219 protein-coding genes, 5 tRNA genes and 3 pseudogenes (2 of these 227 running past the window's edge) are annotated in these 229761 nt (G+C 59.6%); 136 read left to right on the top strand and 91 right to left on the bottom strand.

The features are described from left to right. Positions 1-86, bottom strand: partial view of a hypothetical protein gene (locus U3654_RS18015; protein WP_324752907.1) — the 5' portion only. The gene continues 661 nt to the left of window position 1, outside the view; the window shows 86 of its 747 coding nt (coding positions 1-86); its start codon is at positions 84-86; its stop codon lies off the left edge, out of view. 128 nt (positions 87-214) lie between these two features. Here U3654_RS18015 and U3654_RS18010 point away from each other — a divergent pair, with 128 nt between their 5' ends. Then, positions 215-1441: an argininosuccinate synthase gene (locus U3654_RS18010; RefSeq protein ID WP_324752906.1), complete on the top strand. Its 1227-nt coding sequence runs from the start codon at positions 215-217 to the stop codon at positions 1439-1441. Between the two features lie 88 nt (positions 1442-1529). On the opposite strand, the gene U3654_RS18005 is transcribed toward U3654_RS18010, so the two are convergent. Both U3654_RS18005 and U3654_RS18000 read right to left on the bottom strand, forming a co-directional pair. Beyond that, the gene (locus U3654_RS18005; RefSeq protein WP_324752905.1) at positions 1530-2081 is read right to left on the bottom strand and encodes an ActR/PrrA/RegA family redox response regulator transcription factor; all 552 of its coding nucleotides are present in this window, start codon (positions 2079-2081) and stop codon (positions 1530-1532) included. 80 nt (positions 2082-2161) lie between these two features. Continuing rightward, positions 2162-2785, bottom strand: coding sequence for an SCO family protein (locus tag U3654_RS18000; RefSeq protein ID WP_324752904.1), 624 nt, complete (start codon positions 2783-2785; stop codon positions 2162-2164). 52 nt (positions 2786-2837) lie between these two features. Between U3654_RS18000 and regB the strand changes: the two genes are divergently transcribed. From regB to U3654_RS17940, 12 genes are all read left to right on the top strand, one after another. Further along, on the top strand, positions 2838-4274 hold the full coding sequence (gene regB, locus U3654_RS17995) for a sensor histidine kinase RegB (protein ID WP_324752903.1): 1437 nt from the start codon (positions 2838-2840) through the stop codon (positions 4272-4274). 111 nt (positions 4275-4385) lie between these two features. Continuing rightward, on the top strand, positions 4386-5903 hold the full coding sequence (locus tag U3654_RS17990; protein ID WP_324752902.1) for a PAS-domain containing protein: 1518 nt from the start codon (positions 4386-4388) through the stop codon (positions 5901-5903). A 40-nt stretch (positions 5904-5943) separates the two neighbouring features. After that, positions 5944-6423, top strand: coding sequence for a tRNA (adenosine(37)-N6)-threonylcarbamoyltransferase complex ATPase subunit type 1 TsaE (gene tsaE, locus U3654_RS17985; RefSeq protein WP_324752901.1), 480 nt, complete (start codon positions 5944-5946; stop codon positions 6421-6423). Continuing rightward, positions 6416-7423: an aminoglycoside phosphotransferase family protein gene (locus tag U3654_RS17980; protein ID WP_324752900.1), complete on the top strand. Its 1008-nt coding sequence runs from the start codon at positions 6416-6418 to the stop codon at positions 7421-7423. The genes tsaE and U3654_RS17980 overlap by 8 nt, the downstream gene beginning before the upstream one ends. After that, positions 7399-8088 carry a nucleotidyltransferase family protein gene (locus U3654_RS17975; protein WP_324752899.1) on the top strand — a complete coding sequence of 230 codons (690 nt, stop codon included), beginning with the start codon at positions 7399-7401 and terminating at the stop codon, positions 8086-8088. The genes U3654_RS17980 and U3654_RS17975 overlap by 25 nt, the downstream gene beginning before the upstream one ends. Next, the gene (addB, locus tag U3654_RS17970; RefSeq protein ID WP_324752898.1) at positions 8081-11008 is read left to right on the top strand and encodes a double-strand break repair protein AddB; all 2928 of its coding nucleotides are present in this window, start codon (positions 8081-8083) and stop codon (positions 11006-11008) included. The genes U3654_RS17975 and addB overlap by 8 nt, the downstream gene beginning before the upstream one ends. After that, positions 11008-14343: a double-strand break repair helicase AddA gene (gene addA, locus U3654_RS17965; RefSeq protein ID WP_324752897.1), complete on the top strand. Its 3336-nt coding sequence runs from the start codon at positions 11008-11010 to the stop codon at positions 14341-14343. Before addB ends, addA begins: the two co-directional genes overlap by 1 nt. 27 nt (positions 14344-14370) lie before the next feature. Next, positions 14371-14718, top strand: a complete 348-nt coding sequence (trxA, locus tag U3654_RS17960) for a thioredoxin (RefSeq protein WP_416384604.1) — start codon at positions 14371-14373, stop codon at positions 14716-14718. Positions 14719-14842: 124 nt separating this feature from the next. Next, positions 14843-15400, top strand: coding sequence for an ATP-dependent protease subunit HslV (gene hslV, locus U3654_RS17955; protein ID WP_324752895.1), 558 nt, complete (start codon positions 14843-14845; stop codon positions 15398-15400). Between the two features lie 18 nt (positions 15401-15418). Next, positions 15419-16729, top strand: a complete 1311-nt coding sequence (gene hslU, locus U3654_RS17950; protein WP_324752894.1) for an ATP-dependent protease ATPase subunit HslU — start codon at positions 15419-15421, stop codon at positions 16727-16729. A gap of 30 nt (positions 16730-16759) precedes the next feature. Next, positions 16760-17044 (top strand): hypothetical protein, encoded by a 285-nt coding sequence (locus U3654_RS17945; RefSeq protein ID WP_324752893.1) that lies wholly within the window; start codon positions 16760-16762, stop codon positions 17042-17044. 48 nt (positions 17045-17092) lie between these two features. Beyond that, positions 17093-18316, top strand: coding sequence for an MFS transporter (locus U3654_RS17940; RefSeq protein ID WP_324752892.1), 1224 nt, complete (start codon positions 17093-17095; stop codon positions 18314-18316). On the opposite strand, the gene U3654_RS17935 is transcribed toward U3654_RS17940, so the two are convergent. Genes U3654_RS17935 through U3654_RS17925 form a run of 3 tightly spaced genes read right to left on the bottom strand, consistent with a single transcriptional unit; the run spans position 18299 to position 20573 of the window. Continuing rightward, positions 18299-18892 (bottom strand): Smr/MutS family protein, encoded by a 594-nt coding sequence (locus tag U3654_RS17935; RefSeq protein ID WP_324752891.1) that lies wholly within the window; start codon positions 18890-18892, stop codon positions 18299-18301. The genes U3654_RS17940 and U3654_RS17935 overlap by 18 nt on opposite strands. Next, a complete protein-coding gene (locus U3654_RS17930) occupies positions 18892-19926 on the bottom strand; it encodes a murein transglycosylase A (protein WP_324752890.1) in 1035 nt (344 codons plus the stop codon). Before U3654_RS17930 ends, U3654_RS17935 begins: the two co-directional genes overlap by 1 nt. Continuing rightward, complete coding sequence (locus U3654_RS17925; RefSeq protein ID WP_324752889.1) at positions 19923-20573, bottom strand: Tim44/TimA family putative adaptor protein; 651 nt, start codon at positions 20571-20573, stop codon at positions 19923-19925. The genes U3654_RS17930 and U3654_RS17925 overlap by 4 nt, the downstream gene beginning before the upstream one ends. 112 nt (positions 20574-20685) lie before the next feature. Between U3654_RS17925 and U3654_RS17920 the strand changes: the two genes are divergently transcribed. Both U3654_RS17920 and secB read left to right on the top strand, forming a co-directional pair. Then, complete coding sequence (locus tag U3654_RS17920) at positions 20686-21156, top strand: FxsA family protein (protein ID WP_324752888.1); 471 nt, start codon at positions 20686-20688, stop codon at positions 21154-21156. Between the two features lie 55 nt (positions 21157-21211). After that, on the top strand, positions 21212-21715 hold the full coding sequence (gene secB / locus U3654_RS17915; protein ID WP_324752887.1) for a protein-export chaperone SecB: 504 nt from the start codon (positions 21212-21214) through the stop codon (positions 21713-21715). A 109-nt stretch (positions 21716-21824) separates the two neighbouring features. On the opposite strand, the gene dnaQ is transcribed toward secB, so the two are convergent. Genes dnaQ through U3654_RS17895 form a run of 4 tightly spaced genes read right to left on the bottom strand, consistent with a single transcriptional unit; the run spans position 21825 to position 24529 of the window. After that, complete coding sequence (gene dnaQ / locus U3654_RS17910) at positions 21825-22517, bottom strand: DNA polymerase III subunit epsilon (RefSeq protein WP_324752886.1); 693 nt, start codon at positions 22515-22517, stop codon at positions 21825-21827. Continuing rightward, entirely contained in the window at positions 22510-23103 is a 594-nt protein-coding gene (gene coaE / locus U3654_RS17905; RefSeq protein WP_324752885.1) for a dephospho-CoA kinase, read from the bottom strand. Before coaE ends, dnaQ begins: the two co-directional genes overlap by 8 nt. After that, positions 23100-23933 (bottom strand): shikimate dehydrogenase, encoded by an 834-nt coding sequence (locus tag U3654_RS17900; RefSeq protein WP_324752884.1) that lies wholly within the window; start codon positions 23931-23933, stop codon positions 23100-23102. The genes coaE and U3654_RS17900 overlap by 4 nt, the downstream gene beginning before the upstream one ends. Further along, positions 23930-24529: a Maf family protein gene (locus tag U3654_RS17895; RefSeq protein WP_324752883.1), complete on the bottom strand. Its 600-nt coding sequence runs from the start codon at positions 24527-24529 to the stop codon at positions 23930-23932. Before U3654_RS17895 ends, U3654_RS17900 begins: the two co-directional genes overlap by 4 nt. A 417-nt stretch (positions 24530-24946) precedes the next feature. Here U3654_RS17895 and hemJ point away from each other — a divergent pair, with 417 nt between their 5' ends. The 7 genes from hemJ to U3654_RS17860 all read left to right on the top strand — a co-directional run bounded on the left by hemJ (position 24947) and on the right by U3654_RS17860 (position 32316). Next, complete coding sequence (gene hemJ, locus U3654_RS17890) at positions 24947-25396, top strand: protoporphyrinogen oxidase HemJ (RefSeq protein WP_324752882.1); 450 nt, start codon at positions 24947-24949, stop codon at positions 25394-25396. Between the two features lie 119 nt (positions 25397-25515). Beyond that, positions 25516-26787 (top strand): transcription termination factor Rho, encoded by a 1272-nt coding sequence (gene rho / locus U3654_RS17885; protein WP_324752881.1) that lies wholly within the window; start codon positions 25516-25518, stop codon positions 26785-26787. 37 nt (positions 26788-26824) lie between these two features. Beyond that, on the top strand, positions 26825-28108 hold the full coding sequence (gene mnmE / locus U3654_RS17880) for a tRNA uridine-5-carboxymethylaminomethyl(34) synthesis GTPase MnmE (RefSeq protein ID WP_324752880.1): 1284 nt from the start codon (positions 26825-26827) through the stop codon (positions 28106-28108). A 12-nt stretch (positions 28109-28120) separates the two neighbouring features. Next, the gene (gene mnmG, locus U3654_RS17875) at positions 28121-29989 is read left to right on the top strand and encodes a tRNA uridine-5-carboxymethylaminomethyl(34) synthesis enzyme MnmG (RefSeq protein ID WP_324752879.1); all 1869 of its coding nucleotides are present in this window, start codon (positions 28121-28123) and stop codon (positions 29987-29989) included. Continuing rightward, the gene (gene rsmG, locus U3654_RS17870; RefSeq protein WP_324752878.1) at positions 29986-30594 is read left to right on the top strand and encodes a 16S rRNA (guanine(527)-N(7))-methyltransferase RsmG; all 609 of its coding nucleotides are present in this window, start codon (positions 29986-29988) and stop codon (positions 30592-30594) included. The genes mnmG and rsmG overlap by 4 nt, the downstream gene beginning before the upstream one ends. Then, on the top strand, positions 30587-31396 hold the full coding sequence (locus U3654_RS17865) for an AAA family ATPase (RefSeq protein ID WP_324752877.1): 810 nt from the start codon (positions 30587-30589) through the stop codon (positions 31394-31396). Before rsmG ends, U3654_RS17865 begins: the two co-directional genes overlap by 8 nt. Positions 31397-31413: 17 nt before the next feature. Beyond that, a complete protein-coding gene (locus tag U3654_RS17860) occupies positions 31414-32316 on the top strand; it encodes a ParB/RepB/Spo0J family partition protein (protein WP_324752876.1) in 903 nt (300 codons plus the stop codon). Between the two features lie 3 nt (positions 32317-32319). Here the strand turns inward: U3654_RS17860 and hemW are convergent, their stop codons facing one another. The 3 genes from hemW to rph are packed head-to-tail and all read right to left on the bottom strand — an operon-like array spanning position 32320 to position 34787. Continuing rightward, positions 32320-33477 carry a radical SAM family heme chaperone HemW gene (hemW, locus tag U3654_RS17855; RefSeq protein WP_324752875.1) on the bottom strand — a complete coding sequence of 386 codons (1158 nt, stop codon included), beginning with the start codon at positions 33475-33477 and terminating at the stop codon, positions 32320-32322. Further along, entirely contained in the window at positions 33470-34078 is a 609-nt protein-coding gene (locus tag U3654_RS17850; RefSeq protein WP_324752874.1) for a non-canonical purine NTP pyrophosphatase, read from the bottom strand. Before U3654_RS17850 ends, hemW begins: the two co-directional genes overlap by 8 nt. Continuing rightward, positions 34071-34787, bottom strand: a complete 717-nt coding sequence (rph, locus tag U3654_RS17845) for a ribonuclease PH (RefSeq protein ID WP_324752873.1) — start codon at positions 34785-34787, stop codon at positions 34071-34073. The genes U3654_RS17850 and rph overlap by 8 nt, the downstream gene beginning before the upstream one ends. Before the next feature lie 118 nt (positions 34788-34905). Between rph and hrcA the strand changes: the two genes are divergently transcribed. Beyond that, the gene (hrcA, locus tag U3654_RS17840) at positions 34906-35970 is read left to right on the top strand and encodes a heat-inducible transcriptional repressor HrcA (RefSeq protein WP_324752872.1); all 1065 of its coding nucleotides are present in this window, start codon (positions 34906-34908) and stop codon (positions 35968-35970) included. A 12-nt stretch (positions 35971-35982) separates the two neighbouring features. Beyond that, entirely contained in the window at positions 35983-36543 is a 561-nt protein-coding gene (locus U3654_RS17835; RefSeq protein WP_324752871.1) for a nucleotide exchange factor GrpE, read from the top strand. Positions 36544-36606: 63 nt separating this feature from the next. On the opposite strand, the gene mutS is transcribed toward U3654_RS17835, so the two are convergent. Then, positions 36607-39234, bottom strand: a complete 2628-nt coding sequence (gene mutS / locus U3654_RS17830; RefSeq protein WP_324755324.1) for a DNA mismatch repair protein MutS — start codon at positions 39232-39234, stop codon at positions 36607-36609. Between the two features lie 159 nt (positions 39235-39393). Between mutS and U3654_RS17825 the strand changes: the two genes are divergently transcribed. Next, the gene (locus U3654_RS17825; protein ID WP_324752870.1) at positions 39394-41649 is read left to right on the top strand and encodes an NADP-dependent malic enzyme; all 2256 of its coding nucleotides are present in this window, start codon (positions 39394-39396) and stop codon (positions 41647-41649) included. 27 nt (positions 41650-41676) lie between these two features. Here U3654_RS17825 and U3654_RS17820 read toward each other — a convergent pair whose 3' ends face one another. The 3 genes from U3654_RS17820 to U3654_RS17810 all read right to left on the bottom strand — a co-directional run bounded on the left by U3654_RS17820 (position 41677) and on the right by U3654_RS17810 (position 44545). Beyond that, the gene (locus U3654_RS17820; RefSeq protein WP_324752869.1) at positions 41677-42573 is read right to left on the bottom strand and encodes a DMT family transporter; all 897 of its coding nucleotides are present in this window, start codon (positions 42571-42573) and stop codon (positions 41677-41679) included. Positions 42574-42658: 85 nt separating this feature from the next. Further along, positions 42659-42946 (bottom strand): HU family DNA-binding protein, encoded by a 288-nt coding sequence (locus tag U3654_RS17815; protein WP_324752868.1) that lies wholly within the window; start codon positions 42944-42946, stop codon positions 42659-42661. 120 nt (positions 42947-43066) lie between these two features. Beyond that, a complete protein-coding gene (locus U3654_RS17810; protein WP_324752867.1) occupies positions 43067-44545 on the bottom strand; it encodes an AMP nucleosidase in 1479 nt (492 codons plus the stop codon). A gap of 119 nt (positions 44546-44664) precedes the next feature. Between U3654_RS17810 and U3654_RS17805 the strand changes: the two genes are divergently transcribed. From U3654_RS17805 to U3654_RS17725, 17 genes are all read left to right on the top strand, one after another. Further along, complete coding sequence (locus U3654_RS17805) at positions 44665-45522, top strand: SDR family oxidoreductase (protein ID WP_324752866.1); 858 nt, start codon at positions 44665-44667, stop codon at positions 45520-45522. Positions 45523-45611: 89 nt separating this feature from the next. Beyond that, a complete protein-coding gene (gene pncB / locus U3654_RS17800; RefSeq protein ID WP_324752865.1) occupies positions 45612-46904 on the top strand; it encodes a nicotinate phosphoribosyltransferase in 1293 nt (430 codons plus the stop codon). A 16-nt stretch (positions 46905-46920) separates the two neighbouring features. Then, on the top strand, positions 46921-47571 hold the full coding sequence (locus tag U3654_RS17795) for a histidine phosphatase family protein (RefSeq protein ID WP_324752864.1): 651 nt from the start codon (positions 46921-46923) through the stop codon (positions 47569-47571). Positions 47572-47592: 21 nt separating this feature from the next. Further along, a complete protein-coding gene (locus U3654_RS17790; RefSeq protein ID WP_324752863.1) occupies positions 47593-48207 on the top strand; it encodes a glutathione S-transferase family protein in 615 nt (204 codons plus the stop codon). A 12-nt stretch (positions 48208-48219) separates the two neighbouring features. Then, the gene (locus U3654_RS17785) at positions 48220-49269 is read left to right on the top strand and encodes a saccharopine dehydrogenase (protein ID WP_324752862.1); all 1050 of its coding nucleotides are present in this window, start codon (positions 48220-48222) and stop codon (positions 49267-49269) included. A gap of 2 nt (positions 49270-49271) precedes the next feature. Next, on the top strand, positions 49272-50414 hold the full coding sequence (locus U3654_RS17780; protein WP_324752861.1) for a saccharopine dehydrogenase family protein: 1143 nt from the start codon (positions 49272-49274) through the stop codon (positions 50412-50414). Positions 50415-50502: 88 nt separating this feature from the next. After that, positions 50503-51204, top strand: coding sequence for a monofunctional biosynthetic peptidoglycan transglycosylase (mtgA, locus tag U3654_RS17775; protein WP_324752860.1), 702 nt, complete (start codon positions 50503-50505; stop codon positions 51202-51204). 58 nt (positions 51205-51262) lie between these two features. After that, positions 51263-51928: a glutathione S-transferase family protein gene (locus U3654_RS17770; RefSeq protein WP_324752859.1), complete on the top strand. Its 666-nt coding sequence runs from the start codon at positions 51263-51265 to the stop codon at positions 51926-51928. 38 nt (positions 51929-51966) lie between these two features. Further along, positions 51967-53022, top strand: a complete 1056-nt coding sequence (gene queG / locus U3654_RS17765; protein ID WP_324752858.1) for a tRNA epoxyqueuosine(34) reductase QueG — start codon at positions 51967-51969, stop codon at positions 53020-53022. A gap of 49 nt (positions 53023-53071) precedes the next feature. Continuing rightward, positions 53072-55075, top strand: a complete 2004-nt coding sequence (locus U3654_RS17760; RefSeq protein ID WP_324752857.1) for a hydantoinase/oxoprolinase family protein — start codon at positions 53072-53074, stop codon at positions 55073-55075. A gap of 72 nt (positions 55076-55147) precedes the next feature. After that, entirely contained in the window at positions 55148-56341 is a 1194-nt protein-coding gene (locus U3654_RS17755; protein WP_324752856.1) for a glycine C-acetyltransferase, read from the top strand. 11 nt (positions 56342-56352) lie between these two features. Next, positions 56353-57384, top strand: coding sequence for an L-threonine 3-dehydrogenase (tdh, locus tag U3654_RS17750; RefSeq protein WP_416384603.1), 1032 nt, complete (start codon positions 56353-56355; stop codon positions 57382-57384). Beyond that, on the top strand, positions 57381-58190 hold the full coding sequence (locus tag U3654_RS17745) for an isocitrate lyase/phosphoenolpyruvate mutase family protein (RefSeq protein ID WP_324752854.1): 810 nt from the start codon (positions 57381-57383) through the stop codon (positions 58188-58190). The genes tdh and U3654_RS17745 overlap by 4 nt, the downstream gene beginning before the upstream one ends. Before the next feature lie 10 nt (positions 58191-58200). Then, on the top strand, positions 58201-60651 hold the full coding sequence (locus U3654_RS17740) for an FAD-dependent oxidoreductase (RefSeq protein WP_324752853.1): 2451 nt from the start codon (positions 58201-58203) through the stop codon (positions 60649-60651). Positions 60652-60803: 152 nt separating this feature from the next. Then, positions 60804-61253, top strand: coding sequence for a peptide-methionine (R)-S-oxide reductase MsrB (msrB, locus tag U3654_RS17735; protein ID WP_324752852.1), 450 nt, complete (start codon positions 60804-60806; stop codon positions 61251-61253). Continuing rightward, on the top strand, positions 61250-61747 hold the full coding sequence (msrA, locus tag U3654_RS17730) for a peptide-methionine (S)-S-oxide reductase MsrA (RefSeq protein ID WP_324752851.1): 498 nt from the start codon (positions 61250-61252) through the stop codon (positions 61745-61747). The genes msrB and msrA (U3654_RS17730) overlap by 4 nt, the downstream gene beginning before the upstream one ends. Positions 61748-61813: 66 nt before the next feature. Then, positions 61814-62737: a DMT family transporter gene (locus U3654_RS17725; protein ID WP_324752850.1), complete on the top strand. Its 924-nt coding sequence runs from the start codon at positions 61814-61816 to the stop codon at positions 62735-62737. Positions 62738-62740: 3 nt separating this feature from the next. Here U3654_RS17725 and U3654_RS17720 read toward each other — a convergent pair whose 3' ends face one another. From U3654_RS17720 to U3654_RS17700, 5 genes are all read right to left on the bottom strand, one after another. After that, on the bottom strand, positions 62741-64066 hold the full coding sequence (locus tag U3654_RS17720) for an FAD-binding oxidoreductase (protein WP_324752849.1): 1326 nt from the start codon (positions 64064-64066) through the stop codon (positions 62741-62743). Continuing rightward, the gene (locus U3654_RS17715) at positions 64063-64875 is read right to left on the bottom strand and encodes an ABC transporter permease (protein ID WP_324752848.1); all 813 of its coding nucleotides are present in this window, start codon (positions 64873-64875) and stop codon (positions 64063-64065) included. Before U3654_RS17715 ends, U3654_RS17720 begins: the two co-directional genes overlap by 4 nt. Beyond that, positions 64872-65762, bottom strand: coding sequence for an ABC transporter permease subunit (locus U3654_RS17710; protein ID WP_324752847.1), 891 nt, complete (start codon positions 65760-65762; stop codon positions 64872-64874). Before U3654_RS17710 ends, U3654_RS17715 begins: the two co-directional genes overlap by 4 nt. A 3-nt stretch (positions 65763-65765) precedes the next feature. Beyond that, positions 65766-66887: an ABC transporter ATP-binding protein gene (locus tag U3654_RS17705; RefSeq protein ID WP_324752846.1), complete on the bottom strand. Its 1122-nt coding sequence runs from the start codon at positions 66885-66887 to the stop codon at positions 65766-65768. 65 nt (positions 66888-66952) lie between these two features. Continuing rightward, positions 66953-68038, bottom strand: coding sequence for a polyamine ABC transporter substrate-binding protein (locus U3654_RS17700; RefSeq protein WP_324752845.1), 1086 nt, complete (start codon positions 68036-68038; stop codon positions 66953-66955). Between the two features lie 145 nt (positions 68039-68183). Here U3654_RS17700 and U3654_RS17695 point away from each other — a divergent pair, with 145 nt between their 5' ends. Together U3654_RS17695 and U3654_RS17690 are read left to right on the top strand one after the other, a co-directional pair. Further along, the gene (locus U3654_RS17695) at positions 68184-68888 is read left to right on the top strand and encodes a GntR family transcriptional regulator (protein ID WP_324752844.1); all 705 of its coding nucleotides are present in this window, start codon (positions 68184-68186) and stop codon (positions 68886-68888) included. A 72-nt stretch (positions 68889-68960) separates the two neighbouring features. Continuing rightward, on the top strand, positions 68961-70355 hold the full coding sequence (locus tag U3654_RS17690; protein WP_324752843.1) for an aspartate aminotransferase family protein: 1395 nt from the start codon (positions 68961-68963) through the stop codon (positions 70353-70355). Positions 70356-70401: 46 nt separating this feature from the next. Here U3654_RS17690 and U3654_RS17685 read toward each other — a convergent pair whose 3' ends face one another. Next, positions 70402-70872, bottom strand: coding sequence for a DUF1203 domain-containing protein (locus U3654_RS17685; protein ID WP_324752842.1), 471 nt, complete (start codon positions 70870-70872; stop codon positions 70402-70404). Between the two features lie 171 nt (positions 70873-71043). Between U3654_RS17685 and U3654_RS17680 the strand changes: the two genes are divergently transcribed. After that, positions 71044-71721: a TrkA family potassium uptake protein gene (locus U3654_RS17680; protein WP_324752841.1), complete on the top strand. Its 678-nt coding sequence runs from the start codon at positions 71044-71046 to the stop codon at positions 71719-71721. Then, positions 71721-73067 (top strand): TrkH family potassium uptake protein, encoded by a 1347-nt coding sequence (locus tag U3654_RS17675; RefSeq protein WP_324752840.1) that lies wholly within the window; start codon positions 71721-71723, stop codon positions 73065-73067. The genes U3654_RS17680 and U3654_RS17675 overlap by 1 nt, the downstream gene beginning before the upstream one ends. Here U3654_RS17675 and U3654_RS17670 read toward each other — a convergent pair. Continuing rightward, positions 73064-74248: a M24 family metallopeptidase gene (locus tag U3654_RS17670; protein WP_324752839.1), complete on the bottom strand. Its 1185-nt coding sequence runs from the start codon at positions 74246-74248 to the stop codon at positions 73064-73066. The genes U3654_RS17675 and U3654_RS17670 overlap by 4 nt on opposite strands. Positions 74249-74413: 165 nt before the next feature. Here U3654_RS17670 and U3654_RS17665 point away from each other — a divergent pair, with 165 nt between their 5' ends. From U3654_RS17665 to U3654_RS17635, 7 genes and pseudogenes are all read left to right on the top strand, one after another. Next, positions 74414-74890: an Lrp/AsnC family transcriptional regulator gene (locus U3654_RS17665; RefSeq protein WP_324755323.1), complete on the top strand. Its 477-nt coding sequence runs from the start codon at positions 74414-74416 to the stop codon at positions 74888-74890. Between the two features lie 117 nt (positions 74891-75007). Continuing rightward, complete coding sequence (locus tag U3654_RS17660; protein ID WP_324752838.1) at positions 75008-76378, top strand: aspartate aminotransferase family protein; 1371 nt, start codon at positions 75008-75010, stop codon at positions 76376-76378. Between the two features lie 224 nt (positions 76379-76602). Beyond that, positions 76603-77703, top strand: a complete 1101-nt coding sequence (locus tag U3654_RS17655) for an ABC transporter ATP-binding protein (RefSeq protein ID WP_324752837.1) — start codon at positions 76603-76605, stop codon at positions 77701-77703. Positions 77704-77805: 102 nt separating this feature from the next. Continuing rightward, a complete protein-coding gene (locus U3654_RS17650; protein ID WP_324752836.1) occupies positions 77806-78903 on the top strand; it encodes an extracellular solute-binding protein in 1098 nt (365 codons plus the stop codon). A gap of 95 nt (positions 78904-78998) precedes the next feature. Continuing rightward, positions 78999-79286 carry a DUF1330 domain-containing protein gene (locus U3654_RS17645; protein ID WP_324752835.1) on the top strand — a complete coding sequence of 96 codons (288 nt, stop codon included), beginning with the start codon at positions 78999-79001 and terminating at the stop codon, positions 79284-79286. A 4-nt stretch (positions 79287-79290) separates the two neighbouring features. Next, positions 79291-80961: an ABC transporter permease gene (locus U3654_RS17640; RefSeq protein ID WP_324752834.1), complete on the top strand. Its 1671-nt coding sequence runs from the start codon at positions 79291-79293 to the stop codon at positions 80959-80961. Positions 80962-80973: 12 nt separating this feature from the next. Continuing rightward, positions 80974-81852 (top strand): annotated as a pseudogene (locus tag U3654_RS17635) (ABC transporter permease); the annotation flags it as partial. A 74-nt stretch (positions 81853-81926) separates the two neighbouring features. On the opposite strand, the gene U3654_RS17630 reads toward U3654_RS17635, so the two are convergent. Further along, on the bottom strand, positions 81927-82793 hold the full coding sequence (locus tag U3654_RS17630) for a branched-chain amino acid aminotransferase (RefSeq protein ID WP_324752833.1): 867 nt from the start codon (positions 82791-82793) through the stop codon (positions 81927-81929). A gap of 154 nt (positions 82794-82947) precedes the next feature. Here U3654_RS17630 and U3654_RS17625 point away from each other — a divergent pair, with 154 nt between their 5' ends. From U3654_RS17625 to leuC, 3 genes are all read left to right on the top strand, one after another. After that, positions 82948-83445: a MarR family winged helix-turn-helix transcriptional regulator gene (locus U3654_RS17625; protein ID WP_324752832.1), complete on the top strand. Its 498-nt coding sequence runs from the start codon at positions 82948-82950 to the stop codon at positions 83443-83445. Then, entirely contained in the window at positions 83442-84143 is a 702-nt protein-coding gene (locus U3654_RS17620) for a response regulator (RefSeq protein WP_324752831.1), read from the top strand. Before U3654_RS17625 ends, U3654_RS17620 begins: the two co-directional genes overlap by 4 nt. Before the next feature lie 285 nt (positions 84144-84428). Then, on the top strand, positions 84429-85832 hold the full coding sequence (gene leuC / locus U3654_RS17615) for a 3-isopropylmalate dehydratase large subunit (RefSeq protein WP_324752830.1): 1404 nt from the start codon (positions 84429-84431) through the stop codon (positions 85830-85832). Between the two features lie 11 nt (positions 85833-85843). Here the strand turns inward: leuC and U3654_RS17610 are convergent, their stop codons facing one another. Beyond that, positions 85844-86059 (bottom strand): DUF2945 domain-containing protein, encoded by a 216-nt coding sequence (locus U3654_RS17610; RefSeq protein ID WP_324752829.1) that lies wholly within the window; start codon positions 86057-86059, stop codon positions 85844-85846. Positions 86060-86147: 88 nt separating this feature from the next. Here U3654_RS17610 and leuD point away from each other — a divergent pair, with 88 nt between their 5' ends. The 3 genes from leuD (at position 86148) to U3654_RS17595 (ending at position 88951) form a co-directional block, all read left to right on the top strand. Continuing rightward, positions 86148-86753, top strand: a complete 606-nt coding sequence (gene leuD / locus U3654_RS17605) for a 3-isopropylmalate dehydratase small subunit (protein WP_324752828.1) — start codon at positions 86148-86150, stop codon at positions 86751-86753. Between the two features lie 318 nt (positions 86754-87071). Next, on the top strand, positions 87072-87908 hold the full coding sequence (locus tag U3654_RS17600; RefSeq protein ID WP_324752827.1) for a hypothetical protein: 837 nt from the start codon (positions 87072-87074) through the stop codon (positions 87906-87908). A 26-nt stretch (positions 87909-87934) separates the two neighbouring features. After that, positions 87935-88951, top strand: a complete 1017-nt coding sequence (locus U3654_RS17595) for an endonuclease/exonuclease/phosphatase family protein (RefSeq protein ID WP_324755322.1) — start codon at positions 87935-87937, stop codon at positions 88949-88951. On the opposite strand, the gene hemF is transcribed toward U3654_RS17595, so the two are convergent. The 6 genes from hemF to U3654_RS17565 form a co-directional block, all read right to left on the bottom strand. Further along, entirely contained in the window at positions 88948-89838 is an 891-nt protein-coding gene (gene hemF / locus U3654_RS17590; protein ID WP_324752826.1) for an oxygen-dependent coproporphyrinogen oxidase, read from the bottom strand. The two genes, U3654_RS17595 and hemF, sit on opposite strands and share 4 nt — an antisense overlap. 21 nt (positions 89839-89859) lie before the next feature. Next, positions 89860-90660 carry an SDR family oxidoreductase gene (locus U3654_RS17585; RefSeq protein WP_324752825.1) on the bottom strand — a complete coding sequence of 267 codons (801 nt, stop codon included), beginning with the start codon at positions 90658-90660 and terminating at the stop codon, positions 89860-89862. 34 nt (positions 90661-90694) lie between these two features. Next, the gene (locus U3654_RS17580) at positions 90695-91690 is read right to left on the bottom strand and encodes a class I SAM-dependent methyltransferase (RefSeq protein WP_324752823.1); all 996 of its coding nucleotides are present in this window, start codon (positions 91688-91690) and stop codon (positions 90695-90697) included. Between the two features lie 5 nt (positions 91691-91695). Then, the gene (clpS, locus tag U3654_RS17575; protein ID WP_324755321.1) at positions 91696-92031 is read right to left on the bottom strand and encodes an ATP-dependent Clp protease adapter ClpS; all 336 of its coding nucleotides are present in this window, start codon (positions 92029-92031) and stop codon (positions 91696-91698) included. A 198-nt stretch (positions 92032-92229) separates the two neighbouring features. Next, positions 92230-93288 (bottom strand): cell division protein ZapE, encoded by a 1059-nt coding sequence (gene zapE, locus U3654_RS17570; RefSeq protein WP_324752822.1) that lies wholly within the window; start codon positions 93286-93288, stop codon positions 92230-92232. 40 nt (positions 93289-93328) lie between these two features. Continuing rightward, positions 93329-93772, bottom strand: coding sequence for an Lrp/AsnC family transcriptional regulator (locus U3654_RS17565; RefSeq protein WP_324755320.1), 444 nt, complete (start codon positions 93770-93772; stop codon positions 93329-93331). 81 nt (positions 93773-93853) lie between these two features. On the opposite strand from U3654_RS17565, the gene U3654_RS17560 reads away from it, so the two are divergent. Genes U3654_RS17560 through U3654_RS17550 form a run of 3 tightly spaced genes read left to right on the top strand, consistent with a single transcriptional unit; the run spans position 93854 to position 96136 of the window. Then, positions 93854-94510 (top strand): LysE family translocator, encoded by a 657-nt coding sequence (locus tag U3654_RS17560; RefSeq protein ID WP_324752821.1) that lies wholly within the window; start codon positions 93854-93856, stop codon positions 94508-94510. Next, on the top strand, positions 94485-95117 hold the full coding sequence (locus U3654_RS17555; protein WP_324752820.1) for a hypothetical protein: 633 nt from the start codon (positions 94485-94487) through the stop codon (positions 95115-95117). Before U3654_RS17560 ends, U3654_RS17555 begins: the two co-directional genes overlap by 26 nt. 56 nt (positions 95118-95173) lie before the next feature. After that, entirely contained in the window at positions 95174-96136 is a 963-nt protein-coding gene (locus U3654_RS17550) for an acetyl-CoA carboxylase carboxyltransferase subunit alpha (protein WP_324752819.1), read from the top strand. A 9-nt stretch (positions 96137-96145) separates the two neighbouring features. Here U3654_RS17550 and U3654_RS17545 read toward each other — a convergent pair whose 3' ends face one another. Beyond that, positions 96146-96793: a GntR family transcriptional regulator gene (locus U3654_RS17545; protein WP_324752818.1), complete on the bottom strand. Its 648-nt coding sequence runs from the start codon at positions 96791-96793 to the stop codon at positions 96146-96148. A 31-nt stretch (positions 96794-96824) separates the two neighbouring features. Then, positions 96825-97505, bottom strand: a complete 681-nt coding sequence (locus U3654_RS17540) for a SprT family zinc-dependent metalloprotease (protein ID WP_324752817.1) — start codon at positions 97503-97505, stop codon at positions 96825-96827. A 110-nt stretch (positions 97506-97615) separates the two neighbouring features. Here U3654_RS17540 and U3654_RS17535 point away from each other — a divergent pair, with 110 nt between their 5' ends. Together U3654_RS17535 and U3654_RS17530 are read left to right on the top strand one after the other, a co-directional pair. Next, the gene (locus U3654_RS17535; protein ID WP_324752816.1) at positions 97616-97951 is read left to right on the top strand and encodes a TIGR02300 family protein; all 336 of its coding nucleotides are present in this window, start codon (positions 97616-97618) and stop codon (positions 97949-97951) included. A gap of 192 nt (positions 97952-98143) precedes the next feature. Beyond that, positions 98144-98219 (top strand) — tRNA-Ala (locus tag U3654_RS17530). Positions 98220-98264: 45 nt separating this feature from the next. On the opposite strand, the gene U3654_RS17525 is transcribed toward U3654_RS17530, so the two are convergent. From U3654_RS17525 to U3654_RS17505, 5 genes are read right to left on the bottom strand one after another with little or no spacing between them, the layout of a single operon-like run. Then, positions 98265-99581 carry an aspartate aminotransferase family protein gene (locus U3654_RS17525; protein WP_324752815.1) on the bottom strand — a complete coding sequence of 439 codons (1317 nt, stop codon included), beginning with the start codon at positions 99579-99581 and terminating at the stop codon, positions 98265-98267. A 7-nt stretch (positions 99582-99588) separates the two neighbouring features. After that, complete coding sequence (locus tag U3654_RS17520; protein WP_324752814.1) at positions 99589-100683, bottom strand: phosphotransferase; 1095 nt, start codon at positions 100681-100683, stop codon at positions 99589-99591. After that, a complete protein-coding gene (locus tag U3654_RS17515; RefSeq protein ID WP_324752813.1) occupies positions 100683-101972 on the bottom strand; it encodes an ArgE/DapE family deacylase in 1290 nt (429 codons plus the stop codon). Before U3654_RS17515 ends, U3654_RS17520 begins: the two co-directional genes overlap by 1 nt. Before the next feature lie 21 nt (positions 101973-101993). Next, complete coding sequence (locus tag U3654_RS17510) at positions 101994-103556, bottom strand: acetolactate synthase large subunit (RefSeq protein WP_324752812.1); 1563 nt, start codon at positions 103554-103556, stop codon at positions 101994-101996. Then, positions 103553-104581 carry a histone deacetylase family protein gene (locus U3654_RS17505; RefSeq protein ID WP_324752811.1) on the bottom strand — a complete coding sequence of 343 codons (1029 nt, stop codon included), beginning with the start codon at positions 104579-104581 and terminating at the stop codon, positions 103553-103555. Before U3654_RS17505 ends, U3654_RS17510 begins: the two co-directional genes overlap by 4 nt. 159 nt (positions 104582-104740) lie before the next feature. On the opposite strand from U3654_RS17505, the gene U3654_RS17500 reads away from it, so the two are divergent. The 9 genes from U3654_RS17500 (at position 104741) to U3654_RS17460 (ending at position 113234) form a co-directional block, all read left to right on the top strand. Next, positions 104741-105424 (top strand): GntR family transcriptional regulator, encoded by a 684-nt coding sequence (locus U3654_RS17500; RefSeq protein WP_324752810.1) that lies wholly within the window; start codon positions 104741-104743, stop codon positions 105422-105424. An 80-nt stretch (positions 105425-105504) separates the two neighbouring features. Continuing rightward, positions 105505-107070, top strand: a complete 1566-nt coding sequence (locus U3654_RS17495) for an ABC transporter substrate-binding protein (RefSeq protein WP_324752809.1) — start codon at positions 105505-105507, stop codon at positions 107068-107070. A gap of 72 nt (positions 107071-107142) precedes the next feature. Continuing rightward, positions 107143-108114 carry an ABC transporter permease gene (locus U3654_RS17490; protein WP_324752808.1) on the top strand — a complete coding sequence of 324 codons (972 nt, stop codon included), beginning with the start codon at positions 107143-107145 and terminating at the stop codon, positions 108112-108114. Then, entirely contained in the window at positions 108111-108950 is an 840-nt protein-coding gene (locus tag U3654_RS17485; protein WP_324752807.1) for an ABC transporter permease, read from the top strand. The genes U3654_RS17490 and U3654_RS17485 overlap by 4 nt, the downstream gene beginning before the upstream one ends. Then, positions 108947-110569, top strand: coding sequence for an ABC transporter ATP-binding protein (locus tag U3654_RS17480; RefSeq protein ID WP_324752806.1), 1623 nt, complete (start codon positions 108947-108949; stop codon positions 110567-110569). Before U3654_RS17485 ends, U3654_RS17480 begins: the two co-directional genes overlap by 4 nt. Positions 110570-110638: 69 nt before the next feature. Beyond that, complete coding sequence (locus U3654_RS17475; RefSeq protein ID WP_324755319.1) at positions 110639-111265, top strand: lysophospholipid acyltransferase family protein; 627 nt, start codon at positions 110639-110641, stop codon at positions 111263-111265. A gap of 1 nt (position 111266) precedes the next feature. Further along, positions 111267-112202, top strand: a complete 936-nt coding sequence (locus U3654_RS17470) for a phosphatidate cytidylyltransferase (protein WP_324752805.1) — start codon at positions 111267-111269, stop codon at positions 112200-112202. Then, a complete protein-coding gene (locus U3654_RS17465; protein ID WP_324752804.1) occupies positions 112187-112594 on the top strand; it encodes a hypothetical protein in 408 nt (135 codons plus the stop codon). The genes U3654_RS17470 and U3654_RS17465 overlap by 16 nt, the downstream gene beginning before the upstream one ends. Next, positions 112587-113234, top strand: coding sequence for a CDP-alcohol phosphatidyltransferase family protein (locus tag U3654_RS17460; protein WP_324752803.1), 648 nt, complete (start codon positions 112587-112589; stop codon positions 113232-113234). Before U3654_RS17465 ends, U3654_RS17460 begins: the two co-directional genes overlap by 8 nt. Here the strand turns inward: U3654_RS17460 and U3654_RS17455 are convergent, their stop codons facing one another. After that, the gene (locus tag U3654_RS17455) at positions 113235-114101 is read right to left on the bottom strand and encodes a LysR substrate-binding domain-containing protein (protein WP_324752802.1); all 867 of its coding nucleotides are present in this window, start codon (positions 114099-114101) and stop codon (positions 113235-113237) included. It lies immediately after the preceding gene. Between the two features lie 109 nt (positions 114102-114210). On the opposite strand from U3654_RS17455, the gene U3654_RS17450 reads away from it, so the two are divergent. The 9 genes from U3654_RS17450 to U3654_RS17410 all read left to right on the top strand — a co-directional run bounded on the left by U3654_RS17450 (position 114211) and on the right by U3654_RS17410 (position 125376). Then, positions 114211-115329 carry a phosphonoacetaldehyde reductase gene (locus tag U3654_RS17450; RefSeq protein WP_324752801.1) on the top strand — a complete coding sequence of 373 codons (1119 nt, stop codon included), beginning with the start codon at positions 114211-114213 and terminating at the stop codon, positions 115327-115329. Between the two features lie 48 nt (positions 115330-115377). Beyond that, positions 115378-116280, top strand: a complete 903-nt coding sequence (locus U3654_RS17445; protein WP_324752800.1) for a phosphate/phosphite/phosphonate ABC transporter substrate-binding protein — start codon at positions 115378-115380, stop codon at positions 116278-116280. Positions 116281-116350: 70 nt separating this feature from the next. Then, positions 116351-117103: a phosphonate ABC transporter ATP-binding protein gene (phnC, locus tag U3654_RS17440; RefSeq protein WP_324752799.1), complete on the top strand. Its 753-nt coding sequence runs from the start codon at positions 116351-116353 to the stop codon at positions 117101-117103. Between the two features lie 2 nt (positions 117104-117105). After that, the gene (phnE, locus tag U3654_RS17435) at positions 117106-117915 is read left to right on the top strand and encodes a phosphonate ABC transporter, permease protein PhnE (protein WP_324752798.1); all 810 of its coding nucleotides are present in this window, start codon (positions 117106-117108) and stop codon (positions 117913-117915) included. A 1-nt stretch (position 117916) separates the two neighbouring features. After that, positions 117917-118747: a PhnE/PtxC family ABC transporter permease gene (locus U3654_RS17430; protein ID WP_324752797.1), complete on the top strand. Its 831-nt coding sequence runs from the start codon at positions 117917-117919 to the stop codon at positions 118745-118747. Between the two features lie 327 nt (positions 118748-119074). Continuing rightward, positions 119075-120739 (top strand): amidohydrolase family protein, encoded by a 1665-nt coding sequence (locus tag U3654_RS17425; protein WP_324752796.1) that lies wholly within the window; start codon positions 119075-119077, stop codon positions 120737-120739. A 22-nt stretch (positions 120740-120761) separates the two neighbouring features. Then, positions 120762-121991, top strand: a complete 1230-nt coding sequence (locus U3654_RS17420; RefSeq protein WP_324752795.1) for a matrixin family metalloprotease — start codon at positions 120762-120764, stop codon at positions 121989-121991. Between the two features lie 26 nt (positions 121992-122017). Next, complete coding sequence (locus U3654_RS17415) at positions 122018-124249, top strand: S8 family peptidase (RefSeq protein WP_324752794.1); 2232 nt, start codon at positions 122018-122020, stop codon at positions 124247-124249. Between the two features lie 11 nt (positions 124250-124260). Further along, positions 124261-125376, top strand: a complete 1116-nt coding sequence (locus U3654_RS17410; protein ID WP_324752793.1) for a serine protease — start codon at positions 124261-124263, stop codon at positions 125374-125376. A gap of 44 nt (positions 125377-125420) precedes the next feature. Here the strand turns inward: U3654_RS17410 and U3654_RS17405 are convergent, their stop codons facing one another. Genes U3654_RS17405 through U3654_RS17385 form a run of 5 tightly spaced genes read right to left on the bottom strand, consistent with a single transcriptional unit; the run spans position 125421 to position 133779 of the window. Next, entirely contained in the window at positions 125421-127058 is a 1638-nt protein-coding gene (locus U3654_RS17405) for a hypothetical protein (RefSeq protein ID WP_324752792.1), read from the bottom strand. Next, complete coding sequence (locus U3654_RS17400; protein WP_324752791.1) at positions 127055-127651, bottom strand: SCO family protein; 597 nt, start codon at positions 127649-127651, stop codon at positions 127055-127057. The genes U3654_RS17405 and U3654_RS17400 overlap by 4 nt, the downstream gene beginning before the upstream one ends. Positions 127652-127709: 58 nt before the next feature. After that, positions 127710-130217 (bottom strand): hypothetical protein, encoded by a 2508-nt coding sequence (locus U3654_RS17395; RefSeq protein ID WP_324752789.1) that lies wholly within the window; start codon positions 130215-130217, stop codon positions 127710-127712. A 36-nt stretch (positions 130218-130253) separates the two neighbouring features. Next, complete coding sequence (locus U3654_RS17390) at positions 130254-130928, bottom strand: hypothetical protein (protein WP_324752788.1); 675 nt, start codon at positions 130926-130928, stop codon at positions 130254-130256. Positions 130929-130950: 22 nt separating this feature from the next. Then, complete coding sequence (locus tag U3654_RS17385; protein ID WP_324752787.1) at positions 130951-133779, bottom strand: multicopper oxidase domain-containing protein; 2829 nt, start codon at positions 133777-133779, stop codon at positions 130951-130953. 899 nt (positions 133780-134678) lie between these two features. Between U3654_RS17385 and U3654_RS17380 the strand changes: the two genes are divergently transcribed. The 3 genes from U3654_RS17380 to U3654_RS17365 all read left to right on the top strand — a co-directional run bounded on the left by U3654_RS17380 (position 134679) and on the right by U3654_RS17365 (position 138205). Beyond that, positions 134679-135860 carry a tyrosine-type recombinase/integrase gene (locus tag U3654_RS17380; RefSeq protein ID WP_324752786.1) on the top strand — a complete coding sequence of 394 codons (1182 nt, stop codon included), beginning with the start codon at positions 134679-134681 and terminating at the stop codon, positions 135858-135860. Next, positions 135857-136486 (top strand): hypothetical protein, encoded by a 630-nt coding sequence (locus tag U3654_RS17375; protein WP_324752785.1) that lies wholly within the window; start codon positions 135857-135859, stop codon positions 136484-136486. The genes U3654_RS17380 and U3654_RS17375 overlap by 4 nt, the downstream gene beginning before the upstream one ends. A 351-nt stretch (positions 136487-136837) precedes the next feature. Then, positions 136838-138205: a reverse transcriptase domain-containing protein gene (locus U3654_RS17365; RefSeq protein ID WP_324752783.1), complete on the top strand. Its 1368-nt coding sequence runs from the start codon at positions 136838-136840 to the stop codon at positions 138203-138205. Here U3654_RS17365 and U3654_RS17360 read toward each other — a convergent pair. Further along, on the bottom strand, positions 138202-138552 hold the full coding sequence (locus U3654_RS17360; protein ID WP_324752782.1) for a hypothetical protein: 351 nt from the start codon (positions 138550-138552) through the stop codon (positions 138202-138204). The genes U3654_RS17365 and U3654_RS17360 overlap by 4 nt on opposite strands. A 71-nt stretch (positions 138553-138623) precedes the next feature. Between U3654_RS17360 and U3654_RS17355 the strand changes: the two genes are divergently transcribed. Both U3654_RS17355 and U3654_RS17350 read left to right on the top strand, forming a co-directional pair. Beyond that, the gene (locus U3654_RS17355) at positions 138624-138896 is read left to right on the top strand and encodes a hypothetical protein (protein WP_324752781.1); all 273 of its coding nucleotides are present in this window, start codon (positions 138624-138626) and stop codon (positions 138894-138896) included. 92 nt (positions 138897-138988) lie between these two features. Further along, positions 138989-139486: a hypothetical protein gene (locus U3654_RS17350; protein ID WP_324752780.1), complete on the top strand. Its 498-nt coding sequence runs from the start codon at positions 138989-138991 to the stop codon at positions 139484-139486. Between the two features lie 564 nt (positions 139487-140050). Here the strand turns inward: U3654_RS17350 and U3654_RS17345 are convergent. The 5 genes from U3654_RS17345 to U3654_RS17325 form a co-directional block, all read right to left on the bottom strand. Continuing rightward, complete coding sequence (locus tag U3654_RS17345) at positions 140051-140725, bottom strand: SOS response-associated peptidase (RefSeq protein ID WP_324752779.1); 675 nt, start codon at positions 140723-140725, stop codon at positions 140051-140053. A gap of 743 nt (positions 140726-141468) precedes the next feature. Further along, positions 141469-141816, bottom strand: a complete 348-nt coding sequence (locus U3654_RS17340; RefSeq protein WP_324752778.1) for a hypothetical protein — start codon at positions 141814-141816, stop codon at positions 141469-141471. A 31-nt stretch (positions 141817-141847) separates the two neighbouring features. Continuing rightward, positions 141848-142423, bottom strand: a complete 576-nt coding sequence (locus U3654_RS17335) for a hypothetical protein (protein WP_324752777.1) — start codon at positions 142421-142423, stop codon at positions 141848-141850. 360 nt (positions 142424-142783) lie between these two features. Next, complete coding sequence (locus U3654_RS17330; protein ID WP_324752776.1) at positions 142784-143095, bottom strand: hypothetical protein; 312 nt, start codon at positions 143093-143095, stop codon at positions 142784-142786. Positions 143096-143162: 67 nt separating this feature from the next. Beyond that, a complete protein-coding gene (locus tag U3654_RS17325; RefSeq protein ID WP_324752775.1) occupies positions 143163-143735 on the bottom strand; it encodes a recombinase family protein in 573 nt (190 codons plus the stop codon). Positions 143736-143977: 242 nt separating this feature from the next. Between U3654_RS17325 and U3654_RS17320 the strand changes: the two genes are divergently transcribed. After that, positions 143978-144901 carry a hypothetical protein gene (locus U3654_RS17320; RefSeq protein ID WP_324752774.1) on the top strand — a complete coding sequence of 308 codons (924 nt, stop codon included), beginning with the start codon at positions 143978-143980 and terminating at the stop codon, positions 144899-144901. Here U3654_RS17320 and U3654_RS17315 read toward each other — a convergent pair. From U3654_RS17315 to U3654_RS17305, 3 genes are all read right to left on the bottom strand, one after another. Further along, positions 144891-145976, bottom strand: coding sequence for a DNA methyltransferase (locus U3654_RS17315; RefSeq protein WP_324752773.1), 1086 nt, complete (start codon positions 145974-145976; stop codon positions 144891-144893). The genes U3654_RS17320 and U3654_RS17315 overlap by 11 nt on opposite strands. A 169-nt stretch (positions 145977-146145) precedes the next feature. Then, a tRNA-Thr gene (locus U3654_RS17310) sits at positions 146146-146221 on the bottom strand. A gap of 56 nt (positions 146222-146277) precedes the next feature. Then, positions 146278-147153: a hypothetical protein gene (locus U3654_RS17305; protein WP_324752772.1), complete on the bottom strand. Its 876-nt coding sequence runs from the start codon at positions 147151-147153 to the stop codon at positions 146278-146280. Positions 147154-147309: 156 nt separating this feature from the next. Between U3654_RS17305 and uvrB the strand changes: the two genes are divergently transcribed. Both uvrB and U3654_RS17295 read left to right on the top strand, forming a co-directional pair. After that, a complete protein-coding gene (gene uvrB / locus U3654_RS17300; RefSeq protein ID WP_324752771.1) occupies positions 147310-149508 on the top strand; it encodes an excinuclease ABC subunit UvrB in 2199 nt (732 codons plus the stop codon). 68 nt (positions 149509-149576) lie between these two features. After that, positions 149577-149762, top strand: a complete 186-nt coding sequence (locus tag U3654_RS17295; RefSeq protein ID WP_324752770.1) for a PLD nuclease N-terminal domain-containing protein — start codon at positions 149577-149579, stop codon at positions 149760-149762. 93 nt (positions 149763-149855) lie between these two features. Here U3654_RS17295 and U3654_RS17290 read toward each other — a convergent pair whose 3' ends face one another. After that, entirely contained in the window at positions 149856-150107 is a 252-nt protein-coding gene (locus U3654_RS17290; protein WP_324752769.1) for a zf-TFIIB domain-containing protein, read from the bottom strand. Positions 150108-150294: 187 nt separating this feature from the next. Between U3654_RS17290 and U3654_RS17285 the strand changes: the two genes are divergently transcribed. The 3 genes from U3654_RS17285 to U3654_RS17275 are packed head-to-tail and all read left to right on the top strand — an operon-like array spanning position 150295 to position 152296. Next, positions 150295-151005, top strand: a complete 711-nt coding sequence (locus U3654_RS17285) for a precorrin-6A/cobalt-precorrin-6A reductase (RefSeq protein WP_324752768.1) — start codon at positions 150295-150297, stop codon at positions 151003-151005. Beyond that, complete coding sequence (locus U3654_RS17280) at positions 151002-151631, top strand: DNA-3-methyladenine glycosylase 2 family protein (RefSeq protein ID WP_324752767.1); 630 nt, start codon at positions 151002-151004, stop codon at positions 151629-151631. Before U3654_RS17285 ends, U3654_RS17280 begins: the two co-directional genes overlap by 4 nt. Continuing rightward, on the top strand, positions 151628-152296 hold the full coding sequence (locus U3654_RS17275; RefSeq protein WP_324752766.1) for an alpha/beta hydrolase: 669 nt from the start codon (positions 151628-151630) through the stop codon (positions 152294-152296). Before U3654_RS17280 ends, U3654_RS17275 begins: the two co-directional genes overlap by 4 nt. 44 nt (positions 152297-152340) lie before the next feature. Here U3654_RS17275 and U3654_RS17270 read toward each other — a convergent pair whose 3' ends face one another. The 5 genes from U3654_RS17270 to cysS form a co-directional block, all read right to left on the bottom strand. After that, entirely contained in the window at positions 152341-153564 is a 1224-nt protein-coding gene (locus U3654_RS17270) for an MFS transporter (RefSeq protein WP_324752765.1), read from the bottom strand. Positions 153565-153609: 45 nt separating this feature from the next. Beyond that, complete coding sequence (gene cobA / locus U3654_RS17265; protein ID WP_324752764.1) at positions 153610-154461, bottom strand: uroporphyrinogen-III C-methyltransferase; 852 nt, start codon at positions 154459-154461, stop codon at positions 153610-153612. 214 nt (positions 154462-154675) lie between these two features. Further along, positions 154676-155455, bottom strand: a complete 780-nt coding sequence (locus tag U3654_RS17260; protein WP_324752763.1) for a squalene/phytoene synthase family protein — start codon at positions 155453-155455, stop codon at positions 154676-154678. Beyond that, complete coding sequence (gene cimA, locus U3654_RS17255; RefSeq protein WP_324752762.1) at positions 155448-157058, bottom strand: citramalate synthase; 1611 nt, start codon at positions 157056-157058, stop codon at positions 155448-155450. Before cimA ends, U3654_RS17260 begins: the two co-directional genes overlap by 8 nt. A 139-nt stretch (positions 157059-157197) precedes the next feature. Continuing rightward, complete coding sequence (gene cysS / locus U3654_RS17250; RefSeq protein WP_324752761.1) at positions 157198-158709, bottom strand: cysteine--tRNA ligase; 1512 nt, start codon at positions 158707-158709, stop codon at positions 157198-157200. 334 nt (positions 158710-159043) lie between these two features. On the opposite strand from cysS, the gene U3654_RS17245 reads away from it, so the two are divergent. The 5 genes from U3654_RS17245 to U3654_RS17225 all read left to right on the top strand — a co-directional run bounded on the left by U3654_RS17245 (position 159044) and on the right by U3654_RS17225 (position 164581). After that, positions 159044-160582 carry a trimethylamine methyltransferase family protein gene (locus U3654_RS17245; protein WP_324752760.1) on the top strand — a complete coding sequence of 513 codons (1539 nt, stop codon included), beginning with the start codon at positions 159044-159046 and terminating at the stop codon, positions 160580-160582. A gap of 121 nt (positions 160583-160703) precedes the next feature. Next, complete coding sequence (locus U3654_RS17240; RefSeq protein ID WP_324752759.1) at positions 160704-161555, top strand: DMT family transporter; 852 nt, start codon at positions 160704-160706, stop codon at positions 161553-161555. A 5-nt stretch (positions 161556-161560) separates the two neighbouring features. Continuing rightward, positions 161561-162160 carry a metallophosphoesterase family protein gene (locus tag U3654_RS17235; RefSeq protein ID WP_324752758.1) on the top strand — a complete coding sequence of 200 codons (600 nt, stop codon included), beginning with the start codon at positions 161561-161563 and terminating at the stop codon, positions 162158-162160. A gap of 45 nt (positions 162161-162205) precedes the next feature. Then, entirely contained in the window at positions 162206-162979 is a 774-nt protein-coding gene (locus U3654_RS17230) for a VOC family protein (protein ID WP_324752757.1), read from the top strand. 24 nt (positions 162980-163003) lie between these two features. Beyond that, on the top strand, positions 163004-164581 hold the full coding sequence (locus U3654_RS17225) for a gamma-glutamyltransferase family protein (protein WP_324752756.1): 1578 nt from the start codon (positions 163004-163006) through the stop codon (positions 164579-164581). Between the two features lie 7 nt (positions 164582-164588). Here U3654_RS17225 and U3654_RS17220 read toward each other — a convergent pair whose 3' ends face one another. Next, positions 164589-165329, bottom strand: a complete 741-nt coding sequence (locus tag U3654_RS17220; RefSeq protein ID WP_324752755.1) for a GntR family transcriptional regulator — start codon at positions 165327-165329, stop codon at positions 164589-164591. A gap of 93 nt (positions 165330-165422) precedes the next feature. Here U3654_RS17220 and U3654_RS17215 point away from each other — a divergent pair, with 93 nt between their 5' ends. The 4 genes from U3654_RS17215 to U3654_RS17200 are packed head-to-tail and all read left to right on the top strand — an operon-like array spanning position 165423 to position 170215. Beyond that, complete coding sequence (locus U3654_RS17215) at positions 165423-167114, top strand: thiamine pyrophosphate-binding protein (RefSeq protein WP_324752754.1); 1692 nt, start codon at positions 165423-165425, stop codon at positions 167112-167114. A gap of 58 nt (positions 167115-167172) precedes the next feature. Beyond that, entirely contained in the window at positions 167173-168159 is a 987-nt protein-coding gene (locus U3654_RS17210) for a tripartite tricarboxylate transporter substrate binding protein (protein ID WP_324752753.1), read from the top strand. 55 nt (positions 168160-168214) lie between these two features. Next, on the top strand, positions 168215-168718 hold the full coding sequence (locus U3654_RS17205; protein WP_324752752.1) for a tripartite tricarboxylate transporter TctB family protein: 504 nt from the start codon (positions 168215-168217) through the stop codon (positions 168716-168718). Positions 168719-168721: 3 nt separating this feature from the next. Further along, the gene (locus U3654_RS17200; protein ID WP_324752751.1) at positions 168722-170215 is read left to right on the top strand and encodes a tripartite tricarboxylate transporter permease; all 1494 of its coding nucleotides are present in this window, start codon (positions 168722-168724) and stop codon (positions 170213-170215) included. A 6-nt stretch (positions 170216-170221) separates the two neighbouring features. Here the strand turns inward: U3654_RS17200 and U3654_RS17195 are convergent, their stop codons facing one another. From U3654_RS17195 to U3654_RS17145, 11 genes are all read right to left on the bottom strand, one after another. Beyond that, positions 170222-170575 (bottom strand): cupin domain-containing protein, encoded by a 354-nt coding sequence (locus tag U3654_RS17195; protein WP_324752750.1) that lies wholly within the window; start codon positions 170573-170575, stop codon positions 170222-170224. 9 nt (positions 170576-170584) lie between these two features. Beyond that, positions 170585-171964 (bottom strand): FAD-dependent oxidoreductase, encoded by a 1380-nt coding sequence (locus U3654_RS17190; RefSeq protein ID WP_324752749.1) that lies wholly within the window; start codon positions 171962-171964, stop codon positions 170585-170587. 9 nt (positions 171965-171973) lie between these two features. Then, positions 171974-173479, bottom strand: a complete 1506-nt coding sequence (locus U3654_RS17185; RefSeq protein WP_324752748.1) for an aldehyde dehydrogenase family protein — start codon at positions 173477-173479, stop codon at positions 171974-171976. A gap of 13 nt (positions 173480-173492) precedes the next feature. Further along, positions 173493-174518, bottom strand: coding sequence for an aminoglycoside phosphotransferase family protein (locus U3654_RS17180; protein ID WP_324752747.1), 1026 nt, complete (start codon positions 174516-174518; stop codon positions 173493-173495). Then, positions 174515-174859 carry a cupin domain-containing protein gene (locus tag U3654_RS17175; protein WP_324752746.1) on the bottom strand — a complete coding sequence of 115 codons (345 nt, stop codon included), beginning with the start codon at positions 174857-174859 and terminating at the stop codon, positions 174515-174517. Before U3654_RS17175 ends, U3654_RS17180 begins: the two co-directional genes overlap by 4 nt. A 15-nt stretch (positions 174860-174874) precedes the next feature. Next, entirely contained in the window at positions 174875-175237 is a 363-nt protein-coding gene (locus U3654_RS17170; RefSeq protein WP_324752745.1) for a cupin domain-containing protein, read from the bottom strand. Beyond that, positions 175234-176520 (bottom strand): glycosyltransferase, encoded by a 1287-nt coding sequence (locus tag U3654_RS17165; protein ID WP_324752744.1) that lies wholly within the window; start codon positions 176518-176520, stop codon positions 175234-175236. The genes U3654_RS17170 and U3654_RS17165 overlap by 4 nt, the downstream gene beginning before the upstream one ends. Before the next feature lie 38 nt (positions 176521-176558). Next, the gene (locus tag U3654_RS17160) at positions 176559-177617 is read right to left on the bottom strand and encodes an ABC transporter ATP-binding protein (RefSeq protein ID WP_324752743.1); all 1059 of its coding nucleotides are present in this window, start codon (positions 177615-177617) and stop codon (positions 176559-176561) included. Next, positions 177614-178405 carry an ABC transporter permease gene (locus U3654_RS17155; RefSeq protein ID WP_324752742.1) on the bottom strand — a complete coding sequence of 264 codons (792 nt, stop codon included), beginning with the start codon at positions 178403-178405 and terminating at the stop codon, positions 177614-177616. Before U3654_RS17155 ends, U3654_RS17160 begins: the two co-directional genes overlap by 4 nt. A gap of 3 nt (positions 178406-178408) precedes the next feature. Further along, on the bottom strand, positions 178409-179260 hold the full coding sequence (locus U3654_RS17150; RefSeq protein WP_324752741.1) for an ABC transporter permease: 852 nt from the start codon (positions 179258-179260) through the stop codon (positions 178409-178411). 69 nt (positions 179261-179329) lie between these two features. Next, positions 179330-180379 (bottom strand): spermidine/putrescine ABC transporter substrate-binding protein, encoded by a 1050-nt coding sequence (locus U3654_RS17145; RefSeq protein ID WP_324752740.1) that lies wholly within the window; start codon positions 180377-180379, stop codon positions 179330-179332. A gap of 256 nt (positions 180380-180635) precedes the next feature. Between U3654_RS17145 and U3654_RS17140 the strand changes: the two genes are divergently transcribed. The 3 genes from U3654_RS17140 (at position 180636) to U3654_RS17130 (ending at position 184010) form a co-directional block, all read left to right on the top strand. Further along, positions 180636-181505, top strand: coding sequence for a GntR family transcriptional regulator (locus tag U3654_RS17140; RefSeq protein WP_324752739.1), 870 nt, complete (start codon positions 180636-180638; stop codon positions 181503-181505). Next, entirely contained in the window at positions 181502-182791 is a 1290-nt protein-coding gene (locus tag U3654_RS17135; RefSeq protein WP_324752738.1) for a glycosyltransferase, read from the top strand. Before U3654_RS17140 ends, U3654_RS17135 begins: the two co-directional genes overlap by 4 nt. A 346-nt stretch (positions 182792-183137) precedes the next feature. After that, a complete protein-coding gene (locus U3654_RS17130) occupies positions 183138-184010 on the top strand; it encodes a helix-turn-helix domain-containing protein (protein ID WP_324752737.1) in 873 nt (290 codons plus the stop codon). 44 nt (positions 184011-184054) lie between these two features. Here the strand turns inward: U3654_RS17130 and U3654_RS17125 are convergent. Then, positions 184055-184130, bottom strand: a tRNA-Lys gene (locus tag U3654_RS17125). Positions 184131-184237: 107 nt separating this feature from the next. Between U3654_RS17125 and dapF the strand changes: the two genes are divergently transcribed. The 4 genes from dapF to U3654_RS17105 are packed head-to-tail and all read left to right on the top strand — an operon-like array spanning position 184238 to position 187597. Next, the gene (gene dapF / locus U3654_RS17120; protein WP_324752736.1) at positions 184238-185071 is read left to right on the top strand and encodes a diaminopimelate epimerase; all 834 of its coding nucleotides are present in this window, start codon (positions 184238-184240) and stop codon (positions 185069-185071) included. Next, positions 185068-186318 (top strand): tRNA (N(6)-L-threonylcarbamoyladenosine(37)-C(2))-methylthiotransferase MtaB, encoded by a 1251-nt coding sequence (gene mtaB, locus U3654_RS17115; RefSeq protein ID WP_324752735.1) that lies wholly within the window; start codon positions 185068-185070, stop codon positions 186316-186318. The genes dapF and mtaB overlap by 4 nt, the downstream gene beginning before the upstream one ends. Positions 186319-186321: 3 nt before the next feature. Next, positions 186322-186939: an FMN-binding negative transcriptional regulator gene (locus U3654_RS17110; protein ID WP_324752734.1), complete on the top strand. Its 618-nt coding sequence runs from the start codon at positions 186322-186324 to the stop codon at positions 186937-186939. 55 nt (positions 186940-186994) lie between these two features. After that, the gene (locus tag U3654_RS17105) at positions 186995-187597 is read left to right on the top strand and encodes a glutathione S-transferase (RefSeq protein WP_324752733.1); all 603 of its coding nucleotides are present in this window, start codon (positions 186995-186997) and stop codon (positions 187595-187597) included. 34 nt (positions 187598-187631) lie between these two features. Here the strand turns inward: U3654_RS17105 and U3654_RS17100 are convergent, their stop codons facing one another. Further along, positions 187632-188324, bottom strand: coding sequence for an outer membrane protein (locus U3654_RS17100; protein WP_324752731.1), 693 nt, complete (start codon positions 188322-188324; stop codon positions 187632-187634). 226 nt (positions 188325-188550) lie between these two features. Between U3654_RS17100 and petA the strand changes: the two genes are divergently transcribed. The 3 genes from petA to U3654_RS17085 are packed head-to-tail and all read left to right on the top strand — an operon-like array spanning position 188551 to position 191361. After that, positions 188551-189135, top strand: a complete 585-nt coding sequence (gene petA / locus U3654_RS17095) for a ubiquinol-cytochrome c reductase iron-sulfur subunit (protein ID WP_324752730.1) — start codon at positions 188551-188553, stop codon at positions 189133-189135. Positions 189136-189145: 10 nt separating this feature from the next. Next, positions 189146-190489 carry a cytochrome b gene (petB, locus tag U3654_RS17090; protein ID WP_324752729.1) on the top strand — a complete coding sequence of 448 codons (1344 nt, stop codon included), beginning with the start codon at positions 189146-189148 and terminating at the stop codon, positions 190487-190489. Between the two features lie 20 nt (positions 190490-190509). After that, entirely contained in the window at positions 190510-191361 is an 852-nt protein-coding gene (locus U3654_RS17085) for a cytochrome c1 (RefSeq protein ID WP_416384602.1), read from the top strand. Positions 191362-191573: 212 nt separating this feature from the next. Here U3654_RS17085 and U3654_RS17080 read toward each other — a convergent pair whose 3' ends face one another. Continuing rightward, the gene (locus tag U3654_RS17080) at positions 191574-192599 is read right to left on the bottom strand and encodes a LacI family DNA-binding transcriptional regulator (RefSeq protein ID WP_324752727.1); all 1026 of its coding nucleotides are present in this window, start codon (positions 192597-192599) and stop codon (positions 191574-191576) included. Positions 192600-192730: 131 nt separating this feature from the next. Here U3654_RS17080 and U3654_RS17075 point away from each other — a divergent pair. From U3654_RS17075 to U3654_RS17060, 4 genes are all read left to right on the top strand, one after another. Further along, positions 192731-192807 (top strand) — tRNA-Arg (locus tag U3654_RS17075). A gap of 155 nt (positions 192808-192962) precedes the next feature. Then, positions 192963-193817 carry a hypothetical protein gene (locus tag U3654_RS17070; RefSeq protein WP_324752726.1) on the top strand — a complete coding sequence of 285 codons (855 nt, stop codon included), beginning with the start codon at positions 192963-192965 and terminating at the stop codon, positions 193815-193817. Between the two features lie 41 nt (positions 193818-193858). Further along, positions 193859-194287: a plasmid mobilization protein gene (locus U3654_RS17065; RefSeq protein ID WP_324752725.1), complete on the top strand. Its 429-nt coding sequence runs from the start codon at positions 193859-193861 to the stop codon at positions 194285-194287. Next, positions 194281-195804, top strand: coding sequence for a relaxase/mobilization nuclease domain-containing protein (locus U3654_RS17060; RefSeq protein WP_324752724.1), 1524 nt, complete (start codon positions 194281-194283; stop codon positions 195802-195804). Before U3654_RS17065 ends, U3654_RS17060 begins: the two co-directional genes overlap by 7 nt. Before the next feature lie 115 nt (positions 195805-195919). On the opposite strand, the gene U3654_RS17055 is transcribed toward U3654_RS17060, so the two are convergent. Together U3654_RS17055 and U3654_RS17050 are read right to left on the bottom strand one after the other, a co-directional pair. After that, complete coding sequence (locus U3654_RS17055) at positions 195920-197017, bottom strand: hypothetical protein (protein ID WP_324752723.1); 1098 nt, start codon at positions 197015-197017, stop codon at positions 195920-195922. Between the two features lie 877 nt (positions 197018-197894). Then, a complete protein-coding gene (locus U3654_RS17050) occupies positions 197895-198185 on the bottom strand; it encodes a HigA family addiction module antitoxin (protein WP_324752722.1) in 291 nt (96 codons plus the stop codon). A 119-nt stretch (positions 198186-198304) separates the two neighbouring features. Here U3654_RS17050 and U3654_RS17045 point away from each other — a divergent pair, with 119 nt between their 5' ends. Both U3654_RS17045 and U3654_RS17040 read left to right on the top strand, forming a co-directional pair. After that, positions 198305-199552, top strand: a complete 1248-nt coding sequence (locus U3654_RS17045; protein ID WP_324752721.1) for a type II toxin-antitoxin system RelB/DinJ family antitoxin — start codon at positions 198305-198307, stop codon at positions 199550-199552. Further along, entirely contained in the window at positions 199549-200385 is an 837-nt protein-coding gene (locus tag U3654_RS17040) for a hypothetical protein (protein ID WP_324752720.1), read from the top strand. The genes U3654_RS17045 and U3654_RS17040 overlap by 4 nt, the downstream gene beginning before the upstream one ends. On the opposite strand, the gene U3654_RS17035 is transcribed toward U3654_RS17040, so the two are convergent. From U3654_RS17035 to U3654_RS17025, 3 genes are all read right to left on the bottom strand, one after another. Then, a complete protein-coding gene (locus U3654_RS17035; protein WP_324752719.1) occupies positions 200382-201608 on the bottom strand; it encodes a phospholipase D family protein in 1227 nt (408 codons plus the stop codon). The genes U3654_RS17040 and U3654_RS17035 overlap by 4 nt on opposite strands. A 122-nt stretch (positions 201609-201730) precedes the next feature. Beyond that, positions 201731-202027, bottom strand: a complete 297-nt coding sequence (locus U3654_RS17030) for a hypothetical protein (protein ID WP_324752718.1) — start codon at positions 202025-202027, stop codon at positions 201731-201733. A 4-nt stretch (positions 202028-202031) separates the two neighbouring features. Next, positions 202032-202451 carry a helix-turn-helix domain-containing protein gene (locus tag U3654_RS17025; protein ID WP_416384601.1) on the bottom strand — a complete coding sequence of 140 codons (420 nt, stop codon included), beginning with the start codon at positions 202449-202451 and terminating at the stop codon, positions 202032-202034. Between the two features lie 371 nt (positions 202452-202822). Here U3654_RS17025 and U3654_RS17020 point away from each other — a divergent pair, with 371 nt between their 5' ends. Both U3654_RS17020 and U3654_RS17015 read left to right on the top strand, forming a co-directional pair. Further along, a complete protein-coding gene (locus tag U3654_RS17020) occupies positions 202823-203917 on the top strand; it encodes a tyrosine-type recombinase/integrase (RefSeq protein WP_324752716.1) in 1095 nt (364 codons plus the stop codon). 4 nt (positions 203918-203921) lie between these two features. Then, on the top strand, positions 203922-204401 hold the full coding sequence (locus U3654_RS17015) for a hypothetical protein (protein WP_324752715.1): 480 nt from the start codon (positions 203922-203924) through the stop codon (positions 204399-204401). A gap of 138 nt (positions 204402-204539) precedes the next feature. On the opposite strand, the pseudogene U3654_RS17010 reads toward U3654_RS17015, so the two are convergent. Beyond that, positions 204540-205169, bottom strand: a pseudogene (locus U3654_RS17010) (tyrosine-type recombinase/integrase). Positions 205170-205380: 211 nt separating this feature from the next. On the opposite strand from U3654_RS17010, the gene U3654_RS17005 reads away from it, so the two are divergent. After that, entirely contained in the window at positions 205381-206652 is a 1272-nt protein-coding gene (locus U3654_RS17005) for a tetratricopeptide repeat protein (RefSeq protein ID WP_324752714.1), read from the top strand. Positions 206653-206868: 216 nt separating this feature from the next. Here the strand turns inward: U3654_RS17005 and U3654_RS17000 are convergent, their stop codons facing one another. Next, positions 206869-207981: a dipeptidase gene (locus U3654_RS17000; protein ID WP_324752713.1), complete on the bottom strand. Its 1113-nt coding sequence runs from the start codon at positions 207979-207981 to the stop codon at positions 206869-206871. Here U3654_RS17000 and U3654_RS16995 point away from each other — a divergent pair. The 4 genes from U3654_RS16995 (at position 207980) to U3654_RS16980 (ending at position 211311) form a co-directional block, all read left to right on the top strand. After that, positions 207980-208582: an XRE family transcriptional regulator gene (locus U3654_RS16995; RefSeq protein WP_324752712.1), complete on the top strand. Its 603-nt coding sequence runs from the start codon at positions 207980-207982 to the stop codon at positions 208580-208582. The two genes, U3654_RS17000 and U3654_RS16995, sit on opposite strands and share 2 nt — an antisense overlap. A 112-nt stretch (positions 208583-208694) precedes the next feature. After that, positions 208695-210254 carry an ABC transporter substrate-binding protein gene (locus tag U3654_RS16990; protein WP_324752711.1) on the top strand — a complete coding sequence of 520 codons (1560 nt, stop codon included), beginning with the start codon at positions 208695-208697 and terminating at the stop codon, positions 210252-210254. 273 nt (positions 210255-210527) lie between these two features. Then, entirely contained in the window at positions 210528-210875 is a 348-nt protein-coding gene (locus tag U3654_RS16985) for a DUF1801 domain-containing protein (RefSeq protein WP_324752710.1), read from the top strand. Between the two features lie 10 nt (positions 210876-210885). Beyond that, positions 210886-211311: a GFA family protein gene (locus U3654_RS16980; RefSeq protein WP_324752709.1), complete on the top strand. Its 426-nt coding sequence runs from the start codon at positions 210886-210888 to the stop codon at positions 211309-211311. Between the two features lie 409 nt (positions 211312-211720). Here the strand turns inward: U3654_RS16980 and U3654_RS16975 are convergent, their stop codons facing one another. Together U3654_RS16975 and U3654_RS16970 are read right to left on the bottom strand one after the other, a co-directional pair. Next, on the bottom strand, positions 211721-212242 hold the full coding sequence (locus U3654_RS16975) for a trypsin-like peptidase domain-containing protein (protein WP_324752708.1): 522 nt from the start codon (positions 212240-212242) through the stop codon (positions 211721-211723). A 470-nt stretch (positions 212243-212712) separates the two neighbouring features. After that, positions 212713-213027 carry a hypothetical protein gene (locus U3654_RS16970; protein WP_324752707.1) on the bottom strand — a complete coding sequence of 105 codons (315 nt, stop codon included), beginning with the start codon at positions 213025-213027 and terminating at the stop codon, positions 212713-212715. A 495-nt stretch (positions 213028-213522) separates the two neighbouring features. Here U3654_RS16970 and U3654_RS16965 point away from each other — a divergent pair, with 495 nt between their 5' ends. Beyond that, positions 213523-213906: a hypothetical protein gene (locus tag U3654_RS16965; RefSeq protein WP_324752706.1), complete on the top strand. Its 384-nt coding sequence runs from the start codon at positions 213523-213525 to the stop codon at positions 213904-213906. A gap of 1 nt (position 213907) precedes the next feature. Here U3654_RS16965 and U3654_RS16960 read toward each other — a convergent pair whose 3' ends face one another. Next, a complete protein-coding gene (locus U3654_RS16960) occupies positions 213908-215200 on the bottom strand; it encodes an alginate O-acetyltransferase AlgX-related protein (protein ID WP_324752705.1) in 1293 nt (430 codons plus the stop codon). A gap of 689 nt (positions 215201-215889) precedes the next feature. Between U3654_RS16960 and U3654_RS16955 the strand changes: the two genes are divergently transcribed. The 6 genes and pseudogenes from U3654_RS16955 (at position 215890) to U3654_RS16930 (ending at position 220347) form a co-directional block, all read left to right on the top strand. Beyond that, positions 215890-216303, top strand: coding sequence for an SxtJ family membrane protein (locus tag U3654_RS16955; protein ID WP_324752704.1), 414 nt, complete (start codon positions 215890-215892; stop codon positions 216301-216303). Positions 216304-216345: 42 nt separating this feature from the next. Continuing rightward, the gene (locus U3654_RS16950; protein ID WP_324752703.1) at positions 216346-216495 is read left to right on the top strand and encodes a DUF5989 family protein; all 150 of its coding nucleotides are present in this window, start codon (positions 216346-216348) and stop codon (positions 216493-216495) included. Position 216496: 1 nt separating this feature from the next. Further along, positions 216497-218341, top strand: a complete 1845-nt coding sequence (locus U3654_RS16945; RefSeq protein WP_324752702.1) for a carbamoyltransferase — start codon at positions 216497-216499, stop codon at positions 218339-218341. 349 nt (positions 218342-218690) lie between these two features. Continuing rightward, entirely contained in the window at positions 218691-219167 is a 477-nt protein-coding gene (locus U3654_RS16940) for a methyltransferase domain-containing protein (RefSeq protein WP_324752701.1), read from the top strand. Positions 219168-219447: 280 nt separating this feature from the next. Next, positions 219448-220178: pseudogene (locus U3654_RS16935) on the top strand (integrase core domain-containing protein). After that, positions 220138-220347 (top strand): hypothetical protein, encoded by a 210-nt coding sequence (locus tag U3654_RS16930; protein WP_324755361.1) that lies wholly within the window; start codon positions 220138-220140, stop codon positions 220345-220347. The pseudogene U3654_RS16935 and the gene U3654_RS16930 overlap by 41 nt, the downstream one beginning before the upstream one ends. 61 nt (positions 220348-220408) lie before the next feature. Here the strand turns inward: U3654_RS16930 and U3654_RS16925 are convergent, their stop codons facing one another. After that, a complete protein-coding gene (locus U3654_RS16925; RefSeq protein WP_324752700.1) occupies positions 220409-220666 on the bottom strand; it encodes a hypothetical protein in 258 nt (85 codons plus the stop codon). Positions 220667-221578: 912 nt separating this feature from the next. Here U3654_RS16925 and U3654_RS16920 point away from each other — a divergent pair. Beyond that, positions 221579-221646 (top strand) — tRNA-Arg (locus tag U3654_RS16920). 5 nt (positions 221647-221651) lie between these two features. Here U3654_RS16920 and radC read toward each other — a convergent pair. After that, the gene (gene radC / locus U3654_RS16915) at positions 221652-222416 is read right to left on the bottom strand and encodes a RadC family protein (protein WP_324752699.1); all 765 of its coding nucleotides are present in this window, start codon (positions 222414-222416) and stop codon (positions 221652-221654) included. A gap of 46 nt (positions 222417-222462) precedes the next feature. After that, complete coding sequence (locus U3654_RS16910; RefSeq protein WP_324752697.1) at positions 222463-226032, bottom strand: hydantoinase B/oxoprolinase family protein; 3570 nt, start codon at positions 226030-226032, stop codon at positions 222463-222465. Positions 226033-226156: 124 nt separating this feature from the next. Between U3654_RS16910 and U3654_RS16905 the strand changes: the two genes are divergently transcribed. Together U3654_RS16905 and U3654_RS16900 are read left to right on the top strand one after the other, a co-directional pair. Continuing rightward, positions 226157-226576 (top strand): TIGR01244 family sulfur transferase, encoded by a 420-nt coding sequence (locus U3654_RS16905; protein WP_324752696.1) that lies wholly within the window; start codon positions 226157-226159, stop codon positions 226574-226576. After that, positions 226576-227298 carry a 2-dehydro-3-deoxygalactonokinase gene (locus U3654_RS16900; RefSeq protein ID WP_324752695.1) on the top strand — a complete coding sequence of 241 codons (723 nt, stop codon included), beginning with the start codon at positions 226576-226578 and terminating at the stop codon, positions 227296-227298. The genes U3654_RS16905 and U3654_RS16900 overlap by 1 nt, the downstream gene beginning before the upstream one ends. 108 nt (positions 227299-227406) lie before the next feature. Here U3654_RS16900 and msrA (U3654_RS16895) read toward each other — a convergent pair whose 3' ends face one another. The 3 genes from msrA (U3654_RS16895) to U3654_RS16885 form a co-directional block, all read right to left on the bottom strand. Then, positions 227407-228072, bottom strand: a complete 666-nt coding sequence (gene msrA / locus U3654_RS16895) for a peptide-methionine (S)-S-oxide reductase MsrA (RefSeq protein ID WP_324752694.1) — start codon at positions 228070-228072, stop codon at positions 227407-227409. A 163-nt stretch (positions 228073-228235) separates the two neighbouring features. Further along, positions 228236-228721, bottom strand: coding sequence for a GNAT family N-acetyltransferase (locus tag U3654_RS16890; protein ID WP_324752693.1), 486 nt, complete (start codon positions 228719-228721; stop codon positions 228236-228238). Beyond that, complete coding sequence (locus tag U3654_RS16885) at positions 228718-229311, bottom strand: HD family hydrolase (RefSeq protein ID WP_324752692.1); 594 nt, start codon at positions 229309-229311, stop codon at positions 228718-228720. Before U3654_RS16885 ends, U3654_RS16890 begins: the two co-directional genes overlap by 4 nt. A 124-nt stretch (positions 229312-229435) precedes the next feature. Here U3654_RS16885 and ahcY point away from each other — a divergent pair, with 124 nt between their 5' ends. Continuing rightward, positions 229436-229761, top strand: partial view of an adenosylhomocysteinase gene (gene ahcY / locus U3654_RS16880; RefSeq protein ID WP_324752691.1) — the 5' end (the start) only. 1066 nt of this gene lie beyond the right edge of the window; 326 of the gene's 1392 nt are visible here — the first part of the coding sequence; it begins with the start codon at positions 229436-229438; the stop codon falls past the right edge of the window.

The following is a 229761-nucleotide window of genomic DNA, read 5'->3' as shown; positions in this document are numbered from 1 at the left end:
GTGGGCAACAGCGCGATGCGCAGCGCTTCACGCCAATTGCGCACGACCATGCTCAGCGCATGTACGAAAATCTTCCAGCCCTGCATGCTGACATATCCTTTTTCTCAAGCCGGGCCATTCAGCACGGCGCACCGCCACGCGCAACCCCCAGCGCCTTGCCTGCCAATGCAAAACCCGCTAAGCCCCGCCCGACCCTGACAAAGGAACATGTCTCATGTCCGCGCCCAAAAAAGTCGTGCTGGCCTATTCCGGCGGCCTCGACACCTCGATCATCCTGAAATGGCTGCAAACCGAATATGGTTGCGAGGTCGTAACCTTTACCGCCGATCTGGGCCAGGGCGAAGAGCTGGAGCCGGCGCGGCAAAAAGCGATCGCCCTCGGGATCAGGCCCGAGAACATCCATATCGAGGATGTGCGCGAAGAGTTCGTGCGCGACTTCGTGTTTCCCATGTTCCGCGCCAACGCCGTCTATGAGGGTCTGTATCTGCTTGGCACGTCCATCGCGCGCCCCCTGATTTCCAAGCGTCTGGTTGAAATCGCAGAAGAGGTCGGCGCCGATGCCGTCGCGCATGGTGCGACTGGCAAAGGAAATGATCAGGTGCGGTTCGAACTGGCGGCATATGCCCTGAATCCCGACATCAAGGTTATCGCGCCGTGGCGCGAGTGGGATCTGACCAGCCGCACCAAGCTGCTGGATTTCGCTGAAAAAAATCAGATCCCAATCGCCAAGGACAAGCGCGGTGAGGCGCCGTTCAGCGTCGATGCGAACCTCTTGCATACCTCGTCCGAGGGCAAGGTGCTGGAAGATCCGGCGGAAATGGCCCCCGATTACGTTTATCAGCGCACCGTTAACCCAGAGGACGCGCCGAACGAGGCGGAATTCGTCGAAGTCGGGTTCGAGCGCGGCGATGCTGTCAGCGTAAATGGCGAGGCGATGAGCCCCGCAACCGTCCTGACCAAGCTGAACGAGCTGGGCGGCAAACACGGTGTGGGCCGTCTGGACCTCGTCGAGGGTCGCTTTGTTGGTATGAAATCGCGCGGCATCTACGAGACGCCCGGTGGCACAATTCTGCTGGAGGCGCACCGCGCGATCGAGAGCATCACGATGGATCGCGGCGCGATGCACCTCAAGGACCAGCTGATGCCCCAATACGCCGAGCTGATCTACAACGGTTTTTGGTACTCACCCGAGCGCACGATGCTGCAGGCCGCCATCGACGCCAGCCAAACGCATGTCACCGGCACCGTTCGGCTTAAGCTTTACAAAGGCAGCGCGCGCACGGTTGGCCGCTGGTCCGATCACTCGCTTTATTCTGAGGCGCATGTGACGTTTGAGGATGATGCGGGCGCCTACGATCAGAAGGACGCGGCAGGTTTCATCCAGCTGAACGCGCTGCGGCTCAAGCTGTTGGCGGCACGGGATCGTCGCCTGAAGGGTTAAATCGCAATGGGATTGGGCAGGCGCAACCCTGCCCTTTCACCGTTCTAAAAATACTCAATAGCACGGCAAAATCAGTCGCACGGCAGTCCTAACGCGGTGACCTCTTTGCAAGTATCCGCTGCAATGTCCGGCGGTGCATACTCAGCCGTCGCGCGGTTTCAGACACATTGCGATCGCACAGCTCATAGACGCGTTGGATATGTTCCCAGCGCACGCGATCGGCGCTCATCGGATTTTCAGGTGGCGGCGGCAGATCGTCCCCGGTCGCCATCAGCGCATTGGTGATATCGGTCGCATCGGCTGGCTTGGACAAATAATCGGTCGCGCCGATCTTGACCGCCGCGACGGCTGTGGCAATTGCGCCGTAGCCTGTCAGCACGACAACCCTGCTTTCGGGACGCCGCGCACGGATGACTTCGACCACGTCAAGACCGTTACCATCCTCGAGCCGTAGATCGCAGACGGCATAGGCCGGAGGCCGTGCCTCGGCGGCAGCGCGGCCCTCGGCGACGGACATCGCGGTCACCACGTCAAAGCCGCGTTTTTCCATCGCCTTGGCAAGGCGGCGCACGAAAGCCTCGTCATCGTCGACCAAGAGCAGCGAAGGGTCGTCGCCCAGATCCAGCTCGGTGTCGGCCATCACGATCCCTCCGTTTCGTCATTGTCATGCTCAACAGAGGTAGTCCGCGCCCATGCTCGCGTCAAACTTTGGCATGCCCGTCAGCTGGCGTCCAGAAAACATGCGACCTTGTCGGCCATCTGCTCACCGCCCAGATCACGACGAAAGAACTCGACAAAGCCGTGGCCGGGCAATGTCAGATAAGTGAAGGTCGAGTGATCGACGAGGTAATATTCCTCTTCGCCTTCCGCTGGTTCATGTGCCTTGTAGAAGGTGCGATAAGCCTGACTCGCCGCCTTGACCTGCTCGGGCGAGCCGGTGAGGCCCAGCATCCTCGGGTGCATGGCATCGGTGTATTCTGCGACGACCTCGGGTGTGTCGCGCTGCGGATCGATCGAGATAAAGACCGGCTTCACGATCATGCCACGCTCTTCGAGAATCTCGGTCGCCTCTGCGTTACGCACCAGGTCCAGCGGGCAGACATCTGGGCAGAACGTGTAGCCGAAATAGATCAGCGCGGGCTGGTCCAGCACTTCGGCGCTGGTCACGGTCTGTCCGGTCTCGTCGACCAGCGTGAAATCGCCACCGATGTCGCCACCACCAGCAACTGCCGTACTGCGACACTGCGCAAAATCGCCGCCGCTGCTCTGTGCAGTGATCAGGTAGATACCGCCCAGCACGGCAATCAGCGCCACCCCGGCAGCAATGGCTAAGATACGCGTCATTGGAAAATCCTTCTGGCTGGGCAAGTGAATGTCGTTGTGCCACATCTATCCCATGCCATACCGCACACAACAGGACGAATTATCGCAGATCGGCGCGGGGGCGCAGATACCGGTCGCACCGCAGGGGCGCGGCGCTTGGATTCGTCTGCGCACACTGATCCTGCTGCGCTGGTGGGCAATCGTCGGGCAGATCTCGGCGCTGATCGTGGCCGAGCGCGCTTTGGGCATCGAGGTCGAGACAGGTCTTTGCTATCTGGTCATCGGCGCGTCCATTGTCAGCAACCTGGTCGCCTCGCTGGTGTTTCCCGCGACCAAGCGCCTGAACGAGACCGAGAACCTCGCCGTTGTGCTGTTCGACCTCTTGCAACTGGGATTGCTGCTTTATCTGACTGGCGGTCTGAACAATCCATTTTCGGTGCTGATCGTCGGGCCGGTGATCGTGTCAGCGTCGTCGCTGTCGTCGCGTTCGACCCTGTTTCTGGGGATGACGGCGATCTTGATCGTGACTGCTCTGGCAAGGTTTCACCTCGATTTGCGCAGTGATGCGGGCTTTGTCATGCAGATGCCGGCGATCTTTCTCTTTGGCATGTGGGTCGCAATTGTTATCGGCATCGTGTTTCTGGGGGTCTATTCGCGTTGGATCGTCACCGAAATGCGCGCCATGTCAGGCGCATTGCAAGCCACGCAGATGGCCCTCGCGCGCGAGCAGAAGCTGACCGATCTGGGTGGTGTCATCGCCGCCGCCGCGCATGAACTGGGTACGCCCCTGGCGACGATCAAGCTGACCAGTTCCGAGCTGGCGGGCGATCTACCCGAGGGCAGCGATGCGCAGGGCGATGCGCTGCTGATCAACCAACAGGCCGACCGCTGCCGCGATATCCTGCGGTCAATGGGGCGCGCCGGTAAGGACGATCTTCACCTGCGCACTGCCCCGTTGACCGCCGTCGTCGAAGAGGCGGGCGAGCCACATGCCGAGCGTGGCAAAACGCTGTTATTTGATCATGCTCCGGTGGGTGATGCTGGCCATGCTCCACCGGTGATTCTGCGCCGCCCCGAGGTGATTCATGGGTTACGCAATCTGATCCAGAACGCCGTCGATTTCGCCGATGATCGCGTCTGGATCGAGGCGCGCTGGTCCACCACAGCAATCACTTTGCGCATCATGGATGACGGGCCCGGCTTTCCCGTGCAGCTGCTGGGCCGGATCGGCGATCCGCAGATTCTGCGCCATGCACGCGGGCCAAGCGGCACGATGCGCCGTCCGGGATATGACGGCATGGGCCTTGGCCTGTTCATAGCCAAAACCCTACTCGAAAGGTCAGGTGCCGATCTGAGTTTTGCCAATGGGTCAGACAGCTTTCGAGGCGATTCGGTCAGGCGTGAGCGGTCAGGCGCGGTGGTCGAAGTGGTCTGGCCCCGCGCCGCCCTCGAGATCGAAAGCGGCAGGACGGGCGGTGGGATGGGGCAAAACATGCCCATTAATCCCTGACAAAGTGCAAATACTCTCGGTTTATACCAACTTGACGAACAGGCTTAACGGCCTGTTAACCACCCGTCGCGCAATCTTCACTTTCTGACAGGGATTGAAGGGAACGCGCGCATGGACGCGACATCGCCGATGCTGTGGTTGCAAATGGCCCTTATTGCAGGGGCCGTTTCCTTTGCCATCCTCTGGCTGCTCGGGCGCTTTGCATCCGGTGCGCCGCGCGCCGTGGCGATGGCGCCGCCGCCCGGCGATACGGCCTGTTATCTTTTTCAGGACGATCTGATGTTCGATCACGACGCCGGCGCATTGCCTGACGCGGCGGATGACGCGATATCTTGGCACCAGCTGCGCGACTGGCTGTCGCCCCGCTTTGCCGACCTGCCGGATAGCCTGAACGATCTGAACGAAAACGCTCCGCTGCTGGCACGACCTTGCAGCGACGACGATACCGCGCGGCTGCACCTGTCGCGACGCGCAGGTAGCGCACGCGTGGCGCTAATTGATCCGCCACACGTCTGCCCTGCCGAACGCCATGAGATGCTGGTGGCCAAAGAACGAATGGACGACACTGCCGAGGCATTTGCGGGTGCGCCGCACCCGATCTGGAAGGCATCGAGCGACGGCACGATCCTGTGGCAAAACGCGGCGTGTCTCTCGGCCTTCGACCCCACCATGCATATGGGCGATAACCCCGCGCCCGAAATTGGCGAAAGCCGCACGTCCCGATTTTCGGTAGTGCCCGACGACAAAGCGCGCCCGCGCTGGTACGAGCTGCACACGACCTCCCACCGTTGGGGCGCGCTCTATCACGCGACTGATATCACCAAGGTGGTGAGCGCCGAAAAGATGCAGAAGGATTTCGTCCAGACCCTAACCAAGACATTTGCTTACCTCACCATCGGCCTCGCCGTGTTCGACCGTAACCGCAAGCTGGCGCTGTTCAATCCGGCGCTGGTGGATCTGACGTCCCTAGGGGCCGAATTCCTTAGCGGGCAGCCCGACCTGATGGCCTTTTTCGACTGTCTGCGTGATCGCCGCGTCATGCCCGAACCACGCAGTTACGCCTCGTGGCGCACACAGATCAGCGACGTGATCGACGCTGCTGAGGGCGGCCTCTATCAAGAAACATGGTCGCTGCCAAATGACGTCACCTTTCGCGTCACCGGCCGGCCCCATCCCGACGGCGCAGTTGCCTTCCTGTTCGAGGATATCTCGGCCGAGGTGATGCTGGCCCGGCGCTTTCGCTCGCAAGTGGATTTGCGGCAATCCGCGCTCGACAGCCTGCCAGAAGCGGTGATGGTGATCGGCCCGAACAACGTGCTGGCCTTTTGTAACACCGCCGCGACCGGACTTTTGGGGATCGACCCGGACACCTGCTTTGCCGACATGACCGTATCTGATCTGATGCGTGCCTGCGAGGATGCGTTGCCCGCCCCTGCTGTCTGGTCCACGGTCGAAGACAGCCTGCGCCAGCGGCAGCAGGACGGACCCCTGCGCAAGACGGTCGAGATCGCTCCGGGCCACATCCTAATTTACCGGGTCGAGGTTCTGCCCGGCGGCTCACGGATGCTGATGCTGCACAACCGTGTCGATACAACGCAAAAACCAGCGGCGCAGCTGGCGGCTGGCTGATCCCGGTTGCAGGCGGCGACGGCGCGTGTAGTGTCGCGTCATGCACAGCCTTGCAACACGCACACTCCACTCAGGCAGCCCCGATCAGACTTGCGCCGTTGCCCGGCGTCTGGGCGCACATTTGCGAGCGGGCGACGTGCTGCTGCTGCACGGTGATATCGGCGCTGGCAAGACGCATTTTGCGCGCTGCCTGATCCAGTCGCTGCTGCCCAGCCCCGAGGATGTGCCGTCACCCACCTACACGCTCGTGCAGATTTATCCGGGGCCTGCCTGCGAGATCTGGCACGCGGACCTCTATCGATTGCCGGGCCCAAATGAGGTGTTCGAGCTGGGCCTGACGGACGCATTCGATACCGCAATCTGCCTGATCGAATGGCCGGACCGACTGGGCGATCTGGCACCCTCCACGGCGCTGACAGTCTCGCTCACCCCAGGCGCCGTGTCTGATGCGCGGGTTTTGACGCTGTCTTGGAAGAGCGCCGATTGGGATGCACGGCTGAAGGAGGCACTGGATGGCTGATCGCATAACTCTGGCGCGCACGTTCCTGCAAGGGACCGACTGGGCAGGCGCAGATATCGCCATGTTGGCCGGGGACGCTTCAAACCGGCGCTACCTGCGCATCACACGCGACGGCGAAACGGCTGTGCTGATGGACGCACCCGCTGAGCGGGGCGAGGACGTGCGCCCCTTCGTCGCCATCGCCCACCACCTCACCGACATGGGCCTGAGCGCGCCGCGCATTTTGGCCAAGGACGCGAACCAAGGCTTCCTTTTGCTGGAGGATCTGGGTGATGATCTCTTTGCGCGGATCATCCCACGCCAGCCGCAGATCGAACCGCAGCTTTACCGCGCCGCAACTGACGTGCTGGTCCATCTGCACACTCATCCGCTACCTGTGGACCTGTCCACTTACGATCCGGCCATGATGGCCGACAAGGCCGCACTGGCGTTCGAGTGGTATGCGGGCGACGCCGACAGCGTACGCCGTGCGGCGGCCCATGCGGCAATCCTCGCCGCGCTGGCGAATCATGCAGATGACAGTGTTCTGATCCAGCGCGATTATCACGCCGAGAACCTGCTATGGCTGCCAGAGCGCAGCGGCGTTGCGCGCGTCGGTCTGCTGGATTTTCAGGACGCGATGCGCGGGCATCGAGCCTATGACCTCGTCTCGCTCTTGCAGGATGCGCGTCGCGATGTGCCGGCCGCCTTAGCGACGGAAATGCTTAACCATTACATTGATCGCACAGGTCAGAATGCCGCCGCCTTCAACGCCGCCTATCATGTGCTGGGCGCGCAGCGAAATCTGCGTATCTTGGGTGTTTTCGCCCGACTGTGCCTGCGGGATGGCAAGGTGCATTATGTCGATCTGATCCCGCGCGTCTGGGCGCATCTGATGCATGATCTTGCCCATCCCGCGCTGGCAAATCTGATGCCACTCATCACCGACACACTGCCCACGCCCACCGACGATTTCCTAAAGGACATGAAAAACCGATGCGCACCACCCCCGACGCACTGATGCTCTTTGCTGCCGGATTCGGCACGCGCATGGGGGCGCTGACGCAAGATCGCCCCAAGCCGCTGATTGAGGTCGCCGGACGCGCCCTGCTCGATCACGCGCTGGATATCGCGACCGGCGCAGACGTGCCGCGCATCGTGGTTAATACGCACTACATGGCCGAGCAGATTGCCGCGCATTTGGCCGGTCGCAGCGTCGCTGTTTCGCACGAGACGCCCGATATCCTCGACACTGGCGGCGGGCTGCGTGCGGCGCTGCCGCTGCTGGGGGCTTCGCCGGTCTTCACCATGAATACAGATGCCGTCTGGCGCGGGCCAAACCCGCTGAAACTACTGGCCGAAGCGTGGAGCGAGGATGTGGACGCGCTGCTGCTCTGTTTGCCGCCCGCTCAGGCTATCGGCCATATCGGCAAGGGCGATTTTGTGCTGGACGCGTCAGGGTGTGCTACGCGCGGCCAAGGGCTGGTTTATACCGGCGCGCAAATCATCCGCACCGAAGCGTTGAAGGACATGCCCGAAGGCGCATTTTCGCTGAATGTCGTCTGGGACAAGCTGCTAAAGAAGGGTCGGCTTTTTGGCACGACCTATCCCGGCAAATGGTGCGACGTCGGCCATCCCGGCGGCATCACATTAGCCGAAGACATGCTGGAGAACAGCGATGTTTGAACAGCAGGATCGCCCTCGCGTCTTTGGCCTGCCGCCCGGTGTCGACTTTCCGGCTGCACTGATTGACGGCATGGTCGCGCGGCTCAAGGACCAGCCACCCGAAGCGCTGGGCCGCGTGCATCTGATCGTCAACACGCGGCGCATGGCGCGGCGCATTCAGTCGATACTGTCGCAAGGACCCGCGCGTCTCATGCCACGCATTTCGCTGGTTGGCGAGTTGGGCCAGGACTGGACCATGGCCGATATCGCGCCGCCTGCGCCGCCCCTGCGCCGGCGACTGGAGCTGATCCAGCTGATCTCGTCCCTTTTGGACAGCCAACCGGACCTTGCACCGCGCACAGCGCTCTACGATCTGGCCAGCAGCCTTGCGACTCTGATGGACGAGATGGAGGGCGAGGGCGTATCACCGGATGTCGTCGACCGGCTCGATATCAGTGACCAATCCGGCCATTGGGAACGCATCCGCGCATTTCTGAACATCGTGCGCCACTTTACCGATGGGCGCGGCGCGCCGGGTACTGAGGCGCGTCAACGGCAGGTCGTTGAGCGGATGATCCAGCGCTGGCAGGATGCGCCGCCTGAGCATCCGGTGCTGCTGGCAGGCTCGACTGGATCGCGCGGCACGACGCAAATGCTGATGCAGGCGGTGGCAAAATTGCCGCAAGGCGCGGTGATCCTGCCCGGCTATGATTTTGATACACCGGATCACGTCTGGGCCTCGATGGGCGACGCGATGCTGAGCGAAGATCATCCGCAGTATCGGTTTCAGGCGCTTCGCAAGGCACTCGACCTCGGTGAGGTGCCACGGTGGACAAGGGCGCAACCACCCAGCCAGGCGCGTGCGCGACTGGTCTCGCTGGCGCTGCGTCCCGCGCCTATTACCGATCAATGGCTGGACGAAGGGCCAAAGCTAAAGGGAATTCCCGAGGCGATGGAGGGCGTCACCCTAATCGAGGCACCATCGCACCGCATTGAGGCGCTGGTCATCGCCATGCGCCTGCGCGAGGCGGCCGAAACTGGCCAGACCGCTGCGCTGATTACGCCCGACCGCAGTCTGACCCGCCGCGTTGCTGCTGCGCTGGATCGCTGGGGCATCATTCCCGACGACAGCGCCGGCATCCCGCTGCATCTGTCGCCTCCGGGCCGGTTTTTGCGTCATGTTGCCGAGCTGGCATTGGGGCCCCTGACCGCCGAGGCGCTTCTGACCCTGCTCAAGCATCCTTTGACCCATACTGGCGGCGAACGCGGCACACATCTGCGCCTGACGCGCGAGTTGGAGTTGCATCTGCGCCGGCATGGCCCGCCATTTCCACAGGCCGACGACATCGCCAAATGGGCCGCCAAGCAGACCGAGCCTATGGCGAAAGATTGGGCTGACTGGATCGGTCGCTACCTGACGGCGCAGGACGCGCCCGACGCAATCGCGCTGGACGTGCGCGTCGACAGCCATCTGAGAGCCGCCGAGGCGATCGCGCAAGGCTGTACTGACGAACGCATCAGCGAGCTATGGCAGAAGGATGCGGGCAAGCCTGCGCGCGAAATCTGCGAGCTGCTCCACGATGAGGCCCAGCATGGCGGCGACATGACCGCCACCGACTACGCCGCGCTCTTTGCCGCCATCCTGCGCAGCGGGCAGGTGCGCAGCGCCGCACAGCCCCATTCGGGCGTCCTCATCTGGGGCACGCTCGAGGCGCGCGTTCAGGGGGCCGACATGCTGATCCTTGCGGGTCTGAACGAAGGCAGTTGGCCCGAATCCCAATCGCCTGACCCTTGGCTGAACCGCGCATTGCGCCATCAGGCGGGGCTTCTCTTGCCCGAGCGGCGGATTGGCCTTGCTGCGCATGATTTCCAACAGGCGGTGCTGGCAGGCGAGGTCTGGCTGACCCGCAGCCTGCGCTCGGACGAGAGTGAGACTGTCGTGTCGCGATGGCTGAACCGGATGCAGAATCTGCTGTCGGGCCTGCCCCAGCAAGGCGGTGATGATGCGCTGTGCGCGATGCGCCAGCGTGGGCAAGAGTGGCTGAACCGTGCCGCGCAGTTAGAGGCGGTGACGCCAGTTGCACCCGCGCCCCGTCCCGCACCCAGCCCGCCCTTGGACGCGAGACCAAACCGCCTTTCAGTGACTGAAATTAAGCGGCTGATACGCGATCCCTATGCGATCTACGCCAAGCATGTCTTGGGCCTGCGCCCCCTTGACCCCCTGATGCGCGCGCCCGATGCGTTGCTACGCGGTATCGTCCTGCACGAGGTGCTGGAACGTTTCGTCAGGGACAGCGTGACTGCGCCCGAACTGCTGACGCGCGACGCGCTCATGACCCTCGCCGAAGAGGTTCTGACCCGCGAGGTGCCATGGGCCGAGGCGCGCGCGCTGTGGCTGGCCCGATTAGAGCGTGTCGCCGATTGGTTCATCGAGACTGAACAGGCCCGGCGCGTTCTGGCCACGCCCATCGCCTTCGAGGCGCGCGGGCAGGCACAGATGGCCGATCTCGGCTTTACCCTCGTTGCGCATGCAGACCGCATCGACATCGACGAACACGGATTCCTGCACATTTACGACTACAAGACCGGCAAGCCACCGTCGACCAAAGAACAGACCCATTTCGACAAGCAGCTTCTGCTGGAGGCTGCCATCGCCCAGCGCGCCGGTTTTGGCGACTTCGCCCCATCCGAGGTGGCGCGCGCCGTCTATATCGGCCTTGGCGCCGCGCCCGACGAAGTCCTGGCCCCACTGAAGGACGAACCAGCGGACAAGGTTTGGCAAGGTCTGCACGATTTGATCACCGCTTACCGCGATCTGCGACAGGGGTATGTCGCCCGCCGCGCAACGCATGGCAAAAAAGACGCTGGCGATTACGATCAGCTGGCCCGGTTCGGCGAATGGGACATCACCGACGATGCCACCCCACAGGAGGTGACGTGATGCAGCACGACGATGCAACATTGCGCCAGATCGCGGCGGCGCGACCGGACCGCTCGACATGGCTGAGCGCGAATGCCGGATCGGGCAAGACGCGGGTTCTGACCGATAGGGTCGCACGGCTGCTGCTGGATGGTGTCGATCCGCAGCATATCCTCTGCCTGACCTATACCAAGGCCGCTGCCAGCGAGATGCAGAACCGTCTGTTCGCCCGGCTGGGTGAGTGGGCAATGCTGGACAGCGCCAAACTGGTCAGCGAGCTGCGCCAACTGGGGATTGAGGGCGTGCTGGACGACACTGCGCTGCGCGATGCCCGTCGTCTGTTCGCCCGCGCAATCGAGGCGCCCGGCGGGCTGAAAATCCAGACGATCCACTCGTTCTGTGCGTCCCTCCTGCGGCGCTTCCCGCTTGAGGCCGGCGTCAGTCCGCAGTTCGTCGAAATGGAAGAGCGAACAGCCAAACTGCTGCGCGCCGAAATCGTCGAACAGATTGCGGCAGGCCCGCACGCCGCCAAGCTGACCGCGCTGGCGCGCCACCATACCGGCGAGACGCTGGACGAGCTGACGCAGGAAATCGCCAGCCGCGCACCAATGTTCGAGCGGCCCTGGACCGAAGCGGGTATGGCAAATGCGCTGGGCCTGTGGCCGGATGTGACGCGCGCCAGCCTTGAGGCGGATGTGTTTGTTGGCGGCGAAACGGCGCTTTTAGGTCAATTAGTGACTGCATTGACGGCTGGTGGCCCAATGGATAACAGAGCAGCAGACAAGCTGCGCCGCATCTCTTCGCTGGGTTTCGACGCCCTGGCGATCCTCGAAAGCGCCTTCTTGACCGGACCCGGCAGCAAGGCGCCCTTCACGGTATCCAGCCGGTTTCCAACGAAACCGACACGCGCCGCGCTAGGCCAGACGGTGGACCTGATTGACGCATGGATGCAGCGCGTCGAGGATGCCCGCCCCAAGCGCTTGGCACTGCAAGCAACGCAGCTGAGCGTTGCGCTTCAAGATTTCGCGCAAGTATTCCTGCCCGCCTATGCTAAGGCCAAGCAGTTGCGCGGCTGGCTGGATTTCGACGATCTGATCGTGCGCGCCCGCGCGTTGCTGACCCGCTCGGACGTGGCGGCTTGGGTGCTGTTCCGGCTCGATGGCGGGATCGATCATATTCTGGTCGACGAGGCACAAGATACCAGCCCGGTGCAATGGCAGGTGATTGACCGCCTCGCGCAGGAATTCACCGCAGGGATGGGAGCGCGACCCGATGTGCAGCGCACGATCTTTGTAGTCGGGGACAAGAAGCAGTCGATCTATTCGTTCCAAGGCGCCGATCCGCGCGAGTTTGACCGGATGCAGCGCGACTTTGCCGAGCGTCTGGATGCCGCTGGAACACCGCTGCAAAGTCAGCGGCTGGAACACTCGTTCCGCTCGTCCAGTGCGATACTGGACGTGGTCGATGCCACCTTTCGAGGACTCGAAGATTCGGGCTTTACCCCGGATCAGAGCCACATTTCCTTCCGGCCCGATATGCCGGGCCGCGTCGATCTGTGGCCTGTGAACCCCGAGCTTGAGACGCCCGAGACGCCGCCATGGCACTTGCCCGTCGACGTCAAGGCTCAGGACGATCCCAGCGTCGTCCTGGCCGCGCAGATCGCCGACACGATCGCGCATATGATCGGGTCGGGTCAGCCAATCCCGGACAAAGATGGGATGCGTCCTGTTCACGCGGGCGACTTCCTGATCCTCGTGCAATCGCGCAGCGACATCTTTCACGAGATCATCAGCGCCTGCAAAACCCGCGATCTGCCCATCGCGGGCGCCGACCGGATGAAGGTCGCCGCCGAGTTGGCGGTCAAAGATCTGGCAGCGGTCCTGTCGTTTCTGTCGACTCCCGAGGACGATCTATCATTGGCAATCGCCCTGCGCTCGCCATTGTTGGGCTGGGATGAGGCGCAGCTATACGATCTGGCGCAGGGGCGCGGGCGAAAATACCTTTGGGAGGTGTTGCGCAATCGGGCATCGGAATTTCCCGCCACGATGGAGATTCTGGATGATTTGCGCGGGCAGGCGGACTACCTGCGCCCCTATGATCTGATCGAGCGGATCCTGACGCGCCATGACGGGCGACGCCGCATTCTGGCCCGGCTCGGGGCCGAGGCCGAGGATGGCATCGACGCGCTCTTGTCTCAGGCGCTGGCCTATGAGCAGAAGGCGGTCGATAGCCTCACCGGCTTTCTGGTCTGGCTGGAAACCGACGACCTCGAGATCAAGCGCCAGATGGATGCGGCTGGCGACCGCATCCGCGTGATGACCGTGCATGGCGCCAAGGGGCTGGAAGCGCCGATCGTGATCCTGCCCGAGACGGGCAAGCGCAAGAATGACGTGCGCGCGCAAGTGCTGGACGTGGGCGGAGTGCCCCTGTGGCGGGCCAAGTCCGGCGTGATGCCCGACGCGCAAAGCAATGTGATCGACCGGATCAAAGTAGCTCAGAGCGCCGAGCGTGATCGCCTGCTCTATGTCGCGATGACCCGCGCCGAAAAGTGGCTGATCGTCGCCTCTGCCAAGGATCCGGGCGACAAGGGCGAAAGCTGGTATGAGAAAATCAACGCTGGCCTGACGCGCATGGGCGCGCTGCCGCACAGGGTTAACGGCGGTGATGGACTGCGACTGGAACGGGGCGACTGGACATCCGCCACATTGACCAAGCCGCCGCAAGAGGTGCAGCAAATCGCCCCCCTCGCCCCGTTTTTCCACAGACAGGCCCCCATTCAGGTCGACGCGCCCGCTCCGCTCAGCCCCTCGGACCTAGGCGGCGCCAAGGCGCTGCCCGGCGATCCCGGTCAGGACGAGGATGCGGCCAAGCTGCGCGGCAGCCAAATCCATGCGCTGCTCGAATTCCTGCCCACCCTGCCCGAAGCCGACTGGCACGCCGCCGCCGCGCGCATCCTGCCCCTAGCGCTCGATCTGGATGAGTTGCTGGCTGAGGCGGCGAATACCATATTGGCCGCGCCGCTGGCGCCGCTTTGGGGCGCAGGCGCGCTTCCTGAGGTGGGTATCACCGCCGATCTGCCAGAGCTTGGCCGTCTTTATGGTGTGATCGACCGGCTAATTCTGACTGACGGTGCCGCCCTGATCGTCGATTTCAAATCAAACGCGGTGGTACCCGACACGCTGGACGCCTGCCCCGAGGGCCTGCTGCGTCAAATGGGTGCCTATGCCGCGATGGCCGCGCAGGTCTATCCGGATCGGCGCATTGATACGGCGATCCTGTGGACCCGCACCGCCACCCTTATGGCGCTGCCGCACGATCTTGTGTCAACTGCGCTGGGGCGTGCTGCTGCAACTTGACCTCTGCGGTCACGCTACTTAGGTATTCTGGGAACCCAAACGCAGGAGAATGCAATGGCAACCGTAGCCGTCACAGACGAGACGTTCGACGCCGAAGTGAAGAATTCCGACATCCCCGTCGTGGTGGATTTCTGGGCAGAATGGTGCGGACCCTGCAAGCAGATCGGCCCGGCTCTGGAAGAAATCTCCAGCGAAATGGAGGGCAAGGTCAAGGTGGTCAAGGTCGACATCGACAGCAATCAGAGCATGGCAACCAGTCTGGGTGTGCGCGGGATCCCAGCGCTATTCATCTTTAAGGACGGCGAAGTGGTTTCAAACCTCTCGGGCGCCAAGCCTAAGGCCGCGCTGCAAAAATGGATCGAAGACGCGATCTGAGGCCGCTGGCCGCTGAATGTATCAGAGGGCGCCCCATCCGGCGCCCTTTTTGCTGGCGCCGCGAAAACTTGCGCTTAGGCGGCAGCGCTTCCATATAGGCGCAAAGACACGAGGAGCGACGAGCATGGCAAGCGATCAATTCCCCGGCTGGCACGGCACCACCATCATCGGTGTGCGCAAGGGAGGCGAGGTGGTAATCGCGGGCGACGGTCAGGTCAGTCTGGGCCAGACCGTGATCAAAGGCACTGCGCGCAAGGTGCGCCGCCTTAGCCCCGGCGGCTTTGACGTGGTCGCAGGCTTTGCCGGGTCCACCGCCGATGCCTTTACCCTGCTTGAGCGGCTGGAATCCAAGCTGGAGGCGACCCCCGGACAACTCCAGCGCGCCAGCGTCGAACTGGCCAAGGATTGGCGCACAGATAAATACCTGCAAAAACTGGAGGCTATGCTGATTGTCACCGATGGCAGCGATCTGCTGGTCATCACGGGTGCAGGCGACGTGCTAGAGCCCGAGCACGACGTGACGGCGATCGGATCGGGTGGCAATTACGCCCTCGCCGCCGCGCGCGCCATGATGGACACGGACCGGGATGCCGAGGCAATCGCGCGCGCCGCCATGGCTATTGCCGCCGACATATGTGTCTACACCAATGGCAACCTGACGGTTGAGACGATCAGCAAGTAAGCCGTCGAAAGGATCCCTATGACCGACCTCACCCCCCGCGAAATCGTCAGCGAGTTGGATCGCTTTATCATTGGGCAAAAGGACGCCAAGCGTGCCGTCGCCGTCGCACTGCGTAGCCGGTGGCGGCGCAGGCAGCTAAGCGCAGATCTTCGCGATGAGGTTTATCCCAAGAACATCCTGATGATCGGCCCCACCGGCGTCGGCAAGACCGAGATCAGCCGCCGCCTCGCGAAACTTGCCCGCGCGCCCTTTATCAAGATTGAGGCGACGAAATTCACCGAGGTCGGCTATGTCGGCCGCGACGTCGAGCAGATCATTCGCGATCTGATGGATAGCGCCGTCGCCATGATCCGCGAGCAGATGCGCGAGGATGTCACCGCTGCCGCCCGCACCGCCGCCGAGGAACGCGTCATCACCGCCATCGCCGGCGAGGATGCCCGCGAAGGAACGCGCGACTTGTTCCGCAAGAAGCTGAAATCAGGCGAGCTGGACGATACGATCATCGAACTCGACGTCGCCGACAACTCGAACCCGATGGGAATGATGGACATTCCCGGCCAGCCCGGAGGCGGTCAGATGGGGATGATGAACCTCGGCGATATCTTCGGCAAGGCGTTCGGCGGGCGCACGGTAAAGCGCAAGACGACCGTCGCCGACAGCTACGATATTTTGATCGGCGAAGAGGCCGACAAGCTATTGGACGACGAAACAGTCAACCGCGCCGCGCTGGAAGCGGTCGAGCAGAACGGCATCGTTTTCCTCGACGAGATCGACAAGGTCTGCGCGCGAAACGACGCCCGCGGCGGCGAGGTCAGCCGCGAGGGCGTTCAGCGCGACCTGCTGCCACTGATCGAAGGCACCAGCGTCAGCACCAAATACGGCGCCGTGAAAACCGATCACATCCTTTTCATCGCATCGGGCGCGTTCCACATCGCCAAGCCGTCGGACCTGCTGCCCGAACTTCAGGGTCGCCTGCCCATCCGGGTCGAACTGCGCGCGCTGACCGAAGAGGATTTCGTGCGCATCCTGACGGAAACCGACAACGCCCTGACACGTCAATACACTGCCCTGATGGGCACCGAAGAGGTGACCGTCGACTTTACCGAAGACGGCATCAGGGCCCTCGCGCATATCGCCGCCGAGGTGAATTCATCGGTCGAAAACATTGGCGCGCGGCGCCTTTATACGGTGATGGAGCGGGTGTTTGAGGAGCTCAGCTTCAACGCGCCAGATCGTGCGGGTGAGGCTGTGACCGTAGATCAGGCCTTTGTTGACAAGAACCTGGGCGAACTGGTGAAATCCACCGATCTGTCGCGCTACGTGCTATAAACCGGCGCAAGGTCGGAATTGGGTCTGGTGATGAAAAGGCTGTTTCAGATATCTCGCTATCCCGGAATCGCCGTATTCGCGATCGCCGGTCTCTCACTGGTGATCTTTGGCTTTGCGACTTACAACCTTCTGCATCTGAGCATGGCCAATCTGGCCTTCATTCGCAAACATGGATGGCTGGCGGTAGAGCAGGGGGCCTTGGTGCAGTTGCTTCAGATTCTCGTCTTGGGCGCCGCGGCGCTGGCCTTTTTCGTCTTGTTCAAGATCTGCGAATCCGAATTGGTCATACGGTATCGGAACTGGCAGGATCGCTGATCGGCGTTTCCGCTTTCCTTCGCACGTAAAACAGGAACAGAAGGGGGGATGAATACCTTTCGCTTCCTGCGCGACAACGCCCGCTGGCTGTCCGCCGGCGTCTTGCTGACGTTTCTCAGCAGCTTTGGGCAAACCTTCTTCATCTCGATCTTTGCAGGTGAAATCCGCGAGGTGTTCAACCTCAGCCATGGGGCGTGGGGCGGGATCTATTCGCTGGGCACAACTGCGTCGGCCATCGTCATGGTGTGGGCAGGTGGCCTGACGGATATCTTTCGCGTCCGGGCCTTGGGCGCGATTGTCCTTGCCATGCTGGCGCTGGCTTGCATCGCAATGGCGCTTAATCCTGTCTGGTGGCTCTTACCCATCGTCATCTTTGCGCTGCGGTTCGCTGGTCAGGGGATGAGTAATCATATCGCCGTCGTCGCAATGGCGCGCTGGTTCATCGCCGCACGGGGCAAGGCATTGTCGGTGGCAAAGCTGGGCTTTTCTTTGGGCGAGGCAGTGCTGCCGATCCTGTTCGTCGCGCTGATGCTAGTGATGGATTGGCATCTGCTGTGGCTGATCGCGGCAGCGATCGCGCTGCTGGGCGCGCCGGCGCTGCTCTTGCTGCTGCGGCGGGAACGCACACCACAAAGCCTTGGGCAATCGGATCAAAGCCTCGGGATGGAGGCGCGGCAATGGACCCGCAACCAGACGTTTCGTCACTGGCTGTTCTGGTTCATGTTTCCAGCGCTGCTGGGGCCGGCGGCCTTTAACACAGCCTTCTTTTTCCTTCAGGTGCATATCGCAGAAGTGAAGTCGATGACCCATGTCGAGTTGGTTGCGATGTTCCCCTTCTACACCGCCGTCAGTATCGGCGCGATGGTACTCAGCGGCTGGGCGCTGGACAAGATCGGCACCGCACGCCTGATTCCCTTCATGCAACTGCCATTGGTCGTAGCCTTCGTCCTTTTCGCCGTCGCGCAGGATAGCTGGGGGATGCTGGCGGGCTTCTTATTTCTGGGGCTCAATACCGGCATGAACAGCACGCTGCCCTCCGCGTTCTGGGCGGAATTCTACGGCACGCGCCATATCGGCTCGATCAAGGCGATGGCGGCGGCGGTCATGGTGCTGGGGTCAGCCATCGGGCCGGGCATCTGCGGCGTAGCGATTGATCTGGGCGTCGGAATCGAGGCTCAGTTCCTGTGGATCGCGCTTTTCTTTGTGGCCTCTACTGCGCTGATCTTTGTCGGCATCAACCGGGCAAAATGGCTGCTACCGCGGGCGCCTTAGATAAACGTAATACGCGCCACCACCGCCGTGGCGGTTATGCGCGGTCGTCACCTGCATCACAAAGCCTGAAAGTGGTGGAATGCTGAGCCAATGAGGCACATTGTGGCGCAGAACGCCTTGGCGCACCGGGATCGGGCCATCTGCGTCACTGCGCCGCCCCTTGCCGGTGATGACCAGCACCAGACGCTTGCCCTGACCATGCGCGCGCAGGATGAAGCCGCTGAGCGCGCTATGCGCGCGGTCCACCGTCATGCCGTGCAGGTCGATACGGGCCTCGGGGGCCAGCTTGCCGCGCTTGAGTTTGCCGTGGGCCTTGCGATCCATCGCGATGGGCTGGGCCTGCATACGGTCGGTGAGACCGGGCAGCACGTCATGGGCGGGACCGCCACGCGCCGATTTCTGCCCCAGCGCGAAGGGCTGAATAGGCTCGGGCCTGCTGGGCTCCGGGCGTTCCAGAGTGGGCTTACCGGCGGGCGCAGGCTTGGGGCGTGGTTGCGCTGGGTTCAGTGGCTCAGCGGTGCGGGCAACCTGCCGCCACAGGTCCAGCTCATCAGGTCGCAGGCGTCGTCGGCTCATCAGATCGCGTCCGGTGCCAGCGCATAAGCGCGCTGGATTGGCATCAGCACCAGCATCCGGCCCGGATCGCGCATGCGCCCGGCGACGCGGCCCGCCTCATCGCCGGTGCCCATGAAAAGGTCGGCACGCTGGGCGCCCTTGATCGCCGAACCGGTATCCTGCGCGATCATCAACCGATGCACCGGATCGACGCCGTCCTTTTCGACCCAAACAGGCGCGCCCAGCGGGACGAACTCGGGGTCAATCGCGACCGACCTTCCTGTCGTGATGGAGCGGTTCATCGCACCGCGCGGGCCGCTCTCGGGCTTTAGATCGTCAATCCGTCGGAAAAAGACATAGGACGGATTGTGCAGCAGCAGTTCGGCCCCGTCCTCGGGATTGCGGCGCACCCAATTCTTGATGACCTCGGCAGACACCTGATGGATATTGTAGATTCCGCGGCGCACCAATTCGGCCCCGATTGAGCGGTATTCATGCCCGTTAGAACCGCCATAGCCGACGCGGATCGTGCGCCCATCGGTCAGGCGAATACGGCCAGATCCTTGAATCTGCAGGAAAAACAGCTCGACCGGATCGTCGACCCAGGCAATCTCCAGCCCACGGTTTTTCATGGTATCACCGGTCTGGATATCGCGCCGGTCGAGCCAAGGATCAATTGCCTTCGATTCCGGTGGCTCGCGGTAGAGAGGGTAACGATAGCGCCCGCTACGGCGCAGCGCACCGTTCAACTCAGGCTCGAAATAGCCGGTGAATAGCGCGGGCCGGCCTTCGGTAATTAGAACCGGGCGAAAGAACAGCTCAAAGAAGTCGCGCGCGCCCGGCTTTTGCTGGGCCAGCGCACAAAGAGCGCGCCAATCGACGTCATCCATATCGGGGCATGTATCGTTAAAGACACGCAGCGCGGCGGCGTGATCGTCCTCTCCCCAACCCTGAAGATCGGCGAAGTTGAGGATATCATAGCGGGCCTCGCCAGCGGCTGCGGTACCGATCCACGGCACCGCCAGCGTGATCGCGGCAATTGCCGCCTTGATCATTCGCCTGTCGCGACGAGCCGCCAATTGGGATCGTCAGCGCCCATTATCCGCTCAAACGTCCAGATATCTTTCTGGCGCTTGGCCTTGCCCGGCTCGCCCTCGATCACGTCGCCGTCCTTGTCGCGCACGACTGACACCAGTTCGCCCACGAACTTGACGGTTATCTCGGCGGCGCCGTCCTCAAAGCTGGCGTTGGACAGGGTCATATCGCGGATGCCAATGAACTCGGCCTCGATGGTCAGGCCCTTTTCCTCGCGAATAGCCACGACCTCGCAGAAGGATGCATAGACGTCGGGGGACAGGAAATCTTTGACCTTGTCCATCTCACCGCGCTCGAACGCCATCAGGATCATCTCATAGGCGCCGCGCGCGCCGCTCAGGAAATCACCGACACCAAAAGAAGGCTCAGCGCGCTTCATCTCGGCCAATGCAGCGGCTGATTCGCTGTCTTCGGGAACGTGATCGGTGATATCGCGGTCAGGACCGCCCTCAATCACCTCCAGATTATGGGGGCGTTGAGTCGTGGGGCCCTGCACCTCGCGCGACGGTTCATGACCGTCACGCGTGCCCAGCACGCTTCTCAGCCGCAAAATCAGGAAAACAGCGATGCCTGCCAGCACCAAAAGCTGCAGAATGGGCGAGTTCATGGACACCTCATGACGGCAAAACGTTGAAATATGCTTACTTGCGATCTTATGTAGGGGTCGTGGCTGTCCAAGTCCACCTTGGCGCGCAGCAAACCCGAAGGATAAGACCCCGATGTGGCTACTCATTGCATTCATGATCATCCCGATTGTCGAAATCGGCCTTTTTATTCAGGTCGGCGGGCTGATCGGGCTGTGGCCGACGCTGGCCATCGTGATTCTGACCGCGATCCTCGGCACATGGCTAGTGCGCACCCAAGGCGCGCTGGCGCTAAATGAATTGCGCGGCTCGTTCTCGCAGCAAGGCGATCCGACAGAGGCGTTGGCCCACGGCGCGATGATTCTGATCGCAGGCGTTCTACTGGTGACACCGGGTTTTTTCACTGATGCGCTGGGGTTCGCCCTGCTGACACCGCCGTTTCGGCGGGCCGCGTTCGCCTATCTGCGCAAGCGGGTTAAGGTCCAAAGCTTTGGCACCACTGCCGGCCCGCAGCGCACGCATGATGCTACGACAATCGAGGGCGAATTTGTCGAGGTGCCGCCAGCGGGCGAGCCGCGCGATCCGTCGGGATGGACCAGGGATTGAGGCGCATCCGCCGACCTGATAGACCACCCGGCAAACACATATTCAGGAGATGACGATGGCCGAGCAGGAAAACGGCGCCGATAGCGGCGAGCAGCAACCCCAGATAAAAATGCAGGTTCTCACGCAGTTCGTGCGCGACCTGTCGTTTGAAAACATCCTCGCCCAGCGTGGCGCGGGCGGCGAGGTCCATCCCGATGTAACGGTCAACGTCAATTTGGATGCGAAAAAGCGCAGCGCCGAGCATCAGTATGAAGTGATTGCCAAGCTGCGCATCAACTCGAAAAACAAGGAAACAGAGGATGATCTGTTCCTGCTGGAACTGGAATACGCCGGTGTCTTTCACGTCGAGAACGTACCCGAGGATCAGCTGCATCCCTTCCTGATGATCGAATGCCCGCGCATCATGTTCCCGTTCTTTCGCCGGATCGTGTCAGATGTCACCCGCGACGGGGGCTTTCCGCCGCTGAACATGGAGAACATCGATTTCGTCGCGATCTACCGCAACGAGATTGCCCGCCGTCAGGCGGACCAGGAGCAGCAGCCCAGCGGCACCGCCTAAATCGGTTCGGGGTATTTCTGCTACAGGGATATTTCGAAGTGCAGCGTGAGATATAATCGTTGCACTACACTTCGCGGAAAGCTGAGTCTCAGGCTTTTCGCGAAACGCTCTAAGACATCCTGCGCCATAGCGGCGCATCGCCCAGCGTCTTCACGAACGCCTCATGCGCGGCAGCCTCGTCATCGGTCAGCCGCGCGGGCAGGGGTGCAGGACGCGGGGAGGGGCGCCACGCGCCTTGCGTCTCTGCACCGCCTGTTTGGCTCTGAGTTTGACCCAAGATCAGTCCGGGCTGACGACCGCCGATCAATTCCAGATAGACTTCGGCCAGAATTTCCGAGTCCAGCAGCGCGCCGTGTAGCGTGCGCGCGCCATTGTCGATATTGAACCGACGACACAACGCATCCAGGGACGCAGGCGAGCCGGGAAATTTCTTGCGCGCGATGGCCAGCGTATCAATGGCCTGCTCCCACGGGAGCTGCGCCTTATTCAGCCAACGCAGCTCGGCGTTGAGGAATTTCATGTCGAAGGCGGCATTGTGAATCACCAGCTTGGCGTCGCCGATAAATTCCAGAAAGGCGTCGGCAATTTCGGCAAAGACCGGCTTGCCACGCAGGAAATCGTCGCCCAGACCATGCACCTTGAAGGCATCTTCGGGCATGGCGCGTTTAGGATCGATATATTGATGATATGTGCGGCCCGTCGGCATGTGATTGAGCAGCTCGACACCGCCGATCTCGACAATCCGGTCGCCTTGTTCAGGTTCAAATCCGGTGGTTTCGGTATCTAAAACGATCTCACGCATGGGTGGCGTCTTTCCTGATGGCGTCGACCACAGCCTGCACCTGCGTGCGGGCATGTTCAAGCGTGTCGGTCGTGATGATCCACGTCGCACGGGCGCGCTTTTCCGCGTCCGGCATCTGCTTGGCGATAATGGCATCCAACTGCGCCTCGCTCATCGTCCGGCGCTCCAAAACACGCGCACGCTGAATGTCTGATGGGGCAGTGACGCAAACCGTTGCGTCCATCGCCGCGTCATACCCGTTCTCAAAGAGTAGTGGGATGTCCAGAACCGCGATATCAGTCTCTGTTCTGGCTAAAAACGTCCGTCGGTCCGCAGCGACCAGTGGATGAACGATGGTCTCGATCCGGGCTAAGGCGGTTTCATCCGCAGCGATAATCCGTTTGAGCGCCGCCCGCGAAACGCCACCATCCTCGATCGCGTCTGGGAATTCCGCTGCAATTGGCCTTACAGCAGCACCGCCCGGTGCATAGAGGCGATGCACCGCAGCATCCGCATCCCAAACGGCGCAGCCGAGATCCGCGAACATTTGGGCAGTCGTCGATTTACCCATCCCGATGGAGCCAGTGAGGCCCAGAACAAAGGTCATCTGAGGGCAGCGGCGCGGGTGGCGCTATCGACCTCGGGACGCTCGCCAAACCAGCGCTCGAAACCTGGCACAGCCTGATGCAGCAACATTCCAAGACCGTCGACAGTATGACAACCCATCTCTTCGGCCACTTCCAGCAGCCTTGTCTTGAGTGGGGCATAGACGATATCGGTGACGACCGCGCCCTTTTGCAGCCCGTCCAGGGGCACACGCAGAGGCGGGTTGCCGATCATACCCTGCGACGTGGTGTTCACAACCGTCGCCGCATACTCCAGCATATTGCCCGCCTGCACCCAGTCAAAGACCCGCACCCGCTTGCCGAATTCCTGCGCCAGCGCGTCTGCGCGCACCCGCGTGCGATTCGACAGAAGCAACTCTGGCACACCCGCCTCCAGTAGTGCTGCGATCACCGCCCGCGATGCACCGCCCGCGCCAAGAACCGCAGCGGGGCCGGCGGTGGCAGTCCAGTCGCAGGGTGCGCTTTGCAAATTTTTGATGAATCCGTAACCATCTGTATTATCGGCATGAATCTTGCCATCCTTGCGGAAAATCAGCGTATTCGCGGCACCGATCAGGGTTGCGCGATCCGTAACCAGATCGGCGATTTCCAGCACTCGTTCCTTGTGCGGAATCGTGACATTCACCCCGACAAATCCGGCCTTGGGCAAGGCACGCAAGACCGTTTCGAGATCCTCGGACGCGACATTCATCGGAATATAATGCCCAGCCAGACCGCGCACCTTTAACCAGTGACGATGGATCTGGGGCGAGCGAGAATGGGCGATCGGCGTGCCGATCACGCCGGCGAGGGGGATTTTATGCTCACTCATGTCTCAAGCTCCCCGCGCGCGGCGAGGTAGCTGATCACCTCGATCAAGGGCAGGCCCATGACGTGGAAATGATCGCCAGTGATACGCTGGATCAACCGCACGCCTTCTTCCTCCAGTTTATAGGCGCCGACGGAATTGCGGATGCTATCCCAGTTGCGCGCTATGTAATCATCAAGATAGTCATTGGATACATCACGCATCTGTATTTGCACAACACCGACGTGCCGCCAGATCGGCGCGCCGCCCTGGCAAATCACGGCAGCGGACATCAGGCGATGCGTTTTGCCACGCATGGCTGTCAGTTGATCGCGGGCATGATCAGGCGTTTCAGGCTTTGACAGAATACGCTTGTCCATGGCCAGCACCTGATCGCAACCGATGACCAGTGCATCACGATGCCGCTCGCTGATTTTGCGCGCTTTCAGTTCAGCCAAAGCATCGGCGACATCGCGTGGCGGCGCCCCTTCGGCCAGAAGGGCAGATTTTACCGCCTCTTCGTCGACGCGGGCCGGCTGAACCTCGCAGGCAATACCAGCGTTTTGCAGCAATGTGCGCCGAATAGCGGATTGCGAAGCTAGAATGATGCGGACAGTCATGTGGAAAACCCAAGGGCAAGTGGTGGCATATCCCCCCGAGATATCCCCATTTTGACGTCAGGACCACCGGCACCGGGAAAACCACCATGCGCCAGTCATGTGCCAACGATAAAATCCCTAGGTGGATTGTATGAAATCCAGAGCGGGAGGAATCGGTCACCCTGAGGGGTTATCCATAGGTGCATCGAGTGGAAGTGTATCTGAACTAGTCTCAAAAACCCCATTTTTTGAACCTTTTAGGGTTCGAGCCACGACCTCATTCGATCTATACACAAGACAGTCCACATGATGAATAGCTGTTGTCGAAACTGTGGATGACACGATAATCCACAGGAAGGGCTGGTCCCTACTTAATCATCATCCTTTTCTATATTTCTATTTTATTATTAGTAAGGCTGACACAGACAGGATGTGCCCATGATCCAGTTTCTCGCAGATATTTACCCTTGGACAAAAGCGCTGCACATCGTGTCGGTGATCGCCTGGATGGCAGGGCTGTTCTATTTGCCCCGCCTTTTTGTCTATCACGTTGAGGCGTCCAGTTCGGGTGACAGCCGCGACGAGATATTTCAGGTGATGGAGCGTAAGTTGCTGCGCGCGATCATGACTCCTGCGATGATAGCGACCTGGGTTTTTGGCCTCATGCTGGTGATGACGCCGGGTATCGTCGACTGGGCGTCGGTTTGGCCGTGGACCAAGGCTGGGGGAGTGTTGGGGCTGACCTGGTTTCACCACTGGCTAGGTGTTAGGCGCAGGGAGTTGGCGCAGGGGACCTGCACCGTCAGCGGCCGCACGTTCCGCCTGATGAACGAGGTGCCGACCGTCGCGATGATCGTCATCGTATTTTCTGTTGTGCTGCGCTTTTAACGCGCGATTGACTTGGGCGCGGCGCACTTGTATCCAGCGCGCAGGCCTCCCGTCCGGGATACGCCTTTTCCATTCCCGATTCGAATTGATCCGCGCCCAAGGCGCGCACGAGGTTTCCCATGTCCGAAGACCGTTTGCACCTGGCCGAACTCAAGGCTCACACCGCCAAAGACCTTCTGGCCATGGCCGAAGAACTGGAGATCGAAAACGCCCAGACGATGCGCAAGGGCGAGATGATGTTCTCGATCCTGAAAGAGCGGGCCGAAGAGGGCTGGATCGTCCATGGTGACGGCGTGCTCGAAGTTTTGCAGGATGGTTTTGGCTTTCTGCGCTCGCCCGAGGCAAATTATCTGCCGGGTCCGGACGACATCTATGTCTCACCCGACATGATCCGTCGCTTTTCGCTACGTACCGGCGATACGATCGACGGCGAGATGAAGCAGCCCGACGATACAGAGCGATATTTTGCCCTGACCAGCGTCACGCAGATCAACTTTGAGGATCCCGAGCGCGCGCGTCACAAGATCGCGTTCGACAACCTGACGCCGCTTTATCCCGATGAGCGTCTGACGCTTGAAATCGACGATCCGACCATCAAGGACAAGTCCGCTCGCATCATCGATCTGGTTGCCCCCATCGGTAAGGGCCAGCGGTCGCTGATCGTCGCCCCTCCGCGCACGGGTAAAACGGTGATCCTGCAAAACATCGCAGCAAGCATCGAACGCAACCACCCGGAGATCTATCTGATCGTTCTGCTGATCGACGAGCGTCCCGAAGAGGTCACCGACATGCAGCGCTCGGTCAAGGGTGAGGTCGTGTCGTCGACCTTTGACGAACCCGCAACGCGCCACGTTGCAGTCGCAGAAATGGTCATCGAAAAGGCCAAGCGCCTAGTTGAACATAAGCGAGATGTAGTTATCCTTCTGGATTCGATCACAAGACTTGGTAGGGCATACAACACTGTCGTTCCGTCTTCCGGTAAGGTTCTGACCGGTGGTGTCGATGCGAATGCCCTGCAAAGGCCCAAGCGATTCTTTGGTGCGGCACGTAACATCGAAGAGGGTGGATCGCTTACCATTATCTCGACCGCATTGATCGATACTGGCAGCCGGATGGACGAGGTGATCTTTGAGGAATTCAAGGGCACCGGTAACTCCGAGCTGGTTCTGGATCGCAAGATTGCAGACAAGCGCGTGTTCCCGGCCATCGACATTCTCAAGTCCGGCACACGTAAGGAAGAGCTGCTGGTCGACAAGCTGGACCTGCAAAAGACATTCGTGCTGCGCCGCATCCTTAATCCGATGGGCACAACGGACGCCGTCGAGTTCTTGATTTCCAAGCTGAAACAGACCAAGACAAATGCCGAATTCTTTGATTCGATGAATACCTGAGGTCAAACTAACCTCATTTCTGCCAAAGGAGGCGGGCATGGATACGATCTACGCAATGTCCTCGGCGCAGGGCAAAGCGGGGGTTTCCGTCATCCGCGTTTCGGGTAGCGAGGCATGGAATGTGTGCCGCGTATTGTGCGGGGATGTGCCGCCCACCCGAATGGCATCAGTACGATCGCTACGCGATGCGTCGGGTGAGGCGCTGGATCAGGCGCTGGTTTTAACCTTCGCCGGGGGCGCCAGTTTTACCGGTGAGGCATCAGTTGAATTTCATGTTCATGGCAGTATTGCAGTTATAAATGCCGTTCTTAACGCACTGGCTGATCACGGCTTGCGACTGGCCGAACCGGGAGAGTTTACGCGCCGGGCGCTGGAAAACGGTTGTCTGGACGTAGCACAGATCGAAGGACTCGCTGATCTCATCGATGCCGAGACCGAGGCACAGCGCAAGCAAGCGCTGCGCGTATTGTCAGGGGATCTGGGCACACGCGCCGATGTCTGGCGGCGTGATCTGATCCGTGCGGCAGCCTTGATGGAAGCAACAATTGACTTTGCAGACGAAGATGTTCCGATTGATGTGTCGCCCGAGGTGAACCTGCTTGTCACTGGCGTGATCGCAGATCTCGAACGCGAAATCGCTGGCACACGGGTCGCGGAACGAATTCGAGCCGGGTTCGAGGTGGCTATCGTGGGGGCGCCGAACGTCGGTAAATCAACGCTTTTGAACGCTCTGGCCGGACGAGACGCCGCGATCACCTCTGATATTGCCGGAACGACGCGCGATGTGATCGAGGTGCGCATGGACCTTGAGGGTTTGCCAGTCACATTTCTGGATACCGCCGGCCTGCGGGAGACAGAAGACCGAATCGAAGCACTGGGCGTTGACCTCGCTCGAAAACGCGCCGGGGCTGCCGATTTGCGTGTCTTTCTGCTGGAGCCCGGCGTCGAGACGCCCTTTCCGGCCAAGCCGGGTGATATCATGCTAACGGCCAAAGGCGATATGCAAGTAGGTGTGTATCCCGGTATTTCGGGGCGGTCGGGCCTCGGTCTTGATAACCTTATTTCCGGCATTAGCTTGGTCCTCGCGGACCGCGTTACTGGCGCAGGGATTGCCACCCGCGCGCGCCACCGCGAGGCGATGGTGCGCGGCCGCACATCGTTAGATGCTGCTGTGCAGCTGCTTCGCGAAGGCGAGGATACGGTTGACCTAGCTGCCGAAGAGCTTAGGAGCGCTGTTCGCGCGCTTGATTCTCTGGTAGGACGGGTTGATATCGAAAGCATTCTGGATGAAATTTTTGCCAGTTTCTGCCTTGGCAAGTGAGGATTGTTTCACGTGAAACATAGCGACTTTGATGTTCTGGTCATCGGCGGTGGCCATGCGGGTGCCGACGCGGCGCATGCGGCGTCCCGCATGGGCGCGCGAACTGGGCTGGTCACCTTGTCACGTAGCGGTATTGGCGTCATGTCGTGCAATCCGGCGATAGGAGGCCTGGGAAAAGGGCATCTGGTTCGCGAAATTGACGCCCTTGATGGTGTGATGGGCCGAGTTGCGGATGCGGCCGGCATCCAATTTCGCCTACTAAATCGTCGCAAAGGGCCAGCAGTGCAGGGGCCCCGCGCGCAGGCCGACCGCCACATATATCGCAAAACCATGTTGGTTGAGATCGAAGCCCAGAAAAACCTGACGATCATAGAGGGCGAGGCCGCCGATTTTCTGATGGCTGGAAACGCCGTGACCGGCGTCGTTTTAGCGGATGGTTCAGAGATCACAAGCCGAACGGTTATCTTGACGACCGGCACATTCCTGCGGGGCGTCATTCATATCGGCGAAAATTCTCGGCCCGGAGGACGTATGGGTGAGCGTCCATCGGTCAGATTGGCGCAGCGCATGGACAGCTTTGCTCTCCAAATGGGACGGTTGAAAACTGGCACGCCACCACGTTTGGACGCCAAAACGATTCAATGGGACGCGCTGGAAACGCAGCCCGGCGACGTTGACCCGGTTCTTTTTTCATTCATGTCAGAGGGCGTTCAGGCACGGCAGGTTTCCTGCGGTATTACTCATACCAATGAACGCACGCACGAAATTATCCGTCAGAATTTGGAACGATCTTCGATGTATGGCGGACATATCGACGGCGTTGGCCCCAGATATTGCCCGTCGATTGAGGACAAGGTTGTTCGATTTGCCGATAAGACATCGCATCAGATATTTCTGGAGCCTGAGAGCCTTTCGGACGACTTGATCTATCCCAATGGTATCTCGACGTCTCTGCCGGAGGACGTGCAACTCGATTATGTGCGATCGATCCATGGCCTTGAGAAGGCTGAGATCAGACAGCCGGGGTATGCGATCGAGTATGACTATGTAGATCCACGCGCGCTGGATGCGACCTTGTCCGTCCGCGATGTTCCTGGTCTGTATTTGGCTGGGCAAATTAACGGAACTACCGGATACGAAGAGGCGGCTGCCCAAGGCGTTGTTGCGGGTTTGAACGCCGCGCTCGCTGCTGCAGGTCGGGCTCCCGAAATATTTAGCCGGTCCAGCAGTTATATTGGCGTTATGGTAGACGATCTCATTACGCGCGGAGTGAGTGAACCGTACCGAATGTTTACCTCGCGTGCCGAGTTCCGTCTGTCTCTTCGGGCTGACAATGCAGACCAAAGGCTAACGAGACGTGGCTTGGAGCTGGGATGCGTCGGTGAGTCGAGGCGCGCGGCATTTGAAGAAAAAATGACTAAGCTGGACGACGCCCGTGCCCGTATTGACGCGCTCAGCTATACGCCTAAGCAGTTGGAAAACATCGGACTCCGCGTAAATCAGGACGGAACCCGTAGAAGCGGTTTTCAAATACTCGCATTTCCGGACGTCAGCTTTGATCACTTGGTCAGGCTGGAACCGCCTCTCGCCGATATCGATGCTCCGGTGATGGAGCAGTTGGAGAAAGACGCGCTATATTCAAACTACATTGCGCGGCAGGAGCGTGATGTCGCTATGGTTCAAAGGGATGAGGCACATGTTATTCCGCAGAACTTTGATTATGATCAGTTGGGCGGCCTTTCGAATGAACTCCGAAACAAGCTGGCGCTCGTGCGTCCGGCGAACTTGGCTCATGCAGCCAGAATTGATGGGATGACGCCCGCGGCTCTCACTTTGCTTCTGACGCGGTTGCGAGCAGATGGTAAGGCGCGAGCAGGATGAATGAGTTACAGCACGATGTTCCACGTGAAACATTGGAGCGGTTGCACGTTTTTGAGGACCTGGTCATCAAATGGACTCCCACGATAAATCTCGTCTCGCGCGAAAGTTCTAAAGTTTTGTGGGATCGCCATGTTCTAGATTCCTTACAGATGTTCCGCGCGGCACCTCCAAATTTTGCTAGTTGGGCTGATATTGGCTCGGGCGGGGGTTTTCCTGGCATTGTCGTCGCAATTTTGGCGGGTGACTTGCCCCGTGCCCCGAAAATTACACTGGTCGAGAGCGATGCGCGTAAATGCGCATTTCTTCGGACGGCTTTACGCGAAACGGGATCAGTCGCCGAGGTGATAAATGATCGGATTGAATTGGCGGAACCGCTTGAAACTGATGTACTTTCAGCGCGCGCTCTTGCTAATCTGAACACGCTTCTCGGCTTTGCCGAGCGTCATCTGTCTGCGAGCGGAACGGCGTTATTTGCCAAGGGTGCGCGCTGGCAGGAAGAAGTAGTAGCAGCAAAATCCAAGTGGCGCTTTGACTACGACGTCGTTAAAAGTGAACTTGAGGCCGATGCCGCAATTCTCAGGATAACAGGAGTGTCCCGTGTCTGATCCATCCCGTCCCCGTGGGCCCCGTATCATTGCGGTTGCGAATCAAAAAGGTGGCGTCGGTAAGACGACGACGACAATCAATCTGGGCGCGGCGTTGGCCGAGCGAGGCCAGAAGGTGATGATCGTCGATCTGGATCCGCAAGGAAACGCCTCAACTGGTTTGGGCATCGATGTAGATGATCGGGAGTTCACCACTTACGAGCTGCTTTTGGAGGATATAGACCTAGGGCAGGTCATTCAGCCGACGCGCTCAGAAAACCTTACAATCATTCCTGCGACTGTTGATCTTAGCTCGGCGGATATCGAGCTGATTTCCAATGAAAAGCGCAGTTTTCTCTTGCATGATGCGTTGAGGCAAACAGCGATGGATCGCTATGATCTGGACTATGTATTGATCGATTGCCCTCCGTCACTCAATCTTTTGACGGTCAACGCGATGGTCGCAGCCCATTCCGTTCTGGTACCGCTGCAAAGCGAGTTTTTCGCACTAGAGGGATTGTCTCAGCTGATGTTGACGATTCGCGAAGTGCGCCAGTCGGCCAATCCGAACCTACGGATCGAAGGTGTGGTCCTGACGATGTTTGATGCCCGCAATAATCTGTCCGGCCAAGTGGAAAAGGACGCGCGCGACAATCTAGGTGATCTGGTGTTTAAGACGTTGATCCCACGCAACGTGCGCCTTAGTGAGGCGCCGTCTTATTCGATGTCTGTTTTGGACTACGATCCGCAATCGCGTGGCGCCGAAGCCTATCGGGCGCTTGCGACGGAACTGATGAAAAATCAAGCGCTTGTGGCGGCTTGACGCAGGGAGACGATGCAATGGCTGACAAGGTGCAACGACAACGCGGGCTGGGGCGTGGATTATCCGCGCTGATGGCGGATGTGAATGATCGTCCCGATGCAAACCCCGCGACGCCGCGGCAACCCGATTATATGGTTCCGATCGAACAGGTCGTTGCCAACCCGGACCAGCCCCGACGCCGGTTTGATTCTGACCTACTGGATGATCTGGCAGCGTCCATTAAGGAAAAGGGAGTTATCCAACCCCTCATTGTACGTCGTAAAGGGGATGGGTACGAAATCGTCGCCGGTGAACGCCGCTGGCGCGCATCGCAGAAGGCGGGATTACATCAGATCCCGGTCATCGTTCGTGATCTGAACGATACCGAAGTACTCGAAGTCGCCATCATCGAAAATATTCAGCGCGCCGATCTTAACCCGGTCGAGGAGGCGGCGGGATACATTCAATTGATGCAGAAATTCGGGCATACGCAGGAAAAGCTGGCCGAAGCATTGGGTAAGAGTCGCAGTCACATAGCGAATACCATGAGATTGATGCAACTACCTGAAATCGTGCAGAATTTCGTGACAGAGGGCAAATTGTCAGCCGGTCATGCGCGTAGTTTAATTACGGCCAAGGATCCCGTGACTTTGGCCAAAAAGGTCATTTCCGGTGACCTGTCAGTGCGTGACACCGAGAAGCTGGTCCGCAAGGCATCTGAGGCTGGCGCTGACCGCCGCGCCGTAACCTCAAAAGCTGGGCAAAAGACTGCAGAAAAATCGGCTGATACTCGGGCCCTTGAGGATGACTTGTCGGCGAATCTTGGGATGAAGGTATCCGTTGATCACAAAGATGGCGCAGAAAATGGCGCGATCACGATCAGTTACGATTCACTAGACCAGCTGGATGAGATTTGTCGCGTTCTGACGACTGGAACCTAAGCTTTAGTCGGGCAGTAGCTGTGTGATGACCGCATTCAGCACCATGCGGCCAGCGGGTGTGGCGGCGAGGGAATGGTTGGTCGCCGTGACCATCCCCATCTCTTGCAAATCGCGTATCTTGATAGGATTAAGCGGCGCGCCAGCGAGATTTGCGTAGCGTTGCAAGTCGATCCCTGACGAAATGCGCAGGCCCATCATCAAATACTCGCCTGCTTGATCCTTGGCAGAGATGGCAACGCGCGGCTTTTCTGTGCGACCCATATCACTGCGCGGCAGCCACGCGTCCGGGTGGGCATATGCCTCGGTCGCCCAGCGGGTGCCGCTCAACGTCAGCCTACCATGTGCTCCGGGGCCGATGCCGATGTAGTCGCCATGCCGCCAATAGATCAAGTTGTGGCGGGATTCCGCGCCTTTGGCTGCGTGGTTTGACACTTCGTAAGCGGGCATTCCGGCGGCATCGCACAGCTCTTGGGTCGCCTCATACATATCGACCGCCAGATCGTCGGCCGGCAGGCCCTTTAGCCCGCCCGCGTCAAAGCGCGCGCCAAAGGCGGTGCCGGGTTCGATTGTCAGCTGATAGAGCGACAGGTGATCGACGGCCATGCCGAGTGCTTCTGACAGCTCGGCCCGCCAATCAGCAAGGGTCTGGTCTTGTCGGGCGTAGATCAGATCGAAACTGACGCGCTCGAACTGGGCGCGTGCAATGTCGAAGGCTGCGCGCGCCTCATTTACCGTATGAATGCGGCCAAGGCGCCGCAGATCGGTGTCGTTCAGGGCCTGAATCCCCATCGAAACGCGGTCAACGCCAGCATCCGCATAGCCGGCGAATCTTTGCGCCTCGACCGAGCCGGGGTTCGCCTCCAGTGTGATCTCCAGATCGTTGGCCAGCGTCCAGTGATCGCGGACGCGATCCAGAATGGCATGGACAGTTTCGGCAGGCATCAGACTGGGTGTGCCGCCGCCGAAAAAAACCGAATTCAGCACCCGGCCTTGGGTCAGTTCGGCGTATCTGTCGATCTCGCGCAGGTAGGCATTTCTCCATGCGGCTTGGTCAATTTGCTGACTGACATGGCTGTTAAAGTCGCAATATGGGCACTTGGCGGCACAGAACGGCCAGTGCAGATAAAGGCCAAAGCCCCCCTGACGCCATTCCTCAGTCAAAGCAGCCTTTCACCAACCGGGAAAACGCATCGGCGCGGTGGCTGATGAGATTCTTTTCGGCTGGGTCCATTTGGGCAAAGCTGATTTCGTATCCGTGCGGCTGAAAGATCGGATCGTAGCCATGACCGTGCGTGCCGCGCATCGGCCAGGTCACCTGGCCCTCAACCGTGCCGGGAAATACCTCGTCATGACCATCCGGCCAAGCCAGGACCAGAGTACAGCAGAACCTTGCAGCCCACGGTGCAGGGACGCCCGAAGCTACCAGCCTGTCATGCGCCTTGGTCATCGCCATGGCAAAGTCACGGCCCTTGGACGTTTCGGCCCAATCGGCCGTATAGACACCGGGCGCGCCATTCAGCGCGTCGATTTCGATACCCGAATCGTCTGACAGAGCGGGCAGGCCGGTAGCCTGAGCGGCCGCGTGCGCCTTGATGCGGGCATTGCCGACGAAATTGGTTTCTGTCTCGTCCGGCTCAGGCAGGTTGCGCTCAGCGGCCCCGACTACCTTGATTCCGTAGGGGCGCAAAAGATCGGCGATCTCTGCCAGTTTACCCGCGTTATGCGTGGCAACCAGCAGGGTATCGCCGGTCAACTTACGCATTGACCGCGGCCAGTTGTGCAACGGCCAATTCGGATACGCCCTTTTCGGCCAGATCCATCAACTGGTTCATCTGATCGCGGTTGAAGGTGGCGCCCTCGGCAGACATCTGCACCTCGATCAGCTTGCCTGATTGGGTCATGATGAAATTGCCGTCGACGCCTGCCTCGCTATCCTCGGGATAATCCAGATCAAGGACAGTCTGTCCAGCGTATAGACCACAGGACACGGCAGCGACGGGATCGCTCAGCGGATCAGATGTAACGTCGCCGATCTTGATCAGCTTATTCACGGCCAGCTTTAGCGCGACCCATCCACCGGTAATTGAGGCACAACGGGTCCCGCCATCGGCTTGGATCACATCACAATCGACCGTTATCTGACGCTCGCCCAGTGCCACGCGGTCGACGCCAGCGCGCAGGGATCGCCCGATGAGCCGTTGAATTTCGACGGTACGCCCGCCTTGCTTTCCGGCTGTCGCCTCGCGGCGCATGCGGCTGGTGGTCGAGCGGGGCAGCATGCCGTATTCCGCCGTGACCCAGCCCAGGCCCGAGCCCTTGATAAACGGTGGCACGCGGTCCTCTATAGTGGCGGTGCACAGCACATGCGTGTCACCGATGCGGATCATGCATGACCCTTCGGCATGTTTGGTAACGCCTGTTTCGATTGAAACGGCGCGCATTTCGCTTAGTTCTCTACCGGAAGGGCGCATGGCTTTATCCTCTTTGCAGCGTTATCGCGGCAATACAGGGGGGCGGGCCGGGATGGCAACCCCGATTGACCCCGCGCCCGGCGCGGCCTTTAATGCAGCCCGATGCGAGGAGCCCATCATGAGTGACGCGCGACAACTGCTGGAAGAGATGAACGAGCGCTCGCGCGAGGTGTTTCGCCGTGTGGTCGAGGGCTATCTACTGACCGGTGCCCCCGTTGGATCACGTAGCCTGACCCGCGAGCTGAGCGAAAAGGTCAGCGCCGCAACCGTGCGCAACGTCATGCAAGATTTGGAGTATATGGGCCTGCTGGACAGCCCTCATGTCAGCGCGGGGCGCGTGCCGACCCAAAGCGGGCTGCGCATGTTTGTCGATGGCCTGTTGGAGGTCGGCGATCTGCAGACAGCGGACCGCGCGATGATGGACAGCACGATGTCCAGTAATTCAGAGGATGTCGCAGGCGTGCTGGACCGGATCGGGCAGACCCTATCGGGCGTCACGCAAGGGGCGTCGCTGGTTCTGGCGCCCAAACACGAGGCGCCGATAAAGCACATTGAATTTGTCAGTTTGGGACATGACCGCGCGCTGGTGGTGCTGGTCTTTGCCGACGGCCATGTAGAAAACCGCATCTTTACCCCGCCGCCGGGGCAAACGCCCAGCTCAATGCGCGAGGCAGCGAATTTCCTTAACTCGCTGATAGAGGGCAAAACGCTGAGCGATGTTCAGACCGTCATCTCTCGTCAGATCAGCGAACGCCGCCAAGAGATCGACCAGCTCGCCCATGCCATGGTCGAAAGTGGCCTCGCCCTCTGGGCTGGCGAGGGCGAAGGGCCCGAGCGCCTGATCGTGCGCGGCCGCTCGCATTTGCTCAATCCCGGCGGAGATGAGGCGGATCTGGAACGTATCCGCACGCTATTCGACGACCTTGAGCGCAAGCGTGACATTGCCAACTTTCTCGAACTGGCGGATGAGGGCGAGGGTGTGCGCATCTTTATTGGCTCGGAGAACAAACTTTTCTCACTTACGGGTTCCTCTTTGGTGGTCTCTCCTTATATGAACGCAGACCGGAAGATCGTCGGTGCAGTCGGGGTCATCGGACCTACGCGGCTAAACTACGGACGCATCGTTCCGATCGTGCACTATACGGCGCAGTTGGTGGGCAAGCTGATCGCCGACAGAAGTTGAAGGGCTGACAAAATGGCAGAGCGTAATAACGAAGAGTTTCTTGATGATATCGAACAGGCCGAGGCCGAGGCGTATCACGAGGATATGACCGAGATCTCCGACGAGGACGCCGAGCTGGACACCGTCCGTGCCGAGCGCGACGCGTTTCAGGACAAGTTTCTGCGCGCGTTGGCCGATGCCGAAAATGCGCGCAAGCGTGCCGACAAGGACCGCCGCGAGGCCGAGAATTATGGCGGCTCCAAACTATCGCGTGACCTGCTGCCGGTTTATGACAACATGAAGCGTGCAGTAGATTCCGTCAGCGCAGAGCAGCGCGAAAACAACGCCGCGCTGATCGAGGGAATTGAGTTGACCATGCGCGAGTTGATTAACGTATTCGCCAAGCATGGCATCCGCATCGTGTCGCCGCAAGTCGGCGACAAGTTCGATCCGCAGCAACACGAGGCGATGTTTGAGGCGCCACTGCCTGGCACAAAGGCGGGCGAAATCATTCAGGTCTCGGCCGAGGGATTCATGCTGCACGATCGCATCCTGCGTCCGGCGCAGGTTGGCGTATCGTCGATGCAGGGCTGAACACCCATAGCCTGACACCGTGAAACAACGACGCCTCGGATCAAAGTCCGGGGCGTTTTCTTGTTATGCAGGGTCACTTTTTGGCAATTTCGCCTTGAGTTCATAGATCAGCGTCAGCGCCTCACGCGGGGTTAGTTCATCCGGATGGATCGCTTTCAGCGCTTCTTCGACATCCGACGGGCCGGCGGGTGGCGATATCGGCGTCGACGGGCGACTGGAAAACAGCGGCAGATCATCTATCAACGTCTCGCGCGCACTGCCGCCTTCGCGCTCGCCGCGTTCCAGCGCATCTAGCACGACACGCGCGCGCTCAATCACCGCAGCGGGCAAGCCAGCCAGCTTGGCCACCTGTACGCCATAGGATCTATCCGCCGCGCCGCGCCGAACCTCGTGCAGGAAAATAACGTCGCCTTCATGTTCCTTGACTGAAACTGTGGCGTTGTCGACGCGGGCCAGCTTGTCCGTGAGATTGGTAAGCTCATGATAATGCGTGGCAAATAGGGCGCGGCAGCCGTTCACCTCGTGCAGATGTTCCAGCGTGGCCCAAGCGATCGACAGGCCGTCATAGGTGGCCGTCCCGCGCCCGATTTCATCGAGGATCACCAGCGCGTGCGTATCCGCCTGATTGAGAATGGCAGCCGTTTCGACCATTTCGACCATAAAGGTCGAGCGCCCGCGCGCCAGATCGTCCGACGCACCGACGCGACTGAACAACTGGCTGACGATACCGATATGCGCCGAATTTGCAGGCACGAAACTACCGATTTGAGCCAAAAGAGCGATCAGCGCATTCTGACGAAGGAAGGTGGATTTGCCCGCCATGTTCGGGCCTGTCAGCAGCCAAATGTCGCTGGTATTCCCCAGATCGCAGTCGTTGGCAACGAAAGGTCCGGACCCTTGCGTGCGCAGGGCCTGTTCCACGACCGGATGCCGCCCACCCTTGATGTTCAGCGCGCGGCTGATATCGACAACAGGCCGGCACCAGTTGCGTTCTGTGGCAAGGTCGGCCAGCGCAGCGGTCAGGTCCAGCTGCGATAGGGCGCGCGCCACCTGTGTCAATGCCGCCGCTTTGTCCAGAATTGCGTGTTTTAGCCCGTCATAGAGCCGCTTTTCGATTTCGATTGCTCGTCCACCCGCGTTCAGGATACGCGTCTCCATCTCGGACAGGGGGACGGTGGTAAACCGCACTTGATTGGCGGTGGTCTGCCGATGCTTAAACGTCTCATTCAGGGGTGACGACAGCATTTTTTCGGCATGGGTGGCCGTGACTTCGACGAAATACCCCAGCACATTGTTGTGTTTCACTTTCAGCGACGTAATTCCGGTCTGCTGCGCATATTCGCCCTGCATTTTCGCGATCACCCCGCGCCCCTCGTCGCGCAGCTGGCGGGCCTCGTCCAGCTCAACGTCGTGGCCTTCGGCGATGAAGCCGCCATCACGCGTCATCAAGGGCGGCTCAGCAATCAGGGCCTGATCGAGCAGATCCATCAGGACGTCGTGGCCGGTTAGATCCGCGGTCAGATCGGCCATGGCGGCGGGCAGTTCGCGGGTCGGCAACAGCTGCGCTATGTCGTCGGCCCCTTCCAACGCATTTCGCACGGCTGCCAGATCGCGTGGCCCACCCCGATCCAACGCGAGGCGCGACAATGCGCGGTCGAGGTCGGGCACCTTGCGCAGATGAGCGCGCATGTCCTCGCGAAAACGAGACTGCTCAACCGCAAAAGCGACCATGTCCTGTCGCGCGGAAATGACGTCCAGATTGCGCGACGGGCTAGACAGCCGGCGTTCCAGCAGACGGGCACCGCCCGCTGTAACGGTGCGGTCCATAACCGACAGAAGCGATCCGGCGCGCCCGCCAGATAGTGCGTGGGTCAGCTCCAGATTGCGGCGGGTCGCGGCGTCTATCTGCATCACACCAGCCAGGTTTTCACGCTGGGGCGGTTGAAGCAGGGGCAATTTGCCTTTTTGCGTAATTTCCAGATATTCGACAACGGCGCCCATCGCAGCGATCTCGGCCCGCTCGAACGTCCCGAACGCATCCAGTGTCTTGACCCCAAAGAGCGCGCACAGCCGCTTGGCCGCCCCCGTGCTATCGAAGGCAGACCGGCCTAAAGGCGTCAAAGCGCCACCAGATTCAGTCACTAAATCGCAGATTTCCGCGTCCGTACCATCGACGACGAGCACTTCGCTGGGGCTGAGACGGGCCAGCTCCGGGCCGATGCGCGCCGGAGGCAGGGGCAGCACATGCAGCGCCCCGGTCGAGATGTCGGCCCAGGCTAGCGCGTAGTCGCCGCGCACCTCGGCAATCGCGGCGAGGTAATTGTGTCGCCGCGCCTCCAGCAGCGATTCTTCGGTCAGTGTGCCCGGCGTGACCAGCCGCACGACGCCGCGCTTCACGACTGATTTTGATCCTCGCTTTTTCGCCTCAGCGGGGTTTTCCAACTGCTCGCAGACCGCCACACGAAATCCCTTGCGGATCAGCGTCAGCAGATATCCTTCGGCGGCATGAAATGGCACGCCGCACATCGCGATATCCTGGCCCAGATGCTTGCCGCGTTTGGTCAGTGCGATGTCCAGCGCTTCGGCGGCGGCGGCGGCATCATCAAAAAACAGCTCATAGAAATCGCCCATGCGATAGAACAGCAGGGCGCCGGGATACTCGGCCTTGATTTCCAGATATTGCGCCATCATCGGCGTGACTGTGTCGCTGGTCACGGTGTGCCCCCTCATCGCTGCGGCGAACCTACGCACCTGCGCGCGGCGGCGAAAGCCCCCCTTTGCCTGCACTGTTGAGGCGCGGCGCTTAGCCCGCTATGCAGGGCGAAACGCATTTTCAGGACGCATCCGCACATGGCAAACCCCAAGTTCACCCCCGAAGAGGCGCTGGCATTCCATCTGGAGCCGACGCCCGGCAAGTTTGAGATTACTGCGACCGTGCCGATGACGACGCAGCGCGACCTCAGCCTAGCCTATTCGCCGGGGGTCGCCATCCCATGCCTAGCCATCCAAGAAAATCCCGAGGCGGCGTATGACTATACGAACAAGGGGAATCTGGTCGCCGTTATCTCCAACGGCACTGCGGTTCTGGGCTTGGGAAATCTGGGCGCGCTGGCATCCAAGCCGGTGATGGAGGGCAAAGCGGTACTGTTCAAGCGGTTCGCCGATGTGAACAGCATCGACATTGAACTGGATACCGAAGATGCCGACGCGTTCTGCAACGCGGTGCGTCTGATGGGGCCGACATTTGGCGGCATCAACCTTGAGGATATAAAGGCGCCGGAGTGTTTCATCATCGAGCAGCGGCTGAAGGAAGAGATGGATATCCCCGTCTTTCACGACGACCAGCATGGGACGGCGGTGATTTGTGCGGCCGGACTGATCAATGCGCTGCATCTGTCAGGCAAAAAGATTGAGGATGTGCGAATCGTGCTGAACGGGGCGGGCGCGGCAGGAATTGCCTGTCTGGAACTGCTAAAGACCATGGGCGCGCGGCACGAGAACACCATGATGTGCGATACCAAGGGCGTCATCTATCAGGGCCGCACCGAGGGAATGAACCAATGGAAGTCGGCGCATGCCGTCGTCACTGACCGGCGCACATTGGCTGATGCGATGGAGGGCGCTGATGTGTTTCTAGGCGTTTCGGCCAAGGGCGCGGTAACGCAGGACATGGTCATCAGCATGGCACCCAATCCGGTGATCTTCGCCATGGCGAACCCCGATCCGGAGATTACGCCCGAAGAGGCGCATGCCGTGCGCGCGGACGCTATCATCGCCACTGGGCGCAGTGATTATCCCAACCAGGTGAACAACGTCCTCGGCTTTCCCTATCTTTTTCGCGGCGCGCTGGATGTGCACGCCCGCGCGATCAACGACGAGATGAAGATCGCCTGCGCCGAGGCGCTGGCCAGCCTCGCACGTCAAGACGTGCCGGACGAGGTGGGCATGGCCTATGGACGCGAGCTGTGCTTTGGGCGCGACTATATCATTCCCGCGCCATTCGATCCGCGGCTGATCTACACGATCCCGCCTGCCGTGGCGAAGGCGTGCATGGATACTGGCGCGGCGCGCCGACCCATCGTCGATATGGAGGCCTACGAAGTTTCGCTGAAATCGCGGATGGACCCGACGGCCAGCATCATGCGCTCGATCAATGCCCGGGCGCGCAATGCGCAAGCGACGATGATCTTTGCCGAGGGGGACGATCCCCGTGTTCTGCGTGCCGCGGTGCAATATCAGCGCGCCGGCATGGGCAAGGCGCTGGTCGTGGGTCGCGAGCCCGACGTCAAGGCCAAGCTGGAAGCGGCAGGCATGGCCGACGCGGTCGCCGAGCTGGAGGTGGTCAACGCCGCCAATACGCCGCACCTAGAGGAATACCGCTCATTCCTATATAACCGTTTGCAGCGCAAAGGTTTTGATCGGCACGACATCAATCGGCTGGCGACACGCGACCGGCATGTATTTGCCTCACTGATGCTGGCACATGGGCATGGCGATGGCCTGATTACCGGGGCCACGCGCAAATCTGCCTATGTACTGGAATTGATCAACCATGTCTTTGACGCTGATGCAGAACATGGCGTCGCGGGTGTCACTGCGCTGATGCATAAGGGGCGGATCGTGCTCGTGGCCGACACGCTGGTGCAGGAATGGCCGGACGAGAATGACCTTGCTGATATCGCCGAGCGCGCGGCAGGCGTCGCCCGCCATCTAGGGATGGAGCCGCGCGTCGCCTTTGTCAGTTTTTCGACCTTTGGCTATCCGCAATCCGAACGCGCCGAGAAAATGCACCGCGCGCCGACCGTTTTGGAAAAGCGCGGCGTTGATTTTGAATTCGAGGGTGACATGACGGTGGACGTCGCCCTGAATCCCGCTGCGCAGGAGGCCTATCCGTTTCAGCGTCTGACCGGCCCGGCTAACATTCTGGTGGTGCCGGCCCGCCATTCTGCCTCAATCTCGGTCAAGTTGATGCAGGAAATGGCGGGCGCCACGGTGATCGGCCCCATCCTGTCGGGCTTGGATAAATCGGTGCAGATCTGCTCATCCACATCGACCGCGACGGATATCGTGAACATGGCAGTGCTGGCGGCGTGCAAGGTAGGCTAAGCGCGCATTCGGCGGTCAATCGGGTTTTCAGCCCGGAGAAACCGGAGGAAGGCCGCGCTTTTTCGGGCGTCGTGACAGTTGCACGGCCAAAATCCCGGCCATGATGACCAAAACGCCAATCGCGTCCGTGGGCCTCAGCGTTTCGCCCAGCAGGATCGCTGCGGTCGCCACGCCAAAGAACGGATTGAGAAAGTGGAACGTGGCAGCGCGAGTGGCGCTGATACGCTCGACCAGCTTGAACCACAGCAGTGTCGCGGCGACACCGGGAACGATAGTGGTCCACACGAAGGCAGCGACGAATGCCCAGCTCCAATCAATGGTCAGCGTTTCCGTCGCCGTCGCAACGGCACCCAGCACGACGCTGGCGATCAGCATTTGCAAGCCCACAACCATCATGAAATTGCCGCCTGAGGTCGCTCCGCGCACGCTGAGCGTGGCTATGGTCAACGCGATGACCCCTGCGACGCACAGCATCAGCCCGTAAACATCGACGCCACCTGAAAAGCGGCTGCCCATAATGATCGTGACGCCGGTAAGCCCTGCAAAGAGGCCCAGCGCGGCCGATACCGTCAGGCGTTCGCCGAGGAAAATCCATGACGCGAATGCGACCAGCAGCGGCATGGTCGAGGCGATGATGACGGCCAGCGACGCTTCGATCGTTTGCATCGCGACAAAGTAGAGACCCAGATAAAGGGCGTTTTGGCAGATGCCAAAAATGATGCAGGCGCGCCACTGCGCATGGGTCAATCGCCAGCTTTGGCCCAGTGCCCGCGCGATCAGCACGGCTATCACCCCGGATATGACAAACCGGATCGCCAAGGAACTGATGGGGGGCGCCGATGCGACGATGATCCGTGCCGACGCAAAAGCGCTGGACCACATGATGGAAAAGGCAACGCCCATCAATATGCTGCGGAAATCCATGGTTGTCCCATCTGGCTGCGGCAAGCAAAAACGCGAAAGGGCCGCCAGATGGCGACCCTTTCTGAAACTCATGCAAGATGCAAGATCAGCCGTTAACGCTGTCTTTGAGCGCCTTTGCGATGGTCATCTTGACGACCTTGTCGGCGTCTTTCTTGATCTGCTCGCCCGTGGCAGGGTTGCGCACCATACGCTCAGGACGCTCGCGGCAATAGATCTTGCCGACGCCGGGCAGGGTGACGGCGCCGCCGCCCGAAACTTCGCTCGTGATTACGTTAATAATGGATTCGAGCGCGGTGCCCGCAGTCTTCTTGTCGCTGCCCATATCATCGGCCAGTGCGGCCACGAGCTGGGTCTTGGTCATCGGTTTTGCCATCGGGTGGTCTCCTTTACTTGCCCGTGAAGTGGGCCTCGCGACAATGTGTAACGCTATTTTGCTGGGTATTACAACGGATACTGGCGCATGAGATGTGAAATTTGCGCAGAAATGCGCCGGTCAGAGGAATGCCGTTTCGTCGAAGGCGCGCAACTTGCGGCTGTGTATGCGCTCAAGAGGCATCCCAGCGAGTGTTTCCATCGCACGAATTCCAATCATAAGATGCCGCGCGACCTGATCGTTATAGAACTCGCTGGCCATGCCCGGCAGCTTTAATTCGCCATGAAGTGGCTTGTCGGACACACATAGCAGCGTACCGTATGGCACACGAAAGCGGAATCCATTAGCAGCGATCGTCGCGCTTTCCATGTCCAGCGCGATTGCGCGGCTTTGGCTAAGGCGGCGCACGGGGCCGGATTGATCGCGCAGCTCCCAATTGCGATTGTCGACGCTGGCGACTGTGCCGGTGCGCATGATGCGTTTCAGCTCAAGCCCCTCCAGTTGCGTGACCTCCTCGACCGCCTCCTCTAAGGCGATCTGGATTTCGGCCAGCGCGGGGATCGGCACCCATGTTGGCAGGTCGGCATCCAGCACGCCATCCTCGCGCAGATAGGCATGGGCCAGCACATAGTCGCCCAGTCGCTGCGAATTGCGTAGGCCCGCGCAATGGCCGACCATGATCCAGGCGTGCGGACGCAGCACGGCAATGTGGTCACTCGCCGTCTTGGCATTGGAGGGCCCGATGCCGATATTGACCAGAGTGATGCCTGAACGGTCCGGTTTTTTCAGGTGATAGGTGGGCATCTGGGGCATCTTGGTCGGTGCGTCCAGTGGCGCGTCATGGGTCGTGATCTCGGCATCGAAAGTCGAGACGAAGCTGGTATAGCCGCTGGTGGGATCGGCTAACGCGCTGCGCGCGAAGGCCTCAAATTCGGACACGTAGAATTGGTAGTTGGTGAACAGCACATGGTTCTGGAAATGTGCGGGCGAGGTTGCCGTGTAATGCGCCAGCCGCGCCAGCGAGTAATCGATGCGCTGTGCAGTAAAGGGCGCTAGGGGCCCGGTACCATCAGGCGCGTGCTTGGCGGTGCCGTTGATAATATCGTCGTCCATCGTTCCAAGATCCGGCACGTCGAACACGTCTCGCAGGGTGAACCCGGCGGCGCCCTCATGTGGGACGGTCATTTGCGAATCCCGCGCCACTGCAAAATGCACTGGTATAGGCGTATCGGACGACGCGATGCGCACTGGTGCGCCGTGGTTTTCAATCAAAAGGCCGATCTGCTGGATTAGATAGTCGCGAAAGAGGTCGGGCCGTGTGACCGTCGTCGCATGGGTGCCCGGCGCCGCGACATAGCCAAAGGCAAGGCTGCTGTCGGCCCTGGCAAAGCTGGACGTGGTCAGTCGGATTTCTGGGTAAAAGGCACGTATACGCTGGGTTGGCACCGGACCGTCGAGGGCGGATCTAAAGCCGCTGCGCAGGAAATCCGTTGCCTCGTCATAGAGCGTGCAGAGATGATCGACCGCAGCCGCGGGATCGGTGAATTCGCACGCGGGCAGGGTGGGCGGACTGAGGATCGTCTGGTCGATGGCTTGCATGGTCGGCCCTTTTCATGGTTGCCCGGCATTTGGTCGCGGCAGGATGCACGGGCGGACAGGTAGGCGCAAGCAGGCGCGCCACCCTTGCCAAGCGTATAAGGGCGAAGCATATCAAGAGTATGACAAAGACGCTTCTTTCCTTTGGTCACGGCTATTCGGCTCGCGCGCTTAGCATGCTCTTGCAGGCAGGCGGTGGCTGGCAGGTGATCGGCACGACCCGCACCGCGGACAAGGCGGAGGCCGTGCGCAATAGCGGTGCGGAGCCGCTGATCTGGCCCGGCGGCCACATCCGTCCGGCGCTGGAGGCTGCGACGCATCTGTTGATTTCCGCCGGGCCGGGCAAGGGAGGCGATCCGGTGCTGGCCACGCTGCGGGATGAGATCACGCGCGCCGCGCCGCGTCTGGAATGGGTCGGGTACCTTTCAACCACCGGTGTTTACGGCGATCATCAGGGCGGCTGGGTCGATGAGACGACACCGCTGACCCCCACGACCCAGCGTGGCAAGCTTAGGCAAGATGCCGAGGCCGCATGGCAAGCGATCCCCAATCTGCCGCTGCACATCTTTCGCCTCGCCGGGATTTACGGTCCCGGTCGCGGCCCCTTCGCCAAGGTGCGGGCGGGCAAGGCACGCCGCATCATCAAGCCGGATCAAGTTTTCAGCCGTATTCACGTCGAAGATATTGCGCAGGTGCTGGCCGCATCGATGCGCGCACCGGATCCCGGCGCGATCTACAACCTTTGCGATGACGATCCCGCCCCGCCGCAGGACGTCATCGGCTATGCCGCCAAACTGCTGGGACTACCAATGCCCGAGGCAATCGATTTCGACGATGCCGAGATGTCGCCAATGGCGCGCAGCTTCTACGCTGAATCCAAGCGGGTCAGGAATGACCGGATCAAGGACGATCTGGGCATCAAGCTGCGATATCCCAGCTACCGCGACGGGCTGACGGCGATGGCCGCAAGCGAGGGATAGCGATCAGGCGCCGCCTCCGCGCGCGGCAAGCCTTGCCATTCCTGTCCTGCCCCTGCTTTAACCATCCGGAATGAATACCGGAGCCTGACATGGTCGATATCGCTGCCCGCGTGCACAATCACAAATGGAAGATCGACCCCATCGTACGGTCGCTGATCGATACTGATTTTTATAAATTGCTGATGTGCCAGTCGGTGTTTCGCAACCGGCCTCATACGCAGGTCACGTTCAGCCTGATCAACCGGTCCAAGCATATTCCGCTAGCCGATCTGGTCGATGAAGGCGAGCTGCGCGAGCAGCTGGATCATATCCAGTCGTTGTCCCTCAGCCGGGGCGAGAGCACTTGGATGCGCGGTAACATGTTTTATGGCAAGCGGCAGATGTTCAATCCCGCCTTCATGGACTGGTTCGACAAGCTGCGTCTGCCGCCCTACCACCTTGAGCGGGTCGGCGATCAGTATGAATTGACGTTTGAGGGCAGCTGGCCCGAGGTTATGCTGTGGGAAGTTCCCGCGCTGGCCGTGCTGATGGAGCTGCGGTCGCGCGCCGTGCTGCACAAGATGGAGAAATTCGAGCTTCAGGTGCTCTATGCCCGCGCGATGACCAAGCTTTGGGAAAAGGTCGAGATGCTGCGTGATATTCCCGACCTGCGCATCGCGGATTTCGGCACTCGGCGGCGGCATTCGTTTCTGTGGCAGGACTGGTGCGTGCGTGCCATGCACGAAGGGCTGGGCGAGAAATTCGTCGGCACGTCAAACTGCCTTATCGCCAAGAACCGCGATCTGGAGGCTATCGGCACCAACGCGCATGAGCTGCCCATGGTCTATGCCGCGCTGGCCGACAATGACGAGGAGCTGGCCCGCGCGCCCTATGATGTCCTCAGCGACTGGCACGAGGAACATGACGGTAATCTGCGCGTCATCCTGCCAGACACCTACGGCACCGAGGGTTTTCTGGAAAATGCGCCTGATTGGCTGACCCGCTGGACCGGTATCCGCGTCGATTCGGGCGATCCTGCGACAGCAGGCGAGATGGCAATCGCCTGGTGGATTAAGCGCGGCGAGGATCCGTCGCAAAAGCTGATTATCTTTTCCGATGGTCTGAACGAGACCAAGATTGCGCAGCTTCACGCACAGTTTTCGGGTCGCGTGCGGGTGTCATTTGGCTGGGGAACCTATCTGACCAACGATTTTCGCGGCCTCGTGCCGAACGACGCGCTGGCGCCGTTTTCGCTGGTCTGCAAACCGGTGGCGGCGGATGGGCGCCCCACGGTCAAGCTGTCGGACAACCCGAAAAAGGCGATGGGCCCGGCCGAGGAAATCGCGCGGTACAAGCGTGTCTTTGGCGTCGGCGAACAGGATGCGATCGAGGTCGAGGTGTGAGCCGGGCGATGCGCGCATGACCGAGATCATTCTGGTCCGCCACGGACAGGCCAATAGCAATGCGACCGATGAGGCCGGTTATGATCGCCTGTCCGATCTGGGCCACCTGCAGGCCGGATGGCTGGGCGAATGGATGGCCGCGACCGACCCGCATTTTGACCGGGTCGTCACCGGCACGCTGACGCGCCAGCGTCAGACTGTCAGCGCCATGGGCTATGCCGCCACCGGCGAGGATGCCCGCCTGAACGAACTGACGTATTTCGACCTCGCCCACGCGATGGAGGCGCAGCATGGCATTGCCGCGCCCGACACCGCGCATGATTTTGCCCGCTATCTGCCCGACGTGATCGGCCATTGGGCCGAGGACCGTCTGGCCGGTGTGCCCGAGACCTTCGGCAGTTTTCACGCCCGGATCATCGCGCTGATCGACGAAGTTGCTGCGCAGCATGGCCGCAGCCTGCTGGTGACATCTGGCGGGGTTATCGGCATGGTGATGCGCCATGTTCTGAACCTCGATACCGCCGCGATGACACAAATGATGCTGCGCACGCATAACAGTTCGGTTCACCGCCTGCGCCATGTCCATGGGCAATTGGTTCTGGACAGCTTCAACGCGACGCCGCACCTTGACGCCGCCGACCGGGCACATGCCCGGACCTTCATCTAGGATTACCCAAAGGAGACCGCCATGAAACTATTCTATGCCCCCGGCACCGTTTCGATTGCGGTCGTCATCGCCCTGCATGAGGCCGGCATCGCGTTTGAGACGCATAAGGTCAGCTTCAAGGACGCAGAGCAGACCAAGCCCGCCTATCACAAGGTCAATCCCAAGGGCCGCGTGCCTGCGTTGGAAGTGGACGGCGTAATTCTGACCGAAACGGGTGCGATACTCGACTATATCGCCGCCGTGACGCCTGATGCAGGCCTGATGCCAGATGTGCCTATCGACGCTGCGCGGGTGCGCGGGGTCATCCATTACCTCGCCAGTACGATGCAGGTGAATCACGCCCACGGCCCGCGCGCGTCGCGCTGGGCAACAGAGGCGTCATCACATGCCGACATGCGCGCGCAGGTTCAGACGAACATGACCGCAAGTGCCACCTTCATCGAAGAACATTGCCTGACTGGTCCCTTTGTCATGGGCGAACATGTGACTGTGGCCGACGCGCACCTCTTTGTGATGTGCCTCTGGCTGAAGGGGGATGGCGTCGATGTCTCGGCCTTTCCGCGCATCACTACGTTCCTCAAGGCAATGGAGGCTCGCCCATCCGTTCAGGCCGTGCGCGCCGCCGGTATGCTGTAAGAGGAGGGTTGGATGACACATCTATGGGTCCGGGCCGAGCAGCGGCCAAATGAGGAACGCGTCGGCCTGACGCCCGAGGGCGCGGCCGATCTGATTGCTGCGGGCATGAAAGTGACCGTCGAAGAGAGCGATCAGCGCGCGATCCCACTAGACGGATATCGTCAGGCAGGCTGCGCCACAGCGCCCGCCGCCAGTTGGCCGGATGCGCCCGATGATGCCATCATTTTCGGCCTCAAGGAGCTGCCTGAGGATGGCACGCCCTTGCCGCACCGACACATCATGTTTGGTCACGCCTTCAAGGGGCAGCATTCCGGGCAGGCTTTGCTAAAGCGGTTTCAGGCCGGCGGCGGCACGCTCTATGATCTGGAATATCTGGTGGACGAGGATGGCCGCCGCGTCGCCGCCTTTGGCTATTGGGCTGGATATGCCGGCGCTGCTGTCTCGCTGAAATCATGGGCGACGCAGCAGCGGGGCGGCATTTGTCCGCCCGTTGGCACCTATGGCGGCAAGGATGCATTGCTGGCTGATCTGGCCCGCGATCTCGAGGGTTTACGCACGCCATCGGCCATCATCATCGGCGCGCTGGGCCGTGTCGGTACCGGCGCGGCGGACCTCTGCACGGCCATGGGCCTGACCCCGACCCTCTGGGATCAGGCCGAGACTGAGGGTGGTGGCCCATTCCCCGAGATCCTCGCGCATGACATGTTCCTCAACTGCATCTTCGCGCGCCCCGGCACGCCCGTCTTTGTGCCCCGCGCAGCCTTGGATGCGCCCCGCGAGCTGACGGTGATCGGCGATGTCGCCTGCGATCCCGATAGCGACTACAACCCCATGCCGGTTTATGACGCCGCCACCGACTGGGCCGCACCTGCGCGCCGGGTGCATGACGCACCGCCGATGGACGTGATGGCGATCGACAACTTGCCGTCGCTGCTACCGGTGGAATCTTCGCAGGACTTTGCCAGCCTGCTCTTGCCCTCGCTGCGCGGTCTGGGGCATCTAGAGGCGGGCGTCTGGGGACGGGCGCGCGCGACATTTGATACTGCCATGAAAGGCCTGTAATTATGACAATCCATTGGTGCGGCACCGGCCTTTCGGCCATTCCCGGTCTGAGGCGGCTGATAGAGGCAGGCCACGAGGTAACAGTATGGAACCGCAGCCTTGGCAAGGCGCAGGATGCGGTAGGCGATCTGACCCAGCGCATTCAGGCCTTCGACATGGACGCGCTCACTGCCAAGGTGCAGCCCGGCGATCTGGTCGTGTCGATGTTGCCCGGTGAGTGGCACGTGCCGCTGGCCGAGATGTGCCTTGCCAAAGGCGCGCATTTTGCCAGCTCGTCCTACATCGCCCCCGAAATGCGCGCACTGCATGACCGCGCCAAGGCGGCGGGCCTCTGCTTTGTCAACGAGATCGGCCTCGATCCAGGCATCGACCACCTGATGGCCCACGCGCTGATCGCGGACTACCGCAGCAGCGGGGCGATCAATTCGGCCAACGATCTGACGTTCCTGTCCTATTGCGGCGGCATCCCCAAGTATCCGAACGCGTTCCGTTATAAGTTTAGCTGGTCGCCTCTCGGCGTGCTCAAGGCGCTGCGATCGCCCTCCCGCTCGATCAAGGACCATGCCGAGCGCAACGTTGATCGCCCTTGGAATGCGATCAGCAGCTATACCGCCCCGCTAGCGCAGCCCGAGACTTTCGAAGTCTATCCGAACCGCGACAGCCTGCCCTTCATGGAGGATTACGGCTTTGACCCTGCATGGCGGGTCAAGGAATTCGTGCGCGGCACGCTGCGGCTGAACGGCTGGGCCGACGCGTGGAAGGATGTATTCACCGAGGTCGAGACCCTCACCGGCCCCGAGGGCGATGCGCGCCTGCGCGAGATGTCCGACACCTTCTGGGGTGAACACGCCTATGACGAGGGCGAGCCTGATCGCGTCGTGATGTGCGTCTCGCTCAAGGCCGAGCAGGACGGTGCGCTCATATGGCACAAGACCTATGTAATGGACGCATGGGGCGACGCGAATGGTACGGCCATGGCGCGGCTGGTATCGATCCCGCTGTCGATGGCTATCGAATCGGTGCTGGCGGGCGAAATCCCACCGGGCGTCAGCCCCGCCCCCCACGATCCGAAACTGGTTAAGCGCTATCTAGACGAAGTTGGGAATTTGGCTCAGCATCTGGAGGTCGTCGACCACCTCGCCTGACCGGACAAAATCAGCCTTTCATAGTTCTAAAAATACTCACATCGCACGGCCCGCCCAAACCGGGCCGTGCGCCATTCCAAGGCCCACCATGCCCCGAAAATCCACCAAACAGACGTCCCGTACCGCCCCGTCCCTGCGGCGCTGGGCCCTGTGGGCGCTGGTTACCGGGGCGCTCTGCATCGGCGTTGCCGCACTGGCCCACCGCGCGATTGCCCCGGGACCGACATTCTACATGAAGCAGGAGGCGCGGCGATTGGGCCGGATCGCGCATGACTGGACCCCCATTGCCGACATCGCCCCGGTCATGGCCCGCTCGGCCGTGGCGGCCGAGGATGCGGATTTTTGCAATCACTGGGGCTTTGACATGCGTGCGATCCGTGAGGTGATGGAACGCGGCGCCGGGCGCGGCGCCTCGACGATCAGCCAGCAGACGGTCAAGAACGTCTATCTGTGGCATGGCCGCTCGTGGTTGCGAAAGGCGCTTGAGGCGCTGATGACCCCTGTGGTCGAGGCCGCATGGTCCAAGCGCCGCATCATCGAGGTCTATCTGAATGTCGCTGAATTCGACGAAGGCATCTTTGGCGTCGGCGCCGCATCGCGGCACTATTTCGGCGTGAACGCCAGCCAACTCACGCCGCGGCAGGCTGCGCGCCTCGCCGCCGTGCTGCCAGACCCCAAGGACCGCTCGGCCAGTAAACCGACGGCTTGGGTGCAAAAACGTGCTGCCGGGATCATGGACGGGGCGGCCACGATCCGCCGCGACGGACGCGCCGCGTGTTTCGAGGATTGAAAACCATACGCTGAACGGGCAATGAGGGGGCATCGCCCAAACAAAGGTCCGCCGCGTCATGGCCAAGCTTTATCACGTTCCCCTGTCGCCGTTTTGCCGCAAGGTCCGCCTTAGCCTCGCCGAGAAAAAGATCGAATGCGAATTGATCGAAGAGCGCTACTGGGAAGCACACCCCGATTTTTACCGTAGAAACCCGGCCCGTAAGGTGCCGGTGCTGCGCATTGATGGACGCACGTTGGCCGAGAGCGCCGCGATCTGCGAGTATATCGAGGAAAAATACCCCGAACCTTCGCTGATGCCGCGCAGTGCCGAAGGCCGGTATGAAGTGCGCCGTATAGTATCGTGGTTCGATGACAAGTTTCACCACGAGGTGACCTCGAAACTGCTTTATGAGCGCGTGAACAAAAAAATAATGGGCGCAGGCTTCCCGGATAGCGGCAATGTTAAGTCGGGTGCCAAGGCGATCAAGTATCACCTCGACTACATGGCTTTCCTGCTGGATCATCGCCGTTGGCTGGCGGGTGACGTGATGACGCTGGCCGATTTCGCCGCCGCCGCGCATCTGAGCGCGCTTGACTACATCTCGGATGTGGATTGGAACCGCAGCGAGGTGGTTAAGGACTGGTATGCCAAGATCAAATCACGCCCCGCGTTCCGCAGTATTCTGGCCGATCAGGTATCGGGTTTTCCGCCGCCCAAACATTATTCGAATCTCGATTTCTGATTTCAGATGCCGAACGGATATCTTCACCAAGAAAAATCATGGTTGAGTTAAAGAGCAAGCTGATCGCCCAAGCCCATACCGAAGGGTTTGATCTGGCACGCATTTGCCGCCCGTGGGACGTGCCGCAGGTGCCCGAACGTCTGGCCGCGTTCCTTGGCGAAGGGCGGCATGGCCAGATGGGCTGGCTGGCCGAGCGTAGCCATTGGCGTGGCGATCCGGCGGCGCTGTGGCCAGAAGCGCGGTCAGTTATCATGCTGGGCGAAAGCTATACGCCCGAGCATGATCCGCTGGAGGTGCTGGATTGGCCCGAACTAGGCGCGATCAGTGTCTATGCACAGAACAAGGACTACCACGATCTGGTCAAGAAGCGGCTGAAGCGCCTTGCGCGATGGCTGATCGCCGAGACGTCAGACGACACCGCAGTAAAGGTCTTCGTCGATACTGCTCCGGTGCCGGAAAAGCCACTTGGCGAGGCCGCGGGGCTTGGCTGGCAGGGCAAGCATACCAATTTGGTCAGCCGCGACATGGGCAGCTGGTTTTTCATCGGGTCCATTTTCACCACGCTGGAAATCGAGCCTGATGCTGCAGAAATCGACCATTGTGGCAGTTGTCGCGCCTGTCTGGACATCTGCCCGACCAATGCCTTTCCCGCGCCCTATCAGCTGGATGCGCGGCGCTGCATTTCGTATCTCACGATCGAGCATCACGGCCCCGTTGCGCCAGAGTTGCGCGCCCTGATGGGCAACCGCATCTATGGCTGCGACGATTGCCTTGCGGTCTGTCCGTGGAACAAGTTTGCGCAGGAGGCGCGCGAGGTTCGCTATCATGCGCGCTCCGATCTGGTCGCCCCGCCGCTGGCGGAGCTGGCTGAACTGGACGACGCTGCGTTCCGCACGAAATTCTCGGGCAGCCCAATCAAGCGGATCGGACGCGATCGGTTTCTGCGGAATGTTCTCTACGCCATTGGCAATTCCGGGCGGATGTCCTTGATGGATTCCGCGCGCCAGCATGTGGATGCGCCTGACCCTACGGTCGCCGATGCGGCACAATGGGCCGTGCAACGACTGAAAGATGCCGCAAAAGAGATGGAATAGCCGGGGTATCCGGCATACTCCAAACAGAGCGTCAGACAGGAGATATGATATGGCGATCTTGTTGGGGGTGGACACGGGCGGCACCTATACGGACGCGGTGCTGATCAGGGACGAAACCGAGGTGATCGCCAGCGCCAAGGCACTGACCACGCGCCATGATCTGGCCATCGGTATCGGCGAGGCTGTCGCTAACGTCCTGGCCGCCGGTGGTATCGCGCCGGGGCAGATCGCGCTGGCGTCTCTGTCGACGACTTTGGCGACCAACGCACTGGTCGAGGGTCAGGGCGCGCGTGCGGGTCTGATCTATGTCGGGTTTCGCGAACAGGATTTGGACGGTCATGGCCTGCGCGCCGCGCTGGGTGGCGATCCGGCGCTGATCCTCAGCGGCGGGCACAACCACGCAGGGTACCAGGCCCGCCCCTTGGATCGTGCCGCGCTGGAGGTATGGCTGAGCGAAGATCGCGGCATCTCTGCCTTTGCTGTCGCATCGCAATTTGCCACCCGCAATCCCGAGCATGAGTTGGAGGTCGCGCGCATGGTGGCGCAGTTGACCGGGCGCCCTGTTTCGTGCTCGCACCACCTGTCTGCCAAGCTGAACGGGCCGAAACGGGCGTTGACTGCGCTTCTGAATGCGCGGCTAATCGGCATGATCACGCGCCTGATCGACAAAGCCGAGGGCAAGCTGATCGATTTGGGCATCACCGCGCCGTTGATGGTGGTGCGCGGGGATGGCGCGCTCATCAGCTCAAAGCAGGCTCAAGATCGCCCGATCGAGACTATTCTGAGCGGACCCGCCGCATCCATCGTTGGCGCGCGCTGGCTGACTGGCGTTGATACGGCGCTGGTGTCGGACATCGGTGGCACGACCACCGACGTCGCCGTTCTGCGCGGCGGCAAGCCTATGATCGACCCCGCAGGCGCCCTGGTCGGTCCGTGGCGCACCATGGTCGAGGCGGTGGGGATGCGCACCACTGGCCTAGGCGGCGACAGCGAGGTGGTTGTTCAGGATGATGGCTTAGCGGGTGGCGTCACATTGGGGCCTCGTCGCGTGCTGCCTGTCGCTCTGATCGCGCACGAAGCGCGCGATATCGTCCACCGCACTCTGGATACGCAACTGCGCAGCACTGTACCGGGCGAATATGATGCCGTCTTTGTGCGGGCGGTTCCGGGTATTGATGCAGGCGGTTTGCCGCATCGTGACGCGGCTGTGTTGCAGCGAATTGTCGATGGCGGGGTGCAGTCCGCTGGCGGCGTTCTGGGATCGCGGCTGGAAGAGCACGCGCTGCGTCGATTGGTGAGGCGCGGCCTTGTGCAAGTGTCGGGCGTCACGCCCTCGGACGCCAGTCACGCCATGGGACAGGCGGATATCTGGGACGGTGAGGCGGCTGAAAAGGCGCTAACCCTGCTGGCGCGCAAGCGGACGGGATCGGGAAACCGGCTGGCCGACGACAGCGCGCAGATGGCTAGAATCATCGTAGATCAGCTGACTCATCAGACCGTGTTGGCCATATTAGAGAGTGCTTTTGCCGACGAAACCGAGTCATTTGGCCTGCCACCGGATCACTTGGCCCGCCACGTTCTAACCCAGCGGGGTCTCAACGGAACAGAGGGGCTCGTGCAGCTCAATACAAGTCTGAACGTGGCTGTCGTTGGCCTTGGTGCGTCTGCCGCCTGCTATTATCCAGCCGTCGGTGATCGGCTGGGCTGTAAGATGATCCTGCCTGAGCATGCGGGCGTCGCCAATGCCATCGGCGCGATCGTGGGCCGGGTGACCATCCGGCGCAGCGGCACCGTTACCTCGCTGTCCGAGGATCTGTTTCGCGTGCATCTGGACACCGGCCCCGAGGATTACGAGGAGGCCGATGCCGCTCTTGACGCTCTGCAAGGAGCGTTGGAGATGGCAGCACGCGCCGAGGCGCTGGCTGCGGGTGCCGAGGACATTCAGATTACCGCAACGCGCGACTTGCGCACCGCGCAGACAGGATCGCGGCAGGTATTTCTAGAAGGTGAGATCACCGTCGAGGCATCTGGTAGGCCGCGCATCGCCACTTGATCGCGGCCTATGTCGTCTACGGGCGAACTGCGCTAGTTTGATCCGGGATCGCCACATCGAAAGGATATTGTCATGCGCGCCGCCAAAGATTTCAACGCCGATATCGCCGCCCGTCTGGACGGTTTGAAAGAAGATGGCCTTTACAAGGTCGAGCGTGTCATCACCTCACCTCAGTCGGGCCGCGTATCGCTGGAAGGTGGGGCCGAGGTTATCAATCTGTGCGCCAACAACTACCTCGGTCTGGCCAACAACGCGCAGATCATTGACGCCGCGCATGAGGCGCTGGATCGCTATGGGTTCGGCATGGCCTCGGTGCGGTTCATCTGCGGCACCCAAGAAGAGCACAAGGCACTCGAGGCGCGCATTGCCGGCTTTCTGGGGACGGAGGATTGCATCCTCTATCCCAGCTGTTTCGACGCGAATACTGGCTTGTTCGAGACTATTTTGGGTCCCGAGGATGCGATCATCAGTGATGCGTTGAACCATGCCAGCATCATCGACGGCGTGCGTCTGTGCAAAGCGCAGCGCTACCGTTACGCCAACAGCGACATGGCCGATCTGGAGCGGTGTTTGCAAGAATCACAAGATGCGCGGCACCGATTGATCGCTACGGATGGCGTGTTTTCGATGGATGGCTATTACGCCAAGTTGGATCAGATCTGTGATCTGGCCGATAAATACGACGCGCTGGTGATGGTCGACGATTGCCACGCGACCGGTTTTGTCGGTGCGACAGGGCGCGGCAGCCCCGAGCATTGCGGCGTCATGGGCCGCGTCGATATTCTGACCGGCACGCTGGGCAAGGCGCTGGGCGGCGCTTCGGGTGGCTATACTGCCACATCGGCGGCTGTGGTCGATTGGCTGCGGCAACGGTCGCGCCCCTATTTGTTTTCCAACACGCTGGCGCCCGTGATCGCCGCTGCATCGCTCAGGATGTTCGATCTGGTCGAGGACGGCAGCGATCTGCGCGCGCAGCTTTGGGAAAATGCCGCGCATTTCCGCACCCGCATGACAGAGCTGGGATTCGAGCTTCTGCCGGGGGAACACGCTATCATTCCGGTGATGCTGCGCGATCCGAAACTGGCGCAACAGATGGCGACCAAACTGGGCGAGCATGGGGTTTATGTGACTGCTTTCAGCTTTCCGGTGGTGCCCAAGGATCAGGACCGCATCCGCACGCAGATGAGCGCGGGCCACACCCGCGAAATGCTGGACGAGGCGATCGACGCCTTCGAGGTGGTTGGCCGCGAACTGGGAGTGATCTGATGGACAACCGTATGAAGGCGCTGGTCAAGGCCAAGCCTGAGCCGGGGCTATGGATGGAATATGTGCCAGTCCCCGAACCGGGGCCGACCGACGTGCTGATCAAGGTCAGTAAATCCGCGATATGCGGCACTGATGTGCATATTTGGAAGTGGGACGAATTCAGCGCCAAGACTGTGCCGGTACCGATGGTCGTCGGCCACGAATTCGTGGGTGAGATCGCCGACATGGGCGCAGCAGCGACGCGTTACAAGATCGGTCAGCGTGTGTCCGGCGAGGGCCACATCGTCTGTGGTACCTGCCGCAACTGTCGCGCTGGGCGCGGTCAGCTATGCCGCAACACCAAGGGTGTCGGCGTTCATCGGCCCGGCAGTTTCGCCGAGTATGTCTGCATCCCGGAAATGAACGTCGTACCGATCCCCGAGGATGTGCCGGATGAGATCGCCGCCATCTTTGATCCGTTCGGCAACGCGGTGCATACCGCCCTCAGTTTCGATCTGGTGGGCGAGGATGTGCTGGTCACCGGCGCCGGCCCGATCGGTATCATGGGCGCGTTGGTCGCACAGAAAGTTGGCGCGCGCAAAGTGGTGATTACCGATATCAATCCTTATCGCCTGACCCTTGCGCAGGATATGGGTGTGCAACATGTAGTCGACGTGTCCAAAGAGCATCTTGGTGACGTTATGGAGCGCATCGGGATGACCGAGGGATTTGACGTGGGCCTTGAAATGTCGGGCGCTGCCGCTGCAATGCAACAGATGATCAGCCGCATGAACAACGGCGGCAAGATCGCCCTATTAGGCATCGCGCCGACCGAGTTCGCGGTTGATTGGAACAGCATCATTTTCAAGATGCTGCACGTCAAAGGCATCTATGGACGTGAGATGTTCGAAACGTGGTACAAGATGATCGCACTGGTGCAGAGCGGGCTGGACGTCAGCGGGCTGATCACCCACCGCATCGGGATCGACGATTTCGAGGCTGGGTTCGCGGCGATGATCTCGGGCAATTCGGGCAAGGTGGTTATGGATTGGACCGCAGCATGAGGGATATCGGGGCCGAGTTTCGTGCGCTTCATCGCAAGGGCGATCCGTTTTTGCTGGTCAACGCCTGGGACAAGGGATCAGCGCGCATGATGCAAGCGTTGGGTGCGTCCGCGATTGCGACGACCTCTGCGGGGCATTCGTTCAGCGAGGGCCGCATTGACGGAGGTACTCTGACGCGCGACGAGGCGCTGGAACATGCGCAGGATTTGATTTCCGCCGTATCAGTGCCTGTTTCGGGCGATTTTGAGAATGGATTTGGCGATGCGCCGGACATTGTGGCCGAAACGATTCGCATGGCGGGCGAGGTTGGGCTAGCAGGCTGTTCGATCGAGGACGGGGCACTGCCCAGTTTTGCGTCCTACGATTTCGATCTGGCGGTCGAGCGTATCCGCGCCGCCGCCAGCGCGGCTCGCGCCCTGCCGCGAGATTTCGTTTTGGTGGCACGTGCAGACGGTGTGATGACCGGGCAGTATGACTGCGCCGAGGCGATCCGCCGCATTCAGGCCTACGAGGCGGCCGGCGCCGATTGCGTCTATGTGCCTGCGCCGCCGGATAGGGACGCGTTGCGCCGCATCGTCGCCAGCGTCTCGGTGCCGGTCAATGTGCTGACCTCGGGCGCTTTCGCCACTTGCTCGCGCACTGATTTTGCCGAAATGGGGGCTGCGCGGATTTCTGTCGGTGGAGCGTTGGCGCGTGTCGCCTACGGCGCAGCGATTTCCGTCGCCAAGGACATGCTTGGCGGTGATTTCTCGGGGCTTAAACGCGCTGCTGAGGAGGAGGACATAAACAGACTGCTTACAGAGTGAGGAAACAGCCATGCCCGAAATTCAGAAAGAGGCCGGGAAAGGGGGCAAAGAACTACCCAGCCACGCCAAGGCCGTCATCATCGGTGGCGGTGTCGTCGGGTGCTCGATCCTTTACCACTTGGCGAAATTTGGTTGGAAAGACGTCGTGCTGCTAGAGCGGGACGAACTGACGTCAGGCTCGAGCTGGCATGCGGCCGGGCAGATCCACACGATCAGTTCGGACCCAAACATTAGCCGCCTGCAGAGCTATACCATTGATCTGTATAAAGAGATCGAGGAGCTTAGCGGGCATAGTGTCGGCCTGCATATCACGGGCGGTTTCTATCTGGCATCCAACAGGACGTGGTACGATTACCTCAAGCGCGAGCGATCGAAGGCGCGCTATATGGGGCTGCATCAGGAGTTTATCAGCCCCGCCGAAGTGGCCGAGCGGCATCCTCTGATCGACCCGAAACACTACCTCGCAGCCCTCTGGGACGACCAAGATGGCGATCTGGATCCGTCGGGTGCCACCTATGCCTTCGCCAAGGCGGCCAAGGTGCTGGGCGCGCAATATTTCACGCATTGCCCCGCAACAGGGACGAAACAGCGCGCCGATGGCAGCTGGGATGTAACGACACCCAAGGGCGTCATCAACGCCGAGCATATTGTAAATTGCGGCGGCCTCTGGGCGCGCGAGGTCGGGCGTATGCAGGGGATCAACATCCCAGTTCAACCGATGGAGCATCACTATCTGATCACCGAAAAGATTGACGCGGTGGCCAATCACCCCACGCGCCTGCCTTCTGGCATCGACTATGAGGCGAACATCTATTTCCGTCAGGAACGGCAGGGGATGCTGCTGGGCACGTACGAGCCGAAGGGCACGCCTTGGAAGGTGGGCGGCACGCCTTGGGATTTTGGGCATGAACTGCTTCAGCCCGATCTGGACCGGATCGCGGAGCGGCTGGAGATGTCGTTCGAGCGGATTCCAGCGATTGGTCAGGCGGGAATCAAGGATATCATCAATGGGCCGTTTACCTTTGGCCCCGATGGCAATCCTATGATCGGACCGGTGCCGGGGATGCGCAACTATTGGTGCGCGGTCGGTGTCATGGCGGGGTTCTGTCAGGGCGGTGGCGTTGGTCTGACCATGGCCGAATGGATGATCGACGGCGAGCCCAGTATCGACGTCTGGGCGATGGACGTCGCGCGCTTTGGCGATTGGGCCAGCCCCGACTGGGGTACGGTGAAATCGACCGAGAATTACGAGCGGCGTTTCGTCATGACCTTCCCGAACGAGACCCTGCCGAAGGGGCGCTTGCAAAAAACGACTGCGCTATTTGACCGGCTGGTGGCCAAGGGCGCGAGGATGGGTCAGGGCTTTGGTCTGGAACATGCGCTGTGGTTTGCGGACGGCCCCGAGGACGCGCATGAAGAGCCGACATTCGAGCGCAATCGCAGCCATGATTATGTCGCGCGCGAGGTGCAGGCCGTGCGCGAGGCTGTCGGCGGGATCGAGATTGCCAATTTTGCCAAGCATGAGGTCAAGGGGCCGGACGCGCGTGCATGGTTGAACAAGGTTCTCGCTGGCTTCGTGCCAAAGCCGGGCCGACTAACTCTAACGCCGATGTTGACGGAAAAGGGTAAGCTATACGGTGATTTGACGGTCGCGTGTCTGAGCGATGATCATTTCATGCTTTTTGGGTCCGGCGCTTTGCAAGAGGGGCATCGGCGCTGGTTCGAAAAGGCTCTGACGGGCGCTGTAGAGTACGAAAATGTCTCGGATGACTGGCATGGCATTGCTGTGTCAGGGCCAAAATCGCGCGCGTTGCTTGAGCGGATCACACGTGATGACGTTAGTGCTGAGGGATTCAAATTCCGTGATCTGCGCCAGATCTATGTGGGCGGTGTGCCGGTGATCCTGAACCGGATCAGCTTTAGCGGTGAGTTGGGATATGAAATCTACTGCCGCCCACAATACCTGCTGCGTCTTGCTGAGGCTATCGAGGCAGCGGGCGCCGATCTGGGCTATCGCTGGTATGGCGCGCGGGCGCTGATGAGCCTGCGACTGGAAAAGGGCTGGGGCGCTTGGGGTCTGGATTTCCGGCCCGATTTCGACGCGATAGAGAGCGGCATGGATGCCTTTATCAATTGGAAGAAGGATTTTACCGGTAAGGCGGCGAGCGAGGCGGCCAGAGCCGACGGAGCAAAACGGCGGTTGGTTACGATGACCATCGACGTGGATGGCATCGACGTATCGGGCGATGAGGCGATCCTGCGGGATGGCGTGGCCATTGGTTATGTCAGCTCGGGTGGATACGCGCATCACTTGGGCAGGTCGATGGCGATGGGGTATGTCGAGGTGCAACATGCAGATGCGGGCGCGATGCTGGAGGTCGAGATATTGGGCCAGATGTATCCCGCCGAGGTGCAGAATGGACCGCTTTATGACGCAAACGGTGCCAATATGCGCAGCTAACTGCGTGTGGCTTGAGTCAGGAGTTGGATATTTCAACCAAGAAAAAACCGTGGCGGCATCAAGCCCGAGTGAACCTGCTGAAATATCGGTTGGCTTTTGCCGCACGGCCCCCATCTATCTAACGCAGACCTGACAGGAGAAAGGAGCCAGCCATGACTCGTTACACAAAAGACCCAGACGCCATTGCGCGCCTGAGCCCCGAAGAGTTTCGCGTGACCCAGCAGAGCGGCACGGAGCGGCCCGGCACAGGTAAACATCTGAGCAACAAAGAGCCGGGGATCTATGTCGATGTTGTCTCGGGTGAGCCGTTATTCGCGTCTTCGGACAAGTTTGAAAGCGGCTGTGGGTGGCCCAGCTTTACCAAGCCGATTGAGCCGGCGCATGTGGCCGAACTGCGCGACGAAACGCTGGGGATGAGCAGGGTCGAAGTGCGCAGCACGCATGGCGACAGTCATCTGGGCCATGTTTTCCCCGATGGGCCGCGTGATCGGGGCGGGCTGCGGTATTGCATCAACTCGGCCTCGCTGCGGTTCGTTGCAAAGGACGATATGGAGGCAGAGGGTTATGGCGATTATCTGGACCAAGTGGAGGACGTAGCATGAGCGAAGAGCGCGCAGTTCTGGCGGGTGGATGTTTCTGGGGGATGGAGGATCTGATCCGCAAGAAGGATGGGGTTCTGTCCACGCGCGTCGGCTATACCGGCGGCGATGTGCCGGATGCGACTTATCGCAACCATGGCACCCATGCCGAGGGAATCGAAATTATCTTTGACCCCGCGCGCATCAGCTACCGTGATATACTCGAGCTGTTTTTCCAGATCCACGACCCGACAACGCCGAACAAGCAAGGCAACGATGTGGGGCTCAGCTATCGCTCGGCCATCTACTACGTCGATGAGGTGCAGCACGACGAGGCGTTGCGCACGATTGCGGATGTCGAGGCCAGCGGCAAATGGCCCGGCAAGGTAGTGACCGAGGTCGAGCCGGTCAGTGATTTCTGGGAGGCAGAGCCCGAGCATCAGGATTACCTCCAGCGTGTGCCCAATGGCTACACCTGCCATTTCCCACGCGCCGACTGGGTTCTGCCCCGCAGCTAAGCTGGCCCGCCCGGCCTTGACCTTGGTTTAGGCCGGCTGCATGGATGGCACAGAGGAGCCATACCTATGCAGCCGGTCAAGGCGATCACGCTCAAGTTATGTGCGGTCATTTTGTTCATCATCATGTCGTCGCTGATCAAGGCGGCCTCGGACGAGGTGCCGCCCGGCGAGGCGGTGTTCTTCCGCTCGTTTTTTGCCATTCCGGTGACCGTGATCTGGCTGATGATGCTGGGTCAGTTGTCGACCGGGTTGCGTGTCAAATCGATCTGGGGGCATGTGCGCCGGGGCGTGGCCGGGACGCTGGCCGTGGCGATGATGTTTGCCGGTCTGGCACTGTTGCCGCTACCCGAGGTAACGGCGCTGGGGTATACGTCGTCTCTGTTGATCGTGATCTTTGCGGCGCTGTTTCTGGGTGAAAAAGTAGGCGTTTTCCGCATCAGTGCCGTTGGCGTCGGGCTCGTCGGTGTGCTGATCATCCTTGCGCCCAAACTCAGCGTGTTTGGCGGCGCGCCGGTCGAGGCGTCTCAGATGCTGGGCGCTATCGTCGTTTTGATCGGTGCCACCTTTGCTGCCATCGCGCAAATCACCATTCGCAAACTGGTGCAGACCGAACATCCTGCAGCCATCGCGTTTTACTTTTCGGTTACGGCAACGGTTTTGTCGGCGTTGACGCTGCCGTTCGGTTGGAGCATGCCGACCGGTTGGCTAGCGATACAGCTGGTGTTGGCCGGGGTGATCGGCGGGGCAGCGCAGATTTTTCTGACCTTATCCTATCGCTACGGTGATGCCAGCGTCGTGGCACCGTTTGATTATGCCTCAATGCTGTTCGCGCTGGGCATCGGGTATTTCATATTCGACGAGGTGCCGACGGGCCCGATGCTGGTTGGCGCTGCGCTGATCTCCGCCGCAGGCATCGCCATCGTGTTGCGCGAGCATCATCTGGGCCTCAGGAGGGGTCGCGCCCGTGCGCTACGCACGCCGGAGGGATAACGTCTACGCCCCGCTCGCCCACATTGCAGCATAGACAGGCCAGAACCATGCACGCCGGAACCGGCCCAAAGGCCACCGTTTTGGCGGGTTTTGCATGATTTGCGGATGGGTGCGGCGTGGCGCGCGATGCTGAACCAGGTCAGCCAACAGTGCGCCCGCGTAGGTACCCATCGCCACGCCATTGCCGTGATAGGACATGGCGGTGAACGCGCCCGGCATCGTGTCAATTGGCCCGACATAAGGCGTTAGATCGCGCGCAATACTGAGCAGGCCATGCCAGCTATGGGGCGTTTCGACATGGCGCCATGCGGGAAACATCGTTTCAAAATGCTGGCGGATGTTGCCATGCATCCGCTCGTCGGCCCATGGCGCGCTGAACAGGCCCCCGCGCATCCCGAACAACATCCTGTTGTTTGGCATCAGCCGGAAATAGTGCAGAAAAAATCGATCGTCATAGCAGGCCTGATGGGTGGTCCAGCCTTGGGTGGTCAGCTCGCTATCGGTCATTTCGCGCGTCACCAAAACGTTGGACTGCGTCGGTAGATAGCGCCCGCGCATCCAGTCTGGCAGATCGTCCGAACTGTAACCGTTGGTCGCCACGATCAGGCGGCGCGCCTGAATGCGGGCCTCGGGCGTTTGCAAGTTGAAACTGGCGCCTCGTTCGATCCGTTGCACGGGACTGCGCGCGCGAATGCGAACGCCAGCGGCGCGCGCGGCGGTAGCAAGGCCCTGGATATACTTCATCGGATTCAGGCTACAGCCGATCGGCGTACTCATCGCGCCATGAAACGGCCCTGTCATGCCGTTTTGTGACAGTTCGTGACCCGGAACGATGGTGGGTGTGACACCGTAGTCCCGCTCGATCTCGGTCGCGCGCGCCTCGAATCCTTTGAAGGCGGCGGGTGTGTGGGCCATCACCGTTTCGCCGTCAGAGTGGCGGTCGACCTGCATCGCGTGCCGGTGGATTAGGTTGGTGGTCAGCTCGACTGCGTCGCGTTCGGCCATGCGGAATTCGCGGCGGGCGTCCTCGCCGTATCGCCGGGTCAGCGCCTTGTCGCTCGCCGCAGATCCGCCGAGACAGCAGAAGCCACCGTTGCGCCCCGATGCGCCCCAGCCGACATCTTGGGCCTCCAGCACGATCACGTCGGCGCCATCCTCAGCCAGATGCAGCGCCGCCGACAGCCCCGTGAACCCAGCGCCGATGATTGCCACATCAGCCGTTAACGTGCCGCGCGCGAGCGGATTCGGCTCTGCCTCTACGGTTGTGGGCCAGTAGCAGGTGGCGCGCGGCGCCTCGCCATAGGCGTGAGGCGGATAGATGCGCCTCATCCGCCTGCCGCACGCTCGTCTGCCTGCCGCTTCAGGCTGGCACGCTTGCTGACCAGCGATGCGGTGATGACGCCGACCGCGACGACGCTGATCATGAGGGTCGACAACGCGTTGATCTCGGGGCTGAGGCCGAGGCGGATCGACGACCAGATCTTGATCGGCAGCGTGGTCGAGGATGGCCCGGCGGTAAAGCTGGCGATGACCAGATCATCAAGGCTGAGCGTGAAGGCCAGCAACCAGCCCGAGATGACCGCAGGTGCGATGATTGGCAGCGTGACGAGGAAGAATGCCTGCATTTGCGAGCAGCCAAGGTCGAGCGCGGCCTCTTCCAGTGATTGGTCGAAACTGACGAGGCGCGAGGACACGACGACGGACACGTAGCACATCGAGAATGTCGTATGCGCTAGCACAATGGTCATGATGCCCCGGTCGATATCCAGCCCGATAAACAGCAACAGCAGCGACAGGCCCGTGATGACCTCGGGCATGACGAGCGGTGCATAGATCATGCCGGAAAACAGCGTTCGGCCCGAAAACCGGCCCGCCCGCACCAGCACCAGCGCCGCCATCGTGCCGAGGACCGTGGCGATTGAGGACGATATGACCGCCACCTTGATCGTGACCCAAGCGGCATCGAGGAACGCCTCGTTCTGAAACAACTCACCATACCAGCGGGTCGAAAACCCGGCCCAGACAGTGACTAGTTTGCTGTCGTTAAAGCTGTAGATGATCAGGATCACCATCGGCAGGTAGAGGAATGCGAATCCCAGCGTGAGGGAGGTGGCGTTGAACCATGTGACGCGTCTCATCCTTCGGCCTCCCTCTGCTTCTGCTCGTTGCGCTGGAACAGGATGATCGGGATGATCAGGATCAGCAGCAGGATCACAGCCACCGCACTGGCAACCGGCCAGTCGCGGTTGTTAAAGAACTCTTCCCACAGGACTTTGCCGATCATCAGGGTTTTCGACCCGCCCAGCAGGGAGGGAATGACAAATTCGCCGATGGTGGGGATAAAGACCAGAAAACAGCCCGCGATGATGCCGTTTTTCGACAGCGGAAACGTAACCAGCCAGAACGCGGTGATGCGGCTGCACCCCAGATCCTCGGCGGCCTCGAGCAATGATTCGTCCATGCGTTCCAGCGCGGCATAGATAGGCAGGATCATGAATGGCAGGTAAGTATATACGATGCCGATATAGACCGCGATGTTGGTATTGAGGATTGTCAGCGGCGATGAAATCACCCCGAGGCTGAGCAGGAGCTGGTTCAGATAGCCCTCGTTGCTGAGGATTCCGATCCACGAATAGACCCGGATCAGGAAGCTGGTCCAGAACGGCAAGATGACCAGCATCATCAGTGTCGGGCGCCAGTGATCGGGTGCGGCAGCCATTCCATAGGCGATCGGATAACCGACGAGCAGGGTCAGAAACGTGGCGACGAACGCGATTTTCAGCGATGATAGATACGCTTTCCAATAAAGATCGTCGGTGGCGAGAAACTCAAAATTCTCGAAATCGAGATTTGCAAAGAATTCTTTGATCCCGTCCCATCCGGCCGAGAAATCCAGCGTCGGCGTATAGGGTGGGATTGCCAGCGCGATGTCGCTGAGGCTGATTTTGAGCACGATCAGGAACGGCACCAGAAATAGGGCCAGCAGCCACAGGTAAGGGACGGCGATCAGAAGGATGCGGCGCATATCCTATCCCTCCAACAGCACACCGGCAGAATCGGTCCAACTGAGCCAGACGGGATCCTCCCAAGTGAAGCTGCGGCGCGACAGGCGGCGGGTGTTGGCCGCCTGCGCCTTGATGATCTGACCATTCTCCAGCTTGACGTGGTAGGTTGAGAGGTTTCCCAGATAGGCGATATCCAGGATTTTGCCCTGTAGCGCGTTGCGCGCGTCGGGCTTCTCAGCGGTGATCGTCACCTTTTCCGGCCGGATCGCTAGGTGGCAGGTTTGACCGTTCTGAAATTCCGTCTCCGACTCGGCATGCAGCGTCGGTTGCCCTTCGGCGAAGGCGACGTCGTAGCCGTTCCCGTTTTTGGTCGCGCGGCCCTCAATGATCGTGACGTCGCCGATAAAGTCGGCAACATAGACGGAATTTGGCGCCTCATAGATATTGGCAGGCGTATCGGCCTGCATGATCTTGCCGTCGTCCATCACCGCCACGCGGGTGGCGACGGTCATCGCCTCTTCCTGATCGTGGGTCACGATGACGAATGTTGTGCCGGTTTTTTCCTGAATATCCACCAACTCGAACTGGGTATCCTGACGCAGCTTGGCATCCAGCGCGCCCATTGGTTCGTCCAGCAGCAGCAATCTGGGCGCTTTGGCGAGGGAGCGGGCAAGGGCGACACGCTGGCGCTGACCGCCCGAGATCTGGTGCGGCTTGCGCCTGGCGAACTTTTCCAGCCGGGTCAGTTTCAGCATTTGCGCGACGCGGTCGGCGATCTCGTCTTTGGGTTTCTTGTCACGCTTGAGGCCAAACGCGATGTTGTCATAGACCGTGAGGTGCGGAAACAGCGCATAGGACTGGAACATCATGTTCACCGCGCGCTTGTTTGGCGGGATAGGGGCCATGTCCTGACCGGCCAGCAGGATCTGGCCCTCTGTCGGTTTCTCGAACCCCCCCAGCATCCGCATCATCGTCGTCTTGCCGCATCCCGACGGGCCGAGAAGGGCAAAGAATTCGCGTTCGTAGATATCGAGCGTCAGATTGTCGATGGCGGTAAAGTCACCGAAACGCTTGGTGACGTTCTTGAACTGAATCAGCGGCTTGGCCTGCGGATCGTTCCACGGCTCGAAAACGGTCTGGCTCATCGGTGCTCCCGGTCGGGTGTCAAAAAGCCCGCGCAAACCATGTCGCGCGGGCCGGGTTTCCGGGGTCAGGTGCCGGACTTGATCTTGGTCCAGAGGCGGGTGACGACGCGCTGCACCTTTGGCTCGAACGGGGTGGTGGTGTAGAGATTGCTCAGCGTTTCCTCGTCCGGATAGATCGCCGGATCGCCGATCACGTCCTCGGCCAGATACTTTTGCGCAGCCTTGTTACCGCTGGCATAATAGACATAGTTCGACGCCGCGGCGGAATTCTCTGGGTCCATGATGAAGTTCAGGAACTTGAGCGCACCATCAGGGTTGGGTGCATCCACTGGGATCGCCATCTGGTCGAACCACATCTGAGCGCCTTCCTTGGGCGCGTGAAAGGCGATCTCGACGCCATTGTCGGCCTCGGAAGCGCGGTCGCGCGCCTGAAGAATGTCGCCGGACCAGCCGATCGCGACGCAGATATCGCCGTTGGCCAGAGCGTTGATATATTCGCTGTTGTGAAATTTCTGCACATAGGGACGCACAGCCATGTAGACGTCTTCGACCTTGGCGATCACGTCGGGATCATGGCTGTCGGGCGCTTCGCCAAGGAATTTCAGCGCCATCGGGATCGTCTCGGCAGGGGCATCCAAGAAGTGCACGCCGCAATTGGCCAGCTTCTCCATGTTTTCAGGCTTGAAGATCAGATCGAGAGAGCCGACCGGCGCATCCTCGCCCAGCGCCTCGCGCACTTTTCCCACGTTCACGCCGATCCCTGTGGTTCCCCACATGTAGTTGATCGAATAAGCGTTTTCTGGATCATACTGTTCCGTGCGGCTTTCAATCAGGTCCCACAGATTGTCGTGATTTGGCAGCTTGTCCATATCCAGTTTCTGGAACGCGCCCGCAGTAATCTGGCGTTGCAGGAAGGTGCCGGTCGGCACGACCACGTCATAGCCTGACCCGCCTGCCAGCATCTTAGTTTCCAGCACTTCATTGCTATCAAAGACGTCGTAGATGAGGTCGATACCGGTTTCATTCTGGAACTTGTCCAGCAGGGCTTCGTCGATATAGTCGGACCAGTTGTAGACGCGCACCTCTTCGGCGAAGGCGGTCGTGACGGTCAGCGCGAGGGCCGCCGTTGTGGTCATGATGGTCGTTTTCATCTTCTTCTCCCGTTGGTTCGGCGATCGTGTCGCCGCTACCGCGAATTTGATCAAATTTTTTCGCATATAGCAATATGGTATTACTTTCACGGGGTCGTTAAACTCGCAACCTCGGACATTACAAACCATCGGAGCGTCGCGCGCCATGCAGCACCTTGCCCAGAAATTCAGTAGCGACGACGCGGCATTGCCGGCACATGCGCAAGTCTACCTGAGGCTGCGCGACATGGTGCTTTATGGGGATCTAGCACCCGGTCAGGCCGTGACGATACAAGGGTTGATCGAGCGGTTGAGCGTCGGGATGACCCCGGTGCGCGAGGCGATTCGGCGGCTGATCTCGCAGGGGGCGCTGGAATTGCAGGGCAATCGGCGGGTGTGCGTTCCGCTTCTGAGCGCCGCCGACATCGGCGAGATCATCATCGCACGCGAATGGCTGGACCCCTATCTGACGCGACAGGCGGTAAAGCATGTCACGGCGGCTGACATCGCCGAGCTTACGCATCTGGACGGCGCGCTGGACGGTGCAATCGGTCAGGGCGATCTGCGTGCTTATCTACATCTCAATCATCAGTTTCACGTCTATATTTACAAACTGGCGCGTTCGCCCATTCTGACCGATCTCGCGGAGGGACTCTGGCTGCGATACGGGCCGTCGATGCGGGTGTTGTGCGGGCGGCTGGGCACACAGAACCTGCCGGACAATCATAAGGACACCATCGTCGCCATGCAGGCTGGTGACGCCGATGCTGCCGCGGCAGCAATCCGGGCTGACGTGCGTCAGGGGATGGATCAGCTTCGTGCGTCATTGCAGACAGCGGCGGCATCAGGTGATTCGATTGACAAGGAATAATTTGATCATATTCTGACGCACTTATTGCACACCGTCGCCGCACGCCGCCTACCAGCAACGAAAGGTCAGCCCATGAACATGATTACCAACCATCTGCCCACAGCCGAACTTCAGGCGCTGGATGCCGCTCACCACCTGCACCCCTTCACGCATGGTGGTGAACTGGAACAAAAAGGCGCGCGCGTCATTACCCGCGCCAAGGGTGTGACGCTGACCGACAGTGACGGCAACGACTACCTTGATGCGATGGCGGGCCTGTGGTGCGTCAATATCGGCTATGGCCGCGATGAGTTGGCCGACGCCGCATCGCGCCAGATGCGCGAGCTGCCATATTACAACACGTTTTTTCAGACCACGCATGTCCCCGCCATCGCCCTGTCGAAAAAGCTGGCCGAGTTGGCGCCGCGCGATCTGAACCACGTGTTTTTCGCCGGCTCCGGGTCAGAGGCGAATGACACCAATATCCGCATGGTGCGCACTTACTGGGCAGAAAAGGGCAAGCCGGAAAAGAACGTCATCATCAGCCGCAAGAACGCCTATCACGGCTCTTCGATGGGTAGCGGCAGCCTGGGCGGTATGACCTATATGCATGAGCAGGGCGGCCTGCCGATCCCCGATATCTGCCATATTGACCAGCCGCATTGGTGGGCCGAGGGCGGCGACATGTCCCCCGAGGAATTCGGGCTGGAGCGGGCGCGCCAGTTGGAAAAGAAGATCGAGAAACTGGGCGAGAGCCGCGTCGCAGCCTTTATCGCCGAGCCGATTCAGGGCGCTGGTGGTGTCGTCATTCCGCCCAGCACTTACTGGCCCGAAATTCAGCGCATCTGCGACAAGTACGAAATCCTGCTGATCGCGGATGAGGTGATTTGTGGGTTCGGTCGGACCGGCACATGGTTCGGTAGCGATACTCTAAACATCCGCCCGCATATCATGACTGTGGCGAAGGGCCTGAGCAGTGGCTACGCGCCCATCGGAGCGTCTATCGTGTGCGATGAGGTGGCTGAAGTTATCAACAATTGCGAATTCGCGCATGGCTACACCTATTCGGGCCACCCGATGACGTGCGCTGTGGCGCTGGAAAATCTGCGTATCCTCGAGGAGGAAGGCATCGTCGACCGCGTTGCCAACCATTCCGCTGCTTACCTCGCGAATAAGTGGGGCGGCCTTGGCGATCACCCGCTGGTAGGCGAGGCGACGACCATTGGCATGATGGGGTCCATCGTGCTGACACCGGACGCGTCCAGCCGTGCCGCCTTTGCCGGGGACGAGGGCGATGTCGGTCTGATCTGCCGCGAGCATTGTTTCCAGAACGGACTGATCATGCGGCACGTCGGGGATCGCATGATCATCTCGCCCCCGCTGGTCATCACGGATGGCGAGATGGACACGCTGGTCGAGCGTGCGTGGAAGGCGCTGGACCTCACGCACAAGCAACTGAAGGCTGAGGGCAAGATGAAAGCCGCCTGATGGGCTTTGACAGCTCGATTCGGCCAAAGCGGCTAAGGACTGATGCCTAATCCGCACGCGTGACCGATGCGGCAAAGCAGCCCGGTTTGGCATAGTGCAGGTGGATATAGGTAGCGTTCGGGTCGCTGAATGCGTGCATCAGTGCTTCGTGCAAATCCTCGCCCTCTGCCACGTCCGCCGTGATCATCATGTCGGCGTCGTCGAACACCCGTAGCGAGATGAGGCGCAATTTCAGAACGTGAGGCACCTCGTCCATGGCAGGATGCGCCTGGCTCGCGCCCTCGCGCACAAAGATCGCGTGGCTCGCGCGGTAGGGGCTGTCGACAGGTAGATGGTCGAAATTGATCAGCAGCACCGTCTCGCCGATCTCGGCATCCTCCAGAGTGACGCGGCAGGGCGTTCCCGGGTTTTCGCGCACGATGACACGGCGCGCGCGCCGGGCCGCGAGTTGGGTGTCAGGCAGGGTAAAAAGATCGGCGAACGGCTGAGGCGAAAGGGCATGGACCTGAAACGTCATGATGGATCTCCAATGATTTGGCGCGTCCATTTTGCAAGCGCATCGCACCTCAGGCGACCCGATTCCTGCGTAAAACTGATTTTGTCATTTCCGATCGCCCGCTACATGGCATAACTCAGTGGTATCCATGGTGGCTCTTTCTGGTGGCGGATTCGCAATAGCAGGGACGACATGAACAAGCAGAAGAAGAACGGCAGGAATGACACCTTCGCGGTCGTCGGCCTCGGTAATTTCGGCAGCACAGTGGCGAATGAGCTGATAAGCTTTGGCAATTATGTTATCGGGATCGATCACGATGAGCGCGCAGTAAATGCGCAGGCCGAGACGCTGAGTCAGGCATTGATTGTTGATGCCCGCGATGAGGTCGCCCTGCGCGAGGCGGGCGTGGCAGAATGCGACGTCGCTCTGGTGGCTATTGGTGACAATCTGGAATCCAGCATTCTGGCCGCGATCAACCTCAAGACCATCGGCGTGCCGATCGTCTGGGCCAAGGCGACGACCAAGACGCATCACCGCATCCTCAGCAAGCTGAAGGTCGACCGCATCATCCACCCCGAAGTAGAGGTGGGTCAGCATATTGCGCAGGTCCTGCACAACCCGCTGGTGCGCGACTATGTCAGCCTCGGCAATGGGTTTATCGTGGTGAATTTCCGCATCCCGGAATCGTTGGAAGGCAAAAGGCTGTCCGAGATTCCCTATGGCCCGAAATACGATCTGCGTTGCGTCGGAGCCATGCGCGGCACTGAATGGCTGGGTTGTGACGGGGATGAATGCACCTTGCAAAAAGACGATCTGCTGCTGTTGCTAGGTCAGCGGTCAAACCTGCGCAGTTTTGCGGCCAGTCTCTGATGCCACGTTCGCATGTGCGCGCCCTATCGAGGACCAGGTGGCGCCTTGCGCCCCCGGCCACTCTGGGGCTGATCTATCTGATCTTCATCGCGCTGGGTGGTTTCGTCCTGTGGCTGCCGATCTCGAACACCGGCGACCTCACGCTCTGGGACGCGCTTTTCACCTCGACCTCGGCGGTGACGGTAACGGGGTTGATCGTGGCCGATACCGGCAGCGCCTTTACCCCGTTTGGGCAGGTGGTGATTGCGCTTTTGATTCAACTGGGCGGGCTGGGGCTGATGGTCTTTGCGGTGTTGGTTCTGACGGTGCTGGGCATCCCCATCGGCTTGCCCTACCGCGCGGTTCTGCGCGAAGAGGTCAATCAGAAGACACTGCATAACCTGACCGATATCGCGCGCGTCATCCTCAGCGTGTCCATCTTGTGCGAGGTGATCGGTGCTGCGATCCTCTGCTTTGTCTTCGTGCCCGAGTTCGGCTGGACCAAAGGCATCGGGCACGCGATGTTTCATTCGGTGTCGGCATTCAACAACGCCGGCTTCGCGCTCTACTCCGACAGTCTGATGAGTTGGGTCGCCAATCCGATCATCAACATGGTGATCCCGGCGCTGTTCATTCTGGGCGGGCTGGGATTCATCGTGCTGGCCGACATTTATCAGGTGCGCAGTTGGCGCAAGCTGACGCTGCACAGCAAGCTGATGATCGTCGGGACGCTGGGCCTGATCGGATTCTCGTGGTTCGCCTTTGCCGCTCTGGAATGGAGAAATCCCGGCACGCTGGGCGGGCTTCCTGACACTGCCTCGCGCATATGGGGCAGCTGGTTTCAGGCGGTTACCGTGCGCACTGCGGGATTCAACACGCTGGATTTCGCACAATTCCACGACAGTACCGCGCTGATGATTATGTCGCTGATGCTGGTTGGTGGTGGCAGCACCTCGACCGCTGGCGGGATCAAGGTGACGACGCTGATCGTGCTGGTCATTGCGACGATCGCATTTTTCAGGCGGCAGACACAGATGCATGTCTTTGGGAGGTCGCTGGGGCCGGAGGAAGTGCTCAAGGTGCTGGCCCTGACGATGGTCAGCATGTTGCTGGTGTTGACGGGGATCTTTGTCACGTCGATTTCGCATGACGGCGATTTTCTGGATCTGGCGTTCGAAATCACGTCGGCCTTCGGCACGGTCGGCGTATCGCGCGGCGCCACGGGCGAACTGGACGGAATCGGGCGCGCCGTCATCATGCTGATCATGTTTCTGGGCCGCGTTGGTCCGCTGACCCTCGGGTTTTTTCTGGCGACGCGCAGCGTGCCGCGGGTGCGCTATCCCAAGGGTCAGATTTATTTGGGCTAATCCTTGATCAGCAGCTTGCGGGGCTGATTGCACAGCGGCTCGGCGGGGCCGTCCTCTTTGATCAGGATGGTCTCGGTAATTTCCATGCCCCATGTGTCCATCCAGAGTCCGGGCATGAAGTGGAATGTCATCCCCGGCTGCAGCACCGTTTCGTCCGACGCGCGCAGGCTGACAGTGCGCTCGCCCCAGTCGGGCGGATAGCTGAGGCCAACGCCATAGCCACAGCGCGCGCCACGCTCGATCCCGGCGCGCTCCAACGGGACAGCCAGCGCATTCGCGATATCGCAGGCACGCGCACCGGCGCGCGCGACGTCGATCCCGGCATTCAACCCTTCGACGATTGCCCCCTCGGCGCGCACCATGTCATCGCTGGGCTTGCCCAGCATCAGCGTGCGACAGCAGGGCGCGTGATAGCGCCGGTAGACGCCGGATATCTCGAAAAACGTCGCCTCGCCGCTGGTAAACGGCCGCCCGTTCCATGTGAGGTGCGGCGCGCCTGCCTCACTGCCCGAAGGCAGCAGCGGCATGATCGCCGGATAATCGCCCCACGCGCCGGGAATGCCGCGCACGGCGTCGCGGAAAATCTCGGCGACAACCTCGTTCTTGGGCACGCCCGGCTCGACCCGCTCTAGCAGTCCTTCGATAATCTTGTCGGTGATGCCAGCCGCCTTACGCATAAAGGCGATTTCCTCATCCGACTTGACGGAGCGTTGCCAGTTCACCAGCGCGGTGGCATCGACCAGCGTGGCATCGGGCAACTCGGCCTGAAGCACCTGAAAGGCCTTGGCCGAGAAATAGTAGTTGTCCATCTCAAGGCCGATCCGGGCGGACCCGAGGCCCAGTTCCTTGAGCCGATTGGCCAGATCCTCCATCGGATGACGCTCGGTCGATTGCACGTATTTGTCGGCGTAGCCCCAGACGCGGCTATCCTCCATCCAGACGGTGCGGACACCGCCATTGGCATCCATGTTGCGGCCCCACCAAACGGGATCGGCATCCGGGAAAACCAGCACGCCCTGATGGACGTAGAACGACCAGCCATCATAGGCGGTCAGCCAATTCTGGTTCGACGGGTCCGTGCAGAACATCACGTCGATATTGCGAGCCTCCATCGCGTGTCGGGTTTTCACCAGACGCCGCTGATATTCGGCGTTGCTGAAGGGGATGTCCTTTTCGATCATGTCGCGGCCTTTCTTTTGGAATTCTTGGCCAGTGTGTCGTGGCCTGCGTAGATTGCCGCTCTAATGGCGTCACGTGATGTCGTTTTCGCGCTGCCGCGCGTTGACGCCGCCTGCGTGCCTGCCCAAAGGTGGCAGCATGATGCACTGCCAAGGACCCCTCTCATGATCCGCCTCGACGCCCGCGATCTGGACATTCTGCGCGCGCTGGCCGGGAATGGCCGGATGACGAACGCGGACCTCGCCGCTGCTGTCGGCCTGTCGGCCAGCCCCTGTTGGGAGCGGGTGCGCAAGCTGCAAGAGGGTGGAGTCATCGAGGGGATTCATGCGCGCATCGCGCTAAGGAAGCTGGGGCCGCATGTCACGGTCTTTGTCACTGCCGAACTGACAGGTCACACCGCCGCCGATTTTCGCCGCTTTGAGGCAGCAATGAACGGGTACGAGCAGGTCACGGGATGCTGGGCACTGGGCGGCGGCTATGACTATCTACTGCATATCGTGGCGCGCGATATTGAGGGGTATCAGGCGCTGCTCGATGAAATGCTCGACGCCGGGATCGGACTGGCGCGGTATTTTACCTATGTCGTGACCAAGACCGTCAAGGATAGTCCCGTTCCGCCCTTTGCCGCGCTGCTGGATCACTAGGCAGAAGAATCTTCTGCAAGCCACCATCATTTCGGTTACACACGCTGCATCATTTGCGGCATTTTCCGCGCAAGGGCGCGGCCCAACTTCGCGCGCACATAAATAAGGAGACTCCCAATGCTCAGAAACGATCAGCTGGCCGAATGGGACCGCGATAATTTCTTTCACCCGTCCACGCATCTGGCGCAGTTCGCGCGCGGCGAGTCGCCAAGTCGCATCATCACCGGCGCCAAGGATTGCCATATCGAGGATCGCGAAGGGAACCGCAGTCTGGATGCTTTCGCCGGCCTCTATTGCGTGAACGTTGGCTATGGCCGCACCGAGATTGCCGAGGCGATCGCGAAACAGGCGCATGAGCTGGCCTATTATCATGCCTATGTCGGTCACGGCACCGAGGCCAGCATCACGTTGGCCAAGATGGTGATGGACCGCGCGCCCGATCACATGTCCAAGGTCTATTTCGGCCTGTCCGGTTCGGATGCGAACGAGACCAACATCAAGCTGATCTGGTATTACAACAACATCCTCGGCCGTCCGGAAAAGAAGAAGATTATCAGCCGCTGGCGTGGCTATCACGGCTCTGGGTTGATGACCGGCTCGCTGACGGGGCTAGAGCTGTTTCACAAGAAGTTTGATCTGCCGCTGGCGCAGGTGATCCATACAGAGGCGCCGTATTACTTTCGCCGTGCCGATCTGGATCAGAGCGAAGAACAGTTCGTCGCCCATTGCGTCGCCAAGCTAGAAGAGCTGATCGAGGACGAGGGCGCCGACACCATCGCCGGTTTCATCGGCGAGCCGGTTTTGGGCACTGGCGGACTTGTGCCCCCGCCCGCAGGCTATTGGCCCGCGATTCAGGCCGTTCTGGACAAGCATGACATCCTGCTGATCGCGGATGAGGTCGTTACCGGCTTTGGCCGTCTGGGCAGCATGATGGGGTCCGAACACTACGGGATGAAACCCGACCTGATCGCCATCGCCAAGGGTCTGACCAGTGCCTATGCACCTCTTTCGGGCAGCATCGTGTCTGACAAGATGTGGAAGGTGTTGGAGCAGGGAACAGACGAATACGGCGCGTTCGGCCATGGCTGGACCTATTCGGCCCATCCCATCGGCGCGGCAGCGGGTGTTGCAAACCTCAAGCTGCTGGACGATCTGAACCTGATCCAGAACAACCGCGAGACGGGGGCATATCTGAATTCCACCATGAAGGACGCGCTGGGCGATCACGCCCATGTTGGCGACATTCGCGGCGAGGGGATGCTGTGCGCCGTCGAGTTCGTGAAAAACCGCGACGGTCGGGTGTTCTTTGACGCCGCCGACAAGATCGGACCTCAGGTTGCGACCGCACTGGCAGCGATTGGCGTGATCGGGCGTGCGATGCCGCAGGGGGATATTCTGGGCTTTGCCCCGCCCTTCTGCCTGACGCGCGCCGAAGCGGATGAGGTGGTCAGCAAGACCGCGCAGGCGGTCAAAACCGTGCTGGGTTAATCGCTGAGAGCTGAGCAAGGGGGGGCGGTCCACATGGCTGCCCCTTTATCAGTCGACCATCACTTGCGGCCAAGCAAAGCGCGCACTGACACAATAAGAAAGCGTCGGGTGCCGCAATGGAGGCAAAAAGTGACGCATGAAGGTTGCAATGAGTTTCGTTTGGCGGTTTAGTCTGCTTTCAACGCGGACTAACCGCGAAAAACAAACACAACGGGGAGACTCAATTGCCTGAGTCGCACACCAGCGATGCGTTCGTTGAATTTGAACGCGTGCAAAAAAGCTACGATGGAGAAACGCTGGTCGTCAAAGACCTGAACCTGTCGGTTCCCAAAGGCGAATTCCTGACGATGCTTGGCCCCTCGGGATCCGGCAAGACGACATGCCTGATGATGCTGGCCGGGTTTGAGACGGCGACGCATGGCGATATCCGCCTCGATGGCACGTCGATCAACAACATCCCACCGCACAAGCGCGGCATCGGCATGGTGTTCCAGAACTATGCCCTGTTCCCGCATATGACGATCGCCGAAAACCTCGCCTTTCCGCTAGAAGTGCGCAAGATCGGTAAGGACGAGCGTGAGAAGAAGGTCAAGCGCGCCCTCGACATGGTCGAGATGGGCACCTTTGGCGGCCGCCGTCCGGCGCAGCTATCGGGTGGTCAGCAGCAGCGTGTCGCACTGGCGCGTGCGCTGGTGTTTGAGCCCGAGCTGGTTCTGATGGACGAACCCCTTGGCGCGCTGGACAAGCAGCTGCGCGAAAAGATGCAGTTCGAGATCACGCATCTGGCCCACAATCTGGGCATCACCACGGTTTACGTCACGCACGATCAGACCGAGGCGCTGACCATGTCGGACCGCGTCGCGGTGTTCGACGATGGCCGCATCCAGCAGATCGCGCCGCCTGACAAGCTGTATGAAGAGCCCGAGAACAGCTTTGTCGCGCAGTTCATTGGTGAAAACAACACGTTGCAAGGTGTGGTCAAGGAAATCAAAGGCGATTTGGCGCTGGTTCAACTGGAACATGGCGAGTTGATCGACTGTAAGCCGATCAATGTCACCAAAGTCGGCGAGCGTACGCAGGTGTCGATCCGTCCCGAGCGGGTGGAATTTAACAAGGATCGTCTGCAACCGGGCGCTCACACGCTCAAGGCCGAGGTGCTGGAATTCGTCTATATGGGCGACATTTTCCGCACGCGGCTGCGCGTCGCCGGAAATGACGATTTCATCGTCAAGACCCGCAACGCGCCCGACCAAAAACGACTGCAACCGGGTGAGCAGTTGGAAATCGGCTGGCTTCCGCAGGATTGCCGCGCGCTGGATGCATGATTTGAGAAATATCGTGGCCACTTCGGCCCGATGAATAGAGGGATCGGCGGCCAGCCCGTGCCGCACCCTCAGGAAATTAACGGGCAATCTAGGGAGAATAACATGAAACTGACTAAAACACTTCTAGCAACAACGGCCCTGACAGCCGTGGCAGGGATGGCGACAGCCGAAGTCAAGGAATTGACCGTCGTCAGCTGGGGCGGCGCATATTCCGCTTCGCAGCTGAATGCTTACCACAAGCCCTACACCGAAAAGACCGGTGTCACGATCATTAACGATGACAGCTCGAACGAGGCCGTGGCCAAGCTGCGCGCGATGAACGAAGCTGACAACATCACATGGGACGTGGTTGACGTGGTCGCCGCCGACGCCATCCGTCTCTGCGACGAAGGCTTGGCACTGGAAATCGACCCCGACACCATGCTGGCCGACGGCGACGACGGTAGCAAGGCATCGGAGGACTTTGGCGATCTGCTGGTCTCGGATTGCTATGTGCCCAGCATCGTCTATTCAACGACGTTCGGCTATCGCACCGACCTTGTCGGCGACACACCTCCGGATGACGTCTGTGATGTCTTCGACCTCGAAGCATTCCCCGGCAAGCGTTCGCTGGAAAAGCGCCCGATCAACAACATGGAATGGGCCCTGCTTTGCGATGGTGTCGCCAAGGACGAAGTCTATGACGTGCTGGCCACCAGTGAGGGCCAAGAGCAGGCCTTGGCCAAGCTGGATACGATCAAGGATAGCGTCGTCTGGTGGTCGGCCGGTGCAGATACGCCCCAGTTGCTGGCGGATGGCGAGATCGTCATGGGCTCGACCTATAATGGCCGTCTGTTCAGCCTGATCGAAGAGCAGGACCAGCCTGTCGGCATGTTGTGGGACGCTCAGGTGTTCGACATCGATGGCTGGATCATCCCCGCAGGTCTGAGCCCCGAGCGTGAGGCAGCAGCACTGGAGTATCTGAAGTTCGCGACCGATACTCAGCGTCTGGCCGATCAAGCCGCCTACATCAGCTACGGTCCGGCACGCAAGTCGTCGGCCCCGCTGGTCGGCAAGCACGCGACACTGGGCATCGACATGGCGCCGCACATGCCGACCGATCCGGAAAACGCCAAGAACACGTTCCTCTACAACTACGAGTTCTGGGCTGACTACCGCGACGACATCGACGCTAAGTTCCAAGCGTGGCTGGCACAATAATACAGGTTTAAGGCGGGTTCGCCCGCCTTGCGCCTTATGACAAAGTGCGGTCCGCAATTTACGGGCCGCACATACCAAACGGGGACGATGCACGTATGCCCAAAGGGTATCTGATCGGACATATCACGGTGAATGACGCCGAGGCGTATCGCGAATACGTCGAGCGTGACACGCCGATCCTTGCGCGGCATGGCGGGCGGTTCATCGTTCGCGGTGGCCAGTCGGAAACGCAGGAAGGCGAATCGCTGAGCAGGCATGTGGTAATTGAATTTCCCAGCTACTCGGCCGCGCGCGCCGCTTACGCCGACCCTGAATACCAAGCCGTCGCGGATATCCGCAGACGCACTGCCGATAGCGTGATCATCCTGGTCGAAGGGACCTGAATACATGAGCGATACCGCCACCAACGCGCCGGTCCTGGCCGCCGACGGAACCCCGCTAAAGCGTAGCCTGTCGCGCGCTCTGCGCGTGCAGAAGATGCGTGCGCTGGCCCTGATCGCGCCCTTGCTGGCCTTTGTGCTGATTTCGTTCATCGTGCCGATCGGCGACATGCTGTTTCGCTCGGTCGAGAACCGGATGGTCGAGGACACGCTGCCCTACACGATTGACGAACTATCAAAATGGGATGGCGCCGCTGACGCGCTGCCGCCCGAGCCGGTGTTCCGTGACATGTATTTCGACCTGTTCCTCGCAGCCGAGATGAAGCGTCATACCCGCCTCGGATCGCGGCTGAATTATGAGGCCAGCGGCATGTCATCGCTTTTCCGGCAAACGGGTCGCAAGCTGGACGATCCGGGCAAGGACGCAGAGGATCTGCTCGTGGCCATCGACCCGCGTTGGGGCGAGCGCGAGACCTACTATGACCTTTTTAATGCGGCGGACGGCAAGTCCGTAGACCACGATCTGCTGGCCGCGCAGGAAAAGCGCATCCGCTGGCTAGCCGACGAAAAGCCGACCGGAGAGATGATTTTTGCCCCCTCGGCGACGGTATCGAACCTTCTGCCGCTGGCGGCGCGTGTCTATACTTCGTCCGCAGTGATAACCGGCTTGGTCAATAACAAGGAAGTGGCCAAGGCCAAGCCGATGGAATCGCTCTATCTGGCGCTGATTCAGGACGTGACGCGCCCGGGATTTAGCGATGATCTGGTTGACTATAAAGGTCCGCAAAAGGATGCGCTGGCCGCTTTGGCGAATGGTGGGCTGACTGCCCCCGACTATACTGCGATCTTTGGGGAGATCGATCGCGACTGGAGCAACATCGAGACGTGGCGCGTGATCCAGACCCATAGCGGCAGGTATACCAGCGGCTATTTCCTGAACGCCGTCGACATGCAAAAGACACCCGACGGCGCCGCCGCCCAGCCCGAAAATAAACGGGTTCTGATCCAGTTATTTGTCCGCACACTTATCATGTCGCTGACGATCATGGGTGCGTGCATCCTGCTGGGCTATCCGGTCGCGTGGCTGCTGGCGAACCTGCCGGCACGGCAGGCGAACGTTCTGATGATCCTCGTGCTACTGCCATTCTGGACCTCGCTGTTGGTGCGCACCTCGGCGTGGAAGGTGATGTTGCAACAGCAAGGCGTCATCAACGACGTGCTGGTGTGGATCGGCCTCGTGGACGACTCAAATCGACTTATCATGATTAATAACCAGTTCGGTACGATCACGGCGATGACGCATATTCTGCTACCGTTCATGATCCTGCCTATGTATTCGGTGATGCAGACGATCAATCCGACCTATCTACGGGCGGCTAAATCGCTGGGTGCGACGAACTGGACAGCCTTTTGGCGGGTCTATTTTCCGCAGTCCATTCCGGGCATTGGTGCGGGCTCAATCCTCGTCTTTATCCTGTCGATTGGCTACTACATCACGCCCGAGATCGTCGGCGGCACCAAGGGTGTCTTTATCTCGAACCGGATCGCCTATCACATCTCGTCCAGCCTGAACTGGGGCCTCGCCGCTGCGCTGGGCACCATTCTGCTGGCCGTCGTGCTGGCGCTATACTGGTGCTATGACAAGATCGTCGGCATCGACAACGTGAAACTGGGGTAACGCGATATGAGCCTTCCTATCTACGCCACGTTCGGCCAACGCGTCTGGTATTATGCCTTCCGGGTGATTTGTGCGCTGATCTTCATCTTTTTGATCACGCCGATTCTGGTGGTCATTCCGCTTTCATTCAACGCCGAGAACTTCTTTACCTTCACGCCCGAAATGCTCAGTTTCGATCCCGAGGGATATTCGCTGAAACACTACCGTGATTTCTTTAGCAGCAACGAATGGCAGCGTAGCTTTAAGAACTCGCTGATTATCGCGCCGATTGCGACGATAATCTCGGTCAGTCTGGGCACCCTGGCGGCCATCGGCCTATCGCAAAGCCACGTGCCGTTCCGCCGTGCGATCATGGCGATCCTGATCTCGCCGATGATCGTGCCGCTGATCATCTCGGCGACTGGCATGTTCTTCTTCTACTCGAAGATCGGCAATTTCATGGAGAACTCCATTGGCCTCGACAAGAATCTTGTCGGTTATATCAAGGTTATTCTGGCGCACTCCGTTCTGGGCATCCCGTTCGTCATCATCACTGTGACAGCGACGCTGGTCGGGTTTGATCGCTCGCTAACGCGGGCGGCGGCGAATATGGGCGCGAACCCGGTCACGACATTTTTTCGGGTGCAGATGCCGCTGATCCTTCCGGGCGTGATTTCAGGCGGGCTGTTTGCCTTTATCACGTCGTTTGACGAGGTGGTTGTCGTGCTGTTCGTCGGCTCGGCCAGCCAAAAGACGCTGCCGTGGCAGATGTTCACCGGCCTGCGCGAACAGATCTCACCGACGATCCTGGCCGTCGCGACGATCCTTGTGGGTATTTCGATTCTGCTGCTGACCACGGTCGAATTACTGCGTCGCCGGTCCGAGCGGCTCAGAGGGTTGTCGCCGGGTTAAAACGATCGAATTCAGATGTAAAAAAGGGCGCTTCGATCGAAGCGCCCTTTTCATTTTCGCCCATGCAAAACGCTTTAGCTGCGCACCAGCTTTTCATACGCTTCGCCGATGTCGCGCGTCAGTGCGCCGACCTCGAATGTGTAATCCCCGATCATCCCCACCGGCGTCACCTCGGCGGCGGTTCCGGTCAGGAAACACTGTTCGAATCCGGACATTTCCGCGGGCATGATGTGGCGCTCATGCACGACGATATCGCGCTCTTTCAGCATCCCAATCACGGTCTGCCGTGTCAGGCCATTCAGGAAACAATCGGCCAGCGGGGTATGCACCTCGCCATCCTTGACGAAGAATATGTTGGCCCCAGTCGCCTCGGCCACGTAGCCACGATAGTCCATGAACAATGCGTCCGAGCAGCCCTTGGCCTCGGCGGCATGCTTGGACGTGGTACAGATCATGTAAAGGCCCGCCGCCTTGGCGTGAACCGGGATCGTCTCGGGGCTGGGCCGCTTCCACTTCGAGATGTCGAGCTTGGCGCCCTTGGTCTTGGCGTCGCCGTAATAAGCGCCCCATTCCCATGCGGCGATGGCCAGATGCACCGGATTGCGCGAACTGGCGACGCCCATGTCCGGCCCGGCACCGCGCCACGCGACGCAGCGCACATACGCGTCCTTGAGGCCCGAAGCCGTCAGCACCTCGGCCTTGGCTGCCTCGATTTCGTCCACAGTGTATGGAATCTGGAAATCCAGCTCACCTGCCGAGAAATGCAGCCGCTCGGAATGCTCGCGGCTTTTAAAGATCTTGCCGTTGTAGGCGCGCTCACCCTCAAAGACCGAGCTGGCGTAATGCATCGCGTGCGACAGAATGTGGACATTGGCATCGCGCCAATCGATCATCTTGCCATCCATCCAGATCTTGCCGTCGCGGTCGTCATAGCCAGCCATTTTGCGCCCTCCAATAAGCGATTTTTGCATTTGTTGCGCATTTTATGTCCGATACGGACGTAAAATTGCGCGGAAAGTGCGATTCGCTAACAGTTGAAACTTGGAATGTCAACAAAGCTGACGTAAGTTGAGCGCCAAAAGGATCGAGGACCATATGGCAGAGGTGCAAGGCGGCGAGGCGTTACTATTCCTGACGGATGAGCAGCTACAGCAGGGGATCGAGGCGATGTTCTTTGCCTATCAGGGCTTCACTGCCGATCCCGACCGTATCCTCACCACCATGGCCTACGGGCGCGCGCATCATCGGGCGATTCACTTTATCGCGCGCAAACCGGGGACGACAGTGACGAACCTTATGAATATTCTCGGCGTGACCAAGCAATCGCTGAACCGCGTCCTGCGCACGCTGGTCGAGGACGGCCTTGTTGCAAGCCAAGTCGGCAAGTTGGACAAGCGCGAGCGCAACCTGCATTTGACGACCGAAGGAGTGGCGCTTGAGCGGCAGCTTAGCGATGCTCAGCGCAGCCGCCTTCGCGCCGCCTACCGCGCGGCGGGGCCGGGCGCGGTGACGGGGTTTCGCCAAGTACTAGAGGCGATGATGGACCCCGACATGCGCCGCCGCTATCAAACTTTGCGAGAGGCACAGACATGAGCGATCCGGCCCCCCACCTGCTGATCGTCGATGATGACGAGCGTATTCGCGGCCTATTGCGCAAGTTTCTGGCGCGGCACGGGTTCCTGGTATCGGCGGCGCGCGATGCGGCCCACGCGCGGCGGGTGCTGGCTGGGCTGGAGTTCGATCTGATTGTATTGGATGTGATGATGCCCGGTGAGGATGGCGTCGCGTTGACCCGCAGCTTGCGCGAGACCCTGACGACACCGATTCTGCTGCTGACCGCGCGCGGCGAGACGGATGATCGCATAGCGGGTCTTGAGGCGGGTGCCGACGACTATCTGCCCAAACCGTTCGAGCCAAAGGAGCTGCTACTGCGCATCAACGCCATCCTGCGCCGTATGCCCGAGCCTGAGGCCGAAGGCGTCGCCCCCAAGATCCTCGCCCTTGGCCCCGTGCGCTATGACATGGAGCGTGCTGAGCTTACGAGGGACGGCGCGTCCATCCGGCTGACCGCGACCGAAACGCAGCTGATGCGCATCTTTTCACAAAGCCTGCGCCAGCCCGTCACGCGTTCCAAGCTGGTCGAGGATCTGGGCCGCGATCGGGGGCAGGCGCAAGAGCGCGCCATCGACGTTCAGATCACCCGCCTGCGTCGCAAGATCGAGAGCGATCCGAAACAGCCCCGCTACCTGCAAACGGTGCGCGGCGAGGGGTATATGCTGGCGCCCGATTGAGGCTGGCAGAATATGGATATTTTTACCTAAAAGTAGTCGGCGAGCGTTCTTTGCTCTACCTTCTTTCTGCTGATCTCTTTTGGCATAACAGCCTCTTCGGATCGGCGCACTTGCGAGAGCGTGGCGCAGGTAGTATCTCAGGCACATGAAAAAGATTTTTGACATGGATGACCGTGCGCGCCTGCCTTGGCGGTTCTTTGGCGCGTCCCTGTCCGTGCCTGCGCACCTATGACAGGCTTTAGCCTGCCCAACACAATTCCATTCTGACAATACGGGAGAGGACCAATGTCCCCCAAGACGCTTTATGATAAAATCTGGGATGCCCATCTGGTGCACGCAGCCGAGGATGGCACTTGCCTGCTTTATATCGACCGGCATCTGGTGCACGAGGTGACCAGCCCGCAGGCCTTTGAGGGGCTGCGCATGACGGGCCGCACCGTGCGCGCACCGGACAAGACGATTGCCGTGCCGGATCACAACGTGCCGACGACGCTGGATCGTGCCAAGGGCATCGAAAACCCCGAGAGTAAGATTCAGGTCGATGCGCTGGACAAGAACGCCACCGATTTCGGCATCCACTACTACCCCGTCTCGGACGTGCGGCAAGGCATCGTGCATATCGTCGGTCCCGAGCAAGGCTGGACCCTGCCGGGCATGACTGTCGTTTGCGGCGATAGCCACACCGCCACTCATGGCGCATTTGGCGCGCTCGCGCATGGTATCGGCACCTCGGAGGTCGAGCATGTTCTGGCGACCCAGACGCTGATCCAGCGCAAGGGCAAGAATATGAAAGTCGAGATCACTGGCAAGCTGTCCAAGGGCGTCACCGCCAAGGACATTACCCTCAGTGTCATTGGCAAAACGGGGACGGCAGGTGGCACCGGCTATGTCATCGAATATTGCGGCGAGGCTATTCGCGATCTGTCCATGGAAGGTCGCATGACCGTCTGCAACATGGCGATTGAGGGCGGCGCACGCGCCGGTTTGATCGCGCCGGATGAAAAGACGTTTGAGTATTGCATGGGCCGCCCCCACGCGCCGAAGGGCGCGCAGTGGGAGGCCGCGCTGGCCTGGTGGAAAACGCTCTATTCCGACGATGATGCGCATTGGGACAAGGTCGTGACGCTCAAGGGCGAGGATATTGCACCGGTCGTCACGTGGGGTACCAGCCCCGAGGACGTGCTGCCGATCACCGCCAAAGTACCCGCCGCCAGCGATTTCACCGGTGGCAAGGTTGATGCGGCGCAGCGTTCGTTGGACTACATGGGCCTGACCGCTGGCACGCCGTTGAGCGAGGTCGAGATCGACACCGTTTTCATCGGTTCCTGTACCAACGGACGAATCGAGGATTTACGCGCCGCTGCCGCGATCCTCAAGGGCAAGAAGATCAAGGAAGGCCTTCGTGCCATGATCGTGCCCGGTTCGGGTCTCGTGCGTGCGCAGGCCGAAGAGGAGGGGCTGGCCGATATATTCATTGAGGCGGGCTTTGAGTGGCGCCTTGCGGGCTGCTCCATGTGCCTTGCGATGAACCCCGATCAGCTATCGCCGGGCGAGCGCTGCGCTGCCACGTCAAACCGCAATTTCGAAGGCCGTCAGGGCCGGGGCGGGCGCACACATCTGATGAGCCCCGCGATGGCGGCGGCGGCGGCGATCACCGGTCGCCTGACCGACGTGCGCGAGATGATGTGATGGCCTGCGCGTCAGGACGCCTTTCGCAGCTCACTATGCGATTTCAGCACTTCGTCGCCGTCCTGCTGCTGAATACGGTAGGCGGGTTCATCGGCCGACGCGTCGCGGGTTACTTCGGTGCCCTTGATCTTGAGCGTGATCTTCTGCGTGTAGACCTTGGCAATCTCGCCGGTTCCCGTGCCATTGCCCCAGTTCCATTCCACCTTCGTGCCTTCGCTGTATGACATGATGCCTCCCCTCTTTGCGTTCCACGACTGAATGCCAGCCGCTGCAGCCCAGTTCCGGGCGCGCGGTACTCGACAAAAGGATAGACCGATGGACAAATTCATCAAGATCAGCGGTATCGCCGCGCCAATGCCAATGATCAATATCGACACCGACATGATCATCCCCAAGCAGTTCCTCAAAACGATCAAGCGCTCGGGTCTTGGCGTGAATCTGTTCGATGAGATGCGCTATGACGATGATGGCAATGAATTGCCAGATTTCGTGCTGAACAAGCCGGCCTACCGCGAGGCCGAGATCCTTGTCGCGGGCGATAATTTCGGCTGCGGGTCCAGCCGTGAACATGCCCCTTGGGCGATCAAGGATTTTGGCATCCGCTGCGTCATCGCGCCCAGCTTTGCCGACATCTTTTACAACAACTGTTTCAAGAACGGCATCCTGCCCATCGCCCTCCCGCAGGAACAAGTCGATCTGCTGATGGCCGAAGCCGAAAAGGGCGCGAACGCGCGAATCGAAGTGGACCTGGAGGCGCAGACCGTCACCACGTCTGAAGGCGACGTGATCCCTTTTGAGGTCGATTCGTTCAAAAAGCATTGCCTGCTCGAAGGGCTGGACGATATTGGCTTGACAATGGAAAAAGCCGCGTCGATCGACATATTCGAGGCTGGCGCATCCGCTGCGCGCCCTTGGGTCTAGTGCACGCATCGCCCAAACCGGCCACAAAATAAGGCCGGGTGGGGTCTGCTTGTGGTAAAATCTCACGCCCCACCCACATATGGTAGTATGGTCAATCCCTGCTTCTCGAGCGACTGGACACTGATGCAATCGCGCATCAGTTGTGACAGATATTTTACGTAAGCGTAAATACGCCGATCAATTTCTTGAGCGCTCGTTTAAACAATACAAGATATTCAGGCACACCGCCATTAAGAGCGGGATCTATTTGGGATCAAGTTGGAGTAACGCCACGAAATATTATTGTGGCCGCCCAAGTTGAATGGAAGGGATTGTGTTGTGGTTTCACATGTCGCGGGCGCTGCTTTGCGCGCCATTTTGGTTGCCGTTCTTGTCGCCTTGCCGTCGCTGATGCTGGCGCAGGGTGCACAAGAAACGAGCCAGATTATATTGCTCATCGCAATCGTAGCGGGACTGCTGACCTTTGTCGATTATTCCGCAAAATCGCCCACAATCATTGAATTTCGCTTTGCGTCGCCGATCAACCGTATCAAGTTCGTCGCTCTAGCGCTGACGGTGCTGACCCTGTCGTCCATTGCGCGTGGCGGGGCAAATCCGGGCTCGCTTACGCTGCTTTTGGGTGATTTTGGGCGGATGCTGGGCGGCGCACTGGATTTCCCCTATTCGCCGGTTCGCCACGTGCTGCTTCTGGTGCCTGCGCACACGCCGCTGGCCGTCGCCGATTTTGTCGGGATCGCGGCGGGACTAAGCTATTCGGCATCGCTGGTCATGGTGGTGCTTTTTGCGATTATGGTGCGTGTGACGGGATGGCCTGTGCGGCGTGGTGCGTTCAACGTCTGGATGAACTTGCCTATGTTTGACCCGACGCGCGGCGGCGATGTGGTGCATAAGTTGCAGCGCGAGGCGGGCATTAACATTTCCTTAGGGTTTTTGATGCCATTCTTGCTGCCTGTGATCGTCACAGTGATGCAGGGGGTATTCGAAACTGCATCGGTGTTGCACGCTCATACTCTGATCTGGATGATTTGTGGATGGGCCTTTCTTCCTGCCGGTCTGGTGATGCGCGGTATCGCGATGTACCGGGTGGCCGAGCTGATTTCAGCCAAGCGGCGGCGCGCCTATGCGCAGGCCGAGGACGCGCTGCAAACGGTCTGATCGCGCTGTGCGTGTTCTGGCTGGCGATGATCACTCCGGCCTGGGGCGACACGCTGCGAATCGCCACATTTAACACCGATCTTGACCGCGATGGACCTGGTCTGCTGCTGCGCGACATTGCGCGCGGGGATGCGCAGGCCGAGGTTGTGGCGCAGGTTGTCGCCGATATGCGCGCTGACGTCATCCTGTTGCAGAATGTCGATTACGATATTGAGCTGCGCGCATTGGGGGCGCTGCGCGATCTGATTGCAGACAAAGGGCTGCGCTATACCGTGATGTTCGCGCTGATGCCAAACACCGGCATGGCAACCGACCTCGACATGGATGGCGACGGACGGTTGGGCGAACCTGAGGATGCACAGGGCCACGGTGCCTTTGCCGGGCAGGGCGGCATGGCGATTCTGTCGCGGTGGCCCGTGGATATGGATGGCGTGCAGGATCTGAGCGCGCTTTTGTGGAAGGACATGCCGCAGCCGATGCTGCCGGTCGTGGATGGCGCCCCCTTTCCATCGGCGCAGGCCCAGGCCGCCCTGAGACTGGCGGACGTGGCGCATTGGGCCGTGCCGATACTGCACGATAGCGGCCCGGTTACATTGCTGGCATTTCATGCCAGCCCGCCGGTATTCGACGGGCCAGAGGATCGTAATGGACGGCGCAACCATGATCAGCTGCGATTTTGGCGGCATTATCTGGATGGTGCGTTTGGGGATGCGCCTGATGCGCGGTTCGTCCTGTTGGGCCATGCCAATCAGGACCCGAACCGGAGCGAGGGCATCAAGGCCGGAATTCGCGGCCTTCTGTCGGACCCTCGCATTCAAGACGTTTTGCCACTGCGCCCCGAGGGCGAGCCGGCTGAGGCAACGGTGAACTGGCCGCGCGTCGATCCGCCCCTGATGCGCGTTGGCTATGTCCTGCCGTCACGCGACTGGACCGTAATGGATGCGGGCGTGCATTGGCCCGCGACCGGCAAGGCTGCGCAGATCGCTGAAACCGCCAGCCGCCACCGCATCGTCTGGGTCGATCTAAAGGCTGATTCGCTTTAGACCCACTTGGCCATGGGAGGCAGCGACATCAGCACCGCGTTCGCATCATGCCCGGTGGCGAGGCCGAATTTCGTTCCGCGGTCGTAGACGAGGTTGTATTCGGCATAAAGGCCGCGATGCACCAGTTGCACGTCTTTGTCTGCATCGGTCCAATCCTGCACGCGCCGGGCCTTGATCAGTGGCAAAAACGCCGGCAAAAAGGCTCGGCCGATATCCTGAGTGAGGGCGAAATCAGCCTCCCAATCGCCTGAGTTTTGATCGTCCATGAAAATACCGCCAACACCCCGCGCGCGGTGACGATGGGGGATATAGAAGTACTCATCCGCCCAAGCCTTGAATCGTGGGTAGTGATCGGTGCTGTGAGGATCTAGATGCACCTGCTGCTGGGTGTGAAAATGCGCGGTATCCTCGGGATATTCGATGCAAGGGTTCAGGTCGGAACCGCCGCCAAACCACCATGCATGGGGCGTCCAGAACATGCGCGTGTTCATGTGCACGGCTGGACAATGCGGGTTCTGCATATGCGCGACCAAGCTGATGCCGCTGGCCCAGAAGCTGGGATCGGCCTCCATCCCCGGCACGCCGCGGGCGGCCATCGCCCTTTGCGCCGCCTCGCCCAGTTGGCCATAGACCTCGGACACGTTCACGCCGACTTTTTCAAAGACGCGACCACCGCGCATGACGCTCATTAATCCACCGCCTGCATCGCCACCGCCCTCAGCGGCACGGCTGGTTTTGCTGACGTCGAAACGGCCCGGCGTGGCATCTGAAAGGGGGCCGGTGTCGTGGCTGTCCTCCAGCCCTTCGAAAGCCGTCACGATCTGGTCGCGAAGGGTTTGAAACCATTCGGCAGCGCGGCGTTTCTGGCCGCCAAAATCATCTGTCATGGATGTCCCTTTCGGCTGGGATCAGTGGGCGGGCGACGCAACCGGGTCGACCAGCGATCGGCCGCCGTCCAGCGTCAGGATCTGCCCGGTCATGAACCCCGCACCTTCGCTGGCGAGGAACTGCACCGCATCGGCCAGCTCGCTACAGGCGGCGATGCGCCCCAACGGGGTGTGCGATTCGATGTCCGAGCGATAATCACCGTGATCCTTCAGGGTTTCCTGCAAGGAGCGGCTCATGACCGATCCAAAGGCAACCGCGTTCACCCGGATGCGATGTGGCGCCAGCGTAACGGCCAGCGAGCGCGTCATCTGATCGATGGCCGCCGATGAAATGCCGTAGGCCAGCAGCTCGGGATGGGCGCGCCCTGTGACGATCGACGACAGATTGACGATTGCGCCGCCCGGTGGCGTTTCCTCCCCCTCGGCTTGCTTAATCATGCGCTTGGCGACCAGTTGGCTCAGGCGCAGGGCTGTCATCAGGTTCTGTTGGATCAGCATTTCGACCGCGTCGTCATCGGGGTTCAGCGGGTCGGACGTGACCACCTGCCGCGAGGCGTTGACCAGAATATCGACCGAATCAAAGGCGTCGATCGTGGCAGAAAGCAGGTTTGCCAGCGTCAGTTTTTCGCGCAGATCACCTGCGAAGTATCGGATCGGCCCGTCATCGGCATGTTCGCCAAGCTGATCGGTGAGGGCGTCCTCGTCCATGTCGGCGAACATGACATTCGCGCCCTTGTCGGCCAGATGCCGCCCTATGGCGAGGCCGATACCGTTGGCCCCGCCGGTGACGATAGCCGTCTTGCCGGAGATCGAAAATGACATTTTACGTATCCTTATGCGGGATGTTGGTCGGCGCTCAGCGCTTCTTGCGCATGGGGCGGCGCGCGTGCAGCAACTTGAACCTTGTGTCGCCGCCGGGTGCCTCGGTCACGTCGACGAATAGCCCGGCGAGCGTCTGCTCGTAGGGCAAATGGCGATTGGCGACCATCCACAGCTGCCCAGAGGGCTTCAGCATCTCGGCGGCGGCAGCGATAAAGGCGCGGCCCAGCGCGGGATCGGCCTTGCGCGCGGTGTGAAAGGGTGGGTTCATCAGGACGGTGTCAGCCGCCGTCTCGGGACGCCAGCGCAGCGCGTCCTCCCAATGAAATTGCGCGCGTGGGTCAGTGACGTTGAGCCGCGCGCAGGACAGCGCGGCATGATCCGCCTCGACTGCGTCGATCTGGCGAATGCTTTCGCGCGACAGCGCCCGGTGTGTGAGGTATCCCCAGCCGGCGCCCAGATCAATGACATGCGCGCCCAGTGTCTCGGGCAGGTTATCAGCCAATGCGCGCGAGGCGGGGTCGATCCCGTCTGCGGAAAAGACGCCCGGCGCAGTGACGTAGCCATCTTCGATTTCGCCCGGCTCGCCTGTGCGCCAATCGTCCAGGGCGGGCGCGGGATTCATCCAGAACAGCTTGCCATGGGCCTTGTTGATGGGGCCGGCGACTCCGTCAGCGCGTTTGCGGCATCCCTTTAGCGCCGATTCGATACCATCGGTTTTCAGCCCGTCAACGATGACCGGCCCGTCGGTGACGTCAGCCGCCTCTGCGATCAGGGCGCGCGCGCGATCCTTGGCGCGCGGCAGGCAGACCAGCGACGCACCATAGCGGCCCTCGGGCGCGGTGTTGCAGGCATAGCCCAGCGCGGCGAAGTAATCGCGGTCAGGTTTATTGCCGGTAATGATGTGGCACAGGTCCTGCGGCAGGGGCGACAGATCAGTGTCGGCTGTGGGCGCGAACACGGCAATACGCGCTCCATCCGGCAGCGTCAGATTGCCGCCCTCGAGCGCCAATGATAGTCGAATGCCTGTCATAGGGTCTATTCCCGTTCCATAGTGCACTGCAGCGGATGCTGGTGCTGGCGGGCAAAGTCCATGACCTGCGCCACTTTTGTTTCAGCGATCTCGTGGCTAAAGACGCCCACGACAGCGAGGCCCTTTTTATGCACGGTCAGCATGATTTCGAACGACTGCGCGCTGCTGAGGCCAAAGAATCGCTCCAACACGGCGACGACGAATTCCATCGGCGTATAGTCGTCATTGAGCAACAATACCTTATAGAGGGGCGGGCGTTTGGTTTTTGGGCGCGTGGCGACTACGACCGAGCTCTCCTCATCGTCGTCCTGTCCGGCCATTTTCCAAGGGTGCGATATCATGAGGTCCATGGGTCTGCTGCAAGAGTCGATTTCTAGGCCATCTATATAGACCTTGGGGGCCAATTTGAAAGGGGGGTGGTGTAACCGCAGGCGCCCTTGCCGCCAGGTCGTCACAGAGCGCAGTGCCGTCGGCAATAAAGTCGCAGGCATTGGCGGCGCGCGCGCCCTTCGGCAGACGGTATTTCAGCGTGGTCTGCGCTACTCGGTGCCCCATCCCTCGGACTGCATTTCCTCTAATCTGCTGGCCGTACGCTCGAACTCGAACGTGCCTTCACCCTCGACATAAAGGTATTCGGGCGTAGCGGCGGCCGAACAGATCAGGCGTACCTTTGCCTCGTAAAGCGCGTCGATCAGCGTGACGAACCGCTTTGCCTCGTTAAAGTTCTGGCGGCTGAGCAGAGGAATATCCTCCAGCACCAGCACGCGCGCTGCATCGGCCAGGGCGAGGTAGTCGGCAGGGCCCAGCATCCGTCCACACAGGTGATAGAATGTCGCCCGGGCTACGCCATTGTGAAAGGCGGGGATTTCCAGTTCGCGCTTTTGCACGGTCAGGGTATGCGGCTGCGCCTCGCCGTGGGTCAGACTTTGCCAGATCTTTTCGATCTGCGCACGGGCGCTGGCATCGTTTGGGGTGAAATAGGTCGGACTGCCTGCAATCCGGTCCTGCCGATAATCGGTGGGCGAGGCCAGTTGATGCACCACCATGTTCTGCTTGAGTAGGTCAATGAAGGGCAGGAAAAGCTGACGGTTGAGGCCGTCTTTGTAGAGGTCGTCGGGGGCGCGGTTTGATGTTGTCACCACTACGACACCTGCATCGAACAGCGCCTGAAACAGCCGCCCGACGATCATCGCGTCGGTAATGTCGGTGATCTGCATCTCATCAAAGGCCAGCAGGCGCACGTCTGCCGCCACCTTTTCGGCCACCGGGGCCACTGCATCCTGAGCGCCCTTTTGCCGCGCGGCATGAATGCCTGCGTGGATTTCCTGCATGAAGGCGTGGAAATGCACGCGGCGGCTGGGGACGTAGAGCGAGGCCGCGAACAGATCCATCAGCATGGATTTGCCGCGCCCCACACCACCCCAAATATATAGCCCCTTGGGCGGCGCCGGTGCTTTGCGGAACCAGCCATTTTGCTGTGGAGCGTCCAGTTCCGCGCGGATGCGCTCGAATTCGGGCAGGATGGCTTCTTGTGCCGGGTCGGTAGCCAGTTCACCGGATTTGATCTTGGCGGCGTAGATGTCGGGCAGTGTTGTCATAGGCTCCGCAATACCTTGCGCTGACGTGGGTTAAAAGCGTTCAGGCGCGCGCATCCTTAGGCGAGCCCATGACGACATAGGAGGTGATGGCGTTCACCTGTGGCAGCACGCCCATGACATCAGTGTGAAACGCCTTGTAGCTAGGCAGGTCCAAGACCTCGATGCGCAGAAGATACTCGACCGAGCCGGTGATGCTGTGACATTCGACAACTTCGGGCGCGCGCGCCATCGCGCGTTCAAACGCCTCTTGGCTGGCCTTGGTGTGGCTGTTCAGGCCCACCGCGGCATAGGCGACAAAGCCGACGCCCATCGCGCTTCGGTTCAGGACCGCGCGATAGCCTGCGATGATTCCGCGCCGCTCCAGATCCTGCACGCGGCGCAGGCAGGCGCTGGGCGACAGGCCGCAGCGATCGGCCAACTCAATGTTGCTGATGCGACCGTTGCGGGAAAGCTCTTGCAATATGCGGTCGGTTATCTGATCCATAATGATGAGTAGTTGCACAGAAATTCTATCAGCGCAAAGAAACGCAACTTCATTGCGGCTAAACTGCACAATATTGCACGAATGACATTTGAAATCCTCACAGCCCTCGTGGCCTTTTGTTTTGTCGGCGTGATCACGCCCGGCCCAAACAACCTCATGTTGATGGCGTCGGGTGCCAATTTCGGCTTTCGCCGGACAGTGCCGCATATGTTCGGGGTCGGTCTGGGAATGCCCATCCTCGTCACTCTGGTCGGTATTGGCATCATCCGGGTGTTCGAAGCGTTTCCCATCGTTCAGACGGTGCTGACGGTGTTGAGCGTCGCTTACCTGCTGTTTCTCGCGTGGAAGATCGGCAATGCCGCCCCACCTGCGCAGAGCATGGCCGAAGAGACGGGCACGCCGCTGACCTTTCTTCAGGCCGCTGCGTTCCAGTGGGTCAATCCCAAGGCGTGGTTCATGGCGCTGTCGGCCATCACGCTCTATGCGGGCGGGCGCGAGCCGACGGCGATCCTGTGGGTCGCGGGGGCCTATTGCGCAGTGTCCATCATCAGCACGACCAGTTGGGTCGCGCTGGGCCAACAGATGCGCCGATTCCTCGACACGCCCATACGGCTGCGTATGTTTAACTGGACCATGGCGGCGCTGCTGGTCGCGACACTTATCCCCGTGTTATGGGCGTCCAACGACAAACCGGCTGCCACGGAAATATCGAATGATTTTGACGCTACTGCACACTAGTGAAGCTCATCGTGCTACCTTTGATGCGCTAAAGGCGGACATTGCGCCCGAGGCCAGGTTGAACCACATCGTGCGGCCCGATTGGCTGGCCCGCGCGCAGGGCGGTATCGACGCGCGTTTGCAGGCCGAGATTGCTGAGGCGGTCGACAGCGCGCCCGGCGCGGTTCTATGCACCTGCACGACGTTGGGGCCGGTTGCGGGCGACCTTGGCGCAATCCGGGTCGATGCGCCGATGATGCAGGAAGCGGCGCGCATTGCGGCGCAGGCGGGGGGTGACATCGTCATGGCCTATTGCCTTGATAGTACGCTTGAGCCCTCTGCAGCGCTGCTGGATGCCGCGCTAGAGGCGCAGAGACACAAGGCCAAGGTGCACGCGCTGTCACTGGCCGAATTCTGGCCGCTGTTTGAGGCAGGGCAGGTGGGGCCGTTTCATGCCGTCGTCGCGGCCGCGATTCGCGAGAATATCGAATCTGTTCCGGATGCCGCTTGCATCGTTTTGGCGCAGGCGTCGATGGCAGGGGCTGCACCGCTACTGAACGGTCTCGTCACCCCGGTGTTGGCGTCGCCCGAATTGGCCCTGCGCGTAGCATTGGGCCTTGCGAATTGATTGCATTTCAAACGCTGCCCGGCCATATAACGCAGGCACCAAACCGGAGCGTGTTCATGACTCACTACCTCGATTTTGAAAAACCCCTCGCCGAGATCGAAGGCAAGGCCGAAGAGTTGCGTGCGATGGCCCGCGCCGGTGAAGGTGTGGATGTCGAAGAAGAGGCAGCCGCGCTGGACAAGAAGGCGGCGATCATGCTGCGCGATCTCTACAGGGATCTAACGCCCTGGCGTAAATGTCAGGTCGCGCGCCACCCTGAACGGCCCCATTGCCGGGACTACATTCAGGCGCTGTTTACCGAATACACACCGCTGGCTGGCGATCGGAACTTTGCCGACGATCACGCCGTCATGGGGGGCCTTGCGCGGCTGGATGACCGTCCTGTCATGGTGATCGGCCATGAAAAGGGCAACGACACCAAGTCCCGGATCGAGCGTAATTTTGGCATGGCCCGCCCCGAAGGTTATCGCAAGGCGATCCGCCTGATGGACATGGCCGATAAATTCAGCCTGCCGGTGATCACGCTGATCGACACACCCGGCGCCTACCCCGGCAAGGGTGCCGAAGAGCGCGGCCAATCCGAGGCAATCGCCCGCTCGACCGAGAAATGCCTGCAAATCGGCGTGCCGCTGGTCAGTGTCGTGATCGGTGAGGGTGGATCGGGCGGCGCTGTCGCCTTTGCCAGCGCGAACCGCGTGGCGATGCTTCAGCACTCGGTTTATTCGGTAATCTCCCCCGAAGGCTGCGCGTCGATCCTTTGGAAAGACTCCGAGAAAATGCGCGAAGCCGCCGAGGCGCTACGCTTGACCGCGCAAGACCTGATCAAGCTGGGCATTACCGACCGCATCATCGATGAACCGATGGGCGGCGCGCACCGCGATCCGAAAACGTCGATGGCCAATGTCGGCACCGCGCTGGGCGAGATGCTAAAGGATCTGGACGGCAAGAGCCCCAAGGCGCTGATCACCGACCGGCGTCAAAAATTCCTGAACATGGGCAGCAAGGGCCTCGCTGCGTGAGATGACGCTTTAGGTCGCTAGCATCCTGAGGCCCTGCGTCACGTCCGAGCGTACAGCGAGGCGCAAGGCAGGCTCGTCCCCCGCCTTGAGCGCACCGATGATGAGGCGGTGATAGGGTGGCGGTTCCTTTTGACGCAGCCGCCCGTATAGTTTGCGCATTGTCGGGCCCATTTGCAGCCACACCGTTTCGGCCATGGCCAGCATCGCAGGGGCCTGCGCGCGCAGATACAGCGTGCGGTGAAACTCCAGATTGCGGCGAATATAGGCGACGGCGTCGTGGCGCGCGATATCCTCGGCGATGGCTTGGTTGATCGTGGTCAGCCGGTCAATCAGTGCGATATGCGCGCGCGGCAGGGCGCGGCTGGCCAGCTCGACCTCCAGCAGGGAGCGCAGCGCGGCCAGCTCCTCAATCCGGTCATTGTTCAGCTCTGGCGTCGAGACGCGTCCCGAATTGCTCAGCGTCAGTGCGCCCTCGGCCACCAGCCTGCGCAGCGCCTCGCGCGCTGGGGTCATCGACACGTCGAACTCGCGCCCGATGCCGCGCAGAGTCAGCGACTGACCCGGCGGAATCTGGCCATACATGATGCGCGAACGCAGGCCGCGGTATACGCGGTCATGGGCGGCAGGCGCCGGATCTGGGCGAGGATTCATCAACATGACATCGTTGTGATCACAAATGCGCGCCGCGTCAATCAAACCTATAACGATGCAGGCCAGTGCCGTTCTGGCGCAGCCATTTTCGATGCGTCTGATAGTCCGGCATCAACGCCGCAACCAATGCCCAGAAGGCGGGCGAGTGGTTCATTTGCTCCAGATGTGCGACCTCATGCGCTGCGACATAGTCCAGCACATCCGGTGGAGCCATGATCAGCCGCCACGAATAACTGAGGCCCGCCGAGGACGAACAAGACCCCCAGCGGGACCGCGTATCGCGCAGGGTAATGCGGCCATAGGGGCGGCCTAACGCCGCAGCGTAGCGATCAGACGCCGCCACCAGCCGTTCACGGGCGAGCGTCCTAAGCCAGGCTTGCAGGCGGGCAGGCTGGCCGCCCGGCACCAGCAGTGTGTCGCCTGACGGGAACACGCGCCGCCCGGTGCCTGCCTCCAGCCGCAGCATCCGCCCCTCGACCGGGATGTCGGCGCCGGGCGCAACGATCACCTCGGGCACGCGATCGGCCAGATGCCCTTGCAGCCAGTCCTGTTTAGAGCGGGCGAAATCCAGCGCCTCGCGCTCGGGCAGGCCCTTTGGCAATGTCAGAGTGACGCGTCCATCCAGCGCGCTGACGCGCAAGGATATGCGCCGCGCCCGCGCCGAGCGGCGCAGTGTCAGTGCAATCGGGGGGTTGCCGGAAAGGAAATGATCGCCCATATGCCTGACTGTCGCTGCGGGTGCTTTGTCTTAAAGGCTTTGACACCTTTGCCCTGTTATGGCAGGTGGCGCAGATCGCATGCAAGACACCATATTTGAAAGGGACGTACATGCCTAAGGCAGAATGGGGCGTCAAGCGGCTGTGCCCGACGACCGAACAGCGCTTTTACGACCTGAACAAGGATCCGATCATCAGCCCGTACACGGGTGAGGTCGTCGAGCTGAACACCGGCAAGAGCCGGTCGATCAAGGCCGACGCTGAAGATGCCGAGACCAAGAAGATGAAAGAGGCCAACACCGAAGACAGTGCGGTGCTGGACGACGATGACGACGAAGATGATGCCGACGTCAATCTGGGCGATGATGTGCTCGAGGATGACGACGACGATGATGATGTGTCGTTGGACGAGATCGCCGACGTCGCAGCAGACGACGACGACAGCTGACGCAAGTAGCTGATACAGAACGGCCGGGCCGGATTTTTTCGCTTGATCCCGCCCGGTGCTTTGCCTAAAGCGTTTCGACGTATCGTTGACTTAAGACAGTATGTCGAAATGCCCACGACGATTGGGTGTCGCGCGTTTCGAACTTAACTCGAAACGCTATAGTCAGCACCCAGCGGCCCCTTGGGCCGCATCGGGGCCTTAGCTCAGCTGGGAGAGCGCCTGCATGGCATGCAGGAGGTCAGGGGTTCGATCCCCCTAGGCTCCACCAAACTTCTCTTTGATTGCGCCGACTGTGTTCGCTTTGCCCGCCGTTTCACACGGCAGCAAATGCAGCGCGGACAGCATCGACGAATTGGGCCGCTTCGCTATCATTTAGAATCAGGGGCGGGCGGATCTTGAGGATGTTGGCGCCGGGCCCGGTCGCGCTGATTAATACGCCGTTTCGACGCAGGTGATTGACGACAAAGCGTGCCAGCGCACCATCGGGCGCGTTTGTGCTGCGATCGCTCACACATTCGACGGCCAGAAATAGGCCTGCGCCGCGCACCTCACCGATGTCGTCACGCTTGGCGGCGATGTCTTGCAGCCCTGCTTTCATCGCTGCGCCGACACGGCGGGAATTTTCCTGCAGCCCCTCGTCCTCGATCACATCCAGCACGGCCATGCCTGCCGCAGCAGCGACCGGGTTGCCGCCAAACGTGTTGAAATAGCGTGCCTTCTCACCGAACTCCTGCACCAGATGCGGCTGCATCGCCGTGCCAGAGACCGGAAATCCATTGCCCATCGGTTTGCCCATCGTGACCATGTCAGGCACCAGCTCGTGCCGTTGAAAGCCCCAGAAGGCATCGCCCGTGCGCGCGAACCCCGGTTGCACCTCATCGGCGATGAAAATGCCGCCCTCGGCGCGGATCAAATCCACCGCCGGTTTAAGAAAGCCTACCGGATCGGGATAGAGGCCATCACTGGAAAACACCGTATCGACGATAAAGGCCGCAGGCTCGATCCCGTCTTGGCGCATTTCAGCAATCGCTGCGGCCAGATCGGCGGCGAGGCGCGCGCCTTGTTCTTCGGGCGGGACGGTCAGCGAATTGGGAGCATCTATCAGCCGCACGCGCGGGCCTCGTGGGACGAATTCACCCAGCGACGGCGACAGCTCGGATACCGATTCGCTAAGGCCGTGATAGGCGAGGCGGGTGACGATAACGCCTTGGCGGCGCGTGTAAGAACGCGCGATGCGCAGCGCCAGATCGTTTGCCTCTGATCCGGTGCAGGTGAACATCACATGTCCCAGCGCGTCCGGCATCGTGGCCAGCAGCCGCTCGGCGTAATCGACCACGCCGTCATGCAGATAGCGGGTGTGAGTGTTCAAAACGCCAAGTTGCTCGCTGATCGCGCGCACAACGTGAGGATGGCAATGGCCCAGCGAGGCGACATTGTTGTAGGCGTCCAGATACTTGTTGCCCGCCTTGTCCCAGACCCACGCGCCTTGTCCGCGCACCAGATGCAGCGGCTCCTCGTAAAAGAGGCGATAGGCGGGCCCCAGCGCCTTTGCCCGGCGCGCGATCAGCGCCTTGTCCTCTGGGTCGAGGCTTGTGTCGCTCGCGGCATCGTAGGCGTTGACCATGGTCATGGCGTCGTCACTCCGTCTGAGTTGCGCGGTGCAGCGTTTCAATGGCAGCGTCGGTGCCGATCCGGTCCAGCGCGTCCATTCCGCGCAGAGATGCGGCGGTGTTGCGCAGGATATAGGCCGCATTTTCTGGATAGCGCCGGGCGCGCCATGCGCCGATGGTCAACGTCGTGGCGTGGCGCAGACGCATGAGGTCGGGCAACAGCTCCAGCTCTTGATCCTCCAGCGGGAGGGCGGCGGAGTAGCCTTGGATCAACTGCACGATACGCTCCAGCGGCGTATCGCCCTCGGATATCTGGTAGGAGCAGGCGACAGCCAGATCGCAGGCGACGGGTGTGTGCACCATGTCGCCAAAGTCGATGATGCCGGTGGCTCGCGTCGCCTGCGCGCCGTCAACCAGCAGGTTGTGCGGGTTGAAATCGTTATGCACGACCTGCGCTCGCAAATGCGGCAGGCGCGGCGCGATGTCGGCGTCAAAGCGGTCGATCGTGGCGGTCAGCCGGCGGCGCAGATCGTCATCCTCGATCGCGTCCAGCATCGGGCGCAGACGGTGGGCCTGCTTGATATCCCATTGCAGGACGTGGCCGGCCGACGGGTGGAAAAATCCGCGCAGCCCCAGTGTCAGCCGCGCCAGCAACCCGCCCAGAGCAGCGTATAGCCGCGGCCCCGGCGTCGCGTTGCTGAGGATTGTGCCGTCAAGATAGCTCATCAGGCGCACCACATGCGCGTCGCCGTTCGGGCCAGTGACTATAGCCGAGGATGTACCAGTGAGCGTCTGGCAGACGCGCTGCACCGGTAGCGTCGGATCAGTCGCGGCGAGGTGCATCAGCGCGGCGGTTTGCATGTGCGTCACGCCGCGATCCTCGACCGCGTTCGTGACCTTCAGCAGGGCCTCTTCGCCATTGCCAAGGCGGATATGGAAATTCGCATCCTTCTCGGCGCTCAGTGGACGGATATCGCCGGTGACACCGTAGATATCACGTGCCAGATCGGCTCCCATAGCGGGCGTAATGGCGGGCGCGTCATGGGCCAGCAGGTCGGCCAAATCTGGCGCGGCCTCGTTTGAGGTGCTGAAAGGGGGCAGACCTGCCATGGTGTCGTGCATCAGTCGTCCACCGGCTCGGTCCCGCACCATTCAGCAATAAATAGCGCCATGGTTTGCGTGATTTTCTGGACCGAACTGAGGCTGACGGATTCGTCGATGCCATGAATGTTGCGCGATTTCGGGCCATAGCAGAGCGCGGGGATTTGATTGTAAAGCGCATAGACCCGCGTATCTAGATAGCTGCCCGTCATAAAGGATTTCAACGGCGCGCCGATGGCCGCCTCGTGCGCGCGGCCCAGCACCGCCTCGGCGTCGGACCCTTCTTCCAGCACGTAACCCTCGGCGTAGAAGCCGTTGAAAACCACCTTGGGCGGATTGTTGGCGAGGAACCCGTCGGAGGCGGCGAAGGCTGCGATGCGATCCGTGATCTCGCGCGCGGCGTCGTCTGCGCTGCGGCCCGGATAGATCGACACGCGGCAGTCGATATTGCACCACGATGGGACCGAAGAGGCCCAATCGCCGCCCTCGATCTTGCCAATGTTGAGGTTGATGGGATGATCCAGATCCTCAAAATGGCGATGATTGCCCTTGTCGGCGTTCCATTCGGCCTCAAGTTTGCGCAGCTCATCGGCCACTCGGGTCGCGGCGTCGATGGCGTTCGCGCCTTCGCCCATTTCGCGCACGTGGACGGGAACACCGCGCAGCTGCACCTGAAACCACAGCACGCCGACATTGGCGCGCACCAGCATTTCTTCCTCAGGTTCGGGGATGAAAACGGCGTCCGCTGTATAGCCTTGCAAAAAGGTTTGCAGCGCGCCGTTGCCGGTGGATTCCTCCTCGACGACCGATTGAATATAGACCGTCGCGGCAGGCTGAAGGCCAATCCGGCGCAGGGCATCAAGGGCATAAATATTGGCTGCAGCGCCTGCCTTCATGTCGCCCGCACCGCGCCCATACATCCAGTCGCCATCGATCTTGCCGGAAAAGGGCGGATCAGACCACATGTCGTGCAGCCCCTCGGGAACCACGTCCAGATGCGATTGCAGGATCAGCGAGCGGCCCGTCTCATTGCGCGGGCGGTGGATGCCGACCACGATGGGCGCGTTCGAGTGAGCGTCCGAGATTTTCGAGCCACCCGGATGCGCCGCAATCGCCTCGCGGTCCATGGCAAAGCGGTCCATCGCATAGCCGCGCGATTGCAGCATGCGGTGCAATAGGTCTTGGACGGGATGCTCATGGCCGCGCAGGGATGGCATGCGCACCAGCTCCTGTGTGAAGGCCACTTGGTCGTCAAAGCCGTCGGTGACCGCTTGAACGATACGTTTGCGCAGGTCTGCATCCAGTGCCATGTCGTGTCCTCTCTCGAAAGGTTAAAGCATCGCTTCGATCAGGTAGGGGCCGGGTTCGCGTGCCGCATCCTCGATGGCGCGCATCAGGTCCGCAACATCCTCGACCCGGCGGCCCGGCACGCCCATGCCTTTGGCCAGGGCGACGAAGTCCAGATGGGGCCGGTCGAGGTTCAGCATGTCCAGCGCGTCCTGCCCCGGCTGTGCGCCGACATTGTGCAGCTCGCCCTTGAGGATCTCGTAGCTTTGGTTGGCGAGGATGATCGTGGTCACGTTCGATTCCTCACGGGCCTGCGTCCAGAGACCCTGAATGGTATACATCGCCGATCCGTCACCTTGGATCGTGATGACGGGGCGGTCCGGGCAGGCAATGGCCGCGCCCGCCGATAGCGGGATGCCGATGCCGATGGAACCGCCTGTGAGTGCCAGCCACGAATTGGGCCGTGCCGCGTCGCCCGCCGGAAAGGTCGCGCCGCCGCAGGATACCGCCTCGTCAACGATGATGGCATCTTCGGGTAGGGCGTTGGACAGTGCAGCGGCGATATTTTGCAGCGTGATTGCGCCGGATTGGGGGCGGGCGGGCATTTCTGGGCTTTGGCCCTTGCCGGGCTGCGCGCCGATGCAGTCTGCCAGCGCGGCGACGGCGGCGGGGCCGTCGCCGTCCACGTCGGTCAGCGTGACCTGTACGCAATCTTCGGGCAGCAGCAGGCTGGGCTTGCCGGGATAGGCGAAAAAGGCGACGGGCGGCAGCGTTTCGATCAGGATGGCGCGGGCGTAGGGGGCGAGGCAGGCAATTGCCTCGTTGATGGGATAGGGAACTTTGGCCATCGGTGCGCGGCCCTGTCCCCGCTCGATCCGACGGCTGGACGTGGGCGCGAGGATCTGCGCGCCGGTTTTCTGTGCGATACCTTCCAGCAGGGCGATGGCAGCGACGTCCTCGAGCACGGAATTGCCGACGAGAATCACAGTCTTCTCGCCAGATTCCAGCGCGGCGACGGCATCGTCCAGTGCGCTCAAATCCAGCGGGGCGGGGCCATCGGGCGCGGTCGCGGCGGCCATCTGTCCACCCTCGTCCCAGCCAATATCGGCGGGCGCGATCAGCGTGGCGATACGGCCCGGTTTGCCGGTGGCGACGCGCAGCGCCTCCATCGCGTCGGCGGCAAAGCTGCCCGCATCGGTGCCCGATTTGACCCAGTCGGAAAAGGGCGCGCAGGCCGCTTCGACATCCGCCGACAGGGGCGCGTCGTACTTCTGGTGGCGCAGCGCGTGATCGCCAACGAGGTTGACCATCGGCACCCGCGCCTTGCGCGCGTTGTGCAGGTTCGCCGCCGCATTGGCGAAACCGGGGGCGAGGTGCAGCAGCGTCACCGCAGGCTTGCGCGCCATGCGGGTATACCCATCGGCGGCACCGGTCACGACGCCCTCGAACAGGCCCAAAACGCAATGCATCAGCTTGGTTCGGTCCAGTGCATCGACGAACTGCATCTCGGACGTGCCGGGATTGGCGAAACACACATCGACGCCCGCTGAATGCAGGCTGCGCACGACGCTTTCGGCGCCGTTCATGGTCTTGGGGGCATCACTCATTTCGTCGCCTCGCGGAAGGTGGTGAGAAAGGATTTAGCGTTATCGGCCAGCGACGGGCCAAGGTATCCGCCCTCTTGCACCAGCACTGTGGGAATGTTCAGGGCCGCCAAACGACGCGCCATTTCGGCAAAGCCTTCGGGATAGACCGCGACAGCCGCCAGCGGATCGTCCGCCGCCATGTCAAAGCCCAGCGAGACAACCAGCGCCTCGGCGCCGAAATCCTTGATCGCCGCGATCCCCTTGTCCAGCGCCACCATGACGTCGGCCTCGCTGGCGCCGTGTTCCAGCAGGATGTTGAGGGACTTGCCCGCACCCTCACCCTCGCCAGTTTCGTCCTCGTGGCCGAGATAGAAGGTGGGGTAGGTCGCGGGGTCAGGATGCAGCGAGCAAAAGAATATATCGCCGCGCTCATAGAGGATATCCAGCGAGCCGTTGCCGGTATGCACGTCCACGTCGATCAGCGCGACGCGTCTGAATTTGGACGTCAGGTGGTTTGCAACGACGCAGGCGTTGTTGAAAAAACAGAACCCGTTTGAGCAGTCGCGCATCGCGTGATGTCCCGGCGGTCGGCACAGGGCATAGGCCGCGCGCGCGCCACCCATTACCTCTTCGGCAGCCTCGATGGCGGTCTGGGCGGACCAATAGACGGCCTCCCACGTCCCTTCGGTCAGGGGGGTCGACGTGTCGGTCATCCACCAGCCCATCTGGCCATGGATATCCTTTGGCTCTTTGCCACGGCGCAGGCCGGGATGCATGGTAGGGATGGCCAGTGCCTCGGTCCCGGCGCTCTCGACAAAGCGGGCGTGGGCGTCGGGCAGGAAATCGACGTAGTCCGGATTATGCACGGCTTTGACCGGGTCCAGGCCGTGATCGCGCGGTTTGGCGATCTCAAAGCCTTCGCCAGCCAGCATGTCGCGCAGGATTTCCGCCCTCTGCGGCTGTTCCTGATGGGGCATCGCAGCACCGCGACGGAAATAGAACGTCGGCGCGTGACGCAACTGGCGTTCGTCAAAGAAGGCTTTCATCGCGGTTCCTTTCGCATGGTGCGTACATGGCGTGTGCAGATATCCCGCCAGTTGTGAGCCGCGCGCGCCGCGCCGTCAACATTGCCGCGCTGACCATTGCAAATTTGATTTGCCGGATCAATGATGATGATGCATGATGCATCAAAATCAGGGATGCGGATGAAAGAAATAAGAACGGAATCGTTGGGCAGCGCCATATACGATCGGATCAGTCAGGATCTGGTCAGCGGCAAGCTGCGCCCTGACCAGAAGGTGACGATTCGTGGTCTTGCCGAGGCGCTGGGGACCAGTTCGACCCCCGTGCGCGACGCCGTGCAGCGCCTCTTGCAGGACAACGCGCTGGAACAACGCACATTGCGCGACGTGCGCGTGCCGGTGCCGACAGTCGAGCAATATCTGGAAATCGCAGCCCTGCGCGCCGAGCTTGAGGGAATGGCCGCCGCAGAGGCCGCGCGCATTGCCAGCGAGCAGGACATCGCCCGTCTGCGCCGCATCATCGCCCGCAACGAAGAGGCGATAGCGGCCGCGCGCTGGACCCGCGCCGCCGAGCTGAACCAGAAGTTTCATTTTGCGCTGGCCGAGGTCGCGCAAATGCCCATCCTGCTTGAGACCCTTACACGGCTATGGCTGCGCATGGGGCCGCTGATCGCGGGCTATTACAGCCGCGCTAAGCAGGACATGGTGCAGCGGCATCACGCGGTCGTCGCCGCGTGCGAGGCGCGCGAGCCCGAAACCGCCCGCGCGCAGATTCGCGTCGATATCGACGAGGCAAAAGACGGAATAGCCGAATATATTGCCTCTTTCGGTGAGAATGGCGGGCCAAGGGCCGGGTCCGCCGCATGAATGGTGGAAATTGACACTCATTCAGGTAATCTGGTTCAAAATAGAAACGTTAAGACAACAACCAACGGGGAAAATAGAAAATGCTTCGACCTATTAAATTTGCCGCCGCCGCCCTGGCGCTGGCCCTCGCAGGCCCCCTGGCCGCGCAGGACGGCGAGCCGCAATCAGGCGGCACGCTGAACGTGGTCATCCAGCCCGAGCCGCCGGGACTGATGATCGGTCTGATCCAGAATGGCCCGACCCAGATGGTCGCGGGCGACATCTATGAAAGCCTGCTGCGCTACGACCACGATCTCACCCCGAACGGTCAGTTGGCCACGTCGTGGGAGATTTCCGAAGACGGCAAAACCTATACATTCAAGCTGCGCGAAGGCGTCAAATTCCATGACGGCGAGGATTTCACGTCCGAAGATGTCAAGTTCTCGATGGACGTCTTCCTGCGTGAATCCCATTCGCGGATGCGCACCTATATGGAGCATGTCGAAAGCATCGACACGCCCGACGATCTGACGGTTGTTTTCAACCTGAAACAGCCCTTCGGCCCCTTTATTGGCATTTTTGAGCCAGGCACGGCGCCGATGATCCCCAAGCACATTTATGAAGGCACGGATTTCGCCAACAACCCGGCGAACAATACGCCCATCGGCACCGGCCCCTTCAAGTTTGATGAATGGTCAAGGGGCAGCTTTATCCATCTGGTCAAGAACGACGACTATTACATGGAGGGCAAGCCCTATGTCGACGACATCTATTACCATGTGATCCCTGACGCCGCCTCGCGCGCCGTTGCGTATGAGACCGGCAAGGTCGACGTGCTGCCCGGCGGTTCGATCGAGAATTTCGATGTGCCGCGTGTGCGCGAAATGGAGAACACCTGCATCACCGACAAAGGTTGGGAATATTTCGGCCCGCTGTCGTGGATCTGGATCAACAATGACAACAAGCCGTTGGACGACGTCAAGGTGCGTCAGGCCATGATGCATGCCATCGACCGCGACTTTGCCAAGGATGCGCTGTGGAATGGTCTGGGCAAGGTCGCGACCGGCCCGCTGTCGTCCTCGACCCGATTCTGGGACGGTGACACGCCGGACATCTCTTATGACCCGGAAAAGGCCAAGGCACTGCTGGCCGAGTCCAGCTATGGCGGCGAAACGATCCGCCTGCTGGGTCTGCCTTACGGCGAAACGTGGCAGCGCTGGGCCGAAGCGGTCAAACAGAACCTGACCGAGATCGGCATGACCGTCGACATCGTGCCCTCGGACGTGGCCGGCTGGAACCAGAAGGTCAGTGATCGCGACTTTGATCTCGCGTTTACCTACCTCTACCAATATGGCGATCCCGCCCTTGGCGTGTCGCGGACATACATGGGTGACAACGCTGCTCCCGGCTCGCCCTGGAATAACGTGGCAAACTATCAGAACGCCGAAACGGACAAGATGTTCGACGAAGCGGCTCTGATGGCGAACCCCGAGGATCGCAAGGCAGCCTACAAGAAGATCCAGGATCAGATCGTTTCGGACGTGCCGAACCTCTGGCTGCTGGAGCTGGGCTTTCCGACCATCTATCGCTGCAACATCAAGAATCCGGTCAACACCGCGTTTGGCGTCAATGACGGCTTCCGCGATGTGTGGATCGACCAGAAGTAAGGGCAATCGTCCAATGGTGCGGGCCGCTGCGGTGGCCCGCACCCACCAAACAGCAAGAACAGGGCAGGTCGAGTGGTACGTTTCATTCTGGGCAGACTGGTCAAGGCGGTGTTTATCCTGCTGGCCATCCTTGTCTTTAACTTCCTGCTGATTCATGCCGCGCCGGGTGATCCCGCCGCCGTCATGGCAGGCGAAGCAGGCGCGGCGGACGAGAAATTCCTCGCCGATCTGCGCGCGCGCTTCGGCCTTGATCAGCCGCTTTATGTCCAGCTCTGGATCTATATCAAAGGTGCCGTTCAGCTGGACCTTGGCTATTCCTTTCGCCAGCAGATGCCAGTGGCCGAATTGATCGGCGACCGCCTGCCTGCGACGCTGCTTTTGACCGGCGTGGCGTTCATCCTGTCGCTGGTGCTGGGCGTTATCGCGGGTGTCGCCGCCTCGGCCCGTCAGGGCAGCTGGGGCGATACGATCATCTCGACCCTCGCGCTGCTGTTCTATGCAACGCCCCTCTTCTGGGTCGCGCTGATGGCGGCACTGGTATTTTCGGTTTGGCTGGGCTGGCTGCCCGGCTTTGGCTATTCGACCATCGGAGCAGGTTATACCGGCATGGCGCATGTGCTGGACGTGGCCAAGCATCTGATACTGCCCGCCTCGACCCTCGGGCTGTTCTTTATGGCGATCTACATGCGCATGACGCGGGCCTCAATGCTGGAGGTCAGCCGCCTCGATTTCGTCAAGACTGCCCGCGCTAAGGGGCTGAAGCGCAGCGTGATCCAGCGCCGCCATATCCTGCGCAATGCATTGCTGCCGGTGATCACGCTGGCAGGCCTGCAAGCGGGCCAGATATTCGGCGGGGCCATCCTTACCGAGACGGTGTTCGCGTGGCCCGGCATCGGGCGGCTGATGTTCGAGGCGATCAACCAGCGGGACTATAACGTGATCCTCGGCGTCTTTTATATCTCGGCCGCGATGGTGCTGCTGTTCAACCTCATCACCGATGTCGTCTATGTCATCGTTGATCCGCGGATAAGGCTGACAGCATGAAGGATTTCTGGAAACGCTACCGCTATAACCGCGGCGCGGTCATCGGGCTGTTCATTCTGGCCCTCGTGATCCTCGCCGCCATCCTTGCACCCATCATTTTCCCGCAAAGCCCGTGGAAGATGGTGCAGCGCCCATTCCTGCCGCCGTTCACCCAGGACGGTTTGCTGCTGGGCACCGATGCGCTGGGGCGCGACGTGATGTCGGGCCTTGCGCATGGTGCCTATGTCAGCCTGCTTGTCGGGTTGGTCTCGACCATCGTGGCGCTGGCTATCGGGGTGCCTGTGGGCGCGATGGCCGGGTATTTCGCCGGGCGGACGGATGACGCGCTGATGCGCTTTACCGAGTTCTTTCAGACGATCCCCAGCTTTGCGCTGGCCATCGTCTTGCTCGCGATCTTTCAGCCCAGCCTGACCTTCGTCATCATCGCCATCGCGGTGGTCAGTTGGCCGCCGGTCGCGCGCCTTGTGCGCGGCGAGGTGCTAAGCTTGCGCACCCGCGAGTTCGTCGAGGCGGCAACGCTGTCAGGCCTTGGCAATACACAGATCATCATGCGACACATCCTGCCCAACGCGTTACCGCCGATTATCGTGCTGGCCTCGCTGATGGTGGCGCAGGCGATCCTGTTGGAAAGCTCGCTGTCGTTCCTTGGTCTTGGTGATCCCAATATCATGTCATGGGGTTACATGATCGGTGCTGCGCGCACCGTGATCCGCACCGCATGGTGGCTGTCTTTCTTGCCCGGCATGGCGATCCTGCTGACCGTGCTGGCGCTGAACCTGATCGGCGAAGGCCTGAACGACGCGCTCAATCCGCGCCTGACAAGGAAATCTGAATGACCCTGCTCAGTATCCGCGACCTTGCCGTCGCCCTGCCCGTTGGGGCCGACCGGCTCTATGCGGCCAAGGATATAAACTTCGACCTCGCCGCCGGCGAGATCCTGTGCATCGTGGGCGAATCCGGGTCGGGCAAATCCATGTCGGCCAATGCGGTCATGGGCCTTCTGCCGCAAGGGGTGGAGCCGGTGAAAGGCTCGATCACCTTCGATGGTCGCGAGATCCTCGGCCTGTCCGAGAAGGAGATGTTAAAGCTGCGCGGCAGCCGCATTTCGATGATCTTTCAGGAGCCTCTGAGCGCGCTTAACCCCCTGATGCGTGTCGGTGCGCAAATCGCCGAAGTGTTTGAGGCGCATGGCGCGCTCAAGGGACCTGAGCGGCGCGCGCGTGCGCTGCAACTGCTGGACGAGGTCGGCATCCCCGACCCCTCAGCCGCGATCCGCGCCTACCCTTTCCAACTGTCCGGCGGACAGCGCCAGCGCGTGATGATCGCGATGGCCCTCGCATTGGAGCCCGACATCCTGATCGCGGACGAGCCGACGACGGCGCTAGACGTGACCACGCAGGCCCAGATCCTGGAACTGATCGAAAACCTGCGCCAATCGCGCGGTATGGCCGTCATATTCATCACGCACGACTTTGGCGTCGTGGCGGATATCGCGGACCGCGTTATCGTCATGCAGACCGGTGAGATCGTGGAATCCGGAACGGCAGATGAGGTGCTGCTGAAACCAAAGCATCCCTATACCCGCGCGCTGATCGACGCGATCCCGCGCCTCACCCGCCGTAAGGAGGCCGCTGAGCAGACGCGCGAGCCGATCCTGACCGTCGAAGGCCTGAACAAGACTTTTTCCACCGGGTCCGGCACGCTCTTTGGCAAGCGGCGTGTGGTCAAGGCGGTGCAGGACGTCAGTTTTCAGCTTTATGCGGGCGAGACGATCGGCATCGTGGGCGAGAGTGGCTCGGGGAAATCGACGGTTGGCCGCTGCATTGTGCGCCTGCTCGATCCTAACGGGGGCCGCGTGATGGTCGATGGCGCAGATATTGCACATATGTCCGGGTCCGAGCTGCGCAATAAGCGGCGCAAGTTGCAGATGATCTTTCAAGATCCCTACTCGTCGCTCAATCCGCGCGCGCGGGTTTCGCGCATCCTGACCGAAGGGCTGATGGCCTATGGCACGTCCAAGGCGGACGCGTTGACCAGAGCGCGTGAGCTCTTGGAATTGGTCGGGCTGGATGCGTCGGCGATGAACCGGTTTCCGCATGAATTTTCAGGTGGGCAACGCCAACGGATCGGCATTGCCCGCGCGCTGGCGCTGGACCCCAAGATCATCATCGCGGACGAAGCAGTGTCGGCGCTAGATGTGTCCATTCAGGCCCAGGTTCTGGACCTTTTGGCCGATCTCAAGACGCGGCTGGACCTGTCCATGCTGTTCATCACGCATGACCTGCGTGTGGCCGCGCGCATTTGTGACCGCATCATCGTGATGCAAAAGGGCAAAATCGTCGAGGCAGGCCCTGCGGGCAAGGTGCTGCACGATCCGGATACCGAATATACCCGCAGCCTGCTGGCCGCAATTCCGGGGCAGGAATATGAGCGCGCGCTAGCTGAGGCAGAGTAGGTGCTTTGCCTTGGTGGTCGGCTGAACTAAGCTGACGCGGCACATTTAGCTGGGAGCTGTGCCATTTCCATCTTCGCCCCTTTATGCGCGACCTTGATCGTTGGTTTTGCCCGCGCCATTACCGCTGTGCGCGGCATCTGGGCCGGGGTCGATCCGGTGCCAGTGCAGCGCATCTATTACGCCAATCATGCCAGCCACGGTGATTTCGTTCTGGTCTGGACCGTGCTGCCCCGCGCGTTGCGCCGCCGAACGCGGCCTGTTGCCGGGTCGGATTACTGGCTGACGTCCAAGTTAAAGGCGTTCATCGGACGCGAGGTTTTCAATGCCGTGCTGATCGACCGCAACCCCGAGACGCGTCAGGGCGATCCGGTTGAGACCATGAGCAGTGCGCTGGCTGGCGGCGACAGCCTGATCCTGTTTCCCGAAGGGACGCGCAACACCGGCGATGCCGCGCTGCTGGCGTTCAAATCCGGCCTCTATCATCTGGCGGCTGCGAACCCCGCAATCGACATGGTTCCGGTCTGGATCGCGAACCTCAACCGTGTCATGCCAAAGGGCGCACTGGTGCCGATCCCGCTGATTTGCACCGTGACTTTCGGCGCGCCGATCCGGCTGGAGAGTGGCGAGGACAAGGGTGATTTTCTGGCGCGCGCGCAAACTGCGCTGCGCGAACTGGGACCGGATGAAAGGGACTGACATGGACACACATTTCGCGATCCTGCTGGGATGCGTTCTGGCCGTGCTGCTGGCGGCAACCGTCGCTGGCCAGATTTTGAAACGGCGTGCCGGGCCGGATGATCTGACCATCCAGAACCTCACCGCGCGGATCAATGCGTGGTGGGTCATGGCCGCCGTCATCGCGCTGGCCTTTGTTGCCGGACGGACCGGGGTGGTGATCCTCTTTGCGCTCTGTTCCTTTGCGGCGCTGCGCGAATTCCTGACGCTGACCAATACCAAGGCGGCCGATCACTGGGCGCTGGTCGCCGCCGTTTTCGTCGTGCTGCCGGTGCAATACATATCGGTGGGGATGGGCTGGTATGGGTTCTATTCCATCTTTATCCCGGTATATGCGTTCCTCTTCATGCCGATCCTGTCGGCGATGCGCGGGCAGACGGATAACTTCCTCATCCGCGTGTCCGAGGCGCAATGGGCGTTGATGATCGCCGTCTTTTGCGTCTCACACGTGCCGGCGCTGCTTAGCCTACAGATTCCCGGTTACGAGGGGCGTGGGTTATTCCTGATCTTTTTCCTGATCGTCGTCGTGCAGTTCAGCGACGTGATGCAATATGTCTGGGGCAAGATGCTGGGGCGGCGCAAGATCGCGCCGAACCTTTCGCCCTCCAAAACGCTGGAGGGTCTGGTGGGTGGTGTGCTTAGCGCCAGCCTGCTGGGTGCGGCGCTGTTTTGGATCACACCGTTCAGCGTCGTGCAGGCCTTTGGCATCTCGCTGGTCATCACGCTCATGGGATTTTTCGGCGGGCTGGTCATGTCGGCCATTAAACGTGACCGGGGCGTCAAGGATTGGGGCCACCTGATCGCTGGGCATGGCGGATTTATCGATCGGCTGGATTCGGTGATCTTTTCCGCGCCGATCTTCTTCCACATCGTGCGCTTTTATTGGGACGTTCATTGAGCTTTGCGCGGCTGGCCACCAGCACGCCGGTGCATGTCGCCTGCGGGTTCGCGGCGATGGGCGGCTGGGCGATTTACGCCAACGCTGCACATGGGGTGCGCGCCGCCTTGCTGGCGGGGCTGGTGCAGGGCGCGATATCAGGCGCGCTGACGCTGGGGCTGAAGCGGTCGGTCGACTGGATGCGCCCGCGGATGCGTGGCTTTCTGGCTTATGTCGCACCACCGCTGATCGCGGGTATATGCTCGGCTATGCTGCTGATCCTTGGGCATGGTTTGTCCGGCACGCCCGAGATTTGGATGACCATTGCCGTGCCGCTGATCGTCTCGTTCAGCTATATCTTTGCATACAATATCCTGCGCCAGCGCAGAGCCGAAAGGATACGCGATGCCTGACCTCAAGAACCGCCGCCCCCTCAACAGTCGCGACACGAAATGGGCCGCGCGCATCACGCGCGCGCTGGCCGCGCGCGGGGCGACGCCCAACGGCATATCGCAGGCCAGCATGGGTGCGGCGGCGGTCGCCGGGTTGGCGTTTTGGGCACTGGCGGCGACGTCTGGCGGGGTATGGACCGCATTGTTGCTAATCGTCGGGGCGCTCTGCTGTCAGCTGCGGCTGCTGTGCAACCTCTTTGACGGGATGGTCGCGGTCGAGGCGGGGCGCGCCGCGCCAGACGGGCCGCTCTGGAACGAGTTTCCGGATCGGATTTCGGACATTCTCATTTTCGCCGGTATCGGCCTTGGTGTCGGCTTGCCTGCGCTGGGGCTGGCGGCTGCGGTAATGGCGGTGCTGACCACCTACACGCGCGAACTGGGCGCGGGGATCGGCCTTGCGCCCAACTTTTGTGGCCCGATGGCCAAGCAGCACCGCATGGCCGTCGTAACACTGGCTGCGATCCTCGCGCTGTTCGAGACGGCGATTGTACCGATGGGAACGTCGCTGACCGTGGCGCTGTGGCTGATTGCGCTGGGCGCAGGGGTGACGGCGTTGCGCCGCGCATGGCGTATTCGCGAGGCACTGCTGGCGCGAGGCTGATCAGGCGCTGCGCGCGGGGGCGACGGCGCAAAACGCCTCAATCATGCGCGACGCGCGCCTTTCGCGCAGGAAGGCCAGATAATACTGCGTGACGACCGACGCATCCGTTATCGGGATGGCGCGCAGGTTGGGGTGCGCGACGAATTCGAAATCCGCGACAAACCCAATGCCCAGCCCTTGCTCGACCGCCTTCCACACGCCTTCGCGGCTGCCAATGTCGAGGACCGCGTCGATGGTCACGCCATGCTTGTGCAGGGCCATTTGTATAGCGGTGCGGGTGGTTGATCCGATTTCGCGTTGAATGACGGACTGACCCTCCAACTCAGTTATCGCGACGCTATCCCGGTCAAAGAACGGGTGCATTGAATTCACGAACACCACGACCTCATGCGTGCTGTAGGGCAGGGTGACGACGCGGTCGTCGGCAGGCAATTCGGCGATCAACCCGACATCGGCCTCAAAGGACAGCAGCCTGTCAAAGCTTTGGCGGGAATTGCCAAACGTCACTGCGACGTCGATAGCGGGGTAGCGTGCCTTGAACGCGACCACTACGTCGATGGCATGGAACGGCCCGACCGCCGCAATGATCAGCGAGCCGGATTCAAGCCCCTTGAACGCGTTCAGCAGTTCTTCGGCCTCGCTTTCGCATTGGTTCAGGCGCAGCGTGGTCTGGAACAGCTCGCGCCCCTCGGGTGTCAGGCGGATATCGCGGCCCTGCCGGATAAAAAGCGGCGTGCGATAGCGCGTCTCCAACGCCTTGACCTGAGTGGACAGGGTCGGCTGGCTGATGTTCAGCGCCCGCGCGGCAGCGGAAAATCCGCCATGTTGCGCAACGGCATGAAAGGATCGCAGGGCAGTTGAAAGCATAGAGTCACTCTATAGTCGGAATATATATAATCAATTGGATATATGGATGATGTGCGGCCATGCTGGTGCGGTTCCACCTCTGGAAATACCAATGCAGGACCTGCCGCGAATGTGGGAATATCAAAACCCAGTCAGAATCGTCTTTGGCAGCGGAGCGTTTGCAACAGCCGCGTCCGCTCTGGCGGGGCGCAGCTATGCGTTGGTGACCTATCCGGGCGCGCCGTTCGATGCGTGGGTCGGGCAGTTGGCGGATGAGGCGGGGCGGGCGCAACTAATCGTAGACGACGTTGCGCCCAATCCGGATTACCTACTGCTGGCGGATCAATGCGCCCGCTTTGCCAAAGTGCCTGAGGTGATCGTGGCGCTGGGTGGCGGATCGGTGATCGATTCCGCCAAAGTCTTTGCCGCTGCCGCCGGTGATTTTGCCAAGGTGCGCCGCCATCTTGAGACCGGCGATGCAGGCGAGCCGCTGGGTGCCATTCCAATTATCGCCATCCCGACGACCGCTGGCACGGGCAGCGAAGTGACCTGCTGGGCCACAGTCTGGGATGCTGAGGGCGGGCGCAAATTATCGCTCGCGCAAGGCAACCTTTATCCTGAGGTGGCGCTGGTCGATCCGGGCCTAATGATGGGCAAGCCGCGCGCCCTGACGCTGGCCACGGGCCTCGACGCGCTGTCGCACGCGCTGGAGAGTATCTGGAACGTCAACGCAAACCCGGTGTCGGCGCGTCACGCGGTAGCGGCTGCCAAGGTGCTCTTGCGCGATCTGCCACCACTGCTGGGCGATCTGGGCAATGCCGAACTGCGCAGCAAGGTGGCCGAGGCGTCGCTGAACGCGGGCCTTGCGTTCAGCAATACCAAGACCGCGATTGCGCATAACCTGTCCTATCCCATCACGCTGGGTTGGGGCGTGCAGCACGGTATCGCCTGCTCGTTCACGCTGCCTACCGTTCTGGCGTCTGTCACAGGCATCGGTGGTTTTCGCGAGGAAGCGCTGTGCGAGATTTTTGGCGCTGATCTGGAGACAGGCGCGCAGGATCTGTCGGCGTTTCTAGACGCAGTCGGCGTTGCCACCCGGTGGGCCGACTACGGCATCGCGCCGGATGCGCGCAGCGGAATCGTCGATCAGGCATTCGCCGGTGAGCGGGGTCGCAATTTCGTCGGCACCAAGGAGCGGTTCGTCGAGGCGGCGGGCCGATTGGGTGTCATGCAAATGTCATCCGCGTGAACGATAAGATCAAATAAACAAAAAACCATAATCTAAGGGAGGAAGACCATGACTATCCGGACCACATCCAATTCTGTAATCGGCGGCGCATTGATCGCCGCATTCGGCGTGCTGGGTGCCGCCCACGCGCAGGAGTGCAAGAACCCCGACGTTCTGCGCTTTTCGATGATCCCGACCGAGGAAACCACGCAGGAGTTGTCGCTATATCAGCCGCTGGTCAACCAGCTGAAGGAAGCGACCGGCAAGCCCATCGAATTCTATCTGCCCACGTCCTACGCGTCGGTCGTCGAGGCGATGCTGGGCGGGTTCGTCGATATCGGGATGCACGGCCCCTATTCCTACGTCATCGCCCGCGAGAAGGATCCGAACCTCAAGGTCGTGGCCACCTACGCCAAACACAAGGGCCATTTCCAAGAGGAAGGGCCGGGATACAAGGCCGTACTCGTGGCGCGCGCCGACTCGGGCTATGCCAGCATCGATGACCTGAAAGGCACCGTTATCGGCCTGACTGATCCCGCCAGCACGTCGGGCAACCTGTTGCCGCGGGTCGGCTTTACCAAGGTGATCGGCATGGACCTTGAGGATTATTTTAGCCGCGTAGTTTATACTGGCGGGCATGATTTGTCGGCGGTCGCGGTGATCGAGGGGCAGGTCGATGCGGCCTTTGTCGCGACGCACAGGCTGGACAACGTGATCGACCGGGATATCGCCAAGATGGAGGACTACACTGTGCTGTGGTCGTCACCAGTGATCCCGCAGGATCCGTTCGTCGTGAACGGCCAGCTCTGTGATGAGATCGTCGAGCAGATCACCAACGCGTTCCTGACTCTCAACGAGAACGATGAAGGGCAGAAGTATCTGGAAAACGTCAACGCCAGTAAGTTCGTGGCGATGCAGGATTCCGATTATGACATCATCCGCGAACTAAAAGCGGCCAAGGACGCCAAGTAAGCGAATCCGTAAACCGACACATGCCTTCGTCCCTTTCAGCGGAGAAGGCATGTGCAGGGAAAGGAAGACGATGTCCGTCCTGTCCGTCAAGAACCTAAAGGTGCGTTACAGCGCCAAGGGCCCCGAGATCCTCAAGGGGATTGATTTCGAGGTGGCGAGTGACGATTTCCTTGCCATCATCGGCCCCAGCGGCGCGGGCAAGTCCACGCTGATCCGCTGCGTCAATCGTCTGGTCGAGCCTACGGATGGCCAGATCATCCTGCTGGGCCAAGATGTGCGCGCCCTCAATGCCCGCCAGTTGCGTGGGCTGCGGCGCAATGTCGGCATGATCTTTCAGGAGTTCAATCTGATCAACCGCATGTCGGTGATGGATAACGTGCTGTCGGGTCGTCTGGGCTATATCGGCAACATCCGTAGCCTGTTTCGTCATTTCCCGAAAAAGGACATCACGCAGGCGCTGGATTACCTCGACCGGGTCGGTCTGTCGGACCACATAAACAAGCGCGCGGACGAGCTGTCGGGCGGCCAGCGCCAGCGTGTCGGCATCGCGCGCGCGCTGATGCAGCAGCCCAAGCTGCTATTGCTGGATGAGCCCACATCGGCGCTGGATCCCAAGATCTCGCGCGAGGTGATGGCGCTAATCATGAGCATCGCCAAGGAGCTGGGCGTGCCTGCGCTGTGCAATATCCATGACGTGACGCTGGCCAAGGAGTTCTGCAACCGGATCATAGGCCTTCAGGACGGGGTCAAGAAATTCGACGGCGAGACGCGTGATTTGCGCGACGCCGATCTCCAGCAGATATATGCGATGGAGGTTTTGTGAGCATGTCCGCCGCTTCCGCTCATGCCTATCAGATCGGGCTGCGTCGCAAGCGTCAGCTGAAACTTGCGCTGGCTTGGGGTCTTTTTGTGCTATTTGCCGCGTGGTGCGCGCATGGCACGATCATCGCCGATACGGACTGGTCGCGCATCGGCGGACGCAACGGTGTATTTGCCTCGCTGTCGCGGTATTTCACCATCGATTGGGGCCTGCTGCCCGAGTTGGTCCGGCCGACCATCGAGACGCTGATGATGGCGTCGGTCGGCACGGTCCTTGGCTGCGTTTTTTCCCTGCCGGTCGCGTGGCTGGGTGCTGCGAACGTGACCCCCAGCAAGATGATCCTCTATCCCATTGGCCGTTTTCTCATGGTGCTCAGCCGGTCGGTGCATGAGATCGTCTGGGCGCTGATCTTTGTCAGCGCCGTGGGCCTCGGGGCGCTGCCGGGAATTCTGGCCATCGCCATGCGCTCGGTCGGGTTCATCTCAAAAATCACAGCGGAGGCGATCGAGAATATCGAGGCCGGGCCAGTCGAGGCGATCCGCGCCACTGGCGGCACTGAATTTCAGGTGATGTACTACGGCATCCTGCCACAGATTTATCCGGTGGTTCTGGCCACCATCATCTTTGAGTGGGACATTAATATTCGCCGTTCAGCTGTCATGGGGCTGGTCGGCGCTGGCGGCTTGGGGTTGCTTTTCTTTCGCCAGATGAGCCGGTTCAACTATGGCGGTGTCACCATGGTGCTCTTGGCGATCCTGCTGCTGATCGTCGTGGGCGAGGTGATCTCGCATTATCTGCGCAAGGCGGTGATCTGACATGGCCGAGCAGGACACCACAGCACCGCGCCACACATGGTCGCGCTACAGCTATCCCGGCAGCATCTGGCGCTTTGGCGCGCTGCTGTTGGTGATCGTGTTTCTCGCGTATTCGATGTATTTTCTAAAGGTCGATCCAGTGCTGATGATCAGCGCCCTGGGCCGCCTCATCGGGGTGGTGATCGACCGGTTCTATCCGCCCGATCTGGCCTATATCGCCGACCGGGGGTATTTGGCCTCGGTCCTCGCGACATTGCAGATGTCATTCCTAGGCGGCGTGCTGGGGGTGTTTCTGGCTATACCGCTCGCGTGGTTTTCGGCCTGGAACGTGACGCCGAACCGGATCATCCTTTTCCCGCTGGGACGGCTGGGCGTCATTTCCTGCCGCGCCATCCACGAGATGATCTGGACCATCCTTTTCGTGTCGATCATCGGCTTTGGGATGTTGGCAGGGGTGTCGGCGTTGACGATGTTCTGCATTGGTTTCGCTGGCAAGCTCTTCGCGGATGAGATCGAAGCCATCGAAATGGGCCCGGTTGAGGCAATGCGCGCCGCCGGGGCCAATCCGTTTCGGGTGCTGGTCTTTGCCGTGGTGCCGCAGGTGCGCGTCGCGTTCACCGGCATCGCGATCTACACTTGGGACGTCGCGTTTCGCGCGGCGACGGTTGTCGGATTTTTCGGCGGCGGCGGTATGGGATGGTATCTGAAACGGAACGTGCAGCAGCTGGAAAACCTGCGCGTCGGCGCGATCATCCTGTCGATCATCGCCATGGTTTTGATCGCCGAGTTTCTATCCGGTTGGCTGCGCCGCGCCGTCGATAGGTCGCAATAACAGCGCGGGATCTGCGCACGGTTCGCAGATTCGCCAGCTATGCTGGAGCGACGGCTATCAGCGATGCATTCTTGCGGCGAAGCCGGCGTTGTTGGTCGGTCCAGAATGCCCCGGAAAGTCAGATTAGATTATTATTAACAATGACTTAATTTTCCCAAGACGCGATTGAAAATTGGATCGGGAATTCCACACTCAATTTATACGAGTTTTTCTGCTAAAGTACTCCCACAGGGATATTTGGCCGAGTCTTTTGAGGCGATCCCAAAGGCTTATTATCGTAGTGGGTGCGTTAGATTTTAGGCGCCCGGATTTGGACTGGAAAGTCATATGACAAGCCGGCGTTTCATGTTGGGTGGCTTGGGGGGGGTGATGCTCTCCAGTAATCTGGGCGGCTGCTATGCTGCCGAGCCGGGGCTTCGGCCCGATCTGACGGACGGTGCTATCGACATCCACACCCATTTCTTCAATGGCCGTGACGTTCCCGCAATCGGATTTCTGCAACAGACATTCCTGCGTGATCCTCATGCCAATGCTGATCCCGACATGATCAGCACTGCGTTTCTGAAGCTGCTAAAGACCATTTTGCTGATTGGTACGCCCACGGCAAAACACGAGCTTGCCATTGTGAGGGGTGGCGCGCCGATCGCGCCGCCGGACATAATTGAGCGGCGGGATCAGGAAAACGTCGCCATCGCCCTTTCCGAATATGCCGCCGGGGCTGTGCCGGACCCAGCGGGATTGAGGGTCACCCCCTCGGACGAAAGCCGAATTCTCGACCGGATCGCGCAGGAAGTGGATCAGGTATCGCTGCGCACGGGGTTGCTGACACCCCGCCAGCAGGCCCGGACCTTGGCGGACGAAATCTATGCCAAGGGGGCACCCGGCGCGTTAACCCGTGGCACGCAACAGGAGTACCGCCACGTCTCGCCATTCCTGCAGTCGATCCGCTGGGCTGGGCTGTTGACGCGTGGGCGCCGCGATATCCTTGCAGAAATGCAAAGATTGTATGGCGGCAAAACGGGGGTTCGGGTGTTTTCGCCGTCCATCGTCGATTTCACCTATTGGTTCAAAACCACAGAAAACGATGTGGAATCAGTGGCGGATCAGATCGAGGTCGTATCGGCCATTGTCAAAGGGTACCAGAATGCGCTGGTGCTGCCCTTTGCCCCGTTCTGCCCCCTGCGCGCGGCCCTTGAAAGAGAGGCCCATCCAGACTGGGATTCCCTGCGCAACGTGAAGCAAGCCATTCGGAATCTAGGCTTTGCCGGGGTCAAGATTTACCCACCCATGGGGTTCAAGCCCATCGGAAATGACGCCGACGTGTCAAAATGGGCCAGACGCGCACCGAAAGGTGGCGGCCCCGCCCTCGACCGTGAGCTGGAGCGCCTTTATGCGTGGTGTGTCCAGAACGGGGTTCCGATTAAGGCCCACGCCACGAATTCGATGGGTGCTGGCGCTGATACCGGACGGTTTGCCGCACCCGAGGAATGGCGCAACGTCCTGTCGCGCCCTGAATTCAAAGAGCTGCGGGTGAACCTAGCCCATTTCGGTCGCTTTATGGAGACGGCGCCCGACGCCGGGAAACCAGCCGAGCAGGACTGGGAGGAAACCATTGCCGGGATGATCGAGGATTTCCCGGGACTCTATTTCGATCTCGGCTACTGGCCGGTTGCGACCGAGCCGAACAGCGCGGATCGCGCGCGAGTGATGACGCGGATGCGCGAGATGATCGCGCGTGTGCCACTGGTTGCGGAACGCATGATGTATGGGTCGGACTGGTCGATGACTGGCCGCGTTCCCGGACATCAGGCCTATTCGGCCAGAGTTCTGGAATCACTGGGGGAATTGGGGTTTTCGGGGGATCGCTTGCAAGCCGTGATGGGCGGAAACGCCGCCAGATACCTCGGCCTGACCGGGACAGCTGTCCAGCACGCGAGGCTCGCCACGTTTTTCGCGGGCCACCCCATTTTCGAGGAGCTGTTTTCGTCCTGACGACATAACTGGAGGATCGACTATGAGACATGTCTTGGTTGCCGTATTCACTGCGAGCGCAATGATGTCACCTTGCTATGCACAGGAACTCGACCCCAATGACGCCAACGAAGCCTTGGGGCAACTTGCCGAGGCGGCACGCGAAAACGTAAGCAGCATGAGTTTCGAAGAATTCCGCGACAGCACGCCATTTGTCGAAGAAACCGGAAAATATTACGTCAATGGTGACACCCCGATCCGCAATGAAAAGCTGCTGCACGAATTTTGGCTGCGTAACGTGGCTAACGCGCCGCCGATTCCAGCGGGCGAGGTGCCGGAATTTGCCATCATCACGGTTGGCGGGCTGGACCAGATCTGGACGGTCAGACAACGCCATGCGCTGACCTACTGTGTCAGCACAGCATTCGGCAGCCGCCACGGCAGCGTCGTCGCCGAGATGGAGGCGGCGACCGCAGCATGGGAGGCGGTCGCCGATCTGCAATTCCATTATATCCAGTCCGAGGATCAGACGTGCGACACGTCGAATGACCGCGTGTTGTTTGATGTGCGCCCAGTGAACGCAAACGGCACGTTTCTTGCCGCGGCATTCTTTCCCAATGATCCGCGGCCCGAGCGCAGTGTGGTGATCGATGCGTCGTCGTTTGACCTTGATCCCAATCAGGCACTGACCCTGCGCGGCATCCTGCGCCATGAACTGGGTCATGTCCTTGGCGGGCGGCACGAACACACGCGGCCAGAGGCAGGCACTTGCTTTGAGGATCAGGACTGGCGTGGGGTCACTGACTATGATGCGTTTTCGGTAATGCACTACCCGCAGTGCAACGGTCTGGGGGATTGGACCCTGCGACTAACCGAATCTGACAAGAACGGCATCGCCTGTATCTATGGCGCGGCTGCGGGGTTCAGCATCGATACGGCGATCTGCGAACCTGCCTCAGGTGTCGATGTGGCGACGCGCGAAGAGTTCGGCCCGTTTGAGTTGTCTGCCGGTGACATCGTGTCGATTGGCAGCTTTCCGGTGGTGCCGGGGACATCTTTCCGCGCCGAGATGACAGGTGAGGGGGATCCGGATCTCTATGTGCGCTTTGATGGTCCGGTCACAATCGCTGGTTACGACTGTCGACCCTACACGGCAGGTGCGGTTGAGGAATGCGTCATCGATGTGCCCGCTGACAAGTCTCTCGCCAACGTAATAGTGCATGGCTATGGGGCGAGCACTGCCAATGTGACCATTGAAAGGACCGCGCCGTGATGGACCTGCGAAAGGCGAAATGGGTGATGAGATCCGTTGCCATGGCGATGGTTCTCGCGCTGGGTGCAACCGAGATCGCGGCGCAGTCTGCGGTCCCTGAACTTGTGCTCGAATGGCGCTCAAAAGGCGAAAACGCCGCTGAACTTTCGACCGAGATGGAAACGTTTTACCTCTCGCTCTTCAACTCCGGAAATCTGACTCTGCGTAAAATAAAAATGGACAAAAGCCCGTTCGCCGAACGTGTCCTACGCGACGAGAAGCTGTTTTTCGGCGCGTATTTTCCCCAGAGCATCGACGCAATGATGTGCGATCTCAACCCGCACCTGTGTCGGCGCGATCGCAATGCGGCGTCTGAACGGCAGTTGCGCAGCCTGACGTCCCATGTGGCTGGGTATGTCATCAGCCAAGGGCGGTGGCGCACCAAGCTGGGCGACACGATAACGGTGCCGGACTACAATTTTCGGACAATCACCACGCTGACCCGCCAGCAGGTGCCGAGCGATTGGGACGTCAGCCAATTCACGGTCAGCGCGCAGATGGATTGCTCGGCCTTCAAGGGCTCGTGCGACGATGTGATCGCGCGGTTCAACCCGCCGATCATCAACGCCCCCGGCGGTATGCGCAGCGTGACCCTGCCACAATTGCAATTGCAGACGGCCGTGACACTACGAACCGATCCGCAATCGAAACTGGTCCGAAGCTTGGTTGGCTCGCTGGTGACATCCGATCGGAGCAAGGTTTTTGTCGATCCCACAGCGATCTTTGCACCGGCCTGGCAAAAGCAGTTCGCCAGCATTTCCCTGAATGATCTTGCGCTGAAAATCCTGCAACCGAATTTGCGCACTACAGGCAGCGTGAAGGATTATGGGCTGAGTGATGAACCGCTGGTGGCCGATCAGATTGACCTTTTCAAGCTGATCCACCACCCATTCGCCAACATGGAGGAGCTGTCAGAGCAGCACCGCCATCCAGTGGATGTTGTCATCATCGACAGCGCGGTGACGCAAGGCCACTGCGACCTGCCTTCATTGATCCTCGGTGACGGCGAGGTGCTAGACCCGCCTGAGACGGAGGAGGGCGTCGCGAGCGATGTGGACGCGGACACCACAGTTGTGCCTGCCAGCACCGTGGCAGAAACCCAGGTCGAGTGCAGCGAGATTGATCCATTGGCGCTGAGCCAGTCCGAGCATGGCGCGGCCGTCGCGGGGGTGATCGCGTCGCCTGAGAATGGCAGGGGCATGGTGGGCATTAACCCCTATGCGCGGCTGCACATGATCTCGTTCGACAAGACGCTCTCGAGGGACAGACAGATTGTCCGGCTCGCGGAGCAGATCATGGTGGATATCCCCGTTGGCGTGCGCGTGGCAAATCTGAGTTTCGGATTATTGCCTGATTTTCAAGGCAACGGCGAAGTCGAAAACGCGCTACGCATTTACGAAAGCCGCCTGCTGATCGTCGCAGCCGCAGGGAATGAGGCCAAAATGCTGAACAATGGCTGCTCGCTGATCCCCGCCTGCCTCAATGCATTGGAGAACGTCATTACAGTGGTTGGCCTCAACGATAGTTTCGAGAACCCAGCCCCGTGGCGCACCGCATCCCAAGGCAGCAACACCAGCCCCAGATTTGAAATTGGCGCGCCTGCGATGAATGTGCTGACCACCACGTCGGGCAATGTCTTTGCCCGGATGAGCGGCACGTCCTTTGCCGCGCCTCAGGTGACGGCTGCGGCGTCGCTGATCTTTTCGACCGGTGAATTCATCTATGGCGACAATCCAGAAGTGCTGCAAACGGGCGGTCAGCTTGCACCCAAGGTCGTGAAGGATCGACTGATCTATACCGCCGATTTCTTTCCGGGCCTGAACGGACAGATACTGGCAGGGCGGCTGAACATCGAGCGTGCGATCAACCTGCAATACGCCCAGTTTGAGCTGTTCGATGGTCGCCGGATCGTCGGTCAGGTGGTCGGTGGACCCGACACGATTGCCTGCCGCTCACCTGATCCCGCAGAACAATTCCAGTCGTGGTGGAACATTCGACGGCTTACGTTCAACGATGCAAAGGATCGCCATATTCTGTTCCAGCATGTCGGTGCAGGTGATGGCAGTCGCTACAGCGAGCTGGACCGCAATGGGTCCTGTCTGGTCGCGACCCTATCGCCCATGGTCGACGTGCGTGTAACAATCGACGGCGTGCCCGAAGTGGTCAGTTTTCCGTTCCGTGAGATCCGCGATTATACTTCGCCGCTCTTTCAGGGATGAGATGGGCAGGGATGAGATGGGGCTGGCTGATCGCGCTGCTCTGGGGCATTGCGGCCTCGGCGCAGGATATCCCCGTGCTGGAATCACGCATTGACGGCGGATTGCGCGCGCTGAACCTGAGGGTCGGCGCATCAGAGCGCACGGGCGAGTCCCCGGTCGTTTGGAAGGATGGGATCAGCATTCCCGACACCGATTATCTGCGCTTGCTGATCCGGGTCGAGGGGCCGCCTGCGCCGCAGACCGCCAAACTCTACCTCTTTTCCGAACTGGAACAGGAGTTCATTGTCCCGCTCGCTGACGTGCCTGAAAGCGGCTATTGGACGGGGCTGATCCCAAACGGGCAGGTCACGATGGCGCTCTATACTCCGGACCTGCTAAGTGGTGACACCACGCTCATCATCGAAAACATGTCGCTCCAGCAAGATGAGCTTGTGCTCTATTCGGTCCATGGTGAAAACCAACTGTGGCCGATCGCATCCCCCGAAGTTCCCGATGAGGTGCAAGCGCTTTCAGGGCCAGTGGCGTTCTTGTCCTTCTTTGATGCCGGCGTGCCGCGAACCTGCACCGGGTTTCTAATCGAGCCGGATCTGTTGCTGACGAATGAGCATTGCATTCGCTCATCGGAATCCTGCAGTTCGATGACCGCCGTCTTTGGGTATCAACGCAATGCCGAAGGTGGGCTAGCGATGGGGCCTCAGCGAGGATGCAAGGGATATGCGGCCCATCAATCGAACTTTGACCTGGACGTGACGGCCGTTCGCCTGTCGTCCTCACCGGGCGAGGTATACGGCGTCATCAACATGCCCGAGGAGCCGATGGACCCCGCCGGGGCGCTGATCATCATTCAACATCCCGGAGATTTGCCTAAGCAGGTGTCGATCGCAGATTGTGAGGTGATCGCAAGCCCGGTGTCGGGACGCGGACCAGACAGTGATTTCACCCATACCTGCGACACGGCGAACGGGTCATCAGGTGCGCCGATTCTCAACGCCGCCGGTCAATTGGTGGGCGTTCATCATTTCGGCTTTGAGGAAGCGCCAGACAGCGCGTGGCACGAAAACAGGGGGGTTTTGGCGACGCTGATCATCGCGTGGATGGCAGAAAATGTCGGGCTGCAATCGCAGTGATCTGATGCCCGACGTCCTGCACGCAACCGCATGACAGGCCGTTGCTACTGGTCTGCTAGAACGCGCGATTTGGATCGCTCGGCCTTCTGGCACGCCTCAGGCATATGCGCGATCAACTTGCCATTGCGGCACAGCGTCATGATTCCTCCACCGCGGGCCGCGAACCGCTGGGCCGGCCCCAGCGACATGCGAGAGAACGTGCCGGGATTGAGGCCCGTCTCGATCTGGTGTTCAATCGTCTCGATAAAGAATTCGCGCGAATATCGATCCACCAGATGGTTTAGCGCATGTTGGGTCGCATCAAGCGCAAGGAACGTGTTCAACTGCGTCCGCTCCCAATCCGGGGCCCGGACCCGCCGGGCCCGTAACCAGCCGCGCAGGCGGTAAATACGCTCGGGCATCGCATCCGGTCTCGCGTATCGCCAAGCAACCATAAGGGGCCTTGCCGGGTGCAGGTTCAGGGCGCGTTCCACGCGGCCCGACAGCAGCCCGCCCGCCACAAGGACCGGTCCCGCAATCGAGTCCGAAGCTGGGTCTGCCAAAATGTTCTGCACCACAGTCTCGTCGCCCAGAACCACTAGCGCTTCGGCGTCCTGCGCGTTCTGGGTCACAGCGATCCGGTTCTGCGCCAATGCGGTGGCGACGCTCTGAGCCATCCTGCGCGCCGCCAAGTCGGAACCGTGCTGCTCAACCACGCTGCGAACCCCGGAATCCGCCAAGCGCTGGGCGATCATCTGCGCTTCCTGAGGCAGCCCCTCGGACAGGTAGATCGTGAAAAGCCCCGGCTCATTGGTCGGCCAGTCCGTCAGCGGGAAAAGGCACGGCAGACGCGTCACCTCGCAGAATGCTCCGATGGGTGTCCAATCCCCCTCGGTCGCTCCGCCCAGCATGGCAAAGACCGGTTGGCGCGCATAATGCTGCTGCAACTGCGCGTTCCATGTCTGGGGCAGGCCATTCAGGCGCCAGACATGCAGCCGCCACAGCCGCCGTGCATGCCCATAGAGGGCCTTTTGACCCGGCGAGAAATCGGGCCGCGCCAGTTCGCGTTCAATCTCGCGGTTTCGGGTCGCGACGAAAGCATGCATGACGTCGAGCATCGCCGCCGCGCGGTCCGGTATCACGTCCGGGCCCAAGACGGTGGCAAAATGCACGACCCGCGCGTCGACGCCGGGATCGGGCGCGCGAGAGAGATCTGCCATGTAACTGCTCAGGGCCTTGAGCGAGTCTGTGTTCAGCGCATAGCGCGGCATCGACGGGCTTAGCGTGCGTCCCGCCGGATCGACGCCGTCCACCACGGCCCCTGCCAAATCTGACGCACCGGCATAACCGGGTCGGAATCGCGGCGTGTGGGCGCGGGTTTTAGCGACCGGTCCCTGACGCTCTTGGTAGAGTTCGCGCAGCAGCCGGTCGCGGCGGGGTTCTAGTGGTGATGCGAGGGTGAGTGCGGTGATGTCCGGCACGCGCAGGTCGCCCTCTGCCGTGCCGTATCCGCTGGGGCGGTGGCAGCGCGCGCAGGCGGCCATCCGGCCCGACAGACGCGCACCGCCCGCCACGGTCGCGCGCAGCTTTGTGCCGTCGGGCAGCAGGCCTTCGTTGTAGATCCGCGCGCCATCTTCCAGCGGATCAGCCAATGCACCGGTCGCCGACCAGACCAGTAGCAGGGCGCAGATTGTCCGGATCACGTTGCCAGCACCTCGCGGGTGGCTGCGGCAAGGTCGTCGGGCGTCACATCCCCCTCGAACCGGGCCCACGCGTCCTCTTCGATGCGCAGCAGATAGAGCGCGCGGTGTGCCATCTTGATATCGCTATCCGCGTCAAAAGCCACTCGCACCGCGTTGATCGCTTCTGGTGCGCCGGTAAAGAGGCGCCACTCAGGCCCGGCGTCAAACATGGCGCCATAAGCGGCCAGTTCGGCCGGGCCATCGTGATCGGGGGCGATCGTGACCGACCAGAACCGAACATTGGTGCTGTCGGTGCCAAGCATGTCGATTGTTCCGGCCACGACCGACGACAGAATGGGGCAGATGCCGGGGCAGGTAGTGAAAATGAAGGTCATCAGTACCGGACCCGAATTCAGCAACTCATCCGCAAGATCAACCGCGGTGCCAGCCTGATCTACCAACGGCACTGTCGGCATCTGATACTCCCGCAACAGTTGTGACGGGGGCTGCGGGGTCGTGGGATCAAACCCATGATGCATGTGCTGAGCGCGTGAAGGTCTGCCCAACAGCATCGTCCCTGCTGCCCCCATCATCGCCGTCCGCCGATCTATCATGCGCGCCTCCCTGATGAGTTTCGCGAAAGAGCTGAGACACTGATATTCGCGCAACGCTTTAATGTATTGCGTAGATCGCCGCGTCGTGGTGGAGCGGATCGAATTGATAGAACCGCAGGCGCGGCGACGGCTCAAAGTTGAACTGGATCATCAGACGATGCGCCGCCGGTGTCACGGTTATCAACGGCTCACCGTCTGCTACTGGCGTTTCGGTGCGCACTGCTGGTCCGACCGCCACAGATCCCGGCACCGTGTTGAACCGCGCGTGAAAGCGGCCAAAGGTGAACCATGGCCCCGATCCGGCGGTTTTGATCGTGGATTTCCAGGCATTCTCCCACCCGCGCAGCCCGCCAAAATCGACGTTGAGATAGCCATGCGGAAAGTAGTCGCCATTCAGTAGCGTGATCTTTGCCATGTCGCCGCGCCGCCGCAAATCGGGAAACGCAACATAGCCCCCCTCGCGCAGCTGGCCGTAGGTCGTGTTGTTAAGGAAGGCGAGCGTCAGGTCCGTCTCGGGATCGGGCTGCAAGCCACTGGGCAGATGATTCCGGTCGAGCCAGTCGAGATAGGCATCGCGCGCATCAAGCAGCAGACCAATCCAGACCTCTCCGCCGTCAGCGTCGGACGGATTGGCCACCTCTTCCTGCATCAATTGAAAGGCGCGCCACATCCGCTTTGCCGGGGCCAGATCGCTGATCTTGGAGATGGCGTAATCCATCTTTTCGCGCCCCGTTACCGGTGCCGGGTCTGGGGCCTCAAAGAACATGGTCAGAAGCCCTAGCCGCGCGTTCACCATATCGAGCGCGACCTTGTCCGCGCCGTTCGCCTCCTGAAACCGCTCAAGGCATTGGTCGAACTGTTCCGGGGTCAACGTCGCCAGACCCAGACCGGCGATCATCGGTCCCAGTTCCTCAGGCGGTGGCAGCTCATCCAGACTCGCAGGCCCTGTAAATCCTGCAAAGGCAAAGCGTTCCTGATCGATGATCCCTGCCCGCAGCGGATGACAAAACATCTCTTCGCTCGGCAGGCCGGGCGGCACGAGCTTTTGTCCGTTCTCGGTCGCCTGTGCGCGTGGCGGATGTCTGCGCCAGCCCCATGAATAGGTCAGGTTGAAATACTGCGCTGGTGCCATCTTTACGCTTAGCTCTACCTTCGTTCCGCTCTCCATCGGAAAGAAGCTTTGGTCAAAAGACGCGTGAAGCGGTCCGTTCACCCAATCCACTGCCTCTTGCGGCAGGTTGGCGTCCACCGGCTGGCAGCCCTGAGCAACGCCACCGATATCAAGCCGACCGGGGCAGTCGAACTGCATCACCATCGGTGAGAAATCGTCGGCACCGCGACTCAGCACGAAAATCTCGTAGTTGATGACCCAAGGCTTGTTCGGCGGAATCGCCGCCGCGTTGGCGCAAGCTTCCTGAGTTGGCTGCCCCTCGCCGCCGCAGTTGGCGTAGGCCTCGACCGGGGGGCCGATCTTGTTCCAGCCGAAGTCGAAAAACATCGTGTCCGATTTGACATAGCCGCCAAACCAGATTTGGCGCACCGTGACCTCGCCACCGGTGATCTGGCCATCGGCGCCCGTCACGGGCAAGACGCGCTTTACGCGGTTCTGGCCGGAATGGTTCAACATCGCAAAGCCGAGATAGCCCCGATCGCCCGGCACCTTCGATCCCGGCGCGTCGTTCCCTTCCATCAGGTCGATCCCCCAAGCCAAGTGGTGGTCGACCATCGTGCGAGCGGCCGCGATGCGATCAGACGCGCCCTCAGCATCCTCGATCAGTGAATCAAGGGTCACTGTATCCGGCCGGGTCAGCAACTCGCGATAGGGTTTTTCGGTAACTGTTTCGTAGAGAGTATCCAGAATATAGCGCAGATCGTCGATCGGTGACTCCGAATTGATGCGCACCGCCGTTGGATCGCCGTCGAGCAGATGGTATTCACCCTTCTTGTTGGAGGGCAGCGTGTTCATCATCTCGCCGCCCTGCGTATCGCGCAGGTTGCGATAGGAGGTTGGCAGCAAATTTGTGCCGGGCGGATTGGCAAAGGAATCGATGGTCGACACCTCGCCGTCCACGTCCACCTCGCCCGGGAAAATCGCCATCGGCGTTTTGACATAGGTCGCGCGGATCATGCCTGGCGTCGCGATCTGTGGCAGAGTGGAAAAGGCGAATGACGGTGGTGTCAATGTGAAGGGAGTGGTCCCCATGACGCAGTTGACCCTGCGCCAGTCGGATTGCGGTACGTTCGGCTGTGCGCCGGGATGGTCGGGGTTTAGATAGCGCTCTTCTTGCGTGCGCAGATCAGGCTCGCCGTTCGATGTGCCGGTGTTGAGCCGCATGACCGCGTCTGGCGGATCAAAGACCAGACCGGGCTCCAGCCCCTCAAAGGCGAAGGAGTCGAAATCTTGCACCGCTGATTGCGCACCTGCGGTCAGGACGCCGAAATCAAGGATGCGCCCCTGTGCCTTGAACACGGGTGGATCGGGCATCATGCAAGGTTGCGCCAGAGCGCCTGTCGCCCCGAATGTCATCGCTAATACCGCGCCTGTGAATAATGCACGTCGGGTCATAGCTCGGTTCCTTTGCAAATTTGTTGGCGGTCAAAATCAGGAATGAATGGCCGGAAATGGCCCCCCTCGGCGGCGAAGTCGCGCCCGGGGCGCGCCCGCATCGCGCACCCAGCTCAAGCGCGCTGAAATGTCGGTGGCCGAGGCACGAACAGGGGCCGCGCCCCAGATGTCGAGCGCTTCGTTGCCGTAGCGCATCAACCCAAGAGAGCAATCCATCACTGCCCGTTCGCGCGGCATGCGCAGCAAGTCCGACCGCGTAATCATTCGGGGTCCGGTCGGGACCGGAGAGAGGCTGCGATGCACGTAGAATGCTGCGCGCAGTAGATCAATATCGTCCGGCGCGGCTCGCAGAAACAGCCAGCGCCCGGCCTCGCCGGGGCCACAGAAACCGCTGGCACCTGATTGCCCTGCATGACTCGCTAGCCCAAGAGGTCCGTCTGAATCCGGGTCCACGGTGATCGACAGAAATAGGGTCTGATCGCTTGGATCGCGATCCAGCAGTCGGCGAACCTCGGCCATCTTGGCGGAACAGTTCGACTCACGGTCATGTCCGATCGACATGAACGCCACCAATACGGTTTGGTCCCGGATCAGATCATCGTAGAACAACCATTCCTTTCCGTCATGTGAGACGACTGGCACGTTCGGAATCGTGCGGCGGTTCAGGCGGACCCTCTCTTTTGAAAGTGTTTTGTCCTGCATCTGGGTCATACCGGTCTCCTTTCCAGGTCGCTCAACTATCGTCGGGCGCATGCGCGCCGCCTTCGGGATGGTTCTCGATATGTACGCGCCGATCTGTCTTGACCGCGTCACCCAATGTCTGCGCGATCAGGTCACCATCGACCGGCGTGTCAAACCCGCTACCCTGTGGGACGATATCCCAGCGGACCATCATCGCGTGATCCTCGTGCACCACATTGTGGCAGTGCATGATGTGACGCCCCATGAAGTCCTTCCAACGGGCAAAGATCACGACCTCGGCGTTGGGTTGCAGCAGCGCCACGTCGCGCCGCGCCCCCCCTAGGAACCGGCCCACCTTGGGTTTTCCCAACCCGATCAGTGGCAGGAATTCGACCCATTGTGCGAAGAGGTCATAGCTGCGGAACTTCATCGCGTCGAAGTCACCATTGAGCAGATCTGTCACCAGCTCAATTGCCTCGGACAATTCCATAGTGGCGAGAATGTCACCAAGCGCGGCGATCGCCTCGCTCGGAATAACCAGCGCATCGGCGGCTCCTTCGTCGCCGCCCGGAATGGCACTTCTGAGCTGCGGTGTCAGTCGATCCCTTAGCCCTTCGACATCGAGGTCCTCTAGACCCTCTACCATCTCGGGTGCCTTGAAAATCTCGGCCAGTCCCTCACGTCCGGTAAATCCGCTCGCGTCGGCATTTGCGTCCGGACTACTCTGCCTCAGCAGCGCCCCCGCTTCTGACGATGGCGTCAGTGCCGCTACATCGGCTTCCTGTACGAATTGCTTTGTCTGGATCGTTCCGCGCAGGAACGGCAGACTGTTGCGCTCGACGATCAGAAACTCGGTGAAGTGGCTGTGGATTGGATGATGCCAGCCATTGCCGGTGTTGCGCAGGGTCCAGATCTCGGCGGAATCCTGTTCGATTCCCGCATCCACCCGGTTGGGATCAAAGATGTTGCCGTTAATCGTCCAGAGCCCACCGTGATAGTCGAACTCCCACAGTCGTTCGCGTCTGACTTCGGTAAAGTCCACCGGCGGAAACTCCCGAAACAGCATGGGAAACGCGCTTGGGTCGGCATCGCCTTCTTCGGGCGCGCCATAGTCCGACTGTACAGCGCCCTCGGCCAAATCGCCGACCTGAAACGCCATCACTGCATTCGCTGCAAAGAAATCGTCGTCCGAGGCATAATCCTTAGGGTCGATCTTGCGTTCGTTCGGCCCGCGACCGTGCTCTTGCTCTAGTCGGTTCACCAGATAAACGGTCGAACCAGCATAGTTCGAAAAGTCGATAATGACGTCTACACGCTGTGCCACGCCGAAAAAGACGCTGTGTGCCAAAACCGGGTTCGGCTGAAAATTCCCGTCGCCACAGATCACGATGAACGGATGATCCAACTCGGTTGTCGGCTCGCCTGCCTCGGGGTCGTCTTCGGCCCGACCGAATGCCGATTCCGGTGCGCCCTGTGCGTGCAGGTAGAACTCATACAATCGCGATGGTCCGCCATTCAGAATACGCAGACGGTATTTACGCGGCTCCACCTCCAGGCCGGGCTGAATCCGCCGGTTTACGGTCCAGCGATCTCCGATGATCCCTTCTGTGTTGAACCCGTCAAAGATGATCTGCGGCGACGGCTCATAGGCCGGGTCCGTCCCGGTGTAGGCATGGGCCTTGATCGCCTTTCTTGTGCCGTCGGCCAAGATCGAGCCCCGATTGGTCCCTGCGAAATCTGCCCAATCCTGCGCGCTCTCGAAGGTCCAGCGAGTCGTCTCGTCCCGGCTGAATTTGCGCGGCTCTCCATCCATCTCTTGGGCGAAAAGAAGGTCATGCAAAATCAGTGGAATATCGAAGTCATGGCTGGGTAGCAGCCAACTGGAATCCTTGTCGCCAAAGGTGCCGTCGTCGGCGTTGTTGGCGTCGCGATCATCGAACAGCATGTAGAATCCGTCGAGTCCCGCATAAACGTTCGACGCAGTGAAATCCATTCGATGATCGTGATACCAAAGCGTCGATAACTTCTCGCGATCATCGTTGCCGGACGGGAAGTTGGCGTAGTGATGATCCCAGTATTCGCCCGGATTGATCCAGTCGCTGGGAAATCCGTCACTTTCTGACGCGGTATGTGCGTTATGCAGATGCGACGTTGTCGACGGCAGCGCAAAGCGAAGCTGCGCACTGCCCGGACTGTTCCCGATATCCGGCAGATCATTGATCCGCCGTGTCAGAATTGGCTCGCCATACACAGTGTGAAAACTCGGCCCCGGAGAACAGGCTCGTGTGCTCTGGTAGGTGTCGTCATCGGCGCGATAGACGTTGTGATAGCCCCAGCTATACGAGCCTTCACCGTATTGCGCGTGATAGGTCCACAGGAATTCGACCTCACGGTGGATGTAGAATTTTTGGGGTCTGAATTCAAAGAACCGTTGATGGGCAGAGGGGTCGGGTAGATCGCCAATATCAATCTTTAGATTGCCGCCCGCCGGGCGCTCTTCTCCGCGAACTGTCCATGGTCCGGGTGTTGCGAACCCTTCCGTGCGTAGCGCGTCGGCCGCCATCTCGAATCGTTCGCGAAATAGATCCCACCATTCCTCATCGCCCATTCCTGCCGACTCAGCTTGGGTCAGTGTGAATAACGGCAGCGCGACTGGTGGTGCGAACTCTTCCAGCGGCCAGATTCCAAACGGTGTGACGGGAGGGCTGGGCCGTGACAGCAGGTCGGGCGGCGTATTGTTGGGCGCAATGAGGTTTTTCAACCGCCGTTCGCTTTCGCGGACCGTATCAGGGCCACCGGCCGATCCAGCCGCCTTTGCCAGCGCTAATGTAGATGCGGCAGTTGCACCACCCTTGAGAAAATTGCGTCTGCTACTGCGCATTTTGCACACCCCCGGTGATCACCGCATTCAACATGCGGTCCATGAAATGTTGGATCAATTTAATTTACGATACCGATGGCTGAAGCATCACGGGCACAGAATCTGTGCGTAACGCACGGCAGCCAAAAAATGACATTCATTAAAATTACGTAACGTAACGCATAGCACAACCTACCCGGTTGTGTCGTGTAAAAAGATCACTTTTTTGCTGGTGAGTCTGGTCAGATTTCTTTTTTACGGTCTGATATCAACATGATAAGAGATCCGGCCTTCAATTTTGCCGCTCCAAACATGATGTTGATTTTTTATCTCAAAAATCCGGCTATCTTGGCTCGAACGGTTCGATCTTTGGCCCACCTCAGCCAATGATTCTGACGTGGGTCAGGTCGGTTTGCCAAATCTGGTTGATAGAAGTCATACTGACTGTGAAATAGTCAACTGCCGGGCAGTCAATACGCAGAAGTGACGAGAGGGCGCAGCTTTGATCACCACATATTCCGCAGCGATGATCAGGTCAGCTTCCTTCGGAATCCGACAAACTGATGATTCAGAGGCAACGTCACGCTTCATATCGGCGTATTTGACAGCCGGTTCCTAAAGCCGCTTGGTTCGCTATTCTCTCTGAGGTCGTTCACAGTCGTATTCCGCATCATCCAAACCCACTTTGTTGGTTAGACGTGTAGTTCGGCAGGATGTAAGCGGATCATAGATCCAAAAACATCACTGCTCTGCGGATGATTTGATGGTGCCCCCACACGGCATTCACACCTTGCACCACCATGCCCCACGATAAACCACAAGGGCAGAAAATCCCGCCACAATAATGCCTTATCTATTCCATCATGTGTCACTGTGTAGCGCTATATCGCAGAGGCAAAGGTGGATAGAGGGGTGGACGCATGGCGCGACCTAAACACAAACTTTCGGCAATGGAGGTCAAATCCCTGCCGCCCGGCAAGTACTGTGACGGGGACGGACTTTGGCTGCACAGACGGGACGATGGCGGAGCGCAGTGGTTCCTGAGGGTGACGGCCCCTGGTCGACGAAGGGAGATGGGGTTAGGATCGGCGGCAGAGGTTTCCCTCAAAGAGGTCCGGCAATCCGCTGAACATTGGCGGTCCTTCGCGCGGCAAGGGATCGACCCCATCAAGCAACGTGAGAAGGAACGACGGGAGGCTGAACGCAATCTGCACTGTCTGGCCGATGTTGCCTTAGAAGCGTTTGAATGCCGCAAGGCCGAACTTAAGGGCGACGGCAAGGCCGGGCGGTGGTTTTCACCCCTAGAACTCCATGTGCTACCGAAGCTGGGCAAGATCCCCGTCGCAGATATCTCTCAGATTGACATACGGGACGCTCTGAAGCCCATTTGGCATGCCAAGGCGGATACGGCCCGGAAAGCCCTCAATCGGCTTAGCATCGTCCTCAGACACGCTGCTGCCCTAGGCCTTGAGGTGGACCTACAAGCTACTGACAAGGCCAAGGCTCTGCTGGGCAGGTCGAGACATACGCCGCAGCATATTCCCGCCATGCCGTGGATTGAGGTCCCTGAATTTTACCGAACCCTTGAAGTTCCAACGACCACCAATTTAGCGCTCAGGATATTGATCCTAACAGCGGTCCGCTCCAGCCCCCTGCGGTTTATGCGATACGACCAGATTGAGGACGGCGTTTGGACTATTCCGGCTGAGCAGATGAAAGGTCGGCTGGGCAGCACATCAGACTTCCGCGTACCACTGTCAAACGAAGCCCTTGCCGTGGTGGAAGCCACCAAGCCCTATGATCGGGACGGCCATCTATTCCCCGGCCTCCAGAAGGGCGTGATTTCGGACATGACGATGGGGCAGCACATGCGGAAAGCCGGGCTGGCATACAGGCCGCATGGCTTCCGGTCCAGCTTCCGGGACTGGGTGGCTGAACGGACGAATGCGCCAAGAGAGATTGCGGAAACCTGTCTAGGCCACGTCAGCGGCAGTCAGGTCGAAAGGGCATACCGAAGAACGGACTATTTAGATCAGAGGCAGAATATCATGGAAGCGTGGGGAAAGTTTGTCGCTGGCATTTTGGACGGGGCGCAAAAATGAGGTCATTGGAAAAAATCCTGCCGCCAAATGAAACCGGAGACCCTGACATTACAGCCCGTCAGTTTGGCGAATATAGGCGGCGGATTGAAAGCGGGGACCCAATCGCAATTTTTGAAGCAACCGTCATGTGCAGCGGGAAGAAAGTAGAGATACCGCAATGGTTGGCCGACGAACTCATGAAGACGATTGCAGACTTTCATCTTGGAAATAAACCGAGTTGGAAAAAGGCGGGTAATCAGCCACTCATTATTGTTAGGCGCAGAATTGAGCAAGATGTTAGGCGGCGGGCTGTGAAGGCAGTCAGGTTGTGGATCAAAGACCGACGTCAATATCACGACCTCCCCACCAGGTGCATTAAAGCGTGGTTCGGCCAACGTATTCACCACTCAGAATTCAACAATTATGAAGACGCTTTGAGACTTACGCGCTTCGGCATCCGAGGTCTGCGAATTGCAAAAGATGGGCCACTTCTGAAATGTAGCCCGCGAACACTCAGGCGTGCCGCCGCAGAAAAAAAACATATCGATATGCCACCGATCCCCGGCAGGATCGCGAGCGTGTTTGGTCTTTGCGATCCCGATGCGTTCTTTGGCACCGACCAGCCGATGCCGAACAATCTGAAGTAACTAAAGCAACGCTTCTTAGGGGGCAGTTTGCGTTGGTGAACTCAAGTTCACCGCTGCAACTAAGGCTTCTGGCCAAAAAATTACCTTTTAGGGGATCTTCTTGGCCAGCGGGCGGCCCGATACGGTGTTCCAACAATCATCAAGGAGCCCCAAAATGACCCGCGCACCAAACCGATACATCACACTTGCCCAACTAAGCGCGAAGCTGGGCGGGCGCTCACGATCCAGTATCTATCGTGACTTAGAATGCGGGCGCATACCAAACCCGATCAGGGTCGGTGTCCGGCTCTATTGGTGCGAGGAGGAGGTCGAGGACTTCCTCAAAACACTTGGCGCTGCAGGTGCACAATCATGATGACTGTGTTTAACATACCGCTTCTACCCAGCGGCTCAGGCTACCAAAATAACTCGCCACACGGCTTCTGCAAGATAGACAGTGTGCTACTCCCGCAGTCCAAAGAGGGCAATACGACAATAACCGCACTAGCCACCCAGCTTGCAAAGGCCCGGAAGTTCGAACAGAGGCTCCGATCTAAATGTGAAAATGCGTGGACCGATGGCAACCCCTCATTCCCAGCGCACGCGAAAACGTACCTCACAAGTAGGCGTTGCCAGCTGGTCGCCCTGTTTGAAGATAACGCGCGGCAGCCATTGAAAGACCGCTTGTCGCTAGAGGAGATGGCCACGTTGGCAACAACGTATAAAGCCCTCAGCTGCCTGAATGAAGCGGCCAAGATTTGGACCGAGCCAAAGTTATCAGGGGGCGTTCGCGTTATATGCGCCTTCGGTCCAGTGGCCCGCTCATACCAGCGCATGGTCCGCACACTCCTGCGCATGACCTACAAACCGCAGGATTTCCAGTTCACCCACCTCGGCTCTGCCGCAAAAATACAGTTGGCCATGAGCCTCATCAAAGAGAAAGGATACACACATGTAGCGGAGATCGACATAAAGGACTTCTTCCCCAGCTTTTCAGAGGGAAAACTCGTCGCCGCCTTGCCCCTCCCTAAAGAGGCAATAAGGCAGATCGTGTTGGCCAAGGGCGCTGACTGGTACCCATCCTATGCTAACACTACGCAACCACATATCTTATCCCCGCCCGGCATACCACAGGGCAGTGCATCTTCCGCAGAGGTAGCGCATTGGTGTATCGCGCACATGTCGATGGAAAAGGTCGAAGGCGTTGACGTTATCAACCACGCCGACAACTTTTTCATCTTCGCGGTATCCAAGCTACACATGGAAGGCGCAGCCAAAGCCCTGAGATCCGGCATTGCCGGACTGCTGGGAGGGGAATTTCAAGGAAAGACCGAGCAAGCAGGTGAGATAGCGAAAGAGTTCCGGATGCTGGGGTGCTGTATTTCTATGGACAAGGCTGGGAACCTTGTCGCCGACCCAACAGACACGAACCTCAAAAAGCTGGTCTGCCGCGCCCGCACACTCAAGCAGCGCGTGCATGCCAAGCTGACTGCGGCAGAATTTGAGGCCGATGAGGGTCTCCGTGTAGAGGGTCTACAGGATTTCTTACGGCTGGAAAGCCTGTGCCATGGCTGGATCAATGCGTTTAAGTTTTGCGGGCCGCAGATCAAGTATATTGAGGATGAGCACTTATACGACCTTGATGCGATCCGTGACACCTATTGCATTACTCAAAGTGGGCTTGAGCCGCTGAAGGACGCTTCTACCTTGGTAAACATCAAATGGTACAGCGGAGGCTAGGCTGTATGCCGCCGCTGGACTAGTCTGGCATTGACGGTCTGCCACCTCTTGCGGCTGGCAGGCATAAGCACCTTATGAACGATTATTTCTTCTGCTTTCAATCCTTGGTGCATTGAGGTTTTGAGGTTCTTCTGTCTAGTGTCTTTAATGGCCGAAAGCAGCGGTGAAATTAAGTGCACCACAACCATGCTGTCGTCTACGCTCCGCGCGGCAAAGTTCCGCACCAAGCCGAGTGGACCCATTACATTTCGGCTCCTTAATCTGCCCGGATGCAGGCGATGGCTGAGCATCCATTCGATGGCAAGACGAAAAAACTTTCGGTCCAGAAACGGCCACTTTGCTTTCATGATTTAGCCTACCTTATGATTGACCTTCCAAACATCCAGAAGATGCAGGCAAGTACGTAAAGGGGACAATCATGGCATTCGCATCCAAGGCGCATATCCCGGAAGTCGGAAAAGAATTAAATTTCAAACCAAACAAGACATCACTGGCCTACACTAGAACGGCTGAGTTCTTTGCCCGTGCTGGGATACTGCTTTGCGGGATCAGCATTGCCTTCAACGTGGTGCTGGGTAGCGGCTGGGATTGGCTCGGTGTCATCTTGGGCATCAGTGGTATCGTGTCCTCCGTCATACTGGGGGTGTTGGCCGAAATCTCCAGATCAGTGGCAAGCCTGCGCGAGCTGTAGCGCGCGGGCCCGCCCGCCCTTTCCGATGCAGGTCTCTTAGAAAACCGGCGTCCAGTCTGCCTTCCCTCTCAAACTCAGTATGGAGCCACCAGATGAAAGTCTCACTTCGCATCCTAAAACCAATGCTCTTCGCAACTTGCCTAAGCACGTCTCTTGGCATGTCCACCGTCGCTACATCCGCCGCAGAAGATTTGATAACTGTTCGTGGCATGTCCATCGCTTCGGACTTTGAGGACATCGAAACAGCCATGGGGCCGTGCGCTGACAACCGCGATCAAGATGATCTTTACTACTGTGGTGCCTCTGAATTCAATTCTTTCAGGTTGGATCAAAGTGGTCGGATCAAGGAGATTTACGTTGCCTGCGAAATCTTCAATGGCTGTGATTACGATGTAGAGAACCTTGCCCACATCCTGAAAGACCGGATGGACACTATACAACGTCTCGAAATGAAAGCCTCCGGCTTCATGGGCGACTACGCAACACTGACCGGTCAAGCAGGCGATACGCTGGAAATTTGGGCCATGGACGAAGGTCCGCTTCTGATCTTTCGGGTTGGCATGGCCCGTAGCCAATTGACGCTTGAATGAGGCAGAGGTGTAAGATGGCGCTATGAGCGCCCACACAGAGTGATCTGGTATCCCAGCACTACCCAACCCGGCCCTCACATATACTAATTCACAGTCAGGCATTGACGACCTGCCACCTCTTGCGGCTGGCGTGTTTATGCGCCTTGTGACCGACAATTTCCTCAGTTGTCAAACCTTGGTGCACCGGGGTTGGGAAGGGTAGTCTATCAAGTTCAGAAACGGTCGATGTCAGCGATGAACTTGAGTGCACCACACCATCAAACTGGAGCCCGCATCCCTACTTTTAACGGGTCCAAGAAAAAGGTCCCGAGTAGAGCCGCTTCATGAACAGCAGCTATCGCCCAGCCTTGTGCCGGGCAAATCGCAGGGGGGGCCAGAATGCAGATCTTAAATGACTAGACCGTGGTCGAAGCCTGCGCGTTCTGCGTTCAATGGAGAGTGAACTACTGCACTCTAACGAAATATATCGGCCCGGCTGTCGCTCAGTGGTAACCTCATGATGCCGAGGGCTTACGGTGTTGCCCGCCCACCTTCTAGTTCAGGAAAACGTTGAGATGGCCTAACTCATCCCTCATCATCTTTCAGCCGTCCAACTCCCTTGACCACTATCTGCATCCGGTCTGCGGGATAGGGTCGCATTAGGGACATGGCATCGCTTTCAGATCCACCAAGCCACGCATCGTAGTCGGCAGGATCGAGAATTACAGGCATCCGGTCCGGATGCACAGGCTTTACGACGTCATTGGCCGTCGTGGTGATGATTGTATGCGTCAGTATGTTCAGCTTTTCATCTTGCAAGCCGGGTTGGATACCGCGCCACATGCCCGCAAACGCAAATGGCGGGCGCGGTTCGTCGCCTTTTAAGGCAAACCAATAGTCGGTTGCAGGATCGCGGCCCTTGGCTTCCCTGAAACTCGACGCTGGCACAAGGCATCTGCGGTTCTTAAAGCTGTCCTTCCAAAGGCCAATTGTCGCAACCTTGTCGGCCCGCGCGTTGTTCCACGCGGCAGGTGCGATTGGCTTGCCCGTTTTCTTTGACGCCTTGGCCGTCAGAAAGCCCCAACTCATCGCGAGCATTTCCCGTTCGCCTTTGTCATCTAACCGGACAACTGGCGCGTCATACTTAGGCCAGATGGCGGGCTGAGGTGCTGCGTTCCCAAGGTGATCGGCAGCGGGCGGCATATTGAACAGGCCGCGCATCGCCTCCTGATTTGTCAGATTGGAATAGAGATTGCACATGTTGCCTAAGCCTTTTCGTCTGCCCACACCCATTTGGTAATCTGCTTTACTGGGCGTCTAACAGTCAAATCATCAAGCGCGGATGCAGGCGGTACGCGCCACTCTATCCGGATATATTCCTTGGTGCGGCATCGTGAACAGGCGAACGGTGGAACATGGATCTCGTGCAGCGGGCCGACGACCTTTACCAGGTCGCTAGCCCAGAAGTTGACGGATCGGCGGCAGTGGCCGCAGCGCATTGTCAGCATCTGGCCTGATTGGGCCGCATCACGCATCAGGCGATTGCGTTGACGGCTAGCGGATGGGTAAGCGGCTGGCATCCGGTATGGGTAGAACTAAAGGTGAACATAAGGCAAGTGTGTTTGTTCATCGCCTACGATACTCAGCCTGTAAATGCTCAGACGCTGACACTGATTTCGTGGCAAAATTGAGTACTCTAGCGACGCAATTCACCAAAAAATTATGTAGATCATTGATTAACACGATGGCAGTTTTGGATCGAAGATCCGCACGTCCAACATCCTTCGCCGAGAGGTTGAACCTATCGCGGACTTGTATGCGGATCTTTTCTCTCAATCCGACGGCAATTTTTTCCCGCATAGCCGCCGTTGATGATGCCACCAGCGGATGTCAGCTTCGAGCCCAAACTTACCGATGTTGCGACTTCTCTGAACATCAGCTTAACCGCATGTCAGTCAATGGCGCATCTTGTAGGGTAGGAGGCAGCGCGACAATAAGATGATCTAGAATATCTCGAAATAGATCCCACAGATTGCGACAGAACAACCTAGCGCAACCAGCGCTGTCACAAACTGAGTTTGATAGAAGAAGGCGTAGCTGTTTCGTGTAACGACAAATGGAGCAATGAACCAGTACCCCAGTGCAAGTGCGATCAACGGCCAACACCAGTCAAATAGGAAAAAGCTGATGATGAAGGCAGCTATCCCAGAAACAGTTCCTATCAGATCAAAAATGACCATCCCTGAGGACTTTCTGGCCTGATCCTCTAAGAACCATCCTCCCCTGTGGCTCAAGAGCGTGATGCGGGCTGAAATTCCGCTTGCGATCATTCCAATGAAGAGAAATATCAAGCTTTGTACCCTTTTGCTTATGCGAGGTTATTTAATTTATTGAAGGGGCTGAAATGGCAAGTGTCGCACCACCGTAACCCATCGGTTCAGCATCTGTCAGCGAGATAAATGCATCTTCCGACCACTCATCGACAAACCAAACTCTATATCTCTGCCCCATTGCTGACTCATCATGACTTGGATCGTCTATGTCCGCAAATTTCTCTAGAGCAGAAACGACTTGGGCGGTTTCGATGTACGGGTTAGCGATGGAGCATATTGTAAAAGATCGACCGTCCAAATCGCCCTTTGCGACACCTAAAAAGTATGGGGCGCCGTCGCCTGATTGAGCGTAGTAACCAACAAATTCAGCGCGTGGGTCTTGAGGGGCAAGTAGTGGCTTCATCTCCTCTGGTAAGTCAGAAAAACCAAGTGCTTCTGCGGCTGCTATGACTATAGCAAAGTTACCCGCATTTTGTGCGCAATTACCAAGAAACGCCTTGACAAAATCCTCCCCTGAAACTTCCGCTGCTCGCTCAGACGCTGTTTGAGCGGTGGCCAAAACTGGAAGTAGAAGAGCACAACACAGCGAAATGGCTTGGGCCAAAGGTTTGTTATCATAACGCATGAAGAAGCCTTTTCTGAAAATGAACTACCCCGGGGGGAGACATACTGTCATTCCGTTTGCGGCCATCAACTTCCCAGCCTGTACCGCATGGCAATTCTACATGAAAACTCAGGTCTGCAAATATCAATTTATTAAAACCAGACCTAGGGTGAACGCGCAGCGAATGGCTGAAAAGTCCCGCTCAGTGGTCATCGGTAAAGCGCACAGCGAAGGTCTGCTCCACTGAAGGAATTTCGATGTGCTCGGCAGCTTAAGCCATGGCGTGCTACGCAAATTTGGCGAGACCCGCTGATCCCCGGAAATCGGCTTCTCGTCCAGAACCCGGCCAGAAGGGATTTAATAAAGCCAGTGCACTTGAGTTCACCGATTGTCGCTATCTTGTGCCATCTCATTCTTCAGCGTTGCCATGAAGTGTTTCAGACGGTCTCCATTCGGGATACTCCCCGGCTCATACTCATCCTCAAACTTGCCCCCTAGTTCAGGATCATAGGTTTTTGCTACAGCCATACGCCCGGTTGCCCGAAGCGTCTCTGCCAAGTGCCAGAGGAACACGCTCTCACCGCCCGCGATGCGGTTCTTGGCATGGAGCCGCATGCCTATCCGTTCTAGAAGGTCTTGGAGTTCTTCGGGTGTGTGGAAGTCGTCGGATATCTCCTGTGCCTTCCCGCCCATCCTAAAAGCCGCCAGATGATCGGTGGCGCAGGTGGTGCACTTGAGTTCATCTGCTCAAGCCGACATTTCACCCCTCCGCGCCAGCTTCATGCGCGTTGATGATGCGATAAACAGACGCCCGGCCAATCCCAACTTGTTTTGCGATCTCGGTCTTTCCCGTGCCCGCAGCGTGTAAAGCGATTACCTCCTTCGACTTGGCGCGCGCCGTGGGGGCTCGACCCTTGTATTTCCCAGCCGCCTTAGCCTTGGCGATGCCTTCTCGTTGCCGCTCCAGCATGATCCCCCGCTCAAACTCAGCCATGCCCCCTAGAACCGTCAGGATCAGCTTGCCTGTCGGCCCGGCGGTATCTATCCCCAGCCCCAATATCCGCAGATGTGCCGACTTTGCCGTGAGGTCATCCAAAATTTTCATGAGGTGGCTGACGGAGCGTGCCAGCCGGTCTAGTCTCGTCACGACCAGCGTGTCGCCTTCTCTGATGAAGTCCAGAGTTGCAGCGAGTTGGGTCCGGGCTTCGATATCGACCGAGGACACCTGCTCCTCGAATATCTTATCGCACCCAATCTTTTTGAGTTCTTCCAGCTGGGTATCCAAACCCGCTTTCTGGTCAATTGTTGAAGTCCTTGCATAGCCGATCAGCATTCGCGCCACCTGTCTCATTGATATCTATAATTATGAGACACAGTTGTCTCAAAAGCAAGGATATATGTATATGGGACAGGGCTTTTATCGCTGACGGCATGTCTCACGGGGGCAAGGGCTATTGGTAGAATTTGGAGGCGGAGCGATATTACTTTGCGAGTTGATGCTGAACCAATAGTGCGTCTCGACTAGGCTCGGTTAAGAGGATAGACCCCAAGAAAAATAGTTATGGGCAGTAAGAAATGACTCTCGACACCAACGATGTATTACGTATTGCAGGTGAACACCTGAAGGAATTGGCTGGGCACCGTTTTGACGTCTTAACAGTTGAGCCCCCGGTTTCCCCTGAAGCCGCAGTTAACCTATCGAAAATCATTTCTAAACTGTCTCCTATACTTGGCAACCTGATTGAATTTAACGTGGTGGAATACCTCGACGATCAGGAGGAGTTTGACGGGCAAGGAACATGGCGTAGGCAGGACCCGGGTTTCCCAGACGCAGTATTTGACGGCGTAACGCCACAGCCCGGGTTTGAGATCAAGGCTTGGTTCCCTCTATCGACGGAGATCACTGCCCGTTTCAAAGATAGTCAAAACCACTTTGCAGATGACAACACTCAGGTATGCCTGCTTGCTTGGCTGCCTGAGCACATACTTTTTGGAAAGCCCCAAATTGTCGATGTAGTCATCGTCTCAGGTCGATCGGTAGCGGAGTCTCGTGATAATCATTATCACAATCCTCCCGACTACATTGTGCTGGAGCCGGAAAACACATCTGCACGGACCAGCAATCTCCAGCAGACAAACACTAACGGATATAAGGTTCAGACCTTGGATAGAGACTTGCTTGCCAAAGCTGAAAAGCTACTCGACAGCTGGGGGTCTGATAGCAGGAAATACAGCCCATCTCCCGAATACCAAGCAAAATTGCGGGAGCTGGTTGCGATGCTCCCATATCGACTGGACACAAATTACGCCAAGATGGATCGGATTGTGCACCCTGGGCTCGAAGATTTCAAAACGCGCGTCCTGAACACTAAATTTAAAGGTATGACGGCGAAAGGATGGGGCCGCCTTTTCCGCAGCAACGATGATGCAAGGATAAAACGCGAATTAGAAGTGCGGCTCGGAGTTAGGGACGTGGACGCTGATCAACTTATTGAGTGATCCGATCCAACCCATAATGGAAATATGTAGGATCAATCTCGGCAGAGAATGATCTCCGTTTTAATCGCCGAGCCGCCACAGACGCCGAGAACAAACCTCCGAAGGGCTCCCATACTACATCACCCTCTCTCGTCGTCGCTTCGATGGTTCTCGACATAAGATCAAGCGGTTTTTGGTTTAAGTGAACTGCCCTCCCAGATGTTCCATTAGTCTTAATCCTTTCGGGACCGCGAAGGGCTGGACGGCTCCAGACGTTAGTTAATCCGTGTGGGCAAGCAAAAAACGAGCGTGTTGTCTCCCAGTCGTCAGACGTCATTGGGCTTTCTCCATCTTGAGAGAAGTATGGACGCCCGTCTGGCTTTCCGTTGGCGTTGGCGTACTCTACGAGCATCCGAAATTTGTCGGAGGGCATCCAATACCAAAGATGGCCTTGATCAAGGTATTTTCTGGTAGCAGCATCCGCTACGCCGCATGCCTTGTTAGCTTCCCGAACACTTAAGCCTGTGCGCTTCCATTCATCAAGCAGCCATAGCTTAATATGCCTACCGTTCATCTGTGGTTCACGAACGTATTGAACGCAGACCTCTGATACGACCGGAAAGCGCCTAATCTTTTTCGTGTTTACGTTGCCTGCGATATGACCGATGCCCTTATCCCAAATATTGGCATTCACGTAACGCCAACCATAACGCTCAAGGATGGGATGAACCGTCGCCCAACCTATCTCAGAGTTCCAAAACCAAAGCGATGTGCTGGGTTTTGCTTGCTTTGACCAAGCTGCTATATGTGGCTCATACCATTCTGGCATGCCTGTATGATCAGATGTGTCGCCCTCGAAGCCAAGAACTCCGTATGCACCATCTGACACAATGCAGTCTGGCGCATCCCAATCACCGTAATGAACAAGACTATCCCCGAAAATTAGGGTTGTTTGTCCATCTGACCAACGATCTTGCTTGAGTGGTTCCGCACGCGTAATCGCTTTGCCTCGCCCGACTGTCGAGGACGGGGTGCTGCGTGCGCGTGGCTTTGTGTCAATTAAGGTTTCCCCGGAAGGCTCAGTCGATTTTGTCATGTTTGAATAATGGCAGAGGTTCAAGGAGAAGGCGACACACTATGTGATGTCAGTGAGTATTGCGTGCGACGATCCTCATGTGGGCCTCACGAAGGGTGGATGAAGAGGTGGACAAAATCATTTGTCTACGACATATATATTTGATTTTTATCGAAAATATATGATTTAATGGTGCCCCCACACGGACTCGAACCGCGGACCTACTGATTACAAATCAGTTGCTCTACCAGCTGAGCTATAGGGGCGCCGACGCGGCATTTAGCAGGGCGCCGGAGGCTTGGCAAGCGTGCAGAGGCCGCGATCAGGGATCGATCAGCGTGATGCCGGGGATGCGGCCGATGCGATAGACGTCCTCATCGTAGAGGTCGGTCAGCTCGTTCACCATATCGTCGGTCCAGCCGGGCAGGTCCAGCTCTTCCTCGATGGCGTCCTCGTCGGCGAACTTGTCGAGAAAAGCCGAGATAACGCGCCGCTTCTGCATCTCGGTCATGCCGGGATGCTGTTTCAAATAACTCTCAAAGCGGGTCATGCCGGTTGGCGTCATGATCTCGCGCAATAGCGCATATTCGCCCGTCAACGGCACACCCGGCTCAATGCCTGCCATCTCGCGCAGGATTTGTCCCCAGATCAGCGGCGTATCTTCGTTGCACCAGATGGTGATCGGAATGTCGGGGATTGCGCTGCGCACCTGCTCGATCATGCCCGACCAGCGCATTTCGCGCGGATCGGTGCGGCCCAGATAGGTCGGCAGGCTGTCGAATTTTGTCTGTGCCATGATCGCCGGCAGAAAGGTGGCGGGGTTGCAAATGGCAAAGAACAGTTCGATGTCGTCACGTGCGAAGATATCGCGGAAAATCTGCGTGCGCCCCGCTGCGGCGGTGTAGAAGTCCCCGCCCGAAGCCGCCATTTTCGGTGTGCCGAAAAATCCGGGGTTCGACAGGATCAGCCGGCCCGGCGCCTCGTCAAAACAAAGTGCGTCCATCAGCACCTCGCGCGTGTCGTCGGCAATGCCGGTCTGAACAGCTGCGTGCAGGATATCGCGCAACAGGCGGCGGTATGTCTTGGGGTAGGGCACCTCTGTGCCACGCTCGGCCAGCATCGGTTTATTAGCCGTCAGGCATTTCAGCAGGCGGTCCTCGTCGGTGATGTGGGCGCCTGCGTGAAGAACGAGCTGCATGATGCGGTTTATCCGGGCTAGGTGTCTGGCTGGGACTGTATATGGCGCATCTGCGCAGATAAACCGGTTTTGACTCACCGCGCATCGCACCATGCGGGTTGAACGCCGGGGAAAAAGTATCAAATGTGAGCCAAGCCCCCGAAGGATACGCCCGCAATGCCCTACGCCCATTCCGACAGCCAGCCCCCCGTCCTGTCCAATCCCGCGCCCGACGTGCGTGAGCGCCTCAAGCTGGAAGGTGGCAAGCGGTTCGAGATGGTCAGCGAATTCGAGCCTGCAGGCGATCAGCCCACCGCCATCGCCGAGATCAGTCAGGCGATCCGCGATGGCGAACGCGATCAGGTGCTGCTGGGTGCGACGGGAACGGGCAAGACCTACACCATGGCGATGGTGATCGAGGAAACACAGCGCCCCGCCATCATTCTAGCCCCCAACAAGACGCTGGCGGCCCAGCTCTATGGTGAGTTCAAGGGATTTTTCCCCAACAACGCCGTAGAATATTTCGTCAGTTTCTACGATTATTACCAGCCCGAGGCTTACGTCGCGCGCAGCGACACCTTCATCGAGAAGGAGAGCCAGATCAACGAACAGATCGACCGGATGCGCCACTCGGCCACGCGCGCGCTGCTTGAGCGGGACGATGTGATCATCGTGGCGTCGGTGTCGTGCATATACGGTATTGGTAGCGTCGAGACCTATGGCGCCATGACGCAGGATTTGGTCGTCGGCGCGGATTACGACCAGCGGCAGGTGATGGCCGATCTGGTCGCCCAGCAATACAAACGCAACGATGCCGCGTTCCAGCGGGGCAGCTTCCGGGTGCGGGGCGATTCGCTGGAAATCTTTCCGGCCCACCTTGAGGATCGCGCGTGGCGGCTCAGCTTTTTCGGCAACGAGCTTGAGGCGATTATCGAATTCGATCCCCTCACTGGCGAGAAAACTGGCACGTTCGACAAGATCCGTGTTTACGCCAACAGCCACTATGTCACGCCCAAGCCGACGATGAAGCAGGCCGTTATCAGCATCCGCAAAGAGCTGCGTATGCGGCTCGACCAGCTGGTCGGCGAGGGCAAGCTGCTAGAGGCGCAACGGCTGGAGCAGCGCACGAATTTCGACCTGGAAATGCTGGAGGCAACAGGCGTTTGCAACGGCATCGAGAACTATTCGCGCTATCTGACGGGACGCGCACCGGGCGAGCCACCCCCGACGCTGTTTGAATTCATCCCCGACAATGCCATCGTTTTCGCGGATGAGTCCCATGTCAGCGTCCCGCAGATCGGCGGCATGTACAAAGGTGACTACCGCCGCAAATTCACGCTGGCCGAGCATGGGTTCCGCCTGCCGTCCTGCATGGATAACCGACCCCTCAAGTTCGAGGAATGGGATGCGATGCGGCCCCAGTCAGTGTTTGTTTCTGCGACCCCTGCCAAGTGGGAGATCGAGCAAACCGGCGGCGTTTTCACCGAGCAGGTCATTCGCCCCACCGGCCTGCTGGATCCGATGGTAGAAATCCGGCCGGTGGAAACGCAGGTCGACGATCTGCTCGACGAGGTGCGCCGCGTCACTGCCGCGGGATTTCGCACGTTGGTCACCACCCTTACGAAACGCATGTCCGAGGATCTGACCGAGTACATGCACGAGCAGGGTATCAAGGTGCGCTACATGCACTCGGAAATCGACACGCTCGAGCGGATCGAGATCCTGCGCGACCTGCGTCTGGGTGCGTTCGACGTCTTGATCGGGATCAACCTGCTGCGCGAGGGTCTGGATATTCCCGAATGTGGGCTGGTCGCGATCCTCGATGCAGACAAGGAGGGCTTCTTGCGCTCGGAAACGTCCCTGATCCAGACCATCGGCCGCGCCGCGCGCAATGCCGAAGGCCGCGTCATTATGTATGCCGACCGCATCACCGGCAGTATGGAGCGCGCGATTGGCGAGACGGATCGACGCCGGGACAAGCAGATTGCCTATAACAAGGAACACGGCATCACCCCCGCCACGGTCAAGAAGAACGTCGAGGATATCCTTGCCGGTCTTTACAAGGGCGACGTCGACATGAGCCGCGTCACCGCCAAGATCGACAAGCCGATGCATGGTGCCAATCTGGCGGCGCATCTGGACGGGTTGCGTGTCGACATGCGCAAGGCCGCCGAGAACCTCGAATTCGAAGAGGCCGCCCGTCTGCGCGACGAGGTGAAAAGGCTGGAGGCGGTCGATCTGGCGATTTCGGACGACCCGTTGGTGCGCCAGTCGGCAGTCGAAGAGGCGGTCGCGGCAGGCAGCAAGACGCGCGGACGCTCAACCGCAGGCAGGCCGGGTCAGAGAGGCGGCAACGTCAAGCGCCGCAAGAGATAGCGCCGCAGCGGAACCTATTGCGCCTGTAGCACGTTGCATTTGCAATCAAGTTATCAAGGAGATGCAACGTGGAATATGGTATTTTCGGAATTCTGGTCCTGATCGCGGATATCTATGCGATCTATCAGATCCTTACCTCGAGCGCGTCGACAGGCGCCAAGGTGATCTGGACGCTGGTTGTTCTCATCCTGCCGGTGCTGGGCTTCATCGCTTGGCTGATCGCAGGTCCGCGCGGTGCATCCGCGCAGGTCTAAGCCGCTGAGAGCGTGACAAATGGGAATGGAGCGGGCCGAGTGCCCGCTCTTTTGCGTTTTGTCAAAGTCGTCTGGTGCGCAACGCGACTGACATCAAAAGTCGAAAATATCCTCCAGAAACCCGCCGCGCTTTTTCTTTTTTCGGGGGTAATCTCCGTGGCTGTCATCTCCGCGATCCGACGCTTCATAGATCTGCGCCGGTGGCGGTGCGGCTGCTGAACGTTCGATGATCTTGTCCAACTCGCCCCGATCCAGCCATACCCCGCGACATTCGGGGCAATAATCAATTTCGACCCCAGCACGATCCGTCATCACCAGTTGTTCCCCATCCATCGGACATTTCATCACCACCCTCCTTGTTGGTTTTCAGGTTGCACGCTTGATGTGGGGAGGCGCAGGTTGCGCGGCAATGATATGCGTCGCGGCGAGTGGCCGGTCCGGCGTCACTTTGCCGATTGGCCCCGACGCGCGGCGCGGATATGCTGGACTGGATGATCCCTATCGCGTCATATCCTCAGTCAAGGCGGCCCTTATGACGCTGCTTTTGCTCGCTGGCACTGGCGAGGCACGGCGCCTTGCGCACGCTTTGGCAGAGCTTGGGACAGACTGCCTGATCTGGCCCGACCCCGCCGCGCGCCTGCCCGGTGGCTGGCCCTTGCCGACATGCTCGGGGGAGCTGAGCGATTGCATCGAGCGTCACAATGTCAGCGCCGTTCTGGACGCGACGCATCCCTTCGCCAGTGACATATCGCATAGCGCCGCTAACCTCTGCGCGACAAAGGGCGCCCCCTATTGCCTGCTGCTGCGCCCTGAATGGCGTGCGCAGCCCGGCGATCGCTGGACCACGGTCGTCAGCGAGGCGGACGCGCCCGCGCATATCGAGGCCGGCAGCACCGTTTTTCTGGCCACCGGGCGTGAGGGGCTGATTCACTTTGCAGGGCTCAAGGATTGCTACATCTATTGTCGCCAGATCGGCGCCACCGACGCGCCCTTTCCCCTGCCGAACGGCGAGTATCTGATCCAGCAGCCCCCTTTCCCGGTCGAGGAGGAGGTCGCGCTGTTCCGTCGTCTTGGCATTGATTGGCTGGTTCTGCGCAACGCGGGCAGCACGCGCGCGGATACGAAACTGACCGCCGCGGGGCAGTTGGGCATCCGGGTGTTGATGATCGCCCGGCCCACGCCGCCCAAAGCGCCGCGCGTTCATAGCGTCGACGAGGCACTGGCATGGGTTGCGGCATTATGAGCGGTCGCATCATCGAAACGTCCGAGGATGTGGCGGCGGATGCCCAGGCGCTGGGCGCCATCTGTCCGCGTCTCGCCGATGCCTATGCGCAGACCGGGCCCCTGCCGCTCCGGCGCAGGCCGGACGGCTTTGCCGAACTGCTTAGCGCCATTGTCAGCCAGCAGGTCAGCGTCGCGTCGGCCAATGCGATCTGGGCGCGGATGCAGGCCGCGGGCCTGACAGCGCCCGCGCCGATCCTGTTGTCTGGCGACGATGGCTTGCGCGCTGCCGGTCTCAGCCGCCAAAAGATCCGCTATGCACAGGAGTTGTCCCGCGCTGGAATCGATTTTGACGCGCTGCGCAGCGCCCCGACCGATGAGGTGTTGAAAACGCTTACGCAGGTTCCCGGCATCGGGACATGGACCGCCGAAATCTATGCGATGTTCAGCCTCGGCCACGGCGATGTTTTTGCCCATGGCGATCTGGCCCTGCAAGAGGCAGCGCGCATTCTCTATGACCTGCCCGAACGTCCCAAAGAGCGCGCAATGCGCGAGATCGCTGCAAAGTGGAGCCCGTTCAGATCGGTTGCCGCGCGGCTGCTTTGGGCCTACTACCGTATTGCAAAACAAAGAGAAGGCATCAGATGACGCGCGTACTTAACGCTGGCCGCAAAGAGCCGATATCGGGCGAGATAAAATCTATCGTGGTGTTCCTGCACGGCTATGGCGCCAACGGTCCAGACCTCTTGGGCCTTGCCGATCCTTTGGGCGAACACCTGCCCGACACCCTGTTCGTCGCGCCTGACGCGCCCGAAAACGTACCGGGAATGCCGAACGGATTTCAGTGGTTCCCGATTCCCTGGATCGACGGCAGCAGCGAGGAAGAGGCCGAGCGTGGCCTGCTGGCCGCTTCGGATGATCTGAACGCATTTCTCGATGCGCTGATGGTGGACGAAGACGTGCTGCCCGAACAGGTCGTTCTCTTTGGCTTTAGCCAAGGCACCATGATGGCCCTGCATGTCGGGCCCCGGCGCGAAGATGAGTTGGCGGGCATCGTCGCCTTTTCGGGTCGCCTTTTGCGTCCCGAGCAGCTGATTGATGAGGTAGTCAGCCGCCCCCCGATCCTGTTGGTGCATGGCGACGCCGATGACGTGGTACCGCCAAAATTCCTGCCCGAGGCCGCCGAGGCGCTGCAATCGGCTGGCTGGAAGGATGTCTATGCCCATGTCATGAAGGGTACCGGCCACGGCATCGCGCCCGACGGGCTGGAGGTCGCGCTGGCCTTTATGGCGGACAAACTGGGGCTGGGTTAAAGCGTTTCGGGAAAAACCAGAGACACAGCTTTTCCCGAAACGCTTTAAGCCGATTTATCGCGGGGCCGCATGACCAGCCAGATTAGCGCCCCGCCCGCCAGTGCCAGAAACGGCACCATCGCGAGGTTGACGGCCATCCAACCCGACTGCGCATTGCCGCCCGAGCAGTTCATCAGCCCGCCGGATGCCAGCGATGCGACAGTAACGCCGCCGAACACGATCAGATCGTTGAGGCCCTGCATCCGCCCCCTCTCATGCGGGGCGTGTGCGCCCGCCAGCATCGAGGTCGCGCCGATAAAACCAAAGTTCCAGCCGATCCCCAGCAGCACCAGCGCGATAAAGAAATTGCTCAGCTCGACGCCTTGCAGTGCCACGACACCGGCAGCGGCAAGGATGGCAATCCCGGCGCCCAGAATCTTTTCGACGCCAAAGCGCGCGATCAGATGTCCGGTAAAGAACGACGGGATATACATCGCCAGCACATGCGCGGTGACGACATCGGCAGCGCGGCCCGCATCGAACCCACAGCCGACCACTGCCAGCGGCGTCGAGGTCATCACAAGGTTCATCAGCGCATAGGACACCATCGCGCAGATCACCGCGACGGCGATGCGAGGCGTTTTCAGCAACTCCAGCCGTGAACGCCCGCGTGGCGCATCCTCGGACGGGATCGGCGGTTTGGGGATGTTTAGGAACAGGAACAGGACCGATCCGACGATGTTCAGCATGATGACTGCGATATAGGTGCCGAGGAAAGGCACGACCATCGCATCGGCTGTCACCTTGACCAGTTGCGGCCCGATGATGGCACTGACCAGTCCACCCGCGAGGACGTAGGAAATCGCCTTGGGGCGGAATTCGTCGCTGGCGGTATCAGCGGCGGCAAACCGGTAGAAGCCTTGCGCACTCATGTAGAGGCCGGTCAGCAGGCTACCTAACAGGAATAGGGTGAAAGAGGCGGTATAGAGACCATAAGCCCCCACCGCGCCGCCAATCGCGCCGCCAGCGGTTCCGAGGAAAAATCCGGTCCGCCGTCCATAGCGCTGCATGATCGCCGACACCGGCGTCGCCGAAAGCATCGAGCCGATGACGATCATCGAAATTGGCAGCGTGGCGAAACAGGGGTTGGACGCCAGCCCGTTGCCCGCCAAACCTGCGACGACAAAGATCATCGGCATCTGCGCGCCCAGAATGGCCTGCGCCATCACCAGAACGGTGACGTTGCGGCGGGCGCGGCTGTCGTCGATGAGGGGGGCGGCATACGTCATGCCGCAATCTGCTAGACCTCTTGTGATGCGTTAGCAAGAGCCGCGCTATGCGACTTCAGCCGCCAGCCCGCGACCCAGCGGGTCCATATCGCGCACCGCCTCGCCTGCCATCTGTCCCTGCCAGTCCAGCACCTGCCGCATCAGGACCGTGCGTCCGATGCACAGCAGCGCGGGCGGCTCCAGCCCGCTGGCCTCGATATCGGCGGCCATCGCGCTCAGCGTCGTCTCGATTACCTGCTGTTGCGGAGTTGAGGCGTTGCAGACCACGGCGCAAGGCTCGTCCGGGTCGCGGCCATTTTCGATTAGTGACGCACTGATCTGGGCCGCGTGCTTCATCCCCATGTAGATGACCAGAACCTGACTGCCCTCGGCCAGCGCCTTCCAATTGAGCGACGCGGGCGCATTGCCGGACTGGTCATGGCCGGTGACGAATGTCACGGATTGGTTCACATCGCGGTGGGTGACGGGGATGCCCGCATAGGCCAGCCCGCCGATCCCGGCGCTGATGCCGGGAATGATGCGCACAGGTATGCCGTGCTGCACCAGCGTCTGGGCCTCTTCGCCGCCGCGCCCGAAGACGAACGGATCGCCACCCTTGAGGCGCAGCACCTTTTTGCCTGCGCGGGCAAGGTCGACGAGCCGCAGGGAAATGTCGCGCTGCAGTACCGACGGTTTGCCGCCGCGCTTGCCTGCATAGATCTTCTCGGCTTGCGGTGCCCAGTCGAGGATGCATTCCTGCACCAGCGCGTCATAGACGACCACATCCGCCTGCCGCAGCGCGTTGAGCGCGTGGATCGTCAACAGGCCCGGATCACCGGGGCCGGCACCGCACAGCCAGACCCAACCGGGCTGGAGTGATGGCCACTGATGGGCGGGGAGGGTGAGTGCGTCGACCATGTGTTAGCATATGGCGCAGGATGCTCGGTCTGGGAAGGGGCCTGGATAGGTCTGCTGCTTTGGGGCGAAAACGGGGTTCAGACTGCTGAGGCCGTTTTCGAACCGTTGTTCACGCAGACGCATGATACGGATTTTATTTTCCGTCCTTAGGCGTATCCCGAGAATGATGTTCTAATTTGCGCCAAAGGTTTCTGTCGCGACGGGAACAGCGTTCCTACCACTGTCCGCTCAGGGATCGCGCCGCGAGCGACAGCGAAGAGCGAATCGCAGTCGGTTCCAGACCGCCTGCCGCGACCAACTGCGGTTGCGCTGTGGCGCGCCGCAAAATACCCCCGGCCTGCCATGCGACCAGCAGCGCGGGACGTGCCTCGGCGCTGATCTCGGCTCGTCGCGCTCGTGCGGCGTCGAGGCGGCGCAGACCGCCCTCGGCCAGTGCGCGGATGCCATCGGGCCGCCCGTCCAGCAGCGGTATGCGCCCGGCGTCCTCCAGCGCTGGAATGGCGCGCAGCCAGCTTGCCAGCCCTGTGGCGTAGCCTGCGTCCATCACGACAGATGCGTCGACCCGGCCCAGCGCGCGGGCGGCGGCCAGCATCAGGTTGCCGCTGGTCTTTTCTAGATAATCCGTCAGATGCGCGTCATCCTCGAACGGATCGCGGTAGATGTCCCATTGCCGCGCGACGATCAGGGCGTCCAGCAGCGCGGCGCCCTCGGAATCCAGTATTTTGGCCAACGGCGTCACGACCTCGTGCCGTCTAGCAGTGCTGCCCGACGCGATCTCGTCCAGCGCGTCGCGCCACCATTGCAGGCGCATTTCGGCGATCATCGATTCCTGCGTCATCCACGGCGCGCGCGACACTTCGACGTTGAAGGCATAGATCGGGAACAGCACGTGCCGGGCCGCCACCGGCGCCGCCATCGCCGCGCGAAAGCGGTCGGGATCTCCGCGCCGAACCAAATCGGCGCAGCCTGCCAAATCGCCGGTAAAGTCAGTCACTGCGCAGCAGCTTCCAGTTGATCGCATCCAGCAGCGCGTCAAAGGACGCATCGACGATATTCGCACTGACGCCCACGGTGGACCATTGACGGCCCTGCCCATCCTCGCTGTCGATGATGACGCGGGTCACGGCCTCGGTTCCGCCTTGGGTGATGCGCACCTTGAAATCGACGAGGCGCATGTCGTCGATAGCGCTCTGATAGCGGCCCAGATCCTTGGCCAGCGCCTTGCTGAGCGCATTGACGGGGCCGCGATCACTGCCGTCCTCGTCCATGGATTCGCTGACCGACAGCTTTTTCTCGCCGTCGACCTTTACCACGACGACCGCCTCGGAGAGGCTGACCATCTGGTCATACTTGTTCTTGCGCCGCTCGACCGTGACCTTGTAGCGCTTGACCTCGAAAAAGTCGGGCAGTTGCCCCAAGGCGCGCCGCGCCAGCAGCTCGAAACTGGCCTGCGCGCTGTCATAGGTATAGCCGATTGCCTCGCGTTCCTTGATCTGGTCGAGGATGAGGGCGAGGGCCGGATCGCCGGGTGCGACCTCGATCCCGGCCTCGGACAGGCGCTGGCGCAGGTTCGACTGGCCCGCCTGATTGGACATCGGAATGATGCGCGCATTGCCGACCAGCGCCGGGTCGATATGTTCGTAAGTGCTGGGATCTTTGAGGATCGCGCTGGCGTGCAGCCCGGCCTTGTGCGCGAAAGCGGACCCGCCGACGTAGGCGGCTTGGCGTTGCGGGACACGGTTCAGGATATCATCCAGCTTGCGGCTGATCCGGCTCAGGTTTTTCAGCGCGTCGGGCGCCACGCCGATCTCGTAGGTGCTGGCATAAGGTTCTTTCAGCAGCAGGGTCGGGATCAGCGTGGTGAGATTGGCATTGCCACATCGCTCGCCCAACCCGTTCAGCGTGCCTTGGATTTGGCGCGCGCCTGCATCGACGGCGGCCAGCGCGCCTGCGACGGCGTTTTCAGTGTCATTATGGGTGTGGATGCCCAGTCGGTCGCCGGGGATGCCCGCTGCGATCACCTCGGCGGTGATGCGCCCGATTTCGGTGGGCAGGGTGCCGCCGTTGGTGTCACATAGCACGATCCAGCGCGCGCCAGCATTCAGCGCGGCGTGACAAACCTCAAGCGCATAGGCGGGGTTTGCCTTGTAGCCGTCAAAGAAATGCTCGGCGTCCAGCAGCGCCTCGCGGCCTTGGGCGACGAGGTGTTTGATGGAGGCGGCGACGTTTTCGATGTTTTCCGCCAAAGTGATGCCCAGCGCCCGCTCGACATGGAAATCATGCGCCTTGCCGACAAGGCAGACTGCACTGGTCCCGGCGTTCATCACGGCGGCCAGAACGTCGTCATTTGCGGCACTGCGCCCTGCACGTTTGGTCATGCCAAAGGCGGTCATGGTGGCGCTTGTTTTAGGGGCGGCGTCGAAAAATGCGCTGTCGGTCGGGTTCGCACCGGGCCAGCCGCCCTCGATGTAATCGACGCCGAGCGAGTCCAGCATTTCCGCGATGCGCTGTTTCTCGGCAGTCGAGAATTGCACGCCCTGGGTCTGCTGGCCGTCCCGCAGGGTGGTGTCGTAGAGGGAGAGGCGGGTGCGGGTCATGCAATTGCCCTGTCGCTTTTAGCGCTTTGCTGACTGCGTTCCGCCCGTGGGAACCACGGGCAGCCCCCGACCGCCCTTACGGGCGGGGGCTTTACCCCCACCCTCGGCCGGGGGCCGCCCTTAGTGGCTGATGGCGCGGTCATTTGAGGGCGTCCAGTTCGTGCATCGACTGTTTAATTGCGGAAATCGCATATTCATAAGACAGCGCCTCATGCTGAATGCTTTTCTTATCTCCATCGGAGACGATTGCGTCCCCGAATGCTTTCTTCTTATCGCTATCTAACATGCTTGCAAATCTGTGAAATAAAGCGAGCATATCTATCGATTCAATTTCAATCGATTTCTCTGAGAAACGTAGCCTAAGGCCCTTCTCGGAAAGATTTTCCTTTAAGCCATCAATTATTTCAAAAGACTTGGTTTTCTTAGCTGTTTGATAAACTTCGAAAATTCTGTCGAGTTGCTCGGCAACCATCGCGTTCAGCGCAAAGCGACCCACCCACCTCAACCCATCGGTTAATATACCGACGACCTCAGCCGAAGCTCGGAGCGTTGCGTATTCTTTTTTAGCAAATAACTCGTGCAACCGGGCAATTGCACCAGCAGTATCGAGATCATCTCTCAAGCGCGATAAAAATTGTTCATCTACTTTCCCCACTTGAACTTCATTCGTTTGGTCTCGCCAAACTCTTAGGGTTTCGATCGCCTCCACGGTCTTCTTTTCGGTCCAGTCCATCGGCTTGCGATAATGCGTGCTCAAAAACACAAACCGGATCACTTCGCCCGGCACGCCCTGATCCAGCAAGTCGCGAACGGTAAAGAAATTGCCCAAGCTCTTGGACATCTTCTTGCCCTCGACCTGTAGCATCTCGTTATGCATCCAGACCTGCGCGAACCCACTCTCGGGATGTGCGCAGCAGCTTTGAGCGATCTCGTTCTCGTGGTGCGGAAACATCAAATCGTTGCCGCCGCCGTGGATGTCGAAACTGGCCCCCAGCAGTTCATACGCCATGGCCGAGCATTCGATATGCCAGCCGGGGCGACCCCGGCCCCAAGGCGACGGCCAACCGGGCAAATCATCGCTCGACGGCTTCCACAAAACGAAATCCATCGGGTTGCGCTTGTAGGGCGCGACCTCGACCCGCGCGCCGGCGATCATGTCGTCGATCGAACGGCCAGAGAGGGCACCATATTCGGAGTAACTCTCGACCGCGAACAGCACATGGCCCTCGGCCTCATACGCGTGGCCCTTGGCGATCAGATCCTCGATCATCGCAACCATCTGCGGGATGAACTCGGTCGCGCGGGGCATCATGTCGGGCTCCAGCGCGCCCAACTCGCCCATATCGTCCAGAAACCATTGGATCGTCTCATCCGTGATCTCGCCAATCTCGCGCCCGGTCTCGGCGGCCCTTGCGTTGATCTTGTCATCGACGTCGGTAAAGTTGCGCGCGTAGGTCACGGCATCCTCGCCATAGACGTGGCGCAAAAGGCGATAGAGCACGTCGAACACCACCACCGGGCGCGCGTTGCCCAGATGGGCGCGGTCATAGACGGTCGGCCCACAGACATACATGCGCACGTTGTCGGCATCGAGAGGCGCGAACACCTCCTTGCGGCGGGTGCGGGTATTGTGCAGCTGGATCTTGGTCATGGCGGGCCTCGCGGTACTGAATGGCACGGATTGAGGCGGACTTATCAAGTTAGGGCGCTCTTTGAAATAGTGCAGATCGCCAAGATGCGCACGCCGGTGCAGCCGTTGATGGTACAAAAACGACATGCGTCGCAATCAGGACAGACGGGGTGTGTCGCCGTGTGCCTTGATCAGGGAACACAAGTGGAGAGAGGGCCATGACGCCACTCAGCAAGATCGCCCTCGTCGTGCGCACCATCGGTGCCGAGCGGGGCCGTGCAGCGCGCGGCGGGCCGGCGCGGGTCTGTTGAAACCGCACACCCATTTTTGATCCCTCACGCATTAGGCCCCCGACATGAACGATATCACTCCCCGCCGCTCTGGTGGCCGCGCCGCGCGGCGCGCAGTTCGCAGTGCCCCTCCCTCGGATGCAATGCGATCAATCCGGCCCGGCATGGAGGGCGGCAGATATAGCCCCCTCACTGACGCCGACGTCCTTCGGATCCACGAAACCGCGCTCGACGCACTAGAGCAGATCGGCCTTGCTGATGCGCCTGCCAGCGGGGTGGAATACCTGACTGGCGCTGGTGCCATTCTGGGCGATGACGGGCGCATTCGGTTCCCCCGCGCACTGATCGAAGATACAATTGCCAAGGCCAATCGCAGCGTCACGCTGATGGGTCGGGACGCGCAGCACGACATGCATCTGTCGGGCACGCGGGTGCATTACGGCACGGCGGGTGCGGCGGTGCATCTGGTCGATGTCGATGGGCGCAACTACCGCGAATGCACGGTGCAGGACCTGCATGATGCTGCGCGGATCGCGAACGTTCTGGACAACATCCATTTCGTGCAGCGCCCCATGGTGTGTCGCGACATCGCCGACAACTTTGAGATGGACATGAACACCATCTACGCCTGCTGCGCCGGGACAACCAAGCATGTGGGTGTGTCGTTTACCGAGCGTGAGTTTGCGCGCAAGGGGATGGAGCTGCTGCACCTTATCGCGGGTGGCGAGGATGCATGGCGCGCGCGCCCTTTCGTGTCGAACTCGAACTGTTTCGTGGTTCCGCCGATGAAATTCGCGACCGAGGCCTGCGAGGTGATGGAAGAGTGCATCAACGGCGGTATGCCCGTGCTGCTGCTGAGCGCCGGAATGGCGGGCGCAACCGCGCCTTCGACCATCGCGGGCGCCATCGTGCAGGCGACGGCGGAATGCCTTGCCGGGTTGGTTTATGTCAACGCGGTCAAGCCGGGGCATCCGGCGATCTTTGGCACCTGGCCCTTTGGGCTTGATCTGCGGACGGGCGCGATGACCGGCGGGTCGGGTGAGCAGGCATTGCTTAGTTCGGGATGCGCACAGATGCACCGGTTCTACGATCTGCCGGGGGGCGCAGCGGCGGGGATCACCGATGCGAAACTGCCCGATATGCAAGCCGGGTGGGAGCAGATGTGCTCGAATGTCATGGTCGGCCTGTCGGGCCTGAACATGGTTTATGAGGCGGCGGGGATGCACGCATCGCTGTTGGGCTTTTGCCTTGAATCGCTGATCCTTGGGGATGATCTGATCGGCCATGCGCAGCGCTGTGTGCGCGGGATCGAGGTGGATGATCAGACGCTGGCGCTGGAGCAGATCCGCGAGGTCTGCATTGGTGGGCCGGGCCATTATCTGGGCACGTCCGAGACTTTGGCGCGGATGGAGAGCGATTATCAGTATCCAAAACTGGGTAACAGGATGAGCCCCAAGCAGTGGAATGAGGAAGGCAAACCCGATCTGAACACCAACGCCACTGCCCGCAAAGAAGCGATATTGGCCGAGCGGTCGGCGGCGCGCTTTGCCCCCGATGTCGATGCGGCGATACGTAAGGCGTTCAAGATACACCTTCCCACCTAAGCCTCTATCGCGCTAAGGCGAAACGCGTACAACGCTGATATGTTGCGCGCGTTTCGCAAAAACAGTGATTCAAGTTTTTCGCGAAACGCTTTAGCGTGGCCGCACCGCACAGGAGCCGCGCATGAGCCTCACCGTTTTCATCGCCGTTATCGGCGCAGCGTTGCTGCACGCCGTCTGGAATGCAGCGGTCAAGGGGGGCGCGGACAAGCGTGCGGGGATGGGCGCTGTGGTGATCGGCCATGTGCCGCTGGCGGCTTTGGCGCTGTGCTTTGTGCCGATGCCCGCGCTGGCCAGCCTGCCATGGCTGCTGGGCGGTCTGCTGCTGCATTTCGGCTATCAGCTGTTCCTGATGCGTGCCTATGAGCGGGGCGATCTTACGCAAATCTATCCGATCGCACGCGGGTCCGCGCCGCTGATCGTAGCGGTTTTCTCGGTCGTCGTGCTGGGGGTGCATCTGCACGCTGCCGAGGTGCTGGCTGTGGCCATCATCGCTGCCGGTATCCTCAGCCTTTCTGCTGTGCGGCGCGCCGATGGGCTGCGCAACGGACATGCCGCCGGGCTGGCGCTGGTCACTGGCATATTCATTGCGGCCTATTCGCTGGTCGACGGATACGGCGCGCGGATCGCAGGCACGTCGCTGGGATTCTACGGCTGGTTGGCGCTGGGCAATGCTGCGCTGATGACGCTCTACCTTGCGGCGCGCAGCCCGGGGACGCTGCGGCGCATCGCGCGCACGGGCCGTGTTACCTGCGTGTTGGGAGGGGCGGCATCCTTTGTCGCCTATGCGTTGGTCACGTGGGCTTTTACGCAGGCGCCCATCGCGCTGGTCACGGCGCTGCGCGAGACCAGTGTCGTCTTTGCCCTGCTGATCGGGGTGTTTTGCCTGAAAGAGCGTTTGGACCTGGCCAAGGTGCTGGCCACTGCGGCAACGCTGTCTGGCGCGGTGCTGTTGCGCTATGCGCGGCAGTGCTGAGCGTCATGCGCATCCTCGCCTTTTCAGACCTTCACCGCCATGCGGACGCCGCCCGTGCCATCGTGAATGCCAGCGCAGCGGCGGATGTGGTGATCGGTGCGGGGGATTTCGCGACGGAGGGCATCGGGGCGGCAGACACGCTAAGCATCCTCGCAACCTGCCGCGCGCCTGTGCTGATCGTGCATGGCAATCACGACCGACCTGACGAGATTGCAGCGCTCTGCGCTGGCTGGTCGAATGTCACCTATCTGCACGGTACGCCCGCCACGATCAACGGCACGGATTTCTTTGGCGTTGGCGGCGAGGTGCCAGAGCGTAAGACGCATGACTGGAATACCGCCCATTCCGAGGATGAGGCGACCCAGATGCTGGCTAACTGTCCTCATGGCGCGGTGCTGATCACCCACACCCCGCCGCTGGGCACTGCTGATCTGCAAAAGAACGGCGCACATGAGGGCAGCGCAGCAGTTCGCGACGCGATCATTACCAAAGGCTCACCACTGTGCCTATGCGGCCACATCCATGCGGCATGGGGTGCCGAGGGGCAGGTGGGCAATGCGCTGGTGCGCAACCTCGGGCCGAGCCTCAACTGGTTCGACATCTGACGCGTGGCGTTGCACAATCCCGCGCCGGGAAAAGGAGTGCGTGCCATGCAACTGGATCATCTGGTCATCAATACCGGCCTCGGGATGGACGCCGCCGCTGCGCTTTTCACCAGCCTCGGGTTTCAGTTGACGCCGCGCGGACATCACTCATTGGGCTCGATCAACCATCTGATGATGGACCCCGTCAGCTATCTGGAACTGGTCGGCGTGCCTGCCACCGGCAAGCAGCGGCAGGAGGTTCTGGACAGCCCTTTGGGCCTCAGCGGTCTGGTCTTTCGCAGCGACGATGCCGAGGCAACATTCGCGCGCCTGTCGACTGCTGGGTTTGCCCCGCAAGAGCCGATCCTGCTGGAGCGGCCTGTGACGATAGACGGCGGGGCGCGCGTGGCGCGGTTCCACAATGTGCGTATGACGACAGCAGAATTTCCCGCCGGGCGCGTCTATTTCTGCCAGCACCTGACGCCGGATCTGGTCTGGCGAAAGGAATGGCTAAGCCATCCGAACGGCTTTTGCGGCATTGCGGGGATGACCGTCCTCAGTCCTGATCCCGAGGAAGAAGCGGCGCGATACGCGGCGCTGACCGAAGGGTCTGCCCAATGTGACGGCAATGGCTGGCGGATCGATGAGGGCGGTTTTGTGCTGCGGATCGCACGCGGTCCCAGCGCCTTCGCCAGTGCTACGCTGGTGTTCGAGGATCTTGTGCAGATCGCCGGTCTTGCCAAAGCCAGTTCCGGGGTCGAATGGCAAAGTCAGGGCGACAGGGCCGGGGTCTTGACCATCCCGTCGCTGGCGGTGACGCTGCACTGCCGCGCCGCATGACACGCCAAGAACGAAAGCACAGCCATGAATGATAGCCTAAAATATCCGACTTACCGCACGCCTGTTTTCGCGCGCAGCATGGTCGCCACGTCCCAGCCGCTGGCGGCGCAGGCGGGGCTGCGGATGCTGGCCGAGGGGGGCAATGCCGTCGACGCAGCGCTTGCCGCCGCGATCTGCCTGACGGTGGTCGAGCCGACGGGATGCGGACTTGGCTCGGACGCGTTTGCGATCCTTTGGGACGGCGCTCAACTGCATGGGCTGAACGCATCGGGCCGCGCGCCCGCCGCATGGACGGCCCAGCAGTTCGATGGTGGCGTGCCCCTGCGCGGCTGGGGTGCGGTGACGGTTCCGGGGGCAGTGTCGGCTTGGGTGGCGCTATCGCGGGAACATGGGCGGCTGCCATTTGCGCAGCTTTTTGCACCTGCCATCGGCTATGCGCGCGGCGGTTTCCCCGTCTCGCCCATCATTGCCGGGCTTTGGGCCAGTGGGGCGGAACTGCTGAAGGATCAGCCCGGCTTTGCCGAGTGCTTCATGCCCGGCGGGCGCGCGCCAAAGGCGGGCGAGACATTCCGCAACCCGGCGCTGGCCAACTCGCTTGAGGCGATTGCCGAGAGCGGGGGCGAGGCGTTCTACCGTGGCGCACTGGCCGAGAAGATCGCGGCAGCCGCGCGCGACAACGGCGCAGCGCTGAGTGAGGGCGACATGGCCGCGCACAGTGCCGATTGGTGCGGCACGATCCATATGCCGTTTCGCGGGCGCGAGTTGCATGAGATACCACCCAACGGCCAAGGCATCGCCGCGCTCATCGCGCTGGGTCTTGTGGACCGCACGGCGATCGCTGATTTCGAACCTGATGATCCGATAGCGCTGCATCTTCAGATCGAGGCGACCAAGCTGGCGCTGGCTGATGCGGCGGCGCATGTGGCGGATGCCGACGCCATGGCCTTTGGCCCCGAAGCGCTGCTGAACGGCGGCTATCTGGACAGCCGCGCGGCGCTGATCGATGCGGGGCGGGCGAGGGATCCGGGCGCGGGTGCTCCGGTGGCGGGCGGCACCGTCTATCTGAGCGCGGCGGATTCCGAGGGGCGCATGGTGTCGTTTATCCAGTCCAACTACATGGGCTTTGGCGCAGGCGTTGTGGTGCCGGGCACTGGCATACATATGCAGAATCGCGGTGCAGGATTCGTCGCCACCCCCGGCCATCCGAACCGCGTTGGCCCGTCGCAGAGACCATTCCATACGATCATTCCCGGTTTTGTCACCAAGGGTGGCGCGCCCGAGATGAGCTTTGGCGTCATGGGTGGGCCGATGCAGGCGCAGGGTCATTTGCAGATGATGCTGCGCACGATGCTCTGGGGCCAGGATCCGCAAGTGGCCAGCGACGCGCCGCGCTGGCAGGTGGTGTCGGGCCGCACCGTCGCCATTGAGCGCACCATGCCCGAGGCAACCGCCGAGGCGCTCCGCGCCATGGGGCACGACATCGTGCGCGAAGGAACCGCGGCCGACTTTGGCTTTGGGGGGGCGCAGTTGATCCGGCGGATGGGTGACGGCTATGTCGGCGGTTCGGACTACCGCAAGGACGGGTGCGCCGTCGGGTTCTAGGCCCGCGCTATGGCGCGTAGATGCGCGAAAAGGCCAGTCGCACGTTCAGCGTCACCTCCTCCAACCTGCGCGAAATGTGGCAATCCATTTCGCGCGCCGCGCCGTCCTCGTCGCCTGCCGCGACGGCGGCGAGGATGCGGGCATGGGGCTGGGTGGTGATAGCTGGCGTGCCATCCCGCTCACTCAGCAATTGCAGGTCAATTACGCGGATGTAGTGGATGCGCGCAGCGGCGTTATCCAGCAGGCGCACCAATTCGCCGTTGCGTGATAGCAGGGCGATATGGCGATGGAATGCTTCGTCTAGCCTCACCAGTTCAACTGGGGAGGCCCCGGGGGTATACCCGGCCTCGGATTGCTCCAGAAAGGCCTGCACTTCGGCCAGCGCCGTCGGATCGGCGCGGCGCGCAGCGAGGCGCGCGGCCTGGCTTTCGATCGCGGCGCGGGCCTCGTAGAGGTCCATGATTTCGGGCGGGTTGAGCGAGCGGCAGTGAAAGCCGTGACCGCGTTTGAACGTCAGGAACCCTTCGGCAGTCAGGCGGTTCAACGCCTCGCGCAGCGGAGTTCTGCTGATCGACAATTGAGCAGAAATAGCGCCTTCATTCAGCCTCTCGTCCGGCTTGAACTCAAAGCTGGCGGCCATTTCCTTGAGCTTTCGGTAGGCGCGCTCAACCGCGCCGGTATCTTGGTCCATGCGGGTGCCTTGCAGATCGGCCTCGAAACGGGCCAGCACACCCACGCTAAACGGCATACGGATAAAAGCAATTGATTTGCACACCGTTCTGCATATTGTGCTGTATACAGTAACCGGGCCCACCCCGCACTGCCGCAATTAGGAGCGATCATGAGCAATTCCCTAACCGGCGCGCAGGCGATGGTGCGCAGCCTTGAGGCGCATGGCGTGAGGCATATATTCGGCCTGTGCGGGGACACGACGCTGCCGTTTTATGATGCGATGCTGCAGCTGGATCACCCGATCCAGCATATCCTGACACGGGACGAGCGCAGCGCGACCTACATGGCCGACGGCTATTCGCGGGTCACTGGCCGCGTGGGCGTGTGCGAGGGGCCGTCGGGGGGGGGCGCGACCTATATTCTGCCCGGCCTCATAGAGGCCAACGAAAGCTCATATGCCGTGCTGGGCATTACCACCGACGTGTCTGTCGCCAGCTATGGGCGCTATCCGCTGACCGAGGTGGATCAGGAGGCGTTGATGCGTCCGCTGACCAAATGGAACACGGTTATCAAGCGCGCCGATCACATTCCGCGCATGGTGCGTCAGGCGTTTCGCGCGATGACGACGGGCCGCTCGGGCGCGGCGCATCTGGGTCTGCCTTATGACATCCAATATGACGATGTGCCCAGTGACGACATCTGGGCCGATCCGCAATTGACCAGCTATCCAGCCTATCGCACCGGGCCTGAGCAGGGCGCGGTTGAGGCGGCGCTGGATGCGATCCTGTCGGCCAAATCGCCGCTGATCGTGTGCGGTGGCGGCGTGGTCATTGCAGGCGGGATGGATGCGCTCAGCCGCCTCGCCACGAGGCTTGACATCACGGTCGCCACGTCGATTTCGGGTCAGGGCAGCCTCGCGGAAACGCACCCCAACTGCCTTGGCGTCGTAGGCTCCAACGGTGGCACGGACGAGACGTGGGAGGCGATGGCAGCCGCCGATCTGGTCGTCTTCATGGGATGCCGAGCAGGATCGACTACCACCTCGCGCTGGGAGGCGCCGAAGCCCGGCACGCGGGTCGTGCATTGCGACGTTGATCCGATGGTCATCGGTGCCGTCCTGCCGACTGAGGTTGGCGTCGTTGGTGATCTGCGCATGACACTGGATGCAATGAACGCCGAACTGGACCGCCGCGAGCAGGGCACCAGCACCTTTGGCGGTGCCGCTGCCGTGGCCGATATCCGCAAGCGCAAGTTCGACAAGTTCGACGCGCTGGCTCAGTCGGATGAGGCGCCAATCCGGCCCGAAAGGATCATCGCGACGTTGCAGCGCGTGTTGCCGGATGATGCGACCATCGTGTCCGATCCCGGCACATCCTGCCCCTATTTTTCGGCCTATTACACCCTGCCCAAAGCGGGCCGTCACTTCATCACCAACCGCGCGCATGGCGCGCTGGGCTATGCGCTATCGGCGTCCTTGGGTGCGTGGTTCGGACGACCGGGTAGCAAGGTCGTCGGGCTGATGGGCGACGGATCATTCGGGTTTACCTGCGGCGAGCTGGAGACTGTCACGCGCTGCCGCGCGCCGATCACCTACATTGTATTTTCCAACTCAGCCTTTGGCTGGATCAAGGCCAGCCAGCATGACGATTGCGATGCGCGCTATTATAATGTCGACTTCAACCGCACCGATCAGGCTGCAGTCGCGGCCGCGTATGGTATCAAATCGTGGAAGGTCGAAGACCCCGCCAAATTGGAGGGCGTGTTGAAAGAGGCCATTGCCCATGACGGCCCGACGCTGGTCGATATCGTCTGCCAGCCGCTGGAAGAAGCCAAGGCCCCCGTCCGCCGCTGGATGGGCTGAGTAGTGCGTCCCAGTGATGGGGCGTGCCTGAAAACCGACAGGGAAAAGGATAATAAAGATGATCAATTTCACACGCAGAAAGGTCGCCTTAGCGGCCCTTGCCCTCGCGCTACCCTTCGGTGGGGGCGCAACCGCGCAGGACTATCCTGCCAAAGATCTGAGCCACATCATGCCATGGAGCGCGGGCGGCGGCACCGATACGGTGATGCGCACCTTCATGAACTTCGCCGAGCAGACACTGGGCACCGGGATCAACACCCAGAACATAACCGGCGCCCAGAGCGGGATTGGCACGCTGCGTCTGATGAAGGCGCGGCCCGACGGCTACACCATTGGCTCATTGACTTGGGATAGCGTCATAACCGTGCCGTACTACGGCCTCGTGCCGGGGTATGACACCGACCAACTGACCTATCTGGGGTCGGTCACGGTTCACCCCACTGTGCTGGCCGTAAACGCCGACTCGCCCTATCAGACGCTTGTGGATTTCATCGCAGCGGCCCAGGCCGCGCCCGGCGAATTGTCGATCTCGAACGTCGGCAGTGGCGGTGTGTGGCACTTGCCCGCGCTGGATTTGGCGGATGCGACCGGCATTGAGGTAAACCATGTTCCCTATCCCGACGGCTCGGGCCCCCAACGTGAGGCGCTGTTGTCGGGCGAGACGGACGCGGCGTCGCTAAGTGCGTCGGCGGTTTATGCTGCCGTGCAATCCGGGCAGGCCCGCGTTCTGGCCGTCATGGGGACAGAGCGCAGCGAATTCCTGCCTGACGTTCCGACCTTCAAGGAGCTGGGCTACGACGTGATCTGGGGCAGTTTCCGCCTGATCGCCGCGCCCAAGGGGATCGATCCCGAACAGCGCGCGGTGCTGGAGCAAGGCTTTGCCGAGGTGTTCGAGTTGCCCGAGTTTCAGGCACGCGCCGAGGAAACGGCGATGGGCGCGGTCTGGATGGATGGCGAAGAGACGACCGCCTATGTCGAGGTCTCGCAGAAGAAGGCGTTCGCGCTGATCGACAATCTGGTCGAGCAAGGTATCCTCGAGAAATGACGGATCGGCGGGGCGCGCGGCCCCGCCATCTACCCCTCGCAAAGGATCGTCCTGCATGACCGGCTCTGCCCGCCCCAACGGCCAAGCGATCTTTGCGATGCTGCTGCTGGTGTTGACCACGGTCTATGCCAGCCAGATTTTCAAGTTGGGCCTGCCCTTCGCCAAGGGGGTTGAGCCGGGTGCATCGTTCCTGCCAATCGTGCTAAGCGCGGTGATGTATTTGGCCGCAGGCCGCATCCTGATCGAAGAGCTGCGCAAGGGTCGCGAAGCCGTAGCACGGGCGGCCCAGTCCGATCATGTGCCTGCCGTCGGCCTGATTGGGCCGCTGGTCGTCGCGCTCTTTACCGTGGGCTTCGCCGTTGGGTTGGAGCGGGTCGGGTATTTCGTCGCCGCAGGCGCCTATACCTTCGCGGTCGCATTTTACTTCGACTATGAGGAGAGCGGCAGACCCCTGCGCTCTGTCCTTATCGCCGCCATCACGGCAGCGATCATCACAGGTTTCTGCTGGCTGTTCTTCGTCAAGCTGTTCGGCCTCTCGCTACCGACCTGGAGCTTTTAGATCATGCTCGATCTTCTCGGCGGTTTTTCGGTCCTCTTCACGCCTTGGCCGTTCCTCTATCTGGTCGGTGGCTTCCTGCTGGGTCTGTTATTCGGCGCAATACCGGGGCTGACGGCCACGCTGGCGATTGCGCTGCTCTTGCCGTTCACCTTCGGGATGGAGGTGGTGAATGCGCTGATCATGGTGATGGGCATCTACATGGCGGGCATCTATGCAGGTTCGATCACCGGGATCACATTGAACATTCCCGGCGCGCCGTCGGGTGCGATCACCAGTATCGACGGCCATGCGCTGATGAAGAAGGGGCAGGGTGCGCAGGCGCTCAGCCTCGACGCGTTCGCATCATCGGTAGGCGGCATGATTGGCGCGCTTGTGCTGATGCTGCTGGCCCAGCCGATCAGCGAATTGGCGCTGCTGTTCCGCACGCCCGAGAAATTCTCGCTGGTGCTGCTGGCGGTCGTCACCGTAACCATCGTCGCGCGCGGGTCGCTGTGGAAGGCGATCATCGCGATGACGCTGGGGCTGATGATCTCGACCGTGGGAATCGACCCGATGGTTCCCAAGGGGCGGTTCGATTTCGGCAGTTATCATCTGGTCGAGGGGATTGGCCTCTTGCCCGCCGTCATCGGCCTTTTCGCGGTGTGCGAACTGTTGGTTCAGGCCGCGACCCCGGCGCGCAATGCCATGGGCGTTGCGGTGGCCAAACTGCCGCGCCTGCGCCACCGTGATTTCATCCCCGATTTCAGTATCATCCGTGAGATCGGCGCGTTCCTCTATATCAAAAGTTCGGTCATCGGCGTGCTGATCGGCATGTTGCCTGGCGGCGGTGCTGCCATGGCATCCTTTATCGCCTACGCAGAGGCCAAGCGCACGGCCAAGCGACCGGAGGAATTCGGCCAAGGCTCGCACGAGGGGCTGGCCGCATCGGAATCGGCCAACAACGCGATGTGCGGCGGGGCGATCATTCCGCTGCTGACGATGGGGATTCCGGGCGATGCGGTGACGGCGATCATATTCGGCGTGCTGTTGATCCATGGCCTTGTGCCCGGTCCCGGTTTGCTGGTCGACCACACGGCCACCATCGCGCCAATGTTCGCGGCACTTTTTGTCGCATCGATATTCGTCATGGTGTCGGTGATCGCGTTCGGCCCGTTTTATTTGCGGCTGGCACGAATTAATCGCGGCGTGCTCTATGCGTTCATCGCACTGATCTCGATGGCGGGGGTTTATGCGTCATCCTTTTCGGGGTTCCAGATGTGGATGGCGCTGGCGATTGGCATCTTTGCCTTCGCGCTGCGCCGGTTCGACTATCCGGTGGTGCCGATGCTGATGGGCGTGATCCTGGGGCCGTATCTGGAGGAATTCCTGCGCCGGTCGCTGATCGTGTCGCAGGGCGATCCGCTGATCTTTGTCACCAGCCCGTTCAGCCTGATGTTTCTGGTCATGACGCTGGTTTTCATCTGGTTGCTGCGCCTGCGGCCCGGCGTGCGCAGTTGATGTGGCTCACGCGAGAATAAAGAAGACCTTGCGCACACGGGTCAGATTTTCCCACGTCCCGTCAAAGCCTGCTGCCACGACAAAGCTGTCACCGGGGCTAAACGTCTGGGCATTGCCCGCCGCGTCGGTCAGACGCACCTCGCCCTCTAGGATATGGCACATCTCGTCATAGTCGCATTTGCACCGCTCCAGATGCGGCTCGGCCTCCCATATCCCGGCGGTCGCGCCCTTGGCGTCGTTTGCAAAATGTCGCCAGCTGGTGCTGCGATAGGGCGTATCGACGACGGCAGGGTCGTCTGTGACGCTTTCGCGCGCAGGAACCGATTTGTCGAAGGCGATCACGTGGGATGGATTGGGCATGTATATTTCCTATGAACCAAAGCCGATGTTGAACCGGTCCAGCGTTTTAAGAAAGAGCGAGCGATGCCCTGTCGCATCCTCGCGCGCGAGGTCCCTTTGCGCCCATTTCACGCCAAAGCTGCGCAGCGGTTCCGGCGGGAAGGGCACGGCGCGGCTGCTTAGCATCTTGAGGGTCGTGCGCTCGGTCGTTTTGCCCTCGAGCAGATCCAGCATTGTCAGCGCGCCAAAGCGTGTGGCCGACACACCCTGTCCCGAGAACCCGGCGGCGTAGGCCACCCGCCCGCCCATCGCAGTCCCAACGAAGGTCGTAAGGCGCGCGGAGGTGTCGATGATCCCGCCCCAGCGATGCGAGAAGCCGATATCACCCAGCGCGGGAAACGCGTCGCGGAAGTTGGCTTCGATTACAGAGTTGGTTTCGTCCCTCTGATACAATTCCTCGCCGCGACCGCTGCCGTAGAAATAGAGCGCGTGATATCCGCCCCAGAGGATGCGATTGTCTGCCGTCTTGCGGAAGTAGTGAAACTGGTTGCCGCTGTCGGCGATGCCATAGCGCCCTTGCCAGCCGATGGCGGCCAGTTGGCTGTCGGTCAGCGGTTCGCTCATCAAGGTATAGTCAAAGATCGGAATGATCGCCGGGCGCAACCGTTTCAGCAGTGGCACGGCGGCGTTGGTGGCTAGGATGACTTGTTTGGCCGTCACGGTGCCGGTGCCTGTCGTCAGGCGCACGCTATCTTTTGCATTGGCGACGTCCGAGACCTTGGTGTTCTCGAAAATCTGCACACCGAGCGCGATGGCGGTCTTGGCCAGCCCATCGACCAGCTTGGCGGGGTTTACCAGCGCATAATTCGGCTCGAAGAGGCCTGCGTGATAGCGCGGCGTGTCAAAGCGCGCGTCCAGCTCCGTGCCCTCCAGAAACTGCGTTTCGATGCCAAAGCGGGCGTAATTGGCCTGCATATCACGCAGGCCCTCGGCCTGCCATTTGGTCGCCGCGACGTTCAGCTTGCCCTTGCGCACGAATTCGCCGTCGATGCCGTAGGTTTCTAGATCTGCCTCCAGCCCATCAAGATTCTCGCGCCCCAGTCGAACCAGCGTCTCGGCCTCGCCCGGCCAGCGCGCGACGGCGTTGCCCACCCCGTGCGAGATGCTGGGCGCGCAGAAACCGCCATTGCGCCCGCTGGCGGCATTGCCCAGTTGGTCGCCCTCCAGCACGACGATGCGGGCATCCGGCATCCGCTCGCGCGCCTTGATCGCGGACCACAGGCCCGAGAATCCACCACCGACGATGGCCAGATCGCAGGCGATATCGCCGTCCAGCGGGGCGGCGGTTACAGGATCACTGACGGTTTCGCGCCAATTAGGCGCGGGCTTGGCTGCGGCGTATTTGGTCATGGGACCAGCCTATACATGCTTGCGCCCGCCTTCCTCAAGGAACCAGTCGTCGTCATAGGGGTACCACCAGTCATGTCGCACGGGGTTGTGATCCATGATGACCATTTTGGACCGCCGGAACGTGTCGAGGCCCATGCGCCCCAGTTCGCGCCCGATGCCCGAATTTTTCCACCCGCCGAAGGGTAGCGCGTCGTTGTCGATCATCGGATTGTTGATCCAGACCATGCCCGCCTCTAGCCGCTCGTACGCTTCGTGAGCTTCGGCAAGATCGGTGGTGAACACCGACGCGCCAAGGCCGAATTCGCTGTCATTCGCCATTGCGATGGCAGTGTCGAAATCTGGGACGCGCACGATGGCGGCGACAGGGCCAAAGACCTCTGAATTGAGGATCGCCATGTCTGGCGTGCAGTTCGTCAGGATTGTAGGGGCGTAGAACCAGCCGGTTTCCAGTTCCTCAGGGATGTGCCCGCCGCATTCCACCTTGGCACCCTGCGCGACGGCATCATCCACCAGCCGCTTTACCCTATCGCGGGCGGCCTCGCTGACCAACGGGCCTATCTCAGATTTCTGCAGGCCATTGCCGATGCGCAGGCGTTGCGTCTCAGCAACGAACGCCCGGACAAAGTCGTCATGCACTGCATCCACGACATACATCCGCTCGGTCGAAGTGCAGACCTGCCCCGACATGTGGAATGCACCGGTGACGGCCCCGGCAGCGGCGATGTCGATCGGCGCATGGGCGGTGATGATCATGGGGTCTGATCCGCCTGCCTCAATCACCGCAGGCTTCAGCCGGCGTGCGGCGGCTTCGGCCACGGCCTGTCCTGCCTTGACCGACCCGGTAAAGGCGACGGCGTGAGTTTTCGGGCTGTCGACCAACGCGCGGCCCACCTCCGCACCGCCGGGCAGGCAGGCGACGAGGCCCTCGGGCATGTCTGAAAACACCTTCATGAATTCGAGCGTCGAGAGAGTCGTCGCTTCGGCAGGCTTGATGATAGCGCCGTTGCCCGCGGCCAGTGACGCGGCGACGGTCCAACACATCAGCAGGATCGGGAAGTTGAAGGGCATGATATGCACAGAAACGCCCAGCGGTTCATACCGGGCGAATTGCAGCGATCCCATCTGCGTCGTGCCCGCCACCTTGCCCGCCTCGTCGCGGGCCATTTCGGCGTAATAGCGGAATATGGGCGCGCAATTTGCGACCTCGCCAATGGCCTCGGGATAGGGTTTGCCCATCTCGCGGCTCATCAGGATGGCGCAGGCGGTCATGTCATGCGCCTCGATGCGGTTTGCCAACCTGTGCAGCACCGCTGCGCGGCTTTTGGCATCGGTTTTGGCCCAGCTTTTCTGCGCAGCATTTACCCGGTCAAGAACGGTCTCGACCTCATCCGTCGTGACGCTGGCACGCTGCGCGACTCCCTCCAGAGTAGCGGGGTCGATCACATCATGCGCCGCGCCTTTGCTGCGATGAAAATCGGGGGAGAGATAATAGCAGGGCGAAGTGACATCGGACATGTGTCGCGTCCTTTCAGGAGTTTGTTTGTGGCGAAATCGTCGCGGCACGGGATTGCCATTCGGGCAGATGCGCGCCCAGAAGTGCTGAGATATCGGTGAGCTGTGCGTCGTCCAACGCAGTGCGTAATTGCTGCGCAACGCGGGGCATCCATTTGAGGTAGTTCGGTTTGCCGTCACGCTGATTGAGCCGCACGAAAACGCCCAGAATACGCGCGTGCCGCTGTGCAGCGAGAATGTAGTAGCGATGGCGGATATCCGCAGCATTTCCTAGATGTTTCGGGGCGTTTTCGAGGTAGCGCGCCAGCATCTCGTCCTCCAGCCCCGGCGCCAAATCGCGCCGCGCGTCTTGCAGCAGCGACATGAGGTCATATTCGCAAGGGCCAAGGGCGGCATCCTGAAAATCCAGCAGGCCGCAGCGGGCGATGCCCTTTCGATCGTCCAGCAGCATCAGGTTGTCCACGTGGAAATCGCGCATGATGAGCGTGTCGAACCTGTCCGCTACAGGTGCTAGCGCTGCCCTCCACAGCGCGCGCCAGTCGCGCGCGAAATTGGCATCCAGTTCCGGTCTTATGGCAGGCGCAAACCACTCGGCAAAGATCGCCAACTCTTTTAGCATTACCTCGATGTCGTAGCGTGGCTGGCCCACGTCAGACCCGCTTGGATCATGGTGCAGGTGCAGCAGCGTATCGACGGCAAGGTGATAGAGCGTGCGCTCATCCTCGCCCGCTTTCAGGCAGTGGGTATAGGTCGCGTCGCCCAGATCTTCGATCAAGGCCAGGCCGTTCGCCTTATCGCGTGCCATTATGCGGGGCGCCGACAGGCCGAGGGAATTCAGATGTGCCGATAGCAGCAGAAACGCGGCATATCCCACCGGATCGCTGGGATCCTCCATCAGGATCAGGCCGCGCCCCTCCAGCCGGTGATAGCGGCGGGGGGACGCGTCTGCCGTGAAGGGGGTCAGTTGCGCATCGCCATGGCCCTCAGCCGCCAGAAAGCTGGCGGCAGGGGGCGCAAGGGTGCTGGCCGGCACAGTAATCATCGGATCATGTAGACCTTTTTAATGGTCTCATGGACGGTGCAGATGCCCTTCCAATCCTTGGGGAAGAACGCCGCCGTGTCGGGGATGATTTCGATCACGTCGCCCGCCTCGTGGACGTAAGTGCAGCGCCCCTCGATGAAGTGACAGAACTCGTCGGAGGTCACATGGCAGTCCCACTTGCCGGGGGTGCAGATCCAGAGGCCGCATTCGCTTTGCCCCTCCGGCCCTTTGTGCAGGACCTTGCCGGATACGTGGCTGGTCCCTTCGATCATCGTCGGGATAACGCCCCAATCCACCGTGTCGGTGACGTCGAGCGGATTTTGCATGATCGGTGCTTTCATCGGATTATTCCTTCTCTAGACAAGCATGTAAATGTTGCGCAGCGTTTCCGTGATCTCAGCCGTTCCTTCCCAGCCAGCGGGGAACATGACGCAGGTGCCGGGGCCTGCCTCAATCACCTCGTCCGTGCCGTCGCGGCGATAGGTGACACGGCCGGCGACGAAATGGCAAAACTCGTCGCGCGGCACGGAAATGCGCCACTTACCGGGCGTGCAGACCCAGATTCCGGTTTCGGGTGAATTATTCGGCCCCTTGTGCAAAAGGCGCCCGGTCGAGTGGGATTGCCCCTCAATCATATCGGGCTGCGGACCCCAATCGGCAAGGTCGCCGTAAGTGGTGGCCCCGTGGATATGGGGCGCGGATGATTTGAGGTCGGTCATAACTGCGCCGCCGCCAGATCGCACAACAGCTTGGCCGCCTTTTCCTGTCCGTTTTGCGATTGCATATGCGTGCTCGTTTTCTTGAGCCGCGCGGCCATGTCCGCATCGTTCAGGCAGGCTTCGATTTTCTTCGTCAGCTCCTCCTCGGTCCACTCATAGCGGTCCGAGCGAAAGCCGTGGCCGGTTTCCTGAACGCGCATGGCGTTGTCGTGGCCGTCCCAGACATAGGACATGATGATCGCCGGTTTGCCGAAGTATAGGCATTCGGTGAACGAGTTGTTGCCGCCGTGGTGGATCACCGCATCGACCTGCGGAATGACCGACGGCTGGGGAAACCAGCTGCCGATGATGACGTTGTCGGGGATGTCGGAATATTCGGCCTCGTAGTCACCGACATTGACCAGTGCGCGGTAGCGGCTGCCTCCGATCAGCTTGATGATCCGCTTCAGCAGATCGGTATCCCCGGCACCCAGTGAGCCGAACGAGACATAGAGAAGCGGGCCGTCGTTGTTTTTCTTGAACGTCGGCACCTCATACGGCTTGTCCTGGCGCACGCAGCCTTCGAGATACTGGAACGTCTTTGGGTCCAGCGGTTCGGCGCGGTCGTATTTCATCTGCTCGGGGTAGAGCAGCAGGTTGAGATAGGGCGACGGTTCAAAGAACTCGCCGAGGGGATAGGGGTCTTCGCCGGTGGATTTCAGAAAGTCGTTGAAATCGTCGTGGATGGGCTTGATCACTTCGTTGAACTTCTTGCGAAAGGCGGCGTGGCCTTCCCTGTCATTCACGGACATGCCAGACAGATGCGGCGGGATCGCGGCATCCTCGATCTCGTTCTCAGAGCAGGAAATGACACGCACCCACGGCACGCCGTATTGCTTGATCGCGGGGAACAGGATTACGTTGTCGACGGCGATAACGTCCGGTTTTATGTCCGCAAGAATGCCGGGCAAATCCTTTTCCGCCCATTTTGCGCTGTCGACGATCGCCTCCCAACATTCCTTGACGTAATTGTCCAACTGGTCGATTGGCGCCTTGCGAAAGTTCGGGATGTGACTGTTGATGAAGTCCTCCCAGAACTTGGCCATCTTTTCGGGTGGCATCGGCTCGCTCAAGTTCACAGGATGCGCCTCAAAGCCGTAATCCTTATAGATATCGACGAAACCGGGGTCCGACAGGAACACCACCTTGTGCCCCTTGCGTTCGACCGCTTGCGCGATGCCGACGGAATTGAGCGCAGGGCCGAATGCGGCCTCGGGAAAGAAGGCGAAGGTTTTCTGTGTCATTTGGTCATCTCCTTATCGGTTGTCGGGGTCTTGAGGTGTCAGAGCGCAAAGGCGCGGGTGTCGCGGGCGGCCCAGTGGACGGTGATCTGGTCGCCTTTGACCAACGGGCGCGCCTCGGCTGCATCGGCGGTGAGGCGCATCAGGATCGGCTCGGGCGCGGCGCGGGTTTTCAGATGCACTTGCAGGTCGAGGCCATGATAGGCGGTGGCGACGACAGTGCCGATGATGCTGTTCTCGCCCGTCTCGCCGCCAAGGCGCAGGCGTTCGGGCCGCACGGCGGCGACGCCATTTTGCCCGGTGCTAAGGGGCATCTCGGCGGCGATGGTGCTGCCGTCCTCGGCGATCAGTTTGCCGCCCTTCTCGCGCACAGGGAAAAAGTTCATCACGCCGATGAAATCGGCGGCAAAGCGGCTGGCGGGATGCTCGTAAATCTCGCGCGGGGTGCCTGATTGCAGCAGTTTGCCGTCCTTGAGGATGGCGACACGGTCGGCCATCACCAGCGCCTCTTCCTGATCGTGGGTGACGATGATGAAGGTGATCCCGAATTCGCTCTGAATGCGCTTGAGCTCCAGCTGCATTTCACCGCGCAACTTTTTATCGAGCGCGCCCAGCGGCTCGTCCAGCAGCAGCAGGCGGGGGCGTTTGACCAGCGCGCGGGCCAACGCCACACGCTGGCGCTGGCCACCCGATAGCTGGTCGGGCTTGCGCTTGGTCAGATGGCTTAGCTGGATCACTTCGAGGATCTCATCGACGCGGGATTTGATCTGCGCCTTCGGTAGCTTTTCCATCTCCAGCCCGTAGGCGATGTTCTGTGCCACGCTCATATGTGGGAACAGCGCGTAGGACTGAAACATCAGGTTTACGGGGCGGTGATTGGGCGGAACCTTGGACACATCCTTGCCATCAAGGATGATCTGACCGGCATCGGGTATCTCGAACCCGGCCAGCATCCGAAGCAACGTCGTCTTGCCACTGCCGGACGCGCCGAGCAGGGCAAAGAACTCGTTCTCATGGATATCGAGGTCGATCCCGTCAATGGCACGCACGGAGCCGAAATGTTTCTGGGCACCTTTTATGGATAGCAACGCTTGGCTCATTGTCCCGGTAGCCCTCCACGGTTCAGGCGCTGCGAAAGGGCTAAAATAACGACCGATACGGTCATCACGATGGCGGCAAGCGCGTTGATTTCTGGGGTGACGCCAAAGCGGATCATGGCAAAGATCTGCATCGGCAGTGTGATGGAATCGCGGCCCGCCCCGGCGGTGAAAAACGCGATGATGAATTCATCCAGCGACAGGGTGAACGCCAGCAGCGCGCCCGCGATCACGGCGGGCAACATGACGGGCAGCACAACGCGCCAGAGGGTGACCAACATCGGCGCGCCCAGATCGGTGGACGCTTCGACGATTGACCAGTCGAACGTTTTGAGGCGTGCGCGCACGACCGAGCATACGAAGGCGAGGTTGAAGACGACATGACTGACGATCACTGTATGCAGGCCCATCGTGACATTCAGCAGCGAGAAAAAGCTGAGCAGCGCGATGGCCAATACGATGTCGGGGATGATCATGGGGGCAAAGATGATGGTTTCCAAAAAGCGCCCTTTGCGGCGGCGGATTTCGACGCCCACGGCCAGCAGCGTGCCGAGGATCGTGGCGAGGATGGTGGATATGATTGCGACGATCAGCGTGTTCAGTGCCGCGCCCATGATGTCACTGTTGCGGAACAGCTCGCCGTACCATTTGACCGAAAATCCGGTCCATGCGGTCGGCAATCCGCCCTCGTTAAACGACAGCGCAAAAAGGACGGAGATCGGGATGTAGAGGAACGCGAAAACTGCCGAGAGGATCATCAGCATCAGTTTCGGGTTGGCGGTGCCGCGCATGACCTACTCCTCCCGCCGCGCGCCAGAGGCACGCTCGGTCGCGAAGGTCTGAAGGGTCAGCAGGCCCATCATGATCGCGATCAGAAACATCGACAGCGCCGCGCCAAAGGGCCAGTCATTCGCCGTCAGGAACTGCGCATAGACAAGGTTTCCGATCATCTGGAACTGCCCGCCGCCCAAGAGGGCCGGCGTCACGAAATTGCCGATACTGAGGACAAAGACAAAGACAAAGCCCGTCGCGATCCCCGGCACTGTCATCGGCAGGATCACCCGGCGGAATGTCGTCCAGCCACCGCCACCCAGATCGCGCGACGCCTCGGCGATCTCTGGGTTGAGGCGCGACAGGGGCGCGTAGCAGGCCAGAATCACGAAGGGCAGGTAGTTATAGACGAGGCCAATCACCACGGCGGTTTCGGTATAGAGCATCTTGGGTAATTCACCGTCATATCCCAGCCATGTGGCGACTCCGGCGACCAGCCCCTCGCGGTTCAGCATCACGATCCACGCGTAGGTTCGCACGAGGTAGTTCGACCAGAACGGCAGCACAGCAAAGAACAGCAGCGTCGCCTGACGGCGCGGCGGCGCCGCGGCAATGGCGTAGGCGGCAGCGTATCCGATCACCACGGCGATGGTTGCCGACAGCCCCGCGATCCACGCCGATTTCAGGAAAATCCCTGCATAGAGCGGGTCAAACACCAGCGCGATGTTTTCCATCGTAAAGGTGTATTCGATGCCGCCATAGATACCGCGCCGAAAGAACCCCAACGCAAGGATCAGCAGGCACGGCACCACCATGAAGGCGGTCAGCCATGCCAACGCGGGCGTCATCAGGTATAGCGGCTTGCGGTCGGTCATGCGGCGCTTTTCAGGTAAGTGAGGGAAGCGCGGCGCGCCTCCCTCGGGTCTGGTCAGGCAGGGTGTGGATCAGTTGGCCTTGATCTCGGACACGATGCGGGAATAGGCGCGCTGGGCCTCGCCGACATCGCGCAGCTGCTCGTATTTCATCAGCTCATCCGGGGCCATGCCCATGTTCGGGAATTGCGTGACGAAATCCTCGGACAACGCCTCCATCGCCGGCTTGTTCGGCACCTTGTAGAGGATGTTCTCGGCGGCCCAGCCGTGGTTGGTGGGGTCGAGGATGAAATCGACAAACGCGTAGGCGGCATCCTTGTGCTCGGAATTCTTGAGGATCACCATGGTGTCGACCCAGAGGTCCGATCCCTCGCTGGGGATCACATATTTGATGTCGGCATTTTCTGCGATGCCGTAGTTGCACCAGCCGTCCCACGCCTGAACCAGCTCGGCCTCGCCCGATACCAGCTTGGCGTAGAAGGTGGTGTCGTCATAAGCCAGCAGCGTCTTCTTGGTCTCGATCAGTTGGTCGCGGACGGTGGCCAATTCATCCTCGTCGGTGGTATTTACCGAGTAGCCGTTCGCCAGCATCGCCGCACCTAGCAGCCAGCGGTCGGTCGCCAGCATGGTCGTCTTGCCGCTCAGCGCGTCCGTCGGTTTCAGCAGGTCGTTCCAGCTGTCCGGCGTGCCCTCGACCAGATCCGAGCGATAGCAAAGACCCGTCGTGCCCCACGCATAGGGCAGCGAGAATGTGTTGCCCTCGTCATGCGACAACTGCGTCGCCTGATCGTAGAGGTTAGCGAGGTTTGGAATCTTGGCGTGGTCCAGATCTTCGGCAAGGCCCAGATTGTGCAGCACCTCGGCAAAGGGAGACGAGACAAAGACGACGTCATAACCCTTGCCCTTGGAGGCGATCAGTTTGCCCATGATCTCTTCGTTGGTGCCGTGCAGCACCAGTTCGGCCTCGTTTCCGGTCGCCTCATTAAAGGCATCGATGGCGTCGGGGGCCATGTAGCCGTCCCAGTTCGATACCACCAACTGCTCGGCGCCGGCCACATTGGCCGATAGCGCCAGCCCTGTGCCTATCGCTGCCGCGCCGATGATCCTGAATTGTCCAAACATATTATTCCTCCATTTCGCTGTCGGTGTGCGGTGGCATCATGGCCTGCCGCATCGTTTTGGTTATTGGTGGACAATCAGGTCCACTTTCCGCAACAGTACTAAGACTGGCAAAAATACGTCAAACTGTATTCAGTGTTCTTTTTTGCAATTGGCCCGCATTATCGGGCTTGCCCATGGGGAAAGGCGGGTCGCCCTGACCGAGACGCGCAGAAATGTCAGACAGAACCACCTTGCGCTGGCGCAAAAGATACTCAGCGTGGCGTTGGCGCGCGGGCTGAAATCCGGCGATCACCTGCCCGAACAGATGTTTTCCGAAGCATGCGGTGTGTCGCGAACGCCTATCCGGTCAGCATTCAAGATACTGGACGAGCGTGATATTCTGCAATGGCGGCAGGAAGAGGGGTATTTTCTGACGCTCGGTTCCGCGGACCAGATTTCGGCGGTGATCCGAGCGCTGGAGGATACCGAGAAATCCGTCGCGCACCAGATCCTTTCGGATCGAGCTGAGCGCCGGATTGGCGATGTGCAATCGGTCAGCGCGCTGACGCGACGCTATAACGTTCCACGTGCGGCTGTACTAAATGCATTAAAGATACTGGCCAAGGATGGCATTGTGCGCCAACTGCCGGGGCGGGCATGGGCATTCCAGCCGATGGTCGATTCCCCTGCCGCCGTGGAGGACAGCTTTGATTTTCGTCTGACCATGGAGCCGCAGGCGATCATCGCGCCTGAATTCACGCTCGATTCCGAACGCGCCGGTCTGGTGCGCGAGCAGATGAATGGTTTTCTGGGTGCAGGCGAAGGGCGGCTGACGCCTGCCGCGTTCCGGCGCATCGACATCGAGTTTCATACGCTGATCGCCGAATGTTCGGGCAACCGTTTCCTGCGTGGCAGCCTGACTGCGCATCACCGGCTGCGAAAGGCATCACAGAAAAGCACGGCTATCCCGGAATTTCGGCTGAAACAGGCCACGCTGGAGCATCTGGAGATTCTCGACAGCCTTGAACGCAACCAGTTTCAACTGGCGGCGGACCAGATCATCGTGCATTTGCGCCGCTCGCGCATTCGCAAGCCGCAGGCGGCAAATCGCGGCATCCCGCCGCTGGCCCGAGGGCCACGCACATGACCCGCCGCCCCGAGATCGCGCTGTTCCCCGAGGCCAGCTTTGGTGCGGCTCTGAATTGCGTCGGCATTGCGCAGGAGCTTCAGCGGCAAGGGGCGAATCCGGTGTTTATCTGTCATGCCGGGTTCACGGGCGTCTTTGCCGAATACGGTTTTAAAGAATATCACCTGCCCGAGCATCCCGGCAGTAGCGCTGAGTCGATCGAGGATTATTGGCAGGACTTTATCAATACGCACCTGCCGCATTTCGACCTCGACCCGCTGGCGCAGTTGCCCACCTATGTCGGCCCCACATGGAAGGCCATCGTCGAGACCGTCATCGCCGCCGAAGACGACCTGGCCCGTCTGCTGGCCCAAATCAGGCCCGACGCCATCGTGCTGGACAACGTCATTATGTTCCCCGCCATTGCCAATGCGGGATGCCCTTGGATACGCATCGTGTCCTGCGCCGAGACAGAGATTCCCGATCCTGCTGTGCCGCCTTATCTGTCCGGCCTCGCGCCGGGCGATGCTGGTACCGATGCGTTCGTCAAGGCCTACGCTGATGCGACACGTGACGTGCACCGCCACTATAACGCCTTTCGCAAGCGTTGTGGATTGCCCGGCTTACCGTCCGGGCTCTTTCTTGAGCCGTCGTCGTCGCTGAACCTGCTGCTGGCGCCCGAGGCTGTGCGCTACGACCGCGCGCAGCCGCTGGACGGCGAGCGGTTCATATATCTCGAAGGCTGCGTGCGGCGCGAGAATCACTATGAACTGCCGCGTTTCGCCGTCGATAGCGGGCCGCTGGTCTATGTCGGCTTTGGCTCGCTCGGGGCCGTGGATACTGTGTTGATCAAGCGGATGCTGGCGGTGTTTCAGACCATCCCGGCCCGGTTTCTGGTCAATGTCGGCGGTCTGATCGAGGCGTATGAATCGGTTCCCGACAATGTGCATCTGGGCAGTTGGTTCCCCCAGCCCTCGGTGATTGAGCAGGCGGCACTGGTGATTCATCATGGCGGCAACAACAGCTTTTGCGAAGCACTCTATCATGGGGTGCCATCGCTGGTGATGCCCTATTGCTGGGACGGTCATGACAACGCGCAGCGCGCCGAGGATTCGGGCGTAGGCCGCCGCATTGATCGCGCCGGATGGAGTGCCGAATCACTGCGCGCCGAAATCCTTGCGATGCTGGGCGATGTCGCGATGCGTCGCCGCCTTAGAGGGATTTCGGACAACATGCAGAGCATCCCGGGCACGACGCGCGCAGCCAAGACGATTCTGGCGGCATTGCGCCGAGATGAGGTGAGGTAAAGGTGGCGCCGACTGCAAACCGTATCATCCGGTGCTGTCTGGACCGCCCTACAAAAGCAGCGGCGCCTAATAAAAAATAACGGCCTTACAGGGCAGCGTCAAAGACCTTTCCCAGATGCGGGCAAATAAGCCCGATGATGACCTGACGGTATTCGCCAGCTAAGATAGGGTATTGAAGAAATCGGACAGGCCAAAGCGCTTTGCATCAAATCTAAGTTACAGACCAATGCAAAACACCCACCGCATCGAAGGAGTGTAGGCCTTTCCCGTTCTTTCTGGCTCAGAAGAAGACGCAAAAGGATCAAATTGAATATGCGTCGATCAACATAAGGTGGCACCGCGCAAGATGACCAACCAGGAACAGCCTGCTTCTGGCAACCCGGACATCTTTAAGCTGGTTCCAGTTCCGAAGCGGCTGACGCCTTATGTGCGCCGGATTATGCGGGCCGATACCTGCGAAAATCTGGATTTTACGTTCGATGTCTGTGCGACGGGATATTGTTATCTCAGTTGGGTCTGGCGCGGTCGATGGACGGGCTATGTCGACGACAGCCTCGTCTTTGATACCGAGAGCGACGGCAGAGTGGTCTCTTCTGGGCAGGTCGTAAACGCGCGCGTCGGATGCCGGATCAGCGGACAGCCGGGGCAGATTGCCGTCGAATTCCAGCCGTTCGGCCAATATCAGTTGCTGGGCATCGCGGGTGATGCGACGATCGACACGGCCATCGCCCCGGATAAACTGAATCCTGCGCTACAGACCCCCCTCCAGCCACTCATGGATACTGCGCCCCATATCGAAGGCGACGTAGCGCTGAGCTTGATGACCACCTTTCTGAGCGATCTCGTCGGCGGCGCGCGCGTTCTGCCGCCCGATTTGCTGGAGGCTGTGCGACGGATGGAAGAGGCTGACGGCGCGCTTCGAATCTCGGCGCTCTGCACCGATCTGGGCCTGTCCAACCGAACCTTTCGCCGGCGATTTCATAACCTGACGGGGCTAACGCCCAAGCGGTTTTGTCGCGTCTTGCAGGTGACCAAAGCCTTGAACGCGGTTCTCGAACGCAAGGGTGCGTCGCTGTCTGAAATCGCGTTAAAGGCCGGGTTCAGCGATCAGGCGCATTTCAACAGGGCGTTTCGGGATTTTCTGCACGACAGCCCGCTGCATGGTACCGAAAACGTCGAGGCGACGCTGGCGCTATTTGTCGGGCAGGCGCGCGGATGAGGGCGCGGCGTGTCAAGATGCTGCACTGCAAGTGTCTGAATAAGTGGTGAGCCCTGCAGGATTCGAACCTGCGACCCACTGATTAAAAGTCAGTTGCTCTACCAACTGAGCTAAGGGCCCACTGCGGGCGTAATTAGAAAGAGCGCCGCCGGGGGTCAACCCCAATTGCGACGACAAGGCCGCGCAATCTCTGGATTCATTTCCGGCGAGGGGGTATAGCGCCGGACATGGATACGCGCCGCGATACTAGTTTGCCCTTTATGAAAATGCACGGGCTGGGCAACGACTTTGTCGTGCTGGATGCGCGTGTGCGCGACGTTGCCATGACGCCGGGCCTCGCCAAACTGCTGGGCGAGCGGCATCGGGGCATTGGCTTTGATCAGCTGGCGGTCATCACGGTTGGTGAGGGCGATGCGCATCTGACCTTCTGGAACGCCGATGGCAGTATCGCGGGCGCCTGCGGCAATGCCACACGCTGCATCGCGCGGTATCTGATGAACGAAAGCGGCAAGGATGCGTTGCACCTGACGACGCAGCGCGGGGATCTCTATGCGCGGGATGCGGGCGGCGGGCTGACCTCAGTTAATATGGGCGCGCCGCAGCTGGACTGGCAGGATATCCCGCTGGCCGAACAGATGGATACGCTGGAGTTGCCCATCGAGGGTGGCCCGGTCGCCACCGGCATGGGCAATCCGCATTGCACGTTTTTCGTCGAGAATGCCGAGGCGATTCCGCTGGAGCAATTCGGCCCGCGTTACGAGCATCATCCGCTGTTCCCCGAGCGCACGAATGTGCAGGTCGCCAGCGTGACCGGCCCGGATCACATCCGCATGCGCGTATGGGAGCGGGGCGTTGGCGTGACGCTTGCCTCCGGCTCGTCCTCCTGCGCCGTTGCTGTGGCCGCCGCGCGGCGGGGTCTGACCGGGCGCGAGGTGCGGGTTGATCTGGATGGCGGTCGCCTCGATATCGATTGGCGCGAGGATGGCGTCTGGATGACCGGGCCGACGATGCATGTGGCCAACGGCGTGCTGACACCCGAATTTCTGGCAGATGCGACATGAGTGCGCCGATCTTTTCGAACCACGGCTGCCGTTTGAACGCCTACGAGACCGAGGCGATGAAAGAACTGGCCACCGAGGCGGGGCTGGAGGGCGCGGTCGTTGTCAATACCTGCGCCGTGACGTCTGAGGCTGTGCGTAAGGCACGGCAGGATATTCGCCGCCTGCGCCGCGACAACCCGAACGCGCGCATCATCGTCACCGGCTGTGCCGCCCAGACCGAGCCTGCGACGTTTTCCGCCATGCCTGAGGTCGACACCGTTATCGGCAACACCGAAAAGATGCAGGCCAGTACATGGGCGGGCCTTGCCGGTGATTTCGGGACCGAACCTGTTCAGGTGGACGACATCATGTCTGTGACCGAAACCGCCGGGCATCTGATCGACGGGTTCGGCACGCGCAGCCGCGCCTATGTGCAGGTGCAGAACGGCTGCGATCATCGCTGCACGTTCTGCATCATCCCCTATGGTCGCGGCAATTCGCGCAGCGTTCCCGCAGGTGTTGTAGTGGACCAGATCAAGCGGCTGGTGCAGCGCGGCTATAACGAGGTGGTGCTGACCGGTGTCGATCTGACCAGCTGGGGCGCCGACCTGCCCGCCGCGCCGAAACTGGGCGATCTGGTCATGCGCATCCTGCGTCTGGTGCCGGACCTGCCACGCCTGCGCATCAGCTCGATCGATTCGATCGAGGTGGACGACAATCTGATGCAGGCGATCGCAACCGAGGCGCGGCTGATGCCGCATCTGCATCTGAGCCTTCAGCATGGCGACGACCTGATCCTCAAGCGGATGAAGCGTCGGCATCTGCGTGATGACGCGATTGCCTTTGCCGAAGAGGCGCGCAAACTGCGCCCCGAGATGACCTTTGGCGCCGATATCATCGCCGGTTTCCCAACCGAGACCGAGGCGCATTTCGAAAACTCCCTCGCTCTGGTGCGCGAATGTGATCTGACATGGCTGCATGTCTTTCCCTACTCACCTCGCCCCGGCACGCCTGCCGCGCGGATGCCTCAGGTCAATGGCGTCGCCATCAAGGATCGCGCGGCGCGGCTGCGCGCAGCGGGTGAGGCGCAGGTGACGAAGCATCTGAGCGCTCAGGTGGGCCGCGATCATGCGGTGTTGATGGAGAGCCCGCATATGGGTCGGACCGAGCAGTTTACCGAGGTCGCCTTTGATGCGCCGCGACCGGAGGGTCAGATAGTGCTCGCACACATCACCGGCACGCGCGGCGCGCAGCTGGTTGCGGCCTAAAGGGTGCATCCGAACCCGATATATCGCAGCGTGACGCGCGAGTTTAACCTCGATTTCGCGCGCGAGCAGGGGTTTGGTATGCTGGCTATTGCGAGCGCGGGTGCACCGCTGCTCAGCCATATTCCTTTCATTCTGAACGAAGCCGGGAATGTGGTCGATTTTCACCTCGTGCGCTCGAATCCTATCGCGCGGGCGGCCAAGGCGCCTGTTGCCGCGCGGCTCGCCGTTCAGGGCCCGCATTCCTATATCTCGCCCGACTGGTATGGCGTTGAGGATCAGGTGCCGACCTGGAATTACGTTGCTGTGCATCTGGTGGGCGAGGTTGAACAACGCCCCGAGGCGGAGCTGCGCGATCTACTGGATCGTCAATCAGCCGAGTTCGAGGCGCGGCTGGCACCGAAAACGCCATGGACGGCGGCCAAGATGACGCCGGACGTGTTGGAGCGGATGATGCGCCAGATCGTGCCCTGCCGGATGCGTGTCGCGGAAATCCACGGCACGTGGAAGCTAAACCAGAACAAGCCCGAGGAGGTGCGCCTTAGCGCCGCCGATCACGTCGATGCCTACGGCATGGGGCAGGAGGTGCGGATGCTCTCGGCCCTGATGCGTGGGGCGGTATAGACAGCGCCTTGGCACGCTCCTACGCTGCGGCGACATACAATCAGGAGCGCCTCAGATGAAACTGCTTACCGGCCCCACATCCCCCTTCGCGCGCAAGGTCGCGGTTGTCCTGCACGAGCTGGGCACGACCGATTCGGTCCAGATGCAGATCGTCACCACCACGCCGGTCCAGACCGATGCGACTGTTGCGGCCGCCAATCCACTGGGCAAGATCCCGGCACTGATCCGCGACAGCGGCCCGGTGCTATACGACAGTCGGGTGATTTGCCGATATCTGGACGCGCAGGCGGGCGGCACGCTCTATCCCGAAACGCGACTGTGGGAGGTTCTGACGCTGGAAGCGACGGGCGATGCAATCATGGATGCCGGGGTCGCGATGATCTACGAGGTGCGGATGCGCCCTGCCGACAAGCAGTGGGACGGCTGGATCGATGCGCAATGGGCCAAGATCAGGTCGGCGATGGATGCACTGGAGTCGCGGTGGATCAGCCATCTGGCCGGGCCACTGGATGTGGGTCAGATCGCCGTCGGTTGCGCGCTGAGCTATATCGACTTTCGCCAGCCGGACCGCGAGTGGAAGGCCGAGCGCCCGCAATTGGCCGCGTGGCACGCCAAATTTAATCAGCGCGATTCGATGCAAAAAACCCGGCCTGACTAGGCCGGGTTGGTCGCGGCGTCAGTGAGCGGGCCGTTCAGAAATTATAGCTGATGCCGACATTAACGGCGTGTGTCAGCAATTCGGTGCGCAATTTGCCGGGGGTTTCGCCGGGATCGGGATCGATCGTCACATCGTTGTCGGACCACACGATCTGATACTCGCCAAACAGCGACCAGTTGTCACTCAGCGCGTATTTCATACCCGCGATACCGCGGAGGGCAAGGCCGGTCGTCTCATAACCATAGGTGCGGTTGCTTGCGCCGGAGGCTAGAATGTCGACATGCGGCACGGCGATACCGATACCGGCCCCGGCATAGGGCGTGAAATTGCTGCCGGCAAAGGCGTCGGGAAACCGCTTCATCACGTTAGCGGTAAAGATGTTATGTCCATCCGTGAATTCCAGCCGATCAACGCCGATCGCGGCGCGGTCGGCGGCGCTGGCATAGGCCTTGGTGTGGGTGCCCTCGATGCCGAAACCGAGATTGCTGTTGGTCCACCACATCGCGCGGCCACCATAATAATAAGGGTTCTCAAAGGCTTTACCCTTCCAGTCCACATTGCGGTTGAACGGCGTTCCATCCGGCAGATAACCCGACGCGTCGCTGTCGCTGGCGGTCTGCGTGCCTAGATAAAGGCTCAGCTCCAGCTCGGCGGCGGCAGGCGAGGCGGCCATCAGCATTGCGGCAGCAGCCGCGGTCTTGATGAGGTTCGGCATCAGGTGAGACATGGCAAGGGCGCTTTCAAGTTTGGCGGCTGTATTATGGGTGGTCTTACACCGCGCGGCCCCCCGGCTCAAGCGCGACACATGCGCGCCCCTGCACGTTATGCGGCATTGCGCACTGGACGGGCTGGAAAACCCTCGCTAAAACCCGTCTCGGAACGGTCGCGGGACTCCTGCGGCTCAGAACCCATATTGGGCTGGCAACATTGCCCTTGAGAATGGAGTAAACCTCGTGTCCCACGCAGACGATCACGAAGGCAACCGGAGGGACTTCCTCTATTACGCGACTGCCGGTGCCGGCACGGTCGCGGCCGGTGCCGCCATCTGGCCGCTGGTCAATCAGATGAATCCTTCCGCGGATGTTCAGGCCCTCAGCTCAATCCGGGTCGATGTCGCGGATGTCGCCGTCGGCACGCAGATCACGGTCAAATATCTGGGCAAGCCGGTGTTTGTTCGCCGCCGCAGCCAGGCCGAGATTGACGCCGCGCGCGACGTGGATGTCGCCAGTCTGATCGACCCCACATCGCAAAACCCGAATCTAGATGGCGTGCAGCCCGCGACCGACGCGAACCGCACCATTGCCGTGCCGGGTGCCGAAGGCGACGCCGCCGAAGAATGGCTGGTCATGATCGGTGTCTGCACTCATCTGGGCTGCGTTCCCATCGGTGATGGTGCGGGCGATTTCGGCGGGTGGTTCTGCCCCTGCCATGGGTCACATTACGACACTGCCGGACGCATCCGCAAAGGGCCAGCGCCCGAGAATCTGTGGATTCCCATCGCCGAATTCGCCGACGAAACAACGATCAAACTGGGATAGGGACATAAACATGGCTGGTATTCCGCACGATCATTATGAGCCGGGAACACGGGGCGAAAAGTGGCTGCACAGCCGCCTGCCCATCGTTGGTCTGCTCTATGACACATTGATGATTCCGACGCCCAAGAACCTCAATTGGATGTGGATCTGGGGCATTGTTCTGGCATTCACGCTGGTGCTTCAGATCGCTACCGGCATCGTTCTGGCGATGCATTACACGCCGCATGTCGATATGGCCTTTGCCTCGGTCGAGCATATCATGCGCAACGTGAACGGTGGGCATTTCATCCGCTATCTGCACATGAACGGCGCCTCGCTGTTCTTTGTTGCGGTCTATGCGCACATCTTTCGCGGTCTCTATTACGGCTCCTACAAGGCCCCGCGCGAGGTTACGTGGATCATCGGCATGCTGATTTACCTTTGCATGATGGGCACGGCCTTTATGGGCTACGTCCTGCCCTGGGGTCAGATGTCGTTCTGGGGTGCCACGGTCATCACCGGCCTCTTTGGCGCGATCCCGTTCATCGGCGAGCCGATCCAGACATGGTTGCTGGGTGGGCCTGCAGTGGACAATGCCACGCTGAACCGCTTTTTTAGCCTGCATTACTTGCTGCCTTTCATCATTGCGGCGCTGGTCGTCGTGCATATCTGGGCGTTCCACACCACGGGCAATAGCAACCCAACAGGTGTCGAAGTGCGCCGCACTTCCAAGGCCGAAGCGGAAAAGGATACCGTTCCGTTCTGGCCCTATTTCGTGATCAAGGACCTCTTTGCGCTGGGCGTTATCCTGATCGTATTCTTTGCGATCGTCGGCTTCATGCCCAACTATCTGGGCCACCCGGACAACTACATCGAGGCAAATCCGCTTGTGACGCCTGCGCATATCGTGCCGGAATGGTATTTCTTGCCATTCTACGCGATCCTGCGGGCCTTCACCTCGGACGTGTGGGTTGTGATGGCGACTAGCTGGATCACCGGCGGTATCGTCGATGCCAAGTTCTTTGGCGTGTTGGCGATGTTCGGGGCGATTGCGGTCATGGCGTTGGCGCCGTGGCTGGACACGTCCAGCGTGCGGTCGGGCCGGTATCGCCCGATGTTCAAATGGTGGTTTGCCCTTCTGGTGCTGGATTTCTTTGTCCTGATGTGGGCGGGGGCGATGCCCGCCGAGGGTATCTATGCGATCATCTCGCTGATCGCGTCGGCCTATTGGTTCGCGTATTTCCTGATCCTTCTGCCCCTCTTGGGCGTGATCGAGAAGCCGCAGCCGATCCCGGCGACCATTGAGGACGACTTCAACGCGCATTACGACGCGCAGACCGGTGGCACCCATACCATCGTCAAACCCGCCGAATGAGGAGCAAGAATATGAACGCAATGTTCCGTAAATTTGGCGCGCCCGTCGCCGTTGCGCTGTCGCTGACCCTTTCGGGCGGCGCGGCAATGGCTGCCGGTGCCGAGGCGCATATCGAGGATGTCAATTTCTCCTTCGAGGGGCCGTTCGGCAAGTTTGATCCGCTCCAGCTTCAGCGCGGGCTCAAGGTTTACACCGAGGTCTGCGCGGCCTGCCATGGCCTGCAATACGTGCCGATCCGCACGCTGCATGACGAAGGCGGACCGCACCTGCCCGAAGATCAGGTGCGTGCCTATGCCAGTCAGTTCGAGATATTCGACGCCGAGTTGGACGACTACCGCGAGGCCAAGCCATCCGACCATTTCCCCGGATCGGGACTGGAGACGGCACCCGACCTTTCGCTGATGGCGAAAAAGCGGGCTGGTTTTCACGGCCCCTACGGCAGCGGCATCAATCAGTTCGTCAAGGGCATGGGTGGCCCCGAATATATCTATACCCTGCTGACCGCCTATCACGAGGCACCCGATTGCGCGCCCGAAGATTTTGAGGGCAGCTATAACGCAGCCTTCGCCGCCGGCGGCTATCCAGACGAGTGCAAGGACGAACATGGCAACCATACCGTGCCCGGTAGCTGGATCGCGATGGCGCCGCCTCTCTATGGCGACGACGTCGAGTTCGATGACGGACATGCTGCCGATGTGCAAAGCGAGGCCAAGGATGTCGCGGCATTCCTGATGTGGACGGCCGAGCCCAAGCTGATGGCGCGTAAGTTTGCGGGCCTCTCAGGCGTTCTCTTCCTGACGCTTCTGTCGGTTCTGCTCTATCTGACGAACAAACGGATCTGGGCCCCACTCAAGGGCAAAAAGAAGCACTAAGCACGACTTAGAATACACAAAGCATGAAGCCCCGCTCGGATGTTTCCCGACGGGGCTTCTTTTTGGCCGCAGTAGGGGCGCTGGTGCTGTTTTGGGCTGCTTTTGGGAATTAATCGCTCGGGCCCGGGTTCAAGTGCTGCTGATGAGCGTCCTGGCCATCCAGAGCTACAATTCTCGACCATGTTGTTGGATTATGACCTGCTGGCCCGGCGCTAAGGCCTGCGCAGCGTGTCGCCATAACTGATCGTCGGTTCCAGCGCGATGCGCTGCGGAGACTGGTCGCTGCCGGGTTGCGCACGGTCCGCGATGATCTGCGCGGCACGGCGCCCGATTTCATTTCGGCAGGCATCCATTGTCGCCAGCTCGCGCGGCAGACCTTTGAGCAGGTTTAGCCCGTTGAATCCTGCAAGCCCGATGGAGCCGGGGATGTCATATCCCTGCTCCAGCAGCCACAAGAGCCCGCCCGCGCCGATCATATCATTGGAGTAATACAAAAAGTCCAACTCAGGATCGCGCGCCAGCATGGCTTGGGTCATCTCGCGCCCCTTCATCAAAGCAGAGCCGCCCGAGTAAAATTCACGCTCGGCAATTTCGACCCCGGCCTTGGCCAGAACGTCGGTCAGTCCCTCAAAGCGCTTGCGAGCGCGGTGATCGCGGGGCATCGTCGTGCCCATGAAGCCGATGCGCCGATACCCGCCCTTGAGGATCGCGCGCCCCATCTGCTCGCCCGCGCGGCGGTGCGATATGCCAACGACCGAATCGACCGGGGTTCCGTCAACATCCATGATTTCGACAACCGGGATACCCGAGGCGCGCAGCATCGCGCGCGCCGCCTCGGAATGCTCGAGCCCCGCGATGATGACGCCCGAGGGGCGCCATGACAGCATCTCGTACAGAACTTTTTCCTCTTTTTCGCGAGTGTAGTCGGTCAGGCCGACCACGGGCTGCAATCCGGTCTTTTCCAGAACGTCCGTGATGCCAGTCATCACTTCGGGAAAGACCATGTTCGACATCGACGGAATGATGACCGCTACCAGATTGACGCGGCTCGACGCCAGCGCACCTGCGATCTTGTTCGGCACATATCCCAGCGCCTTCGCGCTCGCGAGCACCCGCTTGCGGGTGGCATCGGACACATCGCCGCGATTGCGCAGCACGCGACTGACGGTCATTTCCGACACGCCCGACGCCTCAGAGACGTCACGCAAGGTCAAGGCGCGATTTGGGGTCTGGCTCACTGGAACGATCCTGCCTGTTTCCCCGCTACGTTACCGCGAACATCAAAGTCGGATCAAGCGCATTGGCGTCTGCGTCCCAGCAGCTTTTCACCGATGACAATCGCGGCGCGGCGCGGTATTCAGGCGCCCTAGGCCCCGTGGCTCAACTGGATAGAGCAGCCCCCTCCTAAGGGGCAGGTTGCAGGTTCGAATCCTGCCGGGGTCACCAAAAACACTTGAAAAATATGACTTATTTACAGGGCTTTGCGCAGGAGCTTGCAGAAAGTCCCGAGAGCTTTCGGGTCGAATTCTGCTGAAACGGCAGAAATCTCGTACAAAACCTGTACAAATTTCGCACGTCTTTGCGCACTTTGGGGCCATCCGATGAGCTGGCGGGTTGCGAACACATGCGCGAAACGGAAGTTCGGCAGCGCAACGCGCAAACAGATCATCATGTTTCTGGCCGACAAGGCCAGCGATGACGGCTCAGGCATCTGGTGTTCGAAGGGCACGATCCAGCGACACACCGAGCTTGGGGAGACCACCGTCAAGCGAACCGTGCGCGAGTTTCTCAACGAAGGCATCCTCGTCGAGACCGGCGCACGGACCTGCAAGAACGGATTCACGGTCGTTTACCGGATCGATTTGACCAAGGTCGAGGCGCTGGAACCCACGCTGGAACCCGAGATTGAGACGGGGTCCACAGTGGCCCCCGTCCAGCCTGACCCCGGTACGGGGGCCACTGTGGCCGGGGTACCGGGGCCACCACGGCCCCCAAACCATCCTAAAACCATCCATAAACCACCTACGCGCAGGCGCGAGGAGGCGGCGGATGAAGAGGCAGAGAAGATTTTGGCGACGTATCCACCAGACCGGCTACGCGGTAAAGCGGCCTGCCTTGCCCAGATCGAAGAGGCCATGAAGGAAGGGATCGCACCGGAGGACTTGCGGCAAGCCGTCCAAGCCTATGCCACCGACAGCGCAGGGTTTACCCGTTCCAAGGTTTGCTTTTCCGACAACTGGTTTCAGTCGCGGCGTTGGCAAGCTTACGTTGAGAAGCAAGCAGAAGATCGCAGAAAGACGGCAGCATTGCAGGCAGACCACCATGCAAGGCTGGCCTGCTGGATCAGTGATCGCAGCCCGATGTGCAAACATATCACGGGCACCCAAGTCACGGCGTTGCTTGCATCAAAGATGGTTTCCGAGGCCCAAATCCAAGCCGCAGGCCTCGGATCATGACCGCAACCGATCCCACTGAAGAGCAAACAGCAAGGCGACCCATGTCATACGCTGGCGCTGCTGACACGGGACCTTGCGAGGGGCGGCAAGCCTCCCCTTCGAACCCCACCGGCGCGGGCAAATCCCGCACCAAAGAGCCGCTGACCGAGACCTTCGTCTTCCGGTGCACCGCCACAGAGAAGGCCCAGTTGCGCGCCAAGGCCGAGGCCGCTGGTCTGCCCGCCGCGACTCTGCTGCGCGAGGCGCTTGGCCTAACGGAGGCCCGCCGCCGCAAGCCGATCCCCCGCGTTGATCCGGCGCTGGTGCTGGCCGTTGGACGCATCGGCGGCAACCTCAACCAGATCGCCCGGTGGCTGAACCGCGCGATGCTGGCGGGCCGCACCGACCTCGACGCGCTCACCGTTGCCCGCCGCTTGCTGACCATCGAACGCCAGCTTTCCCAGATCGTCGAGGCGGCGCGCCGATGCTGATCAAGTTCTTCCGCAACGGTAAAGGCGCGGGCGCGGGTCCGGTCGGCTACCTCGTCGCGGACAAGGTGCTGGCCTACGACGACAACCGCGACCTGATCCGCGATGCCGACGGCCAGCCGATGACCGTGACTCGCGAACCCTTGCCCGAGGTCCTGCGCGGCAATCCCGACCGCACCGAAGCGCTCATCGACGCCAACCGCCACCAATGGACCTACCGCGCAGGCGTGATCAGCTTCGCCGCCACTGACGCCCCGACCGAGGAACAGCAAACCGAGGTCATGGACGGGTTCGAGCGGCTGGCCTTCGCGGGGCTGGACCCGACGCAATATGAGGTGCTTTGGGTCCGACATACCCACGAAGACCGCGTCGAGCTGCATTTCTGCACACCGCGCTTAGAGCTGACCTCGGGCCGCAGCCTGAATATCGCGCCGCCGGGCTATGAGAAAGCCTTCGACAGTTTGCGCGATGTGATTAACCAGCGCCACGGCTGGGCCGATCCGATGGAGTTGGAGCGCACCCAAGAGGTTCGCGACACCATCGAGACCCCAACCCGCGCTCAGGGCCGTGACGAGTTGCATGCGTGGCTGCAAGACCAGATCAGCATCGGCCTGATCACCGATCGCGCAAGCATGCTCGACGCGCTCGTCGATGCAGGTTTTGACATCCCGCGCGCGGGCATAGCCTACCTAACCACCCAAGACCCCGAGACCGGTGAGCGCTGGCGTTTGAAAGGAGAGATTTTCCATGAAGACTGGCAAGCCGACCCGGCTGAGCGAGAAGCTGAACGCGGAGCTGGACATGATCCGGCAGGGATACGCCGCCTCGATGGCATCCCAGCTGGAGAACTTCAGGACCGATTTGAACAGCATTGCGACCAACGCGCAGCGTACAATCGAGAGCGATACCCGCACCTTTCTGCAACAGAACAAGAGCTGGCTGACGATCTCGCCCTGGCTGATCACTGGGACGTTCTTGGTAGGGATCGTCTCGATGATGGCCGCGAGCTTGCTTTGGACGCTGATGCTGGCCAGCTCGGAACTGACGGACTTGGGCCTGACGCGGATCGACAGGGAGGACGGGGCCTGGCTGGTACTGGACCCGACCAAGACGCGCCTGAGGACCTGCACGCTAGGCGGCAGATCAGTGACCTGCATCAAGATCGAGGAGGAATAGATGACGACACCCCTGACAGCCTTGGAACGCGACTTGCTCGCCTGCGTCGAGCGGTTGGTGACGGCCTGCGAGGTCTCAGCAAAGGAATTGAGCGGGTTAGAGGCACGCTCGACGACCAAAATGCAGAGCCAGATGGATGGATTGGCCGCCTGCGTGTCGGTGCTCATTCAATCGCAAACGGCGTCCGTGGCTGCGTTGCACGGCTTGTTGAACAAGGGCTCGAACTACGGGAATTTGCGCAGGCAACTCGAGACGAGCTTGAAATTAGTCAAGGCCGCCGAAGAGAGGTTGAGGCAGAGCTAGAGGCGCGGGAGGTCGAGATGGATCGGGGGATGACGCATTGAGGCAATCTGATAAGCTAATCATGCGGTCTTCGCTCTTTTCGAAGAACGCGCGCTCACTAGCCCTCGGAAGCCTACTTTACACGCGCAACGACTATTTCACTTTGCGCATAATTTTCTATGCTCCGACCGCCTTCTTTAGCGCCGCAATCGCAACTGGCACGCCGATAGCAGCTGACTTTTCGAGAGTCCAAGCTCCTGCTGATTTGAGAAATCCCATGACTTTTGATTGGTCACCGTTCTCGGCTGCATTCTTTGCTGCTTTTACAGAGGCGATAGCCACAGCTGCTTCGTCAGATTGATCCTCGTCTCGTTCCAAAGCTTCAAGCACTTGACCAAGTTCATCAGCAAGCGCACTCATTTCGCTCTGACTTGCCTTACCTTGAATGAGGTTTTCGGCGAAATTTGCCGTTCCACCATCTCCGAATTGCCCTTGTGCTGGTGCATTAAAAGTATACTTTGACATGTTATCTCCTTGATTAAACTCTAAATTTTTCGCAAAGATCGTAGTTATGGACTTTTCCACGAGGCGTTCGCCAACCGCATTCGTCGAAACATCTATTATTGTTCTCAGTTTGTCTTGAGTAAGGTGTCCCTCAGATCTCAGAGCCTGAAGCACAAGAGCTGATAGATCGTCTGAGTTGGTTTCTCCGATGGTGTCTTTTATTCGGTCCAATGTCGACGCATAATACCTTTTCAATCGAACGAGCTTTTCTTGTGCTAGATCTGGTTTTGACTGGAAGTCTTTGTAGAGACTACCACCGTTCAGCTCTCCGGAAATCAATGAAAGAGCCTTCATTTCGGCAGATAACCTCAAGAATCTTATTCTAAACCGCCTCGCCTGATCTTGGTCCTTTCGAGAGTGATTTCCAATTACTGGAAAAGATGCGGGTAAAGGTACGTTTCCGACCAATGGGCTCCGCATGAAGACCGCATCGATTGTTTGTCCTTTGGGATCGGTATCGGCTTCGTCCCTAAGCCACCTGTAGGTGCGCGTTTGAGGGAGTGACGCAACAATTGTCCAGTCCAAAGGCCTTATCAAAGAACTTTCAAATGGCGTTGGTTCACCGGAAGTATCGTGCAACTCGGAAGCCACGAAATAGTGTCGCCTGAGCCTTGCGCTCAAACTTTGAAAAGTGACTGACTCAATTGATTTTCCAGAAAGCGCTTGAGTAAAACGGGTTTCGAACCTGTGGTTTAGGAGAAGAGCATCCACTGCTTCCCTTAGCCGCTCGCGACTGTGCCAAGTTTTCTGTGGTGCGATCAATTCTACGCCAACTTCGAAGCGGATCGCGGAAGTTCCGTCGCCAATCACTCTGAGGAACTTGACTGCCGCTAGAGCATTCACTTTCGAGTTTACTAAGCGTCCTGAAAGTCTCTTTGGTTGCCGGTCAATGTATTTGGTGGCGTCTACAAAGTGCCGCTCCGTTCCTGTTAGCACAGATGAGCTGGGTCGTTGTCCATCAATTGGGTGTAATTCCCGACTGCGTACTTTTCCAAAACGTCGAATAAACTCCAACGCTCCGGGCGCGGGCCAAGAAGGTTTCGAAACTGCTTCGGGCGGGTCAATAAAAAATCTTCTAAGGTCACAGAATGGTATCTGAACAACTAAAAATACGTTTCTTCCCAAACACTCTCTCCGGTTGGAAGTGCCCTCCACAACACTAGGTTTGCGGAGGGCTCTTCGCTGAGAACCTCTTCCCAGATCAGCTAACCAGTGAGCTACGCCCCGTCAAATATGGTCGGGGCGGCAGGAATCGAACCTACTACCTTTTGGTTTTTGAACCAAACGCTCTATCGCCTTACCAGTATGGTAGTCTTACGCGGCAATGCACGACGCACTTTCAGGGAGGGAATGCGCCCCACAGTTTAGAAGTACCATTGGTTGCAAAAAAGTCAAGGCAACTAGCGCGGGTAAAATCTTGAAGCCCGACTAGAAAAAAGGGTCGATATCGTTTGTTCAACTGGTTATTGGGGTTGGCGAAAAAGCGCCCTTTCCAATTGGACTAAGAAACACCCAAACCTCGAGCGTGGAGACAGATGTACGAATATTCTAGCATCAACCGGTTTTACTTTATCGGCAGTAGTTCCAACTAGGCGGCAATTAGCGGCTCAATGTTAGATACGTCGATCTCCTTAGATGCCAGGGCCATGTCGTAGTGCGTCTGCAAGTTCACCCAATACGCCGGGGTTGTATTGAACACACGAGCGAGGCGCAGCGCTGTGTCGGGCGTGATTCCTGTGGTTCCTTTGATCAACCGCTCGATCCGCGTCCGAGGCACGCCCAGACGCCGCGCAAACGCGATTGCCCCCATGTCTAGGGGATCGAGGTAAAGCTCTTTCAGGACTTCACCTGGGTGCATTGGGTCCTTAAGCAAGTTCATCCGTGAGTCCTTTCAATGGCTTGAACAAATAGATAACGAATCTGATGTTCTCGCGATGTGCTACATTGTACTTCACACTGGTTCCTACTACAATTTACCTCACAAAATGAGTGAGAGATATGTCGACCAAACCCACCACGACAATACGCATTGATCTAGAAGTGAAGAAGTGCGCAGGTGCCGTTTTTGACGAGATTGGCATCAGCATGTCCGCAGCAATCAATACTTTCCTCAAAGCTGTCGTTCGCGAGGGAACGATACCTTTTGATATCGTGACTGAACGCCCAAAATTGAATTCGAATTCCGGAAATGCGAAGCTCAATCGCGCGTTCACTGTCAAGAAAGATGAATTTTATACGCAGTATGACGATGTGGCTAGGGAGATGGTGAAGCATCGAGAGCAACTAAAGGGAAAGGCCATACTTTGTAACTGCGACGATCCTTTTGAGTCGGCTTTCTTCCGGTATTTTGCGATCAATTTCGATAAACTCGGGCTGAAGAGGTTGATATCCACCTGTTACGGTGAATCCTCAATCGCAGGACGGGAGTATCCGTTAGAGGGAGTGACGGGTGCTTATAAGGCGGTAGTAACCGAAGTGCCCGACGAGCCTCTGGTGAGGCCAGACGGCTCGATGGATTTGGAGCCCTTGTTTTCGATGCCAGGCAATTCTCTCGAACATCTCGTTGGTGATGGAGACTTCCGGTCAGAGGAGTGCAGAGTATTGCTTGAGGAGGCTGATATAGTTGCGACCAATCCACCCTTCAGTCTTTTTCGCGAGTACATTTCTCTACTGGAGCTTCACGAAAAAGATTTTGTGATCCTCGGAAATATGAATGCCACGACGACGAAAGAGGTCTTCCCTCTCTTTCGTGACAACAAAGTTTGGTACGGAGAATCTATCCGCTCGGGGGACCGCAAATTTCATGTACCGGATACCTACCCGCTGAACGCCGCCAACTGCGGTGTAGACGAGAAAGGACGACGCTTCATCCGGGTCACCGGCGTGCGCTGGTTTACTAACTTGGACACAAGTATGCGGCACAAGCCCATAACATTGACCTGTCACTACACACCGGAAGAATATCCGAGTTACGAAAACTACGACGTTATTAACGTTGGGCGCACCCAAAATATTCCCGTCGACTACGAAGGGATAATGGGCGTTCCCATTACATTCCTTGATAAATACAGTCCAGATCAGTTTGAAATCATTATGCTTGCCAACGGCAACGCACGCACCAACGTATCCCCCAAGACCCTTAAAGAGGTAAATTATCGCCCGCATTCAGAGGACAGGGGAGGTGTCGGCATCATCAACGGCCGCCGCGTTTATGCACGAATCCTGATCCGTAAGAAAACCACATGAGCAGCCATTTGCGCGTACCCTGCGCATATCAGGGCGGAAAACAGCGTGTCGCTGCTCAGATGGTCGACCTTCTTCTCGAGGCTGCTCCAGGACCGAACTCCCGATTCTACGACCTGTGCTGCGGTTCTGGCGCGGTGTCAGTCGAACTAATTAACAGAGGCATCGACCCATCACGCATTTGGATGCTCGATATTAGCTCTTGGGGCTCCTTCTGGTCAGCCATCGGCTCCGGTACATTCAACATGGACGTTTTCGATCAGTTTCTGTCCGTTCTACCAAGTGATAAACGCGATATTAAAGCTCACATGTTGGCGTTATCAGCACTTCCGGTAGACGGTCATGAAGCAGAACTTTATCCACTGCTTCAGGCCTGCTCTTTTGGCGGAAAGCAGATTTGGCGGAAAGACGACCGCTGGGCGAACGCTTGTTTTCGAAGCTATTGGGAACCAACCGCGACTAGTGTTCGTCGCAGTCCTGCCAATCCCATGCAGCCCTCTCCGCCGGAGCTGCGTCGCCGAATTGGCGCCCTCGTAGATGGAATGAAAGGCGTGACCTGTCTCAAAACTGATATCATGGATTTACTTGAAGACCCGTTTCCCAGCGATGCTGTAGTGTATGTCGACCCTCCATATCAGAGCACGACGGGGTATGGATTTGGCTTCGATGTTTCAACTTTTATAGAGCACTTCCGCCACGCAAATCAGGCCCCATTGTTCGTTTCGGAAGGAGCTCCTCTTAACGACACAGCCTCAATGCTCACATTCGGCGGCGCGAAAGGCGGCATTAGCGGGATCCGGAAAGGGAAACATCAAGAATGGCTGTCTCGTTTCTAGATCAAACCTAGAAATCTAGCTTGCTTAGTCTGCCCATTTCGAGCCAAAATACTTGATGCCGCTTTGAAGCTCTCAAGCTCAGTCTCCGGGAAAACAGACATAGAGTAATAGTCACCTTGAACTCTAGTGAATGTAACTACTTTTCTGACCAAATAGGGCGCATCGCTTTCGGCCCTAAAGGCGTCAGTGATTTTTCTGTTTGAAGAGTCGATCCCTTTGATTTGGAGACGCCACGTGCCATTTGCCTTGTCGCCCTCTGGAAAGAGAATTGTGTTGTCGGCGTAGTCATTTCCTTCAAAATTGAGGGTAATATTTTTCGTTTGATCCGTGGCAGTCGGATTGAGCCCGAAAAACTCAACACCGCCTCGCATGAACTTAGCTTCACCCAAGTCAAAAGGGGTGCCGGTTGGATCACCTTCCTCAACCAACGACTTTTTTGATAGATCAAGAATGTTTCTTGAACCACCAGTCATCTCTCTGGTCTCAAACCAAATAGTCTGTTTCTCGTCATTTAGTTCCGGTGTGTGGACATCAGCGTGAGCTTCGGAAACTACCGCCGTCTCTTCTTTACTTGCCGGATTAAGGCGAGGTAGCTTTGCAGGAGCACCAATTCCGAAAAGTCGCTCATGAGCGCTATCTTCTTTAGCAGCCTTTGCCCGTCGAACACGGTCCGCGACTTCCTTACTTACATAGTCGTTTTGCAGAAGCGTATCGATCTCTTCTTGAGTTGTAATCGGCATAAATGAAGCTTTGAGGGAAACTAACTCCTTGAAATAGTCGCTAACCCCCTTTTGGACGGCCATCTCCTTGGCGTTTGCAACATCCGTTGGAATGTGTACCGAACTCTCGAAGTTGGTCCAAAGGCCGCCACCGGTCAGATTGTGTGAGCCAACAACTAGCAGTCCATTTTTTTCGCCTGAAAATTGATAGATTTTTGAGTGGAACGTTTGGCCTCTTTCAGAATGTACGACATTGAGAGTGTCAGAATGGAGCAGTAAAGTTGTCAATGCCTCGTACGACGTCCCGCCAAGATCGACGCCTACATAAACATTCACTTTGGCGCCCCCATCGCGAAACTTCTGGAGTGAATCTTTGATCCTTAGAACACCACTGTTTTTTGCAAACGCGACTGCAATGTCCAAAGTGTGAAAGTTTGGCGATTCAAGCAGTTCGATCAGGCGGTCCCCTAGCTGTCCAGTAAAGGGCTGGTTCATCAACTCCATTAAACTATCCTTTGAAAATATTTGTCGGATGAAGGCCCAATTTCAAACGCAGCTCGGCAGAGTTGAACGTAAGAGAGCGCAATCCAAGTAGCGGCGGCTCCATACAGCGCTTCGTGTCATGCCTACTCCGCAATTAATCGTTCCAATTTCTTGCTCGCGAAATGTAAGGTTAGAACTGAGCCAGTTAAAACAGGAACGAGGGCTCCGGCTACGGCAACACAGATGATTAGGCATGCAGTGAACCAACTGAATTCTGTGTCGTTGGCAAAGAAGTTGAAGTAGAGAAAGCCCGCAAGATATAGGGCACAGACGCCCGAATACACATCGTACAGTGGTGATAATGGCTCAATTGCGGTTCGTTTTGCTCGTCCCAAAGTCGCCCGGCGGATGCGTTTCCAGTTTTCGCTCGGCTTTTGCATTTTTTTACTCCCTTACAAGCTCAATCCAAGTGTGAATATCGTCGTCGGTGACCTCGCGACCTTCTATGTGTGATTGATACCAACGGGCGATGATGGCCCCGCGTTTTTCACCTTTGATCGTGATGCTTTCGTCGGACAGGTGACGGTCCAGCGAATTTTCAATGCGCTTCAATGCATCAAAATCGTGGGATGCCCGCACCGATTTCGCACCCATCAACAACCAAGATATGTCTATGTCAAACCGTTCAATCATGGCGACAAGGGCTTCTACGGGTATGCCTCGCTTGCCCTTTTCATAGCTGTGATATGCCCGTGGCGAGACACCAAGCGCCTCAGCCATAGCTGCTTGAGACAAGCCAATTTCGTTTCGAGTGAGCGCGAGCCGAGGACCTATCTCAGCCAATATGCCTTGAGTTTCTCGCACCAATCCAGTTTCCAGTTGACGAGTCGGTCCATTTGCGCGAAGTTCGCACATATGGACGACAAATTTCGTTTCAAATCATCTGAACACGTCAGATGGTGCTGAACAAGCGATTCCATACGTTGTCTGGCGCAATACAAAGCTAAAGAGGATAACCAAAAAATGGCAGAGATCGACAAGACTGACAGCTCGCAAATCCTTGGACTTGGCAAGACGCCAGCACAATGGGTTGAGATCATGGCAGAGCGAGGGATTGAAATTTCCGAACGCACACTGCGAGAGCGGGCAAATGAGATGGGCGCGTTCTATCGGCTCGGGCGAACCATGCTGATCACACCCGCGCAGATCGATACGATTTTTGAAGGAGGTCAGTCATGCCGCTCGAAATCTACAAGAGGGGCCAGTACTACTACGTCTACGGCAAGATCGAGTACAATGGCCGACCGATCACACGCACATACCGCGACAGCACTAGATCGACTACAGAAGCAGGCGCACGGGACTGGGTAGCCCGTGAAACTGAACTGCAAATCCGTCGCCATGTGGTTGGCGAAGAGTCGAGCAAGTCATTCTCTGATGCAATCATGCTCTACAATGCGTCTCCGAAGGCCGCGAAGCAATTGATCCCAATTGTCGGACAAATAGGCGACATGCCCTTGGCCGCGATCTCTGGCGCACTCTTGAAGGGGCTGGGACCCAAGCTAAAGCCGAACGCGTCTACTGATACGTGGTGGCGTGAGATCGTGACGCCTGCCAGCGCAGTGATCAACAACGCACACGAATTGGAAGGTACGCCGCTTATACGGGTGAAGCCCTATGATAAGTTCGAGCGGATCGCACAGGACAGGCGGCGTGGGAAAATCAGCAGGGTTGAGCGAACACCAGCGGACAAGGAATGGATCGAGGCGTTTTGTAGCGCTGCCGACCCATATAACGCGGCATTGGTCCGCTTCATGTTCGAGACGGCGGCGCGGATCGATCAGGCAGTATCATTAGAGCCTGACGATCTAAGGCCTTCTGAGAACAAGGTCAGGGTCAAGGCCCAAAAGGGGCATCCGGAGAGCTGGATCACTGTTTCGCCGCAGATGATGGACGAGCTGCTGGCCTTGCCAGCGAAGCGACCCAAGAACCGTAAAACTGGCAAGTTCATGAAACCTCGTGTGTTCGGCTATGGCAGTTCGACAGGCTACAACACGCGTTGGAAGACGATCTGTAAGCGGGCGGGCATCCCATACCTCTCAGCCCACCCCGCAGGAAGGCACGGGTTCTTCACGGAATTGGTAGTGCGGCAAGGGGTCGACCCCGTAACTGCGGCCAAGGCTGGGCGCTGGTCTGACCCCAATTTACCTATGCGTATCTATGCCCATGCGGAGACGGATGAGGCCGATGTCAGGGCCCGTTTTCGTACAAACCATGTACAGAAAGACCCTGTACAAACACCCAAACAACAGAAATCAAAGAAGGAATAACGCTATGAACGGTTCCCTCCTAAGGGGCAGGTTGTTGGTTCGAATCCAACCGGGGTCACCACCTTTACAGTTTTCAAAATTCGTGCTCGTGCTTTTTTCCGTCGGTCGCGTTCCCACGCGGAAGAGCGCGACGGCTACCAAGGATGAGATAACCGTAGAGAGCGAAGCCGCACGGCCCCTCGAATTCCCCTCGCCAAAAAGCCATATGAAACAGAAAGTGCCTCAGAAAAATACGAGCATGTCCAATTTCCATCTCAAATCCACGAAAACTACGCACGATGAAAAGCCTGAGTGCGGTTCTCGTATTTTTTTCTCGAAACATGGCGAGGCCGCACAGAACGCTTCTCTTCTGCTCGGTGGCGCGACAGCATATCGCAGATGCCTTTGCCTACTGTCGAGCCTGCGCGACGCACCTTTGGCATCTCAAGCACGAGCTGGTGCAGTTGCATCGGCTGCTGATGCTGATGCTGGACGCAGTTGGTGATCCTGATGCCTTGAAAGCAGAATTCTTTTGGAGATCCACCCCCACGATCCAATCGTCGAAGATCTTTGCATGTTGGCTGATCAACTGTTCGATTTGTTGGAGGTGATATGGGCCGCTCGTGTCGAACGGCCCAACAGTTTAGATTTCCATGGCTTCCGCAATTGCCAACGCGTCTTCAAGTTCAACGCCCAAATATCGAACGATGCTGTCCATCTTCGTGTGTCCCAGCAGGAACTGAACTGCACGCAGATTGCCCGTTTTTTTATATCTGAGTGGCCTTCGTCCGCCGCATTGAGTGGGTGCCGCAGGCGGTGACTTCCAAGCCTATGGACGAGACCCAGTCCCGCACCATGCGGGCGTATTGAAGCGTGAAGATATGCAGGCGTTCATGAAATCGCCCCGGCCAGTGGTGTTCGGAACCGACCATCGGCGGGTCCTCCATCCACTTGGCCACCGAGGCGCGCGTGCCTTCCGAAATATCAAAACGAACTGGCTTTTGGGCTTTGCTTTGAAGTACGGATGCGCGTTCCTTGATTTGGCCTGAAGCCATCACCCGACGACTTTCATCTTCACCAAATCGCAACCGCGCAACTTGGTGTCGATGGCCATGTTGAACAAGGCGAGATCACGATGGTTCTCGGCGAGCTCAAGCCGCACGCGGATCGCCCGGACATGTTTGGCCTTCAGCAGTCGTTTTTGTCCTACGTTGCGCCCCTTGTTCCAGACGGGGCGAAGCGCGCGAATAGCAGGTAAGTTTGATGTTTGCATGACAGCTCTCCGATCGGCCATGCTCCCCCCCCACATCGACAACCCGACATTGACAACACACCGTATCACAAAATACTGCGCCGCCTCCGAAGTCGCCTTCGAGCCCAATCTGCATGATGCTGCACGACTTATGACCGACCGCTCCTTCGGAGCGCGCAGACATGATGCACGTTTTCAAGTATCTTGCCTGTGATCAACCAAGGTGCGCCTGATGAAGGATCGATACGGAAATCCCCTGTCTACGAACTCTCAGACTGCGCGGGACGCGTATATTCTGGGGCTTGATCGATTTCTTGGTGCCGAGGCGGGCGTCGAGTCGACACTGGTGCTGGCAACTCAAGAAGACAAGGACTTCGCTCTCCCCCATGTGGTTCTGGCGCGTTATCGTCAACTCATCGGAGATCGAGCAGGGGCACGCCGGTCGCTTCTGGATGCCAAGCAATGCGATCGACCGCAGACAAACCGGGAGAGGTGCCAGATCGAAATCATTGGTCTGCTGATCGAAGGTCGAAGCGCCGCGGGATACCGAGCCGCACGAGAGCAACTCAGGGACTACCCCCGCGATGTGCTGGTCGCTCAGGCTTGTCTCGGCGTCCTAAGCCTGATCGGGTTCAGCGGACAACCGGGGCGCGAAGCCGAGAACCTTGCGTTGGCCGAAATTCTGGAACCCCATTATGGCGACGACTGGTGGCTCCAAGGCCTGCTGGGGTTTGCTCAGGTCGAGGTGGGTCAGTTTGACCGAGCCGAAAAGAGCATTGAAAAGTCACTTTCCGCCAACCCGCGAAATGCGCATGGTGCGCATTTTCGGTCTCATCTTTTCTACGAAACGGGCCAAACAAACGCCGGCTACGCCTTCATCACCGATTGGCAACGCTCATACCAAAAAGAGGGGCAGATGCATTGCCATATTGCGTGGCACATCGCGCTATGGGCTTTGGCGCGGGGAGACATAGACGAGATGTGGCGGATCGTTGACAGTGACATTGACCCGAGGGGGGCGTGGGGGCCCCCGTTGAACGTGATGGTCGATTTGGCGGCTGTCCTCTACCGCGCGGAAATGTCTGGCGTCGAAGTTCCGCAGGCACGTTGGCAGGTAGTCTGCGATTATGCAGCCGCGAACTTTCCTGATCCAGGCTTGGCTTTTGTGGACGCGCACGCAGCACTTGCCTACGCAATGGCAGGAAGATCAGAAGCACTCGAACGGATCATTACAGGCGCCAAAGGACCGGCCGCTGACATTGTTCGCTATCTGGCAGAAGCATTCGCAGCCATTGCTGGTCAGAACTGGTCAAAGGCAAACGACTTTTTGACAAAAGCGCTGTGGGATCACGCGCGGCTTGGCGGTAGTCGCGCACAACGTGATCTGATCGAATACGCGTCGGTCGGCGTCTTGTTGCGATTGGGGCGCCATGACGAAGCGCGTCGGCAGCTCGCCATGCATCGCCCCAAAGCCGTTATCGGAAATGCAGTGTTGGGTATATGACAGGGGCCTGACGAAGCGGGCTTTCGGGCATCAATCGGAACGTTCGGGAAGTCCCGCGTAGCTGCCATCCGACCGACTCAAATGCTGCACATAGAGCGAATGGCAAAAATGCGAATGCGGCGGTGCAGCCCCCCATGGTAAACAATGCTCGAAAGGGACTGGACCTAAACCGCGATAAGACCTCAACTCACCTGTTCAGCTTCGTCAGCCAGCCCCTCAAACCACTTTCCAGCATCGTTTGGCGATCCGGTGAAAATTATCGCCCCAAATCAAACCGATGTCGCTGTCTGTGTATCCCAAGGCTGCCAATCTGTCGCCAAGCGTACCGAGTTCCTCGGGCGGCACGAACTGCAATGATTTGTAGAAATTCTCGTCGAACCCGTGTTCGGTTGGAAACCAGTATGATGGGTCTGCACCTGCTGGAAGTTCCTCGTCGGCCTGATCGTAGACATAGTCGAGCCCGATCCCCACATGCCGCGGGCCGACCCGCTGGACGATATGGTCGATCTGCTCGACCATGCCTTCGACATTCGCTTTGCCCTCCGGCAGAAGCTTGCTCATCCCGGTCACGCCAATCACACCGTCGCATTTTGCACAGGCGTCGATCATCGCGCCGGTGATGTTGCGCAGATCCGGCTCCAGGTCGCGGACGTTGGCGTGCGAGATGACCACCGGCTTGCGCGCCATGTCCATGATGGCCAGCGAGGTGCGTTCATTGAGGTGGGCGCAGTCGACGACGATCCCGGCATCCTCGCACCTCGCAACCAGCGTCGCCCCATATGCAGACAGTTCGACCTGCGGATCGTAGCAGCCGCCAGCCGCATCGTTGGCGCGATTGTAGGCGAAATGCATCTGGCGCACGCCCAAACGATGGTAGAGATCGACCATGTCCGGATTCCCGAGTAGGGGCATCGCCCCCTCTAGGTCGAAGGCGACTGCCAGCTTGCCCAGACGCGCGGCCGTCTCCACGTCCTCGACGTTATTGGCCAGCATCAGATCAGGATGGGCGATGATTCGGCGCCGGAACGACGCGATCATCTGCATAATGTCCCCAACTGGCGTTACGTCCATCCCAACATTGATCGAAACAAAGTGAAAACCGTTCGCATGGTGGCGCATCACGCGCTCGAATGGGTAGTCATTCTTGAGCGGGACACAGGAGTGAGCGTCCCAGCGAATTGCTTGTGATGACATGGTTTTCTCCGGCCTCGGGCAAGTGTTGTTGCCGCAAACTAACGCTTTGCGAATGCCGTGGCCAGATGAGTAGGTTACGTTTATCAAACTTTTTACTATTGCTAAACATTTTGTTTTCAGCAATGATTTTACCATGGACGACTTCGCGAACAGCTACCCCAAGAACAGCCGACCGAGGGTAGGCGCTCTGTTGCGGGCGCGCCGCAAGGAGCGGGGGCTGACACTTGATCAGCTTGCCTCGCAGGTCGGTCTGTCACGCGGATTTTTGTCGCAGGTTGAGAACGACAAGGCTTCGCCGTCGCTGGCGTCCTTGGTGCAGATCAGTCAGGCGCTCGGCGCGGATGCGCGGGATTTCCTCTTTGTCCCGCCCGCGACGTCGATAGCCAGCTATGCCGCGCATCGCGTGCAATACGCGGTGCCCGAAAGCGACGTCATATATGAACGGACGACCGGATCCTTCGATGGTCGCACCCTGAATGGTCTCATCATTACCATCCCGCCGGGATATTCCTGCGAGCCGCAGCGCCATGACGGCGAAGAGATGTATCTCGTGCTGGATGGGACAATCTTCTGCGAGGTGGATGGCAAGCGGTTCGACCTCAATATCGGGGACACGGTCCACTTCAACTCGCGCGAACTCCACCTCTACGGCAATCCGACAACGAAGAATGCCAAAGTGATGTGGGTAGGCACCTTGCAGCTGTTTGGCGAGGATCAAGACAAGGGCGATGGATAAGCCATCCAGGATCGCCACCGAAGGTGACGGAGCGGTTGCTGGGCGCGACAATTCTCGCGACCAGTGCCGCCGACTGACGCAAGTATCCGAAAACCAATGAGGAGATACTCGAATGTTTGATAGAAAATTTCCGACACGGCGCAGCTTCATGCGTGGCACCGCCGCCCTCGGCCTGTCCGCGATGGCGGCGTCCCACAGCGCAGGCGGTGCATTTGCTGCAACACCTAACAGAGGGGGCACCTTGCGCGTGGCCAAGGGCGATGGCGCAACCACCGATACGCTTGATCCGGCGACATATACCGGCAGCTTCATGGTGGCCACTTCCTATGGCGTGCATGGCTTCCTGACGGGAATCCGGCCCGACGGCGATATCGAGCCGCAACTCGCTGAAAGCTGGGAGGCGTCGCCTGATGCACGGACGTGGCGCTTCACATTGAGGCGCGGTGTCACGTTCCACGACGGCAAGCCGCTAACGCCCGAGGATGTCGTCGCGACGATACAATATCACACTATGGAAGGGTCCAAATCGGCTGTCAAGACGCTGTTGGAGGACATCGAAAAGGTTGAGGCCGACAACGATGTCGTCGAATTCACACTCTCCACCGGCAACGCGGATTTTCCGTTCACCTTTACCGATTATCACATGCCGATCCTGCCGTCCGTCGATGGCGGAGTGGATTGGAAATCGGGGAATGGATGCGGCCCCTACAAGCTGATCAAGTTGGAGCCGGGTATCTCGGCGAAGTTCGTACGCAACCATGACGATTGGGACCAAAACCGCGGCTGGTTCGAAGAGGTCGAACTGCTTTCCGTCGCTGATCCCAACGCGCGAACCTCCGCGTTGGTGTCAGGCGAAGTGCATGCGACCGACAAGCTCGACCTCAAGACCGCTGGACGTATGGGGCAGAAGCCGGGCCTGACCGTTCATTCGGTCGAGGGCAGCCAGCACTACGTGTTTGCGATGTCGACGAACACTGCCCCGTTCGATGACCCCAATGTACGCCTCGCGCTGAAATATGCGATCGATCGGCAGGAACTGGTCGACAAAATCCTGTTTGGATACGGCGCCGTCGGCAACGATCACCCGATCGGCCGTAGTCAGCGTTTTTTCAATACCGATCTGGAGCAGACGGTTTACGATCCTGAACGCGCTAAATTTCATCTGAAAAAGGCTGGCCTCGATTCAGTTTCGGTAGGGTTGACCGCCGCCGACGCCGGCTTTCCGGGGTCCGTGGACGCGGCAACCCTCTATCAGGCCTCAGCGGCCAAGTGCGGTGTCGAAATCGATGTCACCCGCGCCGCCAATGACGGTTACTGGTCCGACGTCTGGATGAAAAAGCCGTTCTCAGCCGCTTGGTGGGCAGGCCGCCCCGTCGAGGATGCGATGCTGACAACGGTTTATGCCTCGGGCGCCGCATGGAACGACACGTTCTGGGAAAATGAGCGCTTCAACGAACTGCTCGTTTCCGCACGCTCGGAACTGGACGAGCCAAAACGGCGCGATATGTATTTCGAAATGCAGACAATACTAAATGGTGACGGCGGCGCGGTTATTCCGGTGTTCGCGAACTTCGTCTTTGCCACAGATTCAAAGGTGCAGACGGGCGAACAACTCTCGGCGCATTTCAACATGGACGGCGAAAGATGGATGGAACGCTGGTCCTTTGCTTGACGTTTAACTTTTAACAAAAGCGGATTTCATCTTGGGAGGTTTTCTTCCAAGATGAAATTCTAACATTCCGAATAGAGCATAGTTATAGGTTTTGTGAGTCCGTTGAATTTGGGCAGTCACACGTTGAGCGCCACTCAAAACGGCTCTGTTGCGTTGCTTTTACTTGATCCAAGATGAACCCTGCGCAGGGGAGGTTCATGCGGCATTTTAAAGAGACCCGCGACGAATGCGACTTGATCCAGAACGTTTGGCTTGAAAGCAGGGAGAAGGAGCATGGCGATAAGCCGTATCCAGCAGGACGCAATTGTTAGAAAGCTAGATCAGATCATCCGTCAGACAGTACCGAAAGTGGAAACACTTCCGAAATATGGCGGCACGCTCTACACATTGAAACCGAGCGAGAAAGAAGGGCAGTTCTGCGGCATTTTTCGATATGAGGATCATGTCCAGCTTGCCTTTAGCAACGGCATCGCCCTTGAAGATCCCCAACGCGTTCTCTCCGGCAAGGGGAAGTTCCGTCGCCACATCAACTTCTCTGATCTTGAGGTGATTGACCCTGAAGTTCTGGCGGAGTTGATAGCCGACGCTGCCCAGTATCAACCTTCTCGGAACGCAGAATAGTGTTTAGCATATGACGAAGAAATACACAGGAAAATGCCTTTGCGGCAAAGTCACTTACGTTGTTATTGGGCCGCCAATCGTTGTTGCGCAATGTCATTGCAATAAGTGCCGCCGATTGAGCGGAACAGGTCACACAGTAGGTGCTATGTTTACTTCAGACGCCGTAACCATCAGCGGCAAATTGAACGAATTCAGCTATTTATCTGACAAAAATTCGCAGGTCACAAAGGCGTTTTGTGCGACCTGTGGTAGCCCAATTTACGGGAAGAGCACTCGAACACCCGGTCATCTGACGCTGACGCTTGGTACAATGGACGACGCCTGCGGGCTGGAGGTTGAAGTCGTCATATTTGAGCGCGAAAAGCCACATTGGGATCAGCTTGGGCAAGACGCCGTTTCTTTTGCGACACAGCCTGATTGGAAACCTGGAGGCTGAGCCGCATCCTACGTTGGGCTGATTTTGGCAGGCAACTCTGTCCGCACTGCCGCCGTGCGCGCACCGGAGATGCTGCGCGACGGGCAAATGGCCGGTCTGGGAAAACTCGACGCGGCGTTAGACGTGTGGGTGAAGGTCCATTGTGAGCCGTTCACGTAGGACAGCTCCGCCGTTTTGATCCCGTCATCTTCGTCTGAACGTGCAAGGGCCAGTAGCGCGTAGGCACCCAGGTTTGCCACAGATCTGTGCGATCTTGGTTCAGCGCATCGAAATCTCTTCATAGGAACACGGACCTGTCACCAAGCTATGAACCAAGCCATTGCTAATTTCGACAGATGATATTGATCGAAGCGGCGACCGCGTTATCCCAGCGAAATTACCAAGTGCCGCGATCAGACGGTGGTATAGATCACTGATTGCACTTCACGAGGCCGGTTGAGGCATCCAGAAACTCCGCGGCCTGTTCGGGAGCAATGGGGTCTACCCCATCAACTTCAGAATAATCGATCCCGTTAGAGGGCAGGAAGACTTTCGCCAGTGAACCTCGGATTGCGAAGTTGACGTACTGCGCGATGTCTCCGGTCGCACCTGCCAGCACCACGGTGTCCAGCTTCGAAACGACCACACCGACCACGCCGCCGTGGCGGTCGATCGCCGGGCCACCAGAGTTGTCCGGCTGGACCGGCGCCGAGATCTGGATACTCGTTTCGCCGTCTTGCAGCCCTTTCATCAAGGATACGCTTCCGCAGTCGACGCTGAACCCGCCCAGAAGGCCGTGAAGCGGGTAGCCGGCAATGGTGATATCTGAATTCAATGCCGCCTCGTTTTTTGAGAACTTCAGCGGTGTCGGCTTCTCGACTGCTTTCAGCCTGATGGCCGCGAGATCGAACGCCGAGCTTCCGGAAACGATTTCAGTCGGCTCTCCGCGCAAAAAAGCGGGGAACAGCCCTCGACTACGTGGGCATTGGTCAATGCGACACCGTCATCAGTCACGAAGAAAGCGGTTTCCGTAGAGCCACCCCGACAGCCGCTCATCGGGACACTATTGTGGTTCCGAGCGCGCCAGCCCTGCGCTAGATGGCGCTGAGGTTGCAGGCTCAACGCATTCTTCGAAGGATGCGAGCAGTTCGCCCGCGTACGACAAAAGGACATCATTCTCAGAGGGCACAATTCTCACAGATGAACCCGGGTGAATGCTGCTCCATACAAGACCAATTTCGGACTTTAAGGAATGACCCGCCACTAATGCGAGTGTCGACCAAGACCCTGCAATCAGGTCATTGCGAATATAGACAGTGCTTGTCCTCGTCTGCGAGGATTTGACCTAGGTCTTTGAGCTACGCAGGGTGTAGGGCTCACCAATGACCTCCGTTCCCTCAAGTATTGCGTGGTGCAGGTCAGTCAAGCCGTAGTCGTTAAGATCGTTGAATATGACAAAAGGTCTGTCGATAAGAGATGCCACTTTTCGAACAAGCCATTTTTCTCCTCCAGACGCAGATTATCGAGGGGAAGCATCAATGAGTAGTCGAGGTAACTGATGTGTTTGTAAGCCCAGCCCTCGTCAAGCCATCGATTGAACGTTTGGCTAGTCAGATACGCCGCATGGGCGTTGATCGGCTTCATGCCTTCAAATTCGGCAGCCGTGTATCGCACGAACGCGCTTTGGCTAGCATTGCCCCAACTCCCATCAAGAAGACAGCTGTAGCGGCCTTCCATTGCGAGGGCAGCTTGCAGGAATCGTTTTTATGGTTTGGTCAGCGGACGTCCGTCAAACTCAGACCATAGGCCCGTGCTCACCGGTCGATCCGAGGCTCGATCACATGAGCGCCAGTTCACATCGCGGACATAACGATCTCCGGTCGAGCAATATGCGTCGTCAGGGATCGAGCCCGATCCCTTCGTTGCGGATATGGCGGCCTTTGATCCGCGCCTCGGAATCATATCCGAAGCGATGGCGAACCATCCATTGCTGCTCCAAAAAACCCGAGCAACATTTTGCCAACCTTGTTCGTAGATGTAATGCCGTGCGGCCGGAATTTTTGGCCGCGATGCGACAACGACGGCGCACTGTCCGGAGGGCACGAGGTTCTGAGCCCATCCCGGAGCTGCCAAGTGGCTTGCAAAGATGGACAAAACGTCGACGAGTATAGTTCGATACATTGGCCCAATTCCACCTGCCAGATATGACGGCATCAAGGCAAGGTCACGAACATGCAGCGTCTATCTATTTATGTGTCGGAGCGGCTAGGACGCCATGCCCATTGCTCAGGTTTCGCGCCGACCACCCCGGCGTGGGAGGGCTATGCTGATCGCCACTTGCAAGGTCCACTTTGTCCACCTCACGTTGATCTGAGCACAAAAATGCTGCGCGATGTTTGGCCGTCAAACACCATGCGCAAGGAACCGCAAACCTACAACGACCTGATGGCGTCTGCCGTCATCGATGTTACCACCCTACAAGAAGCAGCTATCCAGACGGCAAAGGACATCAATGCTGCTAGCGTACATATCCATCCGGACAATGCCCGAACTCGACATGTCTTATGTCGCAGCAACCGAGTGCCGAACGGGCGCGTGCCAACCATTTTTACTTAGCTCACATAGTGTTTAGGCCCAAAAACGCCTCCCAGCTTGCCAGCGCATGCGCTGCAACGTCATGCCCGGTTTCCGCCCAATGCGTGTCGCCCCAGAGCCAAGGAACACGCTGATTGACGGCTGACAAAGTTAACGCGTCTGTAAGGTCCAGATAGGGTATTCCCACTTCCTCACTCCAGTTCCGCATGGCCTGCGGGATTGTTGAGAGGTGAGCATCTACGTCCGCAACTCTGCTCTCGGCTGGGAAGATGCAGAGCGAGTTCAGCACACGGAACTTGGTTGGTACAAACACCAGAGCATAGCTCCCGCCGGCTTGCCGAACTTTATCTGCAAAGCCTTCAATCGCAGTTTGAACATGGGAAACCTCGTCCATGCGGCCATCGAATGATCGTCGCTGCCAAAGAAACAAGTACGGCTGCCCGGCAATCCTGCAATAATCGGCACTCTCCAACGCGTTGGTAGGGTCAGTCGCTTTCGCCGCAATGCCCCAAAGGGAGCGAATGAACGATGGCGGCGCGGCCTTGGCCGCAGTGCCTTTCTGCGCGGCTTCGGCGCGATAGGATGCAGAATCGAGTAGATCGTTACCCTCGAAAAAGAACTGCACTACTGTTTTGTTTGAGAGATCAATGCCCGAAGTCAGCAACAAGTCGTGTTGCGCTTGAATCGAGAGGCCCAATAACGCCACCTGCATGACCGGCCGATCCAACAGTTTTTGCAGGACCGCATCAACCGTTTTCGATCTTGCGACCTGCGCGCCCAGCACGATTGAATCGCCAAGCACAATAATGTCGGCAGCGGCATCGCCAGGGTTGCGAAAGCCATACTTATCAGTTGAGTATTCAAAGGAGATCGGATCGCTTGGCAGCCCAACACGGGTCGCAATGTCTTGGAAAGTCTCACCTGTTTCTTCTTGATTCGGCTGCGCAGCCCATCCAACTCCATCGGTAGTAGCGCGGGATTGCAGAAGAAACGCATCCCAATCTATAACTCCTGCCCGTCCCAACCCTTCGAGGGCACCCAATAAAAGCACGATCGTGCATCCCGATGTCACGAAACCGAGAAACGCATTTCGGCTCTTCGAATAGGTGAGGAATGCAGGCCCGCAGGTGAATCCAGCCAAGAAAAGCAGGAAAAACGGGAGCCGCCAGAGTCCGAAAAGACGGCGCGTTTCCGGCGTCGTTGGGTTCGCGTCTGCAGTGAATAGCAGAATGCAAATTGAACCAATAATTAATAATAACGCAATTCCAAAAGGAGAAAAAATAGTTTTGAAAAATAAGCTGATTGTTGATCTCATACCCTAGGTCTTCCTCATACACACCTTACGACTAACGAATTATCTTGTTTGAAATAACCTACATAAATTGAGGTCATATCTTGATAGAACCCAGGCGATACAAAACGCTCTTTGACTTGATAGCATGAACGATTTTTTCATATTAGTATACTTTTCTTTCGCCAAACCCGCCGCCCAACAGGCATACTTGGGTAGGTAGCGTCAATCCGTGGACAGCATACCCTCTCGCGACATTGCTACTTAATGCGCTGCCGGGCGATGGATCATGCCGTCGACATCACGTCCCATCAGCGCCCTTAGCGCGATCTCTGTTTCGGCCTACAAAAATAGCTGTCATCACGCATTTGCGGCAACCCAATCAACGGCACGTTTGCTCAGACCGTCGGGTGCTAGGCTGGCTTGCTGTCGAACTATGCAAACTTCACCATAACCAACGTCCTTGATTGCCACATTTATTTCGCTACCGACAAGGTGCGCAATTTCTACTACTTCCGTGGACACTACTGTCACAAAAAACAGCGATGCCCACAGAAGCGGGAACAGTTCAGTTGCGCTTGCTTAGGAAGAGTACTTTACAACGCGGCATTTCTGTATATCGTAAGCTCTAGACTTGATGTGCGATTTTCTATCTGCTCTATTTTATCTATTCTTTGTAAATGTTAACTATTGTCCTGCAGTTGGAAACCATAGTGTCCGAATTAGAAACGAATACCGAGATTAAAATTGGCTCGGAAAAGTCCTTTGGGATTGTTTTCTCAATCGTATTCGCCATCATTGGTCTATTTCCGCTTTTCGGCGATGGGCAGGTCAGGCTCTGGGCGCTTGGTATCTCAGCTATTTTTCTTGGCCTGGCATTTTTGAAACCCTCAGTTTTGACGGTTCCGAACCGTCTATGGTTCCGCTTCGGACTGCTGTTGAATACGATCGTCTCTCCCATCGTGATGGGGTTGATCTTTGTTCTGACCGTGATCCCCACAGGCTTGGTCTTGCGCGCCCGCGGCAAAGATCCATTGAGGAAAAAGATGGACCCCGACGCCCAGACCTACTGGATCGCGCCCGAAGAGGGGCATCATCAATCGTCCTCCATGAAAAACCAGTTCTAAGGCGCTTTTCGCCATTTGCAGGCACCAAACAAGAGGTTCACTATGTTCTTTCTGTCCGAGCTCTGGGATTTCATGCGCGTTCGAAAGAAATTCTGGATGTTGCCGATGCTGATCATGATGGTCATCCTTGGTGGCTTGATTGTGCTGACCCAAGGGTCTGCAGTGGCTCCGTTCATTTACACGCTGTTCTGAAATGTCAGCAATTCTGGGAATTTCAGCTTACTATCACGACAGCGCAGCAGCGCTTCTCGTGGATGGAGAGATCGTGGCCGCCGCTCAAGAAGAGCGGTTCAGCAGGCGCAAGCATGATCCGCGCTTCCCCGCACAGGCTATCGAATACGTGCTGCGCGAAGGCGGCATCACGGCGTCGGATCTCCAGTATGTGGCCTTCTATGACAAGCCTTTCCTGAAGTTTGAGCGCCTACTGGAAACTTATGTGGCCAACGCGCCCCGAGGATTCAGATCTTTCCAGAAGGCCATCCCGGTTTGGATTAAGGAAAAGCTTTTTCAAAAATCTTTGATTGCCAAGGAACTCGCCAAGTTTGATCCCAAGACAGATTTTCGGTCAAAGTTGATGTTCTCGGAGCATCACTACAGTCACGCGGCAAGCGCCTTTTACCCCTCACCCTTCGATGAGGCCGTGGTGCTGACACTGGACGGCGTGGGCGAATGGGCCACCTCGACTGTGGCGATCGGGCGCGGTTCGGATCTTGAGATCGTGAAAGAGTTGCATTTCCCTCATTCGCTGGGCCTGCTCTATTCCGCTATCACCTATTACACCGGCTTTAAGGTTAATAGTGGGGAATACAAGGTGATGGGGCTTGCCCCCTATGGTGTGCCCAGATTCAAGGATCTGATGCTGGATAAGCTGATGGATCTTAAGTCGGATGGCACTTTCCGTCTAGATCAACAGTATTTCAACTATGCCACCGGCCTGACGATGACCAATGACGCCTTCGCGCGTCTGTTCGGTATGCCCGCCAGGGCTCCGGACAAGGAACCTCTGGAACAGTTCCACATGGATATGGCGGCATCGGTTCAGGCTGTTACCGAAGAGGTGATGCTGCGCATGACTCGTTCGCTGGCCCAGGAATACGGAATTCCCAACCTTTGTATGGCTGGTGGCGTCGCACTCAATTGCGTTGCCAATGGCAAGATCCTCCGCGATGGGCACTTCAAGAACATCTGGATTCAGCCGGCGGCGGGTGATGCTGGCGGGGCCGTGGGCGCTGCCTATGGTGTGTGGCATAATGAACTGGGCAAGCCGCGCCAGCGCGACGCGTCCAAACGTGATGCCATGCGCGGGAGCTATCTGGGGCCGCAATATGATACATCCGCGATCGAGACAGCACTCGAGACCTTGAGCGGGATCTATGAAACGCTGGACGACGACAAGGTCATCGAAGAGACAGCCCAAGCCTTGGCCGACGGAAAGGCCGTCGGATGGTTTACCGGGCGAATGGAATTTGGTCCACGCGCCCTTGGGGCGCGATCAATCATCGGCGATCCGCGCTCGCCGACGATGCAGAAGCTGCTGAACCTCAAGGTCAAGTTTCGCGAAAGCTTCCGGCCTTTCGCGCCGTCGGTTTTACGCGAAGATATGGCCGATTGGTTCAACCTAGATCATGACAGCCCCTATATGCTGCTGGTTGATCTGGTCCGCGAGGACAAACGCCGCGCGATGACACCCGAGGAAGAAGCGCTATTCGGGATCGACAAGCTGAATGCCATACGCTCGCAGATTCCAGCCGTCACTCATATCGACTACTCCGCCCGTATCCAGACGGTCCATTCCGATACCAATCCGCGGTATCACGCGCTGATCTCTGCCTTCAAGGATAGGACCGGATGTCCGCTGGTGGTCAATACATCCTTTAACGTACGCGGCGAGCCGATTGTCTGTACGCCCGAAGACGCCTTTCGCTGCTTCATGGGTACGGATATCGAGCTTTTGGTGATAGAGAACACAATATTGCGGAAGGAAGACCAGGATCCCGCCTTGGCCGAAGATTACAAGTCGAAATACGAGCTGGACTGATACAGAACAGCCAAAAATCTAATTGTGGGTGATCGATGCTAAGAGTTCTCTTTCTCAGCGGACTTCTTAAAAGCCCAAATTTTTCTGGTTGGTGAGTTAATCTTTGGGAACTGGTTTTCCGAAGCCCGCGCGCTGATGAAATTTTCTCAGGTTCGCGATTGAAAGATCGTGCAGGACAATTCTATCCTGCAATGCGCACCGCGTCCTTGCGGAATTCGTCCGTCCGTTTCAGTCCCATAATCCATCCCCTTTGTTGCAGTAAGTGCTATCGAAGGAGCGGCATCAAACCGCAGCAGATCCAAATCTGTACCAGCTGTCTGCCCAAGGGGGGGGGAGAATATCGCGTGAGTTGAGCGCGCTATGCCAATTAGACGATCTGCTGACATTTATTGAGGCAGACGCCAAAGAAGTGCCCTTTGGCAACGATGTAGTCTTTCACGCCTGTAGTTTCTGCGTGGGTATAAACCTGCCTGAAAAACTTGCGGTGCTACGCGAATGCGCGCGTTTTGCAAGACCGGGCGGTAGACTGATCTGGACGGAAGTGACGCAGGATGCCGGAGATCCATATTATCCCTTGCCGTGGTCCACGACCCCCGATGGCAGCCATATTGAGACGAGAGAAGCGCTCATTAAGCAATTCGGGAAAGCGGGCTTCGCAATCCTGTCTGTCGAGGATGAGACTGGCGCGCATCTGGAACTGGTCCGACAGATAAAGCAGTCGGGGCGGGTTCCAGAATTGCCACAAGTGCAGCTAAATGCAGCCGTCCTCGGACCCGATTTCCCAGAGCGCCGGCAAATTACATCCAGAGTCTTGGAAATGCGCTGATCACCAGTATCGACATCGACGCGCGCGTGCCTAATTGAGCTTAAGCGACATTATGGATGGCGCAGTCATCTGGATCAGATGCTTCAGATCAACGATTGGGTAAGTCAGTATGGCGCTCACGCCAAGCATAGCGATTGGATGCGAACCATAGCAAGATCCGCTCAGCAGGTAACTGCAAAACTCGGCGAGATCGAGGGTCAGAACATGGAACAGTGAAGATATGCCGTTACTCGCGGGACATTTTCTTTAACCTCCCAGGTTTGGGAAGAAAGAGATGTTCATGACCAGGGATCAACGCGAGATACAACGCAAGTTGCGGATACTGCGACATGCCGTGGAGATTGGTCACGTCGCGAGGACTTGCCGCCATTTTGGGATAAGTTGATCCAGCTTCTATCGATGGCGTGAAACCCATGCTGCGCGCGGCGAAGCTGGCCTGATTAACGCGCCGCCCATTCCCAAGTGGCACGCCAATGGAACGCTGCCTGAGCGCGAAGAAAAGGTGTTATATATTCGGCACAAGTATCATCTCGGCCCGATGCGGATCGCCTGGTACTTGGAGCGCTATCACGACATCAAATTGTCTGACGCCACAGTTTTGCGCATCCTGCGCCGCTATGGGCTAAACCGCATCCCTCGCAGAACGCGCATGCGCAAGGTCCACACCAAACGCTATCAGGAGTAGGTGCATCATTGCCCTCTCATTGATTGCAGAGCAATCAATGAGAGGGCAGCGGACAATGGCCATGAGGTCCAGGCGAAATTCCATTGGCATGTCGGGGATCTTGGCATCCGCCACGCCTACATCAAGCGCGGTACGCCCAGCTGAACGGCGAAGTGGAACGGCCGCATCGGTCGGATGAACAGGAGTTCTACCAGTTGCTCAGCTACAACGGCGATGTAGGCCTCAAAGCAAAACTCGACGAATGGGAGTGCTTCTACAACTTCCACAGGCCGCACGGCGCGCACAATGGAAAGACGCCTGACGAAGCGCTCAGAGAAAAGCTATAATCAACAAACGGGATGTCCCGTGAGCAACCGCACCTTACAACGTCAGACAATGATCTTTTGTTCAGCGATCTTCCACCTGATCAAGCAGGACCTCGCATGGCGGATCGTGAAAAACGCTATTCGCCGACCATCGTCACTTGGGCCGAATTTAGCAATTATCGAGTTTTGACGGAGTGCTGGCCAGAAAGAAGCCCGCTTCACTTTTGAGTGGCTTCCAAGGTTTTCTCTAATTATGCGGCTGCGGTTTGAAACCTGCGGTCGCCCGGAACGCAAGATTCCCAATTTTCCATGAACTGAAACATTGCGTCCGAAATCCGCTGTTGGTCATTGAGCAGCGGAAGGAAGAGAGGTTTATTGTGAATGTAGACGCCATCAATCCCTAGGCCCGCATGATCCAAGAGTAATTTTGCACTAATTGCATTGACAAGTTGATGCTGCGCCATGCTGCGGTGGGTGTGGCACGAAATACGCACCGTTTCACTGGGCATGCTTTTCTCCCTAATAACTTTGGTGTGGACGACCTTTCTCTCCTTGGCCGCGTAGGGAAGAGCCAAATTGGGTTAGGGTTGAGCACATTACTGATCAGTTGAGCCCGGCTGATGCACTCGATCATTCGCGTTGAAAGGGGCAAGTCGAATGAGCGAGTGGGCTTCACTGGTGGAAACCTAATCGCACTGTTTGCCAGATCTACCCAGTCTCGCTGAATGGACATAGCGTTCCCTGGCCGGACTCCTGAAAGCAGACTTAGCAGATGCATTTCCCGACGGAGTGGGTTGGGAATATCCTGGAGTTTTTCCCAACCAATCGAAGAGTTCAGTCCGCGCAATAACGCGATTGCTTGACCTATCTTTATGAAAAACTACACACCTTACCGGATTGTGTTCGAGAACTTCCGCGTAGCTCAGCATCAGTTCATCAACAGCCCAACCAACTGGGCCTCCGTTGACATTTGGATGGGTTCCCCGGCGTTTGTTCTTCTGCGGAAATGGGGCGACACCACGCTTGATTTTGCCCTGACTTCTCAGAAGCGTTATTTCTCGCGTCGGACAAGGAGTAGGTTTCCGTCGTGCGATAGTATGCCGCACCGTGCGAATTGATTTCCTGCGACCAATAGCGTCCTGCCAGAGGTTCGCGTGAAACTTGTACGACTTGCAGGTTTCATTCACGGAGATGAGAAAACCGGGCACTTTTCCGTCCCGGTATGTTTTTACTTCTCCACGCCACACGTGGCCTTCAGTTTTCTTTTAGTAAGCTAATTATAAATTTCGTTCTCCAAACTGTGTTACCGACAGGTTGGAACCGTCCGTGAACCGCGACGATCAATGATGATATTGGCCGTTGCAGAATTCAAGAAGTTGAATCATGAGCATTTTTTAATACAATATTGGGTAGTATCGGGCGATCCCGAACTCAGTTGTAGTTCCTCCTAAGGGGCAGATTGTTGGTTCGAATCCAATCGGGGTCACCATTGACCTAAAGATATCCCTCGGTGCGAAAGCTCAGTTCACAGGATTTTCCAATGATGAGGTGGTCGTGCAGGGTAATTCCCATGACCTCGGCGGCGTTCTTGATTTTCTGGGTCATCACGATGTCTGCCTCGCTGGGGGTGGGGTCGCCCGAGGGGTGGTTGTGGACCAAGATCAGCGCCGAGGCATTCAGCTCGAGCGCGCGCTTGACCACTTCGCGGGGATAGACCGGCACGTGATCGACCGTACCGGTGGCCTGCGCCTCGTCAGCGATCAGCGTGTTTTTTGTATCCAGAAAAAAGAGGCGGAACTGTTCGGTATCGCGGTGCGCCATCGTCGTGTGGCAATAGTCCAGCAGCGCGTCCCAGGATGAGATCACCTGCCGCTGCATGACCCGTGCGCGCGACAGGCGCCGGCTGGCGGCCTCGATGATCTTGAGTTCGACGATGACGGCCTCGCCGACGCCGCTGACCGCCTCGAGCCGTGATTTGGACGCCGATACAACGCCGTTGAAGTCGCCGAACTGGTCCAGCAACGCGCGTGCCAGCGGTTTGACGTCACGGCGCGGGATCGCGCGGAACAGCACCAGCTCCAGTAGCTCGTAATCGGGCATCGGCTCTGCGCCGCCCTGCATGAAACGGGCTCGCAGGCGAGCGCGGTGGTCGCGGATATAGGAGGGTTGCGGTGCCCCGGACGCGACAATAGCTGACGGAGCCTCATCACCGCCAAAGAGGGGCAGGGCCGACTCGCTAAAATGGGAATAACCGCTCATGCACGCCAGTTTTCATGAAATTGCTTAACGCGCGGTTAATATCCGCTCAGCTTTTGCCCCAGCCGCCGCCGCCGGGTGTCTTCATGCCAAAGATGCTGCCTGCAGCCAATTCGATTTCGTCGCAGCCCTTCAGATCGCGTCGCGTGCCGTCCGGCAATTCGGCCCAGTTATGACCTACCCCGCCCGGCGCTCCGTCGTCCACGCCAAAGGGCGGGATAATTCGGTGTGAGCACAGGGTGGTCACCGTGACAGGCTCCAGAAATCGCATCCTTCGGATAACGCCTTCGCCGCCGGTCCAGCGGCCTTTTCCGCCGGAATCGTCCCTGATCCCGAACTCTTCCAGCCGCACGGGGAATCTCTTTTCCAGGATCTCGGGGTCGGTCATGCGGGTGTTGGTCATGTGGCTCTGCACCGCATCGCAGCCATTGAAACCTGGGCCGGCACCTGTGCCGCCGGCGATCGTCTCGTAGTTCTGAAAATCCTCGTTGCCCCAGACGAAATTGTTCATCGTTGCCTGACTGCACGCGATCACCCCCAGCGCGCCATATAGGGCGTTGCACGTCGCCTGACTTACCTCGGTATTGCCCGAAATGACTGCCGCCGGGTAGATGGGATTCAACATTGATCCGTCCGGTACAATCACGCGCAGAGGTTTCAGGCAGCCCTGATTCAGCGGGATATCCGCACCGACCATGGTGCGAAAGACATAGAGCACGACCGCGTCGCAGATTGAGCGGGGGGCGTTGTAATTGCCGCTGTGCTGCGCGCTGGTGCCGGTGAAATCGATCACTGCCTCGCGCGCGGCCCGATCCACGGTGACCGCGACCACTATCACTGCGCCGTGGTCCATCGGATAAGTGAATTTACCATCGGACAGCTTGTCGATGACACGGCGCACGGATTCTTCGGCATTGTCTTGAACGTGACCCATATAGGCCTGCACCACGTCCAGCTTATATGTCTCTATAACGCCTTGTAGAGCCTGTTTTCCGGTCTCGTTCGCGGCCACCTGCGCCTTGAGGTCGGCCATGTTCTGGCGCACGTTCCGGCACGGATAGCGGCCCGAGCGCAGGACGGCCTCGGCCTCATCCTCCAGCAAATCACCTTCGCGGACCAGTTGCACATTGTCGATCAGCACGCCCTCTTCGTCGATATGGGTGCTGTCGGGTGGGGCGCTGCCGGGGGTGCGTCCGCCGATATCGGCGTGGTGGCCGCGGCTGCCCAGCCACATGACGGGTATGTCGCCGTCAAAGAGCGGCGTGATGACCGTGACATCCGGCAGGTGGGTGCCGCCGTTATAGGGCGAATTCAGCATATAGGCGTCGCCGGGGCGGGCATCGGGATTGAGACGCATGATCGTTTTGACGCTGTCGGACATTGATCCCAGATGCACCGGCACATGCGGTGCGTTAGCGACCAGATCGCCCTCGGCGTCAAAGATCGCACAGGAGAAATCGAGCCGCTCCTTGATGTTCACCGACCACGAGGTATTGGCCAGCGTCGCGCCCATCTGGTCAGCGACGGACATGAAAAGGTTGTTGAACACTTCCAGCAGGACCGGGTCCGCCTTAGTGCCTGCTGCCTCGCCGCGCAGCTTTGCGTGACGTTCGATGATCAGGTTTGCGCGCCCGTCTACGCGCGCGTTCCAGCCGGGTTCGATCACGTTGGTGCCGGTCGACTCGGTGATGATGGCGGGGCCTTTGATAGCGCTGTCGGTGTTCAGCGTATCGCGGGCGTGGATAGCGACATCGGCCCATGCGCCGTCGTGGAAAATCGGGACATGCGCGGTGGGGATTCCATCGCCATCCGGCGGGGTCAGGTTCACATCATCGCGGCTGGTACCGTTCGCCTCGACGCTGACCATGTCGATGATGATGTCGCGGCTGGGCGAGATGAAGCCGTAGCGCTGTTTATGCGCCGCCTCAAAGAGTTCGCGCGCGGTGGCCTCGGTGCTGCCCTCGACCGGGATCGTCTGGTGCGAGCCGTCATAGCGCAGGTGCAGACGGTGGGTGGCAGTAGCCTCGCCGCCGCCTTGGGCTGTCACCTCGGTCAGCGTGTCGGCGCTTAGCTTTTTGACGGTCTGCATGGCGCCATCGTAGTGCGCCAGCGGAATATCCATCTGCGCCTCTTTCATCGCCGTGATCGGAGCGAGGCCCATGCCGTAGGCCGACAGCACGCCAGCATAAGGATGCACCAGCACCTTGGTCATCCCCAAGGCGTCGGCCACGCCGCAGGCGTGCTGCCCGCCTGCGCCGCCAAAGCATTGCAGCGTGTAGCGTGTCACATCATGGCCGCGCTGTACGCTGATTTTCTTGATCGCGTTGGCCATGTTGTCGATGGCGATCCGCAGGAACCCGTGGGCCATATCCTCGGGCGTGCGGGGCATATCGCCCGACTCGTTTGCTACCTTTTCGGCAAGTTCCGCGAATTTCTGACGCACGATTTCGGCGTCCAGCGGCAGATCCCCGTTCGGCCCAAAGACTTGCGGAAAATGATTGGGGTTTAGCTTGCCCAGCATGACGTTGCAGTCGGTCACGGTCAGGGGGCCGCCACGACGATAGCAGGCGGGGCCGGGATCGGCGCCCGCGCTTTCGGGGCCAACCTGAAAGCGGCCATCCTCGTATTTGCAGATGCTGCCGCCGCCCGCGGCAACGGTGTGTATGTCCATCATGGGCGCGCGCATCCGCACGCCTGCGACTTCGGTCTCAAAGCTGCGTTCGTATTCGCCCGCGTAGTGACTGACATCGGTGCTGGTGCCGCCCATGTCAAAGCCGATCAGCTTGTCATGGCCCGCCGCCTGCCCGGTATGAACCATGCCGACGATGCCGCCAGCGGGACCGGACAGGATCGCGTCCTTGCCCTGAAAGCGGCGCGCTTCGGTCAGCCCGCCGTTGGATTGCATAAAGAGGAGGCGCTCGCACGCTGTCCCGAGGTCCAGCGCGTCTGCGACGCGATCCACGTAGCGGCGCAGGATGGGCGAGAGATACGCATCGACCACGGTCGTATCGCCGCGCCCGACCAGTTTAGCGAGGCGGCTGACCTCGTGGCTGACGCTGATCTGGGTATAGCCGATGTCCTTTGCGATTTCGGCCACGCGGGCCTCGTGCGCGGGGTTGAGGTAAGCGTGCAGCCCCGCGATGGCGACGGCGCGGATGCCGTTGTCATAAGCAGATTGCAGGGCGGTGCGCGCGGCGTCCTGATCCAAAGGGCGGATAACATTGCCCTCGGCATCCAGCCGTTCGTCCAGTTCGGCCACCTCGTCATAGAGCAGGTCGGGCCGCTTGATATGCAGGTCAAACAGGCGGGGCCGGGTCTGATAGCCGATCATCAACAGATCACGAAAGCCCTTCGTAATCAGCAGCAGGACGCGCTCTCCCTTGCGTTCGAGCAGGGCATTGGTGGCAACTGTGGTGCCCATCTTGACCGCGGCGATGCTGCCGGGGGCGAAATCATTGGTGCCGATCAGGTCCGCAATGCCCTGAACGGCGGCGTCTGCGTAGCGCTCGGGGTTTTCCGACAGCAGCTTGTGCGTGTGCATGTCGCCGGCTGGGTCCAGCGCGACAATATCGGTGAACGTACCGCCCCGGTCGATCCAGAATTCCCAACGCTTGTCCATGCTGCCCCCTGCTGTGCCGGGGCCACGTTTGGCGGGGGGACGGCGAATGTCAACGGGCGAGGGTTATTGAACCCGAACCTTGTTTGCTGCCATATGGCGTGCAAACCCCCAAAGGAGCGGCCCCATGGACCTGCGCAAGATTTCCGACACTTTCAGCGTCTCGCCCCAGATTGCGCCGGGCGATGTGGTAGCCATCAAGGAGGCCGGTTTTCGCGCGATCCTGTGCAACCGACCCGATGGCGAAGAGGCCGGCCAACCGGGTATCGCCGCCGTCGAGGCCGCGGCGCAGGAGGCCGGTTTGGAGTTTCGGTCCGTGCCGATCGTGTCGGGTGCGCTGAGCGAGGCAGACGTGGTCGATTTCAAGGCTGCGCTAGAGGATATGCCCGTGCCGATCCTGGCCTATTGCCGCAGCGGGACCCGCTGCACGATGATGTGGAGCATCGCACAGATCGGACAGATGCCCGAGGACAAGATCGTCGCCGCCGCTGCGGATGCGGGATACGACATGCGCGGCGTCGTGGCGCAGATGTCCGGCAAAGGGTGATGTCGGAACCTTGGGGCGCATTGCTAGGCGAGGGCGGGCGGGTCACGCTATACGCGGTCAAGGATGGCGACATCCGCGCACATGACTTTGCGTCTGTGGGCGACGCTTCCGATCGGTCGGGCATCGCCAGTGCGCGGCTCATCACGCTGGATGCTGCATCGCGGAGCATGCCACCGACAGCGACCCTAATTGACGCACCCGGGGTGCTGGGCGCGGTTCAACAGTCGTCGCCCACCGCCCTTTTGCCACCTGCCGCCCGCATTCTGATAGCGGGCGCGCTGGCAGCGCAGCCCGATTGGGACGGGATCATTATTTTGCCTGAGTCGGACGTTACCCATTGGGTGCATGTCAGCGCGCGTGAGATCGTCAGCTTTCAGGGGGCGATGACGGGCAAGTTGGCTGCAGCCTTGGGCACTACGGACCTTACCTTTGACGAGGGCGGGCTGAGCGATACCATGTCGCGGCCCGAACGGCTGGCCGTGCAACTAAACGCGGCGGTCTTGACAGATGCTGGCGAGGCAGTGTTGGGCCACCTGCTGGGGGCCGAACTGGCAGCGATGCGGGTCTATTGGCTGGGGCAGGAGGTGCGGATCATCGGCGATGCCGCGCCTTACGCAGCTGCGCTGCTGTTGCAGGGCGTCACAGCCGAGGCGGTGCCGCGCGCGCAGGCATGGCAAGCCGGGCTGATGGCGCTAGGGCAGGCCGTGGGATTTACGGACTGACGCTGCACATTTGGGTTGGGGCGTAGTTTGGGCATTTTTACCAAGAAAAAGCCGGGGCGCGCATGAAAAGGGCCGCGCTTGGCGGCCCCTCAATAGAATTCAGGACCTTCAGTGACCCTTGGCAAAAGGTGCAGCGTCGCCCCAGAGTTGGCGCACGCGCGTGTCGCGCCCGCAGGCGTTACGGTAGCGTTTGTAGGCCTCGGCCTGATCCTTGATGCCAAAGCGGGTAATTTTCAGGTCGTCGCCCTTGTAGTAGTTCTGGTGGTAATCCTCGGCTTTGTAGAAAGTTTGCGCAGGCAGGACGGGTGTCACGATCTTTTGCCCCAACGTCTTTTCAGCCTGCGCGATGGCCTGTTTGGCATCCTGCGCGGCCGCGCCGTTCGCAAAGATCGCCGTGCGATAGCTGTTGCCGCGATCGCAGAACTGGCCACCCGCGTCGGTTACATCGATCGAACGCAGGAACATCGCCAGCAGTTGAGGGCGCGACACCTGCGCGGGATCATACATGATCTGCACGGCCTCATAATGGCCGGTGCCGCCGCGGGTGACGTCCTTGTATGTTGGGTTTTTGGTCGTGCCGCCGGTGTAGCCGGACACGACCTCGCCCACGCCTTTGACCGCCTCAAAGTCGGCTTCGACGCACCAGAAGCAGCCTCCGGCAACTGTCAGCGTTTCGGTCGCGGCCGCATGTGCGCGGGTGCCTTGCGCGGCAAAACCGACAACGATCAGCCCGCCCAGAAGAAGTGTTTTCAGTGTCGTCATGACTTGGGTCATGGCATGTCCTCCTTGGAATTGAGGGCAGCATGGCGGAACGTCGCGCGCCCGCCAACCCGTCGAAACACCGTCTCACGCAAGGGTGAGCAGCGGTGATGAGTGGCGCCCACGATATTTCTGGGATGCGGGCCTGTTGCGCGTTTCAGGTAACGCGCAAAACGCTTTAGATGTCGTAGCGCTTGAGGATCTTGTCGACGCGCTGCCCCGAGGCCAGCGGCACGCCCTCGCGGCGACCATAGTCGCGAAAGCCGCGGCTTTGGTAGTAGATCAGCCCGCCCTCGTTGTCGGCGCGGATGTCGGCATCGATCCAGACATATCCCAGCGCCTTTGCGGCCTTGGCCGTGGCGGTAAAGAGCGCCGAGCCGATGCCAAGGCCTGTGCGCCCGATCTGCACGAAGGTGGCAATGCTGCACGCCTCGGGGGGCAGGTGATTGCTGGGTTCGATATATTGAAAGCCGCGCAACGCGCCTTCGCGGTTCAGCGCGATATTCCAGACCGAGCGGTCCGGCGCGCTCTGTACCATCTGCGCCATATCGCGGCTGGTCACGGGGCGGGTGAGGGCGGTGGTGCCACCCTTGGCAATGATCTCATTCAGCAGATCCGCCATCGGCGGCGCATCCAGCGGGGTGGCGCGGCGCACGGTGATCATCCCATCGCCTCCAGCAACGCGGCGGTGCGCGTTGTGTAGTCGCTGCGCGCCTCCAGCGGGGCGCGCAGTCGGATCGTCAGCCCGTCCATCAATGCAGGATCGGGGCGACCAAAGAAGCGGTCGGCCTCGCCCATATCAAAGCCCGCGATTTGAGTCGCCTCCATCCAGGCGCTGACCTTGTCGGCCTTCTTGATCTGCCGCTTGATGGCCACCGGGATTGCGGCTGGCAGGCCAAAGCGGATGTGGATGGCCGCTGTCAGCCTCTTGTCCAACTCGTCATATCCCGGTCCGACCGCGTTCTTCACGGGCGAAATCATATCGCCGATCACATATTCTGGCGCGTCATGCAAAAGTGCGGCCAGTTGCCATTTCGCAGGTGCCTTGGGCGCAATCCGGCGAAAGATCTGTTCGACCAGCAGCGAATGTTCGGCGACCGAATAGGCGTAATCGCCCAGCGTCTGACCGTTCCAGCGCGCGACAAAGGCAAGGCCGTGGGCAATATCGGAAATCTCGATATCCACGGGCGTCGGGTCCAGCAGGTCCAGCCTGCGGCCCGAGAGCATCTTTTGCCAGGCGCGGGGTTTTGCCATGTCGCGGTCTCCGGTTGGATCAGGGTAATCCTTAGCGCTCGTAGACGCGGTATTCCAGCATTGCCGCGTAGGTGGGCGGGTGTTATCTGCCCAGCAACCCGTATTTCGCTAGGAGCCGACACAGATGGCACAAGATTATATCGTCAAGGACATCAAGCTGGCCGCCTTTGGCCGCAAGGAACTGGACATCGCCGAGACCGAGATGCCGGGCCTGATGGCCCTGCGCGAGGAATTTGGCGAGGCGCAGCCGCTGAAGGGCGCGCGCATCGTCGGCAGCCTGCACATGACGATCCAGACCGCCGTGCTGATCGAGACGCTGAATGCGCTGGGCGCTGATGTGCGCTGGGCCTCGTGCAATATCTTTTCCACGCAGGATCACGCGGCAGCGGCGATTGCTGAGGGCGGCACGCCGGTATTTGCGATCAAGGGCCAGACGCTGACCGAGCATTG

The sequence above is a fragment of the Roseovarius sp. Pro17 genome, assembly GCF_035599575.1.
GTDB lineage: Bacteria > Pseudomonadota > Alphaproteobacteria > Rhodobacterales > Rhodobacteraceae > Roseovarius.
Note: the sequence above shows the minus strand (reverse complement) of the source record. Positions and strands in the feature narration are given on the sequence as shown.

Coding starts and splice junctions, on each gene's coding strand:
- U3654_RS17920 (WP_324752888.1), top strand. CDS start 20,686: ATGTGGCTACTCATTGCATTCATGATCATCCCGATTGTCGAAATCGGC.
- U3654_RS17455 (WP_324752802.1), bottom strand. CDS start 114,101: ATGCTTTCAACTGCCCTGCGATCCTTTCATGCCGTTGCGCAACATGGC.
- U3654_RS17210 (WP_324752753.1), top strand. CDS start 167,173: ATGATCAATTTCACACGCAGAAAGGTCGCCTTAGCGGCCCTTGCCCTC.
- radC (WP_324752699.1), bottom strand. CDS start 222,416: ATGAGCGGTTATTCCCATTTTAGCGAGTCGGCCCTGCCCCTCTTTGGC.
- U3654_RS17935 (WP_324752891.1), bottom strand. CDS start 18,892: ATGAGCCGACGACGCCTGCGACCTGATGAGCTGGACCTGTGGCGGCAG.
- U3654_RS17105 (WP_324752733.1), top strand. CDS start 186,995: ATGAAACTGCTTACCGGCCCCACATCCCCCTTCGCGCGCAAGGTCGCG.
- U3654_RS17270 (WP_324752765.1), bottom strand. CDS start 153,564: ATGACGTATGCCGCCCCCCTCATCGACGACAGCCGCGCCCGCCGCAAC.
- cimA (WP_324752762.1), bottom strand. CDS start 157,058: ATGACCCGCACCCGCCTCTCCCTCTACGACACCACCCTGCGGGACGGC.
- U3654_RS17355 (WP_324752781.1), top strand. CDS start 138,624: ATGGCATTCGCATCCAAGGCGCATATCCCGGAAGTCGGAAAAGAATTA.
- U3654_RS17895 (WP_324752883.1), bottom strand. CDS start 24,529: ATGACTGTCCGCATCATTCTAGCTTCGCAATCCGCTATTCGGCGCACA.
- U3654_RS17350 (WP_324752780.1), top strand. CDS start 138,989: ATGAAAGTCTCACTTCGCATCCTAAAACCAATGCTCTTCGCAACTTGC.
- U3654_RS16950 (WP_324752703.1), top strand. CDS start 216,346: ATGTTCTTTCTGTCCGAGCTCTGGGATTTCATGCGCGTTCGAAAGAAA.
- clpS (WP_324755321.1), bottom strand. CDS start 92,031: ATGATATCGCACCCTTGGAAAATGGCCGGACAGGACGACGATGAGGAG.
- U3654_RS17535 (WP_324752816.1), top strand. CDS start 97,616: ATGCCTAAGGCAGAATGGGGCGTCAAGCGGCTGTGCCCGACGACCGAA.
- U3654_RS17445 (WP_324752800.1), top strand. CDS start 115,378: ATGACTATCCGGACCACATCCAATTCTGTAATCGGCGGCGCATTGATC.
- U3654_RS17160 (WP_324752743.1), bottom strand. CDS start 177,617: ATGAGCCAAGCGTTGCTATCCATAAAAGGTGCCCAGAAACATTTCGGC.
- U3654_RS17390 (WP_324752788.1), bottom strand. CDS start 130,928: ATGACCCAGATGCAGGACAAAACACTTTCAAAAGAGAGGGTCCGCCTG.
- msrA (WP_324752694.1), bottom strand. CDS start 228,072: ATGACCCAAGTCATGACGACACTGAAAACACTTCTTCTGGGCGGGCTG.
- U3654_RS16900 (WP_324752695.1), top strand. CDS start 226,576: ATGTCGGAACCTTGGGGCGCATTGCTAGGCGAGGGCGGGCGGGTCACG.
- U3654_RS17060 (WP_324752724.1), top strand. CDS start 194,281: ATGCTGATCAAGTTCTTCCGCAACGGTAAAGGCGCGGGCGCGGGTCCG.
- U3654_RS17835 (WP_324752871.1), top strand. CDS start 35,983: ATGGCAGAGCGTAATAACGAAGAGTTTCTTGATGATATCGAACAGGCC.
- U3654_RS17850 (WP_324752874.1), bottom strand. CDS start 34,078: ATGCGTAAGTTGACCGGCGATACCCTGCTGGTTGCCACGCATAACGCG.
- U3654_RS17770 (WP_324752859.1), top strand. CDS start 51,263: ATGGCCAAGCTTTATCACGTTCCCCTGTCGCCGTTTTGCCGCAAGGTC.
- U3654_RS17640 (WP_324752834.1), top strand. CDS start 79,291: ATGAGCGATACCGCCACCAACGCGCCGGTCCTGGCCGCCGACGGAACC.
- U3654_RS16990 (WP_324752711.1), top strand. CDS start 208,695: ATGTTTGATAGAAAATTTCCGACACGGCGCAGCTTCATGCGTGGCACC.
- regB (WP_324752903.1), top strand. CDS start 2,838: ATGCCATACCGCACACAACAGGACGAATTATCGCAGATCGGCGCGGGG.
- U3654_RS17560 (WP_324752821.1), top strand. CDS start 93,854: ATGACATTTGAAATCCTCACAGCCCTCGTGGCCTTTTGTTTTGTCGGC.
- U3654_RS17330 (WP_324752776.1), bottom strand. CDS start 143,095: ATGGGCGGGAAGGCACAGGAGATATCCGACGACTTCCACACACCCGAA.
- U3654_RS17990 (WP_324752902.1), top strand. CDS start 4,386: ATGGACGCGACATCGCCGATGCTGTGGTTGCAAATGGCCCTTATTGCA.
- U3654_RS17565 (WP_324755320.1), bottom strand. CDS start 93,772: ATGGATCAGATAACCGACCGCATATTGCAAGAGCTTTCCCGCAACGGT.
- U3654_RS17690 (WP_324752843.1), top strand. CDS start 68,961: ATGAACATGATTACCAACCATCTGCCCACAGCCGAACTTCAGGCGCTG.
- U3654_RS17035 (WP_324752719.1), bottom strand. CDS start 201,608: ATGGAGTTGATGAACCAGCCCTTTACTGGACAGCTAGGGGACCGCCTG.
- U3654_RS17185 (WP_324752748.1), bottom strand. CDS start 173,479: ATGTCCGATGTCACTTCGCCCTGCTATTATCTCTCCCCCGATTTTCAT.
- U3654_RS17030 (WP_324752718.1), bottom strand. CDS start 202,027: ATGCAAAAGCCGAGCGAAAACTGGAAACGCATCCGCCGGGCGACTTTG.
- tdh (WP_416384603.1), top strand. CDS start 56,353: ATGAAGGCGCTGGTCAAGGCCAAGCCTGAGCCGGGGCTATGGATGGAA.
- U3654_RS17660 (WP_324752838.1), top strand. CDS start 75,008: ATGCTCAGAAACGATCAGCTGGCCGAATGGGACCGCGATAATTTCTTT.
- uvrB (WP_324752771.1), top strand. CDS start 147,310: ATGCCCTACGCCCATTCCGACAGCCAGCCCCCCGTCCTGTCCAATCCC.
- U3654_RS17165 (WP_324752744.1), bottom strand. CDS start 176,520: ATGACACAGAAAACCTTCGCCTTCTTTCCCGAGGCCGCATTCGGCCCT.
- U3654_RS17485 (WP_324752807.1), top strand. CDS start 108,111: ATGAAGGATTTCTGGAAACGCTACCGCTATAACCGCGGCGCGGTCATC.
- tsaE (WP_324752901.1), top strand. CDS start 5,944: ATGCACAGCCTTGCAACACGCACACTCCACTCAGGCAGCCCCGATCAG.
- U3654_RS17710 (WP_324752847.1), bottom strand. CDS start 65,762: ATGCGCCGCATCCTTCTGATCGCCGTCCCTTACCTGTGGCTGCTGGCC.
- U3654_RS17175 (WP_324752746.1), bottom strand. CDS start 174,859: ATGAAAGCACCGATCATGCAAAATCCGCTCGACGTCACCGACACGGTG.
- U3654_RS17170 (WP_324752745.1), bottom strand. CDS start 175,237: ATGACCGACCTCAAATCATCCGCGCCCCATATCCACGGGGCCACCACT.
- U3654_RS16995 (WP_324752712.1), top strand. CDS start 207,980: ATGGACGACTTCGCGAACAGCTACCCCAAGAACAGCCGACCGAGGGTA.
- U3654_RS16945 (WP_324752702.1), top strand. CDS start 216,497: ATGTCAGCAATTCTGGGAATTTCAGCTTACTATCACGACAGCGCAGCA.
- U3654_RS17500 (WP_324752810.1), top strand. CDS start 104,741: ATGAAAGAAATAAGAACGGAATCGTTGGGCAGCGCCATATACGATCGG.
- U3654_RS17190 (WP_324752749.1), bottom strand. CDS start 171,964: ATGACCAAATACGCCGCAGCCAAGCCCGCGCCTAATTGGCGCGAAACC.
- U3654_RS16925 (WP_324752700.1), bottom strand. CDS start 220,666: ATGCCCAGTGAAACGGTGCGTATTTCGTGCCACACCCACCGCAGCATG.
- leuD (WP_324752828.1), top strand. CDS start 86,148: ATGGACAAATTCATCAAGATCAGCGGTATCGCCGCGCCAATGCCAATG.
- U3654_RS17470 (WP_324752805.1), top strand. CDS start 111,267: ATGGACACACATTTCGCGATCCTGCTGGGATGCGTTCTGGCCGTGCTG.
- rph (WP_324752873.1), bottom strand. CDS start 34,787: ATGCGCCCTTCCGGTAGAGAACTAAGCGAAATGCGCGCCGTTTCAATC.
- U3654_RS16985 (WP_324752710.1), top strand. CDS start 210,528: ATGGCGATAAGCCGTATCCAGCAGGACGCAATTGTTAGAAAGCTAGAT.
- U3654_RS17305 (WP_324752772.1), bottom strand. CDS start 147,153: ATGCAGCTCGTTCTTCACGCAGGCGCCCACATCACCGACGAGGACCGC.
- U3654_RS17520 (WP_324752814.1), bottom strand. CDS start 100,683: ATGCACGACACCATGGCAGGTCTGCCCCCTTTCAGCACCTCAAACGAG.
- U3654_RS17085 (WP_416384602.1), top strand. CDS start 190,510: ATGTTCCGTAAATTTGGCGCGCCCGTCGCCGTTGCGCTGTCGCTGACC.
- hslU (WP_324752894.1), top strand. CDS start 15,419: ATGACCGACCTCACCCCCCGCGAAATCGTCAGCGAGTTGGATCGCTTT.
- U3654_RS17200 (WP_324752751.1), top strand. CDS start 168,722: ATGCTCGATCTTCTCGGCGGTTTTTCGGTCCTCTTCACGCCTTGGCCG.
- U3654_RS17925 (WP_324752889.1), bottom strand. CDS start 20,573: ATGAACTCGCCCATTCTGCAGCTTTTGGTGCTGGCAGGCATCGCTGTT.
- U3654_RS16890 (WP_324752693.1), bottom strand. CDS start 228,721: ATGATCACCGTGCGCCGCGCCACCCCGCTGGATGCGCCGCCGATGGCG.
- U3654_RS17285 (WP_324752768.1), top strand. CDS start 150,295: ATGACGCTGCTTTTGCTCGCTGGCACTGGCGAGGCACGGCGCCTTGCG.
- U3654_RS17375 (WP_324752785.1), top strand. CDS start 135,857: ATGAGGTCATTGGAAAAAATCCTGCCGCCAAATGAAACCGGAGACCCT.
- coaE (WP_324752885.1), bottom strand. CDS start 23,103: ATGACCTTTGTTCTGGGCCTCACTGGCTCCATCGGGATGGGTAAATCG.
- U3654_RS17645 (WP_324752835.1), top strand. CDS start 78,999: ATGCCCAAAGGGTATCTGATCGGACATATCACGGTGAATGACGCCGAG.
- U3654_RS17335 (WP_324752777.1), bottom strand. CDS start 142,423: ATGCGTTATGATAACAAACCTTTGGCCCAAGCCATTTCGCTGTGTTGT.
- U3654_RS17225 (WP_324752756.1), top strand. CDS start 163,004: ATGAATGATAGCCTAAAATATCCGACTTACCGCACGCCTGTTTTCGCG.
- U3654_RS17240 (WP_324752759.1), top strand. CDS start 160,704: ATGAGCCTCACCGTTTTCATCGCCGTTATCGGCGCAGCGTTGCTGCAC.
- U3654_RS17550 (WP_324752819.1), top strand. CDS start 95,174: ATGACTCACTACCTCGATTTTGAAAAACCCCTCGCCGAGATCGAAGGC.
- U3654_RS17525 (WP_324752815.1), bottom strand. CDS start 99,581: ATGACCATGGTCAACGCCTACGATGCCGCGAGCGACACAAGCCTCGAC.
- U3654_RS17630 (WP_324752833.1), bottom strand. CDS start 82,793: ATGGCTGGCTATGACGACCGCGACGGCAAGATCTGGATGGATGGCAAG.
- U3654_RS17420 (WP_324752795.1), top strand. CDS start 120,762: ATGAGACATGTCTTGGTTGCCGTATTCACTGCGAGCGCAATGATGTCA.
- U3654_RS17100 (WP_324752731.1), bottom strand. CDS start 188,324: ATGTCTCACCTGATGCCGAACCTCATCAAGACCGCGGCTGCTGCCGCA.
- U3654_RS16960 (WP_324752705.1), bottom strand. CDS start 215,200: ATGAGATCAACAATCAGCTTATTTTTCAAAACTATTTTTTCTCCTTTT.
- U3654_RS17410 (WP_324752793.1), top strand. CDS start 124,261: ATGAGATGGGGCTGGCTGATCGCGCTGCTCTGGGGCATTGCGGCCTCG.
- U3654_RS17555 (WP_324752820.1), top strand. CDS start 94,485: ATGATTTTGACGCTACTGCACACTAGTGAAGCTCATCGTGCTACCTTT.
- U3654_RS17510 (WP_324752812.1), bottom strand. CDS start 103,556: ATGAGTGATGCCCCCAAGACCATGAACGGCGCCGAAAGCGTCGTGCGC.
- U3654_RS16980 (WP_324752709.1), top strand. CDS start 210,886: ATGACGAAGAAATACACAGGAAAATGCCTTTGCGGCAAAGTCACTTAC.
- U3654_RS17290 (WP_324752769.1), bottom strand. CDS start 150,107: ATGAAATGTCCGATGGATGGGGAACAACTGGTGATGACGGATCGTGCT.
- U3654_RS18005 (WP_324752905.1), bottom strand. CDS start 2,081: ATGGCCGACACCGAGCTGGATCTGGGCGACGACCCTTCGCTGCTCTTG.
- phnC (WP_324752799.1), top strand. CDS start 116,351: ATGTCCGTCCTGTCCGTCAAGAACCTAAAGGTGCGTTACAGCGCCAAG.
- U3654_RS17145 (WP_324752740.1), bottom strand. CDS start 180,379: ATGTTTGGACAATTCAGGATCATCGGCGCGGCAGCGATAGGCACAGGG.
- U3654_RS17945 (WP_324752893.1), top strand. CDS start 16,760: ATGAAAAGGCTGTTTCAGATATCTCGCTATCCCGGAATCGCCGTATTC.
- U3654_RS17280 (WP_324752767.1), top strand. CDS start 151,002: ATGAGCGGTCGCATCATCGAAACGTCCGAGGATGTGGCGGCGGATGCC.
- U3654_RS17415 (WP_324752794.1), top strand. CDS start 122,018: ATGAGATCCGTTGCCATGGCGATGGTTCTCGCGCTGGGTGCAACCGAG.
- mtaB (WP_324752735.1), top strand. CDS start 185,068: ATGAGTGCGCCGATCTTTTCGAACCACGGCTGCCGTTTGAACGCCTAC.
- mtgA (WP_324752860.1), top strand. CDS start 50,503: ATGCCCCGAAAATCCACCAAACAGACGTCCCGTACCGCCCCGTCCCTG.
- U3654_RS17540 (WP_324752817.1), bottom strand. CDS start 97,505: ATGGGCGATCATTTCCTTTCCGGCAACCCCCCGATTGCACTGACACTG.
- rsmG (WP_324752878.1), top strand. CDS start 29,986: ATGAATGAGTTACAGCACGATGTTCCACGTGAAACATTGGAGCGGTTG.
- U3654_RS17065 (WP_324752725.1), top strand. CDS start 193,859: ATGTCATACGCTGGCGCTGCTGACACGGGACCTTGCGAGGGGCGGCAA.
- U3654_RS17670 (WP_324752839.1), bottom strand. CDS start 74,248: ATGATCGAAAAGGACATCCCCTTCAGCAACGCCGAATATCAGCGGCGT.
- rho (WP_324752881.1), top strand. CDS start 25,516: ATGTCCGAAGACCGTTTGCACCTGGCCGAACTCAAGGCTCACACCGCC.
- U3654_RS17745 (WP_324752854.1), top strand. CDS start 57,381: ATGAGGGATATCGGGGCCGAGTTTCGTGCGCTTCATCGCAAGGGCGAT.
- U3654_RS17715 (WP_324752848.1), bottom strand. CDS start 64,875: ATGAGACGCGTCACATGGTTCAACGCCACCTCCCTCACGCTGGGATTC.
- dnaQ (WP_324752886.1), bottom strand. CDS start 22,517: ATGCGTGAGATCGTTTTAGATACCGAAACCACCGGATTTGAACCTGAA.
- U3654_RS17315 (WP_324752773.1), bottom strand. CDS start 145,976: ATGACAAAATCGACTGAGCCTTCCGGGGAAACCTTAATTGACACAAAG.
- U3654_RS17245 (WP_324752760.1), top strand. CDS start 159,044: ATGAACGATATCACTCCCCGCCGCTCTGGTGGCCGCGCCGCGCGGCGC.
- U3654_RS17150 (WP_324752741.1), bottom strand. CDS start 179,260: ATGACCGACCGCAAGCCGCTATACCTGATGACGCCCGCGTTGGCATGG.
- U3654_RS17680 (WP_324752841.1), top strand. CDS start 71,044: ATGAACAAGCAGAAGAAGAACGGCAGGAATGACACCTTCGCGGTCGTC.
- U3654_RS17195 (WP_324752750.1), bottom strand. CDS start 170,575: ATGCCCAATCCATCCCACGTGATCGCCTTCGACAAATCGGTTCCTGCG.
- U3654_RS17860 (WP_324752876.1), top strand. CDS start 31,414: ATGGCTGACAAGGTGCAACGACAACGCGGGCTGGGGCGTGGATTATCC.
- U3654_RS17360 (WP_324752782.1), bottom strand. CDS start 138,552: ATGAAAGCAAAGTGGCCGTTTCTGGACCGAAAGTTTTTTCGTCTTGCC.
- U3654_RS17205 (WP_324752752.1), top strand. CDS start 168,215: ATGACCGGCTCTGCCCGCCCCAACGGCCAAGCGATCTTTGCGATGCTG.
- U3654_RS17215 (WP_324752754.1), top strand. CDS start 165,423: ATGAGCAATTCCCTAACCGGCGCGCAGGCGATGGTGCGCAGCCTTGAG.
- secB (WP_324752887.1), top strand. CDS start 21,212: ATGGCCGAGCAGGAAAACGGCGCCGATAGCGGCGAGCAGCAACCCCAG.
- queG (WP_324752858.1), top strand. CDS start 51,967: ATGGTTGAGTTAAAGAGCAAGCTGATCGCCCAAGCCCATACCGAAGGG.
- U3654_RS17180 (WP_324752747.1), bottom strand. CDS start 174,518: ATGATTACTGTGCCGGCCAGCACCCTTGCGCCCCCTGCCGCCAGCTTT.
- addA (WP_324752897.1), top strand. CDS start 11,008: ATGCAGCACGACGATGCAACATTGCGCCAGATCGCGGCGGCGCGACCG.
- U3654_RS16905 (WP_324752696.1), top strand. CDS start 226,157: ATGGACCTGCGCAAGATTTCCGACACTTTCAGCGTCTCGCCCCAGATT.
- U3654_RS17675 (WP_324752840.1), top strand. CDS start 71,721: ATGCCACGTTCGCATGTGCGCGCCCTATCGAGGACCAGGTGGCGCCTT.
- U3654_RS17650 (WP_324752836.1), top strand. CDS start 77,806: ATGAAACTGACTAAAACACTTCTAGCAACAACGGCCCTGACAGCCGTG.
- U3654_RS17805 (WP_324752866.1), top strand. CDS start 44,665: ATGACAAAGACGCTTCTTTCCTTTGGTCACGGCTATTCGGCTCGCGCG.
- U3654_RS17325 (WP_324752775.1), bottom strand. CDS start 143,735: ATGCTGATCGGCTATGCAAGGACTTCAACAATTGACCAGAAAGCGGGT.
- U3654_RS17155 (WP_324752742.1), bottom strand. CDS start 178,405: ATGCGCGGCACCGCCAACCCGAAACTGATGCTGATGATCCTCTCGGCA.
- U3654_RS17020 (WP_324752716.1), top strand. CDS start 202,823: ATGCCGCTCGAAATCTACAAGAGGGGCCAGTACTACTACGTCTACGGC.
- mutS (WP_324755324.1), bottom strand. CDS start 39,234: ATGATGGCGCAATATCTGGAAATCAAGGCCGAGTATCCCGGCGCCCTG.
- pncB (WP_324752865.1), top strand. CDS start 45,612: ATGGTCGATATCGCTGCCCGCGTGCACAATCACAAATGGAAGATCGAC.
- U3654_RS17380 (WP_324752786.1), top strand. CDS start 134,679: ATGGCGCGACCTAAACACAAACTTTCGGCAATGGAGGTCAAATCCCTG.
- U3654_RS17015 (WP_324752715.1), top strand. CDS start 203,922: ATGAACGGTTCCCTCCTAAGGGGCAGGTTGTTGGTTCGAATCCAACCG.
- U3654_RS18010 (WP_324752906.1), top strand. CDS start 215: ATGTCCGCGCCCAAAAAAGTCGTGCTGGCCTATTCCGGCGGCCTCGAC.
- U3654_RS17930 (WP_324752890.1), bottom strand. CDS start 19,926: ATGATCAAGGCGGCAATTGCCGCGATCACGCTGGCGGTGCCGTGGATC.
- U3654_RS17720 (WP_324752849.1), bottom strand. CDS start 64,066: ATGAGGCGCATCTATCCGCCTCACGCCTATGGCGAGGCGCCGCGCGCC.
- U3654_RS17620 (WP_324752831.1), top strand. CDS start 83,442: ATGAGCGATCCGGCCCCCCACCTGCTGATCGTCGATGATGACGAGCGT.
- U3654_RS17040 (WP_324752720.1), top strand. CDS start 199,549: ATGAGCAGCCATTTGCGCGTACCCTGCGCATATCAGGGCGGAAAACAG.
- msrB (WP_324752852.1), top strand. CDS start 60,804: ATGACTCGTTACACAAAAGACCCAGACGCCATTGCGCGCCTGAGCCCC.
- U3654_RS17980 (WP_324752900.1), top strand. CDS start 6,416: ATGGCTGATCGCATAACTCTGGCGCGCACGTTCCTGCAAGGGACCGAC.
- U3654_RS17480 (WP_324752806.1), top strand. CDS start 108,947: ATGACCCTGCTCAGTATCCGCGACCTTGCCGTCGCCCTGCCCGTTGGG.
- petB (WP_324752729.1), top strand. CDS start 189,146: ATGGCTGGTATTCCGCACGATCATTATGAGCCGGGAACACGGGGCGAA.
- mnmE (WP_324752880.1), top strand. CDS start 26,825: ATGGATACGATCTACGCAATGTCCTCGGCGCAGGGCAAAGCGGGGGTT.
- U3654_RS17810 (WP_324752867.1), bottom strand. CDS start 44,545: ATGCAAGCCATCGACCAGACGATCCTCAGTCCGCCCACCCTGCCCGCG.
- zapE (WP_324752822.1), bottom strand. CDS start 93,288: ATGACAACACTGCCCGACATCTACGCCGCCAAGATCAAATCCGGTGAA.
- U3654_RS17595 (WP_324755322.1), top strand. CDS start 87,935: ATGATCACTCCGGCCTGGGGCGACACGCTGCGAATCGCCACATTTAAC.
- hslV (WP_324752895.1), top strand. CDS start 14,843: ATGGCAAGCGATCAATTCCCCGGCTGGCACGGCACCACCATCATCGGT.
- U3654_RS17515 (WP_324752813.1), bottom strand. CDS start 101,972: ATGGCACTGGATGCAGACCTGCGCAAACGTATCGTTCAAGCGGTCACC.
- U3654_RS17940 (WP_324752892.1), top strand. CDS start 17,093: ATGAATACCTTTCGCTTCCTGCGCGACAACGCCCGCTGGCTGTCCGCC.
- U3654_RS17790 (WP_324752863.1), top strand. CDS start 47,593: ATGAAACTATTCTATGCCCCCGGCACCGTTTCGATTGCGGTCGTCATC.
- U3654_RS17400 (WP_324752791.1), bottom strand. CDS start 127,651: ATGATAGATCGGCGGACGGCGATGATGGGGGCAGCAGGGACGATGCTG.
- hemF (WP_324752826.1), bottom strand. CDS start 89,838: ATGACAGATGATTTTGGCGGCCAGAAACGCCGCGCTGCCGAATGGTTT.
- U3654_RS17450 (WP_324752801.1), top strand. CDS start 114,211: ATGTGGGAATATCAAAACCCAGTCAGAATCGTCTTTGGCAGCGGAGCG.
- U3654_RS17425 (WP_324752796.1), top strand. CDS start 119,075: ATGACAAGCCGGCGTTTCATGTTGGGTGGCTTGGGGGGGGTGATGCTC.
- U3654_RS17685 (WP_324752842.1), bottom strand. CDS start 70,872: ATGACGTTTCAGGTCCATGCCCTTTCGCCTCAGCCGTTCGCCGATCTT.
- U3654_RS17345 (WP_324752779.1), bottom strand. CDS start 140,725: ATGTGCAATCTCTATTCCAATCTGACAAATCAGGAGGCGATGCGCGGC.
- U3654_RS17460 (WP_324752803.1), top strand. CDS start 112,587: ATGCCTGACCTCAAGAACCGCCGCCCCCTCAACAGTCGCGACACGAAA.
- U3654_RS17580 (WP_324752823.1), bottom strand. CDS start 91,690: ATGACAGGCATTCGACTATCATTGGCGCTCGAGGGCGGCAATCTGACG.
- U3654_RS16970 (WP_324752707.1), bottom strand. CDS start 213,027: ATGGAAGGCCGCTACAGCTGTCTTCTTGATGGGAGTTGGGGCAATGCT.
- U3654_RS17365 (WP_324752783.1), top strand. CDS start 136,838: ATGATGACTGTGTTTAACATACCGCTTCTACCCAGCGGCTCAGGCTAC.
- U3654_RS17385 (WP_324752787.1), bottom strand. CDS start 133,779: ATGCGCAGTAGCAGACGCAATTTTCTCAAGGGTGGTGCAACTGCCGCA.
- phnE (WP_324752798.1), top strand. CDS start 117,106: ATGTCCGCCGCTTCCGCTCATGCCTATCAGATCGGGCTGCGTCGCAAG.
- U3654_RS17220 (WP_324752755.1), bottom strand. CDS start 165,329: ATGCCGTTTAGCGTGGGTGTGCTGGCCCGTTTCGAGGCCGATCTGCAA.
- U3654_RS17505 (WP_324752811.1), bottom strand. CDS start 104,581: ATGAAAGCCTTCTTTGACGAACGCCAGTTGCGTCACGCGCCGACGTTC.
- U3654_RS17820 (WP_324752869.1), bottom strand. CDS start 42,573: ATGGATTTCCGCAGCATATTGATGGGCGTTGCCTTTTCCATCATGTGG.
- addB (WP_324752898.1), top strand. CDS start 8,081: ATGTTTGAACAGCAGGATCGCCCTCGCGTCTTTGGCCTGCCGCCCGGT.
- U3654_RS16910 (WP_324752697.1), bottom strand. CDS start 226,032: ATGGACAAGCGTTGGGAATTCTGGATCGACCGGGGCGGTACGTTCACC.
- U3654_RS17625 (WP_324752832.1), top strand. CDS start 82,948: ATGGCAGAGGTGCAAGGCGGCGAGGCGTTACTATTCCTGACGGATGAG.
- U3654_RS16885 (WP_324752692.1), bottom strand. CDS start 229,311: ATGGCAAAACCCCGCGCCTGGCAAAAGATGCTCTCGGGCCGCAGGCTG.
- U3654_RS17740 (WP_324752853.1), top strand. CDS start 58,201: ATGCCCGAAATTCAGAAAGAGGCCGGGAAAGGGGGCAAAGAACTACCC.
- U3654_RS17275 (WP_324752766.1), top strand. CDS start 151,628: ATGACGCGCGTACTTAACGCTGGCCGCAAAGAGCCGATATCGGGCGAG.
- U3654_RS17050 (WP_324752722.1), bottom strand. CDS start 198,185: ATGAACTTGCTTAAGGACCCAATGCACCCAGGTGAAGTCCTGAAAGAG.
- U3654_RS17045 (WP_324752721.1), top strand. CDS start 198,305: ATGTCGACCAAACCCACCACGACAATACGCATTGATCTAGAAGTGAAG.
- U3654_RS17695 (WP_324752844.1), top strand. CDS start 68,184: ATGCAGCACCTTGCCCAGAAATTCAGTAGCGACGACGCGGCATTGCCG.
- U3654_RS16965 (WP_324752706.1), top strand. CDS start 213,523: ATGCAGCGTCTATCTATTTATGTGTCGGAGCGGCTAGGACGCCATGCC.
- U3654_RS17795 (WP_324752864.1), top strand. CDS start 46,921: ATGACCGAGATCATTCTGGTCCGCCACGGACAGGCCAATAGCAATGCG.
- U3654_RS17320 (WP_324752774.1), top strand. CDS start 143,978: ATGACTCTCGACACCAACGATGTATTACGTATTGCAGGTGAACACCTG.
- U3654_RS17975 (WP_324752899.1), top strand. CDS start 7,399: ATGCGCACCACCCCCGACGCACTGATGCTCTTTGCTGCCGGATTCGGC.
- U3654_RS17900 (WP_324752884.1), bottom strand. CDS start 23,933: ATGAGTGAGCATAAAATCCCCCTCGCCGGCGTGATCGGCACGCCGATC.
- U3654_RS17395 (WP_324752789.1), bottom strand. CDS start 130,217: ATGACCCGACGTGCATTATTCACAGGCGCGGTATTAGCGATGACATTC.
- U3654_RS17430 (WP_324752797.1), top strand. CDS start 117,917: ATGGCCGAGCAGGACACCACAGCACCGCGCCACACATGGTCGCGCTAC.
- U3654_RS17000 (WP_324752713.1), bottom strand. CDS start 207,981: ATGGTAAAATCATTGCTGAAAACAAAATGTTTAGCAATAGTAAAAAGT.
- U3654_RS17495 (WP_324752809.1), top strand. CDS start 105,505: ATGCTTCGACCTATTAAATTTGCCGCCGCCGCCCTGGCGCTGGCCCTC.
- cobA (WP_324752764.1), bottom strand. CDS start 154,461: ATGGTCGACGCACTCACCCTCCCCGCCCATCAGTGGCCATCACTCCAG.
- U3654_RS17755 (WP_324752856.1), top strand. CDS start 55,148: ATGCGCGCCGCCAAAGATTTCAACGCCGATATCGCCGCCCGTCTGGAC.
- U3654_RS17545 (WP_324752818.1), bottom strand. CDS start 96,793: ATGTTGATGAATCCTCGCCCAGATCCGGCGCCTGCCGCCCATGACCGC.
- U3654_RS17705 (WP_324752846.1), bottom strand. CDS start 66,887: ATGAGCCAGACCGTTTTCGAGCCGTGGAACGATCCGCAGGCCAAGCCG.
- U3654_RS17610 (WP_324752829.1), bottom strand. CDS start 86,059: ATGTCATACAGCGAAGGCACGAAGGTGGAATGGAACTGGGGCAATGGC.
- dapF (WP_324752736.1), top strand. CDS start 184,238: ATGGATACGCGCCGCGATACTAGTTTGCCCTTTATGAAAATGCACGGG.
- U3654_RS17070 (WP_324752726.1), top strand. CDS start 192,963: ATGAGCTGGCGGGTTGCGAACACATGCGCGAAACGGAAGTTCGGCAGC.
- U3654_RS17760 (WP_324752857.1), top strand. CDS start 53,072: ATGGCGATCTTGTTGGGGGTGGACACGGGCGGCACCTATACGGACGCG.
- U3654_RS18000 (WP_324752904.1), bottom strand. CDS start 2,785: ATGACGCGTATCTTAGCCATTGCTGCCGGGGTGGCGCTGATTGCCGTG.
- U3654_RS17700 (WP_324752845.1), bottom strand. CDS start 68,038: ATGAAAACGACCATCATGACCACAACGGCGGCCCTCGCGCTGACCGTC.
- U3654_RS16930 (WP_324755361.1), top strand. CDS start 220,138: ATGGAAAGACGCCTGACGAAGCGCTCAGAGAAAAGCTATAATCAACAA.
- msrA (WP_324752851.1), top strand. CDS start 61,250: ATGAGCGAAGAGCGCGCAGTTCTGGCGGGTGGATGTTTCTGGGGGATG.
- U3654_RS17005 (WP_324752714.1), top strand. CDS start 205,381: ATGAAGGATCGATACGGAAATCCCCTGTCTACGAACTCTCAGACTGCG.
- U3654_RS17780 (WP_324752861.1), top strand. CDS start 49,272: ATGACAATCCATTGGTGCGGCACCGGCCTTTCGGCCATTCCCGGTCTG.
- U3654_RS17130 (WP_324752737.1), top strand. CDS start 183,138: ATGACCAACCAGGAACAGCCTGCTTCTGGCAACCCGGACATCTTTAAG.
- U3654_RS17785 (WP_324752862.1), top strand. CDS start 48,220: ATGACACATCTATGGGTCCGGGCCGAGCAGCGGCCAAATGAGGAACGC.
- hemJ (WP_324752882.1), top strand. CDS start 24,947: ATGATCCAGTTTCTCGCAGATATTTACCCTTGGACAAAAGCGCTGCAC.
- U3654_RS17815 (WP_324752868.1), bottom strand. CDS start 42,946: ATGGCAAAACCGATGACCAAGACCCAGCTCGTGGCCGCACTGGCCGAT.
- hrcA (WP_324752872.1), top strand. CDS start 34,906: ATGAGTGACGCGCGACAACTGCTGGAAGAGATGAACGAGCGCTCGCGC.
- cysS (WP_324752761.1), bottom strand. CDS start 158,709: ATGACCAAGATCCAGCTGCACAATACCCGCACCCGCCGCAAGGAGGTG.
- leuC (WP_324752830.1), top strand. CDS start 84,429: ATGTCCCCCAAGACGCTTTATGATAAAATCTGGGATGCCCATCTGGTG.
- U3654_RS17230 (WP_324752757.1), top strand. CDS start 162,206: ATGCAACTGGATCATCTGGTCATCAATACCGGCCTCGGGATGGACGCC.
- U3654_RS17725 (WP_324752850.1), top strand. CDS start 61,814: ATGCAGCCGGTCAAGGCGATCACGCTCAAGTTATGTGCGGTCATTTTG.
- U3654_RS17825 (WP_324752870.1), top strand. CDS start 39,394: ATGGCAAACCCCAAGTTCACCCCCGAAGAGGCGCTGGCATTCCATCTG.
- U3654_RS17135 (WP_324752738.1), top strand. CDS start 181,502: ATGACCCGCCGCCCCGAGATCGCGCTGTTCCCCGAGGCCAGCTTTGGT.
- U3654_RS17585 (WP_324752825.1), bottom strand. CDS start 90,660: ATGTCATTTTCGATCTCCGGCAAGACGGCTATCGTCACCGGCGGGGCC.
- U3654_RS17235 (WP_324752758.1), top strand. CDS start 161,561: ATGCGCATCCTCGCCTTTTCAGACCTTCACCGCCATGCGGACGCCGCC.